Origin of the sequence: Campylobacter concisus (assembly GCF_003048905.1) — a bacterium.
Lineage (GTDB): Bacteria > Campylobacterota > Campylobacteria > Campylobacterales > Campylobacteraceae > Campylobacter_A > Campylobacter_A concisus_V.
This window is the reverse complement of the sequence record NZ_PIRO01000001.1, coordinates 517,722-748,407: the sequence shown is the minus strand read 5'-3', so window position 1 is coordinate 748,407 and position 230,686 is coordinate 517,722. Positions and strand designations below refer to the sequence as shown.

The 230,686-nt window shown below is 37.3% G+C and carries 231 protein-coding genes, 2 tRNA genes and 1 pseudogene (2 of these 234 only partly in view); 184 read left to right on the top strand and 50 right to left on the bottom strand.

Translation table 11 applies throughout. The features are described 5' to 3' along the window. The 7 genes from CVS95_RS03775 to CVS95_RS03745 all read left to right on the top strand — a co-directional run. Positions 1 to 3,282, top strand: partial view of an Mbeg1-like protein gene (locus tag CVS95_RS03775; protein WP_107695626.1) — the 3' portion only. The gene continues 255 nt to the left of window position 1, outside the view; the window shows 3,282 of its 3,537 coding nt (coding positions 256–3,537); its start codon lies beyond the left edge, outside the window; the stop codon is at positions 3,280 to 3,282. A gap of 24 nt (positions 3,283 to 3,306) precedes the next feature. Then, positions 3,307 to 6,978, top strand: coding sequence for a hypothetical protein (locus CVS95_RS09625; RefSeq protein WP_199906330.1), 3,672 nt, complete (start codon positions 3,307 to 3,309; stop codon positions 6,976 to 6,978). Positions 6,979 to 7,056: 78 nt separating this feature from the next. Next, positions 7,057 to 8,343 carry a thioredoxin reductase gene (locus CVS95_RS03765; protein ID WP_234400003.1) on the top strand — a complete coding sequence of 429 codons (1,287 nt, stop codon included), beginning with the start codon at positions 7,057 to 7,059 and terminating at the stop codon, positions 8,341 to 8,343. A gap of 18 nt (positions 8,344 to 8,361) precedes the next feature. After that, positions 8,362 to 9,177, top strand: coding sequence for a 3-deoxy-D-arabinoheptulosonate-7-phosphate synthase (locus tag CVS95_RS03760; RefSeq protein ID WP_107695624.1), 816 nt, complete (start codon positions 8,362 to 8,364; stop codon positions 9,175 to 9,177). 3 nt (positions 9,178 to 9,180) lie between these two features. Beyond that, entirely contained in the window at positions 9,181 to 10,539 is a 1,359-nt protein-coding gene (locus CVS95_RS03755) for a thioredoxin reductase (protein ID WP_107695623.1), read from the top strand. Between the two features lie 405 nt (positions 10,540 to 10,944). Then, positions 10,945 to 12,135 carry a NifS family cysteine desulfurase gene (locus CVS95_RS03750; RefSeq protein WP_107695622.1) on the top strand — a complete coding sequence of 397 codons (1,191 nt, stop codon included), beginning with the start codon at positions 10,945 to 10,947 and terminating at the stop codon, positions 12,133 to 12,135. Between the two features lie 18 nt (positions 12,136 to 12,153). Further along, positions 12,154 to 13,146 (top strand): iron-sulfur cluster assembly scaffold protein, encoded by a 993-nt coding sequence (locus tag CVS95_RS03745; protein WP_107695621.1) that lies wholly within the window; start codon positions 12,154 to 12,156, stop codon positions 13,144 to 13,146. Positions 13,147 to 13,176: 30 nt separating this feature from the next. Here CVS95_RS03745 and miaA read toward each other — a convergent pair whose 3' ends face one another. Together miaA and CVS95_RS03735 are read right to left on the bottom strand one after the other, a co-directional pair. Continuing rightward, positions 13,177 to 14,052: a tRNA (adenosine(37)-N6)-dimethylallyltransferase MiaA gene (gene miaA, locus CVS95_RS03740; RefSeq protein WP_107695620.1), complete on the bottom strand. Its 876-nt coding sequence runs from the start codon at positions 14,050 to 14,052 to the stop codon at positions 13,177 to 13,179. Positions 14,053 to 14,054: 2 nt separating this feature from the next. After that, positions 14,055 to 15,269, bottom strand: a complete 1,215-nt coding sequence (locus CVS95_RS03735) for an FAD-dependent oxidoreductase (RefSeq protein ID WP_107695619.1) — start codon at positions 15,267 to 15,269, stop codon at positions 14,055 to 14,057. Positions 15,270 to 15,374: 105 nt separating this feature from the next. Here CVS95_RS03735 and mqnP point away from each other — a divergent pair, with 105 nt between their 5' ends. From mqnP to CVS95_RS03620, 24 genes are all read left to right on the top strand, one after another. Then, positions 15,375 to 16,235 (top strand): menaquinone biosynthesis prenyltransferase MqnP, encoded by an 861-nt coding sequence (gene mqnP, locus CVS95_RS03730; protein WP_107695618.1) that lies wholly within the window; start codon positions 15,375 to 15,377, stop codon positions 16,233 to 16,235. Next, a complete protein-coding gene (locus CVS95_RS03725) occupies positions 16,232 to 16,753 on the top strand; it encodes a hypothetical protein (RefSeq protein ID WP_084109222.1) in 522 nt (173 codons plus the stop codon). Before mqnP ends, CVS95_RS03725 begins: the two co-directional genes overlap by 4 nt. A 9-nt stretch (positions 16,754 to 16,762) precedes the next feature. Further along, complete coding sequence (locus CVS95_RS03720; RefSeq protein ID WP_107695617.1) at positions 16,763 to 17,269, top strand: DUF6115 domain-containing protein; 507 nt, start codon at positions 16,763 to 16,765, stop codon at positions 17,267 to 17,269. Between the two features lie 138 nt (positions 17,270 to 17,407). Further along, positions 17,408 to 18,376, top strand: coding sequence for a GTP 3',8-cyclase MoaA (gene moaA, locus CVS95_RS03715; protein ID WP_107695616.1), 969 nt, complete (start codon positions 17,408 to 17,410; stop codon positions 18,374 to 18,376). Beyond that, entirely contained in the window at positions 18,376 to 19,131 is a 756-nt protein-coding gene (locus CVS95_RS03710; RefSeq protein WP_107695615.1) for a 7-carboxy-7-deazaguanine synthase QueE, read from the top strand. Before moaA ends, CVS95_RS03710 begins: the two co-directional genes overlap by 1 nt. Then, positions 19,131 to 19,712: a 6-pyruvoyl trahydropterin synthase family protein gene (locus CVS95_RS03705; RefSeq protein WP_107695614.1), complete on the top strand. Its 582-nt coding sequence runs from the start codon at positions 19,131 to 19,133 to the stop codon at positions 19,710 to 19,712. The genes CVS95_RS03710 and CVS95_RS03705 overlap by 1 nt, the downstream gene beginning before the upstream one ends. Then, positions 19,712 to 19,915, top strand: a complete 204-nt coding sequence (locus CVS95_RS03700) for a hypothetical protein (protein ID WP_107695613.1) — start codon at positions 19,712 to 19,714, stop codon at positions 19,913 to 19,915. The genes CVS95_RS03705 and CVS95_RS03700 overlap by 1 nt, the downstream gene beginning before the upstream one ends. Then, positions 19,912 to 20,313 (top strand): hypothetical protein, encoded by a 402-nt coding sequence (locus CVS95_RS03695; protein WP_107695612.1) that lies wholly within the window; start codon positions 19,912 to 19,914, stop codon positions 20,311 to 20,313. The genes CVS95_RS03700 and CVS95_RS03695 overlap by 4 nt, the downstream gene beginning before the upstream one ends. Continuing rightward, on the top strand, positions 20,314 to 20,970 hold the full coding sequence (locus CVS95_RS03690) for a 16S rRNA (uracil(1498)-N(3))-methyltransferase (protein ID WP_107695611.1): 657 nt from the start codon (positions 20,314 to 20,316) through the stop codon (positions 20,968 to 20,970). It begins immediately after the preceding gene. Positions 20,971 to 21,053: 83 nt separating this feature from the next. Further along, positions 21,054 to 21,254 (top strand): 50S ribosomal protein L31, encoded by a 201-nt coding sequence (gene rpmE / locus CVS95_RS03685; RefSeq protein ID WP_002942443.1) that lies wholly within the window; start codon positions 21,054 to 21,056, stop codon positions 21,252 to 21,254. A 3-nt stretch (positions 21,255 to 21,257) separates the two neighbouring features. Next, positions 21,258 to 22,073, top strand: coding sequence for a 16S rRNA (cytidine(1402)-2'-O)-methyltransferase (gene rsmI / locus CVS95_RS03680; protein WP_107695610.1), 816 nt, complete (start codon positions 21,258 to 21,260; stop codon positions 22,071 to 22,073). A gap of 111 nt (positions 22,074 to 22,184) precedes the next feature. Beyond that, entirely contained in the window at positions 22,185 to 22,865 is a 681-nt protein-coding gene (gene rlmB, locus CVS95_RS03675) for a 23S rRNA (guanosine(2251)-2'-O)-methyltransferase RlmB (RefSeq protein ID WP_107695609.1), read from the top strand. Further along, positions 22,858 to 23,799, top strand: a complete 942-nt coding sequence (locus tag CVS95_RS03670; RefSeq protein WP_107695608.1) for a phosphatidylglycerophosphate synthase — start codon at positions 22,858 to 22,860, stop codon at positions 23,797 to 23,799. Before rlmB ends, CVS95_RS03670 begins: the two co-directional genes overlap by 8 nt. Continuing rightward, positions 23,793 to 24,575, top strand: coding sequence for a hypothetical protein (locus CVS95_RS03665; RefSeq protein ID WP_107695607.1), 783 nt, complete (start codon positions 23,793 to 23,795; stop codon positions 24,573 to 24,575). The genes CVS95_RS03670 and CVS95_RS03665 overlap by 7 nt, the downstream gene beginning before the upstream one ends. Positions 24,576 to 24,584: 9 nt before the next feature. After that, on the top strand, positions 24,585 to 25,793 hold the full coding sequence (locus tag CVS95_RS03660; protein WP_084109200.1) for an LL-diaminopimelate aminotransferase: 1,209 nt from the start codon (positions 24,585 to 24,587) through the stop codon (positions 25,791 to 25,793). Further along, positions 25,790 to 27,052, top strand: a complete 1,263-nt coding sequence (locus tag CVS95_RS03655; protein ID WP_107695606.1) for a homoserine dehydrogenase — start codon at positions 25,790 to 25,792, stop codon at positions 27,050 to 27,052. The genes CVS95_RS03660 and CVS95_RS03655 overlap by 4 nt, the downstream gene beginning before the upstream one ends. Position 27,053: 1 nt before the next feature. Beyond that, a complete protein-coding gene (locus CVS95_RS03650; RefSeq protein WP_107695605.1) occupies positions 27,054 to 27,395 on the top strand; it encodes a YraN family protein in 342 nt (113 codons plus the stop codon). A gap of 72 nt (positions 27,396 to 27,467) precedes the next feature. Then, the gene (trxA, locus tag CVS95_RS03645; protein WP_012001054.1) at positions 27,468 to 27,782 is read left to right on the top strand and encodes a thioredoxin; all 315 of its coding nucleotides are present in this window, start codon (positions 27,468 to 27,470) and stop codon (positions 27,780 to 27,782) included. Continuing rightward, entirely contained in the window at positions 27,782 to 28,228 is a 447-nt protein-coding gene (locus CVS95_RS03640) for a hypothetical protein (protein ID WP_107695604.1), read from the top strand. Before trxA ends, CVS95_RS03640 begins: the two co-directional genes overlap by 1 nt. 9 nt (positions 28,229 to 28,237) lie before the next feature. Beyond that, positions 28,238 to 29,176 (top strand): NAD(P)/FAD-dependent oxidoreductase, encoded by a 939-nt coding sequence (locus tag CVS95_RS03635; protein ID WP_107695603.1) that lies wholly within the window; start codon positions 28,238 to 28,240, stop codon positions 29,174 to 29,176. Positions 29,177 to 29,320: 144 nt separating this feature from the next. Beyond that, positions 29,321 to 30,091: a 4-hydroxy-tetrahydrodipicolinate reductase gene (dapB, locus tag CVS95_RS03630; protein WP_107695602.1), complete on the top strand. Its 771-nt coding sequence runs from the start codon at positions 29,321 to 29,323 to the stop codon at positions 30,089 to 30,091. After that, the gene (locus tag CVS95_RS09550) at positions 30,084 to 30,245 is read left to right on the top strand and encodes a hypothetical protein (protein ID WP_159071256.1); all 162 of its coding nucleotides are present in this window, start codon (positions 30,084 to 30,086) and stop codon (positions 30,243 to 30,245) included. The genes dapB and CVS95_RS09550 overlap by 8 nt, the downstream gene beginning before the upstream one ends. A gap of 9 nt (positions 30,246 to 30,254) precedes the next feature. Beyond that, positions 30,255 to 31,592, top strand: coding sequence for an amidophosphoribosyltransferase (purF, locus tag CVS95_RS03625; protein WP_107695601.1), 1,338 nt, complete (start codon positions 30,255 to 30,257; stop codon positions 31,590 to 31,592). Next, entirely contained in the window at positions 31,589 to 32,251 is a 663-nt protein-coding gene (locus CVS95_RS03620) for a hypothetical protein (RefSeq protein WP_107695600.1), read from the top strand. The genes purF and CVS95_RS03620 overlap by 4 nt, the downstream gene beginning before the upstream one ends. 121 nt (positions 32,252 to 32,372) lie before the next feature. Here CVS95_RS03620 and CVS95_RS03615 read toward each other — a convergent pair whose 3' ends face one another. From CVS95_RS03615 to CVS95_RS03580, 8 genes are all read right to left on the bottom strand, one after another. Next, the gene (locus tag CVS95_RS03615) at positions 32,373 to 32,924 is read right to left on the bottom strand and encodes a DUF2393 family protein (protein ID WP_107695599.1); all 552 of its coding nucleotides are present in this window, start codon (positions 32,922 to 32,924) and stop codon (positions 32,373 to 32,375) included. Next, on the bottom strand, positions 32,924 to 33,454 hold the full coding sequence (locus CVS95_RS03610; protein WP_107695598.1) for a DUF2393 family protein: 531 nt from the start codon (positions 33,452 to 33,454) through the stop codon (positions 32,924 to 32,926). Before CVS95_RS03610 ends, CVS95_RS03615 begins: the two co-directional genes overlap by 1 nt. Continuing rightward, positions 33,444 to 34,178 (bottom strand): bifunctional phosphoribosyl-AMP cyclohydrolase/phosphoribosyl-ATP diphosphatase HisIE, encoded by a 735-nt coding sequence (hisIE, locus tag CVS95_RS03605; RefSeq protein ID WP_107695597.1) that lies wholly within the window; start codon positions 34,176 to 34,178, stop codon positions 33,444 to 33,446. Before hisIE ends, CVS95_RS03610 begins: the two co-directional genes overlap by 11 nt. A gap of 2 nt (positions 34,179 to 34,180) precedes the next feature. Then, positions 34,181 to 35,299 (bottom strand): prohibitin family protein, encoded by a 1,119-nt coding sequence (locus tag CVS95_RS03600; RefSeq protein ID WP_103592786.1) that lies wholly within the window; start codon positions 35,297 to 35,299, stop codon positions 34,181 to 34,183. A 17-nt stretch (positions 35,300 to 35,316) separates the two neighbouring features. Then, on the bottom strand, positions 35,317 to 36,231 hold the full coding sequence (locus tag CVS95_RS03595) for a branched-chain amino acid transaminase (protein ID WP_054196075.1): 915 nt from the start codon (positions 36,229 to 36,231) through the stop codon (positions 35,317 to 35,319). Between the two features lie 104 nt (positions 36,232 to 36,335). Continuing rightward, on the bottom strand, positions 36,336 to 36,977 hold the full coding sequence (locus CVS95_RS03590) for a thiol:disulfide interchange protein DsbA/DsbL (protein WP_107695596.1): 642 nt from the start codon (positions 36,975 to 36,977) through the stop codon (positions 36,336 to 36,338). A 9-nt stretch (positions 36,978 to 36,986) separates the two neighbouring features. Beyond that, positions 36,987 to 37,484, bottom strand: coding sequence for a thioredoxin-dependent thiol peroxidase (bcp, locus tag CVS95_RS03585; protein ID WP_107695595.1), 498 nt, complete (start codon positions 37,482 to 37,484; stop codon positions 36,987 to 36,989). Beyond that, positions 37,481 to 37,684, bottom strand: a complete 204-nt coding sequence (locus tag CVS95_RS03580; protein WP_107695594.1) for a tautomerase family protein — start codon at positions 37,682 to 37,684, stop codon at positions 37,481 to 37,483. The genes bcp and CVS95_RS03580 overlap by 4 nt, the downstream gene beginning before the upstream one ends. Before the next feature lie 116 nt (positions 37,685 to 37,800). On the opposite strand from CVS95_RS03580, the gene CVS95_RS03575 reads away from it, so the two are divergent. Continuing rightward, complete coding sequence (locus CVS95_RS03575; protein WP_107695593.1) at positions 37,801 to 38,205, top strand: hypothetical protein; 405 nt, start codon at positions 37,801 to 37,803, stop codon at positions 38,203 to 38,205. Here the strand turns inward: CVS95_RS03575 and CVS95_RS03570 are convergent. Next, entirely contained in the window at positions 38,202 to 41,510 is a 3,309-nt protein-coding gene (locus CVS95_RS03570; RefSeq protein WP_107695592.1) for a DUF748 domain-containing protein, read from the bottom strand. The two genes, CVS95_RS03575 and CVS95_RS03570, sit on opposite strands and share 4 nt — an antisense overlap. A 172-nt stretch (positions 41,511 to 41,682) precedes the next feature. On the opposite strand from CVS95_RS03570, the gene CVS95_RS03565 reads away from it, so the two are divergent. The 24 genes from CVS95_RS03565 (at position 41,683) to CVS95_RS03450 (ending at position 63,598) form a co-directional block, all read left to right on the top strand. Continuing rightward, on the top strand, positions 41,683 to 43,215 hold the full coding sequence (locus CVS95_RS03565; RefSeq protein ID WP_107695591.1) for an ABC transporter substrate-binding protein: 1,533 nt from the start codon (positions 41,683 to 41,685) through the stop codon (positions 43,213 to 43,215). 12 nt (positions 43,216 to 43,227) lie between these two features. Further along, positions 43,228 to 44,166: an ABC transporter permease gene (locus CVS95_RS03560; RefSeq protein WP_107695590.1), complete on the top strand. Its 939-nt coding sequence runs from the start codon at positions 43,228 to 43,230 to the stop codon at positions 44,164 to 44,166. Next, on the top strand, positions 44,163 to 44,963 hold the full coding sequence (locus tag CVS95_RS03555) for an ABC transporter permease (protein ID WP_107695589.1): 801 nt from the start codon (positions 44,163 to 44,165) through the stop codon (positions 44,961 to 44,963). Before CVS95_RS03560 ends, CVS95_RS03555 begins: the two co-directional genes overlap by 4 nt. Next, entirely contained in the window at positions 44,960 to 45,640 is a 681-nt protein-coding gene (locus tag CVS95_RS03550) for an ATP-binding cassette domain-containing protein (protein ID WP_107695588.1), read from the top strand. The genes CVS95_RS03555 and CVS95_RS03550 overlap by 4 nt, the downstream gene beginning before the upstream one ends. Next, entirely contained in the window at positions 45,637 to 46,386 is a 750-nt protein-coding gene (locus CVS95_RS03545) for an ATP-binding cassette domain-containing protein (protein ID WP_107695587.1), read from the top strand. The genes CVS95_RS03550 and CVS95_RS03545 overlap by 4 nt, the downstream gene beginning before the upstream one ends. A 26-nt stretch (positions 46,387 to 46,412) precedes the next feature. Continuing rightward, positions 46,413 to 47,486 carry an epoxyqueuosine reductase QueH gene (locus tag CVS95_RS03540; protein ID WP_107695586.1) on the top strand — a complete coding sequence of 358 codons (1,074 nt, stop codon included), beginning with the start codon at positions 46,413 to 46,415 and terminating at the stop codon, positions 47,484 to 47,486. A 150-nt stretch (positions 47,487 to 47,636) separates the two neighbouring features. Then, on the top strand, positions 47,637 to 48,083 hold the full coding sequence (fabZ, locus tag CVS95_RS03535; RefSeq protein WP_087585230.1) for a 3-hydroxyacyl-ACP dehydratase FabZ: 447 nt from the start codon (positions 47,637 to 47,639) through the stop codon (positions 48,081 to 48,083). A 21-nt stretch (positions 48,084 to 48,104) separates the two neighbouring features. Then, the gene (gene lpxA / locus CVS95_RS03530; protein WP_107695585.1) at positions 48,105 to 48,893 is read left to right on the top strand and encodes an acyl-ACP--UDP-N-acetylglucosamine O-acyltransferase; all 789 of its coding nucleotides are present in this window, start codon (positions 48,105 to 48,107) and stop codon (positions 48,891 to 48,893) included. Continuing rightward, positions 48,893 to 50,125 (top strand): ATP-dependent Clp protease ATP-binding subunit ClpX, encoded by a 1,233-nt coding sequence (gene clpX, locus CVS95_RS03525; RefSeq protein WP_107695584.1) that lies wholly within the window; start codon positions 48,893 to 48,895, stop codon positions 50,123 to 50,125. Before lpxA ends, clpX begins: the two co-directional genes overlap by 1 nt. Positions 50,126 to 50,134: 9 nt before the next feature. Further along, the gene (locus CVS95_RS03520; protein ID WP_021090637.1) at positions 50,135 to 51,172 is read left to right on the top strand and encodes a rod shape-determining protein; all 1,038 of its coding nucleotides are present in this window, start codon (positions 50,135 to 50,137) and stop codon (positions 51,170 to 51,172) included. Continuing rightward, a complete protein-coding gene (gene mreC / locus CVS95_RS03515) occupies positions 51,162 to 51,917 on the top strand; it encodes a rod shape-determining protein MreC (RefSeq protein ID WP_084109149.1) in 756 nt (251 codons plus the stop codon). The genes CVS95_RS03520 and mreC overlap by 11 nt, the downstream gene beginning before the upstream one ends. Further along, positions 51,917 to 55,177 carry a carbamoyl-phosphate synthase large subunit gene (gene carB, locus CVS95_RS03510; protein WP_107695583.1) on the top strand — a complete coding sequence of 1,087 codons (3,261 nt, stop codon included), beginning with the start codon at positions 51,917 to 51,919 and terminating at the stop codon, positions 55,175 to 55,177. Before mreC ends, carB begins: the two co-directional genes overlap by 1 nt. Positions 55,178 to 55,340: 163 nt before the next feature. Then, positions 55,341 to 55,781, top strand: coding sequence for a hypothetical protein (locus CVS95_RS03505; protein WP_021090558.1), 441 nt, complete (start codon positions 55,341 to 55,343; stop codon positions 55,779 to 55,781). Between the two features lie 49 nt (positions 55,782 to 55,830). Further along, positions 55,831 to 56,382, top strand: a complete 552-nt coding sequence (locus tag CVS95_RS03500) for a DUF507 family protein (RefSeq protein WP_107695582.1) — start codon at positions 55,831 to 55,833, stop codon at positions 56,380 to 56,382. Continuing rightward, positions 56,382 to 57,500, top strand: coding sequence for a glutamine-hydrolyzing carbamoyl-phosphate synthase small subunit (gene carA, locus CVS95_RS03495; RefSeq protein WP_107695581.1), 1,119 nt, complete (start codon positions 56,382 to 56,384; stop codon positions 57,498 to 57,500). Before CVS95_RS03500 ends, carA begins: the two co-directional genes overlap by 1 nt. A gap of 1 nt (position 57,501) precedes the next feature. Further along, on the top strand, positions 57,502 to 58,167 hold the full coding sequence (locus tag CVS95_RS03490) for a sulfite exporter TauE/SafE family protein (protein WP_234400002.1): 666 nt from the start codon (positions 57,502 to 57,504) through the stop codon (positions 58,165 to 58,167). 81 nt (positions 58,168 to 58,248) lie between these two features. Next, positions 58,249 to 58,932 carry a response regulator transcription factor gene (locus CVS95_RS03485; RefSeq protein ID WP_107695580.1) on the top strand — a complete coding sequence of 228 codons (684 nt, stop codon included), beginning with the start codon at positions 58,249 to 58,251 and terminating at the stop codon, positions 58,930 to 58,932. A 92-nt stretch (positions 58,933 to 59,024) separates the two neighbouring features. Then, complete coding sequence (ccoN, locus tag CVS95_RS03480; RefSeq protein WP_103640797.1) at positions 59,025 to 60,512, top strand: cytochrome-c oxidase, cbb3-type subunit I; 1,488 nt, start codon at positions 59,025 to 59,027, stop codon at positions 60,510 to 60,512. Beyond that, complete coding sequence (gene ccoO / locus CVS95_RS03475) at positions 60,512 to 61,177, top strand: cytochrome-c oxidase, cbb3-type subunit II (RefSeq protein WP_084041629.1); 666 nt, start codon at positions 60,512 to 60,514, stop codon at positions 61,175 to 61,177. The genes ccoN and ccoO overlap by 1 nt, the downstream gene beginning before the upstream one ends. Before the next feature lie 6 nt (positions 61,178 to 61,183). Then, positions 61,184 to 61,396 carry a cytochrome c oxidase, cbb3-type, CcoQ subunit gene (locus tag CVS95_RS03470; RefSeq protein ID WP_081004420.1) on the top strand — a complete coding sequence of 71 codons (213 nt, stop codon included), beginning with the start codon at positions 61,184 to 61,186 and terminating at the stop codon, positions 61,394 to 61,396. Beyond that, positions 61,384 to 62,247: a cbb3-type cytochrome c oxidase N-terminal domain-containing protein gene (locus tag CVS95_RS03465; RefSeq protein WP_107695579.1), complete on the top strand. Its 864-nt coding sequence runs from the start codon at positions 61,384 to 61,386 to the stop codon at positions 62,245 to 62,247. The genes CVS95_RS03470 and CVS95_RS03465 overlap by 13 nt, the downstream gene beginning before the upstream one ends. Next, complete coding sequence (locus CVS95_RS03460) at positions 62,247 to 62,459, top strand: DUF4006 family protein (RefSeq protein ID WP_021090794.1); 213 nt, start codon at positions 62,247 to 62,249, stop codon at positions 62,457 to 62,459. Before CVS95_RS03465 ends, CVS95_RS03460 begins: the two co-directional genes overlap by 1 nt. 106 nt (positions 62,460 to 62,565) lie before the next feature. Then, entirely contained in the window at positions 62,566 to 63,135 is a 570-nt protein-coding gene (locus tag CVS95_RS03455) for a hypothetical protein (RefSeq protein WP_107695578.1), read from the top strand. Further along, entirely contained in the window at positions 63,128 to 63,598 is a 471-nt protein-coding gene (locus CVS95_RS03450) for a FixH family protein (protein WP_107695577.1), read from the top strand. The genes CVS95_RS03455 and CVS95_RS03450 overlap by 8 nt, the downstream gene beginning before the upstream one ends. A 122-nt stretch (positions 63,599 to 63,720) precedes the next feature. On the opposite strand, the gene CVS95_RS03445 is transcribed toward CVS95_RS03450, so the two are convergent. Further along, positions 63,721 to 64,308, bottom strand: coding sequence for a flavin reductase (locus CVS95_RS03445; RefSeq protein WP_107695576.1), 588 nt, complete (start codon positions 64,306 to 64,308; stop codon positions 63,721 to 63,723). Positions 64,309 to 64,459: 151 nt separating this feature from the next. Here CVS95_RS03445 and CVS95_RS03440 point away from each other — a divergent pair, with 151 nt between their 5' ends. The 6 genes from CVS95_RS03440 to CVS95_RS03415 all read left to right on the top strand — a co-directional run bounded on the left by CVS95_RS03440 (position 64,460) and on the right by CVS95_RS03415 (position 72,405). Then, a complete protein-coding gene (locus CVS95_RS03440) occupies positions 64,460 to 66,805 on the top strand; it encodes a PD-(D/E)XK nuclease family protein (RefSeq protein WP_107695575.1) in 2,346 nt (781 codons plus the stop codon). Continuing rightward, positions 66,802 to 69,621, top strand: a complete 2,820-nt coding sequence (locus CVS95_RS03435) for a RecB-like helicase (protein WP_107695574.1) — start codon at positions 66,802 to 66,804, stop codon at positions 69,619 to 69,621. The genes CVS95_RS03440 and CVS95_RS03435 overlap by 4 nt, the downstream gene beginning before the upstream one ends. An 80-nt stretch (positions 69,622 to 69,701) precedes the next feature. Next, positions 69,702 to 70,130 carry a 50S ribosomal protein L13 gene (gene rplM / locus CVS95_RS03430; protein ID WP_002939292.1) on the top strand — a complete coding sequence of 143 codons (429 nt, stop codon included), beginning with the start codon at positions 69,702 to 69,704 and terminating at the stop codon, positions 70,128 to 70,130. 2 nt (positions 70,131 to 70,132) lie between these two features. Further along, a complete protein-coding gene (gene rpsI / locus CVS95_RS03425; RefSeq protein ID WP_021084780.1) occupies positions 70,133 to 70,522 on the top strand; it encodes a 30S ribosomal protein S9 in 390 nt (129 codons plus the stop codon). Between the two features lie 153 nt (positions 70,523 to 70,675). Next, complete coding sequence (locus tag CVS95_RS03420) at positions 70,676 to 71,692, top strand: OmpA family protein (protein ID WP_084041636.1); 1,017 nt, start codon at positions 70,676 to 70,678, stop codon at positions 71,690 to 71,692. Positions 71,693 to 71,766: 74 nt separating this feature from the next. Further along, positions 71,767 to 72,405, top strand: coding sequence for an HAD family hydrolase (locus CVS95_RS03415; protein WP_107695573.1), 639 nt, complete (start codon positions 71,767 to 71,769; stop codon positions 72,403 to 72,405). Positions 72,406 to 72,617: 212 nt separating this feature from the next. Here the strand turns inward: CVS95_RS03415 and CVS95_RS03410 are convergent, their stop codons facing one another. Together CVS95_RS03410 and CVS95_RS03405 are read right to left on the bottom strand one after the other, a co-directional pair. Beyond that, positions 72,618 to 73,754, bottom strand: a complete 1,137-nt coding sequence (locus CVS95_RS03410; protein WP_107695572.1) for an NAD(P)/FAD-dependent oxidoreductase — start codon at positions 73,752 to 73,754, stop codon at positions 72,618 to 72,620. Beyond that, positions 73,751 to 75,052, bottom strand: a complete 1,302-nt coding sequence (locus tag CVS95_RS03405; protein ID WP_107695571.1) for an MFS transporter — start codon at positions 75,050 to 75,052, stop codon at positions 73,751 to 73,753. The genes CVS95_RS03410 and CVS95_RS03405 overlap by 4 nt, the downstream gene beginning before the upstream one ends. 113 nt (positions 75,053 to 75,165) lie before the next feature. On the opposite strand from CVS95_RS03405, the gene CVS95_RS03400 reads away from it, so the two are divergent. Continuing rightward, complete coding sequence (locus CVS95_RS03400) at positions 75,166 to 75,807, top strand: non-canonical purine NTP pyrophosphatase (protein ID WP_107695570.1); 642 nt, start codon at positions 75,166 to 75,168, stop codon at positions 75,805 to 75,807. On the opposite strand, the gene CVS95_RS03395 is transcribed toward CVS95_RS03400, so the two are convergent. Beyond that, a complete protein-coding gene (locus CVS95_RS03395; protein ID WP_107695569.1) occupies positions 75,800 to 76,522 on the bottom strand; it encodes a tetratricopeptide repeat protein in 723 nt (240 codons plus the stop codon). The two genes, CVS95_RS03400 and CVS95_RS03395, sit on opposite strands and share 8 nt — an antisense overlap. A gap of 93 nt (positions 76,523 to 76,615) precedes the next feature. Here CVS95_RS03395 and CVS95_RS03390 point away from each other — a divergent pair, with 93 nt between their 5' ends. Then, on the top strand, positions 76,616 to 77,830 hold the full coding sequence (locus CVS95_RS03390) for a saccharopine dehydrogenase family protein (RefSeq protein WP_107695568.1): 1,215 nt from the start codon (positions 76,616 to 76,618) through the stop codon (positions 77,828 to 77,830). Here CVS95_RS03390 and CVS95_RS03385 read toward each other — a convergent pair. The 10 genes from CVS95_RS03385 to CVS95_RS03335 form a co-directional block, all read right to left on the bottom strand. Next, positions 77,827 to 79,515, bottom strand: coding sequence for a hypothetical protein (locus CVS95_RS03385; protein ID WP_107695567.1), 1,689 nt, complete (start codon positions 79,513 to 79,515; stop codon positions 77,827 to 77,829). The genes CVS95_RS03390 and CVS95_RS03385 overlap by 4 nt on opposite strands. A gap of 343 nt (positions 79,516 to 79,858) precedes the next feature. Next, positions 79,859 to 80,404: a hypothetical protein gene (locus CVS95_RS03375; protein ID WP_107695566.1), complete on the bottom strand. Its 546-nt coding sequence runs from the start codon at positions 80,402 to 80,404 to the stop codon at positions 79,859 to 79,861. A 111-nt stretch (positions 80,405 to 80,515) separates the two neighbouring features. Then, positions 80,516 to 81,622 (bottom strand): NnrS family protein, encoded by a 1,107-nt coding sequence (locus tag CVS95_RS03370; RefSeq protein ID WP_107695940.1) that lies wholly within the window; start codon positions 81,620 to 81,622, stop codon positions 80,516 to 80,518. Beyond that, positions 81,615 to 82,304 (bottom strand): ABC transporter ATP-binding protein, encoded by a 690-nt coding sequence (locus tag CVS95_RS03365; protein WP_107695939.1) that lies wholly within the window; start codon positions 82,302 to 82,304, stop codon positions 81,615 to 81,617. The genes CVS95_RS03370 and CVS95_RS03365 overlap by 8 nt, the downstream gene beginning before the upstream one ends. Further along, positions 82,304 to 83,101 (bottom strand): ABC transporter permease, encoded by a 798-nt coding sequence (locus tag CVS95_RS03360; RefSeq protein ID WP_107695565.1) that lies wholly within the window; start codon positions 83,099 to 83,101, stop codon positions 82,304 to 82,306. Before CVS95_RS03360 ends, CVS95_RS03365 begins: the two co-directional genes overlap by 1 nt. Further along, positions 83,098 to 84,063 carry an ABC transporter substrate-binding protein gene (locus CVS95_RS03355; protein WP_107695564.1) on the bottom strand — a complete coding sequence of 322 codons (966 nt, stop codon included), beginning with the start codon at positions 84,061 to 84,063 and terminating at the stop codon, positions 83,098 to 83,100. The genes CVS95_RS03360 and CVS95_RS03355 overlap by 4 nt, the downstream gene beginning before the upstream one ends. Positions 84,064 to 84,074: 11 nt before the next feature. Then, entirely contained in the window at positions 84,075 to 85,928 is a 1,854-nt protein-coding gene (locus CVS95_RS03350) for a TonB-dependent receptor domain-containing protein (protein WP_107695563.1), read from the bottom strand. A gap of 242 nt (positions 85,929 to 86,170) precedes the next feature. Continuing rightward, on the bottom strand, positions 86,171 to 86,632 hold the full coding sequence (locus tag CVS95_RS03345; RefSeq protein ID WP_107695562.1) for a molybdate transport repressor: 462 nt from the start codon (positions 86,630 to 86,632) through the stop codon (positions 86,171 to 86,173). An 11-nt stretch (positions 86,633 to 86,643) separates the two neighbouring features. Then, positions 86,644 to 87,078, bottom strand: coding sequence for a molybdopterin synthase catalytic subunit (locus CVS95_RS03340; protein ID WP_107695938.1), 435 nt, complete (start codon positions 87,076 to 87,078; stop codon positions 86,644 to 86,646). Position 87,079: 1 nt separating this feature from the next. Beyond that, on the bottom strand, positions 87,080 to 87,301 hold the full coding sequence (locus CVS95_RS03335; protein WP_107695561.1) for a MoaD/ThiS family protein: 222 nt from the start codon (positions 87,299 to 87,301) through the stop codon (positions 87,080 to 87,082). 83 nt (positions 87,302 to 87,384) lie between these two features. Here CVS95_RS03335 and nspC point away from each other — a divergent pair, with 83 nt between their 5' ends. Further along, positions 87,385 to 88,524, top strand: coding sequence for a carboxynorspermidine decarboxylase (gene nspC, locus CVS95_RS03330; protein ID WP_107695560.1), 1,140 nt, complete (start codon positions 87,385 to 87,387; stop codon positions 88,522 to 88,524). Between the two features lie 63 nt (positions 88,525 to 88,587). Here the strand turns inward: nspC and CVS95_RS09735 are convergent, their stop codons facing one another. Beyond that, on the bottom strand, positions 88,588 to 88,761 hold the full coding sequence (locus CVS95_RS09735) for a hypothetical protein (RefSeq protein ID WP_234400001.1): 174 nt from the start codon (positions 88,759 to 88,761) through the stop codon (positions 88,588 to 88,590). A 103-nt stretch (positions 88,762 to 88,864) separates the two neighbouring features. Continuing rightward, on the bottom strand, positions 88,865 to 88,996 hold the full coding sequence (locus tag CVS95_RS09850; protein ID WP_258032198.1) for a hypothetical protein: 132 nt from the start codon (positions 88,994 to 88,996) through the stop codon (positions 88,865 to 88,867). Between the two features lie 290 nt (positions 88,997 to 89,286). Between CVS95_RS09850 and CVS95_RS03320 the strand changes: the two genes are divergently transcribed. The 9 genes from CVS95_RS03320 (at position 89,287) to CVS95_RS03280 (ending at position 100,067) form a co-directional block, all read left to right on the top strand. Then, the gene (locus tag CVS95_RS03320) at positions 89,287 to 90,234 is read left to right on the top strand and encodes a formate dehydrogenase subunit gamma (protein ID WP_021090567.1); all 948 of its coding nucleotides are present in this window, start codon (positions 89,287 to 89,289) and stop codon (positions 90,232 to 90,234) included. Between the two features lie 151 nt (positions 90,235 to 90,385). After that, positions 90,386 to 90,985, top strand: a complete 600-nt coding sequence (yedF, locus tag CVS95_RS03315; protein WP_107695559.1) for a sulfurtransferase-like selenium metabolism protein YedF — start codon at positions 90,386 to 90,388, stop codon at positions 90,983 to 90,985. Beyond that, the gene (gene selD / locus CVS95_RS03310) at positions 90,982 to 92,004 is read left to right on the top strand and encodes a selenide, water dikinase SelD (protein ID WP_413784117.1); all 1,023 of its coding nucleotides are present in this window, start codon (positions 90,982 to 90,984) and stop codon (positions 92,002 to 92,004) included. The genes yedF and selD overlap by 4 nt, the downstream gene beginning before the upstream one ends. Positions 92,005 to 92,095: 91 nt before the next feature. Then, positions 92,096 to 92,725: an NAD(P)H-dependent oxidoreductase gene (locus tag CVS95_RS03305; RefSeq protein ID WP_107695558.1), complete on the top strand. Its 630-nt coding sequence runs from the start codon at positions 92,096 to 92,098 to the stop codon at positions 92,723 to 92,725. Positions 92,726 to 92,871: 146 nt separating this feature from the next. Next, a complete protein-coding gene (locus tag CVS95_RS03300) occupies positions 92,872 to 96,966 on the top strand; it encodes a diguanylate cyclase domain-containing protein (protein ID WP_107695557.1) in 4,095 nt (1,364 codons plus the stop codon). Further along, complete coding sequence (locus tag CVS95_RS03295; protein ID WP_107695556.1) at positions 96,966 to 97,832, top strand: ATP phosphoribosyltransferase regulatory subunit; 867 nt, start codon at positions 96,966 to 96,968, stop codon at positions 97,830 to 97,832. The genes CVS95_RS03300 and CVS95_RS03295 overlap by 1 nt, the downstream gene beginning before the upstream one ends. A gap of 2 nt (positions 97,833 to 97,834) precedes the next feature. Then, on the top strand, positions 97,835 to 99,085 hold the full coding sequence (locus tag CVS95_RS03290; RefSeq protein ID WP_107695555.1) for an adenylosuccinate synthase: 1,251 nt from the start codon (positions 97,835 to 97,837) through the stop codon (positions 99,083 to 99,085). Beyond that, positions 99,082 to 99,504, top strand: a complete 423-nt coding sequence (locus CVS95_RS03285; protein ID WP_107695554.1) for a flagellar export protein FliJ — start codon at positions 99,082 to 99,084, stop codon at positions 99,502 to 99,504. The genes CVS95_RS03290 and CVS95_RS03285 overlap by 4 nt, the downstream gene beginning before the upstream one ends. Next, positions 99,504 to 100,067, top strand: a complete 564-nt coding sequence (locus tag CVS95_RS03280) for a MotE family protein (RefSeq protein ID WP_107695553.1) — start codon at positions 99,504 to 99,506, stop codon at positions 100,065 to 100,067. The genes CVS95_RS03285 and CVS95_RS03280 overlap by 1 nt, the downstream gene beginning before the upstream one ends. Before the next feature lie 120 nt (positions 100,068 to 100,187). Here CVS95_RS03280 and CVS95_RS03275 read toward each other — a convergent pair whose 3' ends face one another. Next, the gene (locus CVS95_RS03275; protein ID WP_107695552.1) at positions 100,188 to 101,189 is read right to left on the bottom strand and encodes a TerC/Alx family metal homeostasis membrane protein; all 1,002 of its coding nucleotides are present in this window, start codon (positions 101,187 to 101,189) and stop codon (positions 100,188 to 100,190) included. An 18-nt stretch (positions 101,190 to 101,207) separates the two neighbouring features. Further along, a complete protein-coding gene (locus CVS95_RS03270) occupies positions 101,208 to 102,407 on the bottom strand; it encodes a molybdopterin molybdotransferase MoeA (protein WP_107695551.1) in 1,200 nt (399 codons plus the stop codon). A 135-nt stretch (positions 102,408 to 102,542) separates the two neighbouring features. Between CVS95_RS03270 and yedE the strand changes: the two genes are divergently transcribed. Beyond that, positions 102,543 to 103,601, top strand: coding sequence for a YedE family putative selenium transporter (gene yedE, locus CVS95_RS03265; protein ID WP_107695550.1), 1,059 nt, complete (start codon positions 102,543 to 102,545; stop codon positions 103,599 to 103,601). Between the two features lie 293 nt (positions 103,602 to 103,894). Further along, entirely contained in the window at positions 103,895 to 105,991 is a 2,097-nt protein-coding gene (locus CVS95_RS03260) for a TonB-dependent receptor (protein ID WP_107695549.1), read from the top strand. Between the two features lie 92 nt (positions 105,992 to 106,083). Here CVS95_RS03260 and CVS95_RS03255 read toward each other — a convergent pair whose 3' ends face one another. Then, positions 106,084 to 106,914 carry a peptidylprolyl isomerase gene (locus CVS95_RS03255; RefSeq protein ID WP_107695548.1) on the bottom strand — a complete coding sequence of 277 codons (831 nt, stop codon included), beginning with the start codon at positions 106,912 to 106,914 and terminating at the stop codon, positions 106,084 to 106,086. A 70-nt stretch (positions 106,915 to 106,984) separates the two neighbouring features. On the opposite strand from CVS95_RS03255, the gene gltX reads away from it, so the two are divergent. The 6 genes from gltX to CVS95_RS03225 all read left to right on the top strand — a co-directional run bounded on the left by gltX (position 106,985) and on the right by CVS95_RS03225 (position 111,787). Beyond that, positions 106,985 to 108,364: a glutamate--tRNA ligase gene (gene gltX, locus CVS95_RS03250; RefSeq protein ID WP_107695936.1), complete on the top strand. Its 1,380-nt coding sequence runs from the start codon at positions 106,985 to 106,987 to the stop codon at positions 108,362 to 108,364. Then, entirely contained in the window at positions 108,361 to 109,614 is a 1,254-nt protein-coding gene (locus tag CVS95_RS03245; protein WP_087585442.1) for a malic enzyme-like NAD(P)-binding protein, read from the top strand. The genes gltX and CVS95_RS03245 overlap by 4 nt, the downstream gene beginning before the upstream one ends. Before the next feature lie 84 nt (positions 109,615 to 109,698). Beyond that, complete coding sequence (gene upp, locus CVS95_RS03240; RefSeq protein ID WP_107695547.1) at positions 109,699 to 110,325, top strand: uracil phosphoribosyltransferase; 627 nt, start codon at positions 109,699 to 109,701, stop codon at positions 110,323 to 110,325. Between the two features lie 9 nt (positions 110,326 to 110,334). Then, positions 110,335 to 110,841 carry a ribonuclease domain-containing protein gene (locus CVS95_RS03235; protein ID WP_103629202.1) on the top strand — a complete coding sequence of 169 codons (507 nt, stop codon included), beginning with the start codon at positions 110,335 to 110,337 and terminating at the stop codon, positions 110,839 to 110,841. Continuing rightward, on the top strand, positions 110,838 to 111,110 hold the full coding sequence (locus tag CVS95_RS03230; protein WP_107695546.1) for a barstar family protein: 273 nt from the start codon (positions 110,838 to 110,840) through the stop codon (positions 111,108 to 111,110). Before CVS95_RS03235 ends, CVS95_RS03230 begins: the two co-directional genes overlap by 4 nt. Further along, a complete protein-coding gene (locus tag CVS95_RS03225) occupies positions 111,107 to 111,787 on the top strand; it encodes an MqnA/MqnD/SBP family protein (RefSeq protein WP_107695545.1) in 681 nt (226 codons plus the stop codon). The genes CVS95_RS03230 and CVS95_RS03225 overlap by 4 nt, the downstream gene beginning before the upstream one ends. A 41-nt stretch (positions 111,788 to 111,828) precedes the next feature. On the opposite strand, the gene CVS95_RS03220 is transcribed toward CVS95_RS03225, so the two are convergent. The 3 genes from CVS95_RS03220 to CVS95_RS03210 all read right to left on the bottom strand — a co-directional run bounded on the left by CVS95_RS03220 (position 111,829) and on the right by CVS95_RS03210 (position 114,937). Continuing rightward, the gene (locus CVS95_RS03220) at positions 111,829 to 112,428 is read right to left on the bottom strand and encodes a DUF6803 family protein (RefSeq protein WP_107695544.1); all 600 of its coding nucleotides are present in this window, start codon (positions 112,426 to 112,428) and stop codon (positions 111,829 to 111,831) included. A gap of 129 nt (positions 112,429 to 112,557) precedes the next feature. Continuing rightward, positions 112,558 to 113,271, bottom strand: coding sequence for a molecular chaperone (locus tag CVS95_RS03215; protein ID WP_107695543.1), 714 nt, complete (start codon positions 113,269 to 113,271; stop codon positions 112,558 to 112,560). Then, positions 113,264 to 114,937: a 4Fe-4S binding protein gene (locus tag CVS95_RS03210; RefSeq protein WP_107695542.1), complete on the bottom strand. Its 1,674-nt coding sequence runs from the start codon at positions 114,935 to 114,937 to the stop codon at positions 113,264 to 113,266. Before CVS95_RS03210 ends, CVS95_RS03215 begins: the two co-directional genes overlap by 8 nt. A 154-nt stretch (positions 114,938 to 115,091) precedes the next feature. On the opposite strand from CVS95_RS03210, the gene selA reads away from it, so the two are divergent. The 14 genes and pseudogenes from selA (at position 115,092) to CVS95_RS03135 (ending at position 131,458) form a co-directional block, all read left to right on the top strand. Then, complete coding sequence (selA, locus tag CVS95_RS03205; protein WP_107695541.1) at positions 115,092 to 116,417, top strand: L-seryl-tRNA(Sec) selenium transferase; 1,326 nt, start codon at positions 115,092 to 115,094, stop codon at positions 116,415 to 116,417. Then, entirely contained in the window at positions 116,414 to 118,234 is a 1,821-nt protein-coding gene (gene selB, locus CVS95_RS03200) for a selenocysteine-specific translation elongation factor (RefSeq protein ID WP_107695540.1), read from the top strand. Before selA ends, selB begins: the two co-directional genes overlap by 4 nt. A 53-nt stretch (positions 118,235 to 118,287) precedes the next feature. Beyond that, positions 118,288 to 119,028, top strand: coding sequence for a thioredoxin domain-containing protein (locus tag CVS95_RS03195; protein ID WP_087585452.1), 741 nt, complete (start codon positions 118,288 to 118,290; stop codon positions 119,026 to 119,028). 299 nt (positions 119,029 to 119,327) lie between these two features. Further along, complete coding sequence (locus tag CVS95_RS03190; RefSeq protein WP_009294906.1) at positions 119,328 to 119,534, top strand: twin-arginine translocation signal domain-containing protein; 207 nt, start codon at positions 119,328 to 119,330, stop codon at positions 119,532 to 119,534. 11 nt (positions 119,535 to 119,545) lie between these two features. Further along, positions 119,546 to 122,452 (top strand): annotated as a pseudogene (locus CVS95_RS03180) (formate dehydrogenase subunit alpha); the annotation flags it as partial. Positions 122,453 to 122,532: 80 nt separating this feature from the next. Further along, positions 122,533 to 123,093, top strand: a complete 561-nt coding sequence (gene fdh3B, locus CVS95_RS03175; RefSeq protein ID WP_021090689.1) for a formate dehydrogenase FDH3 subunit beta — start codon at positions 122,533 to 122,535, stop codon at positions 123,091 to 123,093. Positions 123,094 to 123,361: 268 nt separating this feature from the next. Continuing rightward, the gene (locus CVS95_RS03170; RefSeq protein ID WP_107695539.1) at positions 123,362 to 125,305 is read left to right on the top strand and encodes an FTR1 family protein; all 1,944 of its coding nucleotides are present in this window, start codon (positions 123,362 to 123,364) and stop codon (positions 125,303 to 125,305) included. Between the two features lie 20 nt (positions 125,306 to 125,325). Further along, complete coding sequence (locus tag CVS95_RS03165) at positions 125,326 to 125,847, top strand: iron transporter (protein WP_009294901.1); 522 nt, start codon at positions 125,326 to 125,328, stop codon at positions 125,845 to 125,847. Between the two features lie 51 nt (positions 125,848 to 125,898). Next, complete coding sequence (locus tag CVS95_RS03160; protein ID WP_107695538.1) at positions 125,899 to 127,278, top strand: Fe-S-containing protein; 1,380 nt, start codon at positions 125,899 to 125,901, stop codon at positions 127,276 to 127,278. Further along, the gene (locus CVS95_RS03155; RefSeq protein WP_107695537.1) at positions 127,275 to 128,567 is read left to right on the top strand and encodes an ABC transporter permease; all 1,293 of its coding nucleotides are present in this window, start codon (positions 127,275 to 127,277) and stop codon (positions 128,565 to 128,567) included. Before CVS95_RS03160 ends, CVS95_RS03155 begins: the two co-directional genes overlap by 4 nt. Further along, positions 128,554 to 129,696: an ABC transporter permease gene (locus CVS95_RS03150; protein ID WP_107695536.1), complete on the top strand. Its 1,143-nt coding sequence runs from the start codon at positions 128,554 to 128,556 to the stop codon at positions 129,694 to 129,696. Before CVS95_RS03155 ends, CVS95_RS03150 begins: the two co-directional genes overlap by 14 nt. A gap of 1 nt (position 129,697) precedes the next feature. Then, a complete protein-coding gene (locus CVS95_RS03145) occupies positions 129,698 to 130,387 on the top strand; it encodes an ABC transporter ATP-binding protein (RefSeq protein ID WP_107695535.1) in 690 nt (229 codons plus the stop codon). Beyond that, positions 130,377 to 130,871, top strand: coding sequence for a TlpA family protein disulfide reductase (locus CVS95_RS03140; RefSeq protein ID WP_107695534.1), 495 nt, complete (start codon positions 130,377 to 130,379; stop codon positions 130,869 to 130,871). The genes CVS95_RS03145 and CVS95_RS03140 overlap by 11 nt, the downstream gene beginning before the upstream one ends. A gap of 8 nt (positions 130,872 to 130,879) precedes the next feature. After that, positions 130,880 to 131,458 (top strand): hypothetical protein, encoded by a 579-nt coding sequence (locus tag CVS95_RS03135; protein ID WP_107695533.1) that lies wholly within the window; start codon positions 130,880 to 130,882, stop codon positions 131,456 to 131,458. A 145-nt stretch (positions 131,459 to 131,603) separates the two neighbouring features. Here CVS95_RS03135 and CVS95_RS03130 read toward each other — a convergent pair whose 3' ends face one another. From CVS95_RS03130 to der, 6 genes are all read right to left on the bottom strand, one after another. Then, positions 131,604 to 133,973: a tetratricopeptide repeat protein gene (locus CVS95_RS03130; RefSeq protein ID WP_107695532.1), complete on the bottom strand. Its 2,370-nt coding sequence runs from the start codon at positions 133,971 to 133,973 to the stop codon at positions 131,604 to 131,606. Further along, positions 133,973 to 135,217, bottom strand: coding sequence for a serine--tRNA ligase (gene serS / locus CVS95_RS03125; RefSeq protein ID WP_107695531.1), 1,245 nt, complete (start codon positions 135,215 to 135,217; stop codon positions 133,973 to 133,975). The genes CVS95_RS03130 and serS overlap by 1 nt, the downstream gene beginning before the upstream one ends. A 9-nt stretch (positions 135,218 to 135,226) precedes the next feature. Continuing rightward, positions 135,227 to 135,667 (bottom strand): copper resistance protein CopD, encoded by a 441-nt coding sequence (locus tag CVS95_RS03120; protein WP_107695530.1) that lies wholly within the window; start codon positions 135,665 to 135,667, stop codon positions 135,227 to 135,229. A gap of 12 nt (positions 135,668 to 135,679) precedes the next feature. After that, positions 135,680 to 136,642 (bottom strand): tryptophan--tRNA ligase, encoded by a 963-nt coding sequence (trpS, locus tag CVS95_RS03115; RefSeq protein ID WP_107695529.1) that lies wholly within the window; start codon positions 136,640 to 136,642, stop codon positions 135,680 to 135,682. A gap of 530 nt (positions 136,643 to 137,172) precedes the next feature. Then, complete coding sequence (locus tag CVS95_RS03110; protein WP_107695528.1) at positions 137,173 to 137,694, bottom strand: shikimate kinase; 522 nt, start codon at positions 137,692 to 137,694, stop codon at positions 137,173 to 137,175. Next, positions 137,678 to 139,063 (bottom strand): ribosome biogenesis GTPase Der, encoded by a 1,386-nt coding sequence (der, locus tag CVS95_RS03105; protein ID WP_107695527.1) that lies wholly within the window; start codon positions 139,061 to 139,063, stop codon positions 137,678 to 137,680. The genes CVS95_RS03110 and der overlap by 17 nt, the downstream gene beginning before the upstream one ends. Positions 139,064 to 139,215: 152 nt before the next feature. Here der and CVS95_RS03100 point away from each other — a divergent pair, with 152 nt between their 5' ends. The 30 genes from CVS95_RS03100 (at position 139,216) to CVS95_RS02955 (ending at position 165,094) form a co-directional block, all read left to right on the top strand. Next, the gene (locus CVS95_RS03100; RefSeq protein ID WP_103649492.1) at positions 139,216 to 140,106 is read left to right on the top strand and encodes a DMT family transporter; all 891 of its coding nucleotides are present in this window, start codon (positions 139,216 to 139,218) and stop codon (positions 140,104 to 140,106) included. Positions 140,107 to 140,116: 10 nt separating this feature from the next. Next, a complete protein-coding gene (kdsA, locus tag CVS95_RS03095; protein WP_107695526.1) occupies positions 140,117 to 140,923 on the top strand; it encodes a 3-deoxy-8-phosphooctulonate synthase in 807 nt (268 codons plus the stop codon). Continuing rightward, the gene (locus tag CVS95_RS03090) at positions 140,913 to 141,242 is read left to right on the top strand and encodes a DMT family transporter (protein ID WP_107695525.1); all 330 of its coding nucleotides are present in this window, start codon (positions 140,913 to 140,915) and stop codon (positions 141,240 to 141,242) included. The genes kdsA and CVS95_RS03090 overlap by 11 nt, the downstream gene beginning before the upstream one ends. Next, positions 141,239 to 141,562 carry a DMT family transporter gene (locus CVS95_RS03085; protein ID WP_107695524.1) on the top strand — a complete coding sequence of 108 codons (324 nt, stop codon included), beginning with the start codon at positions 141,239 to 141,241 and terminating at the stop codon, positions 141,560 to 141,562. The genes CVS95_RS03090 and CVS95_RS03085 overlap by 4 nt, the downstream gene beginning before the upstream one ends. Before the next feature lie 10 nt (positions 141,563 to 141,572). Further along, the gene (gene ribH, locus CVS95_RS03080; RefSeq protein WP_107695523.1) at positions 141,573 to 142,043 is read left to right on the top strand and encodes a 6,7-dimethyl-8-ribityllumazine synthase; all 471 of its coding nucleotides are present in this window, start codon (positions 141,573 to 141,575) and stop codon (positions 142,041 to 142,043) included. 1 nt (position 142,044) lies between these two features. Beyond that, positions 142,045 to 142,440, top strand: a complete 396-nt coding sequence (gene nusB, locus CVS95_RS03075; RefSeq protein ID WP_085657769.1) for a transcription antitermination factor NusB — start codon at positions 142,045 to 142,047, stop codon at positions 142,438 to 142,440. Further along, the gene (pyrF, locus tag CVS95_RS03070; protein WP_103583350.1) at positions 142,437 to 143,117 is read left to right on the top strand and encodes an orotidine-5'-phosphate decarboxylase; all 681 of its coding nucleotides are present in this window, start codon (positions 142,437 to 142,439) and stop codon (positions 143,115 to 143,117) included. The genes nusB and pyrF overlap by 4 nt, the downstream gene beginning before the upstream one ends. An 89-nt stretch (positions 143,118 to 143,206) precedes the next feature. After that, positions 143,207 to 143,431, top strand: coding sequence for a helix-hairpin-helix domain-containing protein (locus tag CVS95_RS03065; protein ID WP_107695522.1), 225 nt, complete (start codon positions 143,207 to 143,209; stop codon positions 143,429 to 143,431). A gap of 125 nt (positions 143,432 to 143,556) precedes the next feature. Beyond that, positions 143,557 to 143,647: transfer RNA gene (locus tag CVS95_RS03060), tRNA-Ser, on the top strand. A gap of 498 nt (positions 143,648 to 144,145) precedes the next feature. Continuing rightward, on the top strand, positions 144,146 to 149,164 hold the full coding sequence (locus tag CVS95_RS03055) for a retention module-containing protein (protein ID WP_107695521.1): 5,019 nt from the start codon (positions 144,146 to 144,148) through the stop codon (positions 149,162 to 149,164). Positions 149,165 to 149,264: 100 nt separating this feature from the next. After that, positions 149,265 to 149,858: a LemA family protein gene (locus CVS95_RS03050; protein WP_107695520.1), complete on the top strand. Its 594-nt coding sequence runs from the start codon at positions 149,265 to 149,267 to the stop codon at positions 149,856 to 149,858. Beyond that, a complete protein-coding gene (locus CVS95_RS03045) occupies positions 149,858 to 150,712 on the top strand; it encodes a TPM domain-containing protein (protein WP_159071255.1) in 855 nt (284 codons plus the stop codon). The genes CVS95_RS03050 and CVS95_RS03045 overlap by 1 nt, the downstream gene beginning before the upstream one ends. A gap of 66 nt (positions 150,713 to 150,778) precedes the next feature. Next, positions 150,779 to 151,459, top strand: a complete 681-nt coding sequence (locus tag CVS95_RS03040) for an ABC transporter substrate-binding protein (protein WP_107695518.1) — start codon at positions 150,779 to 150,781, stop codon at positions 151,457 to 151,459. Then, positions 151,440 to 151,961, top strand: coding sequence for a 4'-phosphopantetheinyl transferase family protein (locus CVS95_RS03035; RefSeq protein WP_107695517.1), 522 nt, complete (start codon positions 151,440 to 151,442; stop codon positions 151,959 to 151,961). Before CVS95_RS03040 ends, CVS95_RS03035 begins: the two co-directional genes overlap by 20 nt. A gap of 23 nt (positions 151,962 to 151,984) precedes the next feature. After that, positions 151,985 to 152,362, top strand: a complete 378-nt coding sequence (locus CVS95_RS03030; RefSeq protein WP_234400000.1) for a hypothetical protein — start codon at positions 151,985 to 151,987, stop codon at positions 152,360 to 152,362. Then, complete coding sequence (locus tag CVS95_RS03025; RefSeq protein ID WP_234399999.1) at positions 152,346 to 153,515, top strand: beta-ketoacyl synthase N-terminal-like domain-containing protein; 1,170 nt, start codon at positions 152,346 to 152,348, stop codon at positions 153,513 to 153,515. The genes CVS95_RS03030 and CVS95_RS03025 overlap by 17 nt, the downstream gene beginning before the upstream one ends. Next, entirely contained in the window at positions 153,512 to 153,955 is a 444-nt protein-coding gene (locus tag CVS95_RS03020; protein WP_107695516.1) for a thioester dehydrase, read from the top strand. The genes CVS95_RS03025 and CVS95_RS03020 overlap by 4 nt, the downstream gene beginning before the upstream one ends. After that, positions 153,948 to 154,667 (top strand): 3-oxoacyl-ACP reductase FabG, encoded by a 720-nt coding sequence (gene fabG, locus CVS95_RS03015; RefSeq protein WP_107695515.1) that lies wholly within the window; start codon positions 153,948 to 153,950, stop codon positions 154,665 to 154,667. Before CVS95_RS03020 ends, fabG begins: the two co-directional genes overlap by 8 nt. Beyond that, positions 154,667 to 155,920: a beta-ketoacyl-ACP synthase gene (locus CVS95_RS03010; RefSeq protein ID WP_107695933.1), complete on the top strand. Its 1,254-nt coding sequence runs from the start codon at positions 154,667 to 154,669 to the stop codon at positions 155,918 to 155,920. The genes fabG and CVS95_RS03010 overlap by 1 nt, the downstream gene beginning before the upstream one ends. An 11-nt stretch (positions 155,921 to 155,931) precedes the next feature. Continuing rightward, the gene (locus CVS95_RS03005) at positions 155,932 to 156,348 is read left to right on the top strand and encodes an excinuclease ABC subunit A (protein ID WP_107695514.1); all 417 of its coding nucleotides are present in this window, start codon (positions 155,932 to 155,934) and stop codon (positions 156,346 to 156,348) included. Next, entirely contained in the window at positions 156,348 to 157,016 is a 669-nt protein-coding gene (locus tag CVS95_RS03000; protein ID WP_107695513.1) for a beta-ketoacyl synthase chain length factor, read from the top strand. Before CVS95_RS03005 ends, CVS95_RS03000 begins: the two co-directional genes overlap by 1 nt. Then, positions 156,943 to 157,752, top strand: a complete 810-nt coding sequence (locus CVS95_RS02995; protein ID WP_234399998.1) for a lysophospholipid acyltransferase family protein — start codon at positions 156,943 to 156,945, stop codon at positions 157,750 to 157,752. The genes CVS95_RS03000 and CVS95_RS02995 overlap by 74 nt, the downstream gene beginning before the upstream one ends. After that, positions 157,736 to 157,993 (top strand): phosphopantetheine-binding protein, encoded by a 258-nt coding sequence (locus tag CVS95_RS02990; RefSeq protein WP_107695511.1) that lies wholly within the window; start codon positions 157,736 to 157,738, stop codon positions 157,991 to 157,993. Before CVS95_RS02995 ends, CVS95_RS02990 begins: the two co-directional genes overlap by 17 nt. A 2-nt stretch (positions 157,994 to 157,995) precedes the next feature. Beyond that, positions 157,996 to 158,241 (top strand): acyl carrier protein, encoded by a 246-nt coding sequence (locus CVS95_RS02985; RefSeq protein WP_021090641.1) that lies wholly within the window; start codon positions 157,996 to 157,998, stop codon positions 158,239 to 158,241. A gap of 46 nt (positions 158,242 to 158,287) precedes the next feature. Then, the gene (locus CVS95_RS02980; RefSeq protein ID WP_234399997.1) at positions 158,288 to 158,776 is read left to right on the top strand and encodes a DNA gyrase subunit B; all 489 of its coding nucleotides are present in this window, start codon (positions 158,288 to 158,290) and stop codon (positions 158,774 to 158,776) included. Then, positions 158,766 to 160,322: an AMP-binding protein gene (locus CVS95_RS02975; RefSeq protein ID WP_107695509.1), complete on the top strand. Its 1,557-nt coding sequence runs from the start codon at positions 158,766 to 158,768 to the stop codon at positions 160,320 to 160,322. Before CVS95_RS02980 ends, CVS95_RS02975 begins: the two co-directional genes overlap by 11 nt. Then, on the top strand, positions 160,319 to 161,929 hold the full coding sequence (locus tag CVS95_RS02970) for a glycosyltransferase family 2 protein (protein ID WP_107695508.1): 1,611 nt from the start codon (positions 160,319 to 160,321) through the stop codon (positions 161,927 to 161,929). Before CVS95_RS02975 ends, CVS95_RS02970 begins: the two co-directional genes overlap by 4 nt. Positions 161,930 to 161,931: 2 nt before the next feature. Then, positions 161,932 to 162,354, top strand: a complete 423-nt coding sequence (locus CVS95_RS02965) for an acyl-CoA thioesterase (RefSeq protein ID WP_234399996.1) — start codon at positions 161,932 to 161,934, stop codon at positions 162,352 to 162,354. Continuing rightward, positions 162,351 to 162,869: a LolA family protein gene (locus CVS95_RS02960; RefSeq protein ID WP_107695506.1), complete on the top strand. Its 519-nt coding sequence runs from the start codon at positions 162,351 to 162,353 to the stop codon at positions 162,867 to 162,869. Before CVS95_RS02965 ends, CVS95_RS02960 begins: the two co-directional genes overlap by 4 nt. After that, complete coding sequence (locus tag CVS95_RS02955; protein ID WP_107695505.1) at positions 162,866 to 165,094, top strand: hypothetical protein; 2,229 nt, start codon at positions 162,866 to 162,868, stop codon at positions 165,092 to 165,094. The genes CVS95_RS02960 and CVS95_RS02955 overlap by 4 nt, the downstream gene beginning before the upstream one ends. 47 nt (positions 165,095 to 165,141) lie before the next feature. Here the strand turns inward: CVS95_RS02955 and CVS95_RS02950 are convergent, their stop codons facing one another. Together CVS95_RS02950 and CVS95_RS02945 are read right to left on the bottom strand one after the other, a co-directional pair. Then, positions 165,142 to 166,170 (bottom strand): polysaccharide lyase family 1 protein, encoded by a 1,029-nt coding sequence (locus CVS95_RS02950; RefSeq protein WP_234399995.1) that lies wholly within the window; start codon positions 166,168 to 166,170, stop codon positions 165,142 to 165,144. 298 nt (positions 166,171 to 166,468) lie between these two features. Then, positions 166,469 to 167,566 (bottom strand): CinA family protein, encoded by a 1,098-nt coding sequence (locus CVS95_RS02945; protein ID WP_107695504.1) that lies wholly within the window; start codon positions 167,564 to 167,566, stop codon positions 166,469 to 166,471. A gap of 95 nt (positions 167,567 to 167,661) precedes the next feature. Here CVS95_RS02945 and ileS point away from each other — a divergent pair, with 95 nt between their 5' ends. From ileS to CVS95_RS02875, 14 genes are all read left to right on the top strand, one after another. Beyond that, entirely contained in the window at positions 167,662 to 170,418 is a 2,757-nt protein-coding gene (gene ileS / locus CVS95_RS02940; RefSeq protein WP_107695503.1) for an isoleucine--tRNA ligase, read from the top strand. Between the two features lie 99 nt (positions 170,419 to 170,517). Then, the gene (gene gatA, locus CVS95_RS02935; protein WP_107695502.1) at positions 170,518 to 171,876 is read left to right on the top strand and encodes an Asp-tRNA(Asn)/Glu-tRNA(Gln) amidotransferase subunit GatA; all 1,359 of its coding nucleotides are present in this window, start codon (positions 170,518 to 170,520) and stop codon (positions 171,874 to 171,876) included. Positions 171,877 to 171,880: 4 nt separating this feature from the next. Next, on the top strand, positions 171,881 to 173,329 hold the full coding sequence (gene guaB / locus CVS95_RS02930) for an IMP dehydrogenase (protein WP_107695501.1): 1,449 nt from the start codon (positions 171,881 to 171,883) through the stop codon (positions 173,327 to 173,329). Beyond that, positions 173,329 to 174,435: a homoserine O-acetyltransferase MetX gene (gene metX, locus CVS95_RS02925; protein ID WP_107695500.1), complete on the top strand. Its 1,107-nt coding sequence runs from the start codon at positions 173,329 to 173,331 to the stop codon at positions 174,433 to 174,435. Before guaB ends, metX begins: the two co-directional genes overlap by 1 nt. A gap of 3 nt (positions 174,436 to 174,438) precedes the next feature. Continuing rightward, the gene (gene xseB / locus CVS95_RS02920; RefSeq protein ID WP_004317712.1) at positions 174,439 to 174,630 is read left to right on the top strand and encodes an exodeoxyribonuclease VII small subunit; all 192 of its coding nucleotides are present in this window, start codon (positions 174,439 to 174,441) and stop codon (positions 174,628 to 174,630) included. Further along, complete coding sequence (locus CVS95_RS02915) at positions 174,623 to 175,417, top strand: carbon-nitrogen hydrolase family protein (RefSeq protein ID WP_107695932.1); 795 nt, start codon at positions 174,623 to 174,625, stop codon at positions 175,415 to 175,417. Before xseB ends, CVS95_RS02915 begins: the two co-directional genes overlap by 8 nt. 119 nt (positions 175,418 to 175,536) lie before the next feature. Beyond that, positions 175,537 to 175,890: an MmcQ/YjbR family DNA-binding protein gene (locus CVS95_RS02910; protein WP_107695499.1), complete on the top strand. Its 354-nt coding sequence runs from the start codon at positions 175,537 to 175,539 to the stop codon at positions 175,888 to 175,890. 85 nt (positions 175,891 to 175,975) lie between these two features. Beyond that, the gene (gene murC / locus CVS95_RS02905; protein ID WP_107695931.1) at positions 175,976 to 177,283 is read left to right on the top strand and encodes a UDP-N-acetylmuramate--L-alanine ligase; all 1,308 of its coding nucleotides are present in this window, start codon (positions 175,976 to 175,978) and stop codon (positions 177,281 to 177,283) included. Further along, complete coding sequence (locus CVS95_RS02900) at positions 177,283 to 177,600, top strand: hypothetical protein (RefSeq protein ID WP_107695498.1); 318 nt, start codon at positions 177,283 to 177,285, stop codon at positions 177,598 to 177,600. The genes murC and CVS95_RS02900 overlap by 1 nt, the downstream gene beginning before the upstream one ends. Further along, positions 177,594 to 177,938, top strand: coding sequence for a hypothetical protein (locus CVS95_RS02895; protein ID WP_107695497.1), 345 nt, complete (start codon positions 177,594 to 177,596; stop codon positions 177,936 to 177,938). The genes CVS95_RS02900 and CVS95_RS02895 overlap by 7 nt, the downstream gene beginning before the upstream one ends. Beyond that, entirely contained in the window at positions 177,935 to 180,139 is a 2,205-nt protein-coding gene (locus CVS95_RS02890; RefSeq protein WP_107695496.1) for an endonuclease MutS2, read from the top strand. Before CVS95_RS02895 ends, CVS95_RS02890 begins: the two co-directional genes overlap by 4 nt. Positions 180,140 to 180,214: 75 nt before the next feature. After that, a complete protein-coding gene (locus CVS95_RS02885; protein ID WP_107695495.1) occupies positions 180,215 to 182,128 on the top strand; it encodes an EAL domain-containing protein in 1,914 nt (637 codons plus the stop codon). Between the two features lie 8 nt (positions 182,129 to 182,136). Next, a complete protein-coding gene (gene dapE, locus CVS95_RS02880; protein WP_107695494.1) occupies positions 182,137 to 183,225 on the top strand; it encodes a succinyl-diaminopimelate desuccinylase in 1,089 nt (362 codons plus the stop codon). 377 nt (positions 183,226 to 183,602) lie between these two features. Continuing rightward, positions 183,603 to 184,001: a DUF2809 domain-containing protein gene (locus tag CVS95_RS02875; RefSeq protein WP_234399994.1), complete on the top strand. Its 399-nt coding sequence runs from the start codon at positions 183,603 to 183,605 to the stop codon at positions 183,999 to 184,001. Positions 184,002 to 184,078: 77 nt separating this feature from the next. Here the strand turns inward: CVS95_RS02875 and polA are convergent, their stop codons facing one another. Then, positions 184,079 to 186,715 (bottom strand): DNA polymerase I, encoded by a 2,637-nt coding sequence (polA, locus tag CVS95_RS02870; protein WP_107695493.1) that lies wholly within the window; start codon positions 186,713 to 186,715, stop codon positions 184,079 to 184,081. 120 nt (positions 186,716 to 186,835) lie between these two features. Between polA and CVS95_RS02865 the strand changes: the two genes are divergently transcribed. The 7 genes from CVS95_RS02865 to CVS95_RS02835 all read left to right on the top strand — a co-directional run bounded on the left by CVS95_RS02865 (position 186,836) and on the right by CVS95_RS02835 (position 192,746). Next, positions 186,836 to 187,879 carry a glycosyltransferase family 4 protein gene (locus CVS95_RS02865; RefSeq protein ID WP_107695929.1) on the top strand — a complete coding sequence of 348 codons (1,044 nt, stop codon included), beginning with the start codon at positions 186,836 to 186,838 and terminating at the stop codon, positions 187,877 to 187,879. Beyond that, a complete protein-coding gene (gene waaF / locus CVS95_RS02860) occupies positions 187,876 to 188,820 on the top strand; it encodes a lipopolysaccharide heptosyltransferase II (protein ID WP_107695492.1) in 945 nt (314 codons plus the stop codon). The genes CVS95_RS02865 and waaF overlap by 4 nt, the downstream gene beginning before the upstream one ends. Positions 188,821 to 188,955: 135 nt before the next feature. Next, entirely contained in the window at positions 188,956 to 189,384 is a 429-nt protein-coding gene (gene exbB, locus CVS95_RS02855; RefSeq protein WP_054196205.1) for a TonB-system energizer ExbB, read from the top strand. Continuing rightward, positions 189,371 to 189,754 carry a TonB system transport protein ExbD gene (gene exbD / locus CVS95_RS02850; protein ID WP_072593836.1) on the top strand — a complete coding sequence of 128 codons (384 nt, stop codon included), beginning with the start codon at positions 189,371 to 189,373 and terminating at the stop codon, positions 189,752 to 189,754. Before exbB ends, exbD begins: the two co-directional genes overlap by 14 nt. Beyond that, the gene (locus CVS95_RS02845; protein ID WP_107695491.1) at positions 189,729 to 190,505 is read left to right on the top strand and encodes an energy transducer TonB; all 777 of its coding nucleotides are present in this window, start codon (positions 189,729 to 189,731) and stop codon (positions 190,503 to 190,505) included. The genes exbD and CVS95_RS02845 overlap by 26 nt, the downstream gene beginning before the upstream one ends. 151 nt (positions 190,506 to 190,656) lie before the next feature. Beyond that, positions 190,657 to 190,732 (top strand) — tRNA-Phe (locus tag CVS95_RS02840). 346 nt (positions 190,733 to 191,078) lie between these two features. Then, positions 191,079 to 192,746, top strand: coding sequence for an anaerobic C4-dicarboxylate transporter (locus CVS95_RS02835; RefSeq protein WP_087585498.1), 1,668 nt, complete (start codon positions 191,079 to 191,081; stop codon positions 192,744 to 192,746). Positions 192,747 to 192,797: 51 nt separating this feature from the next. On the opposite strand, the gene flhB is transcribed toward CVS95_RS02835, so the two are convergent. Then, entirely contained in the window at positions 192,798 to 193,871 is a 1,074-nt protein-coding gene (flhB, locus tag CVS95_RS02830) for a flagellar biosynthesis protein FlhB (protein WP_035167257.1), read from the bottom strand. Between the two features lie 132 nt (positions 193,872 to 194,003). On the opposite strand from flhB, the gene CVS95_RS02825 reads away from it, so the two are divergent. The 27 genes from CVS95_RS02825 to CVS95_RS02695 all read left to right on the top strand — a co-directional run bounded on the left by CVS95_RS02825 (position 194,004) and on the right by CVS95_RS02695 (position 214,821). Next, positions 194,004 to 194,966 (top strand): hypothetical protein, encoded by a 963-nt coding sequence (locus CVS95_RS02825; RefSeq protein ID WP_107695490.1) that lies wholly within the window; start codon positions 194,004 to 194,006, stop codon positions 194,964 to 194,966. Positions 194,967 to 195,073: 107 nt separating this feature from the next. Continuing rightward, complete coding sequence (gene rplU / locus CVS95_RS02820) at positions 195,074 to 195,388, top strand: 50S ribosomal protein L21 (RefSeq protein ID WP_021090648.1); 315 nt, start codon at positions 195,074 to 195,076, stop codon at positions 195,386 to 195,388. Between the two features lie 11 nt (positions 195,389 to 195,399). Next, positions 195,400 to 195,657: a 50S ribosomal protein L27 gene (gene rpmA, locus CVS95_RS02815; protein ID WP_002942569.1), complete on the top strand. Its 258-nt coding sequence runs from the start codon at positions 195,400 to 195,402 to the stop codon at positions 195,655 to 195,657. 224 nt (positions 195,658 to 195,881) lie between these two features. Next, complete coding sequence (gene obgE, locus CVS95_RS02810) at positions 195,882 to 196,940, top strand: GTPase ObgE (RefSeq protein WP_107695489.1); 1,059 nt, start codon at positions 195,882 to 195,884, stop codon at positions 196,938 to 196,940. Positions 196,941 to 196,986: 46 nt separating this feature from the next. Further along, positions 196,987 to 197,169, top strand: a complete 183-nt coding sequence (locus tag CVS95_RS09620) for a hypothetical protein (RefSeq protein WP_199906329.1) — start codon at positions 196,987 to 196,989, stop codon at positions 197,167 to 197,169. 170 nt (positions 197,170 to 197,339) lie between these two features. Then, the gene (gene fmt, locus CVS95_RS02800; protein WP_107695488.1) at positions 197,340 to 198,245 is read left to right on the top strand and encodes a methionyl-tRNA formyltransferase; all 906 of its coding nucleotides are present in this window, start codon (positions 197,340 to 197,342) and stop codon (positions 198,243 to 198,245) included. Between the two features lie 16 nt (positions 198,246 to 198,261). Then, the gene (gene thiD / locus CVS95_RS02795; RefSeq protein ID WP_107695487.1) at positions 198,262 to 199,050 is read left to right on the top strand and encodes a bifunctional hydroxymethylpyrimidine kinase/phosphomethylpyrimidine kinase; all 789 of its coding nucleotides are present in this window, start codon (positions 198,262 to 198,264) and stop codon (positions 199,048 to 199,050) included. 1 nt (position 199,051) lies between these two features. Next, complete coding sequence (locus CVS95_RS02790; RefSeq protein ID WP_107695486.1) at positions 199,052 to 199,687, top strand: biotin--[acetyl-CoA-carboxylase] ligase; 636 nt, start codon at positions 199,052 to 199,054, stop codon at positions 199,685 to 199,687. Beyond that, complete coding sequence (locus CVS95_RS02785; protein WP_021090449.1) at positions 199,684 to 200,466, top strand: ParA family protein; 783 nt, start codon at positions 199,684 to 199,686, stop codon at positions 200,464 to 200,466. The genes CVS95_RS02790 and CVS95_RS02785 overlap by 4 nt, the downstream gene beginning before the upstream one ends. Positions 200,467 to 200,481: 15 nt before the next feature. After that, entirely contained in the window at positions 200,482 to 201,342 is an 861-nt protein-coding gene (locus CVS95_RS02780) for a ParB/RepB/Spo0J family partition protein (RefSeq protein ID WP_072593827.1), read from the top strand. Positions 201,343 to 201,437: 95 nt separating this feature from the next. Next, complete coding sequence (locus tag CVS95_RS02775; protein WP_054196218.1) at positions 201,438 to 201,860, top strand: FoF1 ATP synthase subunit B'; 423 nt, start codon at positions 201,438 to 201,440, stop codon at positions 201,858 to 201,860. 9 nt (positions 201,861 to 201,869) lie between these two features. Further along, positions 201,870 to 202,382, top strand: a complete 513-nt coding sequence (locus CVS95_RS02770; protein ID WP_107695485.1) for a F0F1 ATP synthase subunit B — start codon at positions 201,870 to 201,872, stop codon at positions 202,380 to 202,382. After that, positions 202,382 to 202,912, top strand: a complete 531-nt coding sequence (locus CVS95_RS02765; protein ID WP_107695484.1) for a F0F1 ATP synthase subunit delta — start codon at positions 202,382 to 202,384, stop codon at positions 202,910 to 202,912. The genes CVS95_RS02770 and CVS95_RS02765 overlap by 1 nt, the downstream gene beginning before the upstream one ends. Positions 202,913 to 202,926: 14 nt before the next feature. Continuing rightward, a complete protein-coding gene (atpA, locus tag CVS95_RS02760; RefSeq protein ID WP_107695483.1) occupies positions 202,927 to 204,444 on the top strand; it encodes a F0F1 ATP synthase subunit alpha in 1,518 nt (505 codons plus the stop codon). 9 nt (positions 204,445 to 204,453) lie between these two features. Beyond that, positions 204,454 to 205,341, top strand: a complete 888-nt coding sequence (gene atpG, locus CVS95_RS02755) for an ATP synthase F1 subunit gamma (RefSeq protein WP_107695482.1) — start codon at positions 204,454 to 204,456, stop codon at positions 205,339 to 205,341. Positions 205,342 to 205,352: 11 nt separating this feature from the next. Beyond that, positions 205,353 to 206,750 carry a F0F1 ATP synthase subunit beta gene (gene atpD, locus CVS95_RS02750; RefSeq protein WP_103580399.1) on the top strand — a complete coding sequence of 466 codons (1,398 nt, stop codon included), beginning with the start codon at positions 205,353 to 205,355 and terminating at the stop codon, positions 206,748 to 206,750. 18 nt (positions 206,751 to 206,768) lie between these two features. After that, entirely contained in the window at positions 206,769 to 207,158 is a 390-nt protein-coding gene (atpC, locus tag CVS95_RS02745) for an ATP synthase F1 subunit epsilon (RefSeq protein ID WP_107695481.1), read from the top strand. Next, positions 207,159 to 207,743 (top strand): MotA/TolQ/ExbB proton channel family protein, encoded by a 585-nt coding sequence (locus CVS95_RS02740; RefSeq protein WP_051288435.1) that lies wholly within the window; start codon positions 207,159 to 207,161, stop codon positions 207,741 to 207,743. Beyond that, positions 207,744 to 208,142 carry a biopolymer transporter ExbD gene (locus CVS95_RS02735; RefSeq protein ID WP_021090535.1) on the top strand — a complete coding sequence of 133 codons (399 nt, stop codon included), beginning with the start codon at positions 207,744 to 207,746 and terminating at the stop codon, positions 208,140 to 208,142. 1 nt (position 208,143) lies between these two features. After that, complete coding sequence (locus tag CVS95_RS02730) at positions 208,144 to 209,091, top strand: TonB C-terminal domain-containing protein (protein ID WP_107695480.1); 948 nt, start codon at positions 208,144 to 208,146, stop codon at positions 209,089 to 209,091. A gap of 24 nt (positions 209,092 to 209,115) precedes the next feature. After that, positions 209,116 to 210,372 (top strand): Tol-Pal system protein TolB, encoded by a 1,257-nt coding sequence (tolB, locus tag CVS95_RS02725; RefSeq protein ID WP_107695479.1) that lies wholly within the window; start codon positions 209,116 to 209,118, stop codon positions 210,370 to 210,372. Positions 210,373 to 210,436: 64 nt separating this feature from the next. Next, positions 210,437 to 210,943: an OmpA family protein gene (locus CVS95_RS02720; protein ID WP_107695478.1), complete on the top strand. Its 507-nt coding sequence runs from the start codon at positions 210,437 to 210,439 to the stop codon at positions 210,941 to 210,943. A gap of 17 nt (positions 210,944 to 210,960) precedes the next feature. Next, positions 210,961 to 211,803 carry a tetratricopeptide repeat protein gene (locus tag CVS95_RS02715; RefSeq protein WP_072593816.1) on the top strand — a complete coding sequence of 281 codons (843 nt, stop codon included), beginning with the start codon at positions 210,961 to 210,963 and terminating at the stop codon, positions 211,801 to 211,803. A 56-nt stretch (positions 211,804 to 211,859) separates the two neighbouring features. Next, positions 211,860 to 212,447, top strand: a complete 588-nt coding sequence (locus CVS95_RS02710; protein ID WP_234400029.1) for an FKBP-type peptidyl-prolyl cis-trans isomerase — start codon at positions 211,860 to 211,862, stop codon at positions 212,445 to 212,447. Positions 212,448 to 212,456: 9 nt separating this feature from the next. Next, complete coding sequence (gene fabD, locus CVS95_RS02705) at positions 212,457 to 213,386, top strand: ACP S-malonyltransferase (protein ID WP_107695476.1); 930 nt, start codon at positions 212,457 to 212,459, stop codon at positions 213,384 to 213,386. Further along, positions 213,383 to 214,066 carry a 5'-methylthioadenosine/adenosylhomocysteine nucleosidase gene (locus CVS95_RS02700; protein ID WP_103559657.1) on the top strand — a complete coding sequence of 228 codons (684 nt, stop codon included), beginning with the start codon at positions 213,383 to 213,385 and terminating at the stop codon, positions 214,064 to 214,066. Before fabD ends, CVS95_RS02700 begins: the two co-directional genes overlap by 4 nt. Continuing rightward, a complete protein-coding gene (locus CVS95_RS02695; RefSeq protein ID WP_021090654.1) occupies positions 214,063 to 214,821 on the top strand; it encodes a tRNA 2-thiocytidine biosynthesis TtcA family protein in 759 nt (252 codons plus the stop codon). Before CVS95_RS02700 ends, CVS95_RS02695 begins: the two co-directional genes overlap by 4 nt. A 181-nt stretch (positions 214,822 to 215,002) precedes the next feature. Here the strand turns inward: CVS95_RS02695 and recO are convergent, their stop codons facing one another. From recO to bamA, 7 genes are all read right to left on the bottom strand, one after another. Further along, entirely contained in the window at positions 215,003 to 215,617 is a 615-nt protein-coding gene (gene recO / locus CVS95_RS02690) for a recombination protein RecO (protein ID WP_107695475.1), read from the bottom strand. Continuing rightward, the gene (locus CVS95_RS02685; protein ID WP_107695474.1) at positions 215,618 to 216,541 is read right to left on the bottom strand and encodes a tRNA dihydrouridine synthase; all 924 of its coding nucleotides are present in this window, start codon (positions 216,539 to 216,541) and stop codon (positions 215,618 to 215,620) included. Next, on the bottom strand, positions 216,538 to 217,536 hold the full coding sequence (locus CVS95_RS02680; RefSeq protein ID WP_107695473.1) for a uroporphyrinogen III synthase HEM4: 999 nt from the start codon (positions 217,534 to 217,536) through the stop codon (positions 216,538 to 216,540). Before CVS95_RS02680 ends, CVS95_RS02685 begins: the two co-directional genes overlap by 4 nt. 9 nt (positions 217,537 to 217,545) lie before the next feature. Next, positions 217,546 to 217,902: an RNA polymerase-binding protein DksA gene (dksA, locus tag CVS95_RS02675; protein WP_035167251.1), complete on the bottom strand. Its 357-nt coding sequence runs from the start codon at positions 217,900 to 217,902 to the stop codon at positions 217,546 to 217,548. A 10-nt stretch (positions 217,903 to 217,912) separates the two neighbouring features. Further along, entirely contained in the window at positions 217,913 to 218,368 is a 456-nt protein-coding gene (locus tag CVS95_RS02670; protein ID WP_021090906.1) for a 23S rRNA (pseudouridine(1915)-N(3))-methyltransferase RlmH, read from the bottom strand. A 2-nt stretch (positions 218,369 to 218,370) separates the two neighbouring features. Then, positions 218,371 to 219,285 (bottom strand): acetyl-CoA carboxylase, carboxyltransferase subunit beta, encoded by a 915-nt coding sequence (gene accD / locus CVS95_RS02665; RefSeq protein WP_107695928.1) that lies wholly within the window; start codon positions 219,283 to 219,285, stop codon positions 218,371 to 218,373. A 129-nt stretch (positions 219,286 to 219,414) separates the two neighbouring features. Then, positions 219,415 to 221,670, bottom strand: a complete 2,256-nt coding sequence (bamA, locus tag CVS95_RS02660; RefSeq protein WP_084108780.1) for an outer membrane protein assembly factor BamA — start codon at positions 221,668 to 221,670, stop codon at positions 219,415 to 219,417. A gap of 89 nt (positions 221,671 to 221,759) precedes the next feature. Between bamA and CVS95_RS02655 the strand changes: the two genes are divergently transcribed. The 10 genes from CVS95_RS02655 to CVS95_RS02610 all read left to right on the top strand — a co-directional run. After that, positions 221,760 to 222,590, top strand: a complete 831-nt coding sequence (locus CVS95_RS02655) for a prephenate dehydrogenase (protein ID WP_084108777.1) — start codon at positions 221,760 to 221,762, stop codon at positions 222,588 to 222,590. Positions 222,591 to 222,653: 63 nt separating this feature from the next. After that, positions 222,654 to 224,024, top strand: a complete 1,371-nt coding sequence (locus CVS95_RS02650) for a M23 family metallopeptidase (protein WP_107695472.1) — start codon at positions 222,654 to 222,656, stop codon at positions 224,022 to 224,024. Between the two features lie 62 nt (positions 224,025 to 224,086). Further along, positions 224,087 to 224,971 (top strand): UDP-3-O-acyl-N-acetylglucosamine deacetylase, encoded by an 885-nt coding sequence (lpxC, locus tag CVS95_RS02645; RefSeq protein ID WP_107695471.1) that lies wholly within the window; start codon positions 224,087 to 224,089, stop codon positions 224,969 to 224,971. Between the two features lie 80 nt (positions 224,972 to 225,051). After that, positions 225,052 to 225,414: a glycoprotease gene (locus tag CVS95_RS02640; RefSeq protein WP_107695470.1), complete on the top strand. Its 363-nt coding sequence runs from the start codon at positions 225,052 to 225,054 to the stop codon at positions 225,412 to 225,414. Between the two features lie 8 nt (positions 225,415 to 225,422). Next, a complete protein-coding gene (gene thrB / locus CVS95_RS02635) occupies positions 225,423 to 226,307 on the top strand; it encodes a homoserine kinase (RefSeq protein ID WP_107695469.1) in 885 nt (294 codons plus the stop codon). 21 nt (positions 226,308 to 226,328) lie between these two features. Further along, the gene (locus CVS95_RS02630) at positions 226,329 to 226,583 is read left to right on the top strand and encodes a hypothetical protein (RefSeq protein WP_084108762.1); all 255 of its coding nucleotides are present in this window, start codon (positions 226,329 to 226,331) and stop codon (positions 226,581 to 226,583) included. Beyond that, a complete protein-coding gene (gene infB, locus CVS95_RS02625; RefSeq protein WP_107695468.1) occupies positions 226,570 to 229,218 on the top strand; it encodes a translation initiation factor IF-2 in 2,649 nt (882 codons plus the stop codon). The genes CVS95_RS02630 and infB overlap by 14 nt, the downstream gene beginning before the upstream one ends. Then, positions 229,215 to 229,580 carry a 30S ribosome-binding factor RbfA gene (rbfA, locus tag CVS95_RS02620; RefSeq protein WP_004317240.1) on the top strand — a complete coding sequence of 122 codons (366 nt, stop codon included), beginning with the start codon at positions 229,215 to 229,217 and terminating at the stop codon, positions 229,578 to 229,580. The genes infB and rbfA overlap by 4 nt, the downstream gene beginning before the upstream one ends. Next, positions 229,573 to 229,989, top strand: a complete 417-nt coding sequence (rimP, locus tag CVS95_RS02615) for a ribosome maturation factor RimP (protein WP_107695467.1) — start codon at positions 229,573 to 229,575, stop codon at positions 229,987 to 229,989. The genes rbfA and rimP overlap by 8 nt, the downstream gene beginning before the upstream one ends. 1 nt (position 229,990) lies before the next feature. Continuing rightward, a protein-coding gene (locus tag CVS95_RS02610) for a formate--tetrahydrofolate ligase (RefSeq protein ID WP_107695466.1) crosses the window boundary here: on the top strand, positions 229,991 to 230,686 show its beginning. It continues 954 nt past the right edge of the window; only the first 696 of its 1,650 coding nucleotides appear in the window; its start codon is at positions 229,991 to 229,993; the stop codon falls past the right edge of the window.

Genomic DNA, 230,686 nt, shown 5'->3' with positions numbered 1-230,686 from the left:
AGAGATGAAAATAATAAAACTATTAAAATGGCAGGAAGCCCTACCGCTTATGCTCTTTGTATAGAAGCAAGATTTATGGCAGATAAAATAGTAAAGAAACCAGTTGGGGCAAATGGAGAAACAAAAGATACTGAACTCAAAAATGATGTAAAAAATTTTATAGCTTTGGTACCAGATCAGCCACCCTATATCTTTTATAAACCTAAATCCATCTCCCCTCGCACGAAACTCTTTGTTAATCGCTATGAGCTAGTAAAGCACATACCTAATCAAAAGTCAGGTTTTAGCTCAACTATATTTTATGACACGCTTAAGTCAAACTATATAATAGGATTTAGAGGAACAGAGATGAAAATAAATGATCTCTTAGATGATGCCTTTATGGCTATCACATCAAGAGCGCTTATGCAAATATCTGCTTTAAAATCACTTCAATCCTCTATGCAAGAAGCTATAAATTCTCATAGTCAAAACTTAAGTGGTTTAGATAATACCGCCAAAGACATCATCCTATCGGGTCACTCATTAGGAGGTCATCTAGCTCAAATATATGCAGTAACTTTCAAAGATAGTGGAGTAAAAGAACTTTATACTTATAACGCTCCAGGAATTTATGGTGGCATATTAGCTTCAGCTTTTACTTGGAGCTTAAGGCTTCTTAGCTTTGTGGCTAAAGCCATAGCAAAAGGTGCAAGATGGATAGCAAGAGTCATAGACAAAGATGGCTTTATAGGAAAGATGGTAGGCTCAGTCTTTAACAAGATAAAAGGCATGTTTGGCTTTAAAGATGATAAGAGCAGCGTAGATGAATATGTAGATGTAGTTAAAAATAATGAACAAGCTCAAAAGACTCTTGCAGATAAAAAAGTAAGCTCTAATATAAATAAAGCTAGCAAAGAAAAAGACATAGACATAGAGATACATCATGTAGAGAGCGTTAAACAAAGTATCAATAGAGATGAAGATAGCTTTTCAAAAGATGTAGCTGTTTTGATAGAACCTACCTTTTCGGTCATATCTGATCTAGGTTATAAGCTAGGCATAGATACAACTGGCGAAGTAAAGTATGAAAATACTGAGAATAGGCACTTGGTGAATATATTAATTAGATCTCACTTTTTAAAAGAGAGCGTTTTGGTTTTATATATGTTGTGCTATCTTTTAGAAAATAAAGAAAATGAAGCCAAGATAGAGGGTAAAGATATAGCTGAAGCGCTTGATTATCTAAATGAATATATCCAGTCGCTTAAATTTAAACTAAAATGCATAAGATCGAAGTTAAATTTAGATGTAAATATAGATGATATAAGTGATGCTTCTATGCTAGATACGCCTTTATATATCTTCTATGCTTATTTAAATCTCTTTTACGAATATGGCAAATTTAGTGATGAAAATTTCAAGCAAGATATGGTCGGGTATATAATAGAAAATTTAGGCAGCAACATAGATAAAAATAGCAACAAAGAAGCACATCTAGTAAAGATACTAGATATAGATGATCTAGATAAACTAGATGCGACAAAGATAGTAAGTGATGCTAGAGCCGGTGATATAGATATGCTAGTGGCTATTTGTGCTTTGAATTTATTTGTATTTGAAAAAAAGATAGATGTAAATGAGCTTGGTAAATACTTCTCTTATAGCAAAAACATCTATAAAAATATAACGATACTACGAGATAATAGAGTGGATATAGCAGAGGCTAGCATCTTTGTAAAAGATAGAATAGATATGCTAAAGAGCATAATAAATCTAAAATATGCGGATCTAGCAAAGCTAAAAGAAAATGAAAATTTTTTAGCTAGCATAGACTCTAAGGACATAAGCTCTAGCGATGAAGCCATAGTAATAGCTAATAATAAATCCGCTCAAAATAATGATGATGTAGCTTACAATAATAAAGTAGCAACCGATGATATAAAAGCTCTTATGAATGAGAGCGTGGGAAGTATCTTTTATAAAAACAACGATACCCTTAGTGTAAGTGCAGTGGATAAAAGTATCGTTGATGTTGAGGTATTAAAGGAGATATTTAAGCTAGATAGTAAAAATATGAATCAAAGAATATATCTAAACTCTGCTCTTTTGTCTAAAGCCAATGAAGAGGAGGATTATCCACTTTATTTTAAAGACGAAAAATATAATAGTGACGAGAATATACCTCTAAATTTTACTCATCAGCCAAGAGATGAGGATAAAGATATAGGAAGGCTAAATGTTGCTTATAGAAATTCTCAAGCAAATATATTAAATTATTCACTACTAAATAAGAGTCTAAATATCAATCTAAAACCAATGAGCAAAAAGACTAAAGAGGCTCTTTCAAATTTAAATCAAAGGCAAAATTTACAAAAAGATAATCAATCTAAAGAAATTTCATCCACTGCAACTTCATGCCCTGTCATAGAAGACGACACTATCATTTGCCCACATGGCGGTCATGTGATCTTAAAAAGTAGAGCGGGCAGGAGTATAAGATCAGACGATCAAGGCGTGATACTTGATGTTGATTTTATAAACTCACCAATAGTAGGCTGCTCTGCTAGGACCCCATGCGTCATAGTAGCTTATGTACCAAGATCAGCACTTAGTCTAAAAAGCATGAATGATCACTACGCTGTAATGCAAGATCTAGTGCCAAACTGCCTAAGCAACACCGGTTCTTCGCTAAGGTGCATAAAAAAAGAGAATAAACTAAAACTAGAGCATAGTTTAAGTAATCCTGTGTTTGAGAATAATAACCTTGCCGTACAAAATCCAAATTTAAATAAGCCATTGATCAGACTTTATATAAAAGCTTTTGCTTCTCAAATAGATAATCTTTTGGTAACTACCTATTATCTATTTGATAAAAAATTTGAAGATAAAAATGGCTTCAGCAAGATCAAACTCAATTTAGACGAGGGAAGAGACGTAGAGGATAAGAATTTAAAGGCTCTTTTAGCGGATAATTATGACGATAAGCGTTATGACATCAAAGAATTTAAACTAAGATATGGAGTGGATAAGCTGAATTTGATATTTGTAGTTCCAAAGAATTTTAGCTCTCTTGATAAAGAGAACTACAAAAAGGCAAATAGCCCGGAAAGTGGGGTAGGCTTTTTTGCCAGTTTAGATGAATTTAATAGTTCTAATATAGAAAAGAACAGACATGCTTACACTTATGTTTTTATGTCTCCAACTGGAGCTAAAAGTATAGAGCTTGAGATAGCTAAAGGGCTAGATAGTGGCTATACAAATGACATAAACACAACTAGCTTTGTAATGCTTGTTAGTTGATAAATTTAAAGAGAGGGATCGTTCTTGAGATTAGATAATACAAAAATTATTAGAAGCATAGAAGACTTGCTTGACGCATTTGATGTTTTTGCTGACAAATATCAAAACATAACATTTTATTGTCGCGATTTAAACCATTTTCATGATACCAATATATTAAATGGAGATGCTTTATATAACAAGACAATCGCGAGGCTATACAATCACAAGAAAGCCAATAAAAATGTGCTTATAAAAACATATAAGTATTTAGAAAAGTCAAATTTATTTAAAAGCGAAAAAGCTGTTAACACAACCAATAAGATAACAATCAAAGATATTGATATAGATGTAGAGGTTCTTAGTAAAGAACAAGATGTAATAGCAGAATTCGTAAAAGAGCTAATAGAACTTGCAAATAATGGTAGAAGCAAAGACAATAAGATTAAAAATTTTGACGATGCATCTAGCCAGTTGGTATCTAACTATAAAAATATAGAGACAAATTTTGAGGCTATATTAGATAAGCTAAAAAATTCGCTAATCAACAAAACCAATACAATACTAAGTCGTGAAAATTTTGATAAAAGAGATGAAACCGTAAAGGCCATAGAAGAGAGCTTTAAAAATATAAAAGAAAATCTCAAAAAAGCTTCAGATGATGGCAATAAATATATTTTAAAAGAGATCACAAAATTTCTAATCAATCTTGTCGACATAAGCGATATAAAAGGATCGTTTAAGCCGCTAGCTTTATTGCTGGCAGCTCCAGAGGCGATAACTACTACTACAAATATAATTGACTTTTTAAACAAAAGGGGCTTTTACGCGTTTTCTGGTCCAGCCGCTAGCTTGCTAGCTACTAAATTTGGCTTTATACTAGGTCTATTAAATACAGTGTCATTTAATAATATATTGGTTTTTACAAATAACGATCAAAAAAGTGGAAAATTTATAGATTTTTCATGCTTTGATATAACAGCCACTAAAGCCAAGAGCAATTATGATGAGTATATTGGTATTTGTTCTGATTTTATTTTAGAGGGCGATGAGCAAAGCTTATTTGACGCTAGAGTAAGCAAAAATGAAAATGTAGATAAGTCTAAAAATATATCTATATGTAAAAACGACAAGAACAATAGCGAAGAGAGCTTACTTAAAAGGATAGAAGAGTGCGTGATCGCAAATAGAGCAAATTTTGTCTATATGCAATATCCATTTTTTAACTCTTTCAAATTTGCAAATCTCCTAAAAGACAAATCCCTAACAACAAAAGACAATACTCACAATACAAATAATAGTAGCGGTATCTCTAAAAACTATCTTGTCGTCTCAAACGCCCCCATAAGGCTAAACGCAAAGCTAAACGAGCACCTTATACAAAACATCTTAAGCTATAAGATAGAAGATAGTATTAACAGGGTTAGCGGTAAAAAGATAGTTGATCCGAAAAATGTAGGCAATGTAAAAGACTATAGTCAGTATTCTATACAAATAGGTGCAAAAAAAGACGAAGACCTTTATCTTTTAAGCTTGAGTCCGTTTACGAGAGTTATTAACTCTAGGCTTGCAAAATTTGAAAAGGATATAGAGGAGTATAACTCATATATGAAAGGTGTCAAAAATTTTCATGGAAGTGACGCAAAATCAGTAGAGGTTTTAAACACCACTTTTAACGCAAAATACAAAAAATTTAATGAGGCAAATTTATATCTAGGTCGCATAAATAGACACTTTAAAAACGCCAAAGATATGGAAGAGATAGTTAATAATGAAGAGGAATTTTTAAAAGCCAATATAAAGGAATTTGAAATTTTCTTTTCAGGCTTAAATTCAAACTTGAAACATGATAAAGTGGCTTATTTTTTAAACCAATACTTTAAAATGCCTAATGAAGGGATGGAGAGTTTTGAAGCAATAGCTGATGAATCTTACAATCAAGTTTCTATAAGGACACATTATTACTACCCTGCTACAAAAATATTTCTTCTAGTGATGGGCTATTATGTCATAAGGCAGATATTTGATAGCTCTATTATTGAGCAAAAAGGATTAAAATTTTCATATCTTTCATCAAACTATGAGACACTAGAGATATTTGGTGAAACACTTAATGTTCTTTACGAAAACACATATTATATACAAGAAAATAATGCTATTGTGCCTATTTACTTCTTCAAGCAAACAAAAGAAGCAAAAAAAGAACAAGATGCTATCTGCATAGAAGAGATAGTAGAAAAAATAGAGCAAAGCCATGTAAGAAATGGTGAAAATATACTAGACGATGACTCCTATAATGAGCTAAAAGAGCTTCTTAAAAATTCTACCGGCATAGACGGAGAAAGCATAGATGATAAGAATTTTGAAAAGTATATTAAACAGATAGACGATGATGAGTATAAATATACTATAGATCTATCTTTAACATCAACATTAGATGATGCCCTATATGATATATTTCCATTTTATGGCTTTTTCATAGACAAGTCTGACGATATAATGAAAAAAGTAATTGACGCTGTGTTCTCAGGTGGTAAAGGCAATATCTTTAAGAATATTTTTATGGAGCTAATAGGAGAACTAAAAGTATTTAGTATGCTAGGCGAAGCGCCAGTTGCAAAACTAGTTCACGAAAACAATAAAAAAGCCTTGAAAAAAATCAAACAAACAGCATTTGCTGGAGTGGTCAAAGTAAAAGGCAACCAACTTCTCTATATATATGTAGATAACAAAAAAAAATCCAAACACAGCATAAAAAAAACAAAACAATGGATAGATGAATTTGAAGTAGGCATAAATGTAAAAAGACAAATAGCTATAAGTGCTGGTAAAAATTTTTTAAAAAATAGCTTAAAAACTTATGCAGAAACTTTAATACAAGCTGGATTTGGCTTTTTAGTAGATAGTTTTTTCATCAACACCTACGAACAACAAAAAAGATCTTATGAACTAATACTTCATAAGTATTTCACAAATAAATTTAATGATACCTATGCTGTTAAGAATATATCTTATGAACCTTATTCAAATAAAACAAGTGAATATACCTACTATCCTATAGAGATATACTCATCTTTTATAAATATAGATCTAAAAAGAACTATCATAGGAGGAAGACTATCTAGTGGAGGACTAGACTATCATAACTTCTTCTACTATGATATAAACACTACTACAAACAAACTAGACTCTAATCTATCTAAAGATATAAGCCTAGATACTATGATATCTTATCTATGTCTAGATGAGCTAAGAACAGATAATAAAACTGATGAAGAGTTCTTTAACAACCTAAATAAAAGAAACAAGAAGCTAGCATATTCACCAAAAGAGCTTATGTTGCAAGGAGTTAAAACATTGCTAACAATAAGTCCATCAAACTCAATAGATATAAAACAAAGAGATGAAATTTATGAGATGTATAAAGCAAATAAAAGCACCTCAAAACAAGCCCTGCCAATAGACAAATACAACGAAGCTATGGAGATACTAGAAGACTTTAAAAATGGAAATTTAAACACTAATGGATCAGAAGTGGATAATAAATCAAGAAGACTACTAAAAGCATTAGATGTGATAGGAAACAACAATGTAAAGGGTATGTATGTGGGGTGTAAGGTTGATTTAAAAGATAAGGCTAAAGAGAATATCCCGCCACGCCTAATAGGTCGTCTAGCTACTACCATAATAATGGAAGATGGTCTATATATAGGATAAGAGATGAAGAAGATTATATTTATCATCATAGCTCTTTTAGTAGCCGGATCACTATTAATAATCAATAAAGGAAATTTAATGAGTAAAGAAAATTTAATGGATAACACTAATACATATACGGTCATAGCTCCAAATGGAATGGAAATACCATTTGATAAAAAGACAAATTTATCAGTTTCACCACTTGATTATGGGAGTGAGACTATAGGTGTAAAAGAGCACTCCCAAATGCTCCTTGACTCCCGCTCCATCCTAGACTCATCTCCATATAAAAACTATAAACCACTATACTATAACCCTAAACCAAACTCTTTAGGTCAAACAGACTATCTATCATTTAAATCATGGCTAGACATTAGTTATAAACCAAGCTCAACTAAACTATCACCTTGGACTAAATCAGAAAAAGCTTACTATGAAAGTTTAAAAGATAAAAGAGATAGATATATCTATCTAGTAAAAAGAAGTAATCTAAAATGCACCATGATAGATATCCCTGAAGATGCAATAGCTAGAGTAGATAGTAAAGGCAAACTAACTAAACCAGAATATGCTGAAATTTATGATGAAGTAGATAGAAATAAAAATACATTAAAATCAGAACTCTTTATAGGAGAGTGGGGAATTTGTGCTGGAGTATTAGGAGATAGTGAATCACTAGGCAATGGAAATGAAGGTGGATTTAAAGCAAGAGAATTTCAAGCAGTATTTTTAGCAGCCCAACTAGGAGAAGTAGAAGCATTACATGTATTAGCAGATTGCTTTAAATACTATACATATACAGTTGGAGTAAATAAAAATTTAGACACCTACGAAAAAATTCTTAAACTATATAAAAACCCTCCACTAGATGAATATGGTATGATGCCTTACCTTGATGAGATAGTAGGAAGCTATTTCGTGATGGATTTTAATAGGGGCGGGGTGGCATTTGATCCAGAAGGAACAACACATAAATTTTTAAGAGAACTCGTAGAAGACGAAGGAAAACTACTAGACCCTAGAGATTTAGATGCTAATGAGACTACTAGGGAAGAATTTATGTCTTACTTAAAAGCTGAAATGCCTCATTTTACAACTAGATTTGATAAAAAAGGGTTTCCAAACAAAATGACAGATAGAGATATAGACCTTTACATCGACTCCACCATCCTAGAATCTAAAATAATGTCTCTAACTCCACCTGAGGGCTATCCTAATGCACCATACTATAACACACCAGAAGAGCTAACAAGACTATATGAGGCTGGTAAATTAGATAAAAAGCTAAATCCACTAACGCCAGTAATGTATAGAGAAAGTTTTCCTGAAGATCTTAGGCAAAAGATATTAAGCTATGCAAAAGAGCATAATATAAAGGATTAGATAATAAATTTAATATCTATGGCTCCAAACGGGGCCACCTACGAACAACAAAAAAGATCTTATGAACTAATACTTCATAAGTATTTCACAAATAAATTTAATGATACCTATGCTGTTAAGAATATATCTTATGAACCTTATTCAAATAAAACAAGTGAATATACCTACTATCCTATAGAGATATACTCATCTTTTATAAATATAGATCTAAAAAGAACTATCATAGGAGGAAGACTATCTAGTGGAGGACTAGACTATCATAACTTCTTCTACTATGATATAAACACTACTACAAACAAACTAGACTCTAATCTATCTAAAGATATAAGCCTAGATACTATGATATCTTATCTATGTCTAGATGAGCTAAGAACAGATAATAAAACTGATGAAGAGTTCTTTAACAACCTAAATAAAAGAAACAAGAAGCTAGCATATTCACCAAAAGAGCTTATGTTGCAAGGAGTTAAAACATTGCTAACAATAAGTCCATCAAACTCAATAGATATAAAACAAAGAGATGAAATTTATGAGATGTATAAAGCAAATAAAAGCACCTCAAAACAAGCCCTGCCAATAGACAAATACAACGAAGCTATGGAGATACTAGAAGACTTTAAAAATGGAAATTTAAACACTAATGGATCAGAAGTGGATAATAAATCAAGAAGACTACTAAAAGCATTAGATGTGATAGGAAACAACAATGTAAAGGGTATGTATGTGGGGTGTAAGGTTGATTTAAAAGATAAGGCTAAAGAGAATATCCCGCCACGCCTAATAGGTCGTCTAGCTACTACCATAATAATGGAAGATGGTCTATATATAGGATAAGAGATGAAGAAGATTATATTTATCATCATAGCTCTTTTAGTAGCCGGATCACTATTAATAATCAATAAAGGAAATTTAATGAGTAAAGAAAATTTAATGGATAACACTAATACATATACGGTCATAGCTCCAAATGGAATGGAAATACCATTTGATAAAAAGACAAATTTATCAGTTTCACCACTTGATTATGGGAGTGAGACTATAGGTGTAAAAGAGCACTCCCAAATGCTCCTTGACTCCCGCTCCATCCTAGACTCATCTCCATATAAAAACTATAAACCACTATACTATAACCCTAAACCAAACTCTTTAGGTCAAACAGACTATCTATCATTTAAATCATGGCTAGACATTAGTTATAAACCAAGCTCAACTAAACTATCACCTTGGACTAAATCAGAAAAAGCTTACTATGAAAGTTTAAAAGATAAAAGAGATAGATATATCTATCTAGTAAAAAGAAGTAATCTAAAATGCACCATGATAGATATCCCTGAAGATGCAATAGCTAGAGTAGATAGTAAAGGCAAACTAACTAAACCAGAATATGCTGAAATTTATGATGAAGTAGATAGAAATAAAAATACATTAAAATCAGAACTCTTTATAGGAGAGTGGAATTTATGTGCTGGCATATTAGGCAATCCATCGGCATTTGGCACCGGTGGTTCAGCGGGATTTAAAGCCAGAGATTTTCAAAAAGCATTTTTAGCAGCACAGCTGGGAGTAGTAGAAGCATTAAACTACCTAGCGGACTCTTTTAAATACTATACTTATGGTATGGGGGTAAATAAAAATTTAGATACCTACACGAAAATTCTTAAACTATATAAAAACCCTCCACTAGATGAATATGGCATGATGCCTTATCTAGATGAAATAGTAGGTAATTACTTTGTGATGGATTTTAATAGAGATAATTTAGCGGTTATACCAAATGGAGGTTTTTATACTGGCTTAAGAGAGATAGTAGAGGAAAAAGGTGAACTTCTTGATCCTAGAGACCTAGATGCTAATGAGACTACAAGAAATGAATTTGATAACTTTATAAAGAAAGTTCTAGATGACAATAAAGAGGATTTTAAAGGAGGGTTTCCTGCGGAGTGGGATGAAAGAAGACTATCTCTTTACATTGACTCCACCCTCCTAGAATCTAAAATAATGTCCCTAACTCCACCCGAGGGCTATCCTAATGCACCATACTATAACACACCTGAAGAGCTAATAAGACTATATGAAGCAGGTAAATTAGATAAAAAGCTAAACCCTCTAACACCAGTAATGTATAGAGAAAGTTTTCCTGAAGATCTTAGAACTAAGATCCTAAACTATGCCAAAGAGCATAATATAAAGTATTAAAGAATAAATTTAATATCTATGGCTCCAAACGGAGCCAAATATAAATATATTAAGCCACTACAATCAAAGACATAGGCATCTCTATGATAACTGGTCTAATAAAAACCTCATATGAAAAATTAGAAGAAAACTATAAAGAGATAATGCACTCAAGTAATATGTTTTTCGTACTATTAACTTAAAAAAATAAATTAATTTTAAGAGATAATTAGACTTTTTTATAAGAAAAATCGCAAATAGCGATCTATACAAATATTGATAAAGAATTTCAATATATTCTAATATCAAAATGACCTAAATTTTGAAAAAATTAAAGCATATTTTTAAACTTGCTTTTAACTTTTTTGTTATAATATCCCAACAAAAATAAAAAGGATATTTTTTATCCTAATTAAGGTTTTAAATTTGAGAGTATATTTAGACAATAACGCTACAACAATGGTTGATCCTGAAGCTTTTGAGCTTATGAAACCATATTTTTGTGAAAAATACGGCAATCCAAACTCGCTTCATAAATTTGGCTCTGAAACACATCCAGCTTTAAGAACAGCGCTAGATCAGCTCTATGCCGGACTAAATGCAAAAGATAGTGACGATATCGTCGTTACCTCATGTGCAACTGAGAGCAACAACTGGGTAGTAAAAGGCATCTACTTTGACAAAATAGCAACTGGCGAGAAAAAGCGTATCGTAACAACCGCAGTTGAGCATCCAGCTATTTTGGCAACTTGTAAATTTTTAGAAAAATATGGCGTAGAGCTTACTGTTTTAGATGTAAATAACGATGGTATAGTCACACCAGAACAGCTAAGAGCTGTAATGGATGAGAATGTAGCACTTGTTTCTATAATGAGTGCAAATAACGAAACCGGCATGATCTTTCCTGTAAAAGAGCTTGCTAGTATCGCTCATGAATATGGAGCTTTATTCCACACGGATGCTGTTCAAGCAGTTGGAAAGATAAAGATAAATGTTCAAGACCTTGACGTTGATTTTTTAAGCTTTTCTGCGCATAAATTTCACGGACCAAAGGGTGTTGGAGCACTATTTATAAAAAATAGTATGCCACTAAGTAGCTTGCTTCATGGTGGTGAGCATATGGGCGGACGCAGAAGCGGCACGCTCGATGTACCTGGCATCATCGGCATGGGTAAAGCACTTGAGCTGGCAAATAAATTTATGGATTATGAGCACTCTCATGTTCGCCGTTTACGTGATAAGCTTGAAGATGCAATTTTACAAATTCCTGACGTTAGCGTCGTTGGTAAAAAAGAACAACGTGTGCCAAATACCATTTTGGCTTCTATAAAAGGCGTTGAAGGCGAAGCTATGCTTTGGGATCTAAACAAAGCTGGCATCGCAGCTTCAACTGGCTCAGCATGTGCAAGTGAAACATTAGAGAGTAACCCAATAATGGAGGCCATAGGGGCAGATAAGGAGCTGGCTCACACCGCACTTAGACTATCTCTTTCTAGGTTTAATACAGAAGAAGAGATTGATTATGCGATCGAGTATATAACAAAAGCGGTAAATAGACTAAGAGGTATCTCTAGTACATTTGCCTACGCCCCAGAATGGCATAAGAGTGGATTATAAAATTTAAAGGAAAATAATATGGCAAAGAATAATTTGATCGGAGGCTCTATCTGGGATGAATATTCTAAGGTAGTGCAAGATAGGATGAATAACCCTAAATTTATGGGAGAGATAACCGAAGAAGATGCTAAAAAGGCAAACGCAAAGCTTATTGTGGCTGACTTTGGTGCAGAAAGCTGCGGCGATGCGGTTAGGCTATACTGGCTTGTTGACGAAAAGACAGACAAAATAATAGATGCTAAATTTAAAAGCTTTGGCTGTGGCACAGCGATAGCTAGCTCTGATACGATGGCTGAGCTTTGTATTGGCAAAACAGTTGATGAAGCAGTCAAGATCACAAACCTTGATGTCGAAAAAGCTATGCGCGACAATCCAGAAACGCCAGCAGTTCCACCTCAAAAGATGCACTGCTCAGTTATGGCGTATGATGTTATAAAAGCAGCAGCTGCAAGCTATAAAGGCATAGATCCAGAGCATTTTGAAGATGAGATCATCGTTTGCGAGTGCGCTAGGGTAAGCCTTGGTACGATAAAAGAAGTGATAAGACTAAATGACCTTCACACAGTTGAGGAGATCACGCAATACACCAAAGCTGGTGCATTTTGCAAGTCTTGCGTAAAGCCTGGTGGCCATGAAAAAAGAGAATATTATTTGGTGGATATTTTACGTGATACTAGGGCTGAGATGGAGCGTGAGAAGATCGAAGCTCAGGCAAATGCCCAAGCAAATCATACTTTAGGTGACATTAGCTTTGAAGATATGACGATGGTAGGGCAGTTAAAGGCAGTAGAGTCTGTCATAGATAAAGAAATTCGCCCAATGCTCGAGATGGATGGCGGAAATTTAGAAATTTTAGATATCAGAAATGATAACGGCGAAAATACTGATATTTATATTCGCTATCTTGGTGCTTGCTCAGGCTGTGCAAGTGGCTCAACTGGCACTCTTTATGCGATTGAAAATGTCTTGCAAGAGAGCTTAAGCCCAAAAATTAGGGTTATGCCTATTTGATTTTATTGACTAGCCCTTATGGGCTAGTTTTTATTCTCTTAAGAATTTTAAAATTTCACTTCTAATTTGGCTCAAATCACCCACAAAATTTTTTTCAAACTGTGAGCGATTAAAGGTTCGCTGACGTTTTGCTAACTGAGCCGTATGCGTAGCTATGAGCTCTTCAAGCTCGTTTTTAGAAATTTCTTTATCTAAAAAATGCTTGCACTCTTTTAAACCTATTGATTTTAGGGGTTTTGGCTCACTTTTGTATTTATTAAACAAAAATTTCGCCTCATCTATAAGCCCAGCTTCAAGCATGCCTTTTGTTCTCTTTTTGATACGTTCTCTAAGCTCATCTTTATCCCATAAAATTTCAAATATCGCTAGCTCTTTTATGATGCTCTCTTTAGTATTTTCTCTTAGCCAAATGCTTGGGATTTGGTTACTAAATTTATAAATTTGATACCACTTTTCGAGGCGATAAGAGTCGTTTTGGCTAAATTTGCTTGCAAACTCAGGATCGATTTTTACAGCTAGCTCATAAATTTCTTCATTGCTTAAATTTGGCTCACATTTTGGCACATCTGGTGCAAGTCCGCTAAGCATTGATTTTAGATAAAAGCCACTGCCTCCTGTAATGATGAGCGGGCAGTCTTGTAAGCGTGCAAAACCCTTTGCATTTTTATAAATTTCAAAAAATGCCCCAACGCTAAATTCTTCATCAGGATAAATCTCATCTACACCAAAGTGCTTTATGGCTTCAAGCTGCTCTTTATTTGGCTTTGCACTGGCGATATCTATCTCTTTATAAAGTGCAAGCGAATCAAGGCTTAATATGACGCCATTAAGCTCCTTTGCAAGCTCAAATGCAAGATCGCTCTTGCCACTTGCTGTGGTGCCAATTATTGCAAATTCTTTAAACAAATCTAGCCCTCATAAAACGAGCTAAAGAGTAAAATTTCATCATTTTCCTCGTTATTTTTGCCATCTTTTATAAGACCAGCCAAAACACCGGCAAAATACGGAGCAAAGCTAAGCTCATTTAGTCCATAAGCTTGGTTATAGATCAAGTTACTATATATGTTATCGCGTCCAAGAGCTGGCTTATCGTTTGAGCTAAGAAGCACGTAGTTTGCTCTAAAGCTAGGCTCTTTTAGCTCGCTTATACCAAGATGTATCTTTAGCTCATTTAAAAATGCATTAATCTTTTCAGTTTTAACAAGTGTATCGATAGCGCCGACTTGTAAATTTGTAATAATCGTAACACCATTTTTAGTTGGATAAATTTTGGCAAATAGATCATTTAAAATGATTGGTTTTTTAGGGATTTGTCCTTCGTTTAGGCTAATATCAATAGTATAAAATTTAGCCAAAATTGCATTTATGCTCGTGCCTAGTTTATTTGAAAGCTCTAAATTTTTTGAAGCGATTACAAAGTTATCGGCCTCATATTCGCCGTTATTACCGGTAGCTTTTTGCACTATTTGCCCTTGTGTTTTTAGCTCATAAATTTCATCATTTATAAATTTTACCCCAAGAGAATTTAGCTCATTTATCAAAGCTTTTTTTAGCTCATTTGTATCAATACTTGCGTTGTTGGCTAAATTTATAGCGCCTTTTATGTTTTTATTTATTAGCCCAAAATTTGCAAGCTCTTTATCTACGCTTAAAATTTCTTGCTCGCTATGGGCAACCTTTATCTCATCAAGCCTTTTTTTAAAGCTTTCGTCATTGCTAAAAAGTAGATAAACGCCGCTCTCGTCGAAATTTATCTGTGGATATTTGTTGTTTAAATCTCTTAAAATTTCAAAGCTTTTCTTACCAAATTTTGAAAACAAAATTTGCATCTTTTTGTCGTGAGCTTTGGTTGATTTAAGTGTAAAATTTGTCATCCAAGCTCTAAAATTTTCATTTAAGCAAATACTTATATCAAGCTCGCTTTTTTTGCTAACTAGCCCCATAAACGAGCTAGATATCGCTCCATCTTTTGCAAGAGCGTGTGTGCCAAAAGGCGTTAAAATTCCATTTGTAAAATCATCTTTTTGGCTGCTAATAATTAAAATTTCTTCACCTTTTTTAGCTAATTCGTAAGCCGTAAATAACGCACTAAAACTATCTCCAATAATCGCTACTTTGCCCATAATAACCCTTTGTTTTAAATTATTCTTGTAATGATAATATAAATTCAAATTTAAAGCAAAATGGTGTAAAATCAACCATTTTTAAAAAAAATGGAAATTTATCAAATGATAGAAAAATTAAAAATTATCGCTGAACTTATCGTTTTTAAGCATTCTGTTTTTGCTTTGCCTTTTATTTTTGTTGCGATGATAGTTGCTAGTAAGATAGAAAGTGGCTCGGCTTGGTTTGGCTTTAAACTGCTTATTTTAGGTATTTTTTGCGCTGTTAGTGCTAGAAATTTTGCTATGGCTTTTAATAGATACAAAGATGAAGATATCGATAAGCTAAATCCGCGAACTGCGCGCCGTCCAAGCGTTGATGGTCGTATCGGCAGGAGCAATATGCAGCTTTTCATCGCAGCAAATGCGTTTATTTTTATCGTATGTGCTTATTTTATAAATTCGCTCGCATTTTGGCTAAGTTTTCCTATTTTAGCTGTTCTTGGCGGATATTCGCTATTTAAACGCTTTAGCGAGCTAGCACACTTGGTGCTTGGCCTTAGCCTAGGTCTTGCTCCCATCGCTGGCGTGGTCGCAGTGAGTGCTGCTATACCGCTTTGGAGCGTATTACTTTGCCTTGGTGTGACATTTTGGGTAGCTGGATTTGACTTGCTTTACTCACTTCAGGATATGAAATTTGATAAAGAAAACAAGCTCTTTAGCATACCAGCTATTTACGGCGACAAGGCTACACTTTTTTTATCAGCTATTTTTCACGCTTTAGCTTTTATATTTTGGCTACTTTTTGCTTGGGCGGCTGGGCTTGAAGCGATGGCATTTTTTGGAATTTTAGTAAGTGGCGTTATTTTATTTTTTGAGCATAGGATCGTAAGACGCGACTTTAGCAAGATAGATAGAGCATTTTTTACGTTAAATGGCTATTTGGGAATTTTATTTTTTATCTTTGTTTGGATTAGCGTATTATGAGTGAGATTAAGCTGTTTAAAGCGCCTCTTGATATGGAATTTGAGTCTGATAAAGATGGGAGCGAGAAATTTAAAAGAGAGTTTGACTCTATCTTACCGGGCGAAGAGGACGCACTTGGGGCTTGGCTAAAACGAGCTAAATCACGTGGCGAAACCAAAGAGAGCGATCAAGTTTTATTAACTTTGCTGATCGAGCTTCATAGAAAAGTTGACGCGCTGAGTGATTATATTAAAAATGAGCATAAGCAATATTTGCCACTAAAAGAGAGGACGAGTATCGAAGAAATCGGTTTTACGCATATAAAAATAAGCGAAGAAAAATTTATAAAAGATGAAATTTACTACGCAAGGATTGCTATGCCTATCTTCCCAAAGAGAAATTTGAGCCTTTATTTAAGAGCTATTAGTGAAAATTTAGCAAAGATAGAAAATATGCACGAAGAGGATGAGGCCGACTGGAACGCTTACGTAACAGCTAGAGAGCGCGTAATGATAAGAGAAATGAGAGCGAATTCGTAAAGGAACAATATGGAAATTTATATTTTTTTAGGCTTTGGTATCGTTTTGGCGATAATAGTAGCTTTAATGTTGATAAAAGATAGTGAGACAAATAAAAAATTTGCGAGATTTGAGCGAGCGATAGAAAGCATTATGCAAGAGAATTTCAATCTAAAAAAGCAAATTTCAATGCTTGAAGGCGAGGCGTTTAAAAATAGTGAACAATATGAGCCACTTAAAAAACAGATAAAAGAAAATATTGATTTGCAAATAAATGAGAAAATTGTGCCAATAATTCGTGCGATTAAGAGTATTGAGCGAGTAATTGATGATTTTGCAACAGAGCAAAAAGATAGGATAGTTAGTCTTGAAGAGCGAACAAGAGATATTAATAAAATCGCACCAAGCGTCATCAATGAAGAAGAGCAAATTCTAAAAATGTTTAAAGACGGAAAAAGTGCAGCGATGATCGCAAAAGACCTTCATGTTGGAATGGGGCGAGTCGAGTTTGTGCTTAAATTTCATAAATTAGCCTAAATTTACAGGCTAATTTTAAAAAGACTAATCTACTCTTAAACTACAAAAATTGGCTTAAATTTTTATTTTGATTTAAATCTTTTAACATATAATTGAAAAAATTATAAAAAGCTCTAACCAAGCTTAAGAAGGTGCTTTATGCTAATCGATAAATATGGTCGGGTTGTTGATTATTTAAGGATTTCTGTAACTCAGCGTTGTAACTTTAGGTGTAGGTATTGTATGCCTACAACGCCATTTAGCTGGACGCCAAGGGAGAATTTATTAACCTTTGAGGAGCTATTTTTATTTGTAAAAGTGGCTATCGATGAAGGTATAAAAAAGATAAGAATCACTGGTGGCGAACCGCTTGTACGTAAGGATTTGGACGTTTTTATAAAGATGATAAGTGATTATAACCCAGACATCGATCTAGCGCTTACTACAAATGGCTATATGCTTTCACATTTTGCCAAAAGGCTAAAAGACGCTGGACTAAAGCGCATAAATATGTCGCTTGATACATTAAATGAGCAAAAGGCTAAATTTATCGCACAAAAAAGTGTCTTGCACGAAGTTTTAGCTGGCTTTGAAGCAGCTCATGATGCTGGATTAAAGGTAAAAATCAACACTGTTGCACTAAAAGGCGTAAATGATGATGAGCTTATAAATTTGCTTGAGTTTGCTAAATTTAGAGATTCTCAGATCAGATTTATTGAGTATATGGAAAATTCACACGCAAGAGATGATCTAAAAGGGCTAAGTAGCGATGAAATTTTAAAAATCATCTCACAAAAATATAATGTCACGAAAGATGGAAAACTGCCAAATGCGCCTGCGTCTATTTATAGACTTGATGATGGTTATAAATTTGGCATCATAGATCCACACAAGCACGACTTTTGCGAGAGTTGCAACCGTATCAGGCTAAGTGCTGAGGGGCTTTTGATACCTTGCCTTTACTTTGAAGAGGCTCTTAGCATCAAAAAAGCGGTTGAAAAAGGTGATATCGTAGCTGCAAGTGAAATTTTAAGGCAAGTGCTAGCAAACAAGCCAAAAGAGAACAAATGGGCGATAGGTGCTAGCAATGAAACCTCTTCGCGTGCCTTTTATCAAACTGGTGGTTGATGAGCAAAGAGCTAGAGCTAGTTGAAGCGTTTTTAAGTATCCAAGGCGAGGGGGCTTACCAAGGCAGACTCGCCATATTTTTACGCTTTTTAGGTTGCAACCTAAACTGCTCTGGCTTTGGCGTGCAAACAAAGTCTTTAAAAACTGGCGAAAGCTTACTAGGATGTGATAGTATAAGGGCTGTTTTTAAAGGGCATTTTAATTATAAAATTTACAGCGTAGATGAAATTTTAAGCTTAGTTGATAACCTATGTAAAGGCTTATTGCAAAAACCGATCATTGTTTTAACCGGTGGCGAGCCGCTCATTTGGCATGAAAATGAAAATTTTATAAATTTGGTAAAGAAATTGCTTGAAGATTATGAAGTGCATTTTGAGACAAATGGCACTATATTAATTGATTTTGCTAAATATGAAATTTATAAAAAATGCCATTTTGCACTTGGTGTAAAGCTAGCAAATAGCGGAGTTAGCGAGCAAAAACGTATAAATTTAGACGCTATTTTAGCTATTAAAAATAATGCAAGAAGTAGCTTTTTAAAATTTGTCCTCTCGCACTTTGACAAAAGTGAGTTAGACGAAATTATAAATATAAAAAATCAAGTTGATTTGCCGGTTTGGTGCATGGCAATAGGGGCGAATAAAGCTGAGCTTAACGAAAATGCTTTAAAAACAGCAGAATTTGCCATAAAGTATGGATTTAACTACTCAGAGCGTATCCACATCAGGCTTTGGAGCGATAAAGAAGGTGTTTGATGATTATTAGAAAGCTTTTTAGATTTGAAAATGCACATATTGTGAGATTTTGTAGCTCAAAGCGTTGTAGGACTAGCATCCACGGACACAGCTATGTGGCTGAAATTTTACTTAGTTCAAATTTTCTTGATAATGCTGGCATGGTTTATGATTTTGGTTTAATGAAACAAAATATAAAAACGATCATTGATAGTTTTGATCACGCTACGACAATATTTTCAGGCGATAATGATGAGTATAAAAATGATCTAAAAAAGCACTCGGCAAGATGGATCGAGATCCCGTTAAATCCAAGCGCAGAGCAGTTTTGCCGTATATTTTTTGTTATGATAGAGCGACTGCTTGAACTTAGTGTGATGAACAACGGTGAGCGTGAAGTGAAGCTTCATAGCATTATCGTGCATGAGACTGATACAGGCTATGCGCAGTGCTTTAAAGAGGACACCGTAAATGCGCAAATGGGCGAGATAAAGCTAGATGAGATCAAATTTTCAGATGCTATCATAGAAGAGTGGGAAGATAAAAATTTATTCGAGAAAATGAAAAATAGGTTAAAAATAGAAAATCCAAAGGACGTTTGATGAAAAAAATTATAACTTCTTTTTTATTTATAGCTGGTCTATTTGCGGGTTGTGGAGATAAAGATGAGGCTAAAAACGATGTTAGCGAGCCAGTACCGAGTGACGTAACTATAGCTCAACCAGACGCAAATGTCACAATTGATGAACAACTCCCACCTGAGCCAGTTGTGGAAGAGAACGAGCCTTCTAAAGAGAAGAAATGAACGAACATCTCTCCTCTCTTTTTGCATACACTTTGCCTTTTCATGTGACATTTTTTTATGCGCTAGTTGCCTGTAATATACTTTATTTAATACTTACTCAGTTTAGCAGCAATAGCAAAAACTATGTGCTTCGTATAAGATATTTTTTACCGATTTATCATATGCTACTTAGTTTTCTTGTGCTAACCGGACTTATTTTATGGGCGTATTATGGATATGAGTTTAAATTTAATGCTATAAAAATGTTAATTATCTTAATAATTTTAATCGCACTTAGTGCCATAGGTTTTAAAAGGCTAAAAATTTATGCAGCTAATGGCGACTTAGAAAAATTTAAAAAATTTGCCCTTATTAAGGGATTTTGTGATCTTGTTTTAGTTATAGTTGCAGGGATTTAGATGAAATTTTTATATGATAAAAATGCAGGTAATGAAAGCTTAAAGATAGTAAATGAAGCTTTTTTGCACCTAAAAGCTAGAAGAATGCAAGCTGGTGAGCGAATAAGTGTTAGAAATTTACGAGACTTTAAAGAGTATATTTATGAAATTGATGAGATTGATAGGCGAAGTGCGAGCTTAAATCTTGTCTTTGCCAGCTCAAATGGCGAGCATAAATTCGACTTTACGATCGCTTGGGCTATCGTCGATCCAAAGACGATTGAAAAGACATTGCCATTTTTAAACGAACTTGGCGTTGGTAAAATAGCTTTTGTCTATACTAAATTTTCTCAGGCAAATTTTAAGATAGATATCGAAAGGCTAAACTACATAAATGCTCTCTCCTGCGAGCAGTGCGGACGAACTTCACTAATGGAGTTTGAAATTTATAAAAATTTGGACGAGCTAATGAGCGTTTATAAAAATGTCTCAGTTATAAATTTTGGTGGTAAAAGCTTAAATGATAAAAAAGATGATGAGCTTTTAATAATTGGTCCAGAGGGTGGATTTAGTGAGGATGAGACGGCTAAATTTAAAAATAGCTACTGCCTAAATACAAAAAATATTTTAAGATCACAGACTGCGGTTATCTCACTAGCGGCAAAATTTCTAGCTTAATTTATTTGATTTTTAGATTTCTTTTTATATAATCAACAACTTTTAATGTAGATAATTAGCCCAAAAATAATAAAGGAAAAATGATGAAAAAAGATATCCATCCAGAATACGTAGATTGCACTGTAACTTGTGCTTGCGGAAACACTTTTAAAACAAAGTCAAACAAAAGCGAGATCAGAATTGACATTTGCGACAAGTGCCACCCATTTTTCACAGGCAGCGAAAAGATAGTTGATAGTGCTGGCCGTGTTGAGAAATTTAAGAAAAAATACGCTCAAAAATAAGCCTTGCTCTACTTTATTCCTACTCCAATAGGAAATTTAGAAGATATCTCGCTTCGTGCGATTAGAATTTTGCGTGAATGCGAGATAGCTATTTGCGAAGATACAAGAGTCTGCAAAAGTCTTATAAACTTGCTAAATGAACGTTTTGACGCAAGTATAAATATATCAAAATTTATTCCACTTCACACTCACAACGAAAATGATTTTTTTGTAAATTTAAGTGATGATTTTTTTAGCAGAAATGTAGCCTACATGAGCGATGCTGGCATGCCGGGCATAAGCGATCCAGGCGTTAGCCTAGTAAGATACGCTCAAAAAAATGATATCAAATACGAAATTTTAAGCGGAGCAAACGCCGCACTTCTAAGCGTGGTCGCAAGCGGGCTTTGCGATAAAGAATTTGTTTTCTTAGGCTTTTTACCAAATACCGGTAGAGACAGAGCTTTAGCTATACAAAATGCTTTAAATTTAGCCTATCCAGCCGTAATCTATGAAAGCCCAAAACGTATATTAAGCTTGGTGCAAAGCATCGCAAATTTAGAGCCAGAGAGAGAAATTTTTGCTATAAAAGAGGCTACGAAAAAATTTGAGAGTAAGTTTAAAGATAGTGCTAAAAATTTAGTCCAAATTTTAGAAAAAGCAAATTTAAACGGCGAGTGGGCGGTTGTTATCTCAAAAAGTGACAAAACAGCCACTCAAAATATTACAAAAGATGAGATACTTTCGCTCGATCTTGCTCCAAAAGTAAAAGCAAAATTGCTTAACAAAATAACTGGAGAAGATGTAAAAAAGATATATGATGAACTTACGAAAGCTTAAATTATAGGCCGCAAAACTACTAAGTGACACTGAAACGAAAGTGTAAAATTTACTCTAGTTACATACAAAAATAAGTTAAATTTTAATTGACTTTAGCTACCATAAGTTACCATGATAATATACGGAAAACAACTATTTTTACATATTTTGAACAAGCGACCACAGGTATTAGAAGAGATATATCTCTCAAAAGAGTGTGACAAAAAACTCTTCTCTAAAATTTGTGGCACAGGCAAAAAAATTATTCGCGTGGATAATCAAAAAGCACAGTCTTTAGCTCGCGGTGGAAACCATCAAGGTTTTTTAGCGAATGTTAGTGAGTTTGAATTTTCAGGCATTGCTGAGCTTAAAAAGCTAAATTTTATCGCTATTCTTTATGGTATAAGCGATGTTGGCAATATCGGTGCTATCGCTAGAAGTGCCTATGCTCTAGGCTGCGAAGGTCTTGTGATAGTGGCAAAAAGTATAAATATGCAAGGCGTTTTAAGATCAAGTAGTGGTGCTGCTTATGAGATACCAATAGCGATTTTTGAAGATGGGCTTAGTTTATTAAATGAACTAAAGCAATTTGGCTTTAAAATTTATGCAACAGCAAGTAATGGCAAAAACGTAAAAGAGATGAAGTTTGCCGGTAAAAGAGCTTTGGTGATGGGCTCAGAGGGCGAAGGCATACCGCAAAAAGCTCTAGCAAAGTGCGATGAGTGCATTGGTATAAAGTTAAAAGAGGGCTGGGACTCCTTAAATGTAAGTGCAGCTTTTGCAATAATTTGTGACAGGATGATAGATGAATGAGATTGAAAATTTAAAAGAGATAGGTATAAAGGAAATTTCACGTAAAACGCATATTGAGCCTACATTTTTACAATATATTTTTGATAAAAATTTTGAAAAATTATCACGTTTAAATATTAGGGGCTATGCCAAGATTTTGCAACGTGAATATGATGTTGATTTGAGCGAATTGCTCGCTGAATACGATGCCTTTATACAAGAAAACACTCCAGATGAGAGTCACAAAACTAAAGTTACTCCAAAAATTTCTTCTTACACTCCAAAAGATATTACCATACAAAAACAAAGCGGTACTGGCGGTGCTGGATTTTTATTTTGGCTCATCATTTTAGCTATTATCGCTGGTGGGGCATATCATTTTGATGCTTACAAATATATCGAGAATTTTTTATCGTTTTTAAATGATGAGAATAAAAGTGTGAGCTATTCGCAGTCAAGTATAGTAAATGAGGTGAAGAAAAATATCATCGATACAAATATCACCATCTCTCAAAATAGCCCTAAAATAGAAGCAAACATATCAAGCGTAAAAATTTCAGCTCCAGTTGAGCAAAATGTGACAACAAGTCCTGCAAACATGGAGCAAAATGCTGTAAAGCCAAGCATGGCAGCTCAGCCAGCTCCTAAGATAGAGCAAAACATTACAAAGCCACTAAATGAGGCGGTCATCACACCAAAACAACGCGTTTGGATAGGGATAATTAATCTTGAAAATGGTCAAAAAGTATCAAACGACACAAGTAAAAGCATAAATATCAATTTAGATCAAAGACAGCTTGTGGTTTGTGGAAATGGTAACATTGAGCTAAAGATCGGCGACAAGGTGACAAAATACAATCCAAGTCGCCCGGCTAGATTTTTAGTGGAAAATGGAGAGATGAAATTTGTGAGTTATGATGAGTTTGTGGAACTTAATAAGGGTAAATCTTGGTAAGAAAAATAGCGATTTTCACCGCTTTTAGTGTATTTGCCTATGCTTTTAGCTTACAAACTAGTGCAAGTGCTTTAAGCAATGTTGAAAATGTGCAAATCTCTTTAGAAAATTTAGACCAAAATGGCTCACTCAATGTCAATGAGCTAGTATCAAGATTAAAACAAAACTCAAGTTACGATAGCATTTCATTTGGTTCAAATAGTTTGAATTTAAAATTTATAAGCGAGCAAAAAGTTCCTTCTACATTATTTGTAAAATCAATAAATTCAACTCTAGATGATGCTAACATAAGTATCTCAAGGATAAATTCTCTAAAAAATGGAGATCAAATTTCTTATGGAATTTCGGCCATAAAAAATGGCGGAATAGATCCAAGTTTATTAAGCATAACACTTAGTCAAAGCGGTTTTAAAATTTTAGGATTTGATAGAGTTGATGGGAATTTGGAGATATTTTTAGATGCTCAGAATATGATTCTTAAGGCTGCAAAGGTAAATTTTGACGAAGAGACGCCACTTTTAAAAAGCGGTGGTACTTATTTTGTTGATGTTGAGGGTGCAAGTAGTCTGGATATCGCGTCAAAAGAGTCAAATAGATGGATGCCACTTGTTAGAATTTATGATAAAAATTTAAATCAGATTGACTCTATAAAAGAGGAGCAAGCAAAAACCGCCGTTTCTATAAATTTAGCAATAGGCGCAAAATACGCATTAATTAGCGACAATGTTGATATAAATAATATAAAAAATGAGATAATTATCAAGCTTATAAAATAGGAGTAAGCAGTGTTTGATGAGATAAGATTTAATACAATTGAGCGTTTGCCAAACTACGTTTTTGCCGAAGTAAATGCAATAAAAATGGCAGCACGAAGAGCTGGCGAGGATATCATCGACTTTTCTATGGGCAATCCAGAGGGCAGAACACCACAGCACATTGTCGATAAACTATGCGAAAGCGCGCAAAAGGACAAGACTCACGGCTACTCAGCCAGTGCTGGAATTTACAAGCTTCGTCTTGCCATTTGCAACTGGTATAAAAGAAAATACGGTGTAAATTTAGATCCAGACACCGAAGCAGTCGCCACGATGGGTAGCAAAGAGGGTTTTGTTCACTTAGCTCAAGCCGTGATAAACCCAGGCGATGTGGCTATCGTGCCTGACCCTGCTTATCCGATACACACGCAAGCGTTTTTATTTGCTGGCGGAAGTGTCGCAAAGATGCCACTTCACTATAATGATAAATTTGAGCTAGATGAGAATAAATTTTTTGAAAATTTGATCCAAACTATACACGCAAGTTCGCCAAAACCAAAATACGTAGTCGTAAATTTCCCGCACAATCCAACGACCGTGACAGTGCAAAAGAGCTTTTACGAGCGCCTTGTAAGCATCGCAAAACAAGAGAGATTTTACGTCATATCTGACATCGCCTACGCTGATCTTACATTTGATGGCTACAAAACGCCAAGTATCTTTGAGGTCGATGGTGCAAAAGACGTTGCGGTCGAGTGCTATACGCTTTCAAAAAGCTACAATATGGCTGGCTGGAGAGTTGGGTTTATGTGCGGAAATAAAAGACTTTGCGCAGCACTTAAAAAGATAAAATCATGGGTTGATTACGGCATGTTTACGCCGATCCAGGTGGCTGCTACTGTTGCACTTGATGGTGATCAAAGCTGCGTTGAAGAGATACGCCAAATTTATGAAAAAAGAAGAGATGTGATGATAGAGGCCTTTGCTCAGGCTGGTTGGGAGCTTAAAAAACCAAGCTCTAGTATGTTTATCTGGGCAAAACTACCGCCAAAAGTTAGTCATCTGGGCAGCCTTGAGTTTTCAAAGCAGCTTCTTACAAAGGCATCAGTCGCAGTTAGTCCGGGTATTGGTTTTGGTGAGGGCGGAAACGACTATGTGCGTCTAGCTCTTATCGAAAATGAAAATAGAATAAGACAAGCAGCAAGAAATATAAAAAAATATTTGAAAGAATTTGAATGAATGTGGCGATATTGGGCGTTGGAACCGTTGGCGAGTCAGTTGCTAAAATTTTACTAAAAAATAAAAAGCTAATCGCAGCAAGAAGTGGCGAGGAGATAGTGCCAGTCATCGGAGTGGTCAGAAATTTAAATAAAAAAAGAGATGCTGGTATCCCTTTGACTGACGATATAAATAGCGTTATAAACCGCGATGATATCGATGTTTTTGTCGAACTTATGGGTGGTGTGGAAGAGCCTTTTAGGGTTGTGAGTGAAATTTTAAAGCGAAAAAAAGCAGTCGTGACCGCAAACAAAGCACTTCTGGCCTATCACAGATATGCTTTGCAAAATTTAGCCAAAAATATACCATTTGGCTTTGAAGCAAGTGTGGCTGGGGGCGTGCCGATCATTAGAGCCTTAAGAGAAGGCTTAAGCGCAAACCATATCGTTAGTATAAATGGCATACTAAACGGAACTAGTAACTTTATCCTAACCTCGATGATGGATGAGGGTTCAAATTTTAAAGACGCTCTTAAAAAGGCTCAAGAGCTTGGATACGCTGAGGCTGATCCTACTTTTGATGTGGGAGGCTTTGATACGGCTCATAAGCTGCTAATCCTAGCAAGCATTGCATACGGTGTGCACGGCGATCCAGAGGATATTTTGATCGAAGGAATACAAGGTATTACACCTGAAGATATATTTTTTGCAAAAGATTTCGAATACTCAATAAAACTTCTGGCCATTGCTAAAAAAAGTGAGGGTAAAATCGAGCTACGCGTACATCCAGCACTTGTGCCACAAAATAAAATGATAGCAAAAGCAAGTGGTGTGACAAATGCGATCAGTGTCGTTGGTGAGGTTGTTGGCGAGACGATGTACTATGGGCCTGGAGCTGGTGGCGATGCAACGGCAAGCGCGGTGATCAGCAATCTCATCGACATCGCAAGAGATAGCAAATCGCCGATGCTTGGATATAAAGTACCGTTTGAATTAAATACGCTTGAGCTACTTGACCGCGACAGGATAAAGACGAAGTACTACTTTAGGTTAAAAGTCGAAGATAAAATGGGTGTGCTAGCAAAGATTACAAATTTGATGAGCGAAAATAACTTATCGATCGATAGCATACTTCAAAAACCAAAAGATGAGAGCGAATTTGCTGTATTGTTTTTTACGACACATACGAGTCTTGAGGCTGATGTAAGAAGGACAATTGAAATTTTAAAAGAGCAAGAGTATATAAAAGAAGAGCCATTTATGATGAGGATCGAGGAGTAGCTTGGGACTAAAAGAGTATCTCTTCGGTAAAAGCTCAGAAGATATGGCATGCGAATTTTTACAAAAGCTCGGTTTTGTCATTTTAGAAAGAAATTTTCACTCTAAATTTGGCGAGATAGACATTATTGCACTAAGTAGTGATAAAATTTTGCATTTTATAGAGGTAAAAGCAACTAGCGGAGAATATGAAGTAGAATACCGACTAAATAAGACAAAATATATAAAAATCTTAAAAACTATAAATTTTTATATGATGAAAAATGAGCCAAATAGAGATTTTCAAGTCGATTTACTTGTCATAAAAAATAAAAATTTAGAACTGATAGAAAATATTAGTTTATAATAAAATTTATTATTTAGATAAAATTTAAATTTAATTTGTATAATTGCCACATTTTAAAAATAAGGAGAAAAAATGGGAAAATACATCGAGCTTACAAAAGAAAATTTTGATGTTACAAAAGAGGGTGTTGCTTTAGTGGACTTTTGGGCTCCATGGTGCGGACCTTGCCGTATGCTAGCTCCAGTGATCGAAGAGCTTGCTGAAGACTTTGACGGCAAAGCAAAAATTTGCAAGGTAAATACTGATGAAGTACAAGATCTTGCAGTTGAGTTTGGTATTAGATCGATCCCAACATTGTTATTTTTCAAAAATGGCGAGCTAGTTGAACAAATGGTCGGTGCACAGTCAAAACAAGCCCTAACTGACAAACTAAATTCGCTTCTTTAATGAGCGAAAAAAGAAGAGGAAGTCTGCTTCCTCTTACCTATATATTTGGTTCATTTTTTGGTGCAGCTATGATAGCGGCTGCATTTGCGTATAGTAACTATCGTTTTTCACAATATAAATTTGTTGATTTTGCGAAGCTAATTTTTTACGAAAAAAGCGAAATTTTCACTCCAAAAGAGCCAAAATACACGCTTTTAATCTTCAGTTCAAATCAATCAAAATTAGAAAAAATTTTACCAACCAAAAATGAAACAGTTGTGGCGATCGATATCTTTCAGAAAAGATATGAGTCAAACTCAACACTAAAATACATAAGCTCAGATATAAATACAGTCCTAGAGCTGATGCGAAATTTAAGCATCACGAAGCTGCCAAGTAGTGTTGAGATAGTTCATCAAAGGGGCGAAATTTACAAACAAAATTCGTCCATAAATGTTTTAGAATAAAGGAAATTTATGCTTGATTTAGCGATCATCGGAGGCGGTCCAGCAGGACTAAGCGCCGGACTTTACGCCACTAGAGGCGGATTAAAAAATGTTGTAATGTTTGAAAAAGGCGAGCCTGGTGGTCAGATCACCTCGAGCTCAGAGATAGAAAACTACCCAGGTCAAAAAGCCCCTGGCGAGAGCGGCTTTGACTTTATGAGCACTTGGTGGAAGCAGTGCAGTGCATTTGGACTAGTTCATAAGTGGGCAAATGTCGTTGGCGTTAGAAAAAATAGCGACGGCAGCTTTGAAATTTTACTTGAAGGCGGCAAGAGCGAGCAGGCAAAGGCTGTCATCGTAGCAACTGGCTCAACCCCAAGACGCGCTGGCTTTAAGGGCGAAGATGAGTTCTTTGGCAAAGGCGTTAGCACATGCGCAACATGCGATGGCTTCTTTTATAAAAACAAAGAAGTAGCTGTTCTTGGCGGTGGCGATACGGCTGTTGAAGAGGCACTTTACCTGGCAAATATCTGCTCAAAAGTCTATCTAATCCATAGACGCGACGAGTTTAGAGCTGCACCAACTACGGTTGAAAAAGCTAGAAAAAATGAAAAAATCGAATTTATAACAAGTGCAACGATAAAAGAGGCGCTTGGCGATAAAATGGGTCTAACAAAGATCGTGCTTGATACCAAAAATGGTGAGCGCGTGCTTGATGTGCCAGGAATTTTTACCTTTGTCGGGCTAAATGTAAATAACGAAATTTTAAAAGACGAAAATGGCAAATTTATCTGCGATATGGTCGATGGTGGACAGGTCAAGACCGATCTTAAGATGCAAACTAGTCTAAAAGGTCTCTTTGTGGCAGGCGACATCAGAGAGGACGCTCCAAAGCAAGTTATAGTAGCTGCAGGTGATGGCGCAGTGGCTGCACTTAGCGCTATGAGTTATATAGAAAGCTTGCATTAATACTTAAATTTAGCCAAATTTTTGGCTAAATTTTTTTCTTTTTTCTATTAAATTTTTGATTTTATACGTATTTTTAAAGCCTATTTGTAATCTATCTATAATAAATTTTATGTTAAATTCCAACCAAAAATCAAAGGATAAATTTTGGTAAAAATAGGCCTTTATGGTGCTAGTGGAAAGATGGCTCAAAGTATCATTTCTTGTTTAAAAGATGAAAAAGATGCCACTCTAAGCATCGCTTTTAGCCAAAAAAATCAGGTTGAAAATTTAAGTAACGAACTTTTGACAAATGACTTTGCTAAATTTTTTGAAGCATGCGATGTGATAATCGACTTTAGCCAAAAAGAGGCTACAGTAGCACTGCTAAACTACGCTAGAACTAATCCAAAACCACTAGTTATCGGTACGACCGGGTTAAATGACGAAGATAAAAACTTACTCCATTTAGCATCTGGAGCTATGCCTATTCTTTACGCAACAAATATGAGTTTGGGCGTAGCTGTACTAAACCGCCTTGCAAGGATCGCTTCAAAAACATTAAGAGAATTTGACATAGAGATAGTAGAGCAACACCATAGGCACAAAAAGGACGCTCCAAGCGGCACAGCAATGACCTTAGCTGGTTGCGTGGCTGAGGCTAGGGATCTAAATTTAAAAGATGTTTTAGTCACTGGTAGAGCTGGCATGGTGGGCGAAAGAAGCAAGGACGAGATCGCAGTCATGGCGCTTCGTGGTGGCGATGTAGTCGGTCGCCATACGGTTGGCTTTTATAATGACGGCGAATTTATTGAGCTAAATCACACCGCAACGAGTAGGGCAACCTTTTCAAAAGGTGCGATCAGGGCTGCCGTTTGGTTAAAAGATCAAAATAGTGGCCTTTACTCGATAGACGATAGTTTAGGGCTTGATGATTAAATTTGAGCTTGATGATGCAGAGAGCTACAAGCTAGAATTTGGTGATAAATTCTATCTGCCGGAGTGTGAAAAGCGTCAAAATTTAAGAACTGGCGATGAGATCAAGTTTAACTACAAAAATGTTCTTGAAATTTACAAAGATGATGAAAACTAAAGGAAAAAAATGTGTGCAATAGTTGGTATTATAAATTCTAAAGATGCAGCAAAGACTGCCTATTATGCGTTATTCTCTATGCAGCATCGCGGTCAAGAGGCGAGTGGCATTAGCGTTTGTGATGATGGAGAAATTTCTACTCACAAGGGTAATGGCCTAGTTACAGAGGTTTTTAATGAAGAAATTTTAAGATCACTAAAAGGTGATATGGCTATTGGTCACAACCGCTATGCAACGGCTGGTAAAAACTCAGGTCGTGACGCCCAGCCAATAGCCGCTAACTACTCTTTGGGGCAGATTTCGATAGTCCATAATGGAAATTTGGTAAATAAAGATGAGGTTAGAGATGAGCTTATTAAGGATGGTGCGATATTTCAGACAAATATGGATACTGAAAATATCATCCATCTAATTGCAAGAAATCATAGTGAACACTTGCAGGACCGTATTATCGCGGCACTTGACAAGATAAAAGGTGCTTATTGTCTGCTTATCCAGTCACGCCATAAAACCTTTGCCATAAGAGATCGCTGGGGTGTTAGGCCACTAAGCCTTGGCAAGCTAAAAGATGGTGGATATATCGTAGCTAGCGAGACTTGTGCTTTTGATCTTGTGGGGGCTAGCTTTATAAGAGATATCAGGCCTGGTGAGATGATAGTTTTTGAACATGGAAAAAGTGAGTTTCAAAGCATTCAAATTTATGAGCCAGATCCTAGAATTTGTGCATTTGAATATATCTATTTTGCGCGTCCAGATAGCGTGATAGAAGGTAAAAGTGTCTATGAAGTTAGAAAAAAAATGGGTGAAGTACTAGCTAAGAAGAGCAAAATCAAAGTAGATTTTGTCGTACCTGTACCAGATAGCGGAGTACCAGCAGCACTTGGGTATGCAAACGAGAGCAAGATCCCTTTTGAGCTAGCTATCACTAGAAACCACTATGTGGGTAGAACCTTCATCGAGCCAAGCCAAGAGATGAGGAATTTAAAAGTTAAGCTAAAACTTAATCCGATGTCATCGGTTCTAAAGGGTAAAAGTATCGTTGTTATCGACGATAGCATCGTTCGCGGTACTACTTCAAAAAAGGTGGTTGATCTTTTAAGACATGCGGGCGCTAAAGAGATTCATTTTAGAGTCGCATGCCCTGAGCTTAAATACCCTGAGCGATACGGTATCGATACGCCAAGCTTTGAAGAGTTAATAAGCTCTAAAAAAAATGCAGAGGAAGTAAGAGAATATATCGGTGCAGATAGCTTAGAATTTTTAAGCATAGACGAACTTAAAGAAAGTATCGGCAATGAGCGAAGATATTCGCTTGTAAGCTTTGATGGTGACTATTTCATAAAGTGAAAAATTTAGCCATTTTTTTGCTCGTTGTACTATTTTTTAGTGGTTGCTCACAAAAGAATCCAAGCAAAAAAGATGAAATTTCTATTTACGTAAACTACTATGAGATAAATGGCACAAAACAGCAACTACAAATAAAAACTGCCCAAAATTTTGTAGAACAAAATGCTAGTGTGCCATTTTTTGGTGTAGTAAATTTTTTAGTAGAAGATAAAATTTTAAATGCTTATTCGCTTGCAAAAGGCACTATAAACGTACTTGAGGTAAATAATAGCTCTATAAATTTAAATAAATCAAGTGATATTCTAGCTTTAAAAAAAGCTAATGAGATAAAATTTTATGAGATAAGGCCTGATGTGCTTGAGAGTGTTAAATTTGGCTCACAAAATAGTGTTTGTGGCGATTTTTTGTTACAAAAGCCAGTGTATGTAAATGTAGCAACAAACTACTATTTAAGAGATGATAGTTTTTTTGCAAGCATTATAGAAGCAAATTTCTTTTATAAAAAAGGTGCAAAGATCCTAAAAAAAGAGTTTGTTTATAATATAGCCGAGACTAAAATCCTAGAAGAAGCAAAAGAATTTACACAAAAGACAAAGCAGCTCTTTTTAAATGACCTACAAAAATTGGGCAGACTACTTGACATACTTTGTACTTTTTAAATCTTTAACTTAAAAATTCGTGTTTATTGCAGATGCTAAAAAGATAAAATTTAATCTAAAATCAAACTAAGACTCAGCATTTTATCCTATGAAATTTGTAAAAATTTGCTTCAAATTTGACTTAGTAGCAATTTAGTTTTGTGATATTCATGCCATTTTTAAAGTAAGGCGGATATGGCATATATACGGTAAATGGTGTGCTTTTTTGCTTTGGTAAATTTTTGGCTACATCAAATTTATATTCAACTGTATTTGGCCTCTCGTCCTTATCTGTGCCAAGAACCCATGAGAAAAATGAAAGCCCACTTGGCTTAAAAAATGCTTCCCCACCAAGGTCATTTTTATTTAGTGGTTGATTGATTAGTTTGACTGTCAGCGTGCAGTTGCTAATTGTAAATTTACCGATGTTTCTCACTTGCCCCTTAAAAACGATACTCTCATTTCGTAAAATTCGCTCACTTTTTACATTTTCAAGCATGCCTTTTTTTGTATATTTGTCAAGCACTAGCATCAAAAAAATAGCAAGTGTGGTTGAGACTAGAATATTTGTAAAAAATAGTGATAAAAATAACTTTCGCTCAGCTCTAAGCGAGAGAACAAGAAATAAAATAGAAAGCAGAGCAATCGCAAAAAGAACGATAATATGAACGATCGTAAAATATGCTGAGCTCATCAAAAACACTCCACTTTTTTAGAGATATTGTAGTCTATAAACGCGAAATCATTGACAAATTCTTTAACTTCAATGCTTTGCTTTGGTAGAAATTCCTCGTTTAAGATGATTCTTTTTCTAGCAAATGGATTAAGTGAGTTAAAAAAATCTTTCGTATTTTGTCTTGAGCTTAGATAGAAGTCAAGCTCGATTTTACAGATATTAAGTGCATTATTTGAATTATTTGTAATATTAAAATCGACCATTAACGCATCGACATATTGAAGCTGCTTGGTGGTTATTTTGCTTATGCTAACTGGCCTTAAATTTTCATTTATATATTTGTTCACGTAGTAATTACCTACAAAAAGTCCGAAAAAAGCAGCTAGAATAAATAAAAATCCTATCTGCCACCACGACTTTATCGCTATAAAAATCCCTAAAAGCACAATTAGTATAAATGCTAAAAATATCCAGCCATAGGTTAGAAAATCAATGAGCTTTGCATTTTGCAATACAAAAAGCAAGTTGTGCTTAATGCTATTTAACATCTCGCGATCTTTTCTCTTCAATGCCGCTTATGCCAAAACGCCTTGCAAGTTCGTTTTTTACAGCATCTGGATGGATATTATGGGCCGAAAGTGCTACAAGTGCATGAAAGCAAAGATCGGCTGCTTCGTAGATCAGATCATCTTTTGCTTTTTGCTCATTTTGCTTTGAGTTTTCTGCGAAACTAAGATCCTTTGCGGCCATTATAAATTCGCCAGCCTCTTCGCCAACTTTCTTTAAAATTTGATTTTCGCCTTTTTTAAAAAGACTTGCCACATATGAAGCTTCAGGGTTAGCATTTAGCTTTCTATCTTCTATCACATGGTAAAGCTCATCAAGCACACCATAATTTATTTTTTTGACTTCAACTTTTGTATCTAAAATTTTGCCGTCATGCAAATTTATCTCATTAAAAAAACACGACCTTGCTCCAGTGTGACAAGCAGTGCCTCCGTTTTGAATCACTTTTAAAAGCAAAGTATCGTTGTCGCAGTCTAAAAAAGCAGCCTTTATCTCCTGAGTGTTGCCACTTTCTTCGCCTTTTTTCCAAATTCTATTTTTGGTGCGTGAAAAGTAGTGAGCGTAATGGCTAGATAGACTTAAATTTAATGCTTCTTCGTTCATGTAAGCAAGCATTAAAACTTCATTTGTGGCATGATCGCAAACCACTACTGGAAGCAATCCACCAACTTTTTGCCAGTCTATACTTTTTGTTACGCTATTCATTTTTATTTCTCGCTTACTGAGCTAGCTCTTGCTTTATCTTTTGCGTCTAGCCAGATATTTGGCACAGCTCCACCAGGTGTTAAGAAAATTTTAGCATCTTTGTTTTCTTTTAGAGCCTCGTTAAATTTATTTTGCGTCTCGATCTGCTTTAAATTTAGTAGATTTTGATCGACACTTTTTGCAACCTCTTTGTTCGCATACGCAGTTGCGTCAGCCTCGATTTTAATGGCATCAGCCTTACCTTTTGCCTCGATGATAGCAGCTTTAGCGGTACCTTCTGCAAGTGCAGCTTGTTTTAAGGCTTCTTGATTTGCTCTTTCTACTTCGTACTTTGTTCTCTCGGCCTCTTGTTTAGCGATTTGGACGCGCTCGATCTGCTCTTTTACCTTTGAAGGCAAGATGATCTCACGAAGCTGCACTGTTAAAAGCTCAACTGGCTTATTTGGCTGAGAGTCGATGTCTTTTCTTATGCCATCATCGATTTGTCTTGCTAGGTCGTTTCTCTTTGTTGGAAGCTCTTCTGCTGTGTATTTACCAGCGATACTGCGAACCACGTCACGAACGACGGGATCAACTATCTTGCTCTCCCAGCTAAGACCCCAAGAGGCAATAGTTTGAGGGGCATTTTCTGGATTTAAACGGTATTGCACAGTAATATCAATGCTAACTGGTAAATTTCTAGCATCAAGTACTGAAATAGAATTTTTACGTAAAATTCCAGCTCCAACGCCTTGATATGATTTTTGCATTGATTCGCCCATATCCTCGCCAGAAGTATAGTTTATGATCCTAACTCTGGTGTCCACGATGATGATATCTTGGATAAAAGGTAAAAAGAAGTGAAAGCCTGGTTGCAAAGGATTTGGCTCATATTTACCTGCTGTAGACTTAATACCAACTTCGCCTGAGTGAATCACTTTAAATGGCTGTGTGATAGCAAAAATAGCAATAATTGCAATTACAATGTAGGCAAGTGCTCCAAATTTACCAAAACCGCTTGGTAAATTTGGCATTTTAAAGTCCTTTTTGAAAGGCGGCTCTTTGTCGCTATTTTGACTAGAGCCTCTGTTGTCATTACCTGGCTTTTTTTTATTGAAATAATCGTTTAAATCAGCGGGCATTTCGTTCCTTTAAATTTTTAAATATATGTTAAAAATGATTCATATTTTTTATTTAGTCCATAAACTACGTCAAAATAAGCTTTTTGTAGTCTCTTTGTTACTTCGCCTCTAGCTCCGTTGCCGATAATGCGGTTATCTATGCTATTTATCGGTGTTACTTCAGCTGCTGTGCCTGTGAAAAACGCCTCGTCAGCTGTGTAAGCCTGATCTCTTGTGATGCGTTCTCTTCTTACTTCGATGTCAAGATCATGAGCAAGTCTTATGACTGTATCTTGAGTGATGCTAAGTAGGCTGTTGTCGTTTGGTGGAGTGATTAAAACGCCATTTTCAACGATAAAGAAGCACTCGCCTGGACCTTCAGCCACAAAGCCCTCGCTATCAAGAAGTAGTGCCTCGTCGTATCCGGCCTCTTTTGCCTCGTAGTTTGCCATTTGTGAGCTTAGGTAGTTTGAGCTAGCTTTTGCTCTATTCATTTGGGCAGCAGGTGCAAGTTTGGCAAAGCTTGAAATTTTAACTCTGATGCCTTTTTCTAGGCCTTCATCGCCAAGATAAGCGCCCCATTCCCATGAAGCGATAGCAGTTTGCACTGGCGCTTTTGTGTGAGCTACGCCCATTACGCCGTATCCTAAAAATATAAGTGGGCGGATATAAACATTGCCATTATATTTATTTGCACGAAGAAGCTCTATTTGCGCTTTTTCAAGCTCTTCCTCGGTGTAAGGCACATTTAAAACGGTCATTTTTGCTGATCTTAAAAGCCTTTTTGTATGATCTTGGAGTCTAAAGATAGCTAGACCTTTTTTTGTTTTATAAGCTCTTGTACCCTCAAATACGGCATTAGCATAGTGTAAAGAGTGAGTTAGAACGTGTACTTTTGCATCGTCCCATTTAACTAATTTTCCATCCATCCAGATAAATTCTGAAGCATTCATTGTTAAACCTTTCTTTTTTCTTAGAAATTTTGGTCTGAGTTTATCTAAAATTGCTTTAAATTTACATTTCTAAGACCAAAATTTGCAGATATTATCCGCCAAAACTACTTATCTAAAAGCTCTTGTATGATCTTTGCCATCTCATCGATTGATGAAGCTGCGCTTAAGTTTATTAAGTATTTGCCGCTTACTACAAAAGCTGGCACACCGCTGATACTTGCCACATCATAAGAGGCGAACCATGCGTCTAAAAGCTCTTTTGCTCGGTCGCTATTTAGTGCTTTTTCGTAGTCGTCCTTACTCACGTGAGCTGCTTTAAGGGCTAAATTTATAAATTTCTCTTTATCTTTACCATCATTAAAATCATCTTTTTCATCATGTCTTGCTTTATAGATCGCAAATTTTGCTTGCTTAAATTTTGACTCATCGCTTAGTAGATCAGTACCATTTGCCTCATCTATCGATATAAGAGCGGCAAAAATTTTACTCGCGGTCTCGCCAAGCTTGCCTTTGGTGCTTAGGTGATATGGGATAAATTTAACCCCATCAAGCTTTGACATCAGCTTTCTTGTGATCGTTCGGTCAAATTTATAGCAGTGTGGGCAGTCGTAGCTAAAGACCTTAACGACTGAGTTTTTAGGCACGTTAAGCGGTTTTGCTAGAGTTTGATACTCCACACCTTCAGTTAGTGCTGATAAATTTAGCGCAAAAAACGCACTTAAAATTAGCATTTTTACAAGCTTCATCTTTGCTCCTTATTTTACAAGATCAGCTAGCACTTTTGCGGCGTGGTCTTTGGCTTTTACGCTTTTATAAATTTTAACTATCTTGCCGTCTTTGCCGATCACAAATGTGCTTCTTACGATGCCAAGATACTCTTTGCCGTAGTTTTTCTTAACTTGCCAAACGCCATAAAGCTTTGAAATTTCTTTATTCTCATCGCTTAATAGAATGTGCTTTAAATTTTGCTTTGCGATAAAGCCCGCATGTGACTTCACACTATCTGGGCTAACGCCGATGATAACTGTGTCGTTTTTGATAAACTGATCGTAGTTCGCGCTAAATTCGCAAGCCTCAGTCGTGCAGCCCGGAGTGTTGTCTTTTGGATAGAAGTAAAGCACCACATTTTTACCCACAAAGTCCTTTAGTGCGACCTTTACGCCGTCTTGATTTAGCGCTTCAAACTCTGGTGCTTTATCACCAACTTCAAGCGTTATCTTTCTCTCAATGTCTGCTTTGCTAAATTCGCTCATTTCATCCCCTTTCTCTTATCTTCTACGCTCTCGCCGCCTACGCCGATATTGCTAGCATCGTGAGTTTCTATGAAGATCATAACCGCCTCTTTTTTCTTGCTAAGCACTCTTACAAGCGTCTCGGTCACCTCTTTAAAAACTTGATCTTTTTGCTCTTTTGTCGGCTCTGGACCTGCTATTTTGATATTAACATAAGGCATTTTTTGCTCCTTTTTAAGATGTAAAATATTAGCCAAAATGAGTGAAATTTCAGATTAAAGCCTTTATTTAAGAATTTGGCATTAAAATACAAAAACTTGTTACATAGGAGCGAAAAATGGACTACAACAAACATAACAAAGGCTTTGTTTGCTTTATGTATAGCTTTGGACGAAGCAGGTCAGTTTATGCTGTTTTGATGTTTTTAGTCATATTTTTGCTTGGTTTTTTGACATTTGGCTCAAGTGCTCAAACCGATATTTTAAATTTACAAATAGCCCTTGGTGTCATGCTTTGCGGGCTTTTACTCATCCTTGTAAATCCAAAAATTTTTATCATTAAGCTAATTGGCTATTTAATTTCACTTGCTGGCGTTATGATCGCTCTTCACAATGCAAATTTGCTAGGCGAAGGCTTTAGCTTATATTTTTACACAAGCCTAGTCTTTGGCGCATTTATGATGCTCATGCTTCTTAGCTGGTTTGTTTATAACGCAAGAAGCAGCGAGATAAATGAAATTTAGTTCGCCACTCCCATAAGCACGCTTGTGTAGGTGTTTTGCTTAGGCTCTGAGCTTGTTGCATCATTTACTTTTATGCGGCCAGTCTCAAGCCCACCCTTTATGAGTGCTTCTTTTACTGCATTTGCACGCTCATTTGATAGCTCAACTAGCTTTTCCTTATCTACTTCGATGGTTTTTATTGCCTCTTCTCTTAAGGCCTTATCGTTTTTATCTTTAGCGCTTGGAACGAGAGAATTTAGCACGGTAATATAATCTTTGCCACTTGAGGCGATTATTTGATTTATCTTTTGATCAAGCTTTTTTTCTTTAAAGTAGAGCACATCTATCTCGGAGTAAGTAGGCGTGATGCTAAGTTTCATCATAGGCTTTGCAGTGGTTAATTTTATAAAATCAGCTATTTTTGGTGCTTCTGAGCTTATTAGCTCGCTACTTCCAGCAAGAAAATCAATAGAGCTTAGATCCTTGCTGCCAAGTCCTAGAGCATTACCTAAAAATCTAAACGGAGCTAACGTAATGTCTGCAAAGAGCTTTTTAACAGCAGCCCAAATGACACCGCCATATTTAAAGTCAGGATCGTCTAAATTTCCTTCAACTGGCAGGTCGATATTTATTTGGTTATTTTGATCGCTTAATATCGATATAGCAAGCGAAAGTGGTAAATTTACAGCATCTTTTGAATCAACCTTTTCTCCAAGTGTGAGTGTGTCAAAATTTATAAGATTTGAGCCATTTAGTTTTGAATCAACAACGCTATAATTTAGATTTAAATTTAACTTACCTTTTTTTATTTTATAGCCCAAAAATTGCCCACTATATGGCGTTATGTCGATTAGATCGATGTCTTTAAAATCAAGCTTAATGTCGGTATTTTGCTTTAGCTCAAAAGGAAATAATTTTGCTGTAATCTGAGAAAAGCCATTTTTACCAACTGTGCCTTTAAACTCGCCCGAACTCGGACGTTTTTTATCGATGTCAGTTAGCTTGCCATTTAGATTTGAAATTTTTGTAGCAAATGGCATAAATAGTGACGCATCTGAAAAATCAACCTCGCCGTTGTTAAGTGAGAAATTTTTGATGCTAAAATTTAGCTCGTCATCTTTTTTACTAGCTACTTTTTTGCTCTCAGTTTTTTGCTCATTTTGGGCTTTGCTTTTATCTTCTTTTACGATTTTGCTTAGGTTAAATTCACGTTCTTTACTTAGATGAGCCTTGATAAATGGCGAATTTAAAGCAACTCCAGTAATTTCAAGATTATCTTTAAAAAGTGAAATTTTATCTACATCTAAACTTTTAAATGCGATTAATTTTTCTTTATTTTTATCATCTAATCTAATATCTTTTACGCTAAGCTTTGCGTCCGCTTTTATATCTTTTGCATAGTGAAGCTCGGCGTTTGCACTCATCTCTCCACTTGAAAGATCCGCCTCTAAAAATGGCTTTGCGTAGGCGAAATATTTTGGCAAATTTTTATCTTCAAGTTTGATTTTAGCAGTTATATCAAGTGGTTCAAGTTTGATTTTTGAAGTTAGGTCTAAATTTAGCTTTTGCGAGCTTTTCATATCCACTTTTGCGTCAAATGGCTTACTAAAATCGCTACTTAAATTTGCTATTTTTACAAATAAATTATCAAATTTATGAGCGATCTTCTCGCTCTCAAAAAGATGTGTCAAAGCGATATTGGCGTTATTTACATTGATATTTTTTATATCAAATTTAAACTCACTCTCTTTGCTTTTTGAAGCTGGTGTATTCTCTTTTTTAGCTTTAGTGCGATGATTGGCTGTTTTTGCTGGCTCTTGCTCACCAAGTCCAAGCTGGTTTATCGCACTTAAGCCACTACCATTTAACTCCGAGTTAAATTTTGGTCTATTTATATCGATATTCTCGGCATTCAAAGCCATATTTAAAATATCAAATTTGATCGTTTTTGTAAGCACATCAGCGATATCTAAAATTTCTTTATTTTTTGCCTTTAAATTTATGCCATTTATACTAAGCTCATCAAGAGTTGCAAGGCTTTTATTAGTATCTTGAGTGAAGCTAATGTTTGAGATTTTAGTCCCTGCCACATTTGCATTCGCATTTTTGCTAAGTGGAGCATTGATGTCATCAAACACTATTTTTTCAAGCGTTAAAGTGGTTTTGTTATTTGCTAAATTTGCATTTAAATTTGAGGCATTTATATCTTTTAGATTTACTAAATTTTTACCAGTTTCGTCTATTTTTAGGGCGTTTGCATTCATGCTATTTAGTGCAGCTATCGCATTTAGCTCACTTTTTTCATTTAAATTTGCTAAAAGCGAAATATCGTTTAAATTTAGTGATTTTAAGCTTGCTGTTATTGCATTTTTAAATGACACATCGCTTAAATTTATGGCATTTAACTCTAATTTAGCATCTATCTTGTCTGCTATTTTGCTTGATAGATCAAATTTTGGAAGCTCTAGCTCACCAAGTCTTAGTTCGTTTTTACCCTCATCTATGCTTAGTGATTTTATATTTAAAAAGCTGTCCTTTAAATTTATATTTGTAGCGTTCTCGTCGGCAATTAAAGCGTAATTTATTCCTAAATTTATGACCGCATTTTTAAGATTTAGCGTGTCGTTATCGATAAAGCTAATCGCGACTGGATCGATACTAAAATCCTTTATGCTGATATTGCCCTCGATTTTTAGTGGATTTAGCTTGATATCGCCATTTAGATCGATTTTGTGAGCTAGAGTCGAGTTTGAGTCAAAGATGTGGCTACCTGCACTATTTTTCTTCGTATTTAGCGAGCTTAGCTCGTAGTTTATATCATCAAAATTTACGTTAAATGGCTTTGTTAAATTTTGATCGCTATATGAAAATGAGCCTTTGATGATTTTTGCGTTATTTAGAGCAAAATTTATAGAGCTAGTGCTGTTATCTTCGGTAGTTGAGTTATCGTTGCTTATAAAATTACTAAAGTTAAATTTTGAATTTTTATCCCTTAAAATTTTGACATTTGGCTCTTGAAGCCTAAAAATATCAACTTCAACTAATTTTTTAAAAATAGAAAATGGCTTTAGCTTGACGTCGATTTGCTTTGTGCTAAAAAGTGGTGAAGTAGTGTTTAGCTCAGCATTTGTAGCATTTAGCTCAAAGGTAAATGGATTAAATTTAGCACTTTCCACAAAAAGCGTTGCGTTGTAGTCTTTTAGATATTTTGGAGCGATATTTTTAATGCCATAAGGTACTCCAAAAAATCCAAGAATAGTATAAATAACTAAAAGTGAAACTACGCAGATGGCTGAAATAAGTGCTGTTTTTTTATTTTTATTCATTGTAAAATTTGCCTTGTTGTTATCTAAAATAGGGAGAGATTTTACTTCAAAAAAGGTTAAAAGATAGTTAGAAATTTAAAACTTCTATACTATAAATTTACATTCAGCTTAATAACACTTTTATACGATTCGTATTACTATGCAGAAATATTTTTAAACAAAGGGGATTGTGATGAAGAAAATTTTGCTTGTCTTTTTTTTGTTGTTCGGTGCTCTTTCTTATGCAAATGAAAATACCGTTGTGGTCGCTATCGAGGAGCAAACACCTCGTATAAATCCACTTTACGACGAAGATCACGATCCTACGCTTTCACTAGTTTTCTCGGGACTGACGAGCCACGATGAAAATAGCCACGTCGTGCCTGAGCTTGCGAAGTCTTGGCAGGTGAGCGATGATGGGCTGGAGTATGTTTTTGAGCTAAGAGATGATGCCTTTTGGCATGACGGGGTGAAATTTAGTGCAAAGGACGTTAAATTTACCATTGAAGCGGCTCAAGACAAGAAGCTAAACGCGCCTGCTATCTCAAATTATGAAGTCGTAAAAAGCGTTGAAATTTTAGACGATTATAAAGTAAAGATTACGCTTAATGAGCCGTTTCCGCCATTTCTTGATGCGCTTAGCTTTGGCGTTTTGCCTGAGCACATTTTAAAAGGCAAAGATATCTCAACCGATAAATTTAACGAGGCTCCAGTAGGAACTGGCGCATACAAGCTAGTAAAATGGAAAAAAGATGAGAGCTTGGAATTTGTGGCAAATGAGAAATTTTACAAGGGTGAGCCAAAGATAAAAAGGGTATTTTTTAAAATTGTTGGTGATGAAAATTTAAGGCTCGTTGGGCTTAAAAGTGGTGAGATCGACGTCGCACTCATCTCTCCAACTGGTGTAAATTTCATAAAAGATGATAAAAAGCTTAGCCTACTTAAGTTTAAAAGTGCGGACTATAGAGCTTTGATGTTTAACTTTAATGATCCTCTTTTTCAAGATAAAAATGTAAGAATCGCCCTAAACTACGCGGTAAATAAAGATGAGATAGTTAAAAATTTATTTCACGGATATGCAAGCGTAGCGAATAATCCGATAGAAAAAAGCTTTGCAAATGACGGTGAGTTTAAATTTAGCTACGATCCGCAAAAGGCCAAAGAGCTACTTGAAAAGAGCGGCTTTAAGAAAAACAAGGCTGGCTTTTTTGAAAAGGACGGCAAGGAGCTTGGCTTTGACATCTACGCCTTTAATAACGACATCTTAAGGGTCAATCTAGCCAAAATTTTAAGCAGTGAGCTAAATAAATTTGGCGTGAGAGTCAAGGCCTACGCAAAGCCAAGAACAGCCTTTAGCATAAGCGAGGTTGATAGCTTTATTATTGGCTGGGGAAGCCCGTTTGACCCAGATTTTCACACGTATAGGATCTTTGGTGGATTTGCCGATGTGAGCATAAATGAAAATGGCTGGAATTTTAACCACTACAAAGACGCAAATGTCGATCTTGCCCTAAAAAATGCAAGATATACAAAGGATGTGGAGCTTAGAAAAAAATACTACAAAGAATTTCTAAAAGCGCTTTTTGAAAATCCACCTTATATTTTCATAGCCTATCTTGGCTATCCGCTCGTCTTTAACAATAAAATTTCAGGCATAAAGACGCAAATTTTAGGTCACCATGGGGCTGGATTTTTATGGAACATAAGAGAGTGGCAAGTAAAATAGTGGATAAAAGCTTTGTTTAGAGCCATTTTAAAAACAGCTATCTCAAGCCTTGGGTTGCTGTTTTTTATCTCATTTTTTCTATTTTTGCTCATATATTTTTTGCCAGGAAACGTCACTGATGCGATGTTTTTGCGAAGTGAGGCGGTGAGTGTGGCTATAAAAGAGCAAATTTTAGAAAATTTGGGGCTAAAAGATGGCTTTTTTGTGCAGTATTTTAGATGGCTAGCTCACTTTGTCACTGGGGACTTTGGCACTAGCTTTGTAAGTGGAGCAAGCGTTTTTTTACTCATTAAAGAGAGACTTTTAAACTCTCTTATCTTATTTTTTGCTTCGTTTTTTCTGATAGTTTTTTTGTCATTTTTCTTGGGGCTTTTAAGCGCCATTTATAAAAATAAATTTGCCGATATCTTTATAAATTTTAGCTCCTTTTTGCTGGCATCACTACCGCATTTTTACATCGCACTCGTGCTAATAGCGATCTTTAGCGTCTATCTAAACATGCTGCCAAGCTTTGGGGCAAACGAGCTAGGATCTAGTGGGGTGGGAGCTAAATTTATCATCTTGCCAACGCTTGCCATCATCTTGCCACACCTTGGCGCAAACGTGAAATTTGTAAGAGACAGGCTAAATCAAAGCCTAAACGCTGACTTTATCCAGACGGCTCACGCTAGAGGTTTGGGGCGGGGCAAAATTTATCTTTTTGCCATAAAGCACGCAAGCACCGATATAGTCTATTATTTCGCCACACTTGTGGCTGGCGTTTTTGCTGGCTCATATGTTATCGAGAGCATTTTTTCATTTCCGGGCATAGGCAAGCTTAGCCTTGATGCAGTCATCGCCAAAGACTATCCAGTCGCACTTGCGACCATTTTACTAACGGCTGTTTTTGTTGTTTTTGCAAATTTACTGGCTAAAATTTTCGCTATCTTGGCAGATAAGAGAAATTTATGAGAAAAGTCATATTTTTTCTAGCCTGTTTTGTGTTTTTGTCACTTGTCATATTTGCCTTTGTGACGCCATTTTTCTCTAAATTTGAGCCAAATTTCACTGACTTTATGGCGGTAAATTTAGCTCCAAGTAGCGAGCATATCTTTGGCACTGACATCCTAGGCAGGGACAATCTCATAAGAATGGCCTACGCGCTTAAAAACTCGCTTCTTATCTTGCTTCTTGCTGGCTTTTTAACGACACTTTTTTCGCTCATATATGCCTATTTTGGCACGAGCAAGAGCAAAATTTACGAGAGCCTTTTTGATAAGGGGATTGATGCCTTTTTAAGCACCCCAAACATCGTTTTTATCATGCTTTTTAGCTCGTTTAGTAGCGGAGATCTGCTTATCACCTCTTTTATCATCGCCATTTGCTCCTTTATGCAAGGCGCAAAAGTCTTTATGCAAAATTTTAGACTTAGTAAAAAGTGCGACTACGCCGAGCAGGCTGTGATAAATGGAGCTGGTAAATTTAGCCTGATCTGCTTTGAAATTTTGCCAAATTTAAAGCATCTAATAGTTAGTATCTTTGGCATAAACGCGATAAACGCAGTCGTCATGGAGGCCACACTTGGCTTTTTTGGCGTGGGTAGCGACGCAAATAAAATAAGCCTTGGCATCATGTTAAATGAGAGCAAAGAGGCGCTTTTTCTGGGCTCTTGGTGGATGGTGCTTTTCCCTGGCGTGACGCTCTTTTTGCTCATTCTCGCAACCTCGATCATCACGTCAAATTCAAAAAATGGCAATATAAAAATATGATAGAGATTAAAAATTTAAACGTTTTTTATAAGGATAAGAAGCTTTTGCGTGAGCTTGATTTTGGCATGAGCGAGGGTAAATTTATAGGTATCACGGGTGCAAGTGGCAGTGGCAAATCGCTCTTTGCAAAGAGCCTAATAAGGCTTTTTGATGATAATTTTAGAGTGAGGGCGGATAAATTTAGCATTTATAAAAAAGATATCTTAAAACTTAGTCAAAATGATCTAAAAGAGCACCGAAAAAAGGTTGCTGCACTTATCTTTCAAAACTCCGTTGCCAGCCTTCATCCACTCTTAAATGTGGGCGATCACTTTAACGCCTATCTTGGTGGCGATAATAAATCAAATAAAGAGCTTGCGTTTGCTTATTTTATGGAGTTTGGACTGGGTAATGCTAATCTCATCTGGCACAAATACTCATATGAGCTAAGTGGCGGTGAGGCGAGCCGCGTGCAGATAGCTCTGGCGCTTTGCCTGAAGCCAAAAATTTTGATCTGCGACGAGATAACAAGTGGGCTTGATAGCATTAGCGGAGGCCAAGTAGCAGGCATCTTAGAGGGCTTAAAAGGCAAGATAAGCGTCATCTTTATCTCGCATGATGAGGCGCTGACAAACTATCTTAGCGATGAGATTTGGCAGATGAGAGATGGGCGGCTAAATTTAAAGGAAAATGCGTGAAAATAAGGCTTGAAAACGTCTCAAAAAGTTTAAGTTTTAAGGAGCATTTTAACGCTAGAGCCGAAGTGCTGCATCTTTTAGAGGGGATAAATTTTGAGCTTGATGATGGCGAAAATTTAGCCATTTTGGGTCAAAGTGGCAGTGGAAAAAGTACGCTTGCAAAGCTCATATCATTTAGCGAACCAAAAAGTGGGGGCAAAATTTACATAAACGATGAAGAGATCACGGACAAAAATGAGCTCAAAAAAGACATCAGATATATCTTGCAAAATCAAAAACAAGCCCTAAATCCAGCGCTAAAAGTAAAAACCGCAATCGCTCACGTGAGGTCATATCTCAAGCTTAGCTTTAGTGAAAATGAGCTTAAAGAGCTTTTAGCTAATTTAAATTTAAAAGATGAAATTTTAGAAAAATTCCACTCTCAACTAAGTGGAGGCGAGGCGACAAGGGTCGGGATACTGCTAGCGCTTCTTTCAAAGCCAAAGGTCTTAATCTGCGACGAGATAACAAGCGGGCTTGATAACGAGACAAAGCAAAAGATCGTAAATTTGCTTTTAAGCTTAGATGAAAAGATCAGCATTATTTTTATCACGCACGATATTTTAAGTGCGATGAAGATAGCACAAAAAGTGCTAATAATCGAGGCCGGCAAGCAGGTGGCGTGGGGTAAATTTGAAGATCTTGCAAGCCAAAATGTCCTTAAAAAATACCTTGACGCAGCTAAATTTTATGACGCCAAACTTTGATATAATGCAAGCAAAAAAGGTCAAATTTGCTAGTTCATATCTGCTGCTCGGTCGATAGCCACTACTTTTTACAGCGCCTACGAAAAGATCATCCAAATGAACGAATAGTAGGCTATTTTTATGATCCAAACATACATCCATATAGCGAATTTTTACTGCGTTTTGAGGACGTGAAGCGAAGCTGCGAGAAGCTAGGCATCAAGCTTTTATGCGGCGAATACGACTATGAGGCGTGGCTTGGTGGCACAAAGGGGCTTGAAGACGAGCCAGAAAAGGGTAAAAGGTGCGAGTACTGCTTTGATTTTCGTATGAAAGACTCCGCTAAAAAGGCACTTGAGCTTGGTCTAAATAAGATCACGACGACACTTTTGATGAGCCCAAAAAAGGACTTTACTCAGCTTAAAAAGGCACTTGATGAGGCGGTGGCTGGCTCAAATTTAGAGGCGGTCGCAGTTGATTATAGAAAAAATGGTGGCACAAGCGAGCAGTTTATCCTCGCTAAAAAGGACAAACTCTATCACCAAAACTACTGCGGCTGCGTCTTTGCGCTAAAAAAACAGCGCGACTCGCAAAATTTGCCCCAAAGTGAGCTAATGAGCGAGCTGCACGCAAGGGCACTTTATGGCAGCATAGAAGCGAGGCTTGAGCTTTACAAAAAGGTGCGCGAGTGCGAGGCAAAGGGAGAGAAATTTCACCTTTTTAGAAGAAGGTTTTTAAACTACAGGCTTTTACGCGCTAGTGTGAAATTTCAAAACGCTGTGATACCAAGCTACTTTGTGCTCTACTCTGGCTTTAAAAGAGAAAATTTGAAGCTAAATGTAGAAAATTCCTGCGAAATGGACGATGAGCTAAAAGAGGGCGCGATATTTATGAGCATAGAGCGCTTTAATAAATTTACAAACAGCAAATTTAAAAGCGTTGATGAGCTTTGCAAAAGGCCGCTTGAGCTTGATGATGAGCTAAAATTTCGCCGTGAGATAAGCGGGGAGTTTTCGCAAAATCCTATCATCATCTTAGACGAGGTCAAAAAGGGTAGCTACGAAATTTACGCAAAGGCTGTTTTTTACAACGATAGCGAAGAAATTTTGGTTTTAGACTAAAAGGTAAGTTTATAAAATTTATCTTAAAGCAGTGAATTAAATTTTTGCCACATAAGGCGAAATTTAGAGATTTTTAAAAGAGGCTAATAATTTTTTTCTTAGTATAAATTTGTTACAATCGCCACAAATTTACATTACTAAGGCTAAAACGTGATAGACGTCGTAGAAATTCAAAAAATTCTTCCACATAGATTCCCATTTTTACTTATAGATAGAGTTGTCGAGCTAGAGCCAGCTAAGAATATCGTAGCTTACAAAAATGTAACCATTGGCGAGCCGATATTTCAGGGGCATTTCCCAGGTCACCCGATCTATCCTGGCGTGATGATAATCGAAGGTATGGCGCAAGCTGGCGGTGTGCTAGCGTTTAAGAGCATGAGTGATGAGCATCAAGCTGGTATCGAGAATAAAGTAGTCTATTTTATGAGCATAGACGGAGCAAAATTTCGCCATCCGGTCCGTCCTGGAGATAGACTAGAGTATAGACTAAATGTGCTAAAACACAAAGGAAATATCTGGGTGCTTGATGGCAAGGCATACGTAGATGACGCACTTTGCGCTGAGGCTGAACTAAAAGCGATGATAGTCGATAAATAGGCTTTAAGAAAAAGAGATACAATGAAAAATATCCACCAAACAGCCGTTATAGAAGATGGAGCGATCATTGGAGATGACGCAAATATCGAGGCTTATGCGTTTGTAAGTAAAGATGCGGTCCTTGGCAACAACGTCACGATAAAGCAAGGCGCAAGGGTGCTTGGCAAGACTAAAATCGGCGATAACTCTCGTGTGTTTAGCTATGCGATCGTAGGTGATATCCCACAAGATATCAGCTATAAAGATGAGACTGATACCGGCGTTATTATCGGAGAGCACGCAACTATACGTGAGTTTTGCACTATAAACTCAGGCACGCACAAGGGCGATGGCATAACAAGGATTGGTGATAATGCCTTTATTATGGCATATTCTCACATTGCACACGACTGCATAATAGGCAGTAACGTCATTTTGGCAAATAACGCAACCCTGGCAGGTCACGTCGAGCTTGGTGATTATGCTGTTGTGGGCGGTCTTACGCCAATTCATCAGTTTGTTAGAGTGGGTGAGAGCTGCATGATCGCAGGGGCTAGTGCGCTAAGCCAAGATGTAGTGCCATTTTGCCTAGCTGAGGGCAACAGAGCTTATATAAGAAGCTTAAATTTAGTTGGCATTAGGCGTAGATTTGACAAAGAACAGGTTGAAGAGCTTGTTCGCGCTTATAAATTTTTGTTTAATCAAGGCATTAGCCTAAAAGATCAAGCAAACGAGCTAATAGCAAAAACCAGCGATGAAAACGTTAAAAAAATGTGTAAATTTATATTAGAAACGACAAGAGGAATTCCGCTTGCAAAAGGAAGAGATTAATGGCTAGAAAGTGTAATTTTTGTGGCGAGGCTGAGTCTGCTGAGAGAAGATTATTAGCAGATATCGAAGGAAACGCCTATATATGCGAGTACTGTATAGCAGCAGCATACGATATGATACATGGTGATACAAGTGTAGAAGAGAGTAAAAACGAAGAGGCGATAGAGTATCAAAAGCTAACTCCAAAGGAGCTAAAAGCGGTACTTGATAACTACGTGATCGGTCAAGATAGGGCTAAAAAGGTCTTTAGCGTCGGCGTATATAACCACTATAAGAGAATTTTTAAACAAAGCGACATCAAAGACGACACCGAAATTTCAAAGTCAAACATCTTGCTTGTTGGTCCAACTGGAAGCGGCAAGACGCTGATGGCTCAGACTTTGGCGAGATTTTTAGATGTGCCTATCGCGATTTGCGATGCGACAAGCCTAACTGAGGCTGGATATGTCGGCGAGGACGTTGAAAATATCCTTACTAGGCTTTTACAAGCTGCAAATGGCGATGTTAAAAAGGCGGAGCAGGGCATTGTCTTTGTAGATGAGATCGATAAGATCGCTAGAATGAGTGAGAATAGAAGCATTACAAGAGACGTTTCAGGCGAAGGCGTACAGCAAGCACTTTTAAAGATCATCGAAGGAAGTGTCGTGAACATCCCACCAAAAGGTGGTAGAAAACATCCAAACCAAGACTTCATCCAGATAGATACGACAAATATCTTATTTGTTTGCGGTGGTGCATTTGACGGACTTCTTGATATTATTGAGAGAAGGGTTGGTAAAAACGTACTTGGATTTAACCAAGAAAAACGTGGCAAAAATGAAAAAGAAAATTTACTAAGCCTACTTGAGCCAGACGATCTTGTAAGATATGGCCTCATTCCAGAGCTTATTGGCAGACTTCACGTAGTAGCTACTTTAAACGAGATAACAAAAGAAGATATGGTTAAAATTTTAACTGAGCCAAAAAATGCGATATTAAAACAATACCAAAAGCTTTGTGCGATTGATGGTGCTACGCTTAAATTTGATAATGAAGCACTTGAAGAGATAGCAAGTCTAGCTATTGAGAGAAAGACTGGAGCCAGAGGGCTTAGAAGTATAATGGAAGAGCTTATGACAGACATAATGTATGAGCTACCAGAGTTAAAAGAGTATGATATTGTTATCTCAAAAGAGACTGTAAAAGATAAGGCAAAGCCAATTTTAATAAAGCACGATAAGAAAATAGCATAAAGGAAATAGATGTTTTTAGATCAGGTTATAGGTTTTTTCTCAAGTGATATGGGCATAGATCTCGGCACGGCAAATACACTTGTTTTGGTAAAAGATAAAGGCATAATAATAAATGAGCCTTCTGTTGTTGCAGTAAGGCGTGAGAAATATGGCAAACAAAAAATTTTAGCGGTCGGACATGCTGCAAAAGAGATGGTAGGAAAAACTCCAGGCGATATCGAGGCGATAAGGCCGATGAGAGATGGCGTTATTGCAGATTTTGATATGACTGAGCGCATGATACGCTATTTTATAGAAAAGACTCACAAAAGAAAAAGCTTTTTACGCCCAAGGATCATCATCTCAGTTCCTTATGGGCTAACCCAGGTCGAAAGAAAAGCTGTTAGAGAAAGTGCTTTAAGTGCTGGAGCAAGAGAAGTATTTTTGATCGAAGAGCCTATGGCAGCAGCGATTGGCGCAAATTTACCAGTTCGTGAGCCACAAGGTAACCTAGTAGTTGATATCGGTGGTGGTACGACTGAGATAGGTGTTGTCTCGCTTGGTGGTCTAGTTATTTCAAAATCAATCCGCACAGCTGGCGATAAGATTGATATTAGCATTGTTAATTACATAAAAGAGAAATATAATCTGCTAATAGGTGAGAGAACAGGCGAGGAGATAAAGATCGCCGTAGGTTCTGCTGTACAGCTTGAAAAAGAGCTAAGTGTAGTGGTAAAAGGTCGTGACCAAGTGAGCGGTCTTTTAAGTAGAGTCGAGCTAACAAGCGAAGATGTAAGAGAGGCGATGAGAGAGCCACTAAAAGAGATCGCAGATGCGCTTAAAACCGTACTTGAGATGATGCCGCCTGATCTTGCTGGCGATATCGTGGAGACTGGTATCGTACTAACTGGCGGCGGAGCGCTTATTAGAGGACTTGATAAATTTTTATCTGATATCGTTAAACTTCCAGTTTTTGTAGCTGACGAGCCATTACTTGCGGTTGCTAGAGGAACTGGCAAGGCACTTGAAGAGATTGGGCTTTTACAACAGCTGACAAATGAAGAGTAAGATTGTTCTTTTTGTTTTTATAGCATTGCTTGCTACGGCCTCAGTTTTCAAGGGAGAAATTTTAAGTAATCTTTCTATCGGGTTTAGTAACTATGCTACAAATTCATACGACAATTTTGCTAAAAGCGTGAAAGACTATATAAACGAGTATTTTAGGCAGGCTAGTGAGATAGAAAAACTAAGAGCGCAAAATGAAGAGCTAGAGCGCTCAGCCACGCTTCTTTCTACTTTTGCGAACGAGCTAAATCAAATTTTAAAAGATAAAAACTCGACTGCCTATGCCCCAGCTGTAAAGCTAGTAAAAGGGCTTAGCTACGTGCATATCGGGGATTATAATAAAATTTGGATAAGCGAGTTTGAAGGATACGATCCAAATAAAATTTACGGGCTCATCTATCAAGGAAATAGTGCTGGTATCGTCATCGCAAAAGATGGCAAGCCACTAGCTTACTTGCAAAATGACCCAAAAAGTATATTTGCAGTTTATATAGGAAATGACAAAATTCCAGGCGTCGCGCATGGAAATCAAGGCCAAATAATGGTGAAATTTATCCCACAATGGCTCAGCCCAAAAGAGGGTGACGAGGTCTTTACGAGCGGGCTTGACGGGATATTTTTTAGTGGGGTGCCAGTAGGGCGCGTGAGTAAAATTTTAAAAGAGAGCTCCTATCAAAGTGTGATAGTTGAGCCCTATGCAAAGCTAAACATACCAAACTACCTATACGTTGTAACAAAGGAAAAATGATGCCAAAAAGAACAGACATAAATACCATTTTGCTAATCGGCTCAGGCCCTATCGTCATCGGTCAAGCCTGCGAATTTGACTACTCAGGCACACAAGCAGCCAAGACGCTAAAAGAGCTTGGATACCGCGTAGTGCTTATCAACTCAAACCCAGCCACCATCATGACTGACCCAAATTTCGCCGACGCAACGTATATAGAGCCGATCACAAAAGATAGCATTTTAAAGATTATAGAAAAAGAAAATATTGATGCCATCTTGCCAACGATGGGCGGACAAGTAGCGCTAAATGCCGCTATGGAGGTCTTTGAGAGCGGACTTTTAAAGGATGTCAAATTTCTTGGTGCAAACCCAGAAGCGATAAAAAAAGGCGAAGATAGACAAATTTTTAAAGCGACCATGCAAAAGATCGGTATGGACCTGCCTGAGAGTAGATATGCTTACAATATGGATGATGCGCTAAATGCGGCAAATGAGATAGGCTTCCCACTTATCATAAGAGCTAGCTATACGCTTGGTGGCGCAGGAAGCGGCGTGGCTTATAATATGGATGAGTTTAAAGAGCTAGCCAACACTGGCCTTGACGCAAGTCCGATACATGAAATTTTGATAGAAGAGAGCTTGCTTGGCTGGAAAGAGTACGAGATGGAGGTCATTAGAGATAGAAATGACAACTGCATCATCGTTTGCTCGATCGAAAATTTTGACCCAATGGGCGTGCATACAGGTGATAGTATCACGGTTGCGCCAGCTTTAACGCTAACAGATAAAGAGTATCAGGCTATGCGTGACGCTAGCTTTGCCATACTTCGCGAGATCGGCGTTGATACGGGCGGTAGCAACGTGCAGTTTGCCATAGATCCAAAAACAGGCCGTATGATCGTTATCGAGATGAACCCACGCGTTAGCCGAAGCTCGGCGCTAGCAAGTAAGGCTACTGGCTATCCTATCGCAAAGGTCGCGACTCTACTAGCAGTTGGCTTTAGTCTAGATGAGATCAAAAACGACATCACAGGCACACCTGCTAGCTTTGAGCCGGTGATTGACTACATCGTGACAAAGATCCCACGTTTTACATTTGAGAAATTCCCAGGATCAAACCCATATCTAGGCACTGCGATGAAGTCAGTTGGCGAGGTTATGGCCATTGGCAGGACATTTAAAGAGAGTATCCAAAAAGCGCTTTGCAGCCTAGAGCGTGATCTTTGCGGATTTAATAGCTTAAATTTAGAAAAAAATGCCTTGGTTTATGGCATCAGAAATGCAAACGAGCAGAGAATTTTATATATTGCGCAGGCATTTAGAGATGGATTTAGCGTAGCTGAGGTGCATGAGTTTAGCAAAATCGATCCTTGGTTTTTAGAGCAAATTTATGAGATAGTTAAATTTGAAGATAAGATCGACATGGATATATTAAACAACGAAGAGCTGCTACGAGAGGCTAAAAGCATGGGCTTTTCAGACAAGATGATAGCTGTGCTTATAAATGAAAAAGATGATCTTGAGCTTAGTCAAAATGATATCTATTTTGCTAGGCAAAAGCTTGGCATCGAGCTTGAATACAATGAGGTTGATACTTGTGCGGGCGAATTTAAGGCACTAACACCATATCTTTACTCATCTACAAATATCACTAAATTTCCTAAAAAAGAGCTTGCAAAAGACGCTAAAAAGGTGATGATAATAGGCGGCGGTCCAAACAGGATCGGCCAGGGCATAGAGTTTGACTACTGCTGCGTACATGCAAGCTACGCCCTAAGAGACCTTGGCATAAAAACGATAATGTACAACTGCAACCCAGAAACCGTCTCAACCGACTACGACACGAGCGATATTTTGTACTTTGAGCCGATTGATTTTGAGCACGTTAGATCAGTCATCGAGCGCGAAAAGCCAGATGGTGTGATCGTGCATTTTGGCGGACAAACTCCGCTTAAATTTGCAAAACGCCTAAGCGTGATCGGTGCCAAGATCATCGGAACAACCGCAAGAGTGATCGATGTGGCCGAGGATAGAAAGAAATTTAGCGAATTTATAAATAAAATTGGCGTTCTTCAGCCTAAAAATGACACCGCTACTAGCCTAGAAGAAGCCTTGCAAAAGGCCGCGACTATCGGCTATCCAGTGCTAGTTCGCCCAAGCTACGTCCTTGGCGGCAGGGCGATGAGAAGGGTGCACAACGAGAGCGAGCTAAAAGAGTATATGAGTGAGGCGGTCAAAGTTAGCAACCACTCGCCAGTACTACTTGATAAATTTTTACAAGATGCAAAAGAGCTCGACGTAGACGCGATATGTGACGGAAAAGAGGTCTATATCGGCGCGATAATGGAGCATATCGAGGAGGCTGGCATTCACTCTGGTGACTCAGCTTGTATATTGCCACCGATGAGTTTAAGCGATGAGATGATAAAAAAAGTAGAGAAGCAAACCAGAGATATCGCACTAAATTTAGGCGTTGTCGGCCTTATGAATATCCAGTTTGCTATCTATGAAAACGAGCTTTATATGATCGAGGTAAATCCTCGCGCGAGCAGGACCGTGCCATTTGTAAGCAAGGCTACTGGCGTGCCTATGGCTAAGGTGGCGACAAGAGTTATGTGGCAGGGAAATTTACGTGAGGCGCTTAAATTTTATGATGATTACAAGGTTGTTTATGAGGACGGCGACATCCTAAAACCTCGCGTAAGTTCGCATATTTGTGTAAAAGAGTGTGTATTGCCGTTTAACAAGCTAAGTGGCGCCGATCTCATCCTTGGTCCTGAGATGAAGAGTACGGGTGAAGTAATGGGCATAAGTCACGATTTTGCAAGCTCATTTGCAAAGAGTCAGATCGCTGCGAGCAATACTTTGCCAAGCAAAGGCAGAGTATTTTTAACACTAGCTGACGCTGATAAATCTTATGCGCCTGATCTTGCAAAAGAGCTAATAGCGCTTGGCTTTAGCATCATCGCAACTGGTGGTACGCATAAAATTTTAAGCGAAGCTGGCGTTGAGGCTGAGTTTGTCTATAAGATAAGTGAGGGCAGACCAAACGTTGAAGATAGGCTCAAAAACGGCGATATCGCACTTGTTATTAACACAAGCGATACAAAATCAAGCGTGGATGATGGTAAAAAGATCCGTCAAAACGTGCTTAGATTTAAAATTCCTTACTTTACAACGATCCGCGCAGCACTTGCTGCTGCTAAGTCGCTAAGTGCAGTTCAAACTGGCAAAGCACTTGAAGTAAAAAGCTTGCAAGAGTATTTATCTAAAAAATAATAAATTTAAGGCAGTTTAGCTTATAGCTAAACTGTTTTTAAAGTATTGCTGGAAGCAGTAGATGTCCATATATGGCATTTTGCTTTGAATTTTAGTCTAGCTTTCATCAATCTAGTAATATTAAAGCTTATGTTTAATATAATCTCACTCAAAAGGAGAGATTATGAAAATTTTAAATGCTTTTTTTACAGGTATTATATTTGTCCTTGCTCCTATTTTTACGCTATTTGTTGGAATTTACAACAACTACTTTTCTTACTATGGCATAAGTGAGTATTTTAATGTTATTTTTGTTGATAACGTACCTTTCTTATGGCTTTTGCCAGTATTTTTTATATTTGGGTATTGCTTTTTTTACGCGCCTTTTAGAAAAATTTTTAGAGCCTTTTATTTAGTTTTGTTGATAGTTTGTGCTTTTAGTTGGTATCCTGACTTTGGACGCACTTTAGGAGAGAATTATTTTATGAGTAAATCGCTATCTTTAGATATCTCATCAAATTTAGAAAATGAGCAAAAGACTGATGGAAAGATACTTTATGAAGGACGAAGAGAAATTTATTTTTTAAGAAGCGATAATAATAAAGTCGTTAAAATTTCAAAGTAAAGTTTTACCTTTATTTAGTTAAAATGGCATAAAAATTTAAAGGTTTAAAATGCGTTTAAAACTCCCACACGTTCCATATATTTCACATAAAATAGCAATAGATCTTCTAAATTGTGGTTTTGTAAAACTAAATAAAGGCATTGAGCCAATCGTAGCAAAAACAAGTGAAATTTTAACAGTCGATATTCAAAAAGAAAGAGCTTTAGATGAGCGAGTAAATGAGCTTTTGGAGAAAAATGAAGATGAGATGCAAACTATGCAAATTGACCGCAAAAATATGTTTTGGCTCGTTAAAAAGAAGCTCGCAGGTGAATTTGATGTAATTTTAACCCACGAAGATAGATTTAGCAATATCGCTCACAAAGTGCTTGAAACTATTTGGAAGAGCGGTCTTGTTGATTATAATGTATCTGAAAATCGCGTAAAAAATGTGATTTATAACTCAATAGACGAGTACTTAAAAAGCTATGAGAAGATAGAAGATGATGTTTATGAAATGATACAAAATTATAAACATAAGCTAATCCCAGGAACTGATGAATATGATCTTGTCTTTGAGCGTTTGTATCAAGATGAGCTTAAAAAAAGAGGTATGCTTTAATGAAAGCTTACATTTATATTGAAAATGGTGTTTTTTTAGAAGCAAAAGCTTTTGGTGCTCATGGTGAGTGTGCAGGCGAGCTCGTTTTTAATACCTCGATGACTGGCTATGAAGAGATCATGAGCGATCCAAGCTATGCTGGTCAGTTTATCGTCTTTACCATGCCAGAAATAGGCATAGTAGGTATAAACGAAGACGATATGGAGAGTCTTAGAATTCATGCAAGTGGCGTTATAATGAGAAGCTACAATGAAATTCCATCAAACTACCGCTCGCAAAAATCTTTGGGAAAATTTTTTGAAGAGCAAGGTAAATTTGGCGTTTATGACGTTGATACTAGGTATTTAACAAAGATGCTACGTGACGAGGGTGCGCTTATGGCCTATATCTCAACGCAGATAAGTGATAAAGATGAGCTAAAACGCAGGCTTGAAAGTAGCGGGCGTATTGAAAATATAAACTACGTGAAAACAGTTAGCGCGATGGACGAGTATGAGCACAAAAAAGGCGCTTGGGATAAAAATTTAAAGTCATATAAGCCGCTAAAAAGTATTGGTAAAAAGATAGCTGTTTTTGACTTTGGTGTAAAGAGAAATATCTTAAACGAGCTATGTGAAACTGGTCTTGAAGTCATTGTCGTGCCACACGACACTAAGGCTGAAATTTTAATAGAAAAATTTAAAAATGGCGAGATAAATGGGGTATTTTTATCAAATGGTCCTGGTGAGCCAAAAAATTTAAAGGCCGAAATAGGCGAGATCAAAAAGATGATAGAGGCTAGGATACCTATATTTGGCATCTGTCTTGGACATCAATTACTCTCAAACGCCTTTGGATACGAGACATATAAGCTTAAATTTGGTCAGCACGGAGCAAATCACCCAGTGCTAAATTTAGAGACAAAAGCGATCGAGATAACAACACAAAATCATAACTACAACGTACCTGAGAGTATCGCAGAAGTAGCTGTTGTGACTCATAGAAATTTATTTGACAACACAATCGAAGGCGTGAGATACAAAGACTATCCGATCTTTTCGGTCCAGCACCACCCAGAAGCAAGTGGCGGTCCAAGCGAGAGTAAATATATATTTAAGCAGTTTTTAGAAATTTTATAAGATGCAAAATATAAACCTTTACATGATTATCTCAGTTGCATTTTTAAGTAGTTTTAGTCATTGTGTAGGTATGTGTAGCGGATTTTTGAGCTTGCAGACTCTATTTTTTAAAGGTAAGAATAAAATAGAAATTTTAATGCTAAGCACACTTTATAGTCTAGCTAGAATTTTTGCTTATGTAGTTTTAGGAACTTTATTTGGCTACTTTGGAGCTGTTGTTAGCTTTAGTATACAAGCAAGAGGTGTGATATTTTTTATAGTTGGCTTAGCGATCGCGTTTATCGGCATTGCCTTGCTTTTTAGGGGCGAGCTTTTAAAATTTGTGGAGAATCAAAAGGCACTTAATTTTGTAGTAAGAATTGCAAAAACGAGGATTCAAAAGAAAAATTTAGCAAATTTTTTATTACTTGGTTTTTTAAATGGCTTTTTGCCTTGTGGTGTGGTTTATTATTTTTTGGCACTTGGGATTTTAAGTGCAAATTTTATTTATTCGGCTTTTATAATGCTTGTATTTGGTCTTTGTACATTGCCAGCTATGCTTTTAGCTAGCTTTGTATTTGGGATTTTAAATGAAAAATTTAAAGACATAATGTTTAAGATTTCGGCTAGCATAATGATAATAAATGGAATTTATCTATCATTTTTAGGATATAGAGCAAATGCCTAAGATAGTTAAAGTAAGAGAGATAATTGTTAATTGCGTCAAAATTTATGATGTTTGATAAATATAACCAAAAAGGAAGAATAAATGAGCAAGATTCTTAATAATCTAACCGTTCTTATCGTTGAGAATGAGGGAGATGGTAAAAAAATAGTACAAGAAGTTATGCGAGATAAATTCGAAAAAGTTATCACTGCTCAAAATGGCGATGAAGGACTTAAGAAATTTAAAAAATATAATCCAAATATGGTTATAACAGACGTTTTTATGCCTATAATGAATGGCCTTGATATGGCTAAAAGCATTAAAGAAATTTCAAAAGATACACCTATTATAGTTTTTAGCACAAATAGTGAAAAAGAAACACTTCTAAAAGCGATAGATGTTGGTATTGATAAATACGTTTTAAAGCCGATTGATCTTGATGATTTTTTGGTTACATTAGAAAATGTTGCTAAAAATAAAATAGAAACAGCAAATATTATTCAGGTTGCAAATGGATATAGTTTTAATAAAATAAAACGTGTGCTTATCAGAGATGGTGTTGAAATTTCTCTTACAAAAAAAGAACTTGCATTTATATCTTTACTCATAAAAAGACTTGGTACGCTTGTGCTTCATGATGAAATAAAAAATGTTGTTTGGGTCGGTGAGAGCGTAACAGAGGCTGCTATTAGGACCTTTGTTAAACGTGTTAGAGATAAAGTCGGTAGTAATTTTATAAAAAATGTTCCTGGACTTGGTTACAAAATAGACAGAAGACTCTCCTAGTAAAAGAGAATTTATATTAATTAAGTCTTTTTATAGTTTTTCTACTCTAAAATAACCGAAAATTAATATAAATTTAACTAGGAGGAAAATTTATGCGACCATCCCAGTTGCTACATTATGATTATAGTGTGGCAAAACTCTTTATGTTCTCCACGATATTTTTTGGTATTGTTGGCATGGCTATTGGTGTTTTGGTGGCTTTTCAGCTTGCCTGTCCTGATCTAAACTATATAGCTGGTGAGTATTCGGCATTTGGTAGATTGCGTCCTCTTCATACTAACGGTATCATTTTTGGTTTTATGCTCTCTGGTATATTTGCCACTTGGTATTACATTGGACAGCGTGTTTTAAAAGTATCAATGAGTGAATCTCCGTTTTTGATGTTCATTGGTAAGCTTCATTTTTGGCTTTATATACTTGTTATGATTCTAGCTGTTGTGACACTTTTTATGGGCGAGAGTACATCTAAGGAGTATGCCGAGCTTGAGTGGCCACTAGACATTGCAGTAGTAGTAGTCTGGGTGCTTTGGGGCGTAAGTATATTTGGACTTATTGGTATACGCCGCGAGAAGACACTTTACATCTCAGTTTGGTATTACATTGCTACATTTCTTGGCGTTGCTATGCTTTATCTATTTAATAACATGGAAATTCCAACAAGACTAGTTAGTGGATATGGCTCATGGCTACACTCAGTTTCGATGTATGCTGGCTCAAATGATGCTTTGGTTCAGTGGTGGTACGGTCACAACGCAGTTGCGTTTGTATTTACAGTAGCGATCATCGCCCAAATTTATTACTTCTTGCCAAAAGAGAGCGGACAGCCAATATTTTCTTATAAGCTTTCGTTATTTTCATTCTGGGGCCTTATGTTTATCTATCTTTGGGCTGGCGGTCACCACCTAATATATACTGCTGTGCCTGATTGGATGCAGACTATGGGTTCGGTTTTTTCTATTGTTTTGATTTTGCCTTCTTGGGGTTCAGCTATTAATATGCTTCTTACAATGAAAGGCGAATGGACACAACTTCGCGAGAGCCCGCTTATTAAATTTATGATTCTAGCTTCAACTTTTTATATGTTTTCAACTCTTGAAGGCCCTATCTTGGCTATCAAATCTGTAAATGCACTAGCTCACTATACTGACTGGGTGCCAGGACACGTACATGATGGTGCACTTGGCTGGGTTGGTTTTATGACTATGGCGGCACTTTATCATATGACACCACGTATCTTTAAGCGCGAAATTTATTCAAAATCCTTAATGGAAGCTCAATTTTGGATACAAACAACAGGTATCGTTTTATACTTTGCTTCGATGTGGATTGCTGGTATTACGCAAGGTATGATGTGGAGAGCAACTGATAGCTATGGAAATTTACTCTACTCATTTATTGATACTGTTGTAGTACTTATACCTTATTATTACATTAGAGCTATTGGCGGACTTTTGTATTTGATTGGCTTTTTGATGTTTGCTTACAATATCTACAAATCAACTTCTGCTAAAGCTATTTTGGCAGAGCCAAAAAGTGCAACGCCTATGGGCGGTGCTAAAGCCAATGTGGAGGTGATGTGATGTTTGCTTGGTTAGAAAAAAATCCATTCTTTTTTGCAGTTTGCGTATTTATCGTCATAGCCTATGCTGGCGTAGTAGAAATTTTACCTGACTTTGCAAATAGAGCTAGGCCACTTGAGGGTACAAAACCTTATACGGTTTTAGAGCTTGCTGGAAAAAATATATATATACAAAATGGTTGCAACACCTGCCACTCACAGATGATACGTCCGTTTAAAGCTGAGACTGATAGATATGGCATGTATTCGCTAAGTGGCGAATTTGCTTATGATCGTCCGCATCTTTGGGGTTCAAAAAGAACGGGCCCAGATCTTATGCGTGTGGGTAATTATAGAACGACAGATTGGCATGAAAATCATATGTTAAACCCAGCCTCTGTTGTGCCAGGTTCGATCATGCCAGCATATCCATTTTTATTTAAGAAAAATGCTGATATAGAGACCGCTTACGCTGAAGCACTAACTGTTAAAAAGGTCTTTAACACGCCTTATGATGAGAAAGATATGCCAGCTCTTGGTACTTTTGAGCAAGCAAATGCCAACGTGAAAGAGCAGGCTGCAAGTATCGTTGAAAGTATGAAAGATGAGCAAGTAAAAAGTGCCTTTGCAAAGGGTGAAATTCGCCAGATCGTGGCACTTATCGCCTATCTAAATAGCCTAAAATAGGAGTTAATAATGGATATTAGAGAACTTCAAGCTTATGGCTATTTTATTTTGACAGCATTCTTAGCTATCACTTTGTACGCTTATTTTTTTCATCTTTACAAAAGTGAAAAGCAAGGTAGAAGAAATTATGAGAAATATTCGAAATTAGCCCTAGATGATGAGATCGGAAGTAAAATTTTAGAGCAAAAGGCTACAAAGGAGAGCGTATGCAATGGCTAAATTTAGAAGATAATATAAATTTACTTGCGTTAATAGGTGCCATCTTAATTATCGTACTAACTGTCGTTGTAGCTGGTAAGTATGTTGGTCAAATGAAAGTTAAAAAAGATGAAAGTGTAGAGCTTAGCGAGCATAACTGGGATGGGATAGGCGAGTATAAAAATCCAGTTCCATTCGGTTGGGCGGTAGTTTTTTTACTAACGCTTGTTTGGGCGATCTGGTATTATTTACTTGGTTATCCACTAAATTCTTACTCACAAATCGGTGAATATAATAAAGAGGTAAAAGAGGCAAACGCTAAATTTGAAAAAGAGTATTCAAACCCAAGCAAAGAAACGCTTCACGCTATGGGAGAGAGCGTATTTTTGGTGCAATGCTCAGCATGTCATGGCATCACAGGCGATGGCATTGGTGGCAAAGCTGCAAATTTGCAAATTTGGGGTAGCGAACAAGGAATAATTGATACGATACTAAATGGCTCAAAAGGGCTTGATTATCCTATGGGTGAGATGCCAGCAGGGCTAGCTGATGCTGATGGAGCAAAGGCTATCGCAGCTTATGTTGCAAAAGAGATAAGTGCTATAAAAAGTACAAAAAATGAAAATTTAGTAGCTATGGGAAAAGAGCTTTACGTAGCTTGTGCAGCTTGTCACGGAGATGATGGCAAAGGCATGGATGGTATGTCGGCTGATATTAGTAAATATGGTTCAAGTGAGTTCATCGTAGATGTACTAAATCGTGGTAAAAACGGCAACATCGGTGTTATGCCTAAATTTAATGATGGCAGGCTAAACGAGATACAACAAAAAGCAGTTGGCGAATATGTCATATCGCTATCAAAGGGCGAATAATGGAAAATAAAAATAGAAATATCTTTGCTTTAAATGGCATTAGCGGTTATTTGGTGGCAGTTTTGCTTTTGCTATCTATCCTTGGCGTACTTACTTATATTGGTATTGGCTTGCAAAAAGATGTAGCAACCAAGCCTTACTCATTAAAAGATGCAAGTAGCATTGAGATGAAGAGCGTTGATAACGCTAAACACGTCATTATAAAGGAGTAGTGATGCTAGGCATAATAGAAAAAGCCATAATCTTGCTTATAGTTGTTGCAGGAGCTATTTGTGCGTGGTCAGTGCTTACATCAAACCACCTTTTTGTAGGCTAGGTGTGAGAAAATTTATACTCATTTTTATATTTTTGCTCTCACAAAGTTTGGCTTTGGGAGCAAATTTTGTGATAAATAATGATGAAATTATAAGCCAAAAAGTAAGTGTAAAGCTAAATGAGATCGGCAGTGAGCTTTACACAAAAAGCGGTATAAATTTAGTAGTTGGCGTATATAAAGATGGTGAGCTAGAAGCTCTTTTTAAAGAGCAAAACCTTAGCTCACCTTATGCTTTTTTACTGCTTATAAAGGATAAAAAGAAAGTAGAAATTTTTGCCGATGCTAATACTTCAAAACTTTTTAATAAAGAACAAATTTTAAGTGTAAATCCAGAATCAGGAACGATAATTCCTATTTTGGTTTCTAAAAATGGCAAAGATGTCTATAATGCTGCTATATTAAATGGCTACGCTGATATTGCCGAGCAAATCGCATCTAGCTTAAATTTACAGCTTGAAAGTAGTGTTGGAAATTCAAATAAAACTACGTTAAATTTTTTAAGATTTTTCATATATGGCTTGGTTGCATTTTTTATAATTGTTATCTTTTATAAAAAGGTAAAAAATGGATAAAAAAACCTTTTGGCCTTATGCTATCGTGCTTAGTTTCATTGCTATCATTATCGCTTGCGCAGTAACGATCATCATAGCGCTGAAACATCCAGTCGAAATGGATAGCTCTTATATGCAAAGCTACCAAAATGTCGATGAAAACATAACCTTTATCAAAGAGAGTGAAAAACGCTTTGATGAGAAATTTGATCTAAAATTTGAGTCAAATTTTAATGCCCTAAATGCTAAGTTTAAATTTCATCTAACTCCTAAAAAAGGAGAAATTTCAGCTTTGAAATATGAAATTTTACTCACTCGCCCACAGACAAATAAAGAAAATAAAATTTTAAGAGCTTCATGGCAAGAAAATAATCTAGTAAGTGAAGAAACAAGCCTAAAAGAAGGTAGATGGCAACTACTTTTAAGGCTAAGTGACACTAATGATACAAGGTATTATAAATTTGATCTTAATGTCACAAAATGATCTTAAAATCGCAGCTTTGGTATCTAAGAAAGATCTCAAAGCTGAGTTTAAATTTTAATAAACTAATCTTTTGGCTAAATTTAAAACCAAAACACTAAGTTTTTATCAAATAAAACTATAAATCAAATCTCTTTAAATCCAAAATTTAATCCCAAACGCTCGCAAGTGCCGACATATTCTTTAAATTTATAGATTAGTGGATGCCATTTTTGCGTATCTATCTTTTCATCTTTTAGTAAATTTTCATCTACAAAAATGCCTGTAATCTTGCAAGTAACTATGCTAAACCACTCTTTTAACTCTATCTTTTCTACAACCGTTTCTAACTGTATCTTGCACTCTTTTATCCTGACGGTTTTTGCTTTTATGCCAGGCTCTTTGCTGAGATTTGCCACCTTAAATTTGTCGTGCTCGTAGGTGTAGCCAAGATTCTTTTTTTCTTCTGGTACGTTACTATCACCAGTTAGTTTTTCCATTTTTTGCACAGCTTCTAGCAGACTCTCATCACATAAATTTAGTGTGATATCTGAACCATTTTTGATATTTTTAAAGCCTTGATTTTCAATGCCTATGCCAAGCACCATTGTATTTCCTAACGTCCAAGAAGATGAAAGCACCGTGATATCATCGTTCGCGTTTTTATCTTTTGTGGTGGCTAGCAAAACCGGAAAGCCGTAGTAAAAACCTTGTCTGTTTAACTCTTTATGCATTTTTGCTCCTTTTTTTGTGATTGTAGCTTTTGGCTCTTTAAGGCTTAAAATTTTAATGTATTTAGATAAAAATTTAAAGCTTTACCTAAACGTAAAAAGCGCTCTTTTATCAGCATTTAGCTATCATTGCTTAAAAATTTAAGAGAGAAAAATGCATAACTTAAACCAACTTTTTGTCTTTACGAACTCGCGTAAGATTCGTGAATTTAATGCAAGTTTTAATGATGAGCTAATCCCAAAAAGCCTAAGTATCGCTGAGTTTTATAAAAAGATAGTTTATGTAGATGGTAGGTTTGAGATTGATAGCACCTATGCTTTGGTGCTTATGAATAGAGCCTGTGCTAGCGTCAAAAAGGCAAACTCTGTTCTTAAAATTCCAACTGAGTTTTTTGAATTTTTGAAAAATAATGACTATCTTTTTTCATTTTTTAAAGAGCTAGCTATTAGTAAAAAGAGTATCTCTGAGATCAAATTTAACGATATTTACGCTAATTTTGAGGAGCATTTAAACATACTTGAAGCGGTTTTAAAAGAGTATGAGAGCTTGCTTGATAGAGAAAATCTCTACGATGATATAACCTTGCCAAAAATTTATAACATAAATGAAGCTTACATCAAAAGCTTTAGTGAAATTTCACTGCATATAGATGGAATTTTAAGTGAATTTGAGTGGGAAATTTTAGAGAAAATCTCAAAGCTAACTACGCTAAAAATTATCTTTCAAACTAGCGTTTTCAACACAAAGCTAATCAATAAAATAAAGCAAATTTCAGCTATTAGCGAGATTGAAAATTACAAAAAATATGAGCTAAATTTAAAGACAAATGAGCTAATTTGCTTAGAAAATATCAAAAAATTTGAGCCAGTTTTAGAAAAGCGATTTGCCACTAGAAGCCTGCAATGTGCCTACGCTATGGCAAAGGCGAGCGAGTTTGTGCGTGAGGGCATAAAGCCTGAAAACATCGCTGTTATATTGCCAGATGAGAGTTTTAGTGAAATTTTAAGGCTACATGATAGCAATAAAATTTTTAACTACGCTATGGGCGAGAGCTTTAAAAATACAAAATTTTATGAAGCGCTTTTTTACATCACAAGAGCGATAAACGAAGAGGTAAGGCCGATTTTTGATCAAAATAAGTGTGAGAGCTACGAGGAGCTTGGCTTTATCTTGAACACGCTTAGCGTAAGTGAAGAGCTTTTTAATAAATTTAAATCAAGCTACTTTGATCTTTGTGACTTTGCTAAATTTAAAGAGCTAATAGACGAGCTTTTAATGCTTGAAAATGAGCCAAGATGCGAAGAGAAGCTCGCGCTTGAGCTTTTTAGGATTGAGAATTTATGTAGGTATTTTAGCTTTAGCTTAAAGCAGTTAAGTGAAATTTTTTTGCTAAATATATCACGCCTTAGCATCGATGATGTGGGTGGTGGAAAGATCAGTGTCATGGGCATGCTTGAGAGCCGTGGAATGAAATTTGATGGTGTGGTCATAGTTGATTTTAATGATAACTTCATCCCAGCAAGAAGCACAAACGAGATGTTTTTAAACTCGAAAGTGAGGCAAAAAGCAGGACTTATAAGCTACCTTGAGCGTGAAAATTTGCAGAGATTTTACTATGAAAGTCTTATAAACAATGCCAAAAAGGTCGCCATAAGCTGTGTTTTAAACGAAGAGAGTATTCCTTCAAGATTTTTAAAAAATTTCAAAACAATAAAAGATGAGAAATTTAGTGACGAGGCGTATTTAAAATTATTTTTAAAAGGAAGTACAAGCCTAAATTTAAGCGATGATGAGATCATTTTGGAGCATGATTTTTTCACTAAACCGCTATCATTTTCGACACTAAATTTATTTCTAACTTGCCCAAGAAAGTATTATTACGCAAAGATAGCTGGTATAAAAGGAGCAAAAGCAATAGCAACTGAGCCAGGATCTAAGCAAGGAAATAGCGTGCATAAGGCGCTTTATGAATACTATACGAGTGATTTTTATAGACAAAAAAATATATTTGATTTGGCTATTTTTAAAGAAATACTTGCAAAGCAAGATTTTTCTTCGCTTGAGCTTGAGATTTGGTCGCAGAAATTTAAAGAATACGCAGAGTTTGAAAATGAACGTTTAAGTGCTGGCTTTAGAGTGCTTGAGTGTGAAAAAGATATAGAGAGTGATTTTTGTGATGTAAAGATAAAAGGCATTATCGATAGGATCGATGCTAGCCCTGATGGCGAGCCTTTTATACTTGATTATAAAACTGGTGAGGCAAATGCGAACTCACTTCAGCTTGCATTTTATGAAGCACTTTATGGCAGCGAGGTAAAAAGTGCTTATTTTGCTCTAAAGAATGAACCTGTGCTTATTAGCTCAAAAAAAAGTGTAGATGATCTAAGGGCTGAGATAGAAAATCTAAAGAGTATAAATAACACTAAGATAAATTTTGAAAGAAAAAGCGGAGCTTGTAAATTTTGCGAGTATGCCATACTTTGTAGGAGAGAGTTATGAAAGATTTTTTAGCCCTAGAAGCAAGTGCTGGAAGCGGGAAAACATTCGCTTTAAGCGTTCGTTATATCGCTTTGGTGCTTAGAGGCGAAAATATAAATGAGATCATCGCTCTAACCTTTACCAAAAAAGCGGCCAATGAGATGAAAGAGCGCATAATCACAACTTTTTTGGACTTACAAAACAAAAAAGACGAGCTTGATAAGCTTTGCAAAGAGCTTAGTTTGAGCCAAGATGAGGTCATAAAAAGACGCGATGAGAAGCTTGATAGGTTTTTGCAAAGTGAGCTAAAAATTTATACATTTGATGCATTTTTTTCTGGAATCCTAAAGAAATTTAGTCAAAATTTAGGGCTTAGTCCTGATTACAGCGTGCAAGATAGTCTGCAAGATCTGGCGTGGAAAAAATTTGTAAAAGAGGCAAGTAAAGATCAAAAGCTTCTTAGTGAGCTTGCACTCATGATGATAATCTCAAGCCAAAAAGAGGCGAGCTTTTCGCAGACTTTGGCTAAATTTTATGAGAGTTTTGGTGGTGAGCTAAAAGATAGTGGTGCAAGCTATCCAGATGATAGCAAGGTAAGAGCAGCGCAAAAGGAGATAAATGAGCATATAGCCTTGCAAAATGGTGCTAGCGATACGGCCAAAAAGACATTTAGTGAGCAAAATTTATTTGAGCTTTTTAAAAACAAGGTCTTTGAAAGAGAGAGCCTGGATTACCGCACTTTTAGCAAAATTTATACAAGTGAGCTTGATAGGCTCTTTAACGAGCTAAAAGAGGCAGCAAAAGAGTATATTTTAGAGGTTGAAAGGTACAGACTTAGCGGTTTTAGTAAGCTCTTAAATGTTTATAAATACTCAAATTTAGAGCTAAATAAAGAGATAAATGCTTTAAGCTTTGCTGATATAAATAAGCTGGTCTTTAAGCTTTTGGTTGAAAATTTTGATAAAGATGTGCTTTATTTTAGGCTTGATGGCCGCATAAATCACCTTTTGATAGATGAGTTTCAAGATACAAACGTGATCCAATATGAGATCATCTTGCCACTTATCACTGAGATCGTTTCAGGATACGGACAAAACGGGCTTGGAAGCTTCTTTTATGTTGGAGATACGAAGCAGAGTATCTATAAATTTAGGGGCGGTAAAAAAGAGCTTTTCGATAAGCTTGGAGATGATTTTAGTCAGATAGATATAGAAAATTTACCAAGTAACTATCGCAGCTTAAAGGCTTTGGTGAAATTTAATAACGCTATTTTTGAAGAAATTTATCATAGATATGGGCTTAGTTTTGAGCCACAAGAGCCAGCTAAAAAAGATAAGGAGCTAAGCTACAAAGTAAGTGGCGAGTGTCCTTATTTTGAAGCCGAGGAAGATGACTATGGCTACTTGCGTGTGCTAAGCGATGAAGATATAGCGGGTGCAGCAGTTTCGCAAGTAAAAGAGCTACTTGCTGCTGGCGTAAATGCAAGTGAGATAACTGTGCTTTGCTGGAAAAATAGCGACATCAGCCTCATCTCAGAGGTGCTTAGCAGTGAGGAGATAAAAAGCGTAAATGAAGGCACCTTGGAGCTAAAGCGAACGCCGTTTGTTGCAGCGATCATCGAGTATGCAAAATTTTGTCTTTTTGGTGAAGAAATTTATGAAAAAAATGTAAAAGCACTCATAAATACAAATCCTAAAAGGCTAAAAATAAAAGCTGAAGATAGTGCGACAAAAAGCCTATTTTATCTAGCTAAAAATTTATATATAAATATGGCTGATGTTGATATTTTAAGGCTTTTTGAGCTAAGTAGTGGCTACAAAAATTTAAGCGATTTTATCTTTAACCTTGAAAATTTCAGCTCTAAAATCAGTCCAAAAAATGCTGATGGCGTAAAGATAATGACTGTTCATAAGTCAAAAGGGCTCGAGTTTGCTCACGTGATAGTTTGTGATATGATGAGTAAGGGCAGGGGCGATGACTCAAGCTTTATAACCGAATATAGCGAAAAAGGCGAGTGGATAGTAAAAAGCCGAATTTCTGGCAGAGAAAATTTTGACCCTGAGTATGCTGGTGTGTTAGAGCAAATGAGAGAGCTTGAGAAGCAAGAAAATATCAATAAAATTTACGTCGCCTTTACAAGAGCCACAAAGTCGCTTATTATCATTAAACAAGCCGTACCAAGTGGAAATAGTCCTAGCTTTTTTTCTTTTTATACTAGAAGCGACAAGAGCGAAGCAAACGACTATCTTGATCTAAAAGAGTTTAGCTTTGGCAAAATTTTGCCTAGTAAGAGCGAGCAAAAAGAGGCTATAAAAGATGAAAAAATGCCTGAAATTTTAAAGATAGAAAGGCAAGATGTAGAGGCAAGAGAGCAAAAAACGAGCGGTAAAAATTTAGAGGCAATCTATTTTGGTTTAGCGTTTCACTATTTGCTCGAGATGAGTGAAAAATTTGATGAAAATTCGCTTTTAAAAGCTAAAAGTTTAATGCTAAATAAATTTTACAAATTTCTCTCACCTGATAGGCTTGAAGGTGCCTTTAAACGGGCAAAAATGCTAATAAATGAGCCAAAATTTCTAAAGTGTATAAAAGATAAAGAAATTTACAAAGAGCAGCCATTTAAAGTAAAAAACGAACTAAAACAGATGGACTTATTTTGTATTGGAGAGAACGAAATTTGTGTGATTGACTATAAAACGACCGATAAAAATATTGAGGAAAATAAAAAACAAGTTGGAGAATACAAAGAGGCATTAAGTAAATTTTATCCAAAGCATAGTATAATCGCCGTCATCTTCTACGCTCTTGATGGAAAAATTTCATATATTGAAGTTTAAATGCTACTTAATTTAAGCTTTATAAAAGCATTGTTTAAATACAATCACAACTCAAAAATTAACTTGGCAAAGGTAAGAAAATGACAAAAATAACAAAGCCAAACGAAGTTAAACGAGACTGGATCGTTGTTGATGCAGCTGGTAAACGTTTTGGTAGATTGCTAACTGAGGTAGCAACTATACTTCGTGGCAAAAACAAACCATGCTTCACGCCAAACGTAGATTGTGGCGACTATGTTATCATCATAAATGCTTCAAAAGTAGAATTTACTGGTAATAACAAAGCTGAAGATAAACTTTATCACAGACACTCAGGATATTTTGGTAGCGTAAAGAGTGAAAAATTTGGCGATTTGATAGCAAATAAGCCAGAAAAACTATTTAAATTAGCTGTTCGTGGAATGCTTCCAAAAACTAAACTCGGAAGAGAGATGATAAAAAAACTAAAAGTTTATGCTGGCAGTGAGCATCCTCATACGGCACAAATAGCTAAAAAAGAAGGAAAATAATTATGGCAAAAGTTTATGCAACTGGTAAAAGAAAAACTGCCGTAGCGAAGGTTTGGATAAAAGCTGGAAGCGGTAAAATCGTAGTAAATGGTATGGATCTTAATACTTGGCTTGGTGGACATGAAGCTATAAAGCTTAAAGTAATTCAGCCACTTCTAGTTACTAAACAAGAGAGTTTAATAGATGTAGTAGCTACAACTTTAGGTGGTGGTTATTCAGCACAAGCAGAGGCTTTAAGACACGGTATTTCACGTGCTTTAGCTGATATGGATGCTGATTTTAGAGCAGCACTTAAACCAAAAGGCTTATTAACTAGAGATTCTCGTGTTGTTGAACGTAAGAAATTTGGTAGAAGAAAGGCAAGAAGAAGCCCACAATTCTCTAAACGTTAATGAGTTTTTGCAAGTGCTTTTGCATTTGCAAAATTTAAGTTGTGTAAATTTCAAATTTACATTGTTAATTAAATTATGATTTAGAGTCGGTTAAATTTTATTCAGTTAAAATGTAACCACTTTAAAATAAATCCTAAGAAAGGAATTCTAAATATGAAAAAGATTGCTTTAGCTATGGTTGCCGCAACAGCGGTTTTTGCGTCTAACGCAGCATATAATTATGAAGTTACTCCAACTATTGGTGGTGTTCACCCAGAGGGAAATCTACGTGTAAAAGACCATAACTTCGTTGGTGTTAGAGCTGCTAGAAATCTTGAAGATTTTTTCTTTGATCAAGTAGAACTTGGTGTTGATTACACTCAAAAAGCAAAAGAAAAAACAGGTAGCTTAACAAGAGAAGGAAGAGTTCTTAGATATCATGCAAATCTTGTAAAAGATATAGTTGATTTTGGACCAGTTAGTCTATATGGCTTAGTTGGTGCTGGATATGAAGATGTTCCAGCTATTTTTGTTAAAAATGAAGATGGCGGTTTTGGCCAATATGGTTTTGGTTTAAGATATCAAGTAACTGATAGATTTGCTCTTAAAGCAGAAGCAAGAGACGCTATCAAATTTGAACATGCTGATCATAACCTATTCTATTCACTAGGCTTTGGTATCGGTCTTGACTCAAAAGCAGCTCCAGTTGTGGCAGCAGCTCCAGTTGCAGCAGCAACTCCAGCAGCAACTCCAGTTCTTGATGATGATAATGATGGCGTGCCAAATGATATAGATCAATGCCCTAACACTCCAGCTGGCGTGGTTGTTGACGAAAGAGGATGCGAGAAAGTTATCGTTCTTAGAGACCTAGATGTTAACTTTGCATTTGATAGCTATAAAGTCGGACCAAAATATGCAGCTGAGATCAAAAAAGTAGCTGACTTTATGGGCGAACACCCAGATTATAAAGTTGTACTTGCTGGTCACACTGATAGTGTAGGCGCAGAAGCTTATAACCAAAAACTATCTGAAAAAAGAGCAAAGGCAGTAGCTGATGTTCTTGCTGGCTATGGCGTAAGCGAGGATAAAATTTCAACAGTTGGCTACGGTGAGCTTAAACCAATTGCTACAAATAAAACTAAAGAAGGTCGCGCGCAAAATAGACGCGTTGAAGCTACTTTCAATAAATAATCTTATTATTTAAAGTTACTTCTTTTTGGGGCTTAGCTTCGGCTAGGCCCTTTTTTATTTCTACGGAGAAAATGATGAAAAAAACCATACTTTTTGATTTAGACGGTACGCTTATTGATTCAACTTCTGCTATTTTAAAAGGATTTGATAAAGCTTTCTTATCCCATGGTAAAAAAGAGCCAGACCATAATGCATTAAAGTCTTTGGTTGGTCATCCGCTTGAAATAATGTTTGAAAGACTTGGTGCAAGCAAAAATTTAATTGATAGCTATATAAAAGAGTATAAAGCTTGCTACGAAAAAATTTACCTTGATGAGACGGTACTCTTAGATTATGCAAGTGAAGCATTGAAGGAAGCAAGTAGCTTTGCTGATGTTGGTATAGTTACTACGAAAACTTCAAAATTTTCTATTATCTTGCTTGAGCATTTAGGGGTTATGAAATATATAAAAACTGTTATTGGAAGAGACGATGTTACTAATCCAAAACCAAATCCAGAGCCAATAAATTTGGCTTTAACTAGACTTAATAAAGATAAAAATAATGCATTTATGGTAGGTGATACCATTATGGATTTAATGGCCGCACAAGCTGCTTTTGTTACAGGTGTGGGTCTAACTTGTGGATATGGTCAAAAGAGTGATTTGGAGAAATTTAGTAAACATATTTTCTCAAACCCATTTGAAGCCGTTAGCTTTATAAAAGAGGTTTAATAATCTAATATTCCTAAACTGCTTATATTTTAAATTAAATTCAACATAACGTTTAGCTTGCTTAGCTATAAAATTTACTCCAAAATCTTTTTAAAATATTTTAAATATCTAAATTACTCTAAATAAATTTGCTTTAAAAGCCTACTTTCATAGTAAATCTATCTTATTTAAAATATGAAAATTTGTCTAAAAATTAGCTAACTTCTAGGAGATCATAGATTTAAGACCCTAGCCACCTTTAGAGCGCTTGCAAATGCAAAATGTAAGTTATATCCGCCAAGCATGCCAGTGATGTCTAAGACTTCACCAATAAAATAAAGCCCCTTAACGTTAGAAGCTTGTAAATTTTTATCTAAAAATTCACTCTTTATGCCGCCTTTTGTAGCTTCCGCTCTTTCAAAGCCAAATGTCCCAGCTGGGGCAAATTCATAAGCAAAAAGTCTTTTTATGATTTGTCTCTCTTTATCGCTAAATTCATAAAAAGCTCTATCTTTTAAGCCAAAATTTTTTAAAAACTCTAGCACAAATCTCTTTGGTAAGGGCAAAACCGAGCTAAGTTGCTTTTTGCCATTTATTAAATTTTTCTCACTAAATTTGGGCAAAAAATTTATACAAATTCGACCCTTTTGCCAAAATAGAGAGGCGTTTAGTATTGCCGGTCCGCTTATGCCCCTATGCGTAAAAAGTAGATTGCCACTAAATTTATGACTCTCGTTTTTGCTATTTATCTTTACGTCTGCGTTTAGGCTGACGCCACTAAGCTCTTTAAACCAAAACTCATCTTTTTGTACGCTAAATCCGACAAGTGCAGGCGCAAGAGCTGATATTTTAATGCCAAAATTATTTGCTATTTTATAGCCAATGTCACTTGCGCCAAGGGCTTTATAGCTTAGTCCGCCACTTGCGATGACTAAATTTCTAGCTCTAAATTTCTCATCTTTTGTCAAAATTTCAAAAATTTCATCTACTTTTTTAGCGCCAAGAACCTCTTTATTGTAAAAAATATCTGCATTTTGTCCTTTTAAAAGTACGCTCAAGACGCTTTTTGCACCGCTATCACAGAAAAATTGATTTTGCTTTTGCTCACTAAATTTAAGCTCGCTAAAAAATTTTAAAACTTGATCTGGAGTCAGCACTTTTAAAATTTGCTCTATAAATTTTTGCTCACCAAGGTAGTTTTTAGCGCTTATGAAGCGGTTTGTGATGTTGCATCTGCCTCCACCGCTTGCTAGGATCTTTTTGCCAGCACTACTATTTTTTTCTAAGATGGCAACCTTTTTACCATTTAAATTTGCTCCTAAAAATAGTCCGCTAGCACCGGCGCCAATGATGATGACGTCGTAGATCAAAACTTCAAACTCTCTTTTAAAGTTGCCTCGCTTATTAGGCGAGAGTCAAATTTTATCACTTGATTTTTCTCGTTTTTGTAATAATCGACTACACCTTTTTGGCTATTTAGTAACTCTAAATTTAAGCTTACTTCAGGGCTTAGATAGATATTTTTAAAAATTCTTGGATCGCTCAGGCTAAAGAGTAAAATAAGCCATACCACGCAAAGTACCACACAGATGATGGCGAGTACTTTAAAGCCAAAAGCATGCAAGATGTATCCACCAAACGCACCTCCAACAAAGCTTCCTAAATAACCAAATGAATTAAACACACCAAGGGCTGAGCCTTTTTGTGAGGATTTTACAAATTTTGTTGCAGTTGATTGCATGATGGGCTCGTGAAGGTTAAATCCTATGAAAAATATAGCGACTCCTAAAACGAAGATAAAAAGCGTAAAACTAATGGCAAAAATAGTGTAGGTTAGGGCAAAAAGCAGCGTACCAGCTATCAAGATGACCTTGCTAAGTCCCTTGCCATCGCCTAGCGCGCCAGCTAACCCCATAGCCAAAAAGCCAAGCACAGCGCCAAGCGTATAGACCTTGTAAAGCTCGCCACTTTCATAGCCATACTCTTTTACTAAAACGATAGGGATCACCAAAAATGCGATGCTTGCTAGCATCTTTTGCATAAAAGAGGTGAAATTTATGATCATATAGTCTTTTTGCAAAAATAGCTTACCAAATGGCACTTTTTCACTTTTAGCACTCACTTTTATCTCTTTTGGCACAACGGTGTAAAGAAGTACAATGCAAAGTAGGCTAAGAGCGGCACTTAGGTAAAAGAGGCTTGAAAGCCCATAGTCTTTGGCAAGAAGCGGCCCAAGTACCATAGAAAGCGTGAAACTAAGCCCTATAAAAGCACCCATTATCGCCATGGCTTTTGAGCGTTTTTCTTCTGTTATATAGTCACTTATCATCGCAGTTGCAACTGCTCCGATAGCACCTACGCCTTGTAAAAATCTACCAAATAGCATGGTAAAAATATCGCTTGTAAGTGCACAAATTATTGAGCCTATGATAAAAACTAAAAGTCCGATCGTTAATGTTTTTTTACGTCCTATCCTATCCGAGAGCGCTCCAAAAGGCACTTGAAATATCATCTGTGAGATCGCATAGACGCCTACTATTAGCCCTACTAAAAACTCGTTTGCTCCGTGTAAATTCAAGGCATAAAGGCTAAGCACCGGCAAAACTATAAAAAGACCTAAAAATCTGCTTGCTATGATAAAAGATAGTGGTAAAACGCTTTTTAACATAAAATTTTCCTTATTTTTAAAAGGACTAAGTTTATCATTTTAACGCTAATTTAAATTTAAAAATTTAATCTACTTTTTTGTAAAATACGCCCAAAAATCAAGGAGCTCTTGCAATGAAGATCGTGCTTGCGACGTCAAATTTAGACAAAGTAAAAGAGATAAAAGAATTTTTAAAAGGCTATGAAATTTACGCTCTAAGCGAGGTTGTAAAGCCATTTGAGATCGTTGAAGATGGCAGCACTTTTCAACAAAATGCACTCATAAAGTCAAGAGCCGTCTTTGCAAAGCTTAAAGAGCAAGGGCTTGATAGTGAGTTTATCGCTCTTAGCGATGATAGTGGCATTAGCGTGGATGCACTTGGCGGCGAGCCGGGGATCTACTCAGCTCGCTACTTTGACCTTGATGAAAATGGCAAAGTATGCGGTAAAAACGCAAATGACGCAAACAACAGAGCAAAGTTAATTAGCAAGCTAAAGGCGCTAAATTTAAAGAGCTCACCAGCTCATTACACCGCCTGTATCGCTATTAGCTCGAAATTTGGTGATTACACGACGCATGGCTTTATGTATGGCGAGGCGATTAGCCAGGAGCGTGGCACAAACGGCTTTGGCTATGACGCACTTTTTATCCCAGATGGCTTTACTAAGACGCTTGGCGAGCTAGATAATGAGACGAAGCTTAAAATTTCTCACCGCTCAAAGGGGCTTGAGCTTGCAAATTTCGTGCTAAAAAGTCTAAAGAAAAACTTTAGTTAAGCTCTTTTAGTCCTTTGTTGGCTCGCTCTAAAAGATCCCGTGCGCGAGGATTTTGCTCTTTTCCATTTAAAATTTCAAGCACTTTTTTGTAGTTTTTGGCGGCTTCGTCCTTTTGCTTAAGCTTTGCTAAGTCGTTAGCAAGCTCTACTAAAAGCTCTGATCGCACAAGCTCGTTGTTGCTTAACTCTGGCGTGATATCAAGTAAATTTAGCGCTAGAAGGTGGTTTTCATGGGCTTTGTCAAAGTCGTTTTTTAGGTAGTAGGTGCTAGCGATGCCTTTTATACAGATGAGTTCGTCTTTCATTGGGGCATTTGGCGCGTTGTCATAAATTTTTAGAGCTTCTTGAAAATTAGCAAGTGCTTCGTCGTATCTGCCTAGCGCCTTTTGTGCCGCACCTAGGCTGTGATAAGAGCGAGCTAGTAGCAGCTCGCCGCTAACATTTGCCGCAAGCTCTAGGGCTCTTTGTGAGAGCTCTAACGCCTTTTGTGGCTCTTTATTTACCATGCAAATGCTAGCGCTATTTGTGAGCGAAGTGATCGCCTGCTTGGTGTTGCCCTCTTTTAAACAGACATCAGTCGCTTGCTCGGCTAAATTTATGGCTCTCTCCAAATTTCTATCGCTTTTATAAAACTCCCTCACACTCTCTTGTATTAGCTCGTTACAGCTACTCGCAAAGAGGCAAATAGGCGCTAAAAATGGTAAAATTTTCTTCATCTTTTTACCTTTAAATTTTTGCCTTATTTTACCTTTCAAAGCGAGAAATTTATATTAACTTCGCTAAAATCACTAAAATTTAAAGGAGCCAAAATGTCAAATATCTTAATCATAGGCGCGGGCGGTGTGAGCCAAGTCGCGACCGTAAAATGTGCGATGAACGCGGACGTTTTTAGCAAGATCACCCTTGCAAGCCGCACCAAAAGCAAGTGCGACGCGATCGCTAAATTTATAAAAGACCGCCTAGGCGTGCAAATTGACACCGCCCAGATCGATGCGGACGATACCGATGCCGTAGTCGCTCTCATCAAAAAAACGGGTGCCGATTTGCTTTTAAATGTCGCGCTGCCGTATCAAGACCTAACCCTCATGGACGCGTGCTCTCGCACCGGCATCCCATACATCGACACCGCAAACTACGAGCACCCCGACACAGCTAAATTTGAATACAAGCTGCAGTGGGCGAAGGACGGCGAGTTTAAAGCTGCAAACACGATGGCGCTGCTGGGAAGCGGCTTTGATCCGGGAGTGACGAACGTATTTTGTGCCTACGCACAGCAAAATCTCTTTGACGAGATCCATGAGATCGACATCTTAGACTGCAACGCGGGCGATCACGGATATCCGTTTGCGACGAATTTCAACCCAGAAATCAACCTGCGCGAAGTGAGCGCAAAAGGCCGCTATTGGGAGCGCGGCGAGTGGAAAGAGACCGAGCCGATGCAGATTTCGTTCAAATGGGACTACCCCAAAGTAGGCGTCAAAGATAGCTACCTGCTCTACCACGAGGAGCTTGAAAGCCTCGTTAAAAACATCAAAGGGCTGAAGCGAATCCGCTTTTTTATGACATTCGGACAGAGCTACCTAACTCACATGAAATGCCTAGAAAACGTCGGCATGCTACGCATCGACGAGGTAGAACACAACGGCGTAAAAATCGTGCCGATACAGTTTCTAAAAACTCTACTGCCGGATCCTGCGTCACTAGGCCCTCGCACGAAGGGTAAAACCAACATCGGCTGCGTGATCCGCGGGCTCAAAGACGGCAAAGAGCGCCAAGTCTACATCTACAACGTCTGCGACCACGAGGCTTGCTACGCCGAAACAGGCGCGCAGGCGGTGAGCTACACGACGGGCGTGCCTGCGATGATCGGCTCGATGATGGTCGCAAAGGGCATCTGGAGCGGCAAGGGCGTCTTTAACATGGAAAATTTCGACGCCAAACCTTTCATGGATGAGCTAAATAAGCAGGGCTTGCCGTGGGAGATAATCGAAATGAAGCCAGGCGAGAGGTATGAAGTAAACTAAAATTTTAGGCGATTTTCGCCTAAAATTTTAGTTTTTATCGTAATTTCTTTTATTGCGTTTAAAAGCTTGATGGATTTGACAGTACTTTTATCGGAATTTATACTCTCAAAAATTCTGATAAACTTATTTATCAAATTTTCACAACTGGAACATATCAAAAAGTTACTATTTAAACAACTTACAACGCCAAAGCAAAATTCCCAGTCATTTAGTATTAATTGTTTTAATTTTTCATCGTCTACTTTTTCAAGTGCCTCAAGCTCCAATTCGTTTCCACTCTTTAAAAGAGTCAAAATTCCCTCTTTTGTACTAATTTTTGAACGATCAGACATATCCCTCAAGTTATCATCATACTCTATTAATATAGGGTCAAATTCTAAAATTTTATCTATATCAGGATTATACGGCAAAATGGTATTGTAACTATTATTTTCCAATATACTCTTCAATATATTAATGGCAAAATTATGATATTCATCAGCTTGTGTCGGATTTCGTTCTTTGATAAACTCTATATAAAAAATAAAGTTACTCACCCCTAAAACATATACCATATCAATATTGTCAGCAAGAAAATCTCTTATTTTATTGCAATATTCTCCATCATGCAATTTAAAGTCGTATTGCAATCTATGCATATATCCGTTCAATTCTTTAAGCTTATCTTCTTTAAATTTTACGACATTAACAATATCTCTAATCTTTTTGTCATCTGTTATGGATTTTGCTATATAGCTTACAACTTCATCTCTTATGTGGTTTGGCTCAAGGTAATTTATATGCGCATATTCTATAATCTCATCAAACTCTTTATTTTTCTCGTTATCTTTAAGATTGTTAGTAAAGTACTTAAAAGAATATTTATTAAGCTCTTTAAAATCTATATTTAATTTCAAAGCATTTATAGTGGCTATTTCCATAATGTCATTTACTAAAATTTGCTCGGTATATTTAAAATCTTTTAAATCTTTTTCTAAAAAGCCAAAGTCATTAAGTGCAGTTACTACTCGTTTCATAACTCTAATATTGTTTATATTGTGTTTTTTAAAATATTCGAATGGATAATCCTTAAAAACCTTAAGTTTGTCTTCTATAATTTTATATGTATTTTCCACGGTAGGATTATAGTTAAATTCATAATCTACGATTTTATCTTTATATCTTTTTATATCATCTAACTTTAGTTCGTCAGCATTAAAAATCATAACTATATGACAGTTTTTCTGTTCTTTTAGTTCTGATATTAATCCAAATACATCTTTTATGCTTAATTTATTTGATAATCTTTCAAAATCATCAAAACAAATTACGATATTTTCGAAATCCTTCTTTTCAAAAAGCGATATACATCCTATAATTGCTGATCCAAAATTCGACGCAAATTTATCTATAATTTTATCAATATTAGATTTTTTAAATTTGTCTAAAAAATTAGATACCATCTTATATTTTTTATATGTTTGCAATATAATCTCTTGTGTTATCTGACTGATACTATCCTTGCCGAATAAAGAAATATATACGAAACTTTTATTTAACTCTTTTGAATTGTCTTCTACAAATTTATACCAAAAGTAAGTTTTCCCAACGCCCCATTTGCCATTTATCGTAGTGCAAACAGCACTTTCATCTTTAAAAATCTGAATGAGTTTTTCTTTTATTTTATCTATTTCATTTTTTTGCATTGTTAATTGCCTCAAATTTCTGCTTTAAAATTTTAAAAATCTCGTGCTTTGAGAGTTCGTATTTGTCGTATATCACGGCGTCATCGTCGCCGATAGGCTACATGAGACCATATGCTAGCCTGCCTTCTTTTTTTAAATTTTATATTAAAAATGCTAATTTTGCGTTTAGCATCTATCTCGCGGATACCGATTTCATCGATATCTTTAAAATAAAATTTCGCATTCTTACCGCCTTTTTGTATGAAAAATCCGTCATCTTCGATTTTTCGGTATCACAGAATAAGAAACTAGGATAAAGAGGTAACTTCGGCGCAAGCTAACTTACTGGCGCCGAATTTGAAAGTTATTTTATCGCTGCTTCAAAGCTAACATCTACATCTGGATAGCTCTTTCCACCGTGAAATGGTTTGGCGGCAGCGGCAAATTTATCAAAGCTCTCATTTAGCTTCAAATCATTTACAAGATCAACCGAAAATTTTGCTACTAGCTTGCCATTTTGCACTTCATATTTTGTTTTAAAAATTTTTGAGTTGCCATTTATGCTAAGCTCAACATCCATTTCTCCGGCTTTATTATCGCCATTTACCGCTACGATCTTGCCATCTACGGACTTGCCATCGAAAATAATGCCAATCCTTTTATCGCGGTCAGGCAGCTTTGTATCGATATCTTTTGGCTCAAGCTTAAATTCAAAGCTCTTTAAAAAATCAGCAAAATTTGCGTTTTCTTGACTTTTAAAATTTATCGTTTTAAAAGTACCTGGTACGGCTGTTTTATTTGCTAGCTTGTAACCAGTAAATGTTACCTTTGGTTCACCTTCTACGCTAAATGCAAGAGCTGAAACTGCAAAAAATGAAGCTGCTAAAGCAACAGAAGTAAGTTTGTTCATAAAGAATCCTTTTTATAATATTGATAATAAATATCGCAAATTATATACCCACTTACTTCAAAAAAGACTTAAAAACTCTTTTTAATTAATGAATAAATTTTTAATATCTTTTTACTCTGGATCATCGCTAAAATCGTTATCCCTAAAGATCACATAAAAATTTATGAGCCAAAAAACAAAAGCGATTGCTATGAGCATTGCGGGCAAATGAATGTAAAAGCCACTCCAAAAATAAGCCAAAATTCCTCTACTAATGCCAGCTAAAAGAACTAAAATAAAAGCAACCTTACTAAGGCGTAAAAACTCAAGCTCTTGTCCGCTGTGACGAAGTCCTGCGACATTAAATATAAGCATCACGCTAAAAATTACTGCATTTATCGCTATTAGATGCATAAAATTTGTTTCAAGATGGAGTCCAAAAATACCGCTAAAGCCGATTCCCAAAAATCCAACCGCTAAAAATAGTTGCATAAAATAGTATAAAAGCACAAAACTATGCCTAAAAAGCTCTTTATAATGCCACTCTTTAAGCTTTGTAAGTACTGCACTTCCACAAGCTATCGCAGCATAATAGACACCTAAGCTTGCTTCAAAAAATATATTTAAAAGTAAAAAGGCACAAACGCAGCAAATAGCGATATTTTTATAGATAAAATTTGGCACAAAAACAGCTTCATCCATGCCTTTTTCTCTTTTTAACGCTTCTTTTCCAAGCACGACACTAACGCGGTAAGAGATGAGTAAGATAGCGATTATGTGAATAAAAACTTGTAAATTTAGAAATTTTTCGTTGCCGCTTATTAGATAATAAATTTCAAAGCCTAAAATGCCAAGCAAAAAGCCAAGCACGCCAAATTGATCATCGTTTTTATCCTGCCAGATCATATAAAGACAAAGCAAAACCAAATAAAGCCAAAAAAGAGCGATAAAGCAGTGTGCTAAAAATAGGCTAAAAAATGCCAAAATAAAGCTTATAAAAAAGAGTGAAAATAATATATAGGCGTGTATTTTTAAAGATGCTTGAAAATTTGTCCAATCAGTTAATCCAGTTAGCAAAAATCCAGCATAAGCAAGGGCTAAAAAAAGTTGCAAAAATATAAATTTATGCAAACTCACAAAATCAGTTGGAGTAAAAAACACACTAGCACCAAGCACCGCACAGGCGGCACTCATTAAGAAAAATATTCTCATAGGATGAGTAAAAAAATTATTAATCATAATAAATTTGCCCTTTAAAATTTTCATCTATTGTTTTGCTAATAAATGCAAAATCACGGTTTTTAAAAGCCTCATCTAAAATAAGCTCTTTTTGTATGACCGTACCTTTATTTGCGAGAAAATAAATTCTATTTGACATCTTTACGGCCTCCATCCTGTCGTGTGTGACGAGTATTATGCTCATGCCCTCACTCACTCTTTGGCTAACGATATCGATCAAAATTTCTTTCATATCATAATCAAGCCCCGAAAATGGCTCATCCATTAAAAGCAGATCAGGTTTTGTCACAACTGCTCTTACAAAAGCGACCCTTTGCCTCATACCGCCACTTAGTTCACTTGGATATTTTAGTGCGTCCTTCTGACTAAGACCAACCTTAGCAAAGAGCTTCAAAACGCTATTTTGATCAGGTTTATCCATAACCAAAAGCACATTTTCAAGAGCATTTTTCCATGTAAGCAGACGATTTTCCTGAAAAAAATATGTCATCTTTTTAAATTTATTAAAAATTTCCCCTTTTCTGGGCTCATTTAGTCCGCTAATAAGCCGCAAAATGGTAGTTTTTCCACATCCTGATGGTCCAAAAAGTGTCACTACTTCACCTTTTTCTACCTTTAGGCTAAAATTCCTTACGACCTTATCTCTTAAAATTTCATACTCTACATTTGTAAGTTCAAGCATCATCTTCTCCAAGGCATCAGAGCTATTTTTAAAGGCTCAATGATGAGGTACTCAAAAAGCATGATAAGAGTGATGCTTAAAAGAACATAGGCCATTACCTCGGTTGTTTCAAGCATCGCCCTTGCATTTGCTATCTTTGCTCCCATGCCGTTATTTGCACCCAAGAGTTCAGCCATTATGACTATTTTTACACCCATTGCAACAGCTACACTAACAGAGCTTATGATATAGCTTGTAAGATGTGGGATGTAGAGGTGTCTTATCTTTTTTAAAATTCCTAGATTATAAGCGTCAAACATCTCTTTTAGCTCCTCATCTACGCTACTCATAGCAACTGCAGAGCTTGCAAAAGTAAGCGGTAAAACGGTTATAAAGATAGTAAAAACGGTGCTAAAATTTCCAAATCCAAACCAAAAAATAGCAAGCACTATCCAAATAATCGGCGGCATTGACAAAAGCAAGGTTATAACAGGCTTTAAAAAGGCTGCAAAACTTTTAAAGCTACCAGCTATTAACCCTAGAAATATACCAAAAAATGTTGCCGAGCAAACTCCGATCAGTGATCTGCAAAGCGTTATGTTTATCTCGCTGTTTTTGTAATCTTTTAAAATTTCACAGGCTTTTAAAAATACATCTTTTGGTGGCGGAAGCAAGAGTGGGGAGCTAAACTCGCTTCCCACTTGCCAAATGGCTAAGATCAAAAAAACTACGGCAAATCCGCTAAATCCGCCCCAAAAATAGTCAATTATTTTTAAAAAGCTTGAGCGATCTTTTTTGATGCCATCAATTAGTATCATAAAAATAGACCTTTATCTGGCATCTTGCCGCCTAGAAATTTTGGATTAAACTGATAAATTTCTTCAAAAAATGTCATGATCTCATTTTGTAGTTCATTTGCTTTTGTTACTGTTAAATTTGCCTTATCAAAAGCATTTGCAAGTGCTACTTCTGGAGCTGGCAAGTAGCTTGAGCCTATCTTTGCTGCACTTTGTTTATTCTCAAGTATCCATGAAAGTGCATTTTTAAGGTCATTATGAAGCGTATCAAATAGACTTAAGTTTTTCTCGTAAAAGCCTCTTTCTACGATAATGCCAGCCATTGGGATTATCGGTTTTGTACCAAAACTCTCGCCCCAAATTTTTGGAAAATCAACTGAGTAATGCACGCTAACGCCTGCTTTTTTACCGCGCAAAATAGTCGCTTCACCAAGAGGTTGTGGGACTATTAAAATGTCAAAATCTTTTTGTAAAAATAAAAGCAGAGCCTCAGGCGGCGTTGCTGTGTAGGTGATGTCTATTTTGCTAACGTCTATGCCTTGTTTCTTGCAAAGCGCTCTTAAGACAAGATCAGGCATATCGCCTCGAAATGGCATTACTAGCTTTTTGCCTACAAAATCTTCTAAATTTTTGATCTTTTCATCCTTAACCATAGCATTCATAACGCCAAGTGTCAGTAAATTTAACATCGCAAAATCAAGCCCTTGGTTTCTTAAATTTGCAGCGACATTTGATGGCGACATCGTGACCTTGATATCTCCGCTAGCCACGCCTGCACGAAGCTGATCTGGTGTTTTCCATATATTTAGACTTACATCATAAGTTTTATTTAACTCCCCTTGCAGTGCAGCAACCGCCATTATGACGCTTGGGATCGCTGGTGCGCCCCACATAGTAAAGCTCTCTTTTGCAAATAAATTTGGCGCAAATGCACTAACGCCTAAAGCTGTGCTAAGTCCTAAAAATTTTCTTCTATTTAACATCTTTTTCTCCTTTAAAAACTGCTGTGAAAGCTAATGAAAAATGTCCTGCCAGGGGCATGAACGACTACTGGATCAAGTGCTGCTACGTGATCACCACTGATAAATTCTGCATAATCTTTGTCAAATAAATTTGCTACGCCAAATCTTATGCCAACTTTGTTTTTAAACTCTACGCCACCATAAAGATCAAGCAAGCCAAATCCTTTTGCGGCCTCTTTTTTGTCGATACCTAGACCATTTTGCTTGCTAAAATCGCCTCTAGTTTGCTTTGAAACTAGCCTTAGTGCAGTGCCAAGGTTGTAGCTACCAAAGCTTGCATAGTCTTTGTAGTCAAATGCAAAATTTGCTTCAAAAGGCCTTATTTGGTAAAGTGGCCTGCCATCGGTTTTGTTTTGTCCGTAGTTGTAGTAAAGTGAGCTTTTTAAGCCAAAGTGCCTTGCAAAGCTATATTCCGTATTGAAATTTACACTATAAAGTGTTGCATCAACGTTTCTTGAGATGACAGCATTTTTATTTAGTGGCATCGCAGCTTTTGAGTGGCGTCTATCAAAAATGATCAAATTTTTAACGCTATCAGCGATGAAATGTCCTCCAAAGCTAAAAGCATCTTTGTTTTGAAGCGAGTTTAGGTATTCTTTGTAAAACTCGCTACCAAATTTAAAGCCAAGAACCGCTCTATTGTGTCTTTCTGGCTCTAAATTCGGATTTGCTATCCAGCCATTATCGCCTGCGCCATAAAGTGCGTTAAAACGCTCCATATTACTTGGCAAGCGAGATAAGCTTTCAAGCTTTGCAAAGTAGCTATCCTTGTCATTTGGTGTAAATTTATATTTTAAACTTGCACTAAAGGCGTCTTTTTTGATCCTGTCACTTACGTCCTCACCATAAATTTGGCGAACTAATTTGCGAGTGGTATTAGGTGCGATCGGATTTGGCACAAAAAATTTAGTGTCGATGCCATTTAATTTACTTCTTTGCTCTTCATATTTTAAGGCAAGAGAAGCTTCATTTGCTTCATTAAATTTATAAGCAAGTGTATCAAAGAGCATAAATTTATCATTTCTAACATCAGCAAATCTATATCCGTTAAAGATCCAGTTGTTGCCTTGCTTCATGTATCTTTTACCGTCATGTTTATCTTTTTCAAAGCCAGCGCCTATTTGATTGTGAAAGCTTGCAAAGTCAGCGTCATACTTTAAATTTGCCTCAAATATATTCCTCTTTAAATCCACTTTTACATTTGGAGTAGCATCTCTTAGATGAAAATTATCAGCTTTTCGTTCAATCTTTTTTGCAGCAAGCTCAAGATTTAGTGTGTTTGATAGATCTTCTTCGCCCAAGCGAATATTTAGCTTGCCGACTTTTCTTGTCGTTTTAAAGGCATCCATCACGTGCTCTGGCTGCTTGTCTTTATCGATATTATCCCTTAAAAAAGTAAGCCTAAGCTCGCTAAGATCATTTGGCACGAAGCCTAAGATAGCGCTTTGGCCTTGTCTATTGTAGCCATAGTTCCATTTTTTGCCACTTCCATCTTTATAATTATTTGCTTTGGTGAAATTTGCATTTAAAATGGTATAAAAATTTGCACCGCGATATTTAAAAAGTGATGAATTGTAAAAACTTTTGCCATACATTCCAGCCGAGATATGAAACATATCAGTTGAGTTATCAAGCAAATTTGTAACAAATGGATATTCGCTTCTTTGAGTGCGGTCAAATTGATTTTCCACAAAGGCACTTTGTGCAACGTTTGGCGTAATGACTGGTGGTGGAGCAAATTCTCTAATAGGTTTTATAATGTCCAAATTTGCTTCATTTGCTAGAAGCAGTGATGAAAGAACTGCTAGGCTTAAAATGGGCCTCATGTAAACTCCTTTTAAAGATATAATTATGATTTCTTTTATCAGAATTGTAGTAGCAAAACCCTTTATAAAAGTTGATGTAAGTCATCCTTTAAATTTTTAATCCATAATTACGAGCTTATTGTAGATAAAATGCTTGATTTTATTTTTATAAGAGTAGCTAAATGGTGTAAATTTAATGTGAAAAAATGTATAAAATTTTGATAATTGTTATATAAAAATTTTTAGATCATAGGTTGATTTAATTATGCTCTAAAATTATTAAGCCTATCTCTTAGCTCTTTTGAAATAGTAAATTTTGAAAGTTCGTATTTGTCAAAAATAATGATCATGTCATCACCTAGTGGTTGCACTAATCCAAAGCAAGCATCTCTATCAAGACGGTTTTTTCTAAATTTTACGCTTAAAGTTTCAACTTTTTTCTTATCACCAAAGCTCTTAATGGCGATCTCTTCGATATCCTTAAAGTAAAATTTTATGCTTTTTGAGCCTTTTGTAATGATAAATCCATCATCTTCAATACGTAAAAAGTTGTTTTGAAAAATTTTTCTAACACAAAAGAACGCTGAGAGAGCGCCAATGATGATGCCAAAGAGAGACACTGCACCAAGAGCTAGATAAAAGTAGCCAACGATGCTAAATATAAAAAGTCCAAGCCCAAAGGCTAGTGCCCAAAAAACATCTTTTTTACTCTCTTTTGTTATCATCATTTTTCCTTTTAAGCTAAAATTCCAGCACCATTTATCGCTTGGCTGCGCTCTTTTGCATAAATTCTCTCGCCATTTATCACATCATATTTCCAGATCGGCGCATTTGCCTTAAAGTCCTCGACAAACTCGTTTATAAGCCTTAGCGCGACCTTTCTTTGAGGACTCACAACGCCTGCAACATAAGAGCTCGTATGCACGGCCACATCACCTTTTGAGTGAGCAAAGAGTACGTAGGCATTTTCTTTTTTGGCTCGCTCTTCCCAAGCTTCTAGCCATTTTTTAAGGATCGGCTCATAGATGTCAAAGCTAAGCGCCGAAATGCCGCCTTCCTCTCTTACGATCCCAACAAAAGTGATGAGTGCACCGCAGTTTTTATTCTTAAAGCGTTCATACCACTCGTTTGTGATGCTTTGAACATCCAAGCTTCCATTATAAATTTGCATCTTAGCCCCCACAAACTGGCGGTAATATAGAAATTTTATCTCCTTCTTTTAGAGCAAAATTTATATCGCTTACGATCTCGTCATTTACGGCAACTGCACAGATATTTAGCCATTTTTTAAGCTCTTCTTTATCGCTTAAAGCCTCTTTTACTTCACCTAAATTTTTTGCTTCTACTTTTATATTTTCAAGCCCGATAGGCCCAAGAAATTCGATCTCTATCACGTTTTATCCTTTGAGATTTTTGCTGATTTTACTTAAAAATAAATTTAGATATACTTATTTAAAAATTTAAAAAGTGAGTAAAAATGAACGAAATTTTAAAAAGTATAAAAACCCCAGCCTACGTCTGCGAAGAGGCAAAAGTACGTAAAAATTTAGAGCTTTTAAAATATGTCAAAGAGCAAAGCGGAGCTAAAATTTTAGTAGCACTTAAGGGCTTTGCATTTAGCGGAGTGATGGATATGGTTGGCTCTTATCTTGACGGTGCGACTTGTAGTGGGCTTCATGAGGCAAAATTTGCAAGTGAATACGTAAAAGGCGAGATCCACACGTATAGCCCAGCGTTTAAAGAGGAGGATTTTGATGAAATTTTAAAAATTTCAAAGCACATTACATTTAACTCTTTTGCGCAGTGGAAAAAATTCAAGGGTATTGCCCTGCAAAACGGCATTATCTGCGGTCTGCGCATAAATCCAGAGGTCTCGCTAGCCCCAACTGACAGCTACAATCCATGCGGTAAATTTAGCAGGCTTGGCATTACAAGGGCAAATTTTAAGTCTGAGCTTCTTGATGGTATTAGTGGGCTTCATTTTCATGCACTTTGCGAGGAGAGTGCGAGCAGCTTGCAGGTCGTGCTGGAGGCGCTTGAGGAGAAATTTGGCGAGTTTATACCAAAGATGAAGTGGATAAATATGGGCGGAGGACATCACATCACGAGGGCTGATTACGACGTGGAGCTGCTTATAAATATCATTAGGCGCTTTCGCGAGAAATATGGCGTTGAGGTCTATCTGGAGCCTGGTGAGGCCGTGGGCTGGCAGACTGGCTTTTTGATAAGTAGTGTGCTTGACATCGTGCATAACGAGAAAGATATCGCCATCCTTGATACCTCGGCCGAGGCGCACATGCCAGATACCGTGCTCATGCCGTATCGTCCGGCCGTTAGAGGTGAGAGTGAAAATGGCAAATTTGCTTATAGATTTGGCGGTAATACCTGCCTGGCTGGCGATATAGTGGGGCTTGAAGTGGGCGATGCAGAGTATAAATTTGATAGCGAGCTACAAATCGGCGATCAAGTCATCTTTGAAGATCAAATTCACTACACCATAGTGAAAAACACGACATTTAACGGCATTAAACTGCCTGATTTAGTGCTTTTAAAAGAAAATGGCGAGATTAAAATGATCCGCGAATTCGGATATGAAGAGTATAAACGCAGAAACTAATCACTGGTGTTTTGGCTAGCTTTTGGCTGCTAAATACTGAGAATTTTTCTAAACGGATTAGTATCAATAAATTTTGGCAAATTTATCTATCTTTGCACTCTTTTGCAAGTTGTATTTGGTTTTATTTGCGATACTTTGAGCTAATTCTTTACCGAAATGATCACTGATAAAGCCAAGGGCCATATCCATGCCAGCAGCCACGCCTGAAGCTGTGTAAAATTTATCATCTTTTATCACTTGGCATGCTCTTGTTACTCTACTGCCTCGCCTTATCCTTTCATCGACTCAAGAGATCTTTTATTTGAGGTAGCCTTTAAGCCGTCAAGCACTCCAGTGCGAGCTAGCAAGGCTGAGCCAGTGCAGACACTAAGGCAAAAATTTGAAGCCAGAATATACTTTTTAAGATACGATATAAACTTGTTGCCATTAGATCAAGCGCCTCATAATCATTAAAAAGATAAAAGAGGTTCATTTCTCTGCCTTTTGGATAGAAATTTTTAAAATTATTGGTGTTCTCGTTTAAATTTTAAAAGCAAAATCTGAAATAATTTTTAACTATAAAATAGAATGAATTTAGATTTAATATTCTTATAAAAATTAACAAAGCTTAAATATTCTTTATAAAATTTTTAGTAATCTTTTTTGCTAAGGTTTGCTTGTGATTAGCTCTGATATAATAGCGACTAAAATAGCGTAGCTATGCGATTTAACGTATTTAACCAATACTTAAATTGTTTAAGCTCAAACTCATAAAGGACTACAATGACGAGAATTCTTACTCTGCTTTTTACATTATTTGTAACAGCAATGGCAACTCAAGGACCAACTGGCGTCAATCAATATAATAGTGCTATTTGGGCGGCTGAAAGGATAGAAAATATCAAGCCATACGAACAAGGTTTGGGGCCGATATTTACTTTTATCCAAGGTAATGACTACTTTGCAATAGCAGCACTTTCTATCATTTTGGCTGTTATTGGAGCATTTGCATTACACTTTTTAATCATTGGACCAAAACATTTTAGTCATGATGGTAAAAAGGTGTTTGCTTTTTCATTGATCATACGTATAGCTCATGGTTTGGCAGCGATCTCATGGATCATTTTAGTGCCAACTGGTATCATCATTATGTGGGGTGCAGAGCTTGGCGGTGGAACATTTGTGCGTTTCTGTAGATACTTGCACGATACAGCAACTGTGATCTTTGCTGTTTCTGTGCTTCCTATGTTATTTACCTGGACAAAGAGAATGCTTCCGGCAATTTATGATATCAGATGGATGATGATAGTTGGTGGCTATTTATCAAAGAAAAAGAGACCTGTTCCAGCTGGCAAATTTAATGCTGGTCAAAAGGCATGGTACTGGATCGCTATCCCTGGTGGTATCGTTATGATAATTACTGGCGCGATTATGTATTTTACGGACTTCAAAGAGCCAGCGGTTGCTTCTTGGTTTGGTCTTACACAAATTGATCTTTTAAGATACAGCGTAATTATCCATAACTGTCTTGGCATTGCATGTGCAGTATTTTTCTTAGTTCATATTTATATGGCAGCTATTGCTATTCATGGTGCTATTTGGTCGATGATTACTGGATATAAAGAGGAAGAAGAAGTTTATGTTCTTCATCACTACTGGTACCAAGAGCTCGTTAGAGAGAATAAAATTCCAGTATCTGATTATGAAAAGTCTTATACAAATTTAAAATAATTAACTTTACTTTGATCTTGCTAGTAGGCGAGGTCAAAGCTCTCTTTTTTCTCAAATTTATACATTAAAATTTTTAAAATAATTAATATTTTTTTGGCTATAATCCAAACTAGTTTCAAGGTTTGAAATACTAATTGCAAAAGGAAAAATCATGACAACAATTGATTGTAGAAATTTAGAGTGTCCAAAACCAGTCATAATGACAAAAAATGCACTTGATGGCTTAAGTGAAGGTGAAAGCTTAGAAATTTTGGTAAATGCACTAGCCCCAAAAGAAAATATTTCAAGATTTTTAAAAAATCAAAATATAAACTTTAGCCTCGAAAGCAATGGCAACGAAACTAAAATTTTAGCTACAAAAGGCAAAAATGCGCTTGAGCTTACAAATTTTGATGAGTTTGTCTGCGACATAACACCAAAAAATAATAAAGTACTCTATCTGAATGAAGAGCACGCAGGAAGTGGCGAAGTAGGAATAAATTTACTATCAAAATTCTTAGGAGCATTTCTTCAAGTTGAGAAAAAACCAAAGATAATAATCTGCGTAAATAACGCTGTAAAGATAACTACAAACCGCTCACACCCAAGCTTTAAGCCGCTTAAAGATCTTGAAGCTGCTGGTGTTAAAATTTTAAGCTGCGGAAGCTGCTTGGAGGCTTATAAGCTAGTAAGCGATCTTGCGATTGGCGAAATTTCAAATGCTTATGAGATCATCGACATACTCTCAACTCACGAGCAAATCAAATTATGATCTACCACGACAAAAAGCTTACGCAGTTCGTTAGAGCCGCTGGTTGAGCTGCTAAGCTTGACCCGTCGGGTCTAAACAAAACGATTAGTAGTTTAAATTTATCTCATCCAAATCTGCTCTCAAGCACCAATTCTAATGAGGATGCGAGTGTCTTTAAAATTTCAAGTGATCTTGCACTTGTTCAAACGCTTGATTTTATAACGCCTGTGGTAAACGATCCATTTATTTACGGTCAAATCGCTGCTGCAAATAGCCTAAGCGACGTCTTTGCAATGGGTGGCGAGGTGATAAATGCTCTAAACATCGTGGGCTTTGATAGCTGCAACTTGGCACCTGAAATTTTAGGCGAAATTTTACAAGGTGGGGCCGATAAAGTAAAAGAGTGTGGTGGTATAATCGTTGGCGGGCATACGATCGAGACACAGCAGATGTATTATGGGCTTAGCGTTACTGGAAGGGTACATCCTGATAAATTTTGGGCAAATAATACAGCCATAAATGGCAATGTTTTGATACTTACAAAGCCCCTTGGAAGCGGTATTTTAAGTACAGCAATAAAGGCCGATTTATTAAGCATTGAGCAAATAAAAGAGGCTGCAACTATCATGGCGCAGCTAAATTTTTATGCATTAAAGGCACTTGATGACATCAAAGTTTATGGCGCTACTGATGTGACTGGATTCGGCTTTTTGGGGCATTTAAGCGAAATGCTAAATGAAAAGATCAGTTTTGAAATTTATGAAAAAAACGTGCCAATCATTGCAAGTGCAAAGGAATTTGCCAATATGGGTATCATTCCAGAAGGAAGCTATAAAAACCGCGAATTTGCAAAGCATTTTATAGATAAAGAAGCTGACATTTTACTATTTGACTCACAAACTTCAGGCGGACTTTTGCTTGCAGTTGGTGAAAAGGACGCGATGCTTGCAGTAAAACGCTTAAAAGAAGTAGGTTATGAAAGCTCGGCTATCGTTGGCTCTGCGGTGTCAAAGAGCGAGTTTGGTATATTTTTAAGATAAATTTTAAAATAGCATGCTATCTCATTGCGTTAGTGAAATCTTTTAATTTACTTAACCATTCTATAATTTCAAAAACTACAAAGGAGAGATGATGAACTATCTTGAAATTTTAAAATTTCGTCACGCTTGCAAGGTTTTTGACGAAAGCAAAAAAATCGGTGCTGGAGAGTTTGATTTTATACTAGAAGCTGGCAGGTTAAGCCCTAGCTCAACTGGTCTTGAGCAGTGGGATATCTTAGTCGTTCAAAATAAAGAGCTTAGAGAAAAAATAAAAGCTCTTTCATGGAATCAAGCGCAAATCACATCTTGCTCGCATTTAGTTGTCGTTTTAGCTAAGATCAAAGAGGTGAAATTTGGAAGCACACACGTTAATAAAATGATCGCTAGAAATACCAATAAAGATCCTGAAGCCGTTGCTTCAAGGCAAAAATTTTATCATGACTTTTTGCTTGCAAATTTTAAAAATGATGATGAGCTAACATTTCAGTGGTCACATGAGCAGTGCATGATAATCGCCACGAATATGATGAATGCAGCCGCGAGTTTGGGCATTGATAGTTGTCCGATAGAAGGCTTTGACAGACATGCTTTAAATGAACTTTTGGGGCTTGATGAAAGCTTTCAAAGAGTGGCTATCATGGTGCCATTTGGCTACCGCCTAAATCCACAACCAAAAAAACTTCGTAGAGAAATTTCTGATATCGTTACTTGGATCTATTAAGATATTTGAGCCAAATTTTAAATAAATTTTTGGCTCAATTTCAAATAAATCAATAAATTCTAAATAAATACTTATCTTTATAAACCCAAATCAAGTAAAAATGGGATAAAATCAGAGCCAAAACCTAAACTAACGAGGTGTCTATCGTGCTTGAGAAACAAAAAACCAGCCTTCAAATAGTAAAAATGTTTTATACAAAGGCTATTTTACTTTTACTCTCATTTATATTTTTAGCATTATTTGTAGTTTGTGCCGGCACGAACGATATAAAATATGATCTTAGCTCAACTAATTCAAATATAAAATCATCAATCTCAAATAGCTTTTTTATAATAAAAAACGATCTATTTTTAAAGTCAAAAATGGTTGAAGCAGGTCTTAGTGATATGCTATTTGATAAAAATTCAACAAAAAACGATCTTTATATAGCTTTTTACGTTTTTGATAAAAATAGAAATTTAATCTATTCAAAGAGATTTTTAGGTGCTGATGACATAGCTGAAAAGGATCTATCTTGGCTTAGTTTAAACGAGACAGATGCTGGAAAATTTACAGTATCGGATCGAGTTTATAAAAACAATCGTTTTAGAGACGTTTATGCATCTTATGGACTAAAAAATGGAGGCAGCATTTTAGTTCAAATTGATATAAAATTTTTGCAAAACTACACTAATGTAGATTACGATGAGAAAACCAAAACTTATGCTTATTTGGTAGATAAATATGGAAATTTATCAAGAGATGAGTTTTATAAAAAATTTGATGAATCGATGTTTTTGCCTTATGTGAGTCTTGGCGACGAGTTTAAAGAGGATAAAATAATATTTTCTTTAAGCCATATGGGCTTTTATCTCATAAGCTATATGCCAGAGTATAAAATTTTTGTTATTACTGCTTCAACGAAGCATTTTCATATCTTTATGCAGTTTGTGTTATTTTGGCTATCGATCTTTTGTTTTATATCTTCTTTAATTTTATGGGTTAGAGATGTAAAATTTATAAAAAATAGAATAATGCCAGCTTTAAAAGAGGTAAGAGATACTTTAGATGGCGATGAATACGAGATAAGACGAAGCCTTAATTTAACAGAATTTGAAGATATAAAAAATGGAATAAATAAGCTAAAGATAGAAACTAAAAAAGCAACTGATGGTCTAGAAGAATACAAAAGTAGATTTGGCTATATTTTTGAACAAAGCTTTTTAAAAATAGTAGTTTATGATGCTTATAGCGGCGATATTATTGATGCTAGTAATGCATTTTTATCTTCCGTTGGCTATACAAAAGATGAGATTATAGAGCTAAATTTAAATGATTTAATAGATGGCGATTTTGCATTATTTATGCAAATGAAACAAGACGCTCAAAATAGCGATATGAGCTTTAAAATCAAGCTAAGAACAAAAGATGGCAGCACTAAAGAGGGATTTTTACAAGAGTCGCAGATCGAGCTAAGGGATTCTAGGCTAAATTTTATGCTTATACACGAGCTTGACGATGAAAAATTTACGAAAAAGGATAACGAAGCAATAAATGATTATTCGTTTTTATCGCCAAATGTAATAGCAGAAGCATTAAGCAGCGATCCATTTTCTATCGTAAGAAGTACTCAAAATATCGATAGTGTCTTTAAAGTCCCGCAAGATAAGAAGCTTATAAATTTAAAAAATCTAATAAGTCCTGAAAGTTTAGATGAGTTTGCTGTAAATGTTTCTAATGAATCTAAAAAATTCTTTGAAAAAGGTAGCAAAAATAGCGAGATAAATCTCGTAGCCAATATGCAAACAAATGAAAACAACAAAACGCCATTTAAGATAAAAGTAAAATTTATTGATAATGGTGCTGACAAAGAGCAAAAAATCATCTACTTTTTTAATGACCTAAGCGATATAGCAAAGTTGCAAGAAAAATATGATGCTGAATTAAAATATTTTCAAAGCATACTTTGGGCAAGCCAAGCGCTTGTCTTTTCATGGGATAAAAAAAGCGACACCCTTTATATCCCAAATACTATCGCCAAGTCGCTCGGATATGCATTAAATGGGGATATGAGTATAAATTTTGAACGCGCAAAAACTATATTTGTAGATGAATTTGTAAGCTTTAAGGACTTTTTTGACCTTATAAAAAAAGGTGAAGTATATGATGGCGAAGTGCGTTTTTATAGGGCTGATAAAGAGATTATTTATGTAAGGATTAGAGCAAAAGCAATAGCTTTTTATGATGGTGAAGTAAGCGTCATAAAGGGCACAATGCAAGATCTTAGTGTGCAAAATAGCTTTTTTTCTTATCAAGACCTTTTAGCAAAAATTTTCTCATACGCAAAAGAGCAAATTATTATGCTTGATGATGATTTTAGGATCATAGATGCTAATGACGCTTTTTTCGATACGCTTAACATTTCTAGAGATAAAAATTTTATAGAGAAAATTTACTCAAAAGATATAATAAATTTTAAAAACGGACTAAAAGATATTAAAGATGAAATTTTAAATTCACTTAAAATAACTGGCTTTTGGCAAGGTCTTATTCATGATGTTCGAAGCAAAAATAGACTCGAAGTCATAAGTATAAGCAAGCTTTTAAACGCGTTTGGCGATCAAGAGGGATATATATTGTTAGCTTCAAGCGCAAATGATGATTGCTACAATAAAGAGTATCTCGAATTTATCGCTTATCACGATACGCTGACTGGGCTGCCAAATAGATTTTTACTTTTTAATAAGCTAGATAATCTGCTAAAACAAGCGAAAAAAAGCTTAAAAATAGCAGCATTTTATGTTGATTTTGATAATTTTAAATCGATAAATGACGGATACGGACATCAAGTAGGCGATAAAATCCTAATAGAAATTTCAAAAAAAATAGATGAAATTTTTCCAAAACAAGGAATATTTGCAAGAATAGGCGGGGATGAGTTTATAGGTGCTATGCCTTATGAAAATTTGGGAGAAATTTACGAGACTGCTGAGAACATCTTAAGAGTTGGCCAGAGTAAAATTTCTATTGATGATGATGAGAAAAAACTTAGCGTAAGTATTGGTATTAGTTTAAGTAGCGATGCACTTAGTGTTGATGATCTAATTGAAAGAGCTGATTGGGCTATGTATCAAGCAAAGCTTAATGGAAAAAATAAATATTATGTATTTAATTCGAAAAAAGATACATACTTTAAAAATGAATATAGAGATGACTCAAAGATCATTGAAGCTATCGATGCTGGTGAGATGTTCTTGCTTTATCAGCCTGAGATTGATATAAAAAGCGGGGAAGTTAGTAGCTTTGAGGCATTTATTAGATGGAAAAATGGCGATAAGATATTAAGGCCATCAGACTTCTTGCCACTTGCAAAAGGCTCAAAAGCAGTTGTTGCTATCGCATTATTTACACTAAAAGATGCTTTAAAAGCTAGGGCTGTATGGCTAAAAGAGGGGATAAATGCAAAAGTTAGAGTAAATTTATGCATTAAAAAGCTAATGACATCTGAGTTTTTTGAGAAATTTAAAAAGCTTTTAAAAGATGAGCAACTAGACGCTAATGGGCTAATCATAGATATCGTTGACTCTGCAAGTGGCGTAAATTTAGATGATGTTGTTAGATATATTGATGCTTATAAGGAGCTAGGCGTTAGCTTTTCGCTTGATGATTTTGCATCTTATTCAGGCTCGGTAGAAGCTTTAGGCATGTTAAAAACAAATAGATTTAATATAGATAAAAGATTTTGCAAACAAATTTTTGATTCAGTAGAAGCACTAAAGACCATACGCATGATAAAGTATGTATCAGATACATTTAATTTTGATGTCATGATAAAAAATTTAGAAGATAAAAGCATGCTTGAAATTTTTGTCGGGTTTGGCTTTAGCAGATTTCAAGGACGGCTTTTTGCGCCAGAGCTTAGCCTGGATGATGTACTCAAATTTAAATTCGCTCTATCATCTCCGCTAAATGTAAGAAATTTTCAAGATGATGAGAACTACAATATGCTTTGCAAAATAGTAGGTGCAAAAGAGCTTATGACTCGTTTGATAAATTTGCTTAAATGCGATGAAAAAGTAAGCGAAAAATTAAAAAGTGAAATAGCAAATCAAGTAGATGATATCAGAATAATAAATGAAAAATTAGCTGAAATTTTAGATACGATCCTTGTAAAAATAGACAAAGAGAACGTAATAAATTTAGCTAATGAGGCAATTTTGTTATGCGATAATGATCTAAATTTGAGTGGAGCGAATAAATAATGAATGAAAATGCTTTAAATGTTTATGAGCATGAAATCCCAAATGGAAGCAAGCTATACTTTGCCAGTAGCGCAAAGCTAAAGAGGCAGATCGAGCAAAAAGCTAGTGAAATTTTAGAAAATGAAGGCTTTAGCGAGATCGTAACGCCATTTTTCTCATATCACCAGCATTTAAGTGTAGATGCTACAAATCTTTTACGTTTTAGCGATAGCCTAAATCACGAAATAAGCCTAAGAGCTGATAGCACGGTAGATACTGTAAGGATCGTACTTAGAAGGCTAAAGGCAAATGAATCAAAAAGATGGTTTTATATCCAGCCAGTCTTTCGCTATCCAAGTCAAGAAATTTACCAAATTGGAGCCGAGTTAATCGGTGAAAATGATGTTTTAAAAAGCATAAATATCGTAGCAAAGCTTCTTAATGAGCTAAAAATGGATACATTTTTGCAAGTGAGCAATATACAAATTCCAAGAGTGATTTGTGAAATTTTAAGCGTGCCTATTGAAATTTTTGAAAATGGGCAAATGGAGAAAATTTTATCTCAAAATGTTCCATGGCTAAGCGCTCTTGCTCTTTTAAAGTCAGTTGATGAACTGGATGAAGTGATTAAAATTTCTCCAAGCAAACTAAAAGAACCGCTTGAAAATTTGAGAAATTTAGCCAGTTCTTTAGAATATAAAAATTTAAGAATAGTTCCGCTATATTACTCGAAAATGAGATATTACGATAGTTTATTTTTTAGATTTTTAAGAAATAACAGCATAATAGCAAGCGGCGGTAGCTACGAAATAGACGGAAAAATAAATAGTGGTTTTGCTGTTTATACAGATGCATTGATAGAAGAAAAAATTAATTTAAGGAAGTAAGAATGAGAAAGGCTGATTTAGTAGTTGGAGTTCAATGGGGTGATGAGGGTAAAGGCAAGATAGTTGATATGCTAGGACTAAACTATGACATGATCTGTCGCTCACAAGGCGGCCATAATGCCGGCCATACGATCTGGGTTGATGGCGTTAGATACGCGCTTCACCTTGTTCCAAGTGGAATTTTGCATAAAAATATTATAAACATCATTGGCAATGGTGTTGTTGTTTGCCCAGAGGTATTAATTACTGAAATGGCACAGTTTGAAAATTTGGAAGGAAGGCTTTATATTAGCGATAAAGCACATTTAAATCTAAGCTACCATAGTCAAATCGATCAAGCAAAAGAGAGACTAAAAGGCGAAAAAGCAATCGGTACGACTGGCAAAGGCATTGGACCAACTTATGCTGATAAAATAAGTAGAAGCGGTCACAGAGTAGGCGAACTACTTGAGCCAGAACGTTTGTGCGATGCTTTGATGCATGATTTTGAGACAAACAAATGCGTATTTGACGCACTCGGTGTAAAAATTCCTAATGAGAGTGAATTGCTTGAAGAGCTAAAAAGATATAAAGAGGTTTTAGCTCCATTTATCGCAAATACTACAAATTTAGTTTGGAAAGCGCTAGATGAAGATAAAAAAGTCCTACTTGAAGGCGCTCAGGGCACGCTTTTAGATATCGACCATGGCACATATCCATATGTAACTAGCTCAAATACCATAAGTGCAGGTGCTTGCACAGGTCTTGGACTAAATCCAAAAGAAATCGGTGAAGTAATAGGCGTCATAAAGGCCTATACGACTCGTGTTGGCTTTGGTCCTTTCCCAACAGAAGATAAAGGCACGAGCGGCGATAAGATGTGTGATATCGGCAAGGAATTTGGTACAACAACAGGCCGCCGCAGACGTTGTGGTTGGTTTGATGCTGTGAGTGTAAAATATGCTTCAAGGCTTGACGGTGTCGATACTTATGCACTTATGAAGCTTGATGTACTTGATGGATTTGAAGTGGTAAAAATTTGCAAAGCTTATCAATATAATGGTGAAACTATCGATTATATGCCGACAGATCTTGAAAATGCAACTCCTATCTATGAAGAACTTGCAGGCTGGGATAGCGTAAAAGGTATAAGCAAATATGAAGATCTGCCAGCAAATGCAAGAGCTTATATCGAGCGAATAGAAGAGCTAACTGGCGTAAAGATCGGATACATCTCAACAAGCCCTGAAAGAAGCGATACGATCATTAGATGAAAAGCAAATTTACCTCTATCGTCCGCGTAAAAAAACAAGAGATGGATAAGGTAGAGGTAAAGCTTGCCGTTGCTAGGCTTAATGTAAGAAATTTTGAAGAAAATTTAGTGCATTTAAGAGCAAGGCTTGAGGAGTTTTGTTTGCCAAAAAGTGGCAATATAGGCGAGTTAAAGGAAAATTTAGAGTTTATAAAGATAGCAAGGCAAGAGTTAAATGCCTGCAAAGAGAGCCTTGAGATAGCTAAAAAAGAGGTTTCGCATTACGAACATAAATATAAAAATGCAAATTTAGAGTACGAAAAGATGAAATATCTAGAAAAAGAAGAGTTTAAAAAAGAGATAAAACGCATACAAAAGGCCGAAGCGCTTGCGCTTGATGAGTTTGCGGTGATGAAATTTACAGCTAAGAGCGAGTCGTGATGAGAGCGGTTTTATTATTCTTTATTATTTTAAATTTTGCATTTTGTTTTGAAGTACCAGTTGACTGTACGCAAATTTTTGAAGCTAGAAAAGAAGAAATTTCAAAGGAACTTGAAATCATAGATGAACAGCGCCAAGCTTTAGAGGTATTTCGCGCAAGCTCGGCAGCAGCCTATGAAGAAAATAATAAAAAGCTTGCCAAAAAAGAAGCTGATTTAAATGCGACAATGAAAGTGATCGAGCAAAAACGTAAAGAGATCGATGAAGTGGTCGCCAAAAATGAAAAAATTTTAAAAGAACTTCGCACAATGACTAGTGATAAAGTAAATGAGTCGTATTCTAAGATGAAAGATGGCGCGGCAGCTGAGGTGCTCTCTAAAATGCCTAGATCAAACGCAGCCACCATACTTTATGCTCTTGATGCCAAAAAGATATCTACTATCATGGCAAAAATGGATCCAAAAGTAGCATCTGAGATCACCACTTTGCTTCAAAAAGGGCCACCATTTGCTGAAGAAAAAAGCGATATGCCAACTCCAGCTGGTAGCATAAATATTCAGTAATAAATTTTTGCACAAGCAAGCAAAATTTTAAAGAATTTAGACACCAAAATATAAAGCTCTATGCTTATAAATTTTTAATTTTAAGCTTGCCTAACTTTAGCTTGCATACTTTTGTGGTAGCTATTTTTTAACCAAACTTGCTACGACCCCAACTCCAAGGATGGCTAGAATGATAAAAAGGCTAATTTGTGCAGAAATTTCAAAACCATGATGAAATATATGAGCAGTCGCATTTACAGCTAGCTTTGCTGCAATAAAAAATAAAAGCACGATCACAGAAATTTCTAGATATTTTAAAAAATTTTTGAGTGCTTCAAGCACAAAATAAAGCGTTCTTAGCCCAAGTATCGCAAATATCATCGCTGAATAAACAATCACAGGATCTTTACTCACAGCAATGACAGCTGGAACGCTATCAAAAGCAAATATCACATCGCTTAGCTCAATCACGCAAAGGCACAAGAATAATGGTGTTGCTATCCAAGTGGCTTTTAGCCTTAAAATTTGATCGTTAAGAGCAGTTTTTTGACTATCTGAAATTTGCTTAGAAATTTCGCTAAATTTAACAAAAAAACTATGTCCAAAAAGCTGTGGTAAAACCGGAAAGAAGCGATAAACTGCCCTATAAGCTATGTGGTTTGAATAATCTTTTATATCCTCATCACACTTATCTTTTTTTATCATCATTACGGCACTATATGCGACTATTGCTGCAAATATTAGCTCCATCCAAGGAGAGATGGCAAAAAGCATCGTACCTATGGCTACAAAGATGAGCCTAAATACCATAGCTCCTATAACGCCAAAATAAAGCACTCTGTGTCGGTAAATTTCAGGTATCTTAAACCATGAAAAAATCGCCATCATCACAAAAAGATTATCTACCGAGAGCGACTTTTCTAGCGCATATCCTGCAAAATAAAGACTTGCTATTTCACTGCCTCGCTCAAAATATAAATATATGCCAAAAAGTACCGAAACTCCTATCCAAAAAATAGACCAAATACCAGCTTGTTTTAGTGAAATTTTCTCATCATGTTTATGAGCAAAAAGATCTATTCCAAAGGCAAGTGATGCCATTATAAGAAAAACTATAATTGTTTGAATTTCTGACGTGTTCAACTTTTATCCTTAAAATTTTTAACAAGGCATCATCAAGACTTCTACTATCTCACCTTTTTTAAGAATTTCTTTATCCATTGGGATCATTAAAAGTGCAGCCTTGTTTGTTAAGTTATTTACGATCGCTGAACTGCCAAGCTTTTTGCCATTTAGATTTACAAAATTTTTTCCTTCACGATTTTCTAAATTTACAGCCGTAAATTCTAAAAATGGCGAACGCTTTTTATAGTCTTCGTCCATTATTGCCGTGATCTTTGGCTCGTCATTGCCTAGCCATAAATTTATCAAAACTCTAACATAAAGCACGCACATAACCATCGCTGAATAGGGAAAACCAGGCAGTGCAAATATATATTTTTCGCCTGATTTTGCCACTCTGATATGACGGCCCGGTTTTATGGCAGCACCCTCGATGATAAGGCTAAAATTTTCATTTAAAGCGCCCTTTACAAAATCATAATCTCCCATGCTAATTCCACCAGTCGTCACTAATATATCAGCTGATTTTAGCGCATTTATGATCGCTTTCTCGACTAGTTCAGGTCTATCTTTTACGATCTCACAAAGGATCGGCTCTGCGCCCATTTTGCGTATCTGCATAGCGATGCCTACGTGATTTGAGCTGTGAATTTGCGCTGGATTTTCTAGAGGTTCGCCAAGGTCTTTTATCTCGCTACCAGTTGCAAGTATCGCCACTCTTGGGCGTATGAAAACGCTTACGTGAAATACACCAAGCTCAGCAAGAAGTGCTATCTCAGCGTAGCTTAGACGAGCGCCTTTTTTTATTAAAATTTCACCTTTTTTGTAGCTCTCACCCACTTCGCGCACAGCAAAACCCTTTGGCACGCTCTTTTTGATGATTATTTTTGAGCCGCTAACCTCGACATTTTCTACCGGCACAAGAGTATCAGTGCCTTCGCTCATCAGTGAGCCAGTGAAAGTTTTTACACATTTACTGTCCTCTATGACTAGTCCTTTGTCGCTTCCAGCAGGCAGATCTGTGATGAGCTCAAGCTCGCTTAGGCCATCTTTAAAGGCAAAAGCATATCCATCCATCGCTGAAACTGGCTTTGCTGGGTAATTTTCAGTGGCTGTCACATCGTAGGCGATATTTCTATCAAGTGCGTCCGTGATGGCCACTTTTTCGACCTTATCCCACTCGTTTATAGTATCTTTTAAAATTTTTAGGCTATCTGCATAACTCATAAAATCTTTCATTATTAACCCTTTTATGAAATTTTTGCATATTTTATCTACTTTGCTCTTAAAAAAATTAATCTTTGTTTTATTTAATGATTATTAAAATGTCGTTTAAGAAATCAGTTTGATTTTACCCTATACACAGGAATATTCATGAATAAAACAGTGCTTTACATCATTGCAGGTGCAAGCTTAGGCATTCTTGGCCCAGTGCTTGTTTATTTTGGCAACCCAGCAAATATGGGTGTTTGCGCGGCTTGCTTTTTAAGAGATAGCGTAGGTGCCTTTGGCTTTCATCAAGCCAAAGTGGTACAGTATCTAAGGCCTGAAATTTTAGGGCTCATCATCGGAGGCTTTTTAGCTAGCCTGTTTTGGAGTAGAAATTTCACTCCAGTATCAGGTAGTGCGGCATTTTCTAGATTTTTCTTAGGCGTGTTTGCTATGATTGGTTGCCTTATCTTTTTGGGTTGCCCATGGAGAGCGTTTTTGCGCCTTGGTGGCGGAGATATGACTGCTATTGCTGGTTTTGTCGGTTTATTCGCCGGCGTTTTTGTTGGACGATTTTTCAAGAAAAATGGTTACGTTATACCTGAAAATGACGCCACTACAAAACCAGTTGCCTTTTTACCATTAATTATTACTGTTTTGCTTTTAGCAGCCCTTGTTTTTGGTTTAAAGCTTGGCGATAATGGTGCATTATTTAGCTCAGAAAAAGGCCCAGGTTCACAGCACGCAAATATCTTTATCTCACTTATTTGCGCCATTGTTATTGGCATTTTTATGCAAAGAAGCAAATTTTGCTCGGTTGGAGCGATTAGTAAAGTTTTTGAGCGTGATCTTTCAATGTTTTATGGCATTGTATCTATCATCGTTTTTGCAAGTATCACAAATTTAGCTCTTGGACAATATAAATTTGGCTTTGAAGCTCAACCTATCGCTCATAATGACGTCCTTTGGAATTTCCTTGGCATGAGCTTGGCTGGTCTTTGCTTTAGCCTAAGTTATGGCTGCCCAGGCAAACATTTAGTGCAAATGGGAGCTGGAAATTTAAGCTCGTCTGTATTTGTTCTAGGCATGGGCGCAGGTGCTGCGATAAGCCACAACTTCATACTCGCAAGCTCTGGGGCTGGCATCACTCCTTATGCTCCATATGCCGTAGTGATCGGCTTTATCTATGCTATTTATGTTGGAGTTTTTACTAAAAAAGCATAATATAAATTTGGCTGCCTTTGCAGTCAAATTTATTCACTCCTTATATCTATCACCTCATCAAAAAGTTCAAAAAGCTCGCGTTGGTGTGTGATCATTAAAATGCTAGCCTTAATCTTAAAATTTTTTAGCGGCAATAGTAATGCATTTTGTTTTAAGATATGGCAAACGATAATTCTAAATCGAACTAAAATTTTAACAATGAATTGATAAAATTAATAAATATCAATATAAAGTAAATATTTTAAGCTATTTTGATATAGAATATCGATTTTAATTTTATCTAAAGGAATTCTATGAAGTTTAGTATACTTGCTTCATCACTGATCTTTAGCTCGCTGTGGGCTTTAGATACAAATAACAGTGATTATTCAGTTGTTTTACCAACTATCGAGGTGGAAGGTATCTCGGAGCAAAATACCCTAAAAGGTTATATCGCGTATGATAGTGCGGATATCAATAGAAATGGGCTTAGCAATAAAGAGACGCCACAAACTATCGAAAATATAGATATACAAAAGAATAGAAACTACGGCACAAACGATCTTTCAAGTATCCTAGAAGGAAATGCTGGTATTGATGCAGGCTATGATATGAGAGGCGAGAGCATCAAGATAAGAGGCTTTAGTGTTGACGGTGGCGATATATATAGAGATGGTGTTAGAGACTCTGGTCAGATAAGACGCAGTACGGCAAATGTTGAGAGAGTTGAAATTTTAAAAGGGCCAGCTTCGATCTTATATGGAAGAAGCGATGGCGGCGCAGTTGTAAATTTAGTTAGTAAAAAGGCAAATTTTATGCCAGTTTATAAGCTCTCAGGAAGAGTTGGCAGCTGGAGTAGATATGGTGGTGGTATCGATATAAATCACGTAGTAAATAATCAATTAGCTGCAAGGCTAACGACTGATATGGAGCGTGGAAAGTCATGGAGAGAGGGCGTAAAATATAAAAATTTTATGGTAAGTCCAAGTATTATTGTGACAAATGATGGTGGAACGGTGAGCTTTGAGGCGCAATACACATATGATAATGCTTGGCGTGTACCTGATAGAATGCCAACAAAAAGTGTCTATGACAAGCTTGGTATCGACTATACAAAGGGCTTTTCTCATGATGGAGACTTTGTTGAAGATAAGCTTCATTTCTTTCGTACCGAGCTAAATGCAGAGTTGGTGAAGGATATGAATTTAAAATGGGTTTTTGGTTATAGAAAAGCTAGTCAAAATTTTGACCATTATTTTAGTGGTACCATCATGCCTGGAAATAGACTAAAGCAAAACTATGCTAAACAACAAACCGATAATGACACACTCTCAAATGCCATAACACTTACAAAAGAGCTTGAATTTACAAGATTTAAGCATAATTTTACTTTTGGATATGACAACAGCGTAGAAACTCGCCATCCAAGGCTTTGGTTTGATAGTGCAAAAAATGTAACTATAAATCCATATGCATCAAGATCAAGTTGGGGTAGTGTGGGCTACATACCACTTAATACTGATAATAAGCATAAAGCCATAAATAATGGAGTATTTCTCGAGGATCTAATAAGCTTAGACGACAAATATAGGCTACTTGTTGGTGGAAGGTTTGACTTTTATAAATTTAAAACAAGAAATATTGCAAATATGACAAATAGCTACAAAGGGCACTCTTTTAGTCCAAGAGTTGGCTTGCTGTGGGACTTTTTACCAGAGCATACCGCATATGCTTCATACTCAAAGAGTTTTGCTCCATATGGCGGCCGTGGAAATATAGGTATAAGTATAGGCGATACAACGATGCTTGATCTAAAACCACAGAATAATGAGCAATACGAAATTGGCTTAAAAAGCACATGGGCTGATAATAGATTTAGCTCAAACCTAGCTATATTTCAGATCGAGCATAACAATATAAGATATAGACCAGATCCTATAAATGATCCATATACCTGGGCGCAACGTGGTAAAGAGCGAAGTCGTGGTATAGAGCTAAATATCTTGGGTAAAATTTATGAAAATTTATATCTAAGAAGCTCTCTTGGATATATGAGAGCTATTATCGCAAGTGATAAATCAAATCCATTAAACGAAAGACTTAGTCTAAATAATACAACCAACTGGCAGGGCAATGTTTTTTTAAGATATGCTAAAAACGACAAATGGTATGTCGAAAGTGGCGTAACAGGATACTCTAAAAGATATAGTTATCAAGTAAATAAAACAAGCGTAACCGATCAACACTTACCCGGCTTTGTAAGGCTTGATGCAAGTGCTGGATATAACTTTAACGAACATGCTCAATTAACATTAGCAATAAACAATATCCTAAATAAAAAATACTGGCGTTCTGATTCAAGACCTGGCGATGAAAGATCGTTTATGCTAAATATGCACTACACTTTTTAACTAAAATTTACACTGCCTTCTCTTTGGCGGTGTAATCTTTTGTCATGTGAAATTTGGAGAAATTTAGCCACCAAGGATGGCTAAATTTGAAGTTATCTTAAAATTTGAATCTTTGCTTTTGCGCGGAGTTTATCAAAATAATCAGCCATAAGTTTTTCTTGCTCACCTTGATAAAGCTCGTTTATAACATTATCCTTAACATCTGCAAAGCTTGGAGTGTATGAGCCAATTTTCTCTTTTACATAAAACATATCAAAACTATCAGCGCCTTGTAGTATTTGGGTAAATTCTCCATTATTTGTGCCAGCTATGATGGCCGCTAGCCTTGGATCTATGCTTTGATAGTCTAAACTTAGCTCTTGTGTTTGCACACTATTAAGTAGTGATGGACTTGTTTTTTGAGCTTCTAGTTCTTTAGGATTTTTTGCCCTATAAAGGATCACTTTAGCAGTGCTAAAGACCTTAAATTTATCAGGATTAGCGTCAAAATACATCTTTGCTTTTTGCTCATTTACATTTTTGCCAGCTTCAGCCAAGATGCTTTTATAAAGCTTTTCTTGAAGCATCTTTTTTTCTATGTTGTTTTTAAACTCCAAAAAGTCCATGCCTTGAGCTTGGATAGAGCTTCTAAACTGCGAATTTGTCATGCCATTTTGCTTTGCGATTGATTCGATCCTGTCGTTTAGCTCAAATGGCGTTACGCTAATGTTTAAATTTTTTATCTGAGCATCTTCGAGTCTATCTCTTATGAGTAAATTTAAGGCATCTTGTTCGCTAGCTCTTAGCTGCTCTTTCAAGCTATAAACTTCATAAAGCGTGATTGGTTCGTTCTCTACAATAGCTGCGATACCGTTTATCATCTGAGCCGAATATAAATTTAAAGCACTTAGCATGCCAGCAGCCAAAAAGAGCAATTTTTTCATAATAAAACCTTTATTTAAGTATTTAGTAAATATAATTTTGGGCAATTATAACATAAAAATAAGGCACAAAATGATAGTTACTAGATTTGCTCCGTCGCCTACTGGATATCTACATATAGGCGGACTTAGGACAGCCCTTTATAATTATTTATATGCAAGAGCTAATAATGGAAAATTTTTACTTCGCATCGAAGATACTGACTTAAAACGAAACTCAGAAGAGGCCACGCAAGCCATAAAAGAGGCATTTGCTTGGTGTAAGCTAGACCACGACGGTGAAGTGACATATCAGTCAAAGAGATTTGATCTTTACAAAGAGTATGTTAAAAAACTACTTGAAGAAGGCAAGGCATATAAATGCTATATGAGCAAGGACGAGCTTGAAGAGCTTAGAGCTAGCCAAGAGGCAAGAAAAGAGCGTCCAAAATATGATAATAGATATAGAGATTTTACTGGTACGCCTCCAGCTGATATCGAGCCAGTCATCCGTATAAAAGCCCCATTAAGCGGCGAAATCGTCATACATGATGGCATAAAGGGCGAGGTTAAATTTAAGGTTGAAGACATATTAGACGACTTCATCATCGCAAGAAGCGACGGCACACCGACCTATAACTTCACAGTTGTGATAGATGACGCACTAATGGGCGTAACGGACGTCATCCGTGGCGATGATCACCTCTCAAATACCCCAAAACAGATCGTTCTTTACGAGGCACTTGGCTTTAAAACACCAAAATTTTATCACGTCGCTATGATAAACGGCGAGGATGGCAAAAAACTTAGCAAAAGACATGGCGCAACTGACGTTATGGAGTATAAAAAGATGGGCTATTTGCCTGAAGCGCTCTTAAATTTTCTCGTTCGTCTTGGCTGGAGCCACGGCGATGATGAGATTTTTACTATTGAGGATATGCTTAAATACTTTAATCCAAACGACATCAACAAAAGCTCAAGCACCTATAACGCTCAAAAGCTTGACTGGCTAAATTCTCACTACATTAAGACTTTACCTTACGAGAGGTTAGCGCATGATATGCTTGAGTTTGGTGTGGATTTTAAGGCTTTGGTAAAAGGCGAGCTACTGCTAAATTCGCTCCGTGAGAGATCAAAGACATTAATCGAAATGGCAAATAGTGCAAATGCGATCATTAGCGCTCCAAAAAGCTACGATGAGAAAGCTTGGGCTAAATTTATAAATGAAAATAGCAAAGAAATTTTGGCTAAATTTGCTCAAATTTTAGACCGTGACCTTGATGCAAAGGGCTATGAGGAGCTAACAAATAAATTTTTAGAGCAAAATGGCTTAAAGCTAAAAGACCTAGCTCAGGCCCTAAGGATAGCGCTAACTGGCTCAAGCGTGAGCCCAAGTATCTTTGAAGTGCTTGAAGTAGTGGGCAGTAGCGAGACGAAAAATAGAATACAAAATTTATTAAAGGAAGAGAAATGACACATGTAACTAAAGAAGAAGCATTAAACTACCATATAGGCGGTAAGATCGAGATAAAGGTAAAGACGCCTTGCGAGACGTCAAGAGACCTTTCAATGGCCTATACACCAGGTGTTGCAGAGCCTTGCAAAGAGATAGAAGCTGACAATGAACTAGCTTATAAATATACAAATAAAGCAAATCTAGTAGCCGTTATCACCGATGGTACGGCTGTCCTTGGGCTTGGCGACATCGGTGCGATCGCTGGCAAGCCAGTTATGGAAGGAAAGTCAGTTTTATTTAAAAAATTTGCAAACGTAGATGCCTTTGACATCGAGCTAGACGAGCATGATCCAGATAAGATCGTTGAGATTTGCAAGGCTCTTGCCCCGACATTTGGCGGTATAAATTTAGAAGATATCCGTGCTCCAAAGTGCTTTGAGATCGAGAGAAAGCTTCAAGAAGCAGTCGATATCCCAGTCATGCATGACGATCAGCACGGCACGGCGATGATAACAAGTGCTGGCATGATAAATGCGATGGAAATTTCTGGCAAAGATATCTCAAAGATAAAGATCGTAGTTAGTGGCGCAGGTGCAGCTGGTATCGCTTGCGCGAAGATGTATAAAGCGCTTGGTGCAAAACACATTGTGATGATAGACAGCAAGGGCGTCATCCACTCAAAAAGAACAGATCTAACTCCAGAAAAAGTTGAATTTGCGCTTGAAACTGAGGATAGAACTCTAGCTGATGCGATGAGGGGTGCTGATATGTTTTTAGGTCTTTCAAAGCCTGGCGTACTTACAAAAGAGATGGTTGCTTCAATGAATAAAGAGCCTATCATCTTTGCTTTGGCAAACCCAGTGCCTGAAATTTATCCAGAGGATGTTGAGGCTGTAAGAAGTGACGTAATGATGGGTACAGGCAGAAGCGACTATCCTAACCAAGTAAATAATGTTTTAGGTTTCCCTTTTATCTTTAGAGGTGCGCTTGACGTTAGAGCTAAAAAGATCACTGAAAATATGAAAATGGCTGCAGCTAGAGCGCTTGCGCAGCTTGCAAAAGAGCCAGTGCCAGCTGAAGTTTTAAAAGCAAGTGGCGTTAGTGAGCTAAAATTTGGCAAAGAGTACATCATCCCAAAACCATTTGACAAACGTGTGCTAACAGCAGTCGCTCCAGCAGTTGCGAAAGCTGCAGTTGAAGATGGCGTAGCGAGAGTAAAAGATTTTGATGTTGAGGCTTATAGAGCCAAACTTGCAAAAGGATTTTAAATTTTAGCCCAAATTTTGGGCTAAACTCTTTTTGGCATTTTGTAAAGATAAACCTTGTAAAAACAGTAAATTTAAGGATAAAAAATGCAAAACGTGAAGCTCATCTCACACCCACTGATCGAGCATAAATTAACCATTTTACGTGATAAAAATACCCAACCTTTTCAGTTTCGCATGCTAGTTGATGAGATCAGTTATCTTATGATCTTTGAAGCGACCAGAAATTTAAAGGTAAAAGATGTCAAAGTCCAAACTCCAGTTGCTACCGCAAATGCTAAAAAACTCACAACAAAAGTAATGATCTGCCCGATATTAAGGGCTGCTCTTGGTATGCTTGATAGCGTTTTTACCATCATCCCAGATGCGAGTGTGGGCTTTTTGGGTTTTCAGCGAAACGAAGAGACCGCTCAGGCTGAGTTTTTCTACGCAAAGCTTCCAAAAGACGCAAAAGAGCGCATGGCGATCATAATCGACCCTATGTTTGCAACTGGTGGCACGGCGATAGACGCAGTCAAATTCTTGCGTGAAAAGGGCGTTAAAGAGATCAAATTTATCTCTATCATTGCCGCTCCTGAGGGGCTAAAGAGATTTAGTGAAATTTACCCAGACGTCGAGGTCTATACAGCTTCGATCGATGAGAAACTAAATGAGAAAAACTACATCGTTCCCGGTCTTGGTGATGCTGGTGATAGAGTTTTTAACACGCTTTAAGGGCTAAATTTGAATAAAAGACTTTTGCCAGCTTTAGTTGCCTTTGTCATTGCTATCATCATCGGTACTTTCTTTTTTTCAAAAGATGGCGACGAGGCAAACAAAAACGCTCAAATTTTACTTGAGCAGCTAAACAAAGAGGGGCAAAAGAGCCAAAATCTTGTAGAAAACGGCTCATACACCTCAAAAGATGAGGTCGCTCTTTATATCTATAAATTTAACAAGCTACCAAAAAATTTCATAACCAAAAAAGAGGCACTCGATCTTGGCTGGGACGCAAAAAGCGGAAATTTATGGCAGATAAGCGGTGGCAAAAGTATTGGTGGGGATAGATTTTCAAACAGAGAAAAGAGGCTACCTGAGGCTGATGGCAGAAAGTGGTTTGAGTGCGATGTAAATTATAATGGTGGTAGGCGCGGCGCTGAGAGAATTTTATACTCAAACGACGGGCTTATCTACTACACGCCTGATCACTACGAGCATTTTTACCTGCTTTATGAGAAGAGGATGCAATGAAAAGCGTGATCTTAGATGCCAAAAAGATGGCTGAAAAAGAGAAGATGCATGAGTATTTTGCTAAGAAATTTGACCTGCCAGAGTACTACGGCAAAAATTTAGACGCGCTCTTTGACTCTCTTTGCGAGATAAATGAGCCAACGCTTATAAAGCTAAAAAATGAAAAATTTTTGGATGATAGTGCAAAAGAGAGCCTAGCCCTGCTATTTCGCGATGTTTGCAACGAAAATGAGATGGTTAAATTTGAGCTTGTAAAAGATGAAAAATGATATTTGGAAAGATTGATTATCTAAATTTACTCCCATTTCACGTTTTTTTAAAATCAGCCCCACTAAGCTCTCAGATAAAAAAGGCGATCGAGTTTAAAAAGGGCGTGCCAAGCAAGTTAAATAGAGCCCTAAACGCTAGAAAGATCGACGCTGCGGTGATCTCAAGTATAGCTAGCAAAAAGGCAAATTTAAAGAAGCTAAATTTTGGAATAGTCGCCAAAAAAGATGTAAAAAGTGTACTTGTGCGTAAAGGCTCAGCTATGAAATTTGATCCTGCCTCAGCTAGCTCAAATGCCCTAGCCAAGGTGCTTAATCTAAACGGCGAGGTGATCATAGGCGACAGGGCGCTAAAGTCATACTTAAGCGAGGGCAAAGAGTGCTTTTACGACCTTGGTAAAATTTGGCACGAAAAGACAAATTTGCCATTTGTTTTTGGTAGATTTTCTTACGTAAAAAATGGTTCATTTTACAAAAGACTAGTCGCAAAATTTCTACAAAAAAATGTAAAAATCCCAAACTATATCTTAGCCAAGTACGCTAAAAGCCGTGACATAAGCGAGCAAGATATCAAGTGGTATTTGAAATTTATAAGCTACAAGATCGGTCCAAAAGAGCAAAAATCACTCCGAAAATTTTTTAAAGAAAATAGATTATTAAAAGTAGCAAAAAAGAATTAAATTTTTATAGCTTCTTAGCAGCTGCCAAGAAGCTATAAAATTTAGTGGTGCATATGCATATTAGTTGAGTTATCATCACTCATATTTTGCATCATCATCTTGTGGTGATCATGCATCGGTATATCTGTTGGCATGTTCATTTGCATATTCATATGCATATCCATCGCGCCATCATTAGCCTTGTAGCCTGTTATGGTAGGATCAACCATGCCAAATATCATAGCGACGTGTGCGACGATCAAGGCAAATATGAGTAGGCAAAAGTGAAGCTTTAGCTTTGCCTTTTCGCTTGCGTTTTTGTAGATCAAATTTAGCTCTAAAAGCGCGATGCCAAGAAGTGGTATGACGCTGATGAGATATGAGTAGACAGCGATGACATCGGCATATCCACGCCATTTTATACTTGGATAAATTTTTGCCATAAAATAGATCACAAGAGCTGTAAAATAGACCCCAAGCACTATGCCAGCAAATTTGCCAACAGCCTTAAAGCCAGCATTTTTGCCGCTATCCATGTGATACATAGTGAGAAACTCCATCGCCACTAAAAGCTCCGTAAGCCCCACAGGTATCACCATGAAGAGGATTAGATTGTAAGGTTGATTGAGCGATAAAAGCTCCATGTAGTGTGTCATTACCATTGTAAGTCCTTTGTAAAAAATTTAAAGAAGTTTAATACCAAATTGCTAATAATCATAAAATATCAAGATAACAAATTTAAGCGGATGTTAAATTTACTCCTAGCTCGAGTAAGAGCAAATTTAACCATTTTAGTCTTTAAACTCGTGTGAGATGACTGGGGAGAATTCCTCCCAGTGAAGTTTTGTTTTAAAAGTTGGCATCTTGCTTTGAAATGGCTCTTTCTTAAGAGCTGCCATGGCGATGCTATCGCCTTGTGGCTTAGCTGGTGCTTCTACGTTTAGTATGGAGCGCTCAAGCTCGATGAAGTCTTTTAAAATGACTGTGTATGATTTAAAGAAATTTGCCTCTTTGTGAGCTGAAAGTAGCTGAGAAAACTCATCTACAAATAAATTTAAAGTCTCAGAAAATAGCTTGTTGCTAATATTTTTTGCATCATTAAACTCATCTTTTAAAAATGTAGCCATCGCTAAAAATATAAATCCAACGTAGTCCTCGCTGTCTTTGCAAAGCTCGCTATCACGTCTATATGGGCTTAGTTTTAAACATTCAATAACCCTAAGCCTAGCTGCTCCGTTATCTCTGCCCTCTTCATAAAATGAAGCGCTTAAGGGGATATTTGTAAAGCCAAAAAGAACGTCATTTTGTTCTTTTGAAAATTCTTCAAAGCTAAATTTATCTAAATTTTTAAACGCAGCATCGCTATCCTCGCTTAAAGGATTTACGCTTAAGTATTTTAACTGCTCTTTCCACCTTGAAAATTTCTCATCATTTGTGTAAAAAAACATAGGATATGCTAAAAATTCGTAAAAATATGATCTTGCTTTTATAATGTTTTTATCCATTTAATAAATCCTCTTTCATTGCGTTTATTTGGGCTTGAACCATTAGTTTGGCCTTGCAGTCAGCACAGCAGTAAAGTGCTTTTATTTTAACCCTATCGTTGCCAAATCTTGGTTGCATTATAGTTGCGATCTTTTCGACTGCTTTTTTAGTTGCAAACTCTTTTCCGCACTCAACACAGGCAAAAAGCTCATCTCTTGCCAGTTCATTATATGTAAAAAACTCAGGCTTAAGAGAAATTTTTCCAACTTCAAGGCTTATGGTATCTTTTTCAGCACAGCTTAGTTCGCAGTATCCGCAAGCTGTGCAGACGCTTGGATTAAATAAAATAGAATTTGTCTTTTTATCAGCCACTAGCGCACTTACGTTACAAGCGCCAACGCAACTTAGACAAAGTGTACAGCTATCAGTGTTTATCTTGACATCGCCATATCTTATCATCTCGCCGCTTTTTACCACGCCAAGATCCTCACTACCTACTAAAAACTCAAGTCTTTTTGCAAAAATTTCTCTTTTTGGCAAGGCATATTCGTTTATCGTGTGTTGTGAGTCAGCTATAAATTTTGCTTTTTTGAGCGATTCTTCAAGCTCGTTTTTATCTTTAGCGTGATAGATCGCCGTCTCTTTAAATTTAAGCTCATAAATTTGATTTAAGATGCTAATGGCGTCTTTTTCGCCTTTGCCAAGAGTTTTGCTAAATAAAATCACACTCGCACCACTTTCTTGAAGCAATGTAAGAAGATGCGCTTGATTTAACATATGTGGTGCTGATATGAAAAAAGGCAAGACATTTTCAGGTAGGCTTATATTTAGCTCATCTAAATTTGTTTCATTAGAGATTATTAGTGGAATTTTGCCTTTGTAAAGTTTGGCAATAGTAGCAAAAGAATTTTGTGGCATAAGTGTAGAGTCAAGAGATCCGCTAGGGCAGACGCTAATGCAGTTGCCACAATTTACACAATCGATTTGTGAGAAAACAAGATGCTTTGTCTCGTCTTCTTTTAAAATGGCTACAGTTGGACAAACATCGACACAGCGTCCACAAATTTCATTTCGTCGCTCATGGTATTGGCAGATCGAAGAGTCGTATTGAGTTAGGCTTTTGTACTTAAATTTTGGAGTTTTTTCATTTAAAATTTTAAGCACAGCTTCATCTTCTAGCCCAGCTATTTCGTAACAGCCGCTTTGTTTTAGCATATAATCCCTTGCATTTTCAACCAAGAAAAAGTCACAATCGACCTCAAATTCGTCATTTGCTCTAAGTATCAAAACACTAAGTTCGCCAGCTGCGCCATAAATAAATTTCACTTCAAAATGCGTTAATTCAATGACTTTATAGCCATTTTCTTTTAATAAATTTGCTAGTTCCTCACGGCCTGAGTTGCTTACTATTACGACATTTTTGCCGACTTCTTTTTCGTAATCAACATCCTTTGCCATGTCAAATGCAGTTGCTCTTGCTTCATAAAGTAAAAGTGTATTTTTAGCTTTTTCTAAGACGCTTGCGGTTGTATTTTTTAGATAAAAATTTATCTCAGGTGCGGTAATGTTTGCTTTAAGCTTTGGTGAGTTAGAAACTAAATATTCTTCCTTTTCGTTATTTATTTCTATCTGTTCATTTAACATCAAAGTATCGTCAAAATCGTTATAAAAGCCAAATTCTTTCATAATTTCTCCTATTATCAAAAACAGGCTTATTTTAATATTAATGGGATTAATAGACTCTGAATTTTATATGTTCCTTTTTGCTCTAAGGTTTAATTTATAATATTTTTTATGTTAAAATCACGGCTTGGTAAAACTAACTTACTAGGAGCACAAATTGAGCGATTTAAGAGATATCCCACAAGTTGATAAGATTATAAAAAACGAAGCATTTTCAGGATTTGATATAAATTTAGTCACATTGCTTGCAAGGCAAATTTTAAATGAAGTTAGAGCTAAAATTTTAAATGAAAATGCAAATTTTGCGTTGCAAGAAATAATAGATTTAATCCTAAACGAATATCATAAATTTAATGAATCAAGCCTTCAAAGAGTGCTAAATTTAACCGGTGTGACCATTCACACAAACCTTGCTAGAAGTGTCATCGATAAAGAAATTTTAAGTCGTGCAACTCCGGTAATCACAGGGTATTCAAACCTTGAATACAACCTAAAAACAGGCAACCGTGGCAACAGATATGACTATATCGGTGAGATGATCGCAAGAGCATTTGGTTTTGAAGACGCTATCGTTGTAAATAATAACGCAAGTGCTGTATTTTTGGTGCTAAATACCTTTGCAAAAGGCAGAGAAGTCGTCGTTAGCAGAGGCGAACTAGTCGAGATCGGTGGTAGTTTTAGAGTGCCAGAAGTTATGGCAAATGCGGGCTGCTTTTTAAAAGAGGTTGGCACGACAAACAAAACTAAGCTAAAAGACTACGAAGAGGCGATTAGTGAAAATACGGCGATGCTTGTAAAGGTTCATCGCTCAAATTTTGACATCGTGGGCTTTAGCGAAGAGGTTACAGCAAATGAACTAAGCAAATTGGCATGCGAGCAAAATTTGATAGATTATTTTGATCTTGGCAGTGGATTTTACGGAAATTTACCGTTTAATCTTGACAAAAATGAGCCAGATCTAAAAAATTTAAAAGATGTTTCGCTAGTTAGTTTTAGCGGCGACAAGCTGCTTGGCGCGGTGCAGTGCGGCATCATTGTTGGCAAAAGAGAGCTCATCGCAAAGCTTAGAAAAAATCAGCTTTTAAGAATGCTTCGCGTAGATAAAGTGATCATCTCACTTTTGGCTGAGAGCATGAAAGCTTATTTAAATAAAGAATTTGAGCTAATCACAACGCAAAAACTGCTTCACAAAAGCGTAAAAGAGCTTGAAAGCTTAGCAAATTTTATAAATAAAAATTTAAAAACCCCGCTTGAGATAGTTCGTACACAAACCTTTGTAGGAGGCGGTGCGATGCCAAATAAAAAAATTCCAAGTATGGCTTTGGCAGTTAGTGGAGATGCAGTTTTAAATGAGCAGAAATTTAGGCAAAAAAAGGTGATTGGCCGCATAGAAAATGATAAATTTTTGCTTGATTTGAGAACGCTTTTAGATGAAGATGTAAATGAACTAATAAAAATAATAAATGAAACGGAAGAAAAATGAGTTTAATAATAGGAACAGCAGGGCATATCGACCACGGAAAAACCGCACTTATAAAGGAGCTAAACGGCTTTGAGGGGGATAATCTTGAAGAGGAGAAAAAGCGTGGCATAACGATTGATCTAAGCTTTTCAAATTTAAGTAAAAATGATGAAAATATCGCATTTATCGACGTGCCTGGGCATGAAAATCTCATAAAGACGATGATAAGTGGTGCGTATGGCTTTGATGCGTGCTTATTTGTGGTGGCGGCAAATGACGGCCTTATGCCTCAAAGCTTGGAGCACCTTGAAATTTTAAATCTTCTTGGTGTGAAGTCTTTGATTGTGGCACTTACAAAGTGTGACCTCGTAGATGAAGCGACTATAAATTTAAGAAAAAAAGAGATAAGAGATGAAATTTCTAAATTTAAAAACCTGCAAATTTTAGAAATTTTTGCTGTTAGTATAAAGGATAAGGCAAGCATTGACGAGCTTAGAAACTACCTCTTTACGCTAAGAGCTAAAAAGCGCGATGAGGAGGGCGTTTTTAGATACTACATTGATAGGGTTTTTAGCCTAAAAGGTATCGGAAATGTTGTGACTGGCACCGTTATAGAGGGAAGCGTTAGTAAAAACGAGAAGCTTTTTAACTACGACGCTGGCAAAGAGGCGCTAGTAAGAAGCGTGCAAAGCCACGATAAATTCATTGATAGTGCAGGGGTTAGCAGCCGCGTGGCGCTTAATCTAACTGGCATCGAGCTTAATGAGCTAAAAAAGGGGCAGCTACTTAGTAAAAAAGGCTATTTTAGGGGATTTAGAGAGGTTGATGCGGTCGTAACTGCTAAAAATTTGATTCACTCGCAAAGCGTAACCTTTTGCGTAGGAGCTAAAAATGTGCCTGCAAAGGTACTGATACTAAGCCAAAAAGATGATAGCTACTTTGTTACCTTTAAATTTCAAAGCGATATGTTTTTGAAATTTGACGAGGCATTTGTACTTATCTCAGATGCACGCGTGATAGGCGGTGGCAGAGTGCTAAATCCTGTGCTTGAGCCACTAAAAAAAGCTGGCAAAATTCTCTTTTTGGCTGCACTTTTAAAGCATGATTTTGTTGGAGCATTTTCTATACTTAAAGAAGCCCACAAAAATGGCTTTGGAATAATCTCTTCTTATCAAAGATTTGGACTAAGTCACGAAGAGGCCGTAAATGTGGCTAAAAAAGTCTCAAACGTCTTTGTCGATGAAAAGGCTTTAAATATCTACGATCTAAGTGCGGTTGAGCGGATAAAGTCTGTGGTTAAATTTATGATAGAAAAAAATGAATTTGCTGTTTTCTCAGCTCAAAGTATAAGCTTAAAACTTGCTTGGGCTAGTCAAAATTTGGCTCAAAAAGCACTTGATGAGCTTGAAAGTATAAGCTTAATCTCTAAAAATGATGGCGTCTATACAAAAAAGGGCGTTGATATAAGCAAACTAAAAGTAAGGCTTGAAGAGAAAATTTATGAAATTTTAGAAAGCGGAAAGCTAGCTCCAACGGCACCTTATAATATATATGATGAGCTGGAAATAGATAGGCTAAGTGGCGATAATGCCCTTAAAAAACTAACTGCAATGGGCAGAGTTGTAAGGCTGGAGCATAATCTTTTTATCACTAGAAATTCGCTAAAAATGGCACTTGATAAGCTAAGAGAGATCATCAAAAACCAAGGATTTGTAAATGTCACAAATGCCAAGGATGCACTAAATTTAAGTAGAAAATATGTAATCGCCTATCTTGAGCAACTTGATCTTGAGAGTGACATAATGAAGCAAGGAAATGATAGAGTCTTTCGTGGTTAGTATTCATTTACAAAAAGCAAATATAATCCGCCAAATTTTTAAAAAGGAAAAAAATGAAAAAAGTGGTTTTAGCCTCAATAATAGCGGCAACTAGCCTAATGGCAGCTAGTAATAAGCAAATAGAAGATTTTTACTCAGAAGTTTTTAAAAATCAAAATATCGATGGTGTTAATGTAAAAGTCGTAGAACGCACTAAAATTTTAGATGATATAGAAAAAGTAAGCTTAAAATTTAGCAAAGGAGATATGTCTCAAGAAGATGTGACTTTTGTTAAGGGCGATCTTATGTTTCCTGATGTTGTAAATTTAAAGGAGCAGAAGTCTTATTTAGCTGAAGAAAAAAAGGTAATCGCAGAAAAAGCAGCACTTGATTTAGTAAAATCACTAGCTAAAATTTATAAAAATGAAGACAAGGCAAATGTTATAACTCTTGGCAATGATAGCAAAAAGCCAACTCTTATCATGTTTTCAGATCCTGAATGCCCATATTGTAGAGCCGAGCTAGCAAAGATCGAAACTACGCTAAAAGACAATAACGTTGAAATCATCCTAACTCCAGTGCATGAACTATCGTCTTTACAAAAAAGTGCTTTGATCTATAAAGATATAAAAAATGCAAAAAGTGATAGCGATAAGGTTAAAATTTTAAGAAAGTATTTCTCTGAAGATTATAACGTAGATGAAAAAAATGTTAGCAAAGAAGAGAGCGACAAGATCGATACTTTACGTAAAAAATATTTCTCAGCTGGCGTTAGATCAGTGCCATTTATCATAAATAAAAGTGATCTAAAATAACCTTTTCTAGGGAGCTCTCCCTAGAATTTATACTTTAAATTAGCCTTTCTCTCAAAATTCATAAAAGCTAAAATATTAAATATATTTTCTTATATTTTTAACAATAACTTAACATATTTAATTAAAGCTTTATATTTACTTTGATTATCTTGCAATTATGCTAAATTTACACAGTTTAATTCTAGGCTCTAAAAGCCCTGAAATAGGCTATTTGCGATATTTTAGAAATTCTAAATATGCAAATTTTACATATTATTGAACCAAATTTCTCAAAATTTTTTGAGGCATAAGGAGAAAAAATGCAAGGATCAAGAAGAGATTTTCTCAAAAAATCTCTAAAAGTCGGTGCTGCCGGCGGAGTACTCGCAGTCTCAGCCGTAGCAAAAGTGACTAGTGACGACTTAGCTCCTGATGACAATGGTGTCGTCGTTGGCAAGTCAAACAAAAAAGAGGTGCTTTATAAAAAAAGCAAGAACTGGGAAACCTACTATAAAATCGCTTACTAAGGGAGAAAACCATGAGTGATGCACGTATAGGAAGACGTTCATTTTTAAAGCTAGCCGCACTTGGTGCTGGAAGCACAATGGCTTTTGGAGAAAATGAAACGATAAGAAAAGCAAGTGATGAGGAGATAAAAAATCCTTTCCCTGGCTCAAAAAAGGTTAGAACGATTTGTTCTATTTGCTCAGCAGGCTGTGGTATCGAGGCTGAGGTAAAAGATGGTGTTTGGGTTCGTCAAGATATGGCGATGCATCATCCGATATCTCAGGGCTCACACTGCTCAAAAGGTATCGACCAGATCGATCTTACACACAGCAAACAACGCATCAAATATCCTATGAAAAAAGTTGATGGTAAATGGCAAAGAATTTCATGGGATCAAGCTGTAAACGAGATCGGCGATAAGATGCTTCAGATCCGTAAAGAAGATGGCCCTGATAGTGTTGTTTTCTTAGGATCGGCTAAATTTAACAACGAACAGTCTTACTACTTTAGAAAATTTTGTGCATTTTGGGGTACAAACAGTAACGATCACGTAGCAAGAATTTGACATAGCGCAACAGTCGCCGGTGTGGCGAATACCTGGGGTTATGGCGCGATGACAAACCACTTTGGAGATATGGCTGCGAACTCAAAATGTATATTTATCATTGGAGCAAACCCAGCTGTGGCAAACCCAGTTGGTGGCATGAAGCACACTTTACAAGCAAAAGATAGAAACAATGCAAAAGTAATTGTAGCTGATCCAAATTTTACAAAGACAGCTGCACATGCTGATCTTTATTTGAGACAAAGATCAGGAACTGATATTGCACTTGTTTATGGTCTTATTCACATCATTCTTAAAAATGGCTGGGAAGATAAAGAATTTATAGAAAATAGAACTTATGGTATTGATGAGATAAGAAAAGAGGCTGAGCACTGGACACCAGAGGTTACATCTGATGTTACTGGAGTACCAGTTGATAAGCTACTAAAAGCTGCAGACATTCTAGCTCACACAAAACCAGGTACTGTTGTTTGGGCACTTGGCATCACTCAACACTCAGTTGGTACATCAAATACAAGAATTTTACCTATCCTTCAACTAATTCTAGGAAATATGGGTAAAGCAGGTGGTGGCTGTAATATCATTCGTGGTCACGACAATGTTCAAGGCTCAACTGATATGTGTAACCTTTCAGATAGCTTGCCAATGTATTATGGCTTAACTGATGCAGCATGGAAATATTACTGCAAAGGCTGGGGCGTTGATTATGACGAATTTATTAAACGCTTTGCAGTCTCAACAAAAGAGCCAAAACAAGGCGGTACTCCTGTTAAAAACACAGTCTTTGAAGAGTATTATTACCACGATCCTAAACATCCAGAAGATAGAAACTGGAGAAACGAAAAAGGCTGGTCACTTTCAAAATGGTGGCAAGGCGTCTTGAAAGAGGAGAATACATTTAGTAGTGGTGCATTGAGAGTTCTTTGGGTTCAAGGAACTGGTCTAACGTCTATGGCGCACTTAGCTAAAATCCAAGAAGCAGCTTCAAAACTAGATATGATCGTTGTAGCTGAGCCATTTGTAAATGAAATTTCTATCCTTTCAGACAGAAAAGATGGCGTTTATATCTTGCCAGTAGCGACTGCATTTGAAAATGAAGGTCACTTAAGTGCTACAAACCGCTCAGGACAATGGAGAACAAAAGTTGTTGATCCACTTTATGAGAGTAAGGGCGATCACGAAGTGATGTTCCTATTTGCTAAGAAATTTGGCTTTTACGATGAATACGTAAAAGGCATGAAAATGGGTATCGTAGATCGTGAAATAAAACAAGTAAAAGATGATTTTGTATGGCCTGATGATGCGACAAATGAGATAGCAAGAATTGGAAATTCTATAGGTTATGGTGGTAGAACAGCTGAGATGTTTAGACGTCACCAGGCAAACTGGGATAAATTTGACCCAGATACGCTAATAGGTATTGGTGGTGAAGTTAAAGGCGAATACTACGGTAAACCATGGCCAGCATGGGATGAAAAACACCCTGGAACACCAATACTATATGATATGAGCAAGCCTTATGTTGAAGGTGGTTCAGGCTTTAGAAATCGCTTTGGTCTAGAGCATAATGGCGTTAGTCAGCTAGCTAGCGAAGAGACAACGCTTGTTGGCTCAGCTATAAAAGGTGGCTATCCACAAATCACAAAAGAGAATATAGAAAAAGTCTTAGGTATAACTCTAACTGAAGAAGAGAAAGCTAAGATGGGACCAAGCTGGAGTATGGATTATAGTGGTATTATCTTTGAAAAATGCCGTGAAAAAGGTGTTGTACCTTATGGTAATGCAAGGGCAAGAGCTATCGTTTGGGAATTCCTTGATCCTATTCCAAAACATAGAGAGCCTGTTCACTCACCACGCTGGGATCTTGTTCAAAAGTATCCGACATTTGAAGATCAAGCTAGAAATTTCCGTGTTTCTACTAAGTTTAAGTCAGAGCAACAAGCAAAAGATTGGTCAAAAGAGTTCCCTATCGTGTTTAGCACGCAACGCGTCGTAAACTTAAGTGGTGCAGGAATGATCGAAAGAACTAGTAAATATCTATCAGCTATTACGCCAGAGATGTTTGCTAATGTTAATCCAGAGCTAGCTTTAAAATACGGCATAAAAGATCGCGATATGATGTGGATTCACAGCCCACAAGGCACAAAGATCAAAGTAAGATGCTATCACAGCCAGATGGTAACTCCAGATAGAATTTGTATGCCATACAACTTCGCTGGTATTATGCAAGGCGTTGATCTTTCAGCTCGCTATCCAGAGGGCACTAAGCCTTATGTTATCGGTGAGAGCTTTAACACAGTTACTAACTACGGATTTGACCCAGTTACTCAAATTTCAGAGTTTAACGCAGGTCTTTGCCGTATAGAAAAAGCTGAGGAAAATACATTTAAAACATCGTTTTTCCATGAATATGGCGAGAGAGACGCCATGGGTAAAGAGTAAGGAGGAATAAAATGGCAAGAATGAAATTTTTCGTAGATACTGATAGATGTATTAGTTGTTATGGTTGCCAAGTTGCTTGCTCTTCTGCTCATGAGCTTCCAGTGGGAATTTATAGAAGAAAGGTCATTACACTTCACGATGGTATCGAAGGTAAAGAGGTTTCAACTACCATTGCATGCCAACACTGTACTGATGCACCTTGTGAGCAAGTTTGCCCGGTTGATTGTTTCTACATTAGAGCTGATGGCATCGTGCTTCACGATAAAAATATATGCATAGGCTGTGGTTACTGCTTATATGCTTGTCCATTTGGTGCTCCACAGTTCCCTAAAGACGGGGCATTTGGCGTAAAAGGCGTTATGGATAAATGTACAATGTGCGCAGGCGGTCCAGAGCCAACAAACTCACACGAGGAGAGAGAGCTTTACGGCCAAAATAGAATGGCTGAAGGAAAAGTGCCTATGTGTGCGGCTGTTTGTGCTACAAATGCACTTTTAGTTGGAGATGCAGCTGAAGTATCAAATGTATATCGCAAACGTGTTATGCTAAGAAACACTGGGCTAAATGCCTAACAAGAAGGAGAGCTTTTGCTCTCCTTTAAATTCTAAATTTTAAACTTAAAGCCTTTTCATTTTTTATAAAACTACTATTTTTATATTCAAAAGATAAATTTTAAATTTACATTAGAAAATTTCTAAAACTATTCAAAATTGGCTATTTGAAGACAAATTTCTCTTTATTATCTCAATTTGCTCTATTTTATGATAATCGTTTTTATTTTAATCAAAGTAAAGCCTTGGTAATATTCGCTTCAAAAAAATCTCACAGGTGGTTTATTTAATGAATAAATTCTTAAAATTTATGCTAATTATGTTGTTGCCAGTTTGGCTAATGGCAAAAAATGATGACTACACACAAGTCGCAGCTCAGATAAAAGAGTCATTACAAAAAGTAATAACAGAGTACAGAGCTGGCAACGTCGAGCAAGCAGTTAGCGATACTCAAAACGCTTATTTTGGTTTATTTGAAGATGTCGAAGCTGGCATCAGAATAAATTTAGGTCAGAAAAAAGCTTACTCTATGGAGAAGCAGTTTGGTGAGATCAGAAAGGCGATAAAAGCTGGCGAAGCACCAGATGATGTGCAAAAAAGAATAGATCAGATAAATAGCGAAATCGCTGAAGTTTTGCCAGTTATTTTAAATGGACATAAGCTTGTTGGTGAGTATTCAGACACTCCAGCACAAGCTGCTGCAACCAGCTATGACACTTCTAAATTTATCCCTGAGTGGAAGGTGGCATTTGAAAATTTATCAGCTACTTTAGATAAAGCCATAGCAAGCTACGAGGGTGATAAACAAGATGATGCTAAAAATTCTATCCAAGATGCTAAATTTAATGATTACAGAAACACTCAACTTGAAATAGCCGTTCGCCAATATATAGAAAATGGTAAAAGCATAGATGCTGATATCCAAAGAAAGATGGGCGAAGCGATCAGTGGTATCACAAATGGCATAAGCAAAGATGACTTTAAAGTAAAGCTAGAAGAGATCAAAAAACTAGCTTATGACGCCGTCGCAAAGCTCCCAGCTGAAACAGTAAAACTAGCAAAAGTTGATATGAGTAGTGCAGCATCTAATGATGGCAGTGAAGATAGCGGCACAGACTACACTCAAACTGTTAAAAACATAAATGACAAAATTCAAGCAGCCATTGCACTTTACAAAAGTGGCAATAGCGCTAAAGCTATGGGCGATATCCAAGACATCTACTTTGATGAGTTTGAAGGTAGCGGCATGGAGAACAAAGTAGGCGCGATAGATGTAAATTTAAAAACAGCTATCGAAGCTACATTTGGCAACCTCGTAGCCCTTATGAAATCAGGTGCAGATGAAAAAACACTTGAGGAAAGTGCAAGCAAGATGTCATCTCAGCTAGCAGCTGCACTTGAGAAAACTAGCGGTTCAAGCTCACCTTGGACGCTATTTATATGGGCGCTAACTATCATCTTAAGAGAGGGCTTTGAGGCTCTTATAATTGTGGCAGCTGTTGTTGCATACTTGGTAAAAACTGGCAATGCTAAACAAATGGGCAAGGTCGTATATAGCTCAGTTGGCGTGGCGGTCATCTTAAGCTTTGTCATGGCTTGGATAATGAACATCATCTTTGGCGAGGCAGCAGGTCAAAAAAGAGAGCTTATGGAAGGCATCACGATGCTTGTTGCAGTGGGACTTCTATTTTACGTTGGCTTCTGGCTTCTTTCAAATGCTGGCGCTAAAAAATGGAACGACTACATCAAATCACATGTATCTGAGTCTATCTCAAGTGGCTCAAGCACAGCACTTTGGTGGACTGTATTTTTAGCGGTATTTAGAGAGGGTGCTGAGACAGTGTTATTTTATCAAGCACTTATCTTTGACGCAAAAGACTCAGCTGGCTACTCAATGATCGCAGCTGGCTTTGTCGTAGGTCTTATCGTTCTTTTGATAGTCTATTTCTTATTTAAAATTTTCGCTGTTAAAATTCCTATTAAACCATTTTTTATATTTACATCAGCGATCATCTTTTATATGTCGATCGTCTTTGTTGGCAAGGGCGTTGGCGAGCTAGTTGAGGGCAAAATTTTCATTCCGACTATCATAAAAGGACTTAGCTTCCCTGACTGGATGAGAGACTGGCTAGGACTTATGCCATATTACGAGAGCTTAGTACCTCAAATCATTATGGTGCTTGCTCTAATTATAGGCATCGTTATCATGAAATCAAAACAAAATAAAAATTAATTTTATTTAAAGGAGAGAATATGAATAAAATTCTTAGTTCAGCTCTAGCACTTAGCCTAGCAGCTGGTTTTGCACTTGCTGGAGAGCACCCAATCGGCGAGCCTGTAGAGGCTAATGGCATGGAGATAGCTGCTGTTTATCTTGAGCCAATCGACATGGAGCCAAAAGGCGTTGATCTAGCTCCAAGCTTAGCTGATCTTCACCTAGAAGCTGACATCCACGCTGTAAAAGGCAACAAAAACGGCTTTGGCGAAGGCGAGTGGATCCCATATCTAAAGATCAACTATGAGCTAAAAAACCTTGATAATGGTAAAACTAAAAAAGGTACATTTATGCCTATGGTTGCAAGCGATGGCCCACACTACGGCGCTAACGTAAAAATGGATACAGGTGTTGGTAACTATGAGCTTAAATTCCACATCGACAATCCAGAAAAACAAGGCTTTGGTCGCCACGCTGACAAAGAGACTGGTGTTGGTAAATGGTTTGAGCCTTTCACAACAACTTATAAATTTCAATGGACAGGTGGTCCTGTTAAATAATTACTTTGGGGCGTTTTCGCCCCTTTTTAAAAATTCTCATAGGGTTTAGTTATGTCAATTTACTTCTATCAGGTCTTTTTAGCCCTCCTTGGATTTACGCTTTTTGCTGCCTTAAATAACAATGGCAAAAGTTTAAAAACGATCTTTTTACCATCATTTCTTGGCGTTGTTGCTGGTGTGCTTATCTTTAAAGCTGCTCGTCATGCGCTTGTTGATGACCAGTTTAAAATTTTCATAGATTCAGTGACACTGGTTTTTCTGCTAATTAGCATTTTGTGGATATTTTTCGAGCTTAAGATAGCAAAAATCGTAACATTTTTTATTTTAGGCATCGGCTTTGGCTTTGGTTATAGCTCAAGTAGCGCATTGTTCCCACTTTTTGGCGGCGAACTGCTTGACACGCTTTCAGTTATAAGCTTCTTTTTAATGATCTTTGCGATGATCTTGATACTATTTTTATTTTTCTTCATTTCAAATTTAAAAGCTAGTATCCCATCATCAGTAGCTAAAATTTTAGCTCTTATCACACTAATATTTTTACTAGTTGATAGAAGCTCACAAACTGCACTCGAGCTTTTACGTGCAGGCGCTTTAAAGATAAGTAGCGAGCTAAATTCTCAAATTTTATCTATCAGCGCAAAAGGCATCTATGTCACAGAATTTAGTGCCTATTTTTATATAGTTGTGATCCTACTTTTATGCATCATCGCGCTTTGCTTTATGCCAAAAAGTATCGATAAGAGCACATTTGGCTCTATCAAATACCGCTTTACAAAAGCCATTAGAGAAAATGTCTTTGACAATGCAAAATTTGCATTTTGCAGCGTTTTAATAGCGCTTGGCTTTTCACTTTATTTTGATCTTTACGCATCTCGTCCACCTCAAATTTCAGAGCCAGTTTTGGTTGAGCCAGTGGGAGATAAATTTATATTTAATGTTGATATGTTAAAAGATAATGAACTTCACAGATTTGCTTATATAACAGATGAGGGCAAGCAGATAAGATTTTTCTTGCTAAACCGCTTTAGTGACCGCCCATCTCCAGTCATCGTCTTTGACTCGTGCATGATATGTGGCGATATGGGCTACATAAAAAGAGGTAATGACCTTATTTGTATCTCTTGTAATGTTAGAATTTTCTTGCCGTCAGTTGGCAAAGAGGGTGGTTGTAACCCGATCCCTATGGCATTTACCTTTGATGGTAAAAATATCATAGTGGATTACAAAACGATCGTCGCAGGGGCAAACTACTTTAGCAAGGTCGTCGAAAAGATGGTGCTTGATCCTGTAAGCCACAAAAAGGTGAGCAATCTTGATTCAAGATCATATTTATACTACGGACGCACATACTTCTTTGAGAGCAACGAAACTCAGGCGAAATTTGAAGCAAATCCAGAAAAATATGTAGAAACAAATGGAACGTTAAAATGAAAAATATGCAACTAAGAATGATAAAAAGCTCGATCACTGGCTCAAAGGTGCAAAAGACGATGGCGTTTATCACCATCTTATTAGCTGCTCTTTTGATAGCTTGCATGCTAAATATCACGCTTAAAATCGGCGATCAAGTGGCAAGCGAGCTTAGAGGATACGGCTCAAATATCGTCGTCTTACCACGTGGTGAGAGCCTAAGCATCGAGATCGAGGGCAAAAATTTCACCCCACTAAAATCACAAAATTTACTCCCAGAGGCCGATATCTACAAGATAAAAGAGATCTTTTGGAGAAATAACATCGTTGCCTTTGCGCCGTTTTTAGAGACAAAAGTAAAAACTGACAAAGGCGATGAATTTAGTCTTGAGGGAACATACTTTGATAAAAATATCGGACTAAAAGATGAGCCAGAATTTAGCACAGGCGTAAAGACACTTTACGGGTTTTGGGGTGTTGAGGGTGCTTGGCCAAAAGATGAGAGCATGGATGAAATTTTAGTAGGAGATGAGCTTGCTAAGGCTAAAAATTTAAAAGTTGGCGACAAGCTTAGCCTTGCTGGCAAAAATGGTACAAGAGAGGTTAAAATAGTTGGAATTTTAAAAGGAGCTAGTGACGAGACACATAAGCTAGTTGGCTCACTAAAGCTTGCTGGAGATCTTTCTGGACACGTGAGCTCATACACAAAAGCTGAAGTCTCAGCTATGACGATCCCAGAAAACGACCTATCACTAAAAGCAAGACGAAATTTAGACAACCTTGATAGCGCAGAGTACGACAAATGGTATTGCTCGGCTTACGCAGGCTCGATCGCATTTCAGATAGAAGAAAATTTACCAAACGTTAGCGCAAAAGCTAGCCTTCAAGTAAGTGATGCTGAGAGTAACATAGTAAAGAAAATTCAAAGCCTAATGGGCATCGTTAGCATCATCGCTCTTGTGGTTTCAGCCATTGGCATAACATCGCTAATGACAAGTGAAATTTACCGCCGTAAAAAAGAGATCGGCCTTTTAAAAGCCATAGGCGCAAGTAATTTTGAAATTTACGCCCTTTTTGCTAGCGAGAGCCTTGTGGTTGCCTTTTTTGCAGGTATCACTGGAGCATTTTTAGGGTACGCGCTAAGCTACGTGATGTCTTACATTATCTTCTCACACGGCATAGGCATAGCTTGGATCGTGCTACCAATTAGCGTGGCATTTGCCCTACTTATCTCAGTCGTTGGCTCGCTAATGCCAATGAGAAACGTCATAAATTTACTACCTGCGGAGGTGCTATATGACCGCAAATAGCAAATTCTTTTACAATACAATTTATAAAAGTTTAAAAAATGGCTCATCAAGAGTAATGGTCATCGTGATCTCTATCTTACTTGGAGCATGCGTGTGTGCGGCGTTTGTTAATGTCTATCTTGACATAGACTCTAAAGTCTCACGCGAGCTAAAGACTTATGGTGCGAACATGATCTTTGCTCCAAAAGATATGGCGACAAGCGATGATATGAGTGAAAAAACTTATAATGAAATGATCGCCAAAGTACCAAAAGATAAGCTTCTTGGTGAGAGCGGTTATCTCTTTGCTCAGGCAAATATCGGTCCAACAAACGCTATCGTCATGGGAACAAAATTCAGCAATCTAAAAAAAGTTAAACCATTTTTAGATGTTAGAGATGGAACGATGATAAATGTCGATTTTGACGATAAAAACGTGCTAATAGGCGTCGATCTAGCTCGTCAGGCTGGCTTTAAAGCAGGCGATGATATAGAAATTCGTGCCATTGGCTCAAATGAGAGCATAAATGTAAAGATAAAAGGCGTAGTGGCAAGCGGCGACAAAGAGGACGCACTTTTGATCACATCACTATCTTTGGCTCAAAAAATTTCAAATAAAGCTGGCAAAATAAACTATGCAGAGGCTGTTGTGCTTGGTAACTTTGATGAGATAACATCGCTTGCAAAAACTATAAGCAACGATGAAATAGCTGCAAAACCGGTGGCAAAGGTCTCAAAGTCTGAGGGCTATATTTTGGAGAAAATAAAGCTATTAATGGCACTTGTTAGCCTTGTTATTTTGCTCATTACTTCAATGTGCGTAAACACAACGCTTAGTGCTATCTTGCTCTCTCGCTCAAAGGAGATCGCACTTCTAAGAGCCATAGGTGCAAGCAAAAAGGATGTATTAAAGCTATTTGGCTTTGAGACATTTGTGACAGCGCTCATCTCAGCATTAGTTGGTGCATTTTTAGGATATTTACTAGCTCAAATTTTAGGTTATGCGATATTTGATTCTAGTATTGATTTTAGAATTCTAAGCATCCCAGTAGCTGTGGTCATATCACTTCTTTTTGCAGCGATCGCAGCGTTTTACCCGATTAAACGGGCACTTAATAACAAAATGGCAGATACACTAAGAGGAGAATGATATGCAAAATGCACTAGAACTTAAAAATATTTGTAAAATTTTTGGCGATGTAAAAGCACTTGATGATATAAGTTTTGAGGTTAAAAAGGGCGAGTGGGTCAGCGTCATGGGACCAAGTGGTAGTGGTAAGAGTACGCTTGTAAATATCCTTTCACTAATGGATACTCCAAGTAGTGGCACTTATATGCTCGGTGGCGATGATGCGAGCAATCTAAATGCTGATGATACACTTAAATTTAGACGTGAAAAGATCGGTCTTATTTTTCAGCAGTTTCACTTAGTGCCATATCTTAGCGCACTTGAAAATGTAATGATCGCTCAGTACTATCACAGCTCAGTTGATGAAGAGGATGCTAAAAAGGCACTTGAGGCAGTTGGTCTTTCTCACAGGCTAACGCATAGACCAAGTCAGTTAAGTGGTGGTGAGCAACAACGCCTTTGTATCGCACGCTCGCTCATAAACGATCCTGAAATTTTAATAGCAGATGAGCCAACTGGTAACCTTGATGAAGCAAATGAAAGAGTTATACTTGATCTATTTTGCAAGCTAAGAAAAGACGGCAAGACGATACTTCTAGTAACTCACAACCCTGATCTTGGCGAGTATGGCGATAAGATCGTCTATCTAAGACATGGTAAGCTAGAGAAAATTCGCACTATTGAAAACCCAAAGGTACCAAATGAGATATAAAATTTTATTTTTATGTCTAGTCTCAGCCCTAGTTATGGGCTGCGTCAAGCAGTATGAGAAGCATCACATTACGCTAAATGACTCAAGTGGCATCGATACGCAGTTTTTCCCTACTGAGAAGCGTCTAAAGATCGGTGACAAGCCATATATGCTATTTTTCTTTGGCACGGACTGCGGCGTGTGCAAGGCTGCGATCCCTGATCTAAATGCACTTGAAAAAGAGTATGGTAAAGAGGTTCAATTCATTGGTGTTTTAGGACCTAGTAAAGGCTTTGATAAAGATATTGAGCTTTTAAAAGAGCACAACATTACCTTTAAAACTACGAGCGATAAAGTTTCAGTTGATTACTTTAGTAAGGCAGTTGGTGGCGTCATGGGCGTGCCAGTTATCTATTTTTTTGATAAAGATGGTAAGATGCGATCAAAATTTATCGGTCTTACACCAAAAAGCGTACTTGAAAGTGCTATAAGATCGCTCTTGTAGGAGTGAATATGAAAAATTTCTTTTTGTTTGTCTTAGCGGTATTTTTTGTTGGATGTGCTAACAGCACTCCAAATATCTCGGTCAAAACGAGTGATCCGATCTTTTTTACGCTTAATGAATCAAACAGAAGCGTCTATGTAAATTTTAAAAATAGTGCGACCGGGCAAGATGTAAATGCTGAAATTTTAAGCGAGTTTGCAAAGGCTGGCTTTAGAAACGAGCCAAATATCAAAAATGCCGACTTCATCATCCTCGGCGATGTGCAAAGCTTTTCCAGGATAATCAAAAGAGATCCTAGATTTTCGATGGACATGGGATATGGCTTTGGTAGACCAAGCTTTGGCTTTGGTTACTCGATGTTTTTCCCATTTGGCTATTACGATGATGATGACTTTAGCACGAATAGCTATACTTATCACATGCAAGTAAGCGTGCTAGTGCGTCCAAAAAATGGTGGCGAAAAGGCGACAAATATCTCGCTTATGCAAGCTGGCAATGTCTATTCGCCAAGCTACATTTGGCCGTTTTTTAAAGAACGCCTAGCAAAACAGATCGTTAGCTTTTTTTATAACGTCTCGCAAAAGTAGGGGCACTAACGAGTGCTATTTAAACTAAGCTCGAATGAAAAGCTAAACTTTAATAAAATTTTACTTTCTTGGTCGGTAATTTTGAGAAATTTTTAAAGCTCTTATAACATGTATTTAGCTAGGTCAAAGCCTAGTTAAATTTTTATTATTCATTATCTATCTCAAAGTCGTAAAATTCACTTTCATACTCAACATTTCCTATTTTGCTGTATTGTATAAGAGCTGCTTTTATGTTGTCTATCTGCTGATACATTAGACCCAGAGCTATTCTATTTTCGATAGCACTAGCATCATTTAGTTTTGTTAGCTCTAAAAGTGCGATTGCGTTTGATACTTTTCCAGCTCCTGTCGCAGCCACAGATGCTAAAAACAATGTGCTAGCGTCATTTACTTTAAACTCATCGATCGCTTGATTATAAAGTTTATAGCTCTCATCAAAGTCGTTTGTAAAGATATCGACATAGGCTAGAGTTTGGATTAAATTTATATTCTTTGGAGCATTTTTTAGCTCGACTCTTAACTCATCACGCTCTCTTGTAAGTAAACCTGAAATTTGAAGTAACTTGATGTATTGCTTTTTGATGATATCAGCGCCGTGATAGAAAGCGTTTGAATCAAGCTGCTTGCCATTAAAGTGAATTTGTATCGCTTTTGCATACTCTTTGACATTTTGCTCTTTGTTTTTCGATATAAAATTTAAGATATTTGCAATAATATCATTTGGCAAAATTTTTAGTAGTTCATCAGCTTTCTTTACCATTAGCTCGTCATTGTTTGTTGTTTTTGCGATGATGATATCAAAGGCTAAATTTAGCATTGTCTGCTCTTTTGGCTCTTCAAGCCACCTTATCATCGCACTTTGGTTGCCACTAACCAGGCTTAGAAGCGAGGCATATAAATTTACAGGCTTTAAACTCTTGTCGTTTTCTAAATTTTCGCCGATCTCTTCAATGAGTTTTGGGTTTAAATTTCTATTTATATCTAGACAAATCGCCCCAAAAATACCTGCAAGATGGTTATTTACATCTTGGTGATAGCTTGCTATGAAGTGCTTTGCTGCAAGGCTAAAATTTCCAAGCTGAGCGTAGCTTAGAGCAAGGTTGTATTGCAAGATAGAGTGATTTGGATAAGTGCTGGCTAGCTCTTCAAACTCTTTATTTGCTTCTTTTAAGCGGTAGCTTAGTGCTTTTGCAATAGCTTCACTAAGTTTTGCATTTACTTTTGAAGCAGCTGCACTTTGGCTAAGATAGTCATTTGCTGCTGAAGTGTCGTCTAAAAAGACGCTAACGCCACCTTTTCTTATCTGCTCTATACTCTGTTTTGCATCAAAGACCTTGTAAGGTGCGAAGTAAAAAAGCGTCTCATAGCGCCTTGTTCTATCAAAAAACATATCATCACTAAAGTGTGCCTGAGCTAGGCTGACATCAAAAAGATCAGGCTTTAGTATCGTTTTTATCTTATAAATTTTGCTTGGCAAAGAAGCATTGTAGTCGTAAACATCTTTGATAAATGCAGCCGCGTCGCCGTAGTCAGAAGTTTTTAGATCAATTAGCGCCTCAGTCATCTTGATAAGATCAATATTTGGCGTATTTTTAGAAGCTTTTGTTAAATAATCCCTTGCCTTATCGTATTTGCCAAGTCTTGCATAGAGCTGTGCTAGCGTGAAGTCGGCCTTAAACGCCTTTTGGCTCTCAAGCTTAGCTATTGCTCTTTCATCATCTCCAAGAAGTGATAAAATTTTTGCACTTAAATATGCATATTCGTTTTTATAATCTGCAGTATTTGGATGAGAAAGCGCTTGAAGCGCCTCGTAATAGTTGCCTTTATAGTAGTTTATAAGCGCGTAGTAATAGCTATAAAGTGGCGAGTTGTTTTCATACTGCAAAAATGAATCAGCAAGTCCTATGTAGTAGTTAAAATTTTTAGTGTTATTTAGCTCGAGTGAGCAAACAGCAGCGTTTATGGCGCTAACTGCTGTGTTTTCTCTATCGGTTATAGCTTTATTAAAAGATACGATCGCCTCATCACATCTTTCTTGTTTCATCTGCGAAACACCGAGGTTGTAGTTTGAGAGAGACTGGTTATAAACAGCTATGTTTTCATAAATTTTTAGAGCCTCAAATTTATTGCCACGCTCGTAGAGCTGATTGGCTTTATTTATCATCTCATCTATCTTTGAAGCGCCAAAATTTTGCGTTTGGTAGTTGTTTTCTATATTTTTTACGATACTTGCAGTATCTATGTTCTCTTTTTTGTCTTTCTTTAGCAAGATAACTAGCAAAACCACTATCAAGATGATAAGCACTAGAGCGACCACACCTGCTATTATAAAGAGCTTTTTATTGCTCTTTTTTACGGGGATTGGCTCTGGGATGCTCTCATCTTGTAGCACACCCTCACTTGCGATACTCTCAAGCGAGACGATCTCTTCAGGTGCTTCGGCTTTTGCCTCTTCAGGCGCTTGCTCTGCTTGCTCGCCAGGTGGTTTTAAAACTACAACCTCTTCTTCTGCCACTACATATACCTTTTAAGAACTTCTGGAATTTCGATAGTGCCATCTGCTTTTTGGTAGTTTTCCATGATGGCAATAAGAGTCCTACCCACAGCTAGACTTGAGCCATTTAGCGTATTTACGAGCATATTTTTCTTGCCATCTTTAAAGCGAATTTTTGCACGCCTTGCTTGAAAATCACGAGTGTTGGAAATAGAGCTAATCTCTCTATATTTACCTTGACCAGGTAGCCAAACCTCAAGGTCTATCGTCTTTGCTGCGCTAAAGCCAAGATCGCCACTGCAAAGAAGCATGTGGCGGTGAGGCAAACCAAGGCTAGTTAGCAAGTCGCTAGCGCAAGATATCATCTCAGCAAGCACGCCCTCGCTTTGATCAGGCTTTGTGATACTTACTAGCTCGACCTTTTCAAATTGGTGCTGGCGGATCATGCCCCTCGTATCACGTCCTGCTGAGCCCGCTTCTTGGCGGAAGCATGCTGAGTAACAAGTCATCTTTATAGGTAACTGCTCGGCCTCAATGATCGTGTCATTATATAAATTTGTCACAGGCACTTCGCTAGTTGGGATGAGGTAGAGATCCTCGTCACGCACTTTGTAAAGGTCCTCTTCAAATTTAGGCAGCTGACCAGTGCCAAAAAGTGTATTTGAGCTTACTAGATAAGGGATATTTACAAGCTCAAAGCCGCGCGCGCTGTTAAAGTCGATCATGTAATTAACAAGCGCTCTACTTAGCCTTGCTCCCATACCGCGAAGAACGGTAAAGCGAGATCCTGAAAGCTTTGCGCCTCTTTCAAAGTCAAGCCAGCCAAGGCTCTCGCCTAACTCCCAGTGCTCTTTTGGTGTAAAGCTAAATTTAGTTGGCTCAAGCACCGTTTTAATGCAGACATTATCGTCCTCGTCCTTGCCAAATGGCACGTCATCGTCGGTGATATTTGGCATGCTAAATGAAATTTGCTCAAGCTTTTCTTCATATTGTTTAACGATCTCATCAGCATCAGAAAGTGCAGCTTTGTTTAAATTTAGCTCATTTTTTAGCTCACTCACGTCTTCACCAGCTCTTGCCTTTATGCCAAGCTCTTTACTCTTTGCGTTTTGAATAGCTTGGAAATTTTCAAGTGCTTTGCGCTTTTGTTTTAGTTCGTTAAAAGTTTGTAAAAGCTCGTCAAGTAGCCCAGCTTTTACATTTTTGCCCTCAAGTTTTTTTACAAATTCATCGTAATTTGTCTCGAGTAGTTTTAAATTTATCATTCCGTATCCTTAAACCATAAACATAACTTTTGCAAAAAGTACTATAAAAACTGCTGCTGTTAGCGCAAATGGATGTATGTTGCCAAGTGGGCTAGGGCGTTTAAATATAAATTTGCAGCTTAAATTTGTTATAACCGCAGCCACGATTAGCATCGCTAAGAAAAATTTGATCATAAAAATGATTTGTAAATTTGTCTCAAAGTAGCCTCCAGCCTTTGATCCGACCCAGTTACTCATCATCATGCCTCCAGTTAATACCAAAAACAAGATACAAAGTGGCATTATCTTAATAGCAACTGAACCGATAGCTTGTTTTGCCTTTTGAGCAAGCTCAGGTGGCATTTTTTTACAAGCTGCCTTAAAAATGATTACATCAAAAAAGAGGTAACCAATAAAGATGATTGCACAAAAAAGATGAACTATCTGTGCGTATGGATATAAATTTTGCATATTTTTCCTTTATTAATAAATTCCGACTGCTTCACGAACTTTTTTTATCGTTGTTTGAGCAACATTACTTGCCTTTTTGGCTCCTATTTCTAAAATTCCAGACACTTCGTCAGGATTATTTTGATAATGCTCAAATTTCTCTCTCGCATCTTTAAAATAGTCCCAAATAAGCTCATTAAGATAAGCTTTAAAGTGCCCATGACCCTCACCACCACGCTCATATCTAGCTTGAAGCTCTTTTTGCTCACTCTCGTCTAAGAAAAGTTTGGCGATATTATATACGTTGCAGTTTTGCCACTGTTTTGGCTCTTCAAGCGATGTGCCGTCTGTCACGATGCTAGAAATTTGCTTTTTAAGCGTTTTAGCATTGGCAAAGATGTCGATTGTATTGCCATAGCTTTTGCTCATCTTTTCGCCATTTGTGCCAGGCACGGTGGCGACATTTTCATCGATCTTTGCCTCAGGCAATGTAAAAATTTCTCCATGTTCGTTGTTAAATTTTATCGCGATATCACGAGCGATTTCTACGTGCTGGATCTGATCCTTGCCCACGGGTACGACCTGCGCATTATAAAGCAAAATGTCAGCTGCCATTAAAACCGGATAGCTAAAGAGTCCGTGGTGCGAGCTAAGGCCCTTTGCGACTTTGTCTTTATAGCTGTGCGCGCGCTCAAGAAGCCCCATAGGCGTGTGCTGGCTTAGCACCCAGTAAAGCTCAAGCACGTCTTTAACGTCGCTCTGTACCCAGAAAATACTTTTATTTGGATCGATCCCAAGTGCCAAAAACGCACACGCAGCCTCAAAAGTGTTTTGCTTTAGGGCTTTGGCCTCGCTAAGGCTCGTCATCGCGTGGTAGTTTGCTATAAACATAAACATCTCATTTTGCTCTTGCATATCAACCATCTGCTTTATCGAGGCAAAGTAGTTGCCAAGGTGTAGTTTGCCGGAGGGTTGGAGGCCGGTTAATACTCTCATCTTATCCTTTCAAATTTTGGCTTTTTCTCGTGAGCGCTTTTGATAGAGATTTGAAATTTTAAGCTTTCGGCAGACTATGTGTCTAGCTTCGGCTTAAAATTTCTACACAACTATCAAAATCATCTCACGATACTTTGCCAAAATATTTTTTAAATTTTAACGTTACATTAGAGTTTTTGTATCTAATCTAATCTTAAAATTTAACTGGCAGACCATGCGTCTAGCCTTTGATTAAGAACAAAATTTTGCCTCGCCTAAACAAAAATCTTTGCCAAAAGCTTTTAAATTTTAACATCAAGTTAGACTTTTTAGTCTAGCTTAATCTTAAAATTTTTATCACACAACTCTCGTCGCTTTAGCGTTGCGAATAAAGTGAAGCAAAAAATTATCTTACGATACTTCGCCAAAATTTCTAACTACAAAACGTTAAATTTAGCTCAAACATTTCAAATTTTAACACCACGCTAGATAGCCATCTAGCCTGATCTTGAAATTTATCGTTGCAAGCAGTATTTCGCACTACTTTACAACTAAATTTTTAAAAGCATCCTTATCTCTTTTACGATTTGCTTTGGAGTTTTACCCTCGACTTCGACGATGTAATCAGCCTTTTTCTCATAAAGCTCCTCTCGCTCCAGATGTAATGCCTCGGCTCTTTTTAGATCACTTAAAAGTGGACGTTTGGCGAGCTTTTTCTCGCTATTTTTGCTATTTTTTAGCCTTTGCATGATCGCATCAAAACTAGCTTTTAGATAGATCACGGTACCAATTTTTTTTAAATTTTTAACCTTCGCAAAGCCTCCACCAGTTGAAATAATGCTGTTTTTGACATTTGTTGCTAAAAATTTAGCTAGATCCTTTTCAAGCTGCCTAAAATGCTCCTCTCCGTACTCTTCAAAGATAGCTTTTATCTTCATATTTTGTGAGCTCTCTAGTAAGTCGTCGCAGTCAAGGTTCATCGTCTTTAGTGCCTTGCTTAGTGCCCTTGCAGTCGTGCCCTTGCCAACGCCCATAAACCCTATCAAAACGATATTGTTATTCTTTGTTTTCATCGCTCTCTCCACGTTTTTTAGGGATTAGCACGATAGGTACGCCAGTTAGATTAAAGCTCTCTCTAAGTTTGTTTGTTAGGTAGCGTTTGTAGCTAAAGTGCAAGCATTTTGGGCGGTTCATTATGAGCGCTATCATGATCGGCGCTGTCTTAAACTGTACTACGTAGTAAATTTTCACAACTCTGCCTTTATCTCGTGGCAGAGGGTGTGCCTTGGTCGCTTCACCGATCACTTCATTTAGCTTTGAAGTTTGGATTTTTTGAGTGTAGTTTTTATAAATTTCAACTATGAGCGGATAAATTTTATGCACTCTTTTGCCACCAAGTGCCGAAACACTGATGATCGGCGCGTATGCTAGAAATTTAAATCTATCCTTTATCTCTTTACAGAGTTCGTCAAATTCTTCGCTACTTTTATCCCATTTGTTTAGCACGATGATAACGCCAAGCTCAAATTTTGAGGCGATGCCAGCGATGCGCTCATCAAGTTCGGTTAATGGCTCAGAGCTATCAAGCACAAGTAATGCTACGTCCGTCTCTTCTAAAATTTTCTCAGTTCTATTTAGCGCGTATCTCTCGATGCCTTCGATCTTGCCACGCTTTCTGATGCCAGCAGTATCGACAAACTCAAAAACCCTGCCATCATGCTCGTAAATTTCATTAACTGGATCAATCGTAGTGCCTGCCACGTCGCTAACGACGGCGCGACTCTCCTTTACAAGAGCGTTTAAAAGCGAGCTTTTGCCGACATTTACACGCCCTATGATGCCAACTCTGATGTTTTTGCTCTCATAGTCTATCTCGTCGCTTAGCTCGCCCTCGTCGTTATAGTTTTCTAAAAAATCATCAAAATCTTCACTAGTATCGGCCTTTATCTGCACTTTATCTTCTATGTGCTTTGCTAGCCACATACTTAGCTCATCTATGCCTGTGTTGTGGCTTACAGAAATTCCAAATGATTTTTTTGCTCCAAAGCTTACAAATTCCCACTCTCTTTGCTCATCTTTTTTGCTGTCTATTTTATTAATGACTAATGCGATTGGTAAATTTAGCTTGCTAAGCTCGTAAAAAATGGCTCTATCTCCGTCATCTGGCATCATTTTACCATCGACCATGTATAAAATGACGTCTGAATTTTTAGCCTCTGCTAAAGTTTTTGCTTTTACATTTTTAAAAAGCTCGCTACTATCATCAAGGCCACCACTGTCGATTAATATGCACTCTTTGCCCTCAACCTCGATCTTAGCTTTGTTTGTATCTCTTGTCGTGCCGCTAACATCGCTTGTTATAGCGATACGACGACCAGCTAAGCGGTTAAAAAGTGAGCTTTTGCCGACATTTGGCTTGCCTACTAATATTACTTTTTGCAAATTTTGTCCTTTTCGTGATGGCTGATTATACAAATTTTTGACTTATATAAAGTATAAAAATTTGCTTAAAGGCGCCAAAATAAAAGAAAAAATCAACCAAAATTTAAGCCACTTTTCATTAAAATGGCTACTTTAAATTTAAAGGTCATGTGATGTTAAAAAGGTTTTATATTTCGCATCTTGGCATTTTTTATATGCTTTTTGCTTGCTTTATGTTTGCCGTTACTGGCGCATTTGCAAAGTATCTTAGCAAAGATATGCCATCTATCGAAGTTGTATTTTTTAGAAATTTAATAGGCCTTTTTATCGTCATTTATGCCATTTATAGATTTCCATTTAAACAAGCTGGTGGACACTTTTTTTTGCTAATGTTTCGTGGCTTTGTGGGCACAGTGGCACTTTTTGCTTTTTTTTATAATGTCGCTCATGTAAATTTGGCCACAGCTTTTACATTTCAAAAGACAAATCCAATCTTTACGGCTATCCTTGCAGCTTTTATTTTTAAAGAGCGTCTAAGCTCACTTGGCTGGTTTGCTGTATTTTTGGGATTTGGTGGAATTTTGCTTGTTATCCAGCCAAATTTAGGCATAAGCAAGACTGATATTATCGGTGTTTGGAGCGGCCTTGGTGCGGCGATCGCATACACGAGTGTAAAGGAGCTAAACAAGAGTTACGGTACAAATGTGATCGTGCTAAGTTTTATGCTTTGGGGCTCGTTTTTGCCACTTATTTGCATGGGTTTGGCAGAATTTTTCACCTACGAACCACTTGATTTTTTGTTTTCAAAATTTAGCATGCCAAGCTGGTATAACGTTGTTTTTATCTTGCTAATGGGGCTTAGCGGATATTTTTTTCAGTCGTACATGACAAAGGCGTTTGCGGTTGGCAAAAAGGCTGGAGTGATCGCTGCGGTTAGCTACGCAGACGTCATTTTTACGCTTATAATTGGCTATTTTATGGGCGATGCGTTACCAAATCACTTAGCGCTTGTAGGCATCATACTTGTCGTGGTTAGTGGAATTTTAGTTGTTAAAGAAAAATAAAGGAGAAAAAATGATCTTAATCGCTGGACCTTGCGTGATAGAGAGCAAGGAGCTTGTTTTTGAAGTGGCAAAAAGGTTAGTTAAATTTAATGAAAATCCAAAGCTTGATTTTTACTTCAAGTCTAGCTTTGACAAGGCAAATCGCACGAGTATAAGCTCATTTCGCGGGCCCGGACTTGAAAAAGGGTGTGAAATTTTAGCCAAGGTCAAAAAGGAATTCGGTTTTAAAATTTTAACCGATATCCACGAGAGCTACCAGGCTGCGCCCGTAGGCGAAGTGGCCGACGTGCTGCAAATCCCTGCGTTTTTGTGCCGCCAGACCGATCTGCTCGTGGCCGCGGCTAAGACAAAAGCCGTGGTAAATATCAAAAAAGGGCAGTTTTTAGCGGCATCTGCGATGAAACATTCGGTCAAAAAAGTGCTAGAAACAAGGGGCATTAGCGGCGATGGATACGAGGTCGCTAAACAAAACGGCGTGTGGCTAACTGAGCGAGGCAGCACCTTTGGCTACGGAAATTTAGTCGTAGATATGCGAAATTTGGTAATAATGAGAGAATTTGCGCCCGTGATTTTCGACGCGACTCATAGCGTACAGATGCCGTCGGCTTTGGGTGAGAAAAGCGGCGGTGACGCGAGATTCGTGCCGTATCTAGCGCGAGCTGCGGCGGCTGCTGGCGTGGACGGATTTTTTTACGAGACGCACGTAAATCCTTGCGAGGCGCTTTGCGACGGGCCGAATATGCTAAATTTGGACGAGCTAGACGCAAATATCGCTCAAATTTTTAAGATAAAAGACGCCCTAGGCGATGCAAACTAAGGGCTTTTTGTGGGTATTAGGCGGCGCGGTCGCCGAGTGCGGCTGGGCGTACGGGCTAAAACACGCCCAAGATGCCGTAGGATTCGCGCTTACTGCCGCGTTAGTCTGCGTTAGCTTCGTATCGTTTATAAAGGCTTTAAAATACATCCCCGTTAGCGTCGCATATACCGTATTTGTGGGATTTGGAGCGTTTTTTATTGTGGTCGCCGAAAGCGTTAGCGAATACGGCTCAAGCGGCCAGGCGCCAGATCCCTTGCGGCTATTTTTCATAGCGACGCTAGTTGCAGGCGTACTGGGGCTAAAAAGGCTAAAATCTTGATGCACGTTTTAGCTCTTTTAGCAGCGGGATGCTGCGAGGTTTTGGGCGTGTTTTTTCTAACGAAATTTCAAAAAAGCTTCGGCGTGAAAAAGGCGGCGAATTTTTTGATTTTAACCGCGAATTTCGCCCTTTCGCTCTGGCTTTTGAGCTACGCGATGCAGGCGATGGCGATGTCGGTAGCGTACGCGATTTGGACGGGTATCGGAGCGATCGGAGCCGTGGGCGTCGGAGTGGTTTTTAACGGCGAAAAAATGAGCGCGCAAAATGCGTTTTATCTATCGCTAATAACGCTAAGCGCGGTAATGTTAAAGATAATTTAAAGGAGAAATCATGAAAATAATCGAAGGAAATTTGGCTCTAAAAGGCGGCGAGAAGGTCGCCATAGTGGGCGCTAGGTTTAACCACATCATCACCGATAGGCTGGTCGAGGGCGCGAGGGATGCGTTTTTGCGCCATGGCGGCGACGAGGCGAATTTGAGCCTCATTTTGGTGCCGGGCGCGTTTGAGATACCGATGGCGCTTGAAAAAGCACTAACTAGCGGTAAATTTGACGCCGTTTGCTGCGTGGGAGCGGTTATCCGCGGCTCTACGCCTCACTTTGACTACGTTAGCGCCGAGACTACCAAGGGTATCGCAAACGTCACGCTAAAGTACGGCAAGCCGGTGACCTTTGGCGTGCTAACGGTCGATAGCATCGAGCAAGCCATCGAGAGAGCTGGCTCAAAGGCTGGAAACAAGGGCTTTGAAGCGATGACGGGCGTGATCGAGATGCTAAGCTTATATAAAAATTTGGAGGCGTGAAATGGCGACTCGTCATCAGGTTAGGCAGGCCGTCGTTTCGCTGCTCTACTCAAATGAGATAAATCCGGTAACTGCTGCATTTGAAGAGGAATTTCTAGAAGAGAAAAAGATAAGAAACGAGCGTAAACATGAGGCACAGCAGACTTTTAAAGAGGTGCTCGCAAATAAAGAAAAACTAGATGAAATTTTAAAGCCATATCTAAAAGATGGCGATTTTAGTAAGGTTGGTGCGACTGAACTAGCCATCCTTAGACTTGGGCTCTATGAGATGAAATTTAGCCAAACTGATAAGGCTGTCATCATAAACGAAGCGATCGAGCTTGCGAAAGAACTTGGAAGTGATCAGGCACCAAAATTTATAAACGGTGTACTTGATAAGCTAAAGGGCGATCTGTGAGGCTCTGCGTCGCACTTGATATGGCTAGTCGTGAAGAGAATTTAGCCCTTGCTAGCGAGCTAAAAGGGCTTGATCTTTGGCTAAAAGTGGGGCTTAGAAGCTATCTTAGGGATGGGGCAAAATTTATAGAAGAGTTAAAAGAACTTGGAAATTTTAAAATTTTCCTCGATCTAAAGCTCTATGATATCCCAAATACGATGGCGGATGCGGCTGAAGTCGTCTCAAAAATCGGCGTAGATATGATAAATGTGCATGCTAGCGCTGGTGAACGCGCGATGAAGACAGTTATGGATAGACTAGCTGGTCTTGGAAGCCGTCCTTTAGTACTTGCGGTATCGGCACTTACTAGCTTTAGTGAGAGCGAATTTGACGCTGTTTATAACGATACAATCGCAAGAGCTGTTAGGAAATTTAGCCAGATGAGTTTTGAAGCAGGGCTTGATGGAATGGTCTGTTCTGTTTTTGAAAGCAAGCTCATCAAAGATGTTACAAATGAGAAATTCATCACTCTTTGCCCTGGTGTTAGGCCTTTTGGTGAGAGTGCTGGAGATCAAAAAAGAGTAGCAAACTTAGTGAGCGCAAAGCAAGAAGGTAGTGACTTTATAGTTGTTGGCAGGCCGATTTATGAAAATGCAAATCCAAGAGAAATTTGCGAAAGAATTTTGGAGCAAATTTAAAATTTGAACTTGTGTGAAGTGGTTTTTAACTAAGCTTTTTTACAAAATGTTGCGTGAAGATGATATCAAAGCGAAGTGAGGAGCTAAATTTGAGTGATTTTAAGAAAATCCTCTATGTTGGCGAAGCGACGCAGGCCGATCTGCTGGCACTCGGCTATATAGACATTGCTTCGTTAAAGGGTGCAGATCCAGACGAGATGTTTGAGCGCACAAAGGCGCTCGGATGCGGCAGCAATAGATGTATCCTCTATGTTTACCGTATGGTTTGCTACTATGCAAATACGCCGCACCCAGACAAAGCCAAACTAAAATGATGGCCTTGGAAGGACTAAATTTATAAATTTTTATTTTTAGATTTTCTATCTGAGGGCTATAATTGTGAAATGCAAATTTAAGCAAGATATCAGCGGCCTTCAATTATAATGCGATTTCTTTTTATGGACAGATGGGTGAGTGGCTGAAACCACACCCCTGCTAAGGGTGCAGCTCTTAATCGGGGCTCGAGGGTTCAAATCCCTCTCTGTCCGCCACTGCTTATAAATAATCACAAATTTTTATTATCATTTCACATTATTTTTTGAATATCTTTAATATAAAATTAAATTATTTCTGCGTTAGAAAATTGCTTACCTAGTAAAAACTTAACTATAAGTTTGTAGATTTTAGACTGATGACTTTTTGTGAAATTTATAAGTAAAAATTTTATAGTGATCACACATTTTTTAAAAAATATAATTTTTTTGGTTATATTGTTGTTTCAAACTAATTAAAAATATCTTAAATTAAGTTTTTATTATAAAAAATATTATATTTTGCTTAATTAATTATATTGATAATCAAAAAGCTATTTTTTGATAAAAGCTTATAATTCGCTTTTTACAAACTATTGACATTTGGAATTTATATATTTAATTAATATATTTTTTTCTTAAAAGATAAAATTTCTCACATAAAGTTATATCCTATAAAGATAGTATATAATCACGCAAAAATTTAAATAATACAAAAAATAATAATAAGGAGTAATCTTGGCTAAAGAAGCTGGAGTAGTAAAATTTATTAGTGGCAAGGCGGTCGCTATCGATCAAAATGGAAATGAGAGAGAGCTAAAAGTAGGTGACATCCTTTATATGGGAGAGAGCATCAAGACAAGTGATGCCGCTGATAAAATAACAATTGTTTCAAATAATGGAAAAGAGATTACAATTGTAGGCAATGATACACTTGCTTTAAATCAAAGTACTATAGGCGCGGAAGGTTTGGCAGATGTTAGCGATTTGCAAAATGCTATTTTAAATGGTGGAGATCTAACAAAACTTGAAGAGACTGCTGCTGGTGGAAACACTGCTGCTGGTGGTGGAGATGGCGTTAGCCTAAGTGACGCTAAATTTGCTGAGGGTGGCCACTACTCAAACATTAATGCAACATATAGAAATTTAAGTGATACAAACAGAGCTTTTGCATCATACGATAGCCCAATAAGCGGATACAATGGTGGAGATGATACTATAATCCCAAGCAATCCTCTTGTAACTTTTATAAGCGATCTTAATAACGATGGTACTTTAAGCAGGGTTGAGCATGCACGTGATACAAATTTAAATACATCAAAAGTTCTTATTACAATTCCAAATGATGGCACAGTAAGGGCTGGAGATATACTAAATATCACTATAACTAAGCCAGATGGTAATACTGAAAATAAAACAATTCCTATCACTCCAACTATCATAAGCAATGGTTATCAGTTTGATGCACCAATACAGACTGGCAAAATTTCAAAAGTTGATGCAACTATTACAAATTTTCAAGGAAATGTTAGTGGTAGAAGTGAAGATAGCGTAACTTCAAGTGGCTTTAGTGCTCCAGAGGTTAAATTTACAGAGGATAACAGTCCTGATAATAATCTATTAACATATACTGAAAATGCTAAAGACGGCAATCTAAATGAAACTCCAGTACTTATAACTGTAAAAGATGTGATTGTTGGAGATGTGCTTCACGTGACTTTGACAAAGCCTGATGGTACAACTGAGGTTAGGAATGTGCCTATAGACCAAAATATAATAGATAATGGATATAAGATAGACAATATGCCAGTTGAACATGGCAAGCCTTCAAAAGTAGAAGCTTACGTAGCAGATAGCACAAACACGATGAGAAGTGCAACTGCAAGCGACTCTACTACTCTTGATGTAAAACCGACTTTGAAATTTACTGAAGATACAGATGATAATATCTATCTATATGATAATGAAAATAAGCAAGATAACGACTTTAGAAGCACGACGGTAGAAATAACTCTACCAAAAGATGTAGTTATTGGTGATAAGATTGTTATAACTTATACTGATCCACTAACTAAGCAAGATACAACAAAAGAAATTTCTCTTACACAAGAGATGATTGATAATCAAAAAGTAAATACCTCTCTTCCGATATTTCCAGATGTAAGAACATCAGCTAGTGTTCATGTGGTAGATAAAAACAATGTTCGAAAAAGTGAAGAGTCAGATCAAGATAGTGTAGAGCCTATTGGTAGAAATTTGTATATGACACTACCAGAAGAAAAGACTCTTCATGAAATTTCAAGACAAGAAAGTGCTGAAGACAATGAAGTAAATAAAACCACAGCAAGGATTACTCTGCCAAATAAAATTGACAATGGCGATAAGCTTACGCTAACTATTACTGGACCTGATCCTGATGATCCTGTAAATAATCCATCTAAAACTTATACAAGAGAATTTACTATACATATGGATAGTAAAGGTGCTGTGACTAGTGTAACAGAAAACGGAACTTCTAATGTTTTAACACCGATAAAATCAGGTGACAATCAATATACCATTGATGTTTCTGGTATACAGCTAAAGCATGGAGAAGATACGAAAATTAAGGCTAAAATCACACATTCAAATCCAGACAGGCATACATCTATAAGTGAGCCAGAAGTATCGGCTAGTTTAGAGTATGTAAAAAAACCTGAAGTTATCTTTGGAGAGGCTAATGGCACTAGGAGTATGAGTAGGGAGCAAGCTATGAGTGATCATGATCTTAATAGCACAACAGTCACTATAAAGCTTCCTAAAAATGCAGTAAGTGGAGATAAACTAACTGTAACTATAAAAGAGCCAAATGAAGCTACTGCTAGAGAAATAAAATATACTATTGGAAAAGATAATAATGGTAAGTTCTTTGTAAAAGATAGCGATGGCGATAAAATAGATACAGAAACAGATGGTAGAAGCTTTAAAATTTCTGGCATTAAAACAGCAACTGGTCTAGAAACTAAAGTAACAGCCGAGATAAAAGATAAAGATGGTATTCAGCATTCAGAAGATACAAGCACAGTTACTATCTCAAATATAAACGATATGGCGGTATATTTCAAAGAGGATGCTGACCGTAACGTATCCTTAACGAGAGCGGAGAGCAAGGACGCGGATGGCGACCTACATAAAACGACAGTAGTAGTAAAAGTGCCAAATAACGTTATAGCTGGCGATGTGGTAACTGTAAAAATAGATAATGGCACTTCACCTAAAACTTATAAGGTTACAGGTAGAGACCCAAGCGGTAAAATCATGCTAGAAGATACTTCTACTCATGCTTCTATAACTGCAAGTGATAAAAATGAGATAGAAATTCCTGGCGTAGAGATCATTGCTGGCAAGACCATCAATGTAACTACTGAGACCACCGATGCAAGTGGCGGCAAGAAAGCCGAAGCTCAAAATCATAATACTCTTGAAAAGCTTCATGAAGACATGGAGATAACTTTTGAAAAAGATATCAATAATGATGGTATTTTGGGTAGTTCAGAGGCAACTGGAGCGACTACTATAGCAACTATCAAGCTTCCTTCAAATTTTGTTTTAGGTGATAAATTAATAGTAGAGTCACACAACGAAGACACGCCAAACAATAAAACGACCAAGACATATGAGATAGTAAAAGACAATAACGGCAAATTGATAGCCAAAAATGGCAGTGAAGAGCTTGATATTACCGATGATGCTGATAGCAATAAAGTGGTCAAATATACACTTGGCTTAACAGAAGATCATAAGACTATCATTAATGCCAAGGTTACTGATAATACTGGCGCTGATAAGGTTGAGACAAATAGCGATATTACGCTTGATGCTCAAGGTAGCGGTTCTGGAACAGGCTTTAGGCTATTTATTGATGAGGATAAAGATAGAAACGGAGTTCTAAGTAGAGATGAAGCCATGAAGGATGGAAATTTAAATACCACTTCGGCAATACTTCAAATCCCAACCACTGTAAATAGTGGCGATACTATAAAAGTTAAGGTAAATGGTGGGGCAGAGAAAACTTATACCGTTGCTTCAAATGATGGTACAAACGTTACTATAAAAGATGCGGGTGGCAGCATTGTTGCACTTGAGCCAGGAAATAAACTAAAAATTTCTAATGTTCATATAGATAAAGATCATCCAGCAGTGGTTGAAGCTACTATAAATGGAGTAACAAAGATAGCTAAAGCTACATTGGAGTCAGTAGATACTAAAAATTTAAAGATTGAATTTGTTGAAGATAATGCAAGTAGAGACAATGTAATAGACAGAGATGAAGCTATTTTGGACAATGATATAAAAAAGACAATTATAAGCGTTCAGGTGCCACATAATGTCACAAATGGCGATAAGGTAGCAGTAACAATAAAAGAACCTCAAACTAATGGTACTACGGCTGCTAGGATTATAAATTACACAGTTTCAAAAACTGCCAATGGTAAAATTTCACTTACAGATGATACTACTCATGTTACTACACAGTTAGCAAACAATACTATAAAAATTCCTGGCGTTGCTATGCTTCCAGGTCGTGAAACTAGTGCAGTAGCTACTATAACAAATGGTGCTGAGACTACAACTAGCAGCGAAGCAAAAGCTAAACTTGCACCTTTAAGTGAAGCGGGATTAAGTGTAAGCATAGTTGCTGATAAAAATGATAATGGCATTATCTCAAGAGATGAGTCAGGTAGTAAAATTTCAAAGGTTCATGTTTCTATCCCGGGAAGCGTTATAGCAGGCGATAAGATAGATGTTAAGATAACAAATCCTAATGGATCTATCTTAACTAAACATTATGAAGTTATGGGAAAAGATGTAAATGGAAAAATTATACTTAAAAATTTAGATGATAATTCTCAACAAACGCTTGGCAGAGATACTCCACTTGATCTTGATGCTACTATCGCAGTTGATAAAGAAACAAAAGCTGAAGTTACTCTAACTGACACATTTGGTGAGAGCAAAACAGTAAGCGATACGGCACATGCTGAAATCGATGCTATAAGAGGCATCATGTTTAATAAAGATATAAAAACCTCAGAAAGTGGTGAGAGATCTACTACGGTTAAAGTTTATCTTAATGAAGATGCCAGAAATGGAGATACGGTAGAGTTTAAATACACTGATCCAGACAACCATGCATTAACTAAGACCGCAACATATACTCTATCAGCTGCAGATATAGCAAAGGGCACATTTGACCAAGAGCTTGATATCAATGCAAGATCAGCCTATGATCTAAATGTTAAAGCCTCACTTAAAACTTCAGATGGCTTAGAGTCCAAGTCTTACGAGCCTTATAAACCACTTCATATAGGCGTTGAAAACTATACGGTTAAATTTGACGCAAGCAAAGATATGAAAGGTGGTGAAGGTCATGATACTTTGGTATTTGATAAGCAAATAGTTGATCTTAGAGGCATTGCTAATCTTGATTCAAAAGTGGAAAGCTTTGAAAATCTTGAGCTTAAAGGAAAGACAGAGATCAAATTTAATGTACAAAATATCCTTGATATCACTGATAACCCTGATACGGTGCTTAAGATAAAAGGTGGTGATGTTGATGCTAATGGCAATAAAATCACAAAAGTTGATCTAGATCACAAATGGGATCGTGACTCTAACTACGACGCTAGTGGCTTTAAAGGCTACTCAAGCATAGATCAAATAAATGGAAAAACTATCCATATCCAAATAGACGACAAAATCCACACCGATCTTTAATCCCAAAAATGAGTGCGTAAATTCGCACTCATTTCAAACTCAAACTCACATTATTTTTTAAGTCTTGTTTTACTAATATTTGCTCCTTAAAGGAGAAAATATGAAAAATTTAATAGCCGTTATTATAGTTATTGCTGCACTTGCTTTTGGTGCTTTTAAGTATATAAATTCATTTGTTGCACTTGATGAAAATGTAAATGCAAAGTGGTCACAGGTGTTAAATCAATATAAAAGAAGAGCCGAGCTTGTGCCAAATTTGGTTGAAACTGTAAAAGGCTACGCAGCTCATGAGCAAAAAATTTTTGAAGATGTGGCAAATGCTAGAAGTAAGAGCATGCAAGTAAGCGTTGATGCAAGTGGTCTTAGCGATGAAGCTAAGATGAAAGAATTTATGACAGCACAAAGCTCATTTGGCTTGGCGCTTGGTAGGCTTATGGCAGTTAGCGAGAACTATCCAGAGCTAAAAGCAAATCAAAATTTCTTATCTCTTCAGAGTCAGCTTGAGGGCACAGAAAACCGCATAAGCGTAGCAATGCATGATTATATCGAAGCTGTAAAAGAGTATAACGTAGCCCTTAGAAGCTTTCCTAATAAATTTATAGCAAGTGCTTTTTATCCTGAGCTAAAGCCAAAACAAAATCTTGAAATAAGTAACGAAGAGAAGATAAATCCAAAAGTTTCATTTGAGAAATGATGAAGAAAATTTTTGCTCTTTTATTTTTTACATTTTGCTTTTGTTTTGCCATAAATTTTAACGAGCAGATAAATGACGAGGCTCAAATTTTCTCTAAAAATGAGAAAGCTGAGCTTTTAAGCTTGGTGCAAAATTACGAGCAAAATAGTACGACGCAAATTGCTATCGTGACTCTTAAATCACTAGAAAATAAAAGCATAGAAGAGATCTCTCTTGAGATAGCTAGAGGCTACAAGCTGGGACAAAAACAAAGTAGTAATGGAGTGCTTTTAATAATCGCTCCAAACGAGAGAAAAATACGTATAGAAGTTGGTTATGGACTTGAAGGCATGCTAACTGACGCTATATCAAGCCAGATCATAAATGATGTGATAGTGCCTAAATTTAAGCAAGGCGATATGGGTGGTGGCGTGATAGAGGGCATAAGAGCCATCATAAAAGTGGCTAGTGGCGAAGAATTTGAAAGCGTGAGTGAAGATAAAGAGATACCGTTTGGAATATTTGCCTTTTTTGCTGGCATGATCTCGTGTTTTATCTCTGTCTTTTTAGGTAAATTTTTTATGCGAGTTGGCTTTAGTGCGTGTTTTGCAGGGCTTATATCTACGGTATTTGAGCAATTTTTTGGCGTGCAAAATTACTTCATTGTCTTTGCTATTGTGTTTGTAATATTTTTTATTATTTTAAAAAATGCCTTTAAAAAAAATACTCAAAGCAAAAATACACACAGTGATTTCGGGCGCGATAGATCAGACTCAAATAGCAGTGGTAGCGGCCATTCAAGTAGTTCAAGAGGTGGTGGCTTTAGTGGCGGCGGAGGCGGTTTTGGCGGAGGCGGAGCAAGTGGCAGTTGGTAAAATTTCATCAAAGATTAGCTTGTAAAGCTCAAATCCTTTAAAATATATAAAAACTTAGGAGCAAAGATGCTAGCTGGCGAGCTGCTTAAAAGCCATTTTGCTAAATTTGATCTAGTGGCGGTGCTTAGTAAATTTTTAGAGCAAAGTCATTTTGATAAAGAAAAATTTGATCTGCTCAAACAAAATAACTTTAAAATTTTAGATAAAAATATAAAACAAGAGATAGTTAAAACTGCTGGTTTTAAAGAGTTTTTTGACGAGAAATTTCAGAGCTTTTTATGCGAGCTTATGCAGAGTAAAGTTTTAATTGTTTCTGGCAAAGAGTATAAATTTAGTGAGCTTGAAATTTATACTTGTTTTGACGCAAATACCTACAAAAGGCAGTGTGAGGCAGGAGAGATTTACTTTCACAACTTTGGTTTTGACATATCTTTTAAAAGCGAGCCATCGCTTTATGGCGGCGTTTTAGTAAGAGGCCTAAAGCCCTTAAACGGGCAAAATTTTATCTTTGGGCCAAGAAAATGTGCCTTGCATATCTTAAATAGCAAAATGAGCAATTTAAACTTTGATCTAAAAGAGGCTGATTTTAGAAAAGATAAGATTACTTTTACGCCACGCATTAGATCATTTGGCGATGAAAACCAGCAAAAAAATGATTGCCTTAGAGCATTTACTGCTGAGTTTGAAAAAGCCTTAGAGTGTGATGAAAATTATAAAAAGAGATTAAATGCCTATAAAAAGGGGTGAAATTTATCTTTTTATCAGCTTTTGCGGTGAGAAATTTAGCCCAAAAATGCTAGATAAAAAAGATCGCAGAAGAGTAAAAAAATATCCAAATTTAATAAAACAAAACTCATTTAAAATATCTCGCTACTTAAAATTTAAAGCAAAGATGCGAGGTAAAATCTGTCTTTCGCATAAAGAAAATATCGCAGTTTTAGCCATTTCAAAAGAAAAGATCGGAGTCGATGTAGAAGAGCTAAAGCAGAGAAATTTTGACGCGGTAGCTAGCTTTTGCTTTACAAAAGATGAGAGCAAAAATTTGGCAAATGCAAAAGATAAAATGCAAAAATTTTATGAAATTTATACTGCAAAAGAAGCGGTTTTAAAGCTTAAAAATTTATCGTTTAGCGATCTTGGTACTACCAGCTACGATGAAATGGCAAAAAAATACTTAATTATTAATAATTCATTTATTATTTGCCTTGCATTTAAGCAATGCAAAGATATAATTATTAAACTTTTGTAATTTTTAACATTAAAAGGTAAAGATTGCTTATAAAAAAAATAGTCATGATCCTTGCTATTTCGCTTTTTGCTCTTGGATGTGCAAAGAAATTTGATACGCCACAGATGGCAGATTTTGACTTAAAAACATTTAAGGTAAGCTCATCAAAAGGTCTACTTTTGCTTTACGTGCAAAATAGCAAGAATGAGTATAAATTTAGCCTTGTAAACGCACTTGGCGCGCCAGAAGCTAGGCGAGTTTTAAAAGATGGTAGCTTTAAAAATTTAGGTTTTTTGCCACCAAATAGTGCCTACAATGAACTTTTTATAAAAGTGCTAGAGATGATAAAAGATGAAAAAAATGAGCAAAAATTTATGATAGATGATCAATATTATAAGGTAGAAAGTGTTGATCTACGTTAGCAAACCAGCCATTATTAGTGCAGCAGGGAGCAGTAGTGATGAGAATTTGAGCTCGCTTTTAAGTGGAAAGAGATTTCTAGGCCTTAGCAGTGAGTTTCATCCTGAGAATAAATTTTTAGTAGCGAAATTTGATAAGGCACTGCCAGAGTTTGCCAAGAACACAAAAGAACACTTCAAAACAAGAACCAATGCTTTGCTTCTAAACACGCTTCTTGAGCTTGACGATGAGATAAAAAAGGCTATCAAAAAATTTGGTAAGAGCCGTGTAGGTGTTATTTTAGGCACTACAACGAGTGGAATTGAAGAAAATTTTTGGACTTTTAAAGAGTATATAAAAACTGAAATTTTTGATAAAAGCAAGTTTGGCATAGACAGAAACTGTCTTGCAAATGTGACCGAATTTGTGAGCGAATTTTATGGATTAGAAGGTCCAAGTTTTTGTGTTTCAACTGCCTGTACTTCTGGTGTTAAGGCGATTATTGAGGCACAAAGACTAATAAAAAGCGATATTTGCGATGCGGTTATATGTGGTGGTGTCGATAGTTTAAACACATTAACCATAAATGGCTTTAACTCACTTAGCATTTTAAGTCAAAAACCAAGCCAGCCATTTTCTAAAAACAGAGAGGGTATAAACATAGGCGAGGGAGCTGGGCTATTTTTGCTGAGCCGTGATGAAATTTCAAACGTTGCGGTCGCTGGCTCGGCCTCAAACTGCGACGCTTTTCATATGACTCAGCCTGATTTTAATGCCAAAATGGCAATTTCTTGTATAAAAGAAGCTTTAAAAAAAGCTGGCATAGACGGCGTGGACTATGTAAATTTGCATGGCACCGGTACGCAAGCAAATGACAAAATGGAGGCAAAAGCAGTAAATTTAACGCTTGGCTCCGCATATGCTAGCTCACTAAAGCCACAGATTGGACACACACTTGGAGCTGCTGGAGCCATCGAGAGCGCCATTTGCGTGATGCTTTGCATGCAAGAAAATAGCACCTTGCCGCCACATGTTTATGACGGCGAGTATGATGAGAGTTTGGAAGCTATAAATTTAGTAAAAAGTGGCACGAAATTTGACGTAAAAACAGCGATGTCGCTATCTTTTGCCTTTGGCGGAGACAACGCCGTAATAATATTTAAAAGAGTGAGATGATGATAAGTGACTATTTGCCGCACAGCAGCGCCATAACCCTGATCGATGAAATTTTAGAATTTACGCCTTGTGAGAGTATCAAAGTAAGAAGTGTGATAAATGAGCAAAATCCATTTTTAGAAGATGGGAAATTTCAGATGCAAAAGGCGATTGAGATGATGGCTCAAAGCCTTGGAATTTATGACTCAAAGATGCGTGAGCTAAGGGGCGAAAAGGCGATATTTGGCTTTTTGCTAGGCAGTAGAAAATTTGAAATTTTTAGGCCATATTTTAAAGTGGGCGATGAGATAGTGATCATCTCAAAGTGCTCGATCCAAGATGAGAGTGGATTTGGCGTTTATGACAGTGAGCTTTTTGTAAATGGCGAGCTTGGCGCAAGGGCTGTTTTAAACGTGATGAGCCCTGATGAAGAATTTGTAAAAAAGGCACTTAGTGAGTAAGAGAGTATTGATAACTGGATCAAGTAGAGGCATAGGAGCTAGTATCGCTAAACGCTTAGCTAACGAGTACGAAGTGGTGCTTCATGCAAGAAGTAAGAGCGATGAGCTTTTAAAGATGGCTAGTGAGCTTGGGGCTAAATTTATGACATTTGACGTGGCTGATACGGCCGCAGCAAAAGAGGCCATAGAGGCTGACATGGAAGCAAATGGCGTATACTACGGTGTTGTGCTAAATGCTGGCATAACAAGGGATAACACCTTTGTGGGGCTGAGCGATGAAGAGTGGTTTGATGTGATAGATGTAAATTTAAATGGCTTTTACAATGTCCTAAGACCAGCGCTAATGCCCATGATAAGGGCTAGAAAGCCAGCTAGAATAGTAACACTAAGCTCTGTTTCAGGCGTCATTGGCAACAGAGGTCAGGTGAACTACTCAGCTAGCAAAGCTGGCATTATAGGAGCCAGCAAAGCCCTTGCAGTCGAGCTTGCAAGTAGAGGCATAACAGTAAACTGTGTAGCACCTGGGCTTATAAAGACAGATATGAGCGAAGAAATTTTAAATAGCGATTTCTTGGGCGAAGTACTAAAGGCCATACCTGCAAAAAGAGCTGGAGAGGCAGATGAAGTGGCAGGGCTGGTTAAATTTTTACTAAGCGACGAGGCTAGCTACATCACAAGGCAGGTTATCGGTGTAAATGGAGGACTTTGCTAATGCGTGTATTTGTCACAGGTATCGGCGCAGTCAGTGCTTTTGGCAACAGCTGGGAGGAGATGAGGGCTAAATTTCTTGAAGGCAAAAACGCCGTGAGATATATGAGCGAGTGGGAGAGTTGTAAAGATCTAAACACTCGCCTAGCAGCACCTATCATAGACTACAAATATCCGCAAGAGTGGGATAGGAAACAGCTAAGAAGCCTTGGCAAGGTGTCGTGTTATAGCGTACATGCGGCTGGACTTGCTTTAAAAGATGCTGGATTATTAAAAGGTGATGAGTTAAATGAGTCAAATTTAGACCCAAGTGTGCAAGATGGCAGAATGGGTGTGGCAAGCGGCTCAAGTACTGGCAGTACCGACTCTATCCTTGATATGGCAAAGCTAGTTTTGGACATGGATAGCGGTTTTAACGCAAATACCTATATAAAGATGATGCCTCACACCACAGCGGCAAATATTGCGCTATTTTACTCGCTAAAAGGACGTATAATCCCGACGTCATCGGCCTGCACGAGCGGTTCGCATGCCATTGGATACGCATATGAGAGCATAAAAAATGGCAGCATAGATATGATGTTAGCTGGTGGGGCTGAAGAGCTTTGCGTGAGCGAGGCATACGTCTTTGATAAGCTTTACGCGACTAGTGTAAAAAACAGCACGCCAGATTTGAGCCCAACGCCGTTTGAAAAAGATAGAGATGGCTTGGTGCTTGGCGAGGGAGCTGGGTTTTTAGTGCTTGAAAGTGAAGAGAGTGCCTTAAAAAGAGGAGCTAAAATTTACGCTGAGGTTGTTGGTTTTGGCTCGACGTGTGACGGCACACACATCACAAGACCACAAAGCGCTACGATGAAAGCGGCGATGAGCTTAGCGCTTCGTGACGCAAAGCTAGAGCCAAAAAGTATAGGTTACGTAAATGCCCATGCGACTGCGACAAAACATGGCGACATAGCCGAGAGTATCGCTACAAACGAGCTTTTTGGAGAGGATATCGCCATTAGCTCACTTAAAAGCTATCTTGGTCATACGCTTGGCGCTTGTGGCGGACTGGAGGCGATCGCTTCTATTATGATGATGAGAGAAGAGCTGTTTTTCCCAACTATAAATTTAAACGTGATCGATCCTGAGTGCGCAAAGCTAAACTATTTAAAAGAGCCAGCTCCGATAAAAACGGACTTTGTTATGAGCAATAACTTTGCATTTGGTGGTGTAAATACATCTTTGATATTTAAAAGAGTTAAAAACATTTTTTAAAAAGGATAAATATGAAAAAATTAATTTCATTAGTTGCCATTTTGGCATTTGCTACAAGTCTTAATGCAAGAGATGATGTGAAATATCACTCACTTGACTTCCTAAATGGTCCAAAAGCTAAAAATTTCTTACTACCAAATGTAAGTATCAGCTTTGGCACAGGATATAGTGGACAGGTAATTGTAAAAGATCTAACATCAAATAAAAAGACAAATGGTTTTAATAAAAGTGATGAAGAGGCATGCCAAATCGCACTTCTTTCGGCATTAAAGACTTTCCAAGAAAGAGCATTAAAAGAAGGTGGCACAAAGGTTGTAAATCTAACTGGCTACTACAAAAAGCATCCATTTAACTCAAAAACTCAGTTTCAGTGTGGAAGCGGTGCTTTGATGTCTGGCGTTACTCTAAAAGGCGATATCGCGAAATAATGAAATTTCAAATTGATTTTTTTGATGCGATAGCTTATGGCGATGTCGGCGAGGATCTGGCTAGATACAAAAAAGAATTTGATCTAGCAAAAATTCCACCAATTCAAAGAAGAAGGCTAAGTAGTGCTGCAAAGTGCGCTTTTAGCCTACTTAGTGGCTTTGATAAGCTTGATATGCCAGTTATTTTTAGCTCATATGAAGGAGAGATAAATCGCTGCTTTGAGCTAGAGACTGCACTGGCAAAAGCTGAGCCAGTTTCACCTACTTCGTTTTCACTTTCGGTACATAACGCTATCTCGTCACTTCTTAGCATAGAAGCTAAAAATCACAATGAAATTCTTGCCATTTCCTCTTTTAGTCCAGTCGAAGATGCGCTGCAAGCGGCATTTTTAAGACTAAATGATGGATATGAAAAGGTACTAATACTTGCTTATCATGAGTCGATAAAGCAGAGTTATTTTGATGAGAAAAAGCCATCATTTATGCTCACTCTTGTTGTCTCAGGGGCAAAAAATGAGAGAGTTTTAACTCTAAAAAGAGCTAAAAGAGAAAAAGAAATTTTCGGGAATTTATTAAAAAGCTTTATTGTAAATTTTGATCCAAAAATATCAAAAAGCTGGCAAAGTTGTAGTTATTCTTCATCTTGGAATTTTAGCTATGAGCCTTAAAATTTTAAGAACTGGATCTTTCTTTTTATTTTTTGCGATCATTTGCATAAGCGGAGATTTGCTGCTTGTGCCAGTGGTGCTTTTGGGGCTAAATAAATTTAAATTTATACAAAATTTATGCCGTGATTTAGTTAGAATTTCTTGGGGATTTTTTATAAAAGTTGCTAAAAATTGTGGGCGTTTGGACTATAAATTTGAGCTTAGCAAGCTAAATGGCGGATCAAATTTGGTCATAGCAAACCACCCTTCGCTTCTTGATGTGGTCTTTTTAGTTTCAAAATTTAAAAGAATAAACTGCATCGTAAAGGGCGAGCTTGGCAAAAATATATTTTTATTTGCGGCTATTAGGGCGTGCAACTATATACCAAATACAAATAATGAGGAATTTTTACAAAAAAGCGTGGAGGTTTTAAAAAGCGGTGAAAATTTATTAATTTTCCCAGAGGGCACACGTACGAAAGATGAAATTATTTTTCATAAGGCAGCAGCTTACATAGGTGTAAAAGGCGCTAAAAATATTGTATGTATTGGCATCAATATGCACCCAAGAAGCCTTAGAAAAAATGAACCGTGGTACAAAATACCAGATGAAAAGATAAAATATCATTTTAAAGAGATGAAAAATTTTGATGTTGATATGTTTTTAAAAGATAGGCCAAGCCCCGTGAGGGCCAGGGCAATGCATGATGAGATAAGTAAAATTTATAAGGAGGAATTTGGTGAAAGAGCTAGTTAATGATATAAAAGAGTTGATCATCACAAGCTTAAATTTAGAGGATATGAAGCCAAGTGATATTGATGAGAATGCGCCACTTTTTAATGATGGTCTTGGGCTTGATAGCGTCGATGCTTTAGAGCTTGGACTTGCGGTGCAGAAAAAATATGGTCTTGTGCTTGACTCAAAGAGCGCAAATCTAAAAGAGATATTTTTTAGCGTATCTTCTCTTGCAAAATACATTTACGAAAATAGGAAATAACTATGAGTGAAAAAGAAATTTTTGAAATTTTAAAGAAAGCCTTGATCGATCTTTTTGAGATAGATGAGAGCAAGATAAAGCCAGAAACTAGGATATATGAGGATTTGCAGATTGATAGCATCGACGCTATTGATATGATTGATTACATCAAACGTCAAACCGGACATAGGCTGATGCCAGAGGATTTTAAAAACGTAAAAACGCTTGATGATATCGTAAAAGCCGTAGCAAAGAAATTTGAAGCATAAAATAGTAAACCTAGTGCTAATTTTAGTAAGCATTGCTTATCCTTTAGTGCTATTTTTTTGGCAAGAAAATGCCACTTTGATATTTGGTGTTTTATGTGTGCTTTGGGGGCTTAGAGCCTATTTTGAAAGTGGCAAGAAAAGGCAGGTTTGCTTAGCGGCCGGGATATTTTTTGCGATTTGTTCTATTTTTAGAAGCGTAAATTTAGCACTTTTATACCCAAGTATCGTAAGCCTTGGCTTTTTGGCGATCTTTTTTTACAGCTTAAAGGGTGAGGCTGTTATAACCAAAATTGCTAGATTAAAAGAGAAAAATATAGATGAAAAGGTCGTTAGTTACACAAGAGGATTAACAAAAATTTGGTGCTTATTTTTTGTATTTAATGCGATTTTTGCATTTGTTTTATCGTGTTTTGAAAATAAATTTTATTGGAGTATTTACTGCTCTTTTGTCTCTTATATTTTGATGGGATTTTTGTTTTTTGGAGAAATTTTATATCGTAAAATTTTTATTTTAAAGAGGAAAAATGGAGTTTGAAAATAGTCTAAAAGAGTTTAAATTTGTTGATATTGATAAAAATTTATACTCACAAGTTGGTATTTTTGGGGCAAATTTAAAAGAGTATGGCGTGAGTGAGATAGAGATCTATCTAAGTGAAACTTTTGACTTTTGTGTAGCTTTTTTTGGAGCACTTGCGATCGGCGTGAGACCGATTTTTCTTGCAAAGCCTATTTTTAGTAGTGATAAATTTAATATCAATGATGAAAATTTCAAGAATTTTTTGGCTCCAGTCAGAAATATAGAGCCAAAATTTAATCTAAATTCTACTTTTTTTCTTCAAACTTCAGGCTCGACTGGAAATAGCAAAAATATCCCAAAAAGACTTGGTGCGATGATAGAAGAAGGGCTATTTTTAAAAGAAGAACTTGGGGTTAATGAAAGTGATACATTTTTTTCAAGCGTTTCGCATCAGCATATGTTTGGCCTTACTTTTAAGGTATTTTTGCCCATCATCTCTGGTGCAAAGGCCGTTAGCAAGGAGCTAAATTACCCAGAGGCAATCTTTGAGCTAGATCTTGAAAATTTAAGTTTCATAACAAGCCCAGTTTTGCTTCAAACGCTAATTTCTAGCCCAAGAGCAGCTGAAATTTCAGGGCTAAAAAACATCATCTGTGCCGGCTCAGCCCTAAAGAGTGAGCTAAGAGCTAGCATAGCAAAACTAAGCAGTGCGCGCATCATCGACATCTATGGTAGCACTGAAACTGGTGTAGTGGCTAGAAATTTAGGCGATGAGCTTTTACTTTTTAGTAAGGTAAAGGCAGGTCTTAGCGAGGACGAGGCACTAAACGTGAGCTCGCCTTGGTGTGAGTTTTTTCAGACTAGCGACTGGGCACAGATAAAGGGTAACAGACTCACGCTAAAGGGCAGGATCGATAGGATCGTTAAGCTAAATGACAAAAGGGTCAATCTAATAAGCATTGAAAATAAGATGCTTGAAAGCGGTCTTTTAAAAGACTGCTACTGCGATACGCATCCAAAATTTAAGCGCCTAGCCGCACTTTTAGAGCTTAGTGAAGAGGGTGTGAAGCTCTTTAGAGATAGCGGCAAAAAGGGCATTGTAGCAAGATTAAATGAGCTTTTAAGGCCTGAGTTTAAAAATAGTGTTAGGTATTTTAAAATCGTTAGCTCGCTTTGCAAAAACGCACAAGGGAAATTTTTAAAAGCAAATTTTAAAGAGCTTTTAGAAAAGAGCGAAGAGCCTAGCTGGGATAAAAGTAGCGAAAATGGCATTTATAAATTTAAGACAAAGCTTAGCCCAGCACTTGGTATCTTTACTGAACATTTTCCAAATTTACCGCTACTGCCTGGCTTTGTGCAGCTTGATTTTGTATTTAAATTTGCAAGAGAGCTTGGCGCAGAAATAGGCGATCAGTGCGTGGTAGAGAATCTGAAATTTTTAAAGTTTGTAAGGCCAAATGACGAGCTTTGCATAGAAATTTCGCAAAAAGAAGAGAAGGTTTATTTTGAGATATTTTGCAATGGCGCTAGAAGTGCTGCTGGTAGGATAAAGCTGGGCTTATGAAGACGCTCTTTCTCATACCATTTTACAACCATCCAGAGAAGATCAAAACCCTTTGTGAGGCGCTTGCTAGCTATGATCTGCCTATTTTGATAGTTGATGATGGCTCAAACGAAGCTTCAAAAAAGGCTTTGCAAAATTTGAACGAATTTGGCGTAGAAATTTTTACAAGAGCCCAAAACGGCGGTAAAGGAGCTGCACTAAAAGATGGCTTTAGGCACGCTATGCAAAATGGTTACACGCACGCATTTCAGATCGATGCTGACTTTCAGCATGACATAAGTGAAGTGGCTGAGTTTTTGGAGCTTAGCAAAAAGTATCCGCATGATATGATAATGGCTGATCCAATTTATGGCGAGGATGCGCCAAAATCGAGGTTTTATGGTAGAAAGATCACAAATTTTTGGGTCAAGGTAAACACCTTAAACACCAACATAAAAGATGCGATGTGTGGCTTTAGAATTTATCCCCTAAAAGAGCTTGAGTGGGCGATATCTCAAAGCAAGTCAAATAGGATGGAATTTGATATGGAAATCCTTGTAAATGCCGTAAGAGCAGGCATTGGACTAAGATGGATACCGCTAAAAGTAAGATATGAAAAAGGCGGCGTTTCGCACTTTAAAATGCTAAAAGATAACGTGCTAATAAGCCTTATGCATGCTAAATATTTTTTTAGTTTGGTTCCATTTTTGCTGGGCAAAGTCTTTAGGGGACAAAAATACGTATGGTGGCAAAAAGGCGAAAGATCAAATGAATTTTTCTTAAGGGTGAGCTTATTTTTAACCAAGAATTTGCCTATTTTTCTTATAAAACCTATCGTTATGATCGTCGTTTGTTTTTATTATATTTTTTCAAAAATAGAGAGAAAAAATATAAGAGAATTTTTGCAAAATGTAGAGAAATTTAGCGGTAAAAAACCAGCTACTGGTGTTTTTAGAAATTTTTATGAATTTGGTATTGCGATTTGCGATAAATTTCGTATTTGGCAAAATGGTATGCTCGAAAATGAGCTAGATATTGACGAACTTATGTGGATAAAAGAAGAGTTTGAGGCATCAAAGCGTGGCAGAATTTTGCTAACAAGCCACCTAGGAAATGTAGAAATTTGCAAGACACTTTCGCTTAGATCGCCAAGTTTTCGTATGATCATCTTGGTTTATAGCAAGGGAAATGAAAATTTTTATAAAATTTTAGAGCAGATAAGTAAGGGGCAGATCAAGCTAATAAGCGTAGAAAATCTCGATGCAGCAGCTATGCTTGAGCTAAAAGAGGCGGTAGAAAACGGCGTAAATATCGGCATAATGGGCGATAGGACGCCTGTAAATGGCGATAAATTTGTCGAAGTGAGCTTCCTTGGCAAGATGGCTAAATTTAACTACGGCCCATACTTGCTAGCTGGCATTTTGGGTGTAAAAATGAGTGCGCTTTGGTGCGTAAAAAATGGCGATAAATTTAGCATAGAGCTAAGTGACATCGCAGATGAGATAAAACTAGGTCGCGACCGCAAGGCAAGCGTCATGCCATACGTGCAAAGCTATGTAAGACAGCTTGAGGAGCAAGCTTGCAAGAGTCCGTCGCAGTGGTTTAACTTTTTTGACTTTTGGAGATAAATTTGAAAATTTCACACGTTAGCACATTTAAAGTGGCATTTTTTGATGTTGATAGCATGGAGGTGATGTGGCATGGCAACTATGTCAAGTACCTAGAAATGGCACGCTGCGAACTACTTGACAAGCTAGGGTACAACTACATCGCTATGAAAAAAGATGGTTACGCCTTTCCTATCGTAAAGCTTGACGTAAAATACGTGCGCCCAGCCTTTTTTAACGACACTATCAAGGTCACGACGACGCTTAGCGAGTGCGAAATATTTTTGAAATTTCACTACCTTATAGAAAATGAAAAGAGCGAAAAACTAAGTGAGGCAAATACCGCGCAAGCTGTCATCGATATGAAGAGCTTACAAACTTGCTTTGAGATGCCAGAGGCGCTAAAAAAGGCGATCGAAGCTTACACAAAAAAGGAAAATATATGAAAAAAATAGCTCTTTTTTTAGTCATTTTTATATCTTGCTTTGGCTATGAGCTAAGCGAGCTTAAAAATATAGTAAAAACAGATGGTGTAAGCGGAAATTTCACACAGACCAAGAGCCTGGCCGGCTTTAACAAAAGCATAAAAAGCTCGGGCGAATTTAGACTAGAAAAGGGCGGTCTTTACTGGGACACGCTAGAGCCAGTCGTTTCAAAGGTTTTTATAAACAAAGACGGCATTTTTAAAAACGAAAATGGCAAGCTTGAAAAGACAACGGCAAATTTTGATGAAAAGCTTTTTCTTGCTATCATCAGCCTAGATGAAAACGAGCTTAGAAAAGAATTTGACATAAAAACAAGCGGTAGCCTAAAAGAGTGGAGTATAGAGCTAAGCCCTAAAAATTTGCTCTTTAAACAAATTTTTAAAAGCATAAAGATAAGTGGCGATGAAGCGGTAAAAAAGATCGAGCTTGACGAGGTAAGCGGCGATGAAACACTAAATGAGTTTAGTCTAAAATGAAAAAACTAGCCACGATTTTGGCTTTTATCTTTGTTTTTTTAGCCTCGCTTGGGTATTCGATTGTGAGCCTAAAAAACGTCCAAACTGATATATTTTCACTGATAAATTTCAAAGACGCCAAAGAGGCAAAGGTGCTAAAAGAGGTGCAAGATGAGATGGCGTCAAATTTTTTAGTGCTGGTAAATTCCAAAGATCTAGCCAAAAATGTACAAAATTTAGCTCTTAAAAGCTCGCTTTTTAAGAGCTTTGAGGCGAACATTGACGTAAATTTAAATGATATAAAAAGTGACATCAACCGCTCAAAGATCGCACTTTTGAGCAGGGCTGATCTAGAGCTTTTAAAAAACGATAAAAACGCATTTTTCAAAAAGCGCGCAGAGGAAATTTTTAACAGCTTTAGCTTTAGGCTTTTAAATGTAAATGATGATTTTTTCTCGCTAAGTAGTGGCTTTAGCGCAAAAAATGGCAACGTAAGCTTAAATTTATCAGATCTCATGCTTGAGGTAAAGGACAGCAAAAAGAGCTTTTTCTTGCTAAAAGGCGAGTTAAAAAAGGGAGCTTCGAGCGAGGGGCTAATAAAATTTTATAACGAGTTAAATGCGCTAAAAGTCGGACAAAACGAGCTTTTTGTGCACTCAAGTGCGCTATATCAGGCATTTTCAAAGCAAAAAAATGAGAGCGAGAGCCTTTATATGAGCGTGGTCTCGCTTAGCCTAACTGCTATATTTTTGATGCTTGCTTTTAGAAATTTACGCATTTTTTATGTGATATTTATCGCTGCATTTGGCTTTAGTGTGGCATTTGCAGGCACTTTGCTCTGCCTTGGCGAGCTAAACATCCTTACTATTTTAATAAGCACAAGCCTCATTGGCCTCATGTTTGACTATGTCTTGCACTGGCTTAGCAAAAACGAGGGCGAAGTGATCAGGGCTAGCAGCATAAAAAATATGCTAAAAATTTTCTTGCTAGGCCTACTTATCACGCTTAGTGGCTATCTGGCTTTTACATTTTCTGATCTTAGGCTGCTTAAAGAAGTGGCGCTCTTTTCGGCATTTGCGCTAGTTGCTGCCTTTTTAGCTAGCTACTTTTTTATGCCTTTAGTCTTTGAAGGGGTGAAATTTTATAGATCAAAGCTCTTTGATAGGTTTTTAACTAAATTTTGTGATCTATCAGGCGCGTTTTCAAGGCATTTAGGGGTTAAATTTCTAGCTATCTCACTTATTTTGTTAGCTATTTTTCTTGGTTTTGATCTTAAAAATTTATTAAAAAGCGAAAATGTAAAAGACTACTCAAATATGCCAAAGAGCCTGCTAGCAAACTCTTCTTATATCTTAAACCTAACTGGCAACAACCAAAACACGATGATAGTGACAAGATCAAGAGGTGACATTTTGGGTGATGAAAAGAGCCTTTTAGATGAGCTAAAAAAGAGAAATTTGATAAAAGATGAGAGCTCACTAAGTGATATATTTTTAAGTAAAAGCGAGCAGAGCGAGTTAAAAGAGGCCTTTAAAAAGGCGCTTGATGATGAGCAAATTTATGTGATTTATGAGAAATTTGGCTTCAGTAAAGATGATATACGAAGTGAAATTTTAAAGGTTTTGGGCGAAAAAGAGCTTGGCGTGAGTGAAATTTTGGCTCTAAAATCAATGAAGGATTTTAAGAAATTTATGCTTGATGAAAATACGAGTGTATCTTACGTGAGCGGCTTTGTAAAAGGGGCGGCAAGTGATGAGATGCTAAAGCGTCATAACGCCTTTAGCCTAAATTTCGCTGACTCGCTAAATGAGAGTCTAACACAGGCAAAAGAGCTTGCGCTAAAACTAAAAATAGCAGCACTTGTGGTCGCATTTTTACTGCTATGGTTTTACTTTAGTGCGTTTATATCGGCACTTGTGATGGGCGTCATCATCTTTGGTGCGCTTCTTACACTTTTTATCTTTGCCGTTTTTGGCGTAAATTTAAGCATTTTTGGCGTCTTTGGGCTAATCCTTGCAAGTGCTGTTGGGATTGACTACATGATATTTGCACTAAATGAGAGCCTTAGCGAAAAAGAGCGAATTTATGGGATATTTTGTGCATTTATCACAAGCTTTATCTCGTTTTTTACTCTCTCTTTTAGCCAGACCGCGGCTCTTAGCGTATTTGGGCTAAGTGTTAGCCTTTGCGTGCTGATATATGGGCTATGTGCTAGCGTTTTATCTTGTAAAAATATAAAAATTTAGCTTTGTTTTCATGCCCCAAGCGTTTTGGCTAGCTCGGGGCTTTGGTTTTATTTTATAACGGCTAGTTTGCCTGTGCCTGCGTTTTGATTTACCTCTTTTTGGACGTCTGAGGCTTTGAGGAGCTCAAATTTATATGGAGGCTCAAATGGCGGTTTATCTAGCTTTTCGCAAACGCTGCCCTTTTTAGAAAGGTCTATGTTGCCGCTTTCAAAAATGGTGCCTTTGTTACATTTGTAGCTTATTTTGACGCCATTTGTAAAGTAGTTGTTTTGAGCGTATATTAGCGAGCCAAAGCGCACGCCAATGGCGTATTTTTGGTCATAGAAGCCATCTTTTGAGTCATAAAAGTTGTTATAGACGTGCACCTTTGCATTGCGTGCCATAGGTAGGCGTTGCGCGCAGTTGTCAAAAACGTTACGAGCGACCGTTATAGTCCTTGTTTCGCTGCTGCCGTCAGAGTCTCTTGAGCCAATTAACATCGTTTTGTCATGGTTTTCAAAGATGTTGTGCGAGATCGTGATAGCCACACTGTCTCCCTTGATGTCGCATAGTCCGTCGTAAGTCTGCCATTTGGTAAACTCTCCGCCTGCTAAATGCACATGACCAAGCTCGACCATGTCCTTAAAATGGCAGTGATCTATCCAGATGTTTTTGCTTGATTCTATGCTAACGCCCTCGTATTGCGCATTAAAGCCGTCATTTTTTTGTATATCTGGAAATGGATCAAAAGCATCTTCGATCTTCATATTACGGATCGCAATATTTTGGACATTTTTTAACAAAAGCGAGCCGCCTTTTATGCCTGAGTTTTCGCCTAAGCCGATTATTGTGGTGTTGCTAGCTACCGGCACTACGATGAGCTTTTTGTACTCGTTGGCTAAATTTTTGCGAAGCGCTGCTAACTTTGGATCTTGCGAACCGTCTAAATTTGCACGGCATGAAGCGCCGTAAGCCTGCATAAATTTGGCATAAGAGCTAAACTCGCCACTGCTAATCTTGCTTATAAATTTATCCAACCCCAAGCTCTTGCCATTTTGCGGGATATTGCCTTCGCTAAGGTCTATGAGGTCATCCACATAGATGACATAGTCGCGTATTTTATGAGCTCTTGTCTATCTTTTGTGATGACTTCTTTACTCTCTTTATCGGCATATCCGCTAAAATTTGCTCTGTGCCAATGCTAGCGTAGTCAAAAGGCAAGTTGCTTACTTTTATATCGCTCGACTACATCTTAGTGCCAAATGTAATTAACGCAATAATGGTGAGTAGTAAAAATTTTTAAGCATTTTAGCTTCCTAAATTTGGCTTTTTTAATCTTTTGGTATAAAAATTTTTGGCTAGTTAAATTTTACGCAAGATTTTAAAGACAAATTTTTAAGCAAAAAATATCTCACTTTTTAGACGAAGCAAGCACAGATAGGCGCTTAGTACGCTTTGCTCTCTTATGTAGTTGCGATCTCCTTTTAAAAGAAGCCTCTCAACCTCGATGTTGCCGTTTTTATCGCCAGCTGCGACGTAGACCGTGCCAACTGGCTTGCTAGCTGTGCCACCACCTGGTCCCGCTATACCGCTAATAGCAAGCGCAAAGTCCGCATTTGTCGTGCTTAGTGTGCCTTTTACCATCGCCTTTACGCAAGGCTCGCTCACGGCTCCGTAAGTTTCTAAAATTTCATCCTCAACGCCCAGCCACTCGTGCTTTATGTGATTTGCATAAGTTACTAACGAGCCATCAAAGCTAGCTGAGATGCCGCCATATCTTGCAAATTTAGCCGCCGCAAGCCCAGCCGTGCAAGACTCGGCAAATGAAATTTTAAGCCCCTTTTGCATGAGCCTCTTTGCCACGAAGGCGATCACATCTTTTTGTGGGATAAATTTTTGTGAAAATAGCGTTTTTATCCCTTGTAAAAAGCTCTCGATCTGGCCAAATTTATTACTTTTTGCTCTTACTAGTATCAAATTTGGCAGGATCTGCGCAAGAGTGATATCGACCTCGTAAGTTTTAGCAAGTGGCAGCATAAGGATCCTCGCGCTATCAGCGTCGATGTCTATTAGATGAAAGTAGCTAAAATCAGGCTCATACTCGGTGAGAAACTCGCCTATCTCTTCATTTGGATTAGCTTTTATGAGATTTATTTGAGCGTTATTTAGGCTGGTTAAAAAGCTATTTTTAGAGTAGTCTAAGCTATCTTTAAGTGCAAGAGTTGTGCTATCTTTTAGCTCGAGCGAGCCCCCAGTTAGCGTCGCTACGATCTTTGCAGCGATGGCAAAATTTTCATCCGAGCCAAAAATGCTTACAAAGTCGTAATCTTTTGATAAATTTTCGATGATAAAAGGTAGCTCTTTGCTATTTTTTGGAGCAAAACTAACCACTCCAAGCTCGCCAAAATGATCCTCGTAACTTTGAAAAATGTAGTTTAGAAATTCTCTATTTATCTCAAGATCTTCGCCTATTATCAAGATACTTTGTCTCATTTTTAAGCTCCTTTTTTTGCCTCATTATACTATTTTTCAGTGTGATTTAACCAGCACAGGTGTAAAATTAGCAAATTTTAAAATCAAGGTAAAAAATGGACTACAAAGAGACACTTTTACTCCCAGAGACAAATTTCCCGATGCGTGGAAATCTCCCACAAAATGAACCACAAAGACTAAAATCATGGTACGAAGAGCGCAAGGTTTATGAAAAGATGAAGAAAAATCGCCAAAATGCGGTTAAAAATTTCAACATCCACGACGGCCCTCCGTATGCAAACGGACACCTACACATCGGCCACGCGTTAAATAAAATTTTAAAAGATATCATCACAAAAACGCACTATTTTTACGGCGAAAATGTCCGCTATGTGCCAGGCTGGGACTGCCACGGCTTGCCTATCGAGCAGCAAGTAGAAGTCAAGCTTGGTGATAAGAAAAAAGAGCTTAGCAAGGTCGAGATAAGAGAGCTTTGCAGGCAGCATGCGAGAGAATTTATAGACATTCAGCGAAATGAGTTTAAAAGCCTTGGCATCATCGGCGACTTTGAAAATCCATATATGACGATGAAATTTGAGTTTGAGGCTGACATCTACAAAGCACTTTGCGAGATCGCTAAAAAGGGGCTTTTGATAGAAAGAAGTAAGCCAGTTTATTGGAGCTGGGCGGCTAGATCGGCGCTAGCTGAAGCTGAAGTCGAGTATGAGGAGAAAGAGGACTACTCTATTTACGTAGCATTTGAGCTTGATGGCGACGCGCTAGAAAAGCTTGGCGTAAAAGAGGCAAGCGCTGTCATCTGGACAACTACGCCTTGGACACTTCCAGCAAACCAAGCAATAAGCCTAAAACCAGATGAAATTTATGTGCTAACGGCTGAAAATTTGATATTTGCAAAGCCACTACTTGAAAGCGTTGTGCAAAGTGGTCTAAGTAAGGGCGAGATCAAAAAAGAGTTTAAATCAAGCCTGCTTGAAAATACTCACGCGATAAATCCACTAAACGGCAGAAAGTCACGATTTTTACTAGGCGATCACGTCATGATGGATGGTGGTACTGGACTTGTTCACACAGCTCCAGGACACGGCGAGGACGACTACTACGTATGTTTGAAATATGGTTTTAGTGAAATTTTGATGCCAGTTGATGATGGTGGCTGCTATGATGAGAGCCTAAAACATCACGGACTATTTAGAAGCGACATGGTAGACGAGTTTGTCGGTATGCACATCTTTAAAGCAAATGAAAAAATTTTAGAGCTACTTGGCAAAAATTTACTTAGCGTCTCTAAATTTAGACACTCTTATCCATTCTGCTGGAGAACGCACAAGCCTGTTATTTATAGAGCTACAAAGCAGTGGTTTATAGCTATGGACGAGGCTAAACTAGGCGGAAAAACACTTAGACAAACAGCGCTAAAAGAGCTTGAAAAGGTTAAATTTTATCCAAGTGTTGGCATAAAAAGAATAGGCTCAATGATAGAAAATCGCCCAGACTGGTGTATCTCTCGTCAGCGTGACTGGGGCGTGCCGATCGCGTTTTTCAGAGATAAAGCGACAAAAGAAGTTATATTTGATAGTGAAATTTTAGACCACATCGCAGGCATCTTTAAAGAAAAAGGCGCTGATGCGTGGTGGGCGCTAAGTATAGACGAGCTTTTACCAAAGGGCTCAAAATACAATGCTGAAAATTTAGAAAAAGTGATGGATATCCTTGACGTTTGGTTTGATAGCGGCTCGACATGGCATGCGGTCTTGCAAAGCGACAACTACGATGCTGGCAAATACCCTGCAAGCATGTATCTAGAGGGTTCAGACCAGCACCGTGGCTGGTTTCAAAGCTCGCTTCTAGTAAGCACAGCTATAAATTCTCACGCACCTTATGAGAGCATCCTAACTCACGGCTTTACAGTCGATGCTAAGGGTGAGAAGATGAGCAAGAGCAAGGGCAACGTCATCGCTCCACAAGACGTGGCCAAAACTCACGGCGTAGAAATTTTACGCCTTTGGGTTGGCATGAGTGATTACTCAAGCGACCTAAAAATAAGCGAAGATATATTAAAGCAAATCAGCGAGCAATACCGCAAAATCCGCAACACAATCCGCTTTTTACTAGCAAACGTAAATGACCTAGAAAGCCTAAATACAGAATTTAACATCCTTGATAAGTGGATCTTAGCACGCGCTAAAAAGGTCTTTGATGAGGCGAGCGCTTGCTTTAGAAATTATGACTTTTCAAAGGGCTTTAATATCCTTTTAAATTTCTTATCAGCCGATCTTAGCGGCGTATATCTTGACGTTTGCAAAGATAGGCTTTACTGCGACGCAAAAGACGCTCCAAGAAGAAGATCAGCTCAAAGCGCAATGGCGATTATCACAAAGGCACTTTTGCCACTCATCGCTCCAACGCTTACTTACACCGTTGATGAGGTGATGGACTACGCTCCAAAGATCATCAAAGGCGAGGCAAAAGACGCGTTTGATCTAGTCTATGAGCCTATCATTTTTGATCTTAGCTTTGAAGATGAGCTGCTTTTTGCCGGCAGGGAGAAATTTAACGAGATCGTGGACGTTCTTAAGAAGGACAAAAAGATAAAATCAACTCTAGAGCTAAGCCTAGAGACCACAAGTCATAGCATCACAAGCTACGACGAGCGCGAAGTGGCCGATCTTTACATGGTAAGCTCGGTTAAAGCTTACGATGATAGCGAGCCACTAGCTGAGTTCGAGCTTGAGGGTGATAAATTTAAGATCATAGCAAGCAACCTTCACAAATGCCCAAGATGCTGGAAATTTAACGCTAGCAAAGAAGATGCGCTATGCCCAAGATGTGAAGAAGTCATAAGTGCTAAGTGAGCCAGTAAGCGCAACTATCATAATAGCAACGATCGCTGCGGTGGTCGTTATTAGCTTATTTGGCATATTTTTGGTTAATAAATTTAAAGGATAAAAATAGTGGTAACTTTAAAAGAAGCTTTGAAATTTTCAGCTGAAGAGATAAAAAATTTAAGAGCCGAGCTTGAGGCAAAAATCATAAAAGAAAAAGAGCTTGGCGCTTATGTCGAGCAGCTAGCAAATTTAGAGATCGCAAAACTAGGCGAGGGCGTGCCTATCGCTATAAAAGACAACATCCAAGTAAAAGGCTGGAACGTAACAAGCGCTTCTAAAATTTTACAAGGCTACGTAGCACCATATAATGCAACTGTTATCGAGAAGCTACTTGGCAAAAATTTAGCTCCATTTGGCCGCACAAATATGGACGAATTTGCGATGGGAAGCACGACTGAGAGCTCATTTTACGGCAAGACTCTAAACCCACTAAATTATGCCCATGTACCAGGCGGCAGTAGTGGTGGCTCAGCAGCAGCAGTCGTAGCTGGCCTTGCAGTCGCAGCACTTGGTAGCGATACTGGTGGCTCGATCCGCCAGCCAGCGGCATTTTGCGGATGTGTAGGACTTAAGCCAACTTACGGCAGAGTGAGTAGATACGGCCTTGGCGCGTATTCAAGCAGCCTTGATCAAATAGGTCCGATCGCTCAAAACGTAGAAGACGCAGCCATTTTATATGACGCGATCGCTGGACATGACCCAAAAGATAGCACGAGCGCAGATGTACCGTTTGTGAGCGTTAGCGACAAGATAGATGGCAACAAAAAGCTAAAAATTTGTGTCATCAAAAACTACGTCGAAAACGCAAGCGAGCAGACAAAAACTGCTTTAAATTTAGCTATAGAAAAGCTAAAATCACACGGCCACAGCGTAACTTACACAAATTTTGAAGACTCAAAATATGATGTAGCAACCTACTACATAATAGCAACCGCAGAGGCAAGCGCAAATTTAAGCCGCTATGATGGCGTAAGATACGGTAGACGTGCGGATGCTAAAAATTTAAAAGAGCTATATATAAACTCACGCTCTGAGGGTTTTGGTGAAGAGGTAAAAAGAAGAATTTTACTTGGTACATTTGTGCTAAGTAGCGGATATTACGACGCTTACTACATCAAAGCGCAAAAAGCAAGAGCGCATATAAAAGCTCAGTACGAGAAAATTTTAGAAGAAAACGATCTTATCTTCATGCCAGTTGCTCCAAGCACAGCTTATAAATTTGGAGCACACAGCGATCCGCTTCAGGCCTATCTAAGCGACATCTATACGATTAGCGTAAATTTAGCAGGCCTACCAGCTATCTCTGTGCCAGTTGGCAAAGATGATCAAAATTTAAACGTGAGCGCCCAGCTCATCGCAAAAGCGTGGAACGAACAGACCTTGATAAACGGTGCCAAGAGCTTAGAAAATTTAATAAAAGGATAAAAATATGAAGATAGTAAAGAGAGCTTTAACATTTGAGGATGTGCTTCTTGTGCCGCAGTACTCTGAAATTTTGCCAAAGCAAGTTGATGTGAAAACTAGGATCAGCAAAAATGTCACGCTAAATATCCCGATCGTCTCTGCTGCGATGGATACGGTGACTGAGCATAGAACTGCTATCATGATGGCGAGGCTCGGCGGTATCGGCGTCATCCACAAAAACATGGACATCGAAAGCCAAGCAAAAGAGGTCAAACGCGTCAAAAAAAGCGAAAGTGGCGTCATCATCGATCCTATCTTTATAAATCCAGAAGCAACCGTGGCTGAAGCTCTAAGCCTTATGTCAGATCTTCATATTTCAGGCGTTCCAGTCATCGATAAGGACCGTAAATTAATAGGAATTTTAACAAATCGCGATTTGAGATTTGAGACAAATATGAGCACTTTGGTAAAAGACCGCATGACAAAAGCACCGCTTATCACCGCACCAAAGGGTTGCACGCTTGATGATGCGGAGAAAATTTTCTCTCAAAATAGAGTTGAGAAGCTACCTATCGTCGATAAAGATGGCAGACTTGATGGGCTTATCACTATAAAAGATCTAAAAAAACGCAAAGAGTATCCAAACGCAAACAAAGATAGCTACGGCAGACTTCGCGTAGCAGCGGCTATTGGTGTTGGTCAGATTGACCGTGCTAAAGCACTAGTTGATGCTGGCGTAGACGTCATAGTCATCGACTCAGCTCACGGTCACTCAAAGGGTATTATTGATACTTTAAAAGAGGTAAAAGCAAATTTTAAAGTCGATGTCGTAGCTGGCAATATCGCAAACCCAGCGGCTGTAAAAGACCTAGCAGAAGCAGGAGCGGACGGCATAAAAGTAGGCATTGGACCAGGATCAATATGTACCACAAGGATCGTTGCTGGTGTTGGTGTGCCTCAAATTTCTGCCATTGATGACTGCGCAAGCGAGGCAGCGAAATATGGCATCCCAGTTATCGCAGATGGTGGTTTAAAATACTCAGGCGACGTGGCAAAAGCCCTGGCAGCAGGTGCAGCTTGCGTTATGGCTGGTAGCTTACTTGCAGGTTGCGAGGAGAGCCCAGGCGAACTTATAACATTCCAAGGTCGCCAGTACAAAGTATATCGCGGCATGGGGTCGATCGGCGCTATGACAAAGGGTAGCTCTGATCGCTACTTCCAAGAGGGCACCGCTCAAGACAAGCTTGTGCCTGAGGGCATCGAAGGCCGTGTGCCATTTGCTGGCAGTATAAAAGATGTGATCCATCAGCTAATAGGCGGCCTAAGAAGCGCTATGGGTTATGTCGGCGCAAAAGATATCCCAACTCTTCAAGAAAGAGCCGAATTTGTCGAGATAACAAGCGCAGGACTAAAAGAGAGCCACGTCCACGACGTAGTTATCACTCACGAGGCACCAAACTACAAAGTTAATTAGTGTTAAATCTGCAAACTAGAACTATTAAATTTAACGAGCCACTCTATCTTGAGAGTGGCCGTATGCTATCAAATTTCAAGCTTATTTATGAGACTTACGGCACGTTAAATGCCGATAAAAGCAACGTTATCGTGATCTGTCACGCCTTAACTGGCTCGCACCACGCAGCTGGCACCTACGCAGGTGATGAGAAAGCTGGCTGGTGGGACGGGCTAATAGGCAGTAAAAAGGCGGTTGATACCGATAAATTTTACGTTATCTGCGTAAATATCCTAGGCTCGTGCTTTGGCTCTACCTCACCACTAAGTGTGGATAGAAGCAGTGGCAAAGAGTATAGGCTAAATTTCCCAGTCCTTGCCATAAGTGATGTGGTAAAGGCGCAAATGAGGTTATTTAGCGAGCTTGGCATCACAAGGGCAAGAGCCGTGATAGGTGGCAGTCTTGGCGGTATGCAGGCACTTTGCTACGCTATCGAGTTTCCAGAATTTGCGCAGGATATCGTAATGCTAGCAAGTACCTATCAGACCAAGCCATGGGCGATAGCTTTTAACAAAATCGCCATCGAAGCTATTTTAAACGATGAGAATTTCAAAAATGGCGAGTACGACGCAGAATTTATAAGAAAAAATGGGCTAAAAGGCATGGCTTTTGGCAGGATGGCTGGGCACATCAGCTTTTTAAGCCCTGATAGTATGGATGAGAAATTTGGACGAAACTACGTGGAGACAGACGGTCTTTACGAGCTTTCTGGGCGCTTTCAGGTGGACCGCTACATGGAGTATAACGGCTATAACTTCCCAAAGAGGTTTGACCCGTTAAGCTATCTATACATCGTAAAAATGATGAACATCTTTGACTGTACAAGACACTATGACAACCTAAAAGACGCCCTTGCGCCAATAAAAGCAAATTTGCATCTAATCGCATTTAAGGGCGATCTACTCTTTCCGCCAAGCTGCATGAGAGAAATTTATGACGCACTTTGCGAGATGGGGCGAGAGTCGAAGACAAATTTTGTAGAGATAGATAGCAACTACGGCCACGACGCATTTTTGGTCGAGATAGAAAAATTTGATGGATATATAAAAAATATATTAAAAGGATAGAAAATGGAGCAAAAAGAGCAAAGCTTTGAAGAAAAATTAGCCCTAGCAGATAAAATTTTAAACGATCTAAACAAAGATGATGTGAGCCTAGAAAATAGCATAAAGCTGCACGAGCAGGGCAAAAAGCTCTTAAATGAAGCAAGAGAAATTTTAGAAAATGCAAAACTTAGCATAAAGCAGGTGGATGATGAGTAGAATTTGTGCCCTTCAGCTACCAACGCAGCCGCTAAGCGAGGCAAGGCTTGATTATTATCTAAAAATTTGTGCGGACGAAAATGCAAGACTTGTTGTGCTGGGCGAATATGTGCTAAATAGCTTTTTTAAAGAGCTCATTAGTATGCCAAAAAGCCTTATAAAAGAGCAAAGCGAGCGCAAAAAAGAGGCTCTTTTTGCAATGGCAAAAAAGTATGATCTAAATATCGTTGCACCCATTGTAAATCTAAAAGGCAAGGAAATTTTTAAAAGTCTAGCCAAATTTACCCCAACCCAAGTCAAGCTATATGATCAGCAAATTCTCATGCCTTACGCTCACTGGAATGAGGCGAAATTCTTTAATAACACAAGCGATGAGCTAAATTTGCCTATTTTTACCTACGAGAAATTTAAGGTCGGCGTCATGTTTGGCTATGAGGCGCACTTTGATGTGTGCTGGGCGTATATGAGTGCTAAAAAGGTTGATATCGTACTCGTACCAACGGCTTGTACATTTTTCTCGCAGGCACGCTGGGAGGAGCTTTTAAAGGTTAGGGCCTTTACAAATAACGTCTACGTGCTGCGCGTAAACCGCGTAGGAAGCCACAAAAGTGATGATACGCAGTGGAGCTTTTACGGCGATTCGATGCTTATTAATCCGTTTGGTGAAGTTAAAAATAGGCTTGGTAAAAATGAAGAGATGATGATAGATGAGCTTAGCAAAAAGGAGCTTAGCGAGGCTAGAAGCACTTGGGGTTTTATGCAGATAGAGGCGAAATTTAAAAGATAAAACGCTGTGCCTAGGTAGAAAAGAGCAAATTTAGTAAAAGTTATCACGATTGTGAGTTGAGTAATGTGCCATCACAACTATGATAATGAGCGCTCTTTAAAGGAATTTTGGAGTGAAATTTGAAACAAAGTGACGTTGAGAGATATATAAAAGAGAAATTTGACATTTTAGGTGAGCAAATTTTCCAAAAATATCCAAATTTTAGTGCCTTTCGCCATAAGAAAAATGAGAAGTGGTTTGCACTGCTTATGGAGATAAGCGCTAGTAAGCTAGGCCTTAAAAATGACGAGATGATAGAAGTTTTAAATCTAAAATGCAGCCCTGATCTAGCGATGGTGCTAGTTGATGAGATGCAAATTTTTAAGGCATATCATATGAACAAAAAGCACTGGATCAGTGTAAATTTAAACTCCAAAATTTCACGAAAAACAGTTTTTGACCTGATAGATGAAAGCTTTACTTTAAGCAAATAAAAGCCATTTTCAGCCTTAAATTTAGTAGTTTTTGTTAAAATCACGAAAAACTTAAGGATAAAATTTGCAAGAGCTAAACAACGAAATCAAAAAAGTCCATTTCATAGGCATCGGTGGTATCGGCATCTCAGCCATCGCTAGATTTTTACACGAAAAAGGCCACAAGATAAGCGGCAGCGACATCAAAGAGAGTAAGACGACACTAGAGCTAAAAGATGAAGGCATCGAAGTCATCACGCCGCACTGCAAAGAGGCGATAAAAGACCAAGACTTTGTGGTCTACTCAGCTGCGATAAAAGAGGACAATATCGAGCTAGTGGAGGCTAGGAGAAAGGGCATAAAGTGCTTTTCAAGAAAAGAAATTTTGCCTTACGTGCTTGAGGATAAGTGTGTTTTTGCAGTAGCTGGTGCGCACGGCAAGAGCACGACTTCAGCGATGCTAGCAAGCCTAATCGAAGGCTCAGTCATAATCGGCGCCATCTCAAAGCAGTTTGGCTCAAATATGCGCTATGCAAAGAGTGACAACGTCGTATTTGAGGCCGATGAGAGCGATTCGAGCTTTCTAAACTCAAACCCATATCTAGCCATCGTCACAAACGCAGAGCCAGAGCACATGGAACACTACGACTACGATTTAGCTAAATTTTACGCAGCCTACAAGGGCTTTTTGGAGCGCGCAAAAGTTAGAGTGATAAACGCTGAGGACGAGTTTTTAAGCACGCTTAAGCTTGATGCGATCAGGCTTTACCCAAGCACCGACATCACCGAGCTTACGATGGTGGTAAGAGACTATCAGCCATACACCAGCTTTAATCTTAAAAATTTAGGCAAATTTGAAGCCTTTGGCATGGGCGAGCACATCGCCATAGACGCATCTTTAGCCATCCTTGCTGCGATGCACGAGACGCCGCTTAAAGATATAAGAGAAAATTTACTAAATTTTAAAGGCATCAAAAAGCGTTTTGACATACTTAGCGCAAATAAAAATTTCGTTCTAATAGATGACTACGCACACCATCCAACCGAGATAAAAGCGACACTAAAATCAGTCTTTGAATACGCCAAAATTTTAGGTATAAACAGCGTCACAGCGATATTTCAGCCACACCGCTACACAAGACTTAGCACAAATTTACCTGGCTTTAAAGAGTGCTTTAAAGGCGTTGATGAGCTTGTCATCTTGCCAGTTTATGCAGCTGGAGAAAATCCGATCGAGGTTGATATGAAGAGCGAATTTAGCGAGTATAACCCGATTTTTACAGATAAGGTCGAGCGAGTCGAGGACGGCATTGAATTTACAGATGAATTTGGCGTAAAAAACCGCCTAAGTGACGGCATCGTAGTTGGTTTTGGAGCGGGTGATATCAGCGTGCAGCTAAGAGGCGGATATTAATGGATCTAAGCACTTTCAAGCCTCAAGATGAAAATGAAATTTTAAAAGAGATAAAAGAAAAAGAGCTAAGCGAGGATGAAATTTCAAGCCTTATAAATTTAGGCAAAAAAGATATCTTGATAGCGCTTGCAAGGTCACAAAAACTAAATAGCGTCCATATAAAAGATATGCTGCCAAATGCCCCGTATATGGCTGTTTGCTTGCTGGTTGAAAAACAAGATATAAGTGAGGTTAAGGCTGAGATTTTAGACAAGATCGAGCCTCATGCTGAGCTTTACAAAGAGCTTATCGCAAAATATAAAGGCGTGAAATGGTAAGAAATTTGATAATAATCGCCGGCGTGATGCTACTTTTTGGAGCGATCTGGGCGATAAAAGATGAAAAGATCAGTAAAGGCATAAAAGTGCTCGTTAGCGCGGTGCTTGTAGCGATCCTTGTTTGCGTCTATTTTTACGAAGAGAATTTATCAAAAAATGAGGACGCCATCTCAAAGCTAGTTAGCGATTTTAAGCAGGGCAAAACACTAAAATGCGGCGAATACAACGTGAGCGCTGAGAAATTTAACTACGAATTTGGCACAGCGTCATTTTTAGCTAAAAGAGAATTTAGTGATCTCTCAGGCGTTATCGTGCCTATAAAAAGTTGTGAGCAATGACTGAAGAGATATTTTTAAAGCTCGATTTGGGCGAGTATTTAGAGAAATTTAACTCCTTTTTAGCAAGGCAAAAACCGCTATTTTTACAAGGCGACAGCAAAATCCACTTTGAAAACATCAGCGAGCTTTCAAAGTATGATTTTAAGGCGCCTGATGAGATAAAAGAACTTGATGACGCGCTTATGAGACTTAGCAAGCAAGCAGTGCTTCATATCAGTGAAATTTACGAGTTTGCAAAGATTATTAAGTATTTTTCATATCTAAAAAAGCAAAAATTTGAGGGCAGACTTGGCGAGTGGATCGCAAAGGTTGAAATCCCTGAAGCGATGAGCCAGATGGCAAACAGCTTTGATGAAAACGGCGAGTTTAGCGACAGCGTGGATGAGAGATTTCACGCGATAAAGCAGGCTTTTAGCGAGAAAAAACGTCAGATCGACGCCGAGCTTAAAAAGCTCATCTACTCAAAGCACATCACGCCCTATCTAGTCGACACCCAGACGCACTACATAAACTCACAAGAGGCACTTTTGGTGCGTGGAGGTTTTAATCACGTCCTAAAAGGCACCGTGATCGCTAGAAGCTCAGGCGGCTACTTCTACGTAGCACCTGCAAGTACCGAGCGCCTAAAAAAGGAGCAAAGTGAGCTACTTGATAGAAAAGAAGAGATCATTTTTGAACACTGCAAGAAATTTAGCTTACAGATGAGCAAGAGTCTGCTCTTTTTGAAATTTATAAATAACGCTTTTGATCAGTTTGACGCGTATCAGGCGCGCGTAAATTTGGCTAGATCACGTGATTATGAGTTTGTTTTGCCAAATAGCTCGCACATCATAAAACTTGAGAAATTTGCCCATCCAGCGCTAAAAAATCCAAAAAGTGTGAGCGTGGATTTTAGTAAAAAGGTGCTTTTAATAACCGGTGTAAATGCTGGTGGTAAGTCGATGCTTTTAAAATCAATCATCTCAGCCACGTTACTTGCAAAATATTTACTACCTATGCGTATCGACGCAAACCGCTCAAGCATCGGCTCTTTTAAAGAATTTGACGCGATCATAGAAGATCCGCAAAGTGTGAAGAACGACATCTCGACCTTTGCTGGCAGGATGGTGCACTTTGCAAGGCTTTTTACTAAAAAATCGATCATCATCGGCATCGACGAGATCGAGCTTGGCACCGATTTTGAAGAGGCTGCGAGCTTGTATGGCGTCATGATAGAGCGACTCATTACCCAAGATATCAAAATGATCATCACAACCCACCACAAGCGCCTTGCGATGTTGCTAGCTAAAAATCCAGAGGTTGAGCTAGTGGCGGCACTTTACGACGAGGTAGCTCAAAGGCCTAAATTTGAGTTTTTAAAAGGCACGATCGGCAAGTCTTATGCCTTTGAAACGGCGGCAAGATACGGCATATCTCAAAATTTAGTGGCTCAGGCAAAGAAAATTTACGGCGAAGATAAAGAGAATTTAAACGAGATCATCACAAAGACGCTAAATTTACAAACCAAGCTTGATGAGGGGATAAAAGAGGTCACGGCAAAAGAGGAGCGGCTGGAGCGCTTGCTTGAGGAGCAAAAAGAGCTAAAAGAGAAAAATGAGATCAGGCTAAATGCGACTATTTCGCGCCTAGAAAAAGAGTATTATGAAGCGATAAATGCGGCAAAAGCTGTTATAAATTTCAAGGACATAAAAGACAAGCAAAGAGCTCTAAATGTGGCAAATGAGAAAAAAACTGCCATCGTTAAGCCTAAAAAAACTGAGCGTGAGAGCCTAAAAGTAGGCGATAGAGTGAAGTATGAAAATATCAAAGGCACGGTTTTAAGCATCTCTAAAAATGACGCGATGATCGAGTCAAATGGCATAAATTTGCGCGTGCCACTCGAGCTTTTAAGAAAAAATGGCAACGAAGTAGTCTTGCCTAAAAAAGGTGGCGTGAGCCTAAATGTCGATAAACCAAAGATAGCCTCACTCTCGCTTGATTTGCATGGCATGAGAGCTGATGAGGCGATAGCAAAACTGGATAAATTTATCTCAGATAGTCTTGTTATGGGATTTGACGAGGTTAGCGTATTTCACGGCATCGGCACTGGCAAGCTTGCCTTTGCAGTTAAAAATTTCTTAAAAGAGCATCCAAGTGTGAAAGAATTTTTTGACGCACCGGCAAATCAAGGTGGATATGGAGCTAAAATAGTCAGGCTTTAACTTATTCCTAAAAGTTAAAATTTATTTTAAGGTTGATATAATCAGGGCAAGTACACAAAATAAGGGAAGTAACTTTTGAGTAACAAGGACGAGCAAACGGGTAAAAATCTAAACATCACTAAAACGATTATAGGTTTAGTGTTTGTTTTGGGAAGTATTTTTTTAGTCGAAAACCTGGCAGTTTTTTATTTTAAATTTAATAATGCTTCTGCTGAAAATGGTTTTAATCTTCGAAAGAAAGTTGATTATTTGACATATCAATATGTTGATTATTTCAAAAATGTCAGCAAATATGATGTTGCAAATTTCCAATCTTACATTAACGATAGCGCTATGGGTGATGTCCTTTTATTAAAGGATGATAATAAAAATGGATACAAGGTCGTAGCATCTTCAGATAAAAGAATAATAAATCAAGAATTTAACGATAAAATCTGTGGAAATATCTTTGCTCATAATTTCCAAAAAGATTATTTTTGGGCAAAAATTTTGCCAGAAAATGCTGCTCAAGTTTGTATGTTTGTGCCAGTTGGAGAGTATATATTAGGCTTTAAAGGAAAGGTCGATCAACGTATTGCTGGTACGCATGATGAGTACTTTTTTGAGTGGCTTTTAAATAATATGGCTTTAACATTCATCTTAAGCCTCGTTGGCGCAATAGTTGCTTTGTCTACTTGTATATGGTATGCGGTCAAGTACATAAAAGAAAAAAATAACTATAACGCATTAAAAACGGATACTAAAAAGCAGATAGAAGAGCTTGGAGAAAAGCTTTATATAGATCCAATGACTGGACTTTTAAATAAAACAGCATTGGTGCGTGATATTAATAGCTATGAAAATCCTAAAGTAGTGCTTATAGATATTGACGATTTTGGCAAGATGAATGACTTTTACGGTAAATTTGCATGTGATCAGATTTTGGTCAAGATGGCTGATTTGATCAGTGAATTTGCCAAAGATGAGAATATGAAAGCTTACTGCATAGAAGCAGATAGGTTTGCTCTGGTAGAAGATAGCGATAGCTTTATCGATAGATATGAAGATATGGTTGAAGATTTGATAGAAATTTTTAAAGGTCGTATGCTAAGTATAGTCGATGAAGATGGCAGAGAGATAGAAGGTATCGAGATACATAGTACAATAGGCTTTGCTCTTGATAGTGACCAAACACTAAGAAAAGCAACAATAGCATTAAAAACGGCAAAAGAGCAAGATAAAGACTATGTTTGCTATTTCAAAGGGCTAAATCAAAAAGAGGAATACGCAACTCAAATAGAACGCTCTAAACTGATACAATACGCCACTATAAACAACAATATTGTTCCTTATTTTCAGCCGATAGTTAATGACCAAAAGGTACCTGTAAAATACGAATGCTTAATAAGACTTTTAGATAGAGGCGATGTTATATCACCAAATGTCTTTTTAGATATCTCAAAGCGTATTAAGCGTTATGCTGATCTTGAGAAACAACTCATTAAAAAGTGTTTTAAGCAGCTTGTAGAGGATAAGAATTTAGTACTTTCCATAAATTTAAGCAGTAGAGATATGATCGATGGTGATGTTAGCTCGCTTGTTTTAAATTTATTAAATAAGCACAATGTTGCCGGCAGAGTAGTATTTGAGATCGTTGAAGATGAAGAGCTTAAAAATTTAGAGAGAGTTTCAAATTTTATCGAGCGTGTAAAAAGCATGGGTGCAAAGATCGCTATCGATGATTTTGGCTCAGGATATTCAAATTTTTCTTACATCATAAAGATTAAGCCTGACTACGTAAAGATCGATGGCTCTATTATAAAAGATATAGACATAAATAAAGATTCACACTCTATCGCAAGTGCGATCGTGGCATTTGCAAAAGACCTTGGTATAAAAACCATTGCTGAATATGTGCATTCAAAAGAGATATTTGAAATCTGTAAAGAGATCGGCGTAGATGAGTTCCAGGGCTTTTATTTTGGTGCACCAGAGCGTGCCGGCTCATAAGGTGCTTAGTGGTAATTAGCTTTTTAAAAGAGCTTTTAAGCTTTCGCTCTATCACACCTAATGATGCTGGAAGCTTAGAATTTATCGCTAGATTTTTGCCTGATTTTGAGGCTAAATTTATAGAAAAAAATGGCACCAAAAATCTCATACTTTCTAAAATTTATGGTGATGGCGAGCATCTAGCTTTTGCAGGACATGTTGATGTCGTGCCTCCAGGTGAGGGCTGGGATAGCGATCCATTTACCCCACTAGAAAAAGATGGCTACATCTACGCAAGAGGCGCACAGGATATGAAAAGTGGCGTGGCTGCTTTTGTTTGCGCTGCTAAAGATACGAAATTTAATGGTAAGCTAAGTCTTATTTTAACAAGCGACGAAGAGGGCGATGGCACATATGGCACGCCTTTAGCACTTGAATATTTACGCGAAATAAATGATTTGCCAAAATTTTGCGTAGTGGCTGAGCCAACTTGCGATAAAGAATTTGGCGATAGCATAAAGGTCGGTAGACGTGGCTCAATAAATGGCAAGATCGTGATAAAGGGCATTCAAGGGCACGTGGCATATCCTGAAAAGTGTGTAAATCCGGTAAATTTAATAGCTCCACTTCTAAATAAAATAGCTGATCACGATATGGACGCTGGGAGCGAGTTTTTTAGTCCAAGCAAGATCGTGGTAACTGATATTAGAGGCGGCATGCAAGTTTGTAATGTCACGCCAAGCGAGCTTAGCATAATGTTTAATGTGAGAAACTCAAATTTAACTGACGTAAATGACGTTGAGAGCTATCTTAGAGAGGTCTTAAAAGGGCTTGATTACGAGCTTAGTATAAAACAAAGCTCAAAGAGATTTTTAACAAACAAAGATAGCAAAATCGTAAAAAATTTAATGGCCTCTGTCACAAAGTTCACAGGCGTTACACCGATTCTAAATACAAAAGGTGGCACGAGCGATGCTAGGCACTTTGCTAGTTTTGGCGTAGATGTGATAGAATTTGGCGTGATAAACGATCGTATACATGCCAAAAACGAACGAGTCAGTGTTGATGAAGTAAATAAACTTTATGAAATTTTTAAAGATTTTATAGAAAAATTTTAATCCATAAATTTAATTATCCCTAAACCAAAATTTATTAATTGTCTAAAAAATATTTTCAAAAGCTATTTTGATTAATATTTCTTGTCAAATAATTTTAAAAATAAGAAATTTTTTATTTGGCAATATTGCTATTATCTATTAGAATTCATGAAGTAGCCGGGTTTTGGCCATTTCAAGTAAAACCTAATGAAATGCTCTTTTTAACGAGCATAAGGTAGAAGTTGTAAATACATTTGTGGGCGAGAAATATATCCAATATAATCCTGGCTTTAAAGATGGTATGGATATCATTTCTAATTTATAAAAAAGTAAAATTTCAAATAAATAAAAAAATGCAAGTAAAACGAAAAATATACAAATCTTTTCAATACGAGAAAATGAGACATAGCTTGCGAGCTAGATTGTTCTTTTTGCTCGTAGCAATCGTGATTTTGGCAATCGAAATTTTTATCGCAGTTTTTGTCAAAGGTGGCTTCGTGCGCCATTATTTGGGTGATGTGCTAGTTACGGTGATGCTTTACGCATTTGGACGAGCCGTGTTTAAAATTGCACCAAAAATTTTAGCATTTGAAATATTTGCTTTCTCGCTATTTATAGAAATTTTACAATACTTTAAAATGCTTGAAATTTTAGATATTCATAATTTAATAATACGTATAGTCTTTGGCGGAACATTTGATGTTAGTGACATCGTATGTTACGCGTTGGGCTGCTTGCTGGCTTATTTGATTGATGCCATTTGCTTTTTGCAAAAGTATAAAAGTCCAAAGATGTAGCGATAAATCACAACTTTGTTTTTTTAAGTATAAAACAGGAGCTAATCATCTTAAAAGCTCCGGCAAAATTTATCCGTTTATTTCAACTCGCCCCAGTTTTTGGCGATATTTAGCGATGTTTTAAGTGGCACATTTAGCGTGTAAATTTCCTCCATCGTCTTTTGTGTCGCCCTGCCAAATTCCTGTGCAAATTCGTCTTTTACTTCAAAGATTAGCTCATCGTGGATCTGAAGCAACATTTTTGCGTTTTCATCTAAATTTGCTCTAACTTTTACCATAGCCATCTTGACAAGATCTGCTGCAGAGCCTTGAAAGACCGTATTTACCGCTTCGCGCTCAAACATGGCTATTTGCATAGGCGTGGCACTTTTAAAGTCAAAGTAGCGCTTTCTGCCAAGCAGTGTTTGCACAAAGCCATCGTTTTTGGCTGAAATTTTTATGCTCTCCAAAAAGTCTTTTATCGTCGCGAATGCCTTAAAGTAGCGCTCTATATACTCTTTTGCCTCGGCTCTTTTGATATTTACTTGATTTGCCAGCTTGCTTGAGCCCATGCCGTAAATGAGACCAAAATTTATACTTTTTGCCACGGCTCTATTTTGCCCGTCGCTGCTACCAAATATGCTAATAGCCGTCCTTGCGTGGATATCCTCATCATTTTTAAACGCCTCAAGCAGCGCAGGATCACGGCTAAAGTGAGCTAGCAGCCTAAGCTCGATCTGGCTGTAGTCAAGCCCCACAAAACTATATCCCTCGCGCGCTTCAAAACACTCTCTAACATCCTTTGCGAGGCTGCCACGAGCTGGGATATTTTGCAAATTTGGATTTTTACTTGATAGCCTGCCAGTGCTCGTGCCAGTTTGCAAAAAGCTCGTGTAAATTCGTGAGCCCTCATCCTTTTTCGCAAGCGCTAAAAGTGGCTCGCAGTAGGTGCTTTGTAGTTTATATAGCTCCCTATAGGCTAAAATTTTCTCAATCACTGGATGGGCGTCTATGAGCTCAGCAAGCACGCTCTCATCAGTGCTGTATCCTGTTTTTGTCTTCTTTTTGGTTGGAAGCTTTAAGTGCTCAAAAAGTATTACGCCAAGCTGCTTGACTGAATTTATGTTGAAATTTTCGCCGCTTAGCTCGTAAATTTCACTTGTTAGTGCCTTTAGTTTGGTGTCGTTTTCAAGGATGAGCTTTTGCATTTTGGCTTCATTTATCTTGATGCCGTTTTGCTCCATGTCAAAGAGCGTGAGGATAAAAGGAAACTCGTGCGTATCGGCAAGGGCAAGTAAATTTTTATCAAGCGTGTTTTGAAAAGTTTTATAAAATTTAAGCGTTATCCAAGCATCCTCGCTCGCGTATTTGGCGGCATTTTCTAGAGGCACATCGCCAAAGGTCTGCCCCTTTTTGACAACGTCTTCAAATTTTATCGTGTCGTAGTCATAGAGCCTCTTTGCCAGTGCATCCATGCCAACACTCGAGTTTGGATCGCTAAGCCACGCAAGTATCATCGTGTCTTTAAAATTTGCTGGGGGATTTAGACCAAGATTGTTTTTCACGATCTCGAAGTCATATTTTAAATTTTGTCCTATTACGCAACCTTTGTAAATTTGCCCTATCGCCCAAGTGGCAAATTTTAGGCTGACTTGCTGCGGCACACCAAGGTAGTTGTGAACCACTGGCACGTAGTAGGCGTCTTCGTCATTAAAGCAAAAGCTAAAACCAACGATCTTTGCACTCTTGCTATCAACGCCTGTGGTCTCGGTGTCAAAGGCGACGATGGTCTCTGGCGTGATGTCTGATAAGAGCTTTTCAATGCTAGCCTCATCAAGGAGTAAATTTGCTCTAAAGCCAAGCTTAAATTCGGCATTTTCCTCTTTTTGCAAGCTCTTAAGAAGTCTATTTAGATCGTACTCTTTTAAAATTTCTGAGATATTTATTAAAGGATTTTGCTCTGGAAATTTAGATTGTTCAAGATCAAATGAGCTAACTGCATCATCAAATAGAGTGGCTAGTTTTTTACTCAAAAATGCTTCGTCTTTTGCAGCTGCTAGCATATTTTTAGTACGCTCATTTCTAAGAAGAGCTAAATTTTCATAAATTCCCTCTAAGCTTCCGTACTCAGCCAAAAGCTTTTTAGCTCCCACTGCGCCAATGCCTTTGACGCCTGGAATGTTGTCTGAGCTATCGCCTGCGATCGCTAGAAAGTCCCTTACTTGTGCCGGATAAACTCCGTACTTTTCAAAGCAGCTAGCACTATCGTGGTCGATCTTGCTTTGTGGGCTGTAGATGCTCACTTTGCCGTCCTCTATGAGCTGGTAAAGGTCCTTGTCATGCGTGACTATTCGCACAAATATATCTTTATCCTTGCAAAATTTAACCACACTTGCGATGATGTCATCGGCCTCGTAGCCCTCGCGACTAAGACTGTAGAGTCCCATTTTTTCTATCATATCTATGCAAACTGGAAGCTGTTCTTTTAGCTGAGCTGGTGGCTCGCTCCTGTTTGCTTTGTAATCACCTAAAATTTCGTGACGTAAGGTTTTGCCTTTGCTATCAAGAGCGAAGATGAGATAGTCGCTTTGGTATTCATCCTTTAGGCTTGCTATAAAATTTGCAAAGCCACTTATCATTCCGCTTGGCTTGCCTTCACGGTTTTTAAGTCCGCTCATGGCGTAGTAGAGCCTAAAAAAGAAACCAAAAGTGTCAATAATCGTAAGTGTTTTCATTTTTATCCTTTGTGTAATTTTATGAAATTTAGGCAAAAAATAGGCTGATTTATAAAAATTTTTGATATTATGGCGGACATTACAAATAAAAAATCACAAAAACAAAAAAGCTTTGAGGTCATGAAAAAAATAGTTTTTTTACGTATCAATCCAAACGCAGTCGGTGGTGCCGAACGCTATTTAAGAAGGCTTACTAAAGCCCTAAAAGACGTAGGTATAGACACTTCTATACGTTCATATCTAGGAGAGGCTAGGATCTCGTCATGGAAAAAGGCTTTGAGATTTAATGCCCAGGTAAAACGCCAGAAACAAAGCGATGAGGTATATTTTAGCTTGGAGCGAGTGAGCTGCGCAGATATTTATAGAGCAGGGGACGGCGTGCATAAAATTTATCGTGCCACAAAGCCATTTTGGTGGGTTAATCCTCTAAATTTTGTCTATCCATATCTAGAAAAACGTTGCTTTAAAAATTCTAAAAAGATAATCGCAAATTCAAACTACATAAAAGAGCAAATCATTTCAGCTTACGGTGTCGATGAGTCAAAGATCGTTACCATTTACAACGGTATAAATTTGCCACAAAAGGTAGAAAAAGGAGAAGCAAAACTTAGCATATGTGAAGAATTTGGACTTGATTATAATTTACCAATTGTGCTTTTTGTTGGAAATGGCTTTAAAAGAAAAGGAGCAAAGGACTTTTTGCTTCTTGTCTCAAAGCTAAAAACGCCAGTAAATGCGCTAATAGTAGGCAAAGATAAAAATTTAAATTCATATAAGAAGCTAGCAAAAAAGCTAAAGATAAATGCATTTTTTACGGGTGAGCAAAAAATGACTGCAAAATTTTATGAAGCAAGCGATATTTTTATATTTCCAACACACTATGAGCCATTTTCAAATGTCGTTCTAGAGGCGCTTAGCTTTAAAAATATTGTCTTTACAACGGCTCAAAATGGGGCAGCTGAAATTTTAGAAAATCGTTTTGTTATGCGTGAACCAAATGATGAAAGTATACTGGAGCTAGTGGAGCAGGTGCTTAATGATAATGATATGATGAGAGAGCTGCAAGAGAAGTCATTTTTACTTTCGCAAAAATTTAGTATAGAAGAAAATGCAAGCAAAACTCTTGAAATCATAAACGAAGTGCTAAATTTGGAGCAAAAGTGAGAGTGTTTATAGAGCTTCCAACTTGGCTTGGTGATGCTGTGATGGCGAGTGCAGCGATAGAAAATTTAAGCAAAAATGCTAAAAATATTGTATTTTTTGGCTCTTACGTGGCCTGTGAGCTTTACAAATTACATCCAAAGTGCGAAAAAGTAGTCATTGACGATAGTAAAAAGCAAAACTCAAGATATTTAAGTCTTATAAAAACAGCTCGCAAGCTTGGAAAATTTGATATTGCTATTAGTTTTAGAAGCTCATTTGCTAGTAAATTCTTGCTATTTTTTCTAAAAGCAACGCAAAAATTTTGCTTTAAAAAGAGTAGCGAGAGCTTGCATCAGGTGCAAAAATATCTAAATTTCATAAAGCAAAGCCTAAATTTAAAAGAAATTTCAAACGAACTAAAAATTTATTATGAAGCTAAAAAAAGCGAGCAAAAACTCCTCGTGCTAAATCCAGGTGCTAGCTACGGAAGTGCTAAAAGGTGGTATCCACACTATTTTGCAGAGGTTGCATTGCACTTTAAAGATAAATTTGATGTAAAGATCACTGGCTCAAAAGCTGAGCTTGAGATCTGCAATGAAATCGAGCAAATGCTCTTACAAAATGGTATGAAATGTGAAAATTTAGCCGGAAAAACAAGCATAAAAGAGCTTTGTGAACTAATAGGTTCTATAAAAAATGGCATCTTTTTGACAAACGATAGTGGTCCTATGCATATCGCAGCCGCCTATAAAGTGCCACTTGTGGCTCTTTTTGGACCGACTAAATTTAAAGAGACTAGCCCATGGCAAGATGAAAGCGCAAAGATAGTGCATTTAAATTTAGAGTGTATGCCATGCATGAAGCGAGTGTGTCCCATAAAAACACATGCCTGTATGAAGGAGCTTACGCCAAAAATAGTCATCACTGAAATAGAGCTGCTAAGAAAAAAATTAAATTTTTGAAATTCTAAACATAATTAAATATATACATACATAATTAAAAATTTTAGTTTTTATTTGATTACATTTTTACTAAACATTTGACATTGGTTATCAATATAGCTATAATCACGCAAAAATTTTTACTAAGAAGGTATTATGGAGCTAATTAAACATCACATTGATCATGTAATTATTGCGATTTTAGGCATTATGAGTTTTTTTGTACTTTGGTATACAATTGAGCGTATTATTTTTTATTCACGCGTTGATATAAAAGGCTACAAAAGTATCGAATCGCTTGAAGAAGCACTAACCAAAAATTTAACCACACTTTACATTATCTACTCAAATGCACCATATGTAGGACTTCTTGGTACAGTTGCTGGAATTATGATCACATTTTATGATATGGGTATGGCGGGCGGAATCGATACTAAAAGCATAATGGTCGGCCTCTCTCTTGCGCTAAAAGCAACTGCTTTTGGACTACTTGTGGCGATACCAACTTTGATGATTTACAATGGTTTTGTCAGAAAAGTAGATGTAATGCTAAATAGATACAAGGCTGAAAATGCGTCTAAATAAAAAAGATGGGTTAAATATTGTCCCATTTATTGATATTATGCTTGTTTTGCTTGCTATCGTGCTTAGCATCTCGACTTTTATTGCTCAAGGTAAGATAGCTATTGATCTTCCAAGCGCAAACAGTGCCGAGCAAAGTAAAGAGGACGATAAAAAGGTAAGCGTAGTAATTGATAAGGATAATAAATTTTTTATAGATGATGTAGAAATTTCTGAGAACGAACTTAAAGATAAGTTAAATGCGGTTGATATAAAGACATTGATCGAACTAAAAAGCGATAAAAATTCGAAATTTGATAGCTTTGTCAAAGTAATTGATATATTAAAAGAGAAGGGCCACGAAAATTTTGCAATCCAAACAATCTCTGAATAAAATTTCAAATTACAGCGGCTTAGCTGTTTCGCTTATAGTGCATGGAGCAGCAGTATATTTTTTGCTTTCACATAATTTTGATGAGATAAAAATAGGAGAGCAAAAACCGATAAAAATAGCTCTTAATTCATTTACTCCAGTGCCACAAGTCTCAGCACCTCAAATAGCGGAGCAAATGCTTATCCCAGAGCCAACTCCACCAGCTCCACCGCCACCACCAGAGCCACCAAAACCTGAGCCAAAGCCAGAACCAAAACCTGAACCTAAAAAGGTGGAGAAACCAAAGCGTGAAATAAAAAAGGTAGAGCCTAAAAAAGAGAAAAAAATAGAGCCTAAGCCTGAACCGGTAATTGCTCAGCCAGTGCAGCCTATTGTACCGCCAGCTAGTGTAAATACAAATTTACCAGCCAATAACAAGTCTATCGCTGCAGCTCCAGTTCAAAATATAACACCTGAGCTAAATTTATCAAATTCACAAGGCGATGAAGATTTTACGAAAGTTATAATCGCAGTTAAGAGACATAAAAGTTACCCAAATAATGCTAGACGTATGAAGCATCAAGGTGTTGTAGAGGTTAGATTTTTACTCAAGCAAGACGGTAGTATAGATGAACTTAAAGTTAGTAAAAGTTCTGGTTTCGAGTCGCTTGATAATGGTGCTTTAGAAAATATTCAAAGAGCAAGTTCTGAGTTTCCAAAGCCTAAACAAGATCGTTATCTGCGCTTTCCTATTTCATATACACTAAAATAAATTACAAGCTTATTTAAGCTCGTAATTTATTAGAATTTCTTTTATATCTCAAGTCAAAATAGAAAAACATAACTTATTTTATTTAAAAAAGTGTGTATTTTAAACTTGCTTTAAATATTAAACATGTATAATCTGAATTTCTTTAACGGGTGGTTGGATAGCTCAGTCGGTAGAGCAGCAGACTGAAAATCTGCGTGTCGGCAGTTCGATTCTGCCTCTAACCACCATTTAAACTTTTCTTAAATATTAATCCTTTTTCTTTTATCTCTGTTGAACTTCGTATTTATAAGGCTTTTATGATATTTTTCTAGATTATTTATAAAATTTAAATAAATTTTTATTATTAATAAATTTAAAATATAACAATGCTATTTTTATCTTATATATTCTAAGACAAATAAAATCTTCAAGATCAAAAAATTTTTGCAAAAGACAATCTTGTAAAAATTTATCCTAAATAAGCTTTTTAATCAAAATATTATATTTATATCAAGTTATCCTTAAAATATAAGTTTAATCTAAATCCATAAGAGATATAATCTTGGTTAAATTTATATTAACTTAGGAGGTTTCATGGATTTTCTCATGAATTTAAGTGAAGGCATGCAGTTTGCTATCCAGCTTCTGATCGTCCTTATATGTTTGTTCTACGGAGCTAAAAAAGGCGGTATCGCGCTTGGCATGCTAGGTGGTATCGGTCTTATAGTTCTCGTTTTTGGATTTAACATCGAGCCTGGTAAGCCAGCTATTGATGTTATGCTAACTATCCTTGCTGTCGTTGTGGCAAGTGCTACGCTTCAAGCTAGTGGTGGTCTTGATGTTATGCTTCAAATAGCAGAAACTATACTTAGAAAAAATCCAAAATATGTAAGTATCTTGGCTCCTTTTGTAACATGTACACTTACTATTTTATGCGGTACTGGACACGTTGTTTATACCGTGCTTCCTATCGTTTATGATATTGCTATCAAAAATGGTATCCGCCCAGAGCGACCAATGGCAGCAAGTTCGATAGCCTCACAAATGGGTATCATCGCTAGCCCAGTTTCAGTTGCTGTTGTAACTCTTACAAGCTTTCTTATTAATGCTAAAACTCACCTAGCTGGCTTTGATGGGTATTTAGATCTTTTAAAGATTACGATTCCATCAACATTTTGTGGCGTTTTGGCGGTAGGAATTTTTAGCTGGTTTAGAGGCAAAGATCTTGATAAAGACGAAGTATTTCAAACAAAGCTTCAAGATCCTGAGTTTAAAAAATATGTTTATGGCGATAGTGCGACACTTTTAGGTAAAAAGCTTCCTGGCTATCAATGGGCTGCGATGTGGATATTTTTAGGCTCTATCCTTGTAGTTGCGCTTCTTGGATATTTTAAAGATCTTCGCCCAAGCTGGACTACTTACAAAGACGCAACAGTCGTTCAAGTAATAGCCAACCTTCCAACTGAGCAAAAAGTCTTAAAAACCTTAAAAATAAAAGACGCTAGCATCCAAACAGAGGCGGCTGAGCTAAAAGTAGCAAACGATAAGCTAAATGCTAACCAAAAAGCTCAATCGGTCAAAATCATCGGCAAAGATGCAAATCAAACTCTTACTCGCACAGCTGATGGTGCAGTAACATATATAAATGAAAAAGGCGCAAAAGAAGAATTCCAAGGTGCTTACATTAATATAAGCAACAAACAAGCATCTTCAAAGAGCTTAAGCATGGTTCATGTCATCCAAATTTTCATGCTTTTAACTGGCGCTATCATTTTAATCTTTACACCAACAGATGCTAGCAAGATCGGTAAAAACGAGATATTTAGATCAGGCATGATCGCTCTTGTTGCAGTATTTGGTATCTCTTGGATGGCTGAGACTATGTTTGCAGTGCATACTCCGATGATGAAAGAGGCGCTAGGAAGCATCGTAAAAGAGCACCCTTGGACTTATGCGGTTATGCTTTTGATTATCTCAAAATTTGTAAATTCTCAAGCTGCGGCCTTGGTTGCATTTGTGCCATTAGCATTAAATATTGATGTTAATCCTGCTATCATTCTAGCCTTTGCACCAGCTTGCTACGGATACTACATCCTGCCAACATATCCAAGCGACCTTGCGGCTATCCAGTTTGATAGAAGCGGTACGACACATATTGGTAAATTTGTTATCAATCACAGCTTTATCATTCCGGGTCTTATTGGCGTTATATCCTCTTGTATATTTGGCTATATTTTTGCAACTGCTTTTGGATATCTATAATAGATAAATTCTCTTGCTGCTAGTAACTTCTAGCAGCAAGAGTAGAATTTATCAAAGCTTATCTTTAAATTTTTGTTTATTGCTCATATAAACGAAGCTTAGCACCTCGGCTACGGCTCTAAAAAGATGTGCTGGTATCGTATCATCGACTTCACAAATTTTATAAAGCTCTCTTGCGAGTGGCGGGTTTTCATAAATTTGCACACCATTTTCAACGGCTATTTTTTTGATTTGCAGCGCTAAAAAATCAACACCTTTGGCAAGTATTATCGGTGCTTCGTCGCGACTTTTATCATATCTTATCGCCACGGCGTAGTGAGTAGGGTTTGTGATGACTACGTCAGCTTGTGGGATATTTTGCATCATTCTACGTTTGGCTGCACGCATTTGTGCTTGACGAATTCTGCCTTTTACCTGCGGATCTCCTTCCATTTGCTTATACTCATCTTTTATCTCTTGCTTGCTCATACGAAGGTCTTTAAAGTATTGAAAACGCACAATGAGAAGGTCGATAAGTCCGATCACGAAAAGTATAAAAAGCATAACGCTAACTAGTATAATGAGCTTTTCTTTTAGCCAAGCAAGCTGATCAAACATAGAAAAAAAGAGCGTGTGTGGCAACTCCTTTATAAACTGCAAGAAAAAATAAAATCCAACTCCAAAGACGATGCTAACTTTTAGCACGATTTTGATGCTATCTATCACTTTTTTCATCGAGAATAAATTTTTTAGTCCCTTTAGTGGATTTATCTTGCCAAAATTTGGCATTATAGGCTTTGTGGTAAAGATAAATCCAAACTGCATTACATTTGCGATGACACCAGCGATCGCCACACAGATACAAACTGGAAGTATCATAAGAAGCGACCTTGCAAAGGTATTTACGACGATCATTTTTACAGTTGGCAAAGTCAGTGGCTGACCGATAAATTTTGAGTAGTAGATATAAAGTGAGATGATCTGTTCTTTCATAAAATTTAGCATCGCAAGCAGTACGCCAATAGCAATAACTAGGGTCACGAACCCGGCTAGATCCTGACTTTTGGGGACGTTACCATCCTTTTTGGCATCCTCTATCTTTTTGGGGGTCGCTTCTTCGGTTTTTTCCTGATCTTCGCCTGCCATCTTTATCCTAAGCTTGCTTAAATTTGGGGCAATTATAACCAAAACAAGGTTAAAATATCCGCTAAAGCCACCTTTCGCACGTGGAAATTAGGCGTTTTTGGCTAAAATTAGCAAAAATAAGGAGCACACAAAATGTCATTTTTAGAAGGCTTGTTTAACATTTTTAGAGCCAAAAAACCACCAAAAAGCGACGAAGAGCTACTTTTAGACGAGTATGCGATGATTTACACTGAAATAAAAGAGAAAAATTTAAACGAATACGACTTTTTATGTGAGCTCATACGATTACTCTCTTTTTCAAGAGCTAGATGCTACGACATTTACCTTGAAAAGTGCCTAGCTGATGGCAACGCCGAGGCACTAAATGATCTCATTTTTCAATACGCTAAGCTAAATTTACTCCCAGGATGCAGCGGTGGATATGATCAGTGCGAGAAGCTCATACCGGCATTTTTTGCTATCGCTTGTGGCGACACAGATAGTATGGCAAGGATCTTTCCAAAAGGCCTGCCACCTAGCAAAAACGGCTATAAATTTCTATGCGTTATGCATGATCTGCTAACGGCGATGCTTTGGCAAGATGAAAATTTACTTGCCCCTGCCCTAGAAAAAGCTCGCAATTTTGCAGAGTCCAAAAAGCCAGCAAACGAAAGAGAGGCGGTTAAATTTGTGCTTGCCTTGCATGAAAAAGATACGGCCGCTATGAGTGAGCATTTGCAGAAATTTTGCTCTACATTTGGCAGGACAGATGCGCCTAAATTTGAAAAACGCCTCTACATCTTTGCGCATGGACTTCACGCTTTGGCGCGTTACTTTTTGCCATTTGATCTTTTTAAAGAGATAAAGCTTCCAAAGAATAAAAATTTTAGTAAATTTTACGCGCAAAGGCTTTTTCAAAGTGAAATTCCTAAGCCAAAACTTTATTTTGTCTTACCGCCTGAGCTTGAACTGATAAATGTGATCTTAAGCGCACCAGTAGCCAAGACGCTGATATATCAGCCACATTTGCCAAATGACAAAACATTTTTCTTAGATCATACATCTATGATAAGAAATTTAGCCGATGAGATCATAAGATCAGGGGCATTAAAGTAGAATTTATAAACTTTTGGCTAATATTCACACCTTATAACCAACAAAGCTCCATAAATCTTTTGTAAAAAAGTGCTTTTTGGTCTTACCAAATTTTAGAAAGGTAGAGTATGTCAAAATACGCTATATTTAAGCATGGCGGTAAGCAATATCGTGTTAGCGAGGGCGAGTACCTTAAGCTAGATCACTTTAGTGCTGAAGCTAAATCAACCGTTGAGATTACAGAAGTTTTAGCTGTAAATGACGGCGAAGTAAAGGTAGGTGCGCCATTTGTGAAGGGTGCAAAAGTTGTTCTTGAGGTCGTAAATGAAGGCAAAGACAAAAAAGTAGTTATCTACAAAAAACGCAGACGTAAAGACTCAAAATTAAAACGCGGCTTTAGAAGACAATTTACACGTGTAAAAGTCGTAAGTATCGCAGCTTAAGGAGATAAGATATGGCACACAAAAAAGGTCAAGGTTCAACCCAAAATAACCGTGATAGTATCGGACGCCGATTAGGTGTTAAGAAATTTGGTGGTGAGTTCGTTCGTGCTGGTAATATAATCATCCGCCAAAGAGGAACAGCAACTCACGCTGGAAATAACGTAGGTCTTGGCAAAGACCACACAATTTTTGCATTAGTCGATGGCTTTGTAAAATTTGAAAGACTTGATAAAAACAGAAAAAAAGTATCTGTTTATCCAGCTGCATAATACCAGGGGCGAAAGCCCCTTTCTTTCTTAAAATTATTCAAAAATCAAAATTTTTATTTAGTGTTTAGAATTTTTCAAATAGCTGTTTGAGAGAAATTTTAAATCAATCACAACTCTATATTTCGAGCTTCATGGTACTTATATTTGCTTTATTTTAATCAAGATATCACGATTTATTTTCAGTAAAGTTGGATATAATCCAAATAAAAAATTTAAGGTAAAAAATGTTTATAGATAGTGCAAAATTGACTCTAAGTTCGGGGCATGGTGGAGCTGGAGCTGTGAGTTTTCGCCGCGAAAAACACGTCATTTTAGGCGGTCCTGATGGCGGAGACGGCGGAGACGGCGGAGACGTTTATTTTATTTGTGACAACAATACCCACACTTTAGCAAATTATAAGGGTAAAAGAGCCATGAAGGCTGGCAATGGTGAAGCTGGCATGGGCAAGCGAATGACTGGCAAAAAGGGCGAAAATTTAGAACTCATAGTCCCTCCTGGCACAGCTGTTTATGACGCACAGACAAATGAACTACTCTGTGATATAGTTATCGAGGGCCAAAAGACGCTATTTTTAAAGGGCGGTAAAGGCGGACTCGGAAATTTTCACTTTAAAAACTCTATCAATCAAGCTCCAGAATACGCACAAAAAGGCATGCCTGAAGAGAGCGTGGAGGTCAGGCTTGAGCTAAAGCTGATCGCTGACGTGGGTCTTGTTGGCTTCCCAAATGTCGGCAAATCAACCCTCATTTCAGCCGTCTCAAACGCCAAACCACAGATCGCAAACTACGAATTTACCACGCTTACGCCAAAGCTTGGACTTGTTGAGGTTGATGAGTTTAGCGGCTTTGTCATGGCTGATATCCCTGGTATCATTGAGGGAGCTAGCGACGGACGCGGCCTTGGCGTGCAGTTTTTAAAGCACATCGAGAGAAATAAAATTTTGCTTTTCATGATAGATAGTGCGAATTACAGAAGCATGAGCGAGCAGTTTAGCGTGCTAAAAGAGGAGGTTGCTAAATTTTCAAGCGTACTTGCCAGCAGGGATTACGCTATCGCGATCACCAGAGTTGATGCGGCGGAAAATTTAGATGAAAATATAAGCGAATTTATGAAAAGCATAAATTTAGAGCCAAAACAAGATGGTAAATTTGTCTATAAGCAAGACCTATACAGCTTTGACGCGAAAAAACCATACTTTGTTTTACCGATCTCGTCAGCGACAAACGAGAACATCGACGAACTTAAATTTGCACTGCTTGAGCTACTAAAAAAAGATCTTTGAGTTGAGACTTTTTAGTGCTTTGAACTTAGAAATTTAAGAGTATAAAATGAAGAAAATTTTTTGCATTATGCTATTTTGCCTTAGCGCATATAGCTGTGATCCAGCCGATCCGGCATATATGTTTTTGGATTTTAATGATAATAATCGCGACGGCGCGCTAAATTTAGATGAATGGATGGCCTGCAAAGCGCCCCAACCTCTAAAAAGTAGCGCCAGATCTATGTACTAGTGAGGAATTTAAAAGGCTGGATCTTGATCGTAGTGGCAAAGTTAACATTAATGAGCTAGGAAGTTTGATATTTCAAAAGATTGACTGGCAAGAAGATCCATGCGCCTCTTGGCTGACTGGCAGTGAAAACGTAGATTAAAATAAAAGTCGTTGAAATTTAAAGGAAAGTGATGAATGTAGTTTTTATGGGAACGCCTGATTATGCGGTTAGGATACTTAGGCACTTAAAAGAAGCTGGCTTTAATATAAAAGCAGTCTTTACCCAGCCTGATAAGCCAGTTGGCAGAAAGCAAATTTTAACCCCAAGTGAGGTCAAAATTTACGCTAAAAATGAGCTAGGAGGCGTGCCAGTCTTTACGCCAAATACGCTAAAAGATGAGGCGGTAGTTGCCGAGCTAAAGGCATTTAGCCCAGACTTTATCGTAGTGGCAGCTTATGGCAAAATTTTACCCAAGAGTGTCCTAGACGTCGCCACCTGTATAAATTTGCACGCCTCGATCTTGCCAAAATATAGAGGTGCGAGCCCTATACAAAGTGCGATCCTAGCTGGCGAGAAGCAAACAGGCGTGACTGCAATGCTAATGGACGCTGGCCTTGATACTGGCGATATGCTGGACTTCGTCTACACGCCTTGCGAGAGTAAGATGTCAAGTGAGCTTTTTAGTGAGCTAGGCGAGCTTGGCGGCGAGCTAATCGTCAAGGTGCTAAGAAATTTTGCAAATTTAAAGCCACAAAAGCAAGACGACGCACAGGCCACGCACTGCAAAAAGATAAGTAAAAGCGACGGACTTTTTAGCTTTGATGAAGATGCGGGGCAAATTTATAATAAATTTCGTGCGCTCACACCTTGGCCGGGGCTTTATCTAGCAAGCGGTCTTAAAATTTTATCGCTTGAGCTAAGCGAAAAAAGTGGCAAAAGTGGAGAAATTTTAAGCGTAGAAAAGGACCACGTAGTCGTTGCTTGCAAGGGTGGGGCGGTCAAAATTTACGAGCTTCAAGAGCCAAGCAAAAAGCCAACAAACGCAAAAGCATATATAAATGGTAAGCGTATTAGCGTTGGCGATGAATTAAAATAAATTTAAAGGAGCGGTTATGAAAAATGCGCTAAGTATAGCAGGAGTTGATCCAAGCGGCGGAGCTGGGGTTTTAGCTGATATAAAGGTATTTATAGCACACGGCGTATATGCGATGGGAGCGATCACAGCGGTCACTGCTCAAAATACAAAGGGCATATTTGGCATGCAGCTAGTTGAGACTAAGCTCATCGAGGATCAGATAAGAGCGATATTTGATGATATAAGAGTTGATGTGATAAAAATAGGCGTTGTCCCAAGCGTGGATATCATAAAATGCGTCGCCAAAACGCTAAGAGAGATCAAAAATTTACCACCAGTCGTGCTCGATCCTGTAATGAGCTGTAAAAATGGCGACATCTGGCTAGAGGGCGCTGCAAAAGACGCGATCGTGAAGGAGCTTTTTCCGCTTGCGAGCGTGATCACGCCAAATATCTTTGAAGCGCGTGAAATTTTAAAGCGTGAGCTAAAAGGCGAGGGCGAGCTAAAAGAGGCTTGCAAAGATCTTTTGAAATTTGGCACAAAAAGCGTCTATCTAAAGTGTGGCGAGATAGAAGGCAAGTCGCTTGATATATTTTATGATGGCAGTGAATATGAAATTTTTAGCGACGAGCGCATAAAAACGACTGCTACTCACGGCTCAGGCTGCTCGCTATCAAGTGCGATCGCTTCAAATTTAGCAAATGGCCAAAGCCTGAAAGAGAGCGTAAAAAATGCGCATGATTATATCTTTAACGCTATCAAAAACGCGGTCATCATTGGTGGCGGACAAAATCCGGTAAATCACTTCTATAAATTTAAGGTGTGATTTGAAAGTAGAGTTTTTCCAAAGTCTGCCTTCGACGCAGGAATTTTTGATAGAAGCCCTAAAAAACGGCGAGATAAAAGCTCCGTATATGGTTGTGGCGTATAATCAAACAAAAGGAGTCGGTAGCCGCGGCAACAGCTGGGAGGGACTTGGCGGAAATTTATTTATGTCGTTTTGCATAAGTGAAGATGAGCTGTCAAGCGACATACCACCGCCTTCGATCTCAATATATTTTTCTATGTTGATGCGTGAAGTCTTGAGCGAACTTGGCTCAAAGTGCTGGTTAAAATGGCCAAATGACTTTTATGTGGACGAGCGCAAGATAGGTGGCACTTTAACAAATAAAGTAGATGAAATTTACATTTGTGGCATGGGGATAAATTTAGCTAGCGCGCCTGAAAATGCGGGCATTTTGGATATAAAAACTAGCGTAGATGAGCTAGTTTGGGGCTTTATTAGCATGCTTGATAAAAAGATTTTATGGAAGCCAATTTTTAGCAAATTTAGGATAGACTTTTGCAAGTCAAAAGGTTTTATTACGCATATTGCAAATAGAGCTGTTTCGCTTCAGGATGCTGAAATTTGCGAGGATGGAGCGATATTATTAAACGGGGAAAAGGTATATTCGTTAAGATGAGCGAGATAATAACAATAGCTAACCAAAAAGGCGGCGTTGGCAAGACCACAACAGCCGTAAATTTAGCCGCATCACTGGCGGTTGCTGAGAAAAAAGTATTATTAATAGACATCGATCCACAGGCAAATGCGACAACTGGACTTGGTTTTAGCAGAAGTGACTATGAGTTTAACATTTATCACGTCTTAACAGATAGAAAAAAGCTCTCGCAAATCGTATTAAAAACTGAGATCCCAACACTTTTTTTGGCTCCGTCAAATATAGGGCTTGTCGGTATTGAACAAGAATTTAACGATCAAAATAAGGACTATAAACTAATCCTTAAAAATAAAATTTCAGAAGTTGTAAATGACTATGATTTTATCATCATCGATAGTCCTCCAGCACTTGGCAGCATCACGATAAATGCTCTTAGCGCAAGTGATAGTGTTATCATCCCGATTCAATGTGAATTTTACGCACTTGAGGGTTTGGCTCAAATTTTAAATACGGTTAAGATTATTAAGAAGACGATAAATCCAAAGCTAAATATAAAGGGATTTTTACCAACTATGTTTAGTTCGCAAAATAATCTCTCAAAAGAGACAATTGCAAATTTAAAGCAGCATTTTGAAAATAAGCTCTTTAAGAGTAAGGACAGCAAAGAGGAATTTGTGGTCGTTCCAAGAAATGTGAAACTTGCTGAAAGCCCAAGTTTTGGTAAGCCAGTGATACTTTATGATATAAAATCACCAGGCTCAATTGCGTATCAAAATTTGGCATATTGTATTTTAAACTAAAAATTAAGGAAAAAAATGGCGAAAAAAGGTGGATTAGGGCGAGGACTTAGCGCGATACTTGAAGATGTAGAGCAAGCCTACAGTAAAGAGATCGCAAATTTAAATGACTCTGAGATAGTCGAAGAGATAAATATAGATGAAATTTTGCCAAACCCATACCAGCCAAGAACACATTTTGACGAAGAGGCTTTAAAAGAGCTAAGTGCCAGCATCAAAAGGCACGGATTGATCCAGCCAATAATCGTCATCAAAAAAGATGATGGCTATATGTTAATAGCTGGTGAGCGCAGATACCGCGCTACAAAGATGCTTGGAGCAAGCAAGATAAAGGCAATCATCGCTGATATCAAGTCTCAAAATTTAAGAGAGCTTGCGCTTATTGAAAATATTCAACGTGAAAATTTAAATCCAATCGAACTTGCAAAGTCGTATAAAGAGCTCATAAATGAGTATAAGATCACACAAGATGGCTTGGCAAACATCATTCATAAAAGTAGAACACAAATAACAAATACGATGAGGCTTTTACTTCTTAGCGACTACACACAAAAACTTCTACAAGAAGATAAGCTCACACAAGGCCACGCTAAAGTCATAGTAGGACTTAGTACTGAAGAAGAAAAGATGGTTGTTGATACGATAATTGGTCAAAAGCTAAGTGTCAGAGATACGGAAATCTTGGTGAAAAAGATAAAAAATAAAGAAGAGATAAAAGACAAAAAGCCAAAAATTTCTGAGGAAATGAGTAAAAAACTATCAAATTTACAAGAAATTTTTAAAAATTTAAAGATAAAAGCAAAAGTAAAATCTAGCAATCTAGTTTTAGAATTTAATAATATTTCACAGGTGGAAGAATTTATTGCTAGGCTAAAATAGAATTACAAATTTATTTTTATTTTTAGTAATTTATTGTAAAATCAGACTTTAATTTGAATATTAAATAAAACTTAATGATAAAATAAGGAGAGTGGATGTTAGAAATAGATGTGCCATTGATGCTTTTAACGGCTGTCGTTTTCTTGGTATTGATCGCTATTTTGAATTCCTTGCTTTATAAGCCAATGCTCAAATTCATAGATGACAGAAATGCCTCTATAAAAAATGATGAAGAGAGTACTAGTAAAAATGCAAGTGATCTAAGTGTTCATGAAAAAGAGATTGAAGAGATTATATTAAACGCAAGGACTGAGGCCAATAAAATAAGGCAAGAAGCCTTAAATTTGGCAAAAGAAGAGTCTTTAAAAGAAGTAAATGCCGTAAAGAGTAGTTTAGAGGCTAATTATAATGAATTTTTAAATGCTCTAAGCTCTCAGAAAGATAACTTAAAGGCAGATCTATCAGCTAAACTACCTGAACTTAGAGCGGCTTTAAATGCCAAGCTCTCTAAAATTTAAAGGAATTTTATGAAGATAAAAATTTTATTTTTTCTAGCACTTCCATTTCTAGCTTATGCTAGTGGGCATGGCGGAACAAATTACGATATAGTAGAGAGAACGCTAAACTTCTTACTTTTCTTTGCTATTTTGGTATATTTTGCAGCTAAGCCACTAAAAGCTCTTTATCAAAGCAGAATTGACAGGATCGCAAATAAGCTTGAAAGTATCCAAGAAAAACTCCGTGATTCTAAGGCCAAAAAAGATGACGCTCTAAAACGTGTAGAAGAGGCTAAGCAAAATGCAAACTCTTTAATCGAAACTGCTAAAAAAGAGGCTTTAAATTTAGCTGCTAAGGTTAAAAGTGATGCTCAAAATGATATAGCAAACCTCCAAAAGAGTTACAAAGAGCAAAAAGAATTTGAAGAGCGCAAGATGATAAAAGGCGTTGTAAATGAAATTTTGAGTGACATTTTCTCAAGCGATAGCCTAAAAGTCGATCAAAAAGAGCTTGTAAATATCATACTTAAAAAGGTTAGCTAATGAATGAAGTAGTAGCTAAAAAATACGTAAAGGCGATCTTAAGCGAAGTAAAGTCCAATGAACTTAATGCATTTGTTGAAAATTTATCAGAACTAACTGCTGCTTTTGCTAGCGATAAATTTAAAAGTATTATAAGTTTGCCGACATTAAAGGCTTCACAAAAGGTTGAATTTGTACTATCTTTGGTTAAAAATCAAGATGTCAAATTTGTAAATTTTATTAAGCTTCTTGGCGCAAATAAAAGACTGGAGCTTATCCCAGCGATCTTAAACGAGATGAAGATAGAGCAATCTTTGCTTGAAAATACATATCGTGGCGAGGTTATTGGAAATTTTGACCTAAGCGCTGAGCAGCTGAAAGCTTTGGAAGAGAATTTCTCTAAGAAATTTGACTCTAAGATCAAGCTTGATGGCTCAAAGAGCGATTACAACGGCGTAAAAGTTGAGTTAGACGATTTAGGTGTCGAGGTAAATTTCTCTATCGACAGACTAAAAAGTCAAATGAGTGAATATATATTAAAAGCAATTTAAAAAGGAGTGAAAGCGTGAGTGCAAAAATTAAAGCTGACGAAATTAGCACGATAATCAAAGAGCGTATTGAAAATTTTGATTTAAGTGTTGATGTAGAAGAGACCGGTAAAGTCATCTCAGTCGCTGATGGCGTTGCAAACGTTTATGGTTTGAAAAATGTTATGGCTGGCGAGATGGTTGAATTTGAAAGTGGCGAAAAAGGTATGGCTCTTAACCTTGAAGAGAGTAGTGTTGGTATAGTTATTCTTGGAAAAACCAGCGGTATCACAGAAGGAAGCTCTGTAAAAAGACTTAAAAAACTTTTACGCGTTCCAGTTGGTGACGCATTGATTGGTCGTGTTGTAAATTCGCTAGGTGAGCCAATCGACGCAAAAGGCCCGATTGAAGCTACCGAATCTCGCTTTGTTGAAGAAAAAGCAAAAGGTATCATGGCTAGAAAGAGTGTTCATGAGCCACTTCAAACAGGTATCAAAGCGATCGATGCACTTGTACCAATCGGTAGAGGACAAAGAGAACTAATCATCGGCGACCGCCAAACTGGAAAAACAACAGTTGCTATCGATACTATCATCAACCAAAAAGGTCAAGATGTTATTTGTATCTATGTAGCTATCGGTCAAAAACAATCAACCGTTGCTCAAGTCGTTAAAAAACTTGAAGAATATGGCGCTATGGACTACACGATAGTTGTAAATGCTGGTGCTAGTGACGCAGCTGCGCTTCAATACCTTGCACCATACGCTGGCGTAACAATGGGTGAATACTTTAGAGATAACTCTCGCCACGCGCTAATCATCTATGATGACTTGTCAAAACACGCGGTTGCTTACCGTGAGATGTCTTTGATCTTAAGAAGACCACCAGGTCGTGAAGCTTACCCAGGTGACGTTTTCTACCTTCACTCAAGACTTCTAGAAAGAGCAAGTAAGCTAAATGACGCGCTAGGTGCTGGATCTTTAACAGCTCTACCTATTATCGAGACTCAAGCGGGCGATGTTTCAGCTTATATTCCAACAAACGTTATTTCTATTACAGATGGTCAAATTTTCCTTGAAAGCGACCTATTTAACTCAGGTATCCGCCCAGCGATCAACGTTGGTCTTTCTGTATCTCGTGTTGGTGGTGCAGCTCAGATCAAAGCTATCAAACAAGTTTCTGGTACACTAAGACTAGACCTTGCTCAGTACCGCGAACTACAAGCGTTTGCTCAGTTTGCAAGCGACCTTGACGAGAGCTCAAGAAAGCAACTAGAGCGCGGTCAAAAGATGGTTGAAGTACTAAAACAACCTCCATATTCTCCGCTTCCAGTTGAGAATCAAGTAGTTATAATATTTGCTGGTGCTAAGGGTTACTTGGATGATGTTGCAACTACAAGTGTAACAAAATTTGAAGCTGAGCTATATCCATATATCGAGGCAAAATACCCTGAAATTTTTGAACAAATCAGAACAAAAAAAGTTCTTGATAAAGAAATAGAAGAAAATTTACATAAAGCGTTGAAAGATTTTAAAGCGACTTTTGCCGCGAACTAGGGCTAAGATATGTCAAATTTAAAAGATATAAAACGAAAGATTAAGAGCGTCCAGAACACTCAAAAGACGACACGTGCGATGAAGCTTGTCTCAACAGCAAAGCTTCGAAAAGCCGAAGAGGCTGCACGCTATTCTAGAGTTTACGCACTTAAGATCAATGAGGTTTTATCAGAGATAGCTTATAAGATCAATCAATATGCATCAGTCATGACTGAGAGTAAATTTTTTAACACAGCAAAAAGTGTAGAGAAGGTTGATATTATATTTGTGACGGCTGATAAAGGACTTTGCGGTGGTTTTAATGTTCAGACCATAAAGACGGTTAGGCGTATGATCGATGAGCTAAAAGCCAAAAAGATTAAAGTTAGACTAAGAGCTGTTGGCAAAAAGGGCATAGAATTTTTCAATTTCCAAGGCGTTGAACTACTTGAGACTTATGTCGGAGCTAGCTCATCACCTACATATGAAAAAGCTCAAAAGATCATAAAAGATGCTATTGATGACTTTATAAATGGCACAACTGACAAGGTTGTATTAATACACAATGGCTATAAAAATATGATTTCCCAAGAGATTAGAGTAAATGATATTGTGCCTATTGAGCCGTCTAAGATAGTTGCGGTTGAGACAAATTCTTTGATGGAATTTGAACCAGAAGACAACTATACTAAGATTATGGATGAGTTGCTTAATAAGTATTTTGAGTATAGCATGTATTATTCTTTGGTTGATTCTTTGGCTGCTGAGCATAGTGCCAGAATGCAAGCTATGGATAATGCAACAAACAATGCTAAAGAGCGCGTAAAACAGTTAAATCTTGCTTACAATAAAGCAAGACAAGAGTCTATTACCACTGAGCTTATCGAGATCATCAGTGGTGTTGAATCAATGAAATAAAAGGAGTATGAATGAAGGGTGTTATTAGTCAAGTTATGGGCCCTGTGGTCGATGTTGACTTTAATGACTACTTGCCAAAGATCAATGAAGCTATTGAAGTTTTATTTGAGGTTGAGGGCAAGAAACATAAACTAATATTAGAGGTTGCTGCTCACCTAGGCGATAATAGAGTTAGAACTATTGCTATGGATATGAGTGAGGGCTTGACTCGTGGCCTTGAGGCTAAAGCACTTGGTGCACCTATAAGTGTTCCAGTTGGCGAAAAAGTTTTGGGTAGAATTTTTAACGTAGTTGGCGATTTGATCGACGAGGGCGAGGGTATAAATTTTGATAAGCATTGGTCTATCCACCGCGATCCTCCTCCATTTGAAGAGCAAAGCACAAAAAGTGAAATTTTTGAAACTGGTATCAAGGTAGTTGACCTTCTAGCTCCTTACGCAAAGGGTGGTAAGGTAGGTCTATTTGGTGGTGCTGGTGTTGGTAAAACGGTTATTATTATGGAGCTTATCCACAACGTTGCCTTTAAACACAGCGGCTATTCTGTATTTGCAGGCGTTGGTGAGAGAACTCGTGAAGGAAATGACCTTTATCACGAAATGAAAGAAAGTAATGTTTTGGATAAAGTTGCCTTATGCTATGGCCAAATGAATGAGCCACCAGGAGCAAGAAACCGTATCGCGCTAACTGGTCTTACAATGGCTGAGTACTTCCGCGACGAGATGGGACTTGACGTTTTAATGTTTATTGATAACATTTTCCGTTTCTCTCAATCAGGTGCAGAGATGTCAGCTCTGCTAGGACGTATCCCATCAGCTGTTGGTTATCAGCCAACTCTTGCAAGTGAGATGGGTAAATTCCAAGAGAGAATTACATCAACTAAAAAAGGCTCGATCACATCTGTTCAAGCCGTTTACGTTCCTGCAGACGACCTTACTGACCCAGCTCCTGCAACCGTTTTTGCTCACCTTGATGCTACGACAGTTCTTAATAGATCGATCGCAGAAAAAGGTATCTATCCAGCTGTTGATCCGCTTGATTCAACATCAAGAATGCTCGATCCTCAAATTTTAGGAGCAGATCACTATAAGGTAGCTCGTGGCGTTCAAGCTGTACTTCAAAAATATAAAGATCTTCAAGATATTATTGCGATCCTTGGTATGGACGAGCTTAGCGAAGAAGATAAGCTAACAGTTGATAGAGCGAGAAAGATAGAGAGATTTTTATCTCAGCCATTCTTCGTTGCTGAAGTATTTACAGGTAGCCCTGGCAAATATGTAAGTCTTGACGAAAATATCGCTGGCTTTAAGGGAATTTTAGAGGGTAAATATGATCATTTACCAGAAGCAGCATTTTATATGGTTGGAAATATAGATGAGGCTTTAGCTAAAGCTGAGAAACTTAAGGCTTAAATTTAAAAAGGAAGCGTAATGGATAAATTACATTTAGAGATCGTAACTCCTCAAGGTCAGATATTTAATGATGACGTGAGTAGTGTAGTGCTTCCAGGTAGCGAGGGTGAGTTTGGTGTTTTACCAAACCACGCCGCATTAATATCTCTTTTAAAAGCAGGTATTATAGATATAGAACATAAAAATAAAAAACATGATGTTGTTGCGATTAACTGGGGATATGCAAAGATTGACGAAGGTAAGGTAGTAATACTTGCTGACGGTGCGGTTTACGTCTCTGGTGATAGCGAAAGCGAGCTTGCAAATTCATTGGAAGCTGCTAGAAATTTGATAGAGAGCATGAGTAGTGATACAAATGCTTTTGCAGCAACTATATCTAAAATGGAAAATGTAGTGAGAACTAGATAAGTGGGCGGTATAGATTTATTTTTAAATTACATTCAAAGAAGTAGTTTTATTACAATTATTGTTTTAACTTGGCTGTCAATATATTTTATAGTTAGTTTCACAATTCTTTTTTCAAGAATGGCTGGTATTGGAGCTTGGCAAAAACGTGAGCAAAATGCACTTGAAGCACTGCTTATGGGTGCTAAAAATATTCCAAATGATTCGTCTTTGAGAAAATGTGCAAATGGAAGAATCTCAAGAGAAAAGCTAAATGTATGTATAAGCATAGCCGAGAAAAATGCTACAAGTGGATTAACTTGGCTAAGTGTAATAGCATCTACTTCGCCTTTTATCGGTCTTTTTGGAACCGTTGTTTCTATTTTAGAGACATTTTCACAGCTTGGAAATGGTGGAGGTTCATCACTTGGTATTATCGCTCCAGCTATTTCAGAGGCACTTGTTGCAACTGGTTGCGGAATTTTTGTTGCCATCCCAGCATATACATTTAACTTACTCATAAAAAGAAAAGCTTATGAATTAATGAGTGTTATCGAGCGTCAGGCTGATGTTATGATAGCACTTAAAAAAGATGATGAGATACTATAAATGGCCGTTAAATTTACCGATGAGACACCAGAGCTAAATATAACTCCTCTTGTTGATATTATGCTTGTTTTACTAGCCATTTTAATGGTTACTATGCCAACCATAACATATCAAGAGGATATTACTCTTCCGGATGGTTCAAAGGCGAAAACTTCAACATCTAAGCAAAAAGACCTTATAGTATCTATAAATTCACAAGGACAAGTTAGAGTTGATCAGAGTACTATGAGCCTTGCTGAGTTTCCTGATAATATCGCATTAATGAGTACAAAATACGATAAAACCTCGCCTATCTATATAAAAGCTGACAAAAATTTAAAATACGATGATGTTATGTTTGTATTAAAGACTTTGAAAGGTGCTGGTTTTAATAAAGTAGCTTTAGAGACAAACGGTTAAAATGTCAAATAAAGTTAAATTTCCAACGCTTAGTTCGTTTCTTGTAGCATCTTGTATTTACGTTATTATTATACTTGTTTTGTTTATAAAGCTTACTTTTTTTGCAGAACCTCCTAAAAAATATACTGATGATAAAGATGCTATTATGGATGTGGTTATGGTTGATAGAGAGGTTGATCAAACCATTAAAGCTCCAAAACAAGCAGATGAAGTAGTTAAAGAGACAAAGCCTGAACCTAAAAAGGAATCTGAAGAAGATAAACAAGAGACCACAAATAAGCCTGTTGTACCAGATGAACCATTGCCTACCCCAAGCTTACCAACTCCTCCAAAAGAGGAACCAAAACCTGAGCCTAAAAAACCAGAACCAAAACCAGAAATTTTAAAACCAAGTGAAGAGCCTAAAGAAGATGTTAAGCCAGAACCAAAGCCTGAGCCTAAGCCTACACCAAAGCCAGTTGAAAAGCCAAAACCAAAAGAGCCAAATATAAAAGATCTCTTTAGTGACATAGACCCTACAAAACTTAAAAAAGATGATGGTATAAAAAAGGCTGAAAATAAAGTGCAAAGTCGCAAAAAAAGCGAGGCTTCTAGCTCAAAAGCTGCAAAAGAGGCTAGCGACATCATCAAGAGCCTAAAGATAGATCAAAATCCAACAGCTCCAAAGTCACAAATGACCGGCACTTATGATCCGTTGATGGGAGCCATAACAAAGCAAATTCAAAGAAGATGGCAAAGCTATAAGGCCGACTCTGCAAATTTGGCTAAAGTTAAAGTTATGATAGATCAGAGCGGAAATTTTAGCTATGAAATTTTAGAGCTATCATATAATGAAGAATTTAACGCAAAAGTAAGAGAGTGCTTAGAAAAACTTACAATGGAGAAATTTCCATTCAATCCAGACAAAAGCACTACTTTTAATTTAAATTTAGAAGATAAAATAAACTAAAATTTATAAAATTATGGAGTAGAGATGAAAAAAATTTTTCTTTTTTTATGTGTTGCTCTAGGGCTTTATGCTGCTGATGCAACCATATCTGTTGTAAATCAAGGTATTGCCTTGCCAAAGATAGCTTTGCAAGATGCAACAACTGCTGTTAGTGATATAGGTTTTAAAGATAAATTCTTTAAAATCATGCTAGGAGATCTAAAGGTTAGTTCCGATTTTGAAGTAATCGAAGATCATGTGCCTTCTACCTATGAAGGAGATGCGACTACTAATACAATGAGTGATAAAGGCGTCGAGCTTATCTTTAGATATGCTCTTGAAGGCTCTATAGGCTCGCCTCTTACTTTAAGGGTAAAACTGATAAATGCTAAAACAGCAACTACAAGGTATGAGAGAGTCTATAATATGCCTGATGGTGCAAAGTATCCGTTTTTAGCGCATAAAAGTATAGTTGAGCTTACTAATGAACTAAATTTACCACCAGTTGGCTGGATGGAAAAATTTATTATTCTTTCAAAATATACTTCAGCTCGCCAAAGCTCTATCATAGTTGCTGATTATACACTTACATATCAAAAGACTATAGTAAGTGGCGGGCTAAATATTTTTCCTAAATGGGCTGGAGCTGATCAAAGTAAATTTTACTATACATCTTATATAAATAATAAACCAACTTTATTTAGATATGATCTAAATTCTGGTACAAAAACAAAGATAATCGATAGCATTGGCATGCTTATAGCCTCAGATGTTAGTAAAGATGGAAGTAAAATTCTATTAACTATGGCACCAAAAGATCAACCAGATATCTTTATCTATAATACGAATAGTAAAAATTTGACGCAGATTACTAATTATCCAGGTATAGATGTAAATGGAAATTTTGTAGATAATGATAGTAAGATAGTTTTTGTATCAGATAGGCTTGGTTATCCTAACGTTTTTGCAACTCCTGCGATTTCTGGCGGAAGCGTTGAACAAATGGTATTTCATGGTAAAAATAACAATTCTGTAAGCACATTTGAAAATTATGTTGTTTATTCAAGCAGGGAAGCAAGCGGTAGTTTTAATATATATCTAATTTCAACTCAAACGGATTTTATACGCCAGCTTACAGCAAATGGTAAAAATAACTATCCAAGATTCTCAAGCGATGGGCAAAGTGTCGTCTTTATAAAAGAGCTTGGCGGTCAAAGTTCACTAGGTGTTGTTAGGCTAAATGAAAACAGAAGTTTTCAGTTTCCTTTAAAAGTAGGAAAAATTCAATCTATAGATTGGTAATATTCTGATAAAATTTAAAATTTTTGTGATATAATTCGACCAAATTTCTAAAAAAGGATAAGGAATGAAAAAAGTAGTTCTAGCAAGTGTTGCAGTTGCAACTTTATTGTTGAGCGGTTGTAGCTCAAAAAACCCTGAAGTTGATATGAATTCAAATTCAAATCAATCTGCAGATAATTCAGGTAGCATGAGCGATGCTGATAGATTAGCAGCTCTTATTGCTAACATCGAGAGTCAAGTTAAAAGTGTATATTTTGACTTTGATAAATTTAATATCAAAGCTGATCAACAAGGCGTTGTTAGCTCAAATGCATCAGTATTCAACCAAGCTGACGCTCAAGCTCTTTCTATAAAAGTAGAAGGTAACTGCGATGAGTGGGGTACAGATGAGTATAACTATGCTCTTGGTTTAAAACGTGCTAAAAGCGCTAAAGATGCTCTTATAAGAAATGGCGTTAGTGCTGATAGAATCGCTGTAGTTAGCTTTGGTGAAAGCAATCCAGTTTGCACAGATAAAACAAAAGCTTGCGATGCTCAAAATAGACGTGCAGATTTCAAAGTACTTCCATAATTTATAATTAAATAATAATGAACAAAAAATTAATTATAGTGGCTCTCATTGGAGCCACTATCTCTATTACCTCCGGTCAAGAGATTTCAGCTTTTGATGCAGGCAATATGGATAGTGCGAATCCATATGGTCTAACTGATAATGAAAAAGTTACCTTAAATAATAAGCGAAGTGTTCAAAATATTGAAGAGAATATGAATAATGTTTTAGAACAACTTCAAGGTTTGCAAAGCTTGATTGAGAGCATGAGTGCTAGAATGAATAAGCTTGAGCAAAGAATAAATGATATAGAGACGAAGGTAAATGGTGGCATAAGTGATTCTGGTGTAAGTTTGACATCACTAAAGGCTTATGTTGATGAAACTAGAGACATACAAGACAAAAACTACAAAAATATTACTGCTGCCTTAAATAAATTAGGTGCAATAATGGATAAAAATGCTGCCCAACCAAAGCAAAATGCAAATCCAAAACAACAAAGTAAGCCAACTTCAAATTTTAGTGGAAAAAGCGATAAAGATATTTTGGCTGATGGCATTAAACTTCTAAATTCTGGCAATAGCACAGAAGCAGCTGAATATTTTGAATATTTGAATAAAAAAGGCTATAAAACTGGTGCAACAAATTATTATTTAGGTGAAGTTGCTTACAGTCAAAAATCATACAGCACAGCTATACAATACTACAAAAAAAGCATACAGAACGAAGATAAGGCTGACTATACACCAAAACTTCTATATCACACAGCTATAAGCTTTGATAAGATAGGTGATACGCAAAGTGCAAATAGATTTTATAAGGCTTTAAAAGTCGGTTATCCAGATAGTAAAGAAGCCAAAGCCTCTCCCAATAGAAACTAAATTTTAATCTTTTTTAGATATAATCCCACATTAATCAAAAAACCAAATCTAAGGAGATTATTGTGAGTAAAGATCAAGTTATAACTATGTTTTACGAACTAAAAGATGCTAACACTGGTGAAATTTTAGAGTCAAACATGCAAGAAGGTGGCCAAATTTCATTTATAACAGGGCATGGCCATATTATAGAAAAGCTTGAAGAAGAAGTAAGCAAATTAAAATCAGGCGAAAGAGCAACTATAAGCGTAAAGGCAGCAGAGGGTTGTGGTGAATATAATAATGAAGCCATTCAGTCGTTACCAAAAGAGCAGTTTGCTGGTATAGATTTACATGAAGGAATGGAGCTTTTTGGTCAAAATGAAGATGGCTCAAGCGTTCGTGTTATTGTTAAAGAGATCAAAGATGACGAAGTAACAGTTGATTTTAATCACCCATATGCTGGTAAAGATTTACTATTTAATGTTGAAGTTTTAGAAGTTAGAGATGCAACAGAAGATGAAAAAGCAACAGGCATGGTGGCTGGGGCTCATACTTGCGGTTGTGGTGGTCACGATCATGAGCATGAACATGAGTGCTGCGGGGGACATGGACACGGACACGAGGATGGTGGTTGCGGTTGCGGTGGACACGGACATCATCATTAAGAAGCTAAAATGAAAAAATTTGCTTTTGTTTTTGCGGGCCAAGGCTCGCAAAGTATTGGTATGGGAAAAGACTTTTACGAAAATTTTTCTACTGCTAAACTACTTTTAAATGATGCTTGTAATGACACTGGCATTGATTACAAAGAGCTTTTATTTACACAAAACGATAAGTTAGATAAAACAGAATTTACTCAGCCAGCTATCGTTTTAAACTCGTTAATGACTTATTTGGCTTTTTCAAATTTTATTAAAGAAAAACCAGAATTTAGTCTCGGGCACTCACTTGGAGAATTTACCGCTCTTGCAGTTAGCGGAGCATTTAATTTTATTGATGCGATTAGGCTTGTGAATTTACGTGGTAAATTTATGCAAGAAGCTTGTGTTGGTAAAGATGCCGGCATGATGGTAGTTCTTGGACTTAGTGATGAAGTAGTTGAAGAAATTTGTAAAAAAGCAAGAGAAGAAGGTTTACAAATTTATGCTGCAAACTACAACTGCGATGGACAAATCGTTGTCGCTGGTGTAAGAGCTGATCTTGCTAGCTATGAAGCAAAATTTAAAGAAGCTGGCGCAAAAAGAGCAATGCTTTTAAATATGTCGGTAGCAAGCCATTGTCCGATACTTGAGCCAGCTAGTGTTAGACTGGCAAGTGAGCTTGAGAGTACTTTGGCTGCCAAATTTTCTCCAGTTGTCTCAAATGTAAATGCTAAAATTTATACCGATAAAAGTGAAGCACTAGTCCTACTAAAAGAGCAGCTAATAAAACCAGTTTGCTATAAACAAAGTATTAAAAACTATGAAAATGATGTTGATTGTTTTATTGAGCTTGGCGCTGCGACGCTAAAGGGCATCAATAAAAAAATTACTGAAAAGCCAACTTATAGTATTACTGATATGGTAAGTCTTGAAGAAGTTGTGAAAATTTTGGAGGAGAGATGATAGCGATACTTGGAGCTATGCAAGAGGAGATAACACCGATCCTTGAAATGGTTGGTGAATATAAAACTGTTCAATATGCAAATAATAAATTTTACTTAGCAAACTACAAAGGAAAAGAGCTAGTCATTGCCTATTCAAAGATAGGCAAAGTAAATGCAGCTATAACAGCAACTTTAATGATAGAAAAATTTAAGGCCTCAAAGTTGCTCTTCACTGGTGTAGCTGGCTCACTCGATGAGAGCCTAAAAATAGGCGATATGCTTTATGCTACTAGCTTAGTGCAGCATGATCTTGATATTACGGCTTTTGGACATCCTTATGGCTATGTGCCAGGCACAAGTATATTTGTCAAAAGCGATGAAGGACTAAACGAACTGGCAAAAAAGATAGCCGATAAAAAAGATATGAGCTTAAGTGCTGGTATTATTGCGACTGGAGATCAGTTTATCTGCGATAATGAAAAGAAAGCTTGGATTAAAAAGATATTTAATGCGAGCGCTACCGAGATGGAAGGTGCTAGCGTTGCACTAGTTTGCGAAACACTTGGTGTGCCATTTTTTATACTAAGAGCTATCAGCGATGGAGCTGGTGATGCAGCAGAATTTGACTTTGATAAATTTTTGCAAGATTCAGCAAATGTTAGTGCAAAATTTATACTTGAAATGGTAGAAAATTTATGATAGAGCTTAGCAAAAGGCTTCTTAGACAAGTTGGTCAGACAAATGCCAGATACAAGATGATAGAGGGCGGAGATAAGATTTTGCTTGGTCTTAGCGGTGGTAAAGATAGCCTCGCACTAGCTCACGTACTAAAGCATATTCAAAATGTCACACCTGAAAAATTTGAGTTTAAAGCAGTAACGCTAAGCTACGGCATGGGTGAGGACTATGCTTATCTTACGAAGCATTGCAATGAGCATGGCATAGAGCATGAAGTGATAGATAGCTCAATCTTTGAGATTTCAAAAGAGAAAATCCGTAAGAATTCCAGTTTTTGTAGTTTCTTTTCTCGTATGAGAAGAGGTTATCTTTATACTTACGCCTTAAAACATGGTTTTAATAAACTTGCGATTGCTCATCATTTAGACGATGCAGCGGAGAGCTTTTTTATGAATTTTACCTATAATGGTGCACTAAGGACGCTTGCTCCAAAATATACTGCAAAAAATGGCATTACGGTTATTAGGCCATTTATCTTCGTTCGCGAGAGACAGCTTCGCGAAAATGCTATCAAAAATGAATTAAGAGTCATTGGCGATGAAGCATGCCCTGCAATGAGATTTGACGTAAAGATGCCGCATGCTAGATATGAAACCAAACAGCTTTTAGCGACTTTAGAAAAAGAAAATCCAAAACTTTTTACTTCGCTAAAAGCAGCATTTGAAAATATCCATACTGATACTTTTTTTGCTCTCAACAGCAGTAGTGAAGAGTAAAATTTTACTTGCTTTTTGGGACTAATCCCAAGAAGCAAGCTATAAATATTTCTATTTTAATCTTCTCTTTAAAAATTTTTACCTTTGGTTATAATTTTATAACTTAGAAAATTTAAGCTTAAAAAAATAGTCATGTGTTTTAAACATTAAGAAATAGCTATTTAAAATAGCAAGCTATAGCCTAAAGCCCATCAAGTAAAATTTTATAAAGGCGGTTTATCTCATCGTCGTTTAGCTCGATCGTGCTTTTTGTGTCAAACAAATTTTTGATCTTGTTAGTGTCAAATTCGCTCCTATCAAGGCAGTGCTTGTGAGAGGGCAAAAAACCACGAGTTAGGCAAAGCTCACTCTCTATCTCCTCGTCGCAGATAAAGCACTCAAGCTCGCTGTGAAGCCTGCCTTCATACTCTAAAATTTTGACGTAGCTTTCGATGATGAGGCGTTTTGGATTTTGCAGCTGCATCTGTTTGGCACAGCGATCAAGCTCGTTAAAGTAAATTTCGTCGAGCTGTTCGACCTCTTTTAGATGATCATAAAGGAGGCGCATGAACTGCTGCCAAATGATGAGCTTGTCACGCTCTAGCAGCCACTTAAAGCCAAGATGAAGTATACTTCTAAGCTTTGGTAGAAATTTCGCCTCTTGCTCGAGCTCAAAGTCGATCTTGTAGCCAGTCATGATATTTGAGTGGCGTGCGCCAAAAAATCTATATGACTTAACTAGCAAATTTGGCGTTAGCACAAAGACTAAAAGGTCCTCGTCTCTGACCTTTTGCACGCGCAGGATGTAGCCTTGCATCTAGGCAAAAAACTCCCTTATGCGCTCTCTCATCGCTGTCGTGTCTTTGATGAAATTTATATCGTTTCTAAAGGTTGTTGCACCGTCGATGCCCTTGCTGTACTGATGCAAATGCTTTCTAAATATGCAAAGCCCATGCTCGCCGTAATGCTCGATCATCGCATCAAAGTGGGCTAGTATGATCTTTTGCTTTAGCGCTTTATCCACGCTAGTTTTAGTCTTTATCTCGTGAAATATCCAAGGATTACCAATACTTGCTCTACCGATCATGAGAGCGTCACACTTTGTAAGGTTTAAAATTTCATCTGCATTTTGCGCATTTATATCGCCATTTGCAACGACTGGGATTTTTACGCTCGCCTTTACTCTAGCGATCGCTTCGTAATCAACCTTTGCGCTGTATCCCCCAGCTCTTGTACGTCCATGCACTGCGATATAGTTTGCACCTGCTTCTTCACAGGCCTTTGCGATCTTTTCTTCATTTTTGTCGTTAAAGCCAAGTCTAAATTTAACGCTTAGGCTCTCTTTGTTTGAGACGCTTTTTATAGCTGAGATTATGCTTTGAAGTTTGTCAAGATCGTTTAGTAATGCAGAACCCGCTCCTTGTCTAATGACCTTTGGTACGGGGCAGCCGCAGTTTAGATCGAGCCCATAAATTCCATCAAATTTATTGATGATTTGCACAGCTTTTTTTATATTTTCTGTGTCATTACCAGCTATTTGAACGATGTAAGGCTCTTCGTTTGGGGATTTTTTAATCATTTCAAGCGTTTTGTCACTGCTCTCATATACTAGAGCGTTTGCGCTGATCATTTCGCTAACAGTGATATCGCAGCCAAATTTCTTAACTACGCTTCTTAATGGTAAGTCAGAAAAGCCAGCAAGAGGCGCTAAGAAAAGTGGCTTTTTGCTAAAGTCTATCATTTAAAAAATAACGAGCTAGGCACCATTTTGCCGTTATCTCGTAAAAACAGTAAGACCTTTATCTCTTTAAACTCATCTGGATCGCTACCTTCGATAGCTTCTCTTACTTTATCAAGCATTTGAAGCTCAAACAGTGCATATACGTAAGCCTCATCAGCGTCAGCATGGATGCTTTTTAGTTTTTCAAAGATGCCAATAAATGCATCTGGTTTTAGTTTATTTTTAAGCATTACAGCGGCTTTATCGTATTGAGCTTTTGTCACTTTTGCGTTGTTTAAAAGATCAAAAATTTCATCACTGCTTAGATCGATCTCGTCATTTACAAATCGGGTAATAATAAGCATTATATCTTCACTTGCTAGCTCAAAATTTAATCTTTTGATCTCGCTAAAAGAAGCTACTTTTATGAGTTTATCAAATGCAGCTTTTTTAAGACTCTCGTTTTGATCTTGGTTTTTAAGTACGTCAAGATAGTAAGTTGGTAGTTGCTCGATTTTATTTAGCTCATTTAGGATATTTAACTTGCTATCTTTTGCTAGTCTAAATTTCTTTAGATCGACGATCTCTTTATTTTTTATACTTTTTATAGTTTGTAAGATATTGTTTATCTCAGCATCATCTACACCGACATCTTTAAGCTCGCCTACTGGTGAGATAGAGCGAGTAAGCTGTGAGGCGATCTTGTAAGTGTCGGTTTTGAAGTCTTTATTGCTCTCAAAGCCAAGAAGCGTCTCTTTAGCTAAGTCTTTATAAAGCTGGCTATCTTTTTTGATCCATTTTTTATATCTATAAAAAGCATATCCATGATAAGCGATATGAAGTAGGGCAAGAAGTGCTAAAACAGCTACTGGAAGAGCGACCCAAATAGCAACTGGTAAAGTTATAGTTTGGCCTAAAAGCTCAAATGTGTAATCAGAACTATTAAGAGAATAAGTGAGTCCTGCAACAACTACTATGTAGATTATGCAATAGACGAGAAATTTTCTAGTTTTCATGTTTTCTCCTTAGTTTTTTGCTGTTTTTTCAATTATTTCACGGCAAGTTATGCAGTATTTTGCATGTGGTTTTACTTTTAGTCGCGGTATACTGATCTCCTCTTCACACATATCACAAATTCCATAAGTTTTATTTGCTATCTTCTCTAGTGCTTCATCTATCTCTGATAGCTCCGCTCTTTGTTGTGTCGAGATCGAATGCTCTATTAACTGGTCTGTATTTACTGAGGCTATATCAAACTCATCGCTTACGCCGCTATCTCTTAAGCCATTTACTTCAACAGATGAATCATAGATATTTTTTTTGATCTGTAATTTTCTTTCTTCAAGTAATTTTTTAAAAAAATTTAGCTCAGTTTGTGTCATTTATATTCCTTTATTTGTGGTATGGGTGGTTTGCATTTATGCAAAGTGCTCTAAAAATTTGCTCAAAAAGTACAAGCTTGGCAACCTTGTGTGCCATCGTCATCTTGCTCAAACTTATGATTTTTTGCGCTTTATTCTTTAAATTTTGGCTAAGGCCATAAGCTCCACCTATGAAAAAGTTAATTTGTGAATTTGAGTTTAAAATTTGTGCGAATTCTTGGCTGTCAAGTTGCAAGCCATTTTCATCAAGCATTACGCAAAAGCCTTTTAAATTTGGCTCATAAATTTCATCATAAGCTCTTAATGCTTCGCTTTTTCCAGTGCTTTGAGCTTTTGCTATTTTTTCATTGAAAAAGACTTTATCGTTTATCTTGGCAAATTTTGCACTCATTTTTATATATTCTTGTATTTCGTTTTCAAAGTTGTCACGTGATGATTTTTGAATGCTAAAAACTGAAATTTCCAAATTTAGCCTTTGGTTTTTAGCTTTAGTTCAAAGTTGTTTTCACTCTCGTCTTGTTTATCTTTTTGATGCATTGTCTTGTTATTTGTGAGAAATTTAACCATATCGCTTATATATTTTTTATGTTCGCTTCTTGGCACGATAGCATCGATTAAGCCATGCTCTAATAAAAACTCAGCTCTTTGAAATCCCTCTGGTAAATCAGCACCAATGGTTTGTTTGATGACCCTTTGACCAGCAAAGCCTATTAAAGCGCCAGGTTCAGCGATTATTAGATCTCCAAGCCAAGCAAAAGAGGCACTAACGCCACCCATTGTCGGATCAGTAAGTATTGAGATATAAGGCAGCTTTGCTTCATCAAGTAGTTTTAAAGCAGCTGATGTCTTTGACATTTGCATCAAAGAAAATGTACTCTCTTGCATTCTAGCTCCACCTGAAGCACTCACTATGACTAAAGCTTGGCGTTTTTCTATCGCTCGTTTTATCGCTCTTACGATCTTTTCACCCTCAACTGAAGCTAGCGAACCACCCATGAAGCCAAAGTCAAAAACAACTAGCTGGATCTCTTGTCCATCGCATTTACCTTCGCCGCATATCACTGAGCTTGTGCGTCCTGTTTTTTCTTTATTTTCTGTGATCCTTTTTTTGTATGATTTTTTATCAACAAAATTTAATGGATCTACCGGTTTTAAATTCGCGTCAAATTCTACAAAGCTATCTTCATCACAGATCAAATTTATGCGATCAGTAGCTTTTAGTCTCATATGATAACCGCATTTTGGGCATACATTAAAACAAGCTTCAACTTCTTTGTAGTACATCAGTGAGTGACAATTATCGCATTTTACCCAGTGCGTAGGTGCTTCTTCTGGACGAGGTTGAGCTTTTCTTATCTTTGAAAAAATGTCTGAGAAATTCATATTTTTACCCACTTATATTAAAAATTGTGGGATTATATCTAATGTTTGCCTTGCTTTTTCTTATATGACTTAAAGTTTGTTTATTTGTAGAGGTTTGAAGGGGCAAGTTGGCCCCCTTAAAGTATCTTATTAGAAGCGTCTTCCAATAGTAAATTCAAATGTGTTTGTATCATCACCCTCTTTAGGTTTAAGAGCTTTTGCAAAGATTAGTTGAAGTGGTCCAATAGGTGTTATCCACTCGATACCTGTACCAACTGATGATCTTTTTATCTCATTTAGACTATTTTCACCGATCATGCCATAGTCGTAAAATACAACGCCACGCATTTTGACACGATCTATTATAGGGAAGCTTATTTCAGCTGAATTATTAAACGAAGTTTCGCCGCCGTATTCGTAGTAGTCGCCATTATATTTTACCTTTGGAGATACGGTTCTGCTCTCGTAACCACGTAAGCTTCTTATACCACCAAGGTAAAGTCTTTCGTTGATCGGAGTATATCCTCTTTCCCAAATTTTGCCAAAGCTTGCTTTGTATCTTAAGATAAGATCGTAGTCGATGTACTCTCTAAGACCTAGGTAATAGTTAAAATTTGTGCGATTTTTGATAAAGTCTATATCGCCACCAAGCCCAGCTATCTCAAATGATGTACTAGCTATGATGCCACGTCTTGGCAAGTAATAATCATCAGTGCTATTATATGTTAAAGCTGGAGTTATGGCGCTTTTTATGGCTTTACCTTCTCTATAAATTTCTTTTTTGGTTTTTGTGTTGATATCTCTTAACTCATCATCTTTTAAGGTAATTTTGCTTTGCTCAATGTTGTAAGTAAGTGATGCACTTAAATTTCTAGTTAGTTTTCTACCTAGTGTTGTGCTAAAGCCATAGCTTCTCTCTTTATATGTTCTCCAGTCATAGTCATTTGCATAAAGTGTTCCGCCAAGGCTATACTCTGAGTCGAAAATTCTTGGGTTTGTAAGACTTATCTGACCTGAAAGCTCTCTGTCACTTTTATCTACGCTTACTTGTCCTTGAAGACCAGAGCCAAAGATATTTGTGTCAGAAAGTGCAGCGTTTAGTAGTAGTCCATCGCTGCTGCCGTATCCGATACCACCGCTTATCGAGCCAGTTGAGGCTTCTTTTACTTTTACCTTTAGATCAACTGTATTTTTATCAACCGGATCTTCTTCTATCTCAACGTCATCAAAGTAGCTTGTTCTTTTTAGTGCATCTTTTGAGTCTTGAAGGTCGGTTCTGCTATATAAATTTCCTTCAGTTAGATAAAGTTCACGTCTTACAACGCGGTCAACGGTCCTATCGTTTCCTGAAATTTGAACATTTCTTATATATACTTTTTCACCAGGATCGACTTCGTAGTCAATATCGACAGTTTTATTTTCATCAAATTTATCAGTCTTTGGATAGACTTTTACAAATGCATAACCTTTATCAGCAACCATATCATCGAGCTTTTTCATATCTTGGCGAAGTCTTGCTGAGTTCATCGTATCACCAGCCTCAAGCCTAAAGTCATCTATGATCTTTTTAGTATCAAGCTCTAGCTCTTCAGGTGCTGTAATACTTACATTTGAAACCTTATAAGGCTCACCTTCATGAACATAATAAGTAAGATCAGCCGTGTAATTATCAAACGATGAATTTAAATAAGGTGACGAAATAGTCGCGTCTAAATAGCCTTTTTGGAAATATTTGTCTTGGATCCTTGCTGGGTCATTTTCAAGCTCAAAAAGTTTAACTTTACCATCATTTCTGCCCCAAAGCCAGCCCATAAATTCTCTACTTTTATTTGCAACTACTGGCTCAATGTCGTCATAATCAAACTCTTTTGCACCGACTAAATTTACATTTTTGATTATCATATTTTCGCCGCGGTTTATGTTAAGTGTTATAAAAAGTGAGCTGTCGTTATCTGCAACTGGTTGTTTTTCTACGTCTACAACGGTATCAAAATAACCCTTTGACTCATAATACTGACGAATTCTCTCTTTAGTTTTTTCTATTGTAAGCTCATCATACATATTGCCTGGTTTGATGTTGATTAGCGACTCGATCGCAGTTTTATCATTTGTTACGACGCCTTTTAGATCGACTCTCGCAACACTTGGCTTCTCTTTTACAGCTACTAAAAGATTGCCATTGCCTGTATCTTCTATGTAGATATCGTCGAAATAATTTTGTTTGTATAAATTTGTGATCGCCTTATCGCTAAGCTTTGGAGTCAAATCCTGACCGACTTTTAGGCCCATTATTTGGCTTGCTACTTCAGGCGAAAGGTGAATTAGTCCTTTAAAATTTATTGACTGGATTGTTTGTGCGCTTAGGCCGCTGAAAGCTAATGCTAATAAAAATAATTTCTTTTTCATTAAATTTAACCTAGAGTTTTAGTATAAATGCGTATAATATCATATTTTATTTTTAATAAATTTAAATTTTATAATTTTGAAGGTTTTTTATGAAAATAGGTATCATCGGACTTGGTCTTATGGGTGGTTCACTTGGGCTAGCATTAAAAGATGAAAAATTAATTTCTTGTGTTAGCGGATATGACAAAGATGAAAATCATAGCAAAAAGGCCTTAGAACTTGGCTTGGTGCATGAAATTTTAAGCATTGACGAGATGAAAAAGAAGTGTGATATCATCTTTTTGGCTGTGCCAGTCGAGGCTATCGTGAGCATCGTGCAAAATTTAACTGATATCAGCGAAGATACAACTATCATTGATTTTGGCTCAACTAAACAAAAGATAATAGAAGCTGTGCCAGAAAAAATTCGTAAAAATTTCATTCCGGCTCATCCAATGGCAGGTACTGAGTATTCTGGTCCAGAGGCTGCCTTTAAATCACTTTACACAGGGGCAACTGTTATTGTTTGTGACTTTGCTGAGAGCGCAGAAAAACATGTAAAAAGAAGCGTGGAGTTATTTTCTTGCCTTGGCATGAAGATCATTTTTATGAGTGCGAAAGAACATGATCATCACGTGGGTCTTATTTCGCATTTGCCTCATGCGATTGCATTTTCTCTTGCGAGTGGGATTTTAAAAGAAGAGGATAAAAGGCATATTGTGGCACTAGGTGGACCTACATTTAAGGGCATGATACGTGTCGCAAAGAGTTCGCCTTTTATGTGGAGCGATATCTTTAAGCAAAATAAAAATAATGTTGTTGAAGCTATAAATATGTTTGAAAAAGAGCTAAATTTGTGCAAAGATCTCATCAAAGATGAACGCTGGGACGAACTTTTTGCCTGGATGAGCGACGCTAGGGCTGTAAGAGAAATTTTATAGTTAACTAAAAATTTATTGATTTATATGTAGAATTTCGTAAATAAAATTTTAAGGTAATAATGTATGAATAGACGTGGAGTTGGCGGATTTGGTATTGTTGTGCTTTTGCTAATTTTAATCTTAGCCGGTGGTTTTGGCTATGCTTTGATGTCAAAAGATTTTGAGCGAAATGAGCCGATAATTGGTGTTGCTGATAAGGTTTACTGGAATCTTAGAACCCCAATGAATATCAAATTTAAAGACGATAGTGGTATAAAATTTGTACGAATTAGTATGAATGATGGAAAAAATGATCTAAATTTATTAAATCAAATCATACAAACCCCAAGTACCGAGCTTGATGTAAATTTAACCTTTCCAAAGACTGGCTTTTTTGCTCAAAAAGATACTTATGAGATGAATATTGAGGCTGTGGATACCAGTAAATGGAGCTTTTTTACTGGCAACAAAGCTAGCAAAAAGGTTGAAGTAGTGCTTGATACTTCAAAACCTGATCTTTACGTGCTTTCGCAGTCTTATTCTATCTCAAAAGGTGGTAGCGCTGTTGTGGTCTTTAGAGCAACTGATAATCAGCTAAAAGAGGTCTATGTGCAGACAAATTTTGGTAAGAAATTTAAGGCCGTTCCATTTTATAAAGAGGGCTTTTATGCAGCACTTGTTGCTTGGCCAGTTCAGGTTGAAAATTTTAGTGCTGAGGTCATTGCAAGAGACTTTGCAGGCAATGAAAGCAAGTCACATGTCAGATATTTTTACGAAAATGTAAAGTATAAAACTTCAACTATTGCATTAAACGATAGATTTTTAGATGGCAAAATAGTCGATCTAACTGATCAATATGCAAAAGATCCAAGCGCGCTTTCAAGGCTTGAGAAAATGAGATTTGTCAATGAAACGCTTAGAAATTCAAACGAAGAAAAAATAACAGCACTTACTACAAATCCTGGTGATGAGATGTTAACTGGCTTTAGTGTGACACCATTTTATCCACTAAGAAATGGTAAAAAAGTGGCTGACTTCGCCGATCACCGATACTATACATATAATAACGAGCAAGTAAGCGAATCATGGCATATGGGAATAGACTTTGCAAGTGTGGCTGCAGCTCCTATAATAGCTAGCAATGCCGGTCGTGTTGTGCTAGCATCTGAAAATGGAATTTATGGATTAAATATTGTGATCGATCATGGATTTGGGCTTTATTCGCTTTATGGACACTGCTCAAGTTCTAGGGTAAAAGAGGGCGATATGGTCGCTGCTGGCGATCAGATAGGCACTACTGGAACTAGCGGCCTTGCACTTGGAGATCACCTTCACTTTGGAATTTTGGTCCAAGGCGAAGAGGTGAGACCACAACAATGGATGGACAAAAAGTGGATAAAAGACAATATAACAAGTGTTTTAGATGCTGCAAAAGCGATGATAGACAAGAACTAAAAAATTTGCAAAATTGATTTTTTAGTGCTATCATAAGCGCATTAAAAATATAAGGAAAATTATTGAAACAAACTACTATCGCAAGACGCGTTGAGACTGTTGGTATAGGGCTTCATAAAGGCGAGCCGATAAGACTTATACTAGAACCTCTTGATGCAAATTCTGGCATTATTTTGCACCGCGAAGATCTTGGTATTAGTTTTAAAGCCGAACCTAAAAATGTGATAAATACGCAGATGGCAACCGTTGTTGGCAACGAAAAGGGCTTTATTAGTACGATTGAGCATCTAATGTCAGCCATAAATGGTTATGGTATTGATAATATTAGAATCTCTGTTGATGCAAATGAAATTCCAGTCATGGATGGTAGTGCAATAAGCTTTTGTATGCTACTTGATGAAGCTGGTATAAGATATCTTGATGCTGGCAAAAAAGTAATTCTTATTAGACGTGAAGTTGAAGTCGTTGAGGGTTCTAAATTTGTACGAACTTCACCTTCAAGAAGTCCAAAATTTGACTATACGATAAAATTTGATCATCCAGTTATTGGTGAACAAAGATATGTTTTTGATTTTAGTAAAAGCTCTTTTATAAAAAATATAGCTCGTGCTAGGACTTTTGGCTTTTTGAAAGACTTACAACGTTTACAAGCTCAAAATTTAGCTCTTGGTGCATCGCTTGATAATGCCGTAGCAATCGATGATACGCATATCCTAAATCCAGAAGGTTTGAGATTTGAGAATGAGTTTGTAAGGCACAAAATTTTAGATGCGATTGGTGATTTAAGCTTGCTTGGAGCGCCTTTATTGGGCGATTATACAGCATTTGCTGGAAGTCACGATCTAAATCACAAATTAACTCTTGCTTTGATGGCCGATGAGAAAAACTACGAGATCGCAACTCTAAATGGTGAACTTCTAAAAGAGTATCAAAAGGTATTTGCATAGAAAATATTGAAATTTTAGTTGTCTCTTTATCTACTCCGCTTTTAGTTGGAGTATATAAAGACGGCGTAAAATTTGATGAAATTACGACTGATGAACATGTCAGTGAAGCTTTGATAAAAATCTTAGAAAATTTATCCTCTAAATTTAATATCACAAAAATTATCTATGCAAATACGCCAGGAAGCTTTATGGGGTTAAAGGTGGCCTATGTCATCTTAAAAACATTTTCTTTGGCGAAAGGATGCAAATTTTACGCCGTTAGTGGATTTAGCTTAAATGGAGGCCAAGCGATCAGAGCAAATAAAAATTTAAGCTTTGTTTTAAAAGATGGCAAAATTTTACTTGAAAAAGTAGAGCCAGTAGGATTTAGGTTGCCTTTAAATTTAGATGAATTAAAACTAAATTCAGATACACTTCCAGATTATATCATTCAAGCAGTTTAGGAGAAATTTTGAATATCTTAGTCCCTGCAACAAGTGCAAATTTAGGTCCTGGTTTTGATGCTTTGGGGCTTAGTTTGAAGCTTTTTAATAGTGTGAAAATCGAGCTAGCAAAATTTAGCTCAATGTCGATAAACGGCGAAGGCAGTGGAAGTGTAAATTTAAAGAGAAATAATATATTCTTAAGTATTTTTAATGAAATTTTTTTTGAGCTAACTGGTAAAAATGAAAATTTTAGAGTCGTTTTTGAAAATAATATCCCATTTTCAAGGGGACTTGGCAGTAGCTCCGCTGTTATCGTTGGAGCCATTGCTTCAGCGTACGAAATGGCTGGCTTTAAGGCAAGTAAAGATACAGTTTTAAATAAAGCTATCATCTATGAAACCCATCCTGATAATATCTCGCCAGCAGTTCACGGTGGATTTATCAGCGCAATCGTAAAAAATGGTAATGTTTACGCAAACAAAATAAATTTAAGTGACGAGATAAAAGCAGTAGTTGTCATCCCAAATAAGCCAATGAGTACATCCTCGTCAAGACAAATTTTACCAAAAAACTATACTATGAAAGAGTGTGTAAATAACTTATCTCATGCCGCTTTTTTAACGTCTTGTTTTTATGAAAAAAAGTATGATCTCTTAAAAGTAGCAAGCAAAGATTTGATGCATGAAGAGCGTAGAATGCACGCTTTAGAAGAACTTTTTGAAGTTAGAAAAGTAGCTTATGAAAATGGCGCTTTAATGAGCACGCTTTCAGGCTCAGGTTCAAGTTTTTTAAATATCGCTTACAAAGATGACGCTAAAAATTTACAAGATATTTTAAAGAGTAAATTTAGTGATTTTAGGGTTGAGGTTTTTTCATTTGATAACGATGGATACGAAATTACGCAAAGCTAAAAACAAGTTTAAAAAGATATAATGAACAAAAATAATCCTGTAAGGACATGTGTCGCTTGTAAAATTAAAATTTCTCAGAGCTTGCTAAAAAGATACCGCTTGGTAGGTAAAAATTTAGAGCATGGCAAAGGAAATGGTCGTAGCTTTTATCTGTGCGACAAATGTATACAAAAAGATATAAAAATTTTAAAAAAAATAATTGATAAACAAACTAAAGGTGCTTTTATTTGTGATGCACCGAAGTTAAAGGAGATACTCTTAAATGAGCAATGTTAGGATTTCAGAGATCGCAAACGAGCTTGGCTATCCAAGTAAAGAGATAGTAGAAAAAGCTCAAGAGTTAGGATTAAAAGTCAAAACTCACTCAAATGCAGTTAGCCTTGAAGAGGCCGAAGCTATATATGAATATGTTCAAACTGGCGTGATACCAGATAAATTTAAAAAGAAAAAGAGTGAACCTAAACCAAAAAAAGAGTCTAAAAAAGAAGTAGAAAAAGAGTCAGTAAAAAAAGAAGAAAAACAAAAGAGTGAACCTAAAAAAACTACTACTAAAACTGAGTCAAAGTCGGTAAAAGCTGAGCCTAAGAAAGAGGCACAAATTTTAGAAGAAAAACAAAAAATTGAGCCTAAAAAAGAAGAAATAAAAGTAGAGCAAAAACAAGTCGAAGCTCCAAGGCCAAAAGAGAGTTTGGCTGATGTGACTCAAAAAAGACGTGGCCTTGTGATAGTAAAAAAGAAAAAAGATTATGAAACGCCAATTACTACAAAAGAAGAGAAAAAGCCTGAACCAAGCATAGCTAATATAAGCGATTTTAAAAGTATGTTTTCAGCAAATGATGAAAATTTAGCTAAGAAAAAGAAAAAAGATAAAAAAGTAGTTGTTGCAAGTAAAAAAGATAGCGCCCAGAAGATGGATCTACTTGGCGGAAGTGACTTTGGTGACATAGTGCTAGAAGATGAAGATGTAGTTGTTCTTCCTGATTTTAGTTTTAAAACCCCAACACCAACGCCAGCTCAAAAGACAAAACAGCCAAATGTTATGAGAACTACGGTCAACAATACGATAAATTCATTTGGCGAAGGCGGCATTCAAAGAAGAGCTAGAAAAAAACACAAAAAGCCTGAAAATAAACAAAACAATGAAGCTGTGACATCTATAAATATTCCAAAAGAAATTCGTGTTTATGAATTTGCTGAAAAGCTAAACAAACAGCCAAGCGAGATTATTGGTAAGCTTTTCATGCTAGGTATGATGACAACTAAAAATGACTTTTTGGATGAAGATGCGATCGAAATTTTGGCTGATGAGTTTAATGTAGAGGTTAATATCATCGACGATCAAAAAGAATTTGACTACGTAGCAGCATATGAAGAAGAGATAAAAGACGATGAAAATCTCCAGCCAAGAGCACCAGTCATAACCATCATGGGTCACGTCGATCACGGTAAAACTTCATTGCTTGATTACATAAGAAAATCACGTGTAGCAGCAGGAGAGGCTGGTGGTATCACTCAGCATGTCGGTGCTTACATGGTAAACAAAAACGGCAAAAATATCACATTTATCGACACTCCAGGTCACGAAGCGTTTACTGCTATGCGCGCAAGGGGTGCTGGGGTAACTGATATAGTTATTATAGTTGTTGCAGCAGATGATGGCGTAAAACCACAAACAAAAGAGGCTGTCAGCCACGCAAAAGCTGCTGGTGTACCAATAATCATCGCGATAAACAAAATGGATAAAGAGTCAGCAAATCCTGACCTGGTAAAGACTGGTCTTGCTGAGCTTGATATCATGCCAACAGAGTGGGGCGGAAAGTATGAATTTGTGCCAATCTCTGCAAAAACAGGCATGGGCATAGATGATTTGCTTGAGATCGTACTTTTACAAGCTGATCTTTTAGAGCTAAAAGCAAATCCAAAGGCAAACGCAAAAGCAACTGTTATCGAGAGTTCACTTCAAAAAGGCCGTGGCCCAGTAGCTACTATTATCGTTGAAAATGGCACGCTTCATGTTGGAGATACTGTCGTAGCTGGTGTCGCATATGGAAAGATAAGAAGCTTGCTTGATGATCAAGGTAAGCCTTTGCAAGATATAAAACCAGGCGAATGTGGTGTGATAGTAGGTCTTAGCGAAATAGCAGAGGCTGGCGAGACGCTAATAGGCGTAAAAACTGATAAAGAAGCTCGTGAGTACGCGCAGAAAAAGGCTGAATATATCCGCCAAAAAGAGCTTAGCAAGAGCACAAAGGTTAGTATCGATGAGCTTAGCGCTAAGATCGCCGAGGGCGAGCTAAAAACACTTCCAGTCATCATTAAAGCTGACGTTGGCGGCTCACTTGAAGCGTTAAAAGCAAGCCTAGAAAAACTAGCAAATGACGAGATCAGGGTAAATGTCATCCACTCAGGTGTTGGCGGCATCACGCAAAGCGATGTAGCACTTGCTAGTGCGAGCGAAGACTGTATAATCCTTGGTTTTAATATAAGACCGACTGGCGAGATAAAAGAAAAGGCAAAAGAGAGCGGCGTTGAGATTAAAACTTACAACGTTATTTATAATCTAATCGACGACGTGAAGGCGATTTTAGGTGGATTAATGTCACCGATAATTAGAGAAGAGCAGCTTGGTCAAGCACAGGTTCGCCAAGTGATCCACGTGCCAAAAGTTGGCACTATCGCTGGATGTATCGTCACTGAGGGTACGATAAACAGAGGGGCAAAAATTCGCCTTATTAGAGAAGGTGTGGTCGTTTATGAGGGCTTAGTAAGCTCACTAAAACGCTTCAAAGATGATGTCAAAGAGGTTGCTAAAGGCTACGAGTGTGGCGTTGGCATCGAAAATTTCAACGACATTAGAGAAAATGACTACATCGAAAGTTTCAAAGAAGTCAAGGAGAAAGCTACTCTATGAACGCTAACGAAATAAAGCGTATGAGAACAGAGAGTGTGCTAAAAGAGCTCATACCAGAGGCTCTAGCCACTCTTGAAGATAGCATTTTAAAGGGACTTTGCGTCACTGATGTCGAGTGTAAAAAGGGCAGATACGACGCCTTTGTCTATCTTGACAAGATGATGTTTGATGAGCGCGAGCAAGAGTATATTTTGGGGCATTTAAAGCGCGTTTGTAGGCACTTGCAAAACCACTGCATGGCGGCTGAGGGCTGGTATAGATGTCCAAATTTTCACTTTAAATTTGACGATAGATTAGAGTATCAAAACCATATGGATAAGTTGTTTGATAAAATTTCAAAGGATTTAAACAAAAATGGATAATTTAGACAAACTAGTACGCGAATGCGGCGTCGAGCTTTACGACAGCGAGATCGCAAATGAAAATGGCAGGGCTATTTTTAGAGTTTATATCACAAAAGATGGCGGAGTGAGCCTTGATGATTGCGAAAAAGTTAGCCGTCTGCTTTCGCCTATCTTTGACGTGACACCGCCAGTTAGCGGGGATTATAACCTTGAGGTTAGCTCGCCTGGCCTTGAGAGAAAGCTTAGTAAGCCTTCACACTTTAAAGCGAGCGTTGGTGAGCTTGTAAAAGTTCAAACCGAAGCTGAGAAATTTGCAGGAAGGCTCGTAAAAGCGGACGAAGAGAGCGTCGCAGTAGAAAACGAAGAGGGAATTTTTGAGATCAACATCAGTGAGATAAAAAAAGCAAAAACATATTTGGAGTGGTAAAATGCTAAGCGACATCGAGATAACTCACCAAACGAAACTTGAACACATCAGTAAAGTTGCCGCAAAACTAGGCTTAAACGAAGACGAGCTTGAGCTTTACGGTAAATTTAAGGCCAAAATTTCCCCTAGACTTGAGCCATCAAACTCAAAGCTTATCTTAGTCACCGCGACTAATCCAACCCCATACGGCGAGGGCAAAACGACTATGTCGATCGGTCTAGCCGACGCACTAAATTTACTTAATAAAAAGGTTTGCCTAGCACTTCGTGAGCCATCTTTGGGACCAGTTTTTGGCATAAAGGGTGGAGCAGCAGGTGGTGGCTACTCGCAGCTTGCACCTATGGAGGATCTAAATTTACACTTCACTGGCGATTTTCACGCTATAACATCGGCAAATAACCTCATTTCTGCCATGATAGATAATAGTCTCTATCAAGAAAACCCACTAAAAATCGAGAAAATTTTATGGAAGCGCTGTATGGATATGAACGACCGCGCGCTTAGATTTATCACTGTGGGTCAGGGCGGCAGAACGGACGGCGTGCCAAGAGAAGATGGCTTTAACATCACCGCCGCAAGCGAGATCATGGCTGTGCTTTGTCTAGCCACAAGCTTATCAGATCTAAAAGAGCGCGTGGCAAACATTATGGTCGCCTATGATAGCGATAAAAAGCCTATCTATGTGCGTGATCTAGGT

Excerpts from the sequence above, each read along its gene's own strand:
- CVS95_RS03765 (WP_234400003.1), top strand. The coding sequence starts at position 7,057 with ATGAGTAAAGAAAATTTAATGGATAACACTAATACATATACGGTCATA.
- CVS95_RS03760 (WP_107695624.1), top strand. The coding sequence starts at position 8,362 with ATGGCTCCAAACGGGGCCACCTACGAACAACAAAAAAGATCTTATGAA.
- CVS95_RS03755 (WP_107695623.1), top strand. The coding sequence starts at position 9,181 with ATGAAGAAGATTATATTTATCATCATAGCTCTTTTAGTAGCCGGATCA.
- CVS95_RS03745 (WP_107695621.1), top strand. The coding sequence starts at position 12,154 with ATGGCAAAGAATAATTTGATCGGAGGCTCTATCTGGGATGAATATTCT.
- CVS95_RS03735 (WP_107695619.1), bottom strand. The coding sequence starts at position 15,269 with ATGGGCAAAGTAGCGATTATTGGAGATAGTTTTAGTGCGTTATTTACG.
- mqnP (WP_107695618.1), top strand. The coding sequence starts at position 15,375 with ATGATAGAAAAATTAAAAATTATCGCTGAACTTATCGTTTTTAAGCAT.
- CVS95_RS03725 (WP_084109222.1), top strand. The coding sequence starts at position 16,232 with ATGAGTGAGATTAAGCTGTTTAAAGCGCCTCTTGATATGGAATTTGAG.
- CVS95_RS03720 (WP_107695617.1), top strand. The coding sequence starts at position 16,763 with ATGGAAATTTATATTTTTTTAGGCTTTGGTATCGTTTTGGCGATAATA.
- moaA (WP_107695616.1), top strand. The coding sequence starts at position 17,408 with ATGCTAATCGATAAATATGGTCGGGTTGTTGATTATTTAAGGATTTCT.
- CVS95_RS03710 (WP_107695615.1), top strand. The coding sequence starts at position 18,376 with ATGAGCAAAGAGCTAGAGCTAGTTGAAGCGTTTTTAAGTATCCAAGGC.
- CVS95_RS03705 (WP_107695614.1), top strand. The coding sequence starts at position 19,131 with ATGATTATTAGAAAGCTTTTTAGATTTGAAAATGCACATATTGTGAGA.
- CVS95_RS03700 (WP_107695613.1), top strand. The coding sequence starts at position 19,712 with ATGAAAAAAATTATAACTTCTTTTTTATTTATAGCTGGTCTATTTGCG.
- CVS95_RS03695 (WP_107695612.1), top strand. The coding sequence starts at position 19,912 with ATGAACGAACATCTCTCCTCTCTTTTTGCATACACTTTGCCTTTTCAT.
- CVS95_RS03690 (WP_107695611.1), top strand. The coding sequence starts at position 20,314 with ATGAAATTTTTATATGATAAAAATGCAGGTAATGAAAGCTTAAAGATA.
- rpmE (WP_002942443.1), top strand. The coding sequence starts at position 21,054 with ATGAAAAAAGATATCCATCCAGAATACGTAGATTGCACTGTAACTTGT.
- rlmB (WP_107695609.1), top strand. The coding sequence starts at position 22,185 with ATGATAATATACGGAAAACAACTATTTTTACATATTTTGAACAAGCGA.
- CVS95_RS03670 (WP_107695608.1), top strand. The coding sequence starts at position 22,858 with ATGAATGAGATTGAAAATTTAAAAGAGATAGGTATAAAGGAAATTTCA.
- CVS95_RS03655 (WP_107695606.1), top strand. The coding sequence starts at position 25,790 with ATGAATGTGGCGATATTGGGCGTTGGAACCGTTGGCGAGTCAGTTGCT.
- trxA (WP_012001054.1), top strand. The coding sequence starts at position 27,468 with ATGGGAAAATACATCGAGCTTACAAAAGAAAATTTTGATGTTACAAAA.
- CVS95_RS03640 (WP_107695604.1), top strand. The coding sequence starts at position 27,782 with ATGAGCGAAAAAAGAAGAGGAAGTCTGCTTCCTCTTACCTATATATTT.
- CVS95_RS03635 (WP_107695603.1), top strand. The coding sequence starts at position 28,238 with ATGCTTGATTTAGCGATCATCGGAGGCGGTCCAGCAGGACTAAGCGCC.
- CVS95_RS09550 (WP_159071256.1), top strand. The coding sequence starts at position 30,084 with ATGATTAAATTTGAGCTTGATGATGCAGAGAGCTACAAGCTAGAATTT.
- purF (WP_107695601.1), top strand. The coding sequence starts at position 30,255 with ATGTGTGCAATAGTTGGTATTATAAATTCTAAAGATGCAGCAAAGACT.
- CVS95_RS03615 (WP_107695599.1), bottom strand. The coding sequence starts at position 32,924 with ATGAGCTCAGCATATTTTACGATCGTTCATATTATCGTTCTTTTTGCG.
- CVS95_RS03610 (WP_107695598.1), bottom strand. The coding sequence starts at position 33,454 with ATGTTAAATAGCATTAAGCACAACTTGCTTTTTGTATTGCAAAATGCA.
- hisIE (WP_107695597.1), bottom strand. The coding sequence starts at position 34,178 with ATGAATAGCGTAACAAAAAGTATAGACTGGCAAAAAGTTGGTGGATTG.
- CVS95_RS03600 (WP_103592786.1), bottom strand. The coding sequence starts at position 35,299 with ATGCCCGCTGATTTAAACGATTATTTCAATAAAAAAAAGCCAGGTAAT.
- CVS95_RS03595 (WP_054196075.1), bottom strand. The coding sequence starts at position 36,231 with ATGAATGCTTCAGAATTTATCTGGATGGATGGAAAATTAGTTAAATGG.
- CVS95_RS03590 (WP_107695596.1), bottom strand. The coding sequence starts at position 36,977 with ATGAAGCTTGTAAAAATGCTAATTTTAAGTGCGTTTTTTGCGCTAAAT.
- bcp (WP_107695595.1), bottom strand. The coding sequence starts at position 37,484 with ATGAGCGAATTTAGCAAAGCAGACATTGAGAGAAAGATAACGCTTGAA.
- CVS95_RS03580 (WP_107695594.1), bottom strand. The coding sequence starts at position 37,684 with ATGCCTTATGTTAATATCAAAATAGCAGGTCCAGAGCCGACAAAAGAG.
- CVS95_RS03575 (WP_107695593.1), top strand. The coding sequence starts at position 37,801 with ATGGACTACAACAAACATAACAAAGGCTTTGTTTGCTTTATGTATAGC.
- CVS95_RS03570 (WP_107695592.1), bottom strand. The coding sequence starts at position 41,510 with ATGAATAAAAATAAAAAAACAGCACTTATTTCAGCCATCTGCGTAGTT.
- CVS95_RS03565 (WP_107695591.1), top strand. The coding sequence starts at position 41,683 with ATGAAGAAAATTTTGCTTGTCTTTTTTTTGTTGTTCGGTGCTCTTTCT.
- CVS95_RS03555 (WP_107695589.1), top strand. The coding sequence starts at position 44,163 with ATGAGAAAAGTCATATTTTTTCTAGCCTGTTTTGTGTTTTTGTCACTT.
- CVS95_RS03550 (WP_107695588.1), top strand. The coding sequence starts at position 44,960 with ATGATAGAGATTAAAAATTTAAACGTTTTTTATAAGGATAAGAAGCTT.
- lpxA (WP_107695585.1), top strand. The coding sequence starts at position 48,105 with ATGAAAAATATCCACCAAACAGCCGTTATAGAAGATGGAGCGATCATT.
- clpX (WP_107695584.1), top strand. The coding sequence starts at position 48,893 with ATGGCTAGAAAGTGTAATTTTTGTGGCGAGGCTGAGTCTGCTGAGAGA.
- CVS95_RS03520 (WP_021090637.1), top strand. The coding sequence starts at position 50,135 with ATGTTTTTAGATCAGGTTATAGGTTTTTTCTCAAGTGATATGGGCATA.
- mreC (WP_084109149.1), top strand. The coding sequence starts at position 51,162 with ATGAAGAGTAAGATTGTTCTTTTTGTTTTTATAGCATTGCTTGCTACG.
- carB (WP_107695583.1), top strand. The coding sequence starts at position 51,917 with ATGCCAAAAAGAACAGACATAAATACCATTTTGCTAATCGGCTCAGGC.
- CVS95_RS03505 (WP_021090558.1), top strand. The coding sequence starts at position 55,341 with ATGAAAATTTTAAATGCTTTTTTTACAGGTATTATATTTGTCCTTGCT.
- CVS95_RS03500 (WP_107695582.1), top strand. The coding sequence starts at position 55,831 with ATGCGTTTAAAACTCCCACACGTTCCATATATTTCACATAAAATAGCA.
- carA (WP_107695581.1), top strand. The coding sequence starts at position 56,382 with ATGAAAGCTTACATTTATATTGAAAATGGTGTTTTTTTAGAAGCAAAA.
- CVS95_RS03490 (WP_234400002.1), top strand. The coding sequence starts at position 57,502 with ATGCAAAATATAAACCTTTACATGATTATCTCAGTTGCATTTTTAAGT.
- CVS95_RS03485 (WP_107695580.1), top strand. The coding sequence starts at position 58,249 with ATGAGCAAGATTCTTAATAATCTAACCGTTCTTATCGTTGAGAATGAG.
- ccoN (WP_103640797.1), top strand. The coding sequence starts at position 59,025 with ATGCGACCATCCCAGTTGCTACATTATGATTATAGTGTGGCAAAACTC.
- ccoO (WP_084041629.1), top strand. The coding sequence starts at position 60,512 with ATGTTTGCTTGGTTAGAAAAAAATCCATTCTTTTTTGCAGTTTGCGTA.
- CVS95_RS03465 (WP_107695579.1), top strand. The coding sequence starts at position 61,384 with ATGCAATGGCTAAATTTAGAAGATAATATAAATTTACTTGCGTTAATA.
- CVS95_RS03460 (WP_021090794.1), top strand. The coding sequence starts at position 62,247 with ATGGAAAATAAAAATAGAAATATCTTTGCTTTAAATGGCATTAGCGGT.
- CVS95_RS03450 (WP_107695577.1), top strand. The coding sequence starts at position 63,128 with ATGGATAAAAAAACCTTTTGGCCTTATGCTATCGTGCTTAGTTTCATT.
- CVS95_RS03445 (WP_107695576.1), bottom strand. The coding sequence starts at position 64,308 with ATGCATAAAGAGTTAAACAGACAAGGTTTTTACTACGGCTTTCCGGTT.
- CVS95_RS03440 (WP_107695575.1), top strand. The coding sequence starts at position 64,460 with ATGCATAACTTAAACCAACTTTTTGTCTTTACGAACTCGCGTAAGATT.
- CVS95_RS03435 (WP_107695574.1), top strand. The coding sequence starts at position 66,802 with ATGAAAGATTTTTTAGCCCTAGAAGCAAGTGCTGGAAGCGGGAAAACA.
- rplM (WP_002939292.1), top strand. The coding sequence starts at position 69,702 with ATGACAAAAATAACAAAGCCAAACGAAGTTAAACGAGACTGGATCGTT.
- rpsI (WP_021084780.1), top strand. The coding sequence starts at position 70,133 with ATGGCAAAAGTTTATGCAACTGGTAAAAGAAAAACTGCCGTAGCGAAG.
- CVS95_RS03420 (WP_084041636.1), top strand. The coding sequence starts at position 70,676 with ATGAAAAAGATTGCTTTAGCTATGGTTGCCGCAACAGCGGTTTTTGCG.
- CVS95_RS03415 (WP_107695573.1), top strand. The coding sequence starts at position 71,767 with ATGAAAAAAACCATACTTTTTGATTTAGACGGTACGCTTATTGATTCA.
- CVS95_RS03405 (WP_107695571.1), bottom strand. The coding sequence starts at position 75,052 with ATGTTAAAAAGCGTTTTACCACTATCTTTTATCATAGCAAGCAGATTT.
- CVS95_RS03400 (WP_107695570.1), top strand. The coding sequence starts at position 75,166 with ATGAAGATCGTGCTTGCGACGTCAAATTTAGACAAAGTAAAAGAGATA.
- CVS95_RS03395 (WP_107695569.1), bottom strand. The coding sequence starts at position 76,522 with ATGAAGAAAATTTTACCATTTTTAGCGCCTATTTGCCTCTTTGCGAGT.
- CVS95_RS03390 (WP_107695568.1), top strand. The coding sequence starts at position 76,616 with ATGTCAAATATCTTAATCATAGGCGCGGGCGGTGTGAGCCAAGTCGCG.
- CVS95_RS03385 (WP_107695567.1), bottom strand. The coding sequence starts at position 79,515 with ATGCAAAAAAATGAAATAGATAAAATAAAAGAAAAACTCATTCAGATT.
- CVS95_RS03375 (WP_107695566.1), bottom strand. The coding sequence starts at position 80,404 with ATGAACAAACTTACTTCTGTTGCTTTAGCAGCTTCATTTTTTGCAGTT.
- CVS95_RS03370 (WP_107695940.1), bottom strand. The coding sequence starts at position 81,622 with ATGATTAATAATTTTTTTACTCATCCTATGAGAATATTTTTCTTAATG.
- CVS95_RS03365 (WP_107695939.1), bottom strand. The coding sequence starts at position 82,304 with ATGCTTGAACTTACAAATGTAGAGTATGAAATTTTAAGAGATAAGGTC.
- CVS95_RS03360 (WP_107695565.1), bottom strand. The coding sequence starts at position 83,101 with ATGATACTAATTGATGGCATCAAAAAAGATCGCTCAAGCTTTTTAAAA.
- CVS95_RS03355 (WP_107695564.1), bottom strand. The coding sequence starts at position 84,063 with ATGTTAAATAGAAGAAAATTTTTAGGACTTAGCACAGCTTTAGGCGTT.
- CVS95_RS03350 (WP_107695563.1), bottom strand. The coding sequence starts at position 85,928 with ATGAGGCCCATTTTAAGCCTAGCAGTTCTTTCATCACTGCTTCTAGCA.
- CVS95_RS03345 (WP_107695562.1), bottom strand. The coding sequence starts at position 86,632 with ATGATAACAAAAGAGAGTAAAAAAGATGTTTTTTGGGCACTAGCCTTT.
- CVS95_RS03340 (WP_107695938.1), bottom strand. The coding sequence starts at position 87,078 with ATGCAAATTTATAATGGAAGCTTGGATGTTCAAAGCATCACAAACGAG.
- nspC (WP_107695560.1), top strand. The coding sequence starts at position 87,385 with ATGAACGAAATTTTAAAAAGTATAAAAACCCCAGCCTACGTCTGCGAA.
- CVS95_RS09850 (WP_258032198.1), bottom strand. The coding sequence starts at position 88,996 with ATGAACCTCTTTTATCTTTTTAATGATTATGAGGCGCTTGATCTAATG.
- CVS95_RS03320 (WP_021090567.1), top strand. The coding sequence starts at position 89,287 with ATGACGAGAATTCTTACTCTGCTTTTTACATTATTTGTAACAGCAATG.
- yedF (WP_107695559.1), top strand. The coding sequence starts at position 90,386 with ATGACAACAATTGATTGTAGAAATTTAGAGTGTCCAAAACCAGTCATA.
- CVS95_RS03305 (WP_107695558.1), top strand. The coding sequence starts at position 92,096 with ATGAACTATCTTGAAATTTTAAAATTTCGTCACGCTTGCAAGGTTTTT.
- CVS95_RS03295 (WP_107695556.1), top strand. The coding sequence starts at position 96,966 with ATGAATGAAAATGCTTTAAATGTTTATGAGCATGAAATCCCAAATGGA.
- CVS95_RS03290 (WP_107695555.1), top strand. The coding sequence starts at position 97,835 with ATGAGAAAGGCTGATTTAGTAGTTGGAGTTCAATGGGGTGATGAGGGT.
- CVS95_RS03285 (WP_107695554.1), top strand. The coding sequence starts at position 99,082 with ATGAAAAGCAAATTTACCTCTATCGTCCGCGTAAAAAAACAAGAGATG.
- CVS95_RS03280 (WP_107695553.1), top strand. The coding sequence starts at position 99,504 with ATGAGAGCGGTTTTATTATTCTTTATTATTTTAAATTTTGCATTTTGT.
- CVS95_RS03270 (WP_107695551.1), bottom strand. The coding sequence starts at position 102,407 with ATGAAAGATTTTATGAGTTATGCAGATAGCCTAAAAATTTTAAAAGAT.
- yedE (WP_107695550.1), top strand. The coding sequence starts at position 102,543 with ATGAATAAAACAGTGCTTTACATCATTGCAGGTGCAAGCTTAGGCATT.
- CVS95_RS03260 (WP_107695549.1), top strand. The coding sequence starts at position 103,895 with ATGAAGTTTAGTATACTTGCTTCATCACTGATCTTTAGCTCGCTGTGG.
- CVS95_RS03255 (WP_107695548.1), bottom strand. The coding sequence starts at position 106,914 with ATGAAAAAATTGCTCTTTTTGGCTGCTGGCATGCTAAGTGCTTTAAAT.
- gltX (WP_107695936.1), top strand. The coding sequence starts at position 106,985 with ATGATAGTTACTAGATTTGCTCCGTCGCCTACTGGATATCTACATATA.
- CVS95_RS03245 (WP_087585442.1), top strand. The coding sequence starts at position 108,361 with ATGACACATGTAACTAAAGAAGAAGCATTAAACTACCATATAGGCGGT.
- upp (WP_107695547.1), top strand. The coding sequence starts at position 109,699 with ATGCAAAACGTGAAGCTCATCTCACACCCACTGATCGAGCATAAATTA.
- CVS95_RS03230 (WP_107695546.1), top strand. The coding sequence starts at position 110,838 with ATGAAAAGCGTGATCTTAGATGCCAAAAAGATGGCTGAAAAAGAGAAG.
- CVS95_RS03225 (WP_107695545.1), top strand. The coding sequence starts at position 111,107 with ATGATATTTGGAAAGATTGATTATCTAAATTTACTCCCATTTCACGTT.
- CVS95_RS03220 (WP_107695544.1), bottom strand. The coding sequence starts at position 112,428 with ATGGTAATGACACACTACATGGAGCTTTTATCGCTCAATCAACCTTAC.
- CVS95_RS03215 (WP_107695543.1), bottom strand. The coding sequence starts at position 113,271 with ATGGATAAAAACATTATAAAAGCAAGATCATATTTTTACGAATTTTTA.
- CVS95_RS03210 (WP_107695542.1), bottom strand. The coding sequence starts at position 114,937 with ATGAAAGAATTTGGCTTTTATAACGATTTTGACGATACTTTGATGTTA.
- selB (WP_107695540.1), top strand. The coding sequence starts at position 116,414 with ATGAGTTTAATAATAGGAACAGCAGGGCATATCGACCACGGAAAAACC.
- CVS95_RS03195 (WP_087585452.1), top strand. The coding sequence starts at position 118,288 with ATGAAAAAAGTGGTTTTAGCCTCAATAATAGCGGCAACTAGCCTAATG.
- CVS95_RS03190 (WP_009294906.1), top strand. The coding sequence starts at position 119,328 with ATGCAAGGATCAAGAAGAGATTTTCTCAAAAAATCTCTAAAAGTCGGT.
- fdh3B (WP_021090689.1), top strand. The coding sequence starts at position 122,533 with ATGGCAAGAATGAAATTTTTCGTAGATACTGATAGATGTATTAGTTGT.
- CVS95_RS03170 (WP_107695539.1), top strand. The coding sequence starts at position 123,362 with ATGAATAAATTCTTAAAATTTATGCTAATTATGTTGTTGCCAGTTTGG.
- CVS95_RS03165 (WP_009294901.1), top strand. The coding sequence starts at position 125,326 with ATGAATAAAATTCTTAGTTCAGCTCTAGCACTTAGCCTAGCAGCTGGT.
- CVS95_RS03160 (WP_107695538.1), top strand. The coding sequence starts at position 125,899 with ATGTCAATTTACTTCTATCAGGTCTTTTTAGCCCTCCTTGGATTTACG.
- CVS95_RS03155 (WP_107695537.1), top strand. The coding sequence starts at position 127,275 with ATGAAAAATATGCAACTAAGAATGATAAAAAGCTCGATCACTGGCTCA.
- CVS95_RS03150 (WP_107695536.1), top strand. The coding sequence starts at position 128,554 with ATGACCGCAAATAGCAAATTCTTTTACAATACAATTTATAAAAGTTTA.
- CVS95_RS03145 (WP_107695535.1), top strand. The coding sequence starts at position 129,698 with ATGCAAAATGCACTAGAACTTAAAAATATTTGTAAAATTTTTGGCGAT.
- CVS95_RS03140 (WP_107695534.1), top strand. The coding sequence starts at position 130,377 with ATGAGATATAAAATTTTATTTTTATGTCTAGTCTCAGCCCTAGTTATG.
- CVS95_RS03135 (WP_107695533.1), top strand. The coding sequence starts at position 130,880 with ATGAAAAATTTCTTTTTGTTTGTCTTAGCGGTATTTTTTGTTGGATGT.
- serS (WP_107695531.1), bottom strand. The coding sequence starts at position 135,217 with ATGATAAATTTAAAACTACTCGAGACAAATTACGATGAATTTGTAAAA.
- CVS95_RS03120 (WP_107695530.1), bottom strand. The coding sequence starts at position 135,667 with ATGCAAAATTTATATCCATACGCACAGATAGTTCATCTTTTTTGTGCA.
- trpS (WP_107695529.1), bottom strand. The coding sequence starts at position 136,642 with ATGAGAGTATTAACCGGCCTCCAACCCTCCGGCAAACTACACCTTGGC.
- CVS95_RS03110 (WP_107695528.1), bottom strand. The coding sequence starts at position 137,694 with ATGAAAACAAAGAATAACAATATCGTTTTGATAGGGTTTATGGGCGTT.
- CVS95_RS03100 (WP_103649492.1), top strand. The coding sequence starts at position 139,216 with ATGTTAAAAAGGTTTTATATTTCGCATCTTGGCATTTTTTATATGCTT.
- kdsA (WP_107695526.1), top strand. The coding sequence starts at position 140,117 with ATGATCTTAATCGCTGGACCTTGCGTGATAGAGAGCAAGGAGCTTGTT.
- CVS95_RS03090 (WP_107695525.1), top strand. The coding sequence starts at position 140,913 with ATGCAAACTAAGGGCTTTTTGTGGGTATTAGGCGGCGCGGTCGCCGAG.
- ribH (WP_107695523.1), top strand. The coding sequence starts at position 141,573 with ATGAAAATAATCGAAGGAAATTTGGCTCTAAAAGGCGGCGAGAAGGTC.
- nusB (WP_085657769.1), top strand. The coding sequence starts at position 142,045 with ATGGCGACTCGTCATCAGGTTAGGCAGGCCGTCGTTTCGCTGCTCTAC.
- CVS95_RS03050 (WP_107695520.1), top strand. The coding sequence starts at position 149,265 with ATGAAAAATTTAATAGCCGTTATTATAGTTATTGCTGCACTTGCTTTT.
- CVS95_RS03045 (WP_159071255.1), top strand. The coding sequence starts at position 149,858 with ATGAAGAAAATTTTTGCTCTTTTATTTTTTACATTTTGCTTTTGTTTT.
- CVS95_RS03040 (WP_107695518.1), top strand. The coding sequence starts at position 150,779 with ATGCTAGCTGGCGAGCTGCTTAAAAGCCATTTTGCTAAATTTGATCTA.
- CVS95_RS03035 (WP_107695517.1), top strand. The coding sequence starts at position 151,440 with ATGCCTATAAAAAGGGGTGAAATTTATCTTTTTATCAGCTTTTGCGGT.
- CVS95_RS03020 (WP_107695516.1), top strand. The coding sequence starts at position 153,512 with ATGATGATAAGTGACTATTTGCCGCACAGCAGCGCCATAACCCTGATC.
- CVS95_RS03010 (WP_107695933.1), top strand. The coding sequence starts at position 154,667 with ATGCGTGTATTTGTCACAGGTATCGGCGCAGTCAGTGCTTTTGGCAAC.
- CVS95_RS03005 (WP_107695514.1), top strand. The coding sequence starts at position 155,932 with ATGAAAAAATTAATTTCATTAGTTGCCATTTTGGCATTTGCTACAAGT.
- CVS95_RS03000 (WP_107695513.1), top strand. The coding sequence starts at position 156,348 with ATGAAATTTCAAATTGATTTTTTTGATGCGATAGCTTATGGCGATGTC.
- CVS95_RS02985 (WP_021090641.1), top strand. The coding sequence starts at position 157,996 with ATGAGTGAAAAAGAAATTTTTGAAATTTTAAAGAAAGCCTTGATCGAT.
- CVS95_RS02975 (WP_107695509.1), top strand. The coding sequence starts at position 158,766 with ATGGAGTTTGAAAATAGTCTAAAAGAGTTTAAATTTGTTGATATTGAT.
- CVS95_RS02970 (WP_107695508.1), top strand. The coding sequence starts at position 160,319 with ATGAAGACGCTCTTTCTCATACCATTTTACAACCATCCAGAGAAGATC.
- CVS95_RS02960 (WP_107695506.1), top strand. The coding sequence starts at position 162,351 with ATGAAAAAAATAGCTCTTTTTTTAGTCATTTTTATATCTTGCTTTGGC.
- CVS95_RS02955 (WP_107695505.1), top strand. The coding sequence starts at position 162,866 with ATGAAAAAACTAGCCACGATTTTGGCTTTTATCTTTGTTTTTTTAGCC.
- CVS95_RS02945 (WP_107695504.1), bottom strand. The coding sequence starts at position 167,566 with ATGAGACAAAGTATCTTGATAATAGGCGAAGATCTTGAGATAAATAGA.
- ileS (WP_107695503.1), top strand. The coding sequence starts at position 167,662 with ATGGACTACAAAGAGACACTTTTACTCCCAGAGACAAATTTCCCGATG.
- guaB (WP_107695501.1), top strand. The coding sequence starts at position 171,881 with ATGAAGATAGTAAAGAGAGCTTTAACATTTGAGGATGTGCTTCTTGTG.
- xseB (WP_004317712.1), top strand. The coding sequence starts at position 174,439 with ATGGAGCAAAAAGAGCAAAGCTTTGAAGAAAAATTAGCCCTAGCAGAT.
- CVS95_RS02915 (WP_107695932.1), top strand. The coding sequence starts at position 174,623 with ATGAGTAGAATTTGTGCCCTTCAGCTACCAACGCAGCCGCTAAGCGAG.
- CVS95_RS02900 (WP_107695498.1), top strand. The coding sequence starts at position 177,283 with ATGGATCTAAGCACTTTCAAGCCTCAAGATGAAAATGAAATTTTAAAA.
- CVS95_RS02895 (WP_107695497.1), top strand. The coding sequence starts at position 177,594 with ATGGTAAGAAATTTGATAATAATCGCCGGCGTGATGCTACTTTTTGGA.
- CVS95_RS02890 (WP_107695496.1), top strand. The coding sequence starts at position 177,935 with ATGACTGAAGAGATATTTTTAAAGCTCGATTTGGGCGAGTATTTAGAG.
- CVS95_RS02875 (WP_234399994.1), top strand. The coding sequence starts at position 183,603 with ATGAGACATAGCTTGCGAGCTAGATTGTTCTTTTTGCTCGTAGCAATC.
- polA (WP_107695493.1), bottom strand. The coding sequence starts at position 186,715 with ATGAAAACACTTACGATTATTGACACTTTTGGTTTCTTTTTTAGGCTC.
- CVS95_RS02865 (WP_107695929.1), top strand. The coding sequence starts at position 186,836 with ATGAAAAAAATAGTTTTTTTACGTATCAATCCAAACGCAGTCGGTGGT.
- exbB (WP_054196205.1), top strand. The coding sequence starts at position 188,956 with ATGGAGCTAATTAAACATCACATTGATCATGTAATTATTGCGATTTTA.
- exbD (WP_072593836.1), top strand. The coding sequence starts at position 189,371 with ATGCGTCTAAATAAAAAAGATGGGTTAAATATTGTCCCATTTATTGAT.
- CVS95_RS02835 (WP_087585498.1), top strand. The coding sequence starts at position 191,079 with ATGGATTTTCTCATGAATTTAAGTGAAGGCATGCAGTTTGCTATCCAG.
- flhB (WP_035167257.1), bottom strand. The coding sequence starts at position 193,871 with ATGGCAGGCGAAGATCAGGAAAAAACCGAAGAAGCGACCCCCAAAAAG.
- CVS95_RS02825 (WP_107695490.1), top strand. The coding sequence starts at position 194,004 with ATGTCATTTTTAGAAGGCTTGTTTAACATTTTTAGAGCCAAAAAACCA.
- rplU (WP_021090648.1), top strand. The coding sequence starts at position 195,074 with ATGTCAAAATACGCTATATTTAAGCATGGCGGTAAGCAATATCGTGTT.
- rpmA (WP_002942569.1), top strand. The coding sequence starts at position 195,400 with ATGGCACACAAAAAAGGTCAAGGTTCAACCCAAAATAACCGTGATAGT.
- obgE (WP_107695489.1), top strand. The coding sequence starts at position 195,882 with ATGTTTATAGATAGTGCAAAATTGACTCTAAGTTCGGGGCATGGTGGA.
- CVS95_RS09620 (WP_199906329.1), top strand. The coding sequence starts at position 196,987 with ATGAAGAAAATTTTTTGCATTATGCTATTTTGCCTTAGCGCATATAGC.
- fmt (WP_107695488.1), top strand. The coding sequence starts at position 197,340 with ATGAATGTAGTTTTTATGGGAACGCCTGATTATGCGGTTAGGATACTT.
- thiD (WP_107695487.1), top strand. The coding sequence starts at position 198,262 with ATGAAAAATGCGCTAAGTATAGCAGGAGTTGATCCAAGCGGCGGAGCT.
- CVS95_RS02785 (WP_021090449.1), top strand. The coding sequence starts at position 199,684 with ATGAGCGAGATAATAACAATAGCTAACCAAAAAGGCGGCGTTGGCAAG.
- CVS95_RS02780 (WP_072593827.1), top strand. The coding sequence starts at position 200,482 with ATGGCGAAAAAAGGTGGATTAGGGCGAGGACTTAGCGCGATACTTGAA.
- CVS95_RS02775 (WP_054196218.1), top strand. The coding sequence starts at position 201,438 with ATGTTAGAAATAGATGTGCCATTGATGCTTTTAACGGCTGTCGTTTTC.
- CVS95_RS02770 (WP_107695485.1), top strand. The coding sequence starts at position 201,870 with ATGAAGATAAAAATTTTATTTTTTCTAGCACTTCCATTTCTAGCTTAT.
- CVS95_RS02765 (WP_107695484.1), top strand. The coding sequence starts at position 202,382 with ATGAATGAAGTAGTAGCTAAAAAATACGTAAAGGCGATCTTAAGCGAA.
- atpG (WP_107695482.1), top strand. The coding sequence starts at position 204,454 with ATGTCAAATTTAAAAGATATAAAACGAAAGATTAAGAGCGTCCAGAAC.
- atpD (WP_103580399.1), top strand. The coding sequence starts at position 205,353 with ATGAAGGGTGTTATTAGTCAAGTTATGGGCCCTGTGGTCGATGTTGAC.
- atpC (WP_107695481.1), top strand. The coding sequence starts at position 206,769 with ATGGATAAATTACATTTAGAGATCGTAACTCCTCAAGGTCAGATATTT.
- CVS95_RS02735 (WP_021090535.1), top strand. The coding sequence starts at position 207,744 with ATGGCCGTTAAATTTACCGATGAGACACCAGAGCTAAATATAACTCCT.
- CVS95_RS02730 (WP_107695480.1), top strand. The coding sequence starts at position 208,144 with ATGTCAAATAAAGTTAAATTTCCAACGCTTAGTTCGTTTCTTGTAGCA.
- tolB (WP_107695479.1), top strand. The coding sequence starts at position 209,116 with ATGAAAAAAATTTTTCTTTTTTTATGTGTTGCTCTAGGGCTTTATGCT.
- CVS95_RS02720 (WP_107695478.1), top strand. The coding sequence starts at position 210,437 with ATGAAAAAAGTAGTTCTAGCAAGTGTTGCAGTTGCAACTTTATTGTTG.
- CVS95_RS02715 (WP_072593816.1), top strand. The coding sequence starts at position 210,961 with ATGAACAAAAAATTAATTATAGTGGCTCTCATTGGAGCCACTATCTCT.
- fabD (WP_107695476.1), top strand. The coding sequence starts at position 212,457 with ATGAAAAAATTTGCTTTTGTTTTTGCGGGCCAAGGCTCGCAAAGTATT.
- CVS95_RS02700 (WP_103559657.1), top strand. The coding sequence starts at position 213,383 with ATGATAGCGATACTTGGAGCTATGCAAGAGGAGATAACACCGATCCTT.
- CVS95_RS02695 (WP_021090654.1), top strand. The coding sequence starts at position 214,063 with ATGATAGAGCTTAGCAAAAGGCTTCTTAGACAAGTTGGTCAGACAAAT.
- recO (WP_107695475.1), bottom strand. The coding sequence starts at position 215,617 with ATGCAAGGCTACATCCTGCGCGTGCAAAAGGTCAGAGACGAGGACCTT.
- CVS95_RS02685 (WP_107695474.1), bottom strand. The coding sequence starts at position 216,541 with ATGATAGACTTTAGCAAAAAGCCACTTTTCTTAGCGCCTCTTGCTGGC.
- CVS95_RS02680 (WP_107695473.1), bottom strand. The coding sequence starts at position 217,536 with ATGAAAACTAGAAAATTTCTCGTCTATTGCATAATCTACATAGTAGTT.
- dksA (WP_035167251.1), bottom strand. The coding sequence starts at position 217,902 with ATGACACAAACTGAGCTAAATTTTTTTAAAAAATTACTTGAAGAAAGA.
- accD (WP_107695928.1), bottom strand. The coding sequence starts at position 219,285 with ATGAATTTCTCAGACATTTTTTCAAAGATAAGAAAAGCTCAACCTCGT.
- bamA (WP_084108780.1), bottom strand. The coding sequence starts at position 221,670 with ATGAAAAAGAAATTATTTTTATTAGCATTAGCTTTCAGCGGCCTAAGC.
- CVS95_RS02655 (WP_084108777.1), top strand. The coding sequence starts at position 221,760 with ATGAAAATAGGTATCATCGGACTTGGTCTTATGGGTGGTTCACTTGGG.
- CVS95_RS02650 (WP_107695472.1), top strand. The coding sequence starts at position 222,654 with ATGAATAGACGTGGAGTTGGCGGATTTGGTATTGTTGTGCTTTTGCTA.
- CVS95_RS02630 (WP_084108762.1), top strand. The coding sequence starts at position 226,329 with ATGAACAAAAATAATCCTGTAAGGACATGTGTCGCTTGTAAAATTAAA.
- infB (WP_107695468.1), top strand. The coding sequence starts at position 226,570 with ATGAGCAATGTTAGGATTTCAGAGATCGCAAACGAGCTTGGCTATCCA.
- rbfA (WP_004317240.1), top strand. The coding sequence starts at position 229,215 with ATGAACGCTAACGAAATAAAGCGTATGAGAACAGAGAGTGTGCTAAAA.
- rimP (WP_107695467.1), top strand. The coding sequence starts at position 229,573 with ATGGATAATTTAGACAAACTAGTACGCGAATGCGGCGTCGAGCTTTAC.